Annotated in this window: 168 protein-coding genes, 2 tRNA genes and 1 pseudogene (1 of these 171 running past the window's edge); 77 read left to right on the top strand and 94 right to left on the bottom strand. The window is 70.4% G+C overall.

Annotated elements, in window-relative coordinates; all coding sequences use genetic code 11:
- Positions 1-65 precede the first annotated feature (65 nt).
- The 3 genes from LGR69_RS21590 to LGR69_RS21580 all read right to left on the bottom strand — a co-directional run bounded on the left by LGR69_RS21590 (position 66) and on the right by LGR69_RS21580 (position 6,182).
- The gene (locus LGR69_RS21590) at positions 66-2,120 is read right to left on the bottom strand and encodes an ATP-binding protein (protein WP_230367283.1); all 2,055 of its coding nucleotides are present in this window, start codon (positions 2,118-2,120) and stop codon (positions 66-68) included.
- The gene (locus tag LGR69_RS21585; RefSeq protein ID WP_230367282.1) at positions 2,117-3,622 is read right to left on the bottom strand and encodes an ATPase domain-containing protein; all 1,506 of its coding nucleotides are present in this window, start codon (positions 3,620-3,622) and stop codon (positions 2,117-2,119) included. The genes LGR69_RS21590 and LGR69_RS21585 overlap by 4 nt, the downstream gene beginning before the upstream one ends.
- Before the next feature lie 136 nt (positions 3,623-3,758).
- Positions 3,759-6,182 (bottom strand): PAS domain S-box protein, encoded by a 2,424-nt coding sequence (locus tag LGR69_RS21580; protein ID WP_230367291.1) that lies wholly within the window; start codon positions 6,180-6,182, stop codon positions 3,759-3,761.
- 353 nt (positions 6,183-6,535) lie between these two features.
- Between LGR69_RS21580 and LGR69_RS21575 the strand changes: the two genes are divergently transcribed.
- Positions 6,536-7,264 (top strand): lysophospholipid acyltransferase family protein, encoded by a 729-nt coding sequence (locus LGR69_RS21575; RefSeq protein WP_007562602.1) that lies wholly within the window; start codon positions 6,536-6,538, stop codon positions 7,262-7,264.
- On the opposite strand, the gene LGR69_RS21570 is transcribed toward LGR69_RS21575, so the two are convergent.
- The 5 genes from LGR69_RS21570 to LGR69_RS21550 form a co-directional block, all read right to left on the bottom strand.
- Positions 7,261-8,319 carry a glycosyltransferase gene (locus LGR69_RS21570; protein ID WP_230367281.1) on the bottom strand — a complete coding sequence of 353 codons (1,059 nt, stop codon included), beginning with the start codon at positions 8,317-8,319 and terminating at the stop codon, positions 7,261-7,263. The two genes, LGR69_RS21575 and LGR69_RS21570, sit on opposite strands and share 4 nt — an antisense overlap.
- Positions 8,316-9,233, bottom strand: coding sequence for a glycosyltransferase family 2 protein (locus LGR69_RS21565; RefSeq protein WP_230367280.1), 918 nt, complete (start codon positions 9,231-9,233; stop codon positions 8,316-8,318). Before LGR69_RS21565 ends, LGR69_RS21570 begins: the two co-directional genes overlap by 4 nt.
- A gap of 177 nt (positions 9,234-9,410) precedes the next feature.
- Positions 9,411-10,532 carry a glycosyltransferase gene (locus LGR69_RS21560; RefSeq protein WP_230367279.1) on the bottom strand — a complete coding sequence of 374 codons (1,122 nt, stop codon included), beginning with the start codon at positions 10,530-10,532 and terminating at the stop codon, positions 9,411-9,413.
- A gap of 8 nt (positions 10,533-10,540) precedes the next feature.
- On the bottom strand, positions 10,541-11,425 hold the full coding sequence (locus LGR69_RS21555) for a glycosyltransferase family 2 protein (RefSeq protein ID WP_230367278.1): 885 nt from the start codon (positions 11,423-11,425) through the stop codon (positions 10,541-10,543).
- Between the two features lie 31 nt (positions 11,426-11,456).
- On the bottom strand, positions 11,457-13,511 hold the full coding sequence (locus tag LGR69_RS21550) for an HAD-IIB family hydrolase (RefSeq protein WP_230367277.1): 2,055 nt from the start codon (positions 13,509-13,511) through the stop codon (positions 11,457-11,459).
- A 60-nt stretch (positions 13,512-13,571) separates the two neighbouring features.
- On the opposite strand from LGR69_RS21550, the gene LGR69_RS21545 reads away from it, so the two are divergent.
- The gene (locus tag LGR69_RS21545; RefSeq protein WP_230367276.1) at positions 13,572-14,612 is read left to right on the top strand and encodes a glycosyltransferase family 4 protein; all 1,041 of its coding nucleotides are present in this window, start codon (positions 13,572-13,574) and stop codon (positions 14,610-14,612) included.
- Entirely contained in the window at positions 14,612-15,790 is a 1,179-nt protein-coding gene (locus tag LGR69_RS21540) for a glycosyltransferase family 4 protein (RefSeq protein WP_230367275.1), read from the top strand. The genes LGR69_RS21545 and LGR69_RS21540 overlap by 1 nt, the downstream gene beginning before the upstream one ends.
- On the opposite strand, the gene LGR69_RS21535 is transcribed toward LGR69_RS21540, so the two are convergent.
- Entirely contained in the window at positions 15,778-16,731 is a 954-nt protein-coding gene (locus LGR69_RS21535; RefSeq protein ID WP_230367290.1) for a glycosyltransferase family protein, read from the bottom strand. The two genes, LGR69_RS21540 and LGR69_RS21535, sit on opposite strands and share 13 nt — an antisense overlap.
- Before the next feature lie 120 nt (positions 16,732-16,851).
- Here LGR69_RS21535 and LGR69_RS21530 point away from each other — a divergent pair, with 120 nt between their 5' ends.
- The 8 genes from LGR69_RS21530 to LGR69_RS21495 all read left to right on the top strand — a co-directional run bounded on the left by LGR69_RS21530 (position 16,852) and on the right by LGR69_RS21495 (position 27,991).
- Positions 16,852-17,493: a hypothetical protein gene (locus LGR69_RS21530; RefSeq protein ID WP_091864456.1), complete on the top strand. Its 642-nt coding sequence runs from the start codon at positions 16,852-16,854 to the stop codon at positions 17,491-17,493.
- The gene (locus LGR69_RS21525) at positions 17,490-18,134 is read left to right on the top strand and encodes a hypothetical protein (RefSeq protein ID WP_230367274.1); all 645 of its coding nucleotides are present in this window, start codon (positions 17,490-17,492) and stop codon (positions 18,132-18,134) included. The genes LGR69_RS21530 and LGR69_RS21525 overlap by 4 nt, the downstream gene beginning before the upstream one ends.
- Positions 18,135-18,299: 165 nt before the next feature.
- Positions 18,300-20,450 (top strand): hypothetical protein, encoded by a 2,151-nt coding sequence (locus tag LGR69_RS21520; RefSeq protein WP_230367273.1) that lies wholly within the window; start codon positions 18,300-18,302, stop codon positions 20,448-20,450.
- Between the two features lie 72 nt (positions 20,451-20,522).
- Positions 20,523-22,247, top strand: a complete 1,725-nt coding sequence (locus LGR69_RS21515; protein ID WP_230367272.1) for a type I secretion system permease/ATPase — start codon at positions 20,523-20,525, stop codon at positions 22,245-22,247.
- Positions 22,244-23,560, top strand: coding sequence for an HlyD family type I secretion periplasmic adaptor subunit (locus LGR69_RS21510; RefSeq protein ID WP_230367271.1), 1,317 nt, complete (start codon positions 22,244-22,246; stop codon positions 23,558-23,560). Before LGR69_RS21515 ends, LGR69_RS21510 begins: the two co-directional genes overlap by 4 nt.
- Before the next feature lie 95 nt (positions 23,561-23,655).
- The gene (locus tag LGR69_RS21505) at positions 23,656-24,948 is read left to right on the top strand and encodes a family 16 glycosylhydrolase (RefSeq protein WP_230367270.1); all 1,293 of its coding nucleotides are present in this window, start codon (positions 23,656-23,658) and stop codon (positions 24,946-24,948) included.
- 256 nt (positions 24,949-25,204) lie between these two features.
- The gene (locus LGR69_RS21500) at positions 25,205-26,560 is read left to right on the top strand and encodes a CHASE3 domain-containing protein (protein ID WP_230367269.1); all 1,356 of its coding nucleotides are present in this window, start codon (positions 25,205-25,207) and stop codon (positions 26,558-26,560) included.
- A gap of 54 nt (positions 26,561-26,614) precedes the next feature.
- Positions 26,615-27,991, top strand: a complete 1,377-nt coding sequence (locus LGR69_RS21495; protein WP_230367268.1) for a TAXI family TRAP transporter solute-binding subunit — start codon at positions 26,615-26,617, stop codon at positions 27,989-27,991.
- A gap of 7 nt (positions 27,992-27,998) precedes the next feature.
- Here LGR69_RS21495 and LGR69_RS21490 read toward each other — a convergent pair whose 3' ends face one another.
- Both LGR69_RS21490 and LGR69_RS21485 read right to left on the bottom strand, forming a co-directional pair.
- Complete coding sequence (locus tag LGR69_RS21490; protein WP_007562623.1) at positions 27,999-28,781, bottom strand: SDR family NAD(P)-dependent oxidoreductase; 783 nt, start codon at positions 28,779-28,781, stop codon at positions 27,999-28,001.
- Positions 28,782-28,938: 157 nt separating this feature from the next.
- The gene (locus LGR69_RS21485) at positions 28,939-29,517 is read right to left on the bottom strand and encodes a cupin domain-containing protein (RefSeq protein WP_370881391.1); all 579 of its coding nucleotides are present in this window, start codon (positions 29,515-29,517) and stop codon (positions 28,939-28,941) included.
- A gap of 188 nt (positions 29,518-29,705) precedes the next feature.
- Here LGR69_RS21485 and LGR69_RS21480 point away from each other — a divergent pair, with 188 nt between their 5' ends.
- The 5 genes from LGR69_RS21480 to LGR69_RS21460 all read left to right on the top strand — a co-directional run bounded on the left by LGR69_RS21480 (position 29,706) and on the right by LGR69_RS21460 (position 34,675).
- Positions 29,706-30,473 (top strand): ABC transporter substrate-binding protein, encoded by a 768-nt coding sequence (locus LGR69_RS21480; RefSeq protein ID WP_230367266.1) that lies wholly within the window; start codon positions 29,706-29,708, stop codon positions 30,471-30,473.
- 5 nt (positions 30,474-30,478) lie between these two features.
- Positions 30,479-31,132, top strand: a complete 654-nt coding sequence (locus LGR69_RS21475; RefSeq protein ID WP_230367265.1) for an amino acid ABC transporter permease — start codon at positions 30,479-30,481, stop codon at positions 31,130-31,132.
- Complete coding sequence (locus LGR69_RS21470) at positions 31,129-31,860, top strand: amino acid ABC transporter ATP-binding protein (protein WP_230367264.1); 732 nt, start codon at positions 31,129-31,131, stop codon at positions 31,858-31,860. Before LGR69_RS21475 ends, LGR69_RS21470 begins: the two co-directional genes overlap by 4 nt.
- 8 nt (positions 31,861-31,868) lie before the next feature.
- Positions 31,869-33,158, top strand: coding sequence for an NAD(P)/FAD-dependent oxidoreductase (locus LGR69_RS21465; RefSeq protein ID WP_091864450.1), 1,290 nt, complete (start codon positions 31,869-31,871; stop codon positions 33,156-33,158).
- 173 nt (positions 33,159-33,331) lie between these two features.
- Entirely contained in the window at positions 33,332-34,675 is a 1,344-nt protein-coding gene (locus tag LGR69_RS21460) for an APC family permease (RefSeq protein WP_122160005.1), read from the top strand.
- Positions 34,676-34,687: 12 nt separating this feature from the next.
- On the opposite strand, the gene LGR69_RS21455 is transcribed toward LGR69_RS21460, so the two are convergent.
- The 5 genes from LGR69_RS21455 to LGR69_RS21435 all read right to left on the bottom strand — a co-directional run bounded on the left by LGR69_RS21455 (position 34,688) and on the right by LGR69_RS21435 (position 40,198).
- Entirely contained in the window at positions 34,688-35,428 is a 741-nt protein-coding gene (locus tag LGR69_RS21455; protein ID WP_230367263.1) for an SAM-dependent methyltransferase, read from the bottom strand.
- 75 nt (positions 35,429-35,503) lie between these two features.
- Positions 35,504-36,262 carry an ABC transporter ATP-binding protein gene (locus LGR69_RS21450; protein ID WP_230367262.1) on the bottom strand — a complete coding sequence of 253 codons (759 nt, stop codon included), beginning with the start codon at positions 36,260-36,262 and terminating at the stop codon, positions 35,504-35,506.
- Positions 36,263-36,267: 5 nt separating this feature from the next.
- Positions 36,268-38,118, bottom strand: coding sequence for a branched-chain amino acid ABC transporter ATP-binding protein/permease (locus LGR69_RS21445; protein ID WP_091864447.1), 1,851 nt, complete (start codon positions 38,116-38,118; stop codon positions 36,268-36,270).
- Positions 38,115-38,990 (bottom strand): branched-chain amino acid ABC transporter permease, encoded by an 876-nt coding sequence (locus LGR69_RS21440; protein ID WP_007562633.1) that lies wholly within the window; start codon positions 38,988-38,990, stop codon positions 38,115-38,117. The genes LGR69_RS21445 and LGR69_RS21440 overlap by 4 nt, the downstream gene beginning before the upstream one ends.
- 44 nt (positions 38,991-39,034) lie before the next feature.
- The gene (locus tag LGR69_RS21435; protein ID WP_007562635.1) at positions 39,035-40,198 is read right to left on the bottom strand and encodes an ABC transporter substrate-binding protein; all 1,164 of its coding nucleotides are present in this window, start codon (positions 40,196-40,198) and stop codon (positions 39,035-39,037) included.
- Positions 40,199-40,373: 175 nt separating this feature from the next.
- On the opposite strand from LGR69_RS21435, the gene LGR69_RS21430 reads away from it, so the two are divergent.
- Entirely contained in the window at positions 40,374-41,444 is a 1,071-nt protein-coding gene (locus LGR69_RS21430; protein ID WP_007562636.1) for a malate/lactate/ureidoglycolate dehydrogenase, read from the top strand.
- Positions 41,445-41,535: 91 nt separating this feature from the next.
- On the opposite strand, the gene LGR69_RS21425 is transcribed toward LGR69_RS21430, so the two are convergent.
- Together LGR69_RS21425 and LGR69_RS21420 are read right to left on the bottom strand one after the other, a co-directional pair.
- Positions 41,536-42,456, bottom strand: a complete 921-nt coding sequence (locus LGR69_RS21425; protein ID WP_230367261.1) for a BLUF domain-containing protein — start codon at positions 42,454-42,456, stop codon at positions 41,536-41,538.
- 25 nt (positions 42,457-42,481) lie between these two features.
- On the bottom strand, positions 42,482-44,215 hold the full coding sequence (locus LGR69_RS21420; protein ID WP_007562638.1) for a putative bifunctional diguanylate cyclase/phosphodiesterase: 1,734 nt from the start codon (positions 44,213-44,215) through the stop codon (positions 42,482-42,484).
- A gap of 645 nt (positions 44,216-44,860) precedes the next feature.
- Between LGR69_RS21420 and LGR69_RS21415 the strand changes: the two genes are divergently transcribed.
- The 5 genes from LGR69_RS21415 (at position 44,861) to LGR69_RS21395 (ending at position 49,733) form a co-directional block, all read left to right on the top strand.
- Complete coding sequence (locus tag LGR69_RS21415) at positions 44,861-45,874, top strand: 2-keto-3-deoxygluconate permease (RefSeq protein WP_268868705.1); 1,014 nt, start codon at positions 44,861-44,863, stop codon at positions 45,872-45,874.
- Positions 45,834-47,120, top strand: a complete 1,287-nt coding sequence (locus LGR69_RS21410; RefSeq protein ID WP_230367260.1) for a four-carbon acid sugar kinase family protein — start codon at positions 45,834-45,836, stop codon at positions 47,118-47,120. The genes LGR69_RS21415 and LGR69_RS21410 overlap by 41 nt, the downstream gene beginning before the upstream one ends.
- Positions 47,117-48,118, top strand: a complete 1,002-nt coding sequence (pdxA, locus tag LGR69_RS21405; protein WP_230367259.1) for a 4-hydroxythreonine-4-phosphate dehydrogenase PdxA — start codon at positions 47,117-47,119, stop codon at positions 48,116-48,118. The genes LGR69_RS21410 and pdxA overlap by 4 nt, the downstream gene beginning before the upstream one ends.
- Positions 48,119-48,177: 59 nt before the next feature.
- Positions 48,178-48,936 (top strand): DeoR/GlpR family DNA-binding transcription regulator, encoded by a 759-nt coding sequence (locus LGR69_RS21400; RefSeq protein WP_230367258.1) that lies wholly within the window; start codon positions 48,178-48,180, stop codon positions 48,934-48,936.
- Between the two features lie 161 nt (positions 48,937-49,097).
- The gene (locus LGR69_RS21395) at positions 49,098-49,733 is read left to right on the top strand and encodes a class I SAM-dependent methyltransferase (protein WP_230367257.1); all 636 of its coding nucleotides are present in this window, start codon (positions 49,098-49,100) and stop codon (positions 49,731-49,733) included.
- Positions 49,734-49,817: 84 nt separating this feature from the next.
- Here the strand turns inward: LGR69_RS21395 and LGR69_RS21390 are convergent, their stop codons facing one another.
- A complete protein-coding gene (locus LGR69_RS21390; protein ID WP_007562644.1) occupies positions 49,818-50,180 on the bottom strand; it encodes a DUF4186 domain-containing protein in 363 nt (120 codons plus the stop codon).
- Positions 50,181-50,247: 67 nt separating this feature from the next.
- On the opposite strand from LGR69_RS21390, the gene LGR69_RS21385 reads away from it, so the two are divergent.
- The 7 genes from LGR69_RS21385 (at position 50,248) to LGR69_RS21355 (ending at position 57,893) form a co-directional block, all read left to right on the top strand.
- Complete coding sequence (locus tag LGR69_RS21385; RefSeq protein ID WP_230367256.1) at positions 50,248-51,006, top strand: DUF72 domain-containing protein; 759 nt, start codon at positions 50,248-50,250, stop codon at positions 51,004-51,006.
- Positions 51,007-51,460: 454 nt separating this feature from the next.
- Positions 51,461-52,615 carry a tyrosine-type recombinase/integrase gene (locus tag LGR69_RS21380; protein WP_230367255.1) on the top strand — a complete coding sequence of 385 codons (1,155 nt, stop codon included), beginning with the start codon at positions 51,461-51,463 and terminating at the stop codon, positions 52,613-52,615.
- Positions 52,612-53,049 (top strand): hypothetical protein, encoded by a 438-nt coding sequence (locus LGR69_RS21375; protein WP_128754987.1) that lies wholly within the window; start codon positions 52,612-52,614, stop codon positions 53,047-53,049. Before LGR69_RS21380 ends, LGR69_RS21375 begins: the two co-directional genes overlap by 4 nt.
- A gap of 412 nt (positions 53,050-53,461) precedes the next feature.
- Positions 53,462-53,740, top strand: a complete 279-nt coding sequence (locus LGR69_RS21370; RefSeq protein WP_007562648.1) for a hypothetical protein — start codon at positions 53,462-53,464, stop codon at positions 53,738-53,740.
- Positions 53,737-54,192, top strand: coding sequence for a hypothetical protein (locus LGR69_RS21365; RefSeq protein ID WP_007562649.1), 456 nt, complete (start codon positions 53,737-53,739; stop codon positions 54,190-54,192). The genes LGR69_RS21370 and LGR69_RS21365 overlap by 4 nt, the downstream gene beginning before the upstream one ends.
- Positions 54,193-54,221: 29 nt before the next feature.
- Positions 54,222-56,816 (top strand): bifunctional DNA primase/polymerase, encoded by a 2,595-nt coding sequence (locus LGR69_RS21360; RefSeq protein ID WP_052311416.1) that lies wholly within the window; start codon positions 54,222-54,224, stop codon positions 56,814-56,816.
- A gap of 462 nt (positions 56,817-57,278) precedes the next feature.
- The gene (locus tag LGR69_RS21355) at positions 57,279-57,893 is read left to right on the top strand and encodes an HGGxSTG domain-containing protein (protein WP_128754988.1); all 615 of its coding nucleotides are present in this window, start codon (positions 57,279-57,281) and stop codon (positions 57,891-57,893) included.
- 666 nt (positions 57,894-58,559) lie between these two features.
- Here LGR69_RS21355 and LGR69_RS21350 read toward each other — a convergent pair.
- The 6 genes from LGR69_RS21350 to LGR69_RS21325 all read right to left on the bottom strand — a co-directional run bounded on the left by LGR69_RS21350 (position 58,560) and on the right by LGR69_RS21325 (position 62,815).
- On the bottom strand, positions 58,560-59,273 hold the full coding sequence (locus LGR69_RS21350; RefSeq protein WP_081496966.1) for a recombinase family protein: 714 nt from the start codon (positions 59,271-59,273) through the stop codon (positions 58,560-58,562).
- Positions 59,274-59,801: 528 nt separating this feature from the next.
- Positions 59,802-60,188, bottom strand: coding sequence for a rhodanese-like domain-containing protein (locus tag LGR69_RS21345; RefSeq protein WP_007562652.1), 387 nt, complete (start codon positions 60,186-60,188; stop codon positions 59,802-59,804).
- Between the two features lie 11 nt (positions 60,189-60,199).
- Positions 60,200-61,111 (bottom strand): MBL fold metallo-hydrolase, encoded by a 912-nt coding sequence (locus LGR69_RS21340; protein ID WP_007562653.1) that lies wholly within the window; start codon positions 61,109-61,111, stop codon positions 60,200-60,202.
- Positions 61,112-61,130: 19 nt separating this feature from the next.
- On the bottom strand, positions 61,131-61,937 hold the full coding sequence (locus LGR69_RS21335) for a sulfite exporter TauE/SafE family protein (protein ID WP_007562654.1): 807 nt from the start codon (positions 61,935-61,937) through the stop codon (positions 61,131-61,133).
- Positions 61,937-62,386 (bottom strand): DUF6691 family protein, encoded by a 450-nt coding sequence (locus LGR69_RS21330; RefSeq protein ID WP_007562655.1) that lies wholly within the window; start codon positions 62,384-62,386, stop codon positions 61,937-61,939. Before LGR69_RS21330 ends, LGR69_RS21335 begins: the two co-directional genes overlap by 1 nt.
- 3 nt (positions 62,387-62,389) lie before the next feature.
- Positions 62,390-62,815: a YeeE/YedE family protein gene (locus LGR69_RS21325; protein WP_007562656.1), complete on the bottom strand. Its 426-nt coding sequence runs from the start codon at positions 62,813-62,815 to the stop codon at positions 62,390-62,392.
- Between the two features lie 168 nt (positions 62,816-62,983).
- On the opposite strand from LGR69_RS21325, the gene LGR69_RS21320 reads away from it, so the two are divergent.
- Positions 62,984-63,442: a DUF2892 domain-containing protein gene (locus LGR69_RS21320; RefSeq protein WP_007562657.1), complete on the top strand. Its 459-nt coding sequence runs from the start codon at positions 62,984-62,986 to the stop codon at positions 63,440-63,442.
- Between the two features lie 37 nt (positions 63,443-63,479).
- On the opposite strand, the pseudogene LGR69_RS21315 reads toward LGR69_RS21320, so the two are convergent.
- The 4 genes and pseudogenes from LGR69_RS21315 to dsbD all read right to left on the bottom strand — a co-directional run bounded on the left by LGR69_RS21315 (position 63,480) and on the right by dsbD (position 67,229).
- Positions 63,480-63,922: pseudogene (locus tag LGR69_RS21315) on the bottom strand (DsrE family protein).
- Positions 63,923-63,929: 7 nt separating this feature from the next.
- Entirely contained in the window at positions 63,930-64,778 is an 849-nt protein-coding gene (locus tag LGR69_RS21310) for a L,D-transpeptidase (protein WP_007562659.1), read from the bottom strand.
- Positions 64,778-65,410: a DsbA family protein gene (locus tag LGR69_RS21305; RefSeq protein ID WP_007562661.1), complete on the bottom strand. Its 633-nt coding sequence runs from the start codon at positions 65,408-65,410 to the stop codon at positions 64,778-64,780. Before LGR69_RS21305 ends, LGR69_RS21310 begins: the two co-directional genes overlap by 1 nt.
- A gap of 34 nt (positions 65,411-65,444) precedes the next feature.
- Positions 65,445-67,229, bottom strand: coding sequence for a protein-disulfide reductase DsbD (gene dsbD, locus LGR69_RS21300; RefSeq protein ID WP_007562663.1), 1,785 nt, complete (start codon positions 67,227-67,229; stop codon positions 65,445-65,447).
- Between the two features lie 106 nt (positions 67,230-67,335).
- Between dsbD and LGR69_RS21295 the strand changes: the two genes are divergently transcribed.
- Together LGR69_RS21295 and LGR69_RS21290 are read left to right on the top strand one after the other, a co-directional pair.
- Positions 67,336-67,998: a response regulator gene (locus tag LGR69_RS21295; protein WP_007562664.1), complete on the top strand. Its 663-nt coding sequence runs from the start codon at positions 67,336-67,338 to the stop codon at positions 67,996-67,998.
- The gene (locus tag LGR69_RS21290; protein WP_007562667.1) at positions 67,995-69,311 is read left to right on the top strand and encodes an ATP-binding protein; all 1,317 of its coding nucleotides are present in this window, start codon (positions 67,995-67,997) and stop codon (positions 69,309-69,311) included. The genes LGR69_RS21295 and LGR69_RS21290 overlap by 4 nt, the downstream gene beginning before the upstream one ends.
- Positions 69,312-69,325: 14 nt before the next feature.
- On the opposite strand, the gene LGR69_RS21285 is transcribed toward LGR69_RS21290, so the two are convergent.
- On the bottom strand, positions 69,326-69,649 hold the full coding sequence (locus LGR69_RS21285) for an ArsR/SmtB family transcription factor (protein ID WP_007562669.1): 324 nt from the start codon (positions 69,647-69,649) through the stop codon (positions 69,326-69,328).
- Positions 69,650-69,976: 327 nt separating this feature from the next.
- Here LGR69_RS21285 and LGR69_RS21280 point away from each other — a divergent pair, with 327 nt between their 5' ends.
- Both LGR69_RS21280 and LGR69_RS21275 read left to right on the top strand, forming a co-directional pair.
- A complete protein-coding gene (locus LGR69_RS21280; RefSeq protein ID WP_007562671.1) occupies positions 69,977-71,227 on the top strand; it encodes an NAD(P)/FAD-dependent oxidoreductase in 1,251 nt (416 codons plus the stop codon).
- Between the two features lie 267 nt (positions 71,228-71,494).
- A complete protein-coding gene (locus LGR69_RS21275; RefSeq protein ID WP_165486552.1) occupies positions 71,495-72,094 on the top strand; it encodes a response regulator in 600 nt (199 codons plus the stop codon).
- A gap of 14 nt (positions 72,095-72,108) precedes the next feature.
- Here the strand turns inward: LGR69_RS21275 and LGR69_RS21270 are convergent, their stop codons facing one another.
- The 4 genes from LGR69_RS21270 to LGR69_RS21255 all read right to left on the bottom strand — a co-directional run bounded on the left by LGR69_RS21270 (position 72,109) and on the right by LGR69_RS21255 (position 74,764).
- On the bottom strand, positions 72,109-72,660 hold the full coding sequence (locus LGR69_RS21270; RefSeq protein ID WP_007562675.1) for a thermonuclease family protein: 552 nt from the start codon (positions 72,658-72,660) through the stop codon (positions 72,109-72,111).
- Position 72,661: 1 nt separating this feature from the next.
- Positions 72,662-73,468, bottom strand: a complete 807-nt coding sequence (locus LGR69_RS21265; RefSeq protein ID WP_007562678.1) for a TlpA family protein disulfide reductase — start codon at positions 73,466-73,468, stop codon at positions 72,662-72,664.
- Positions 73,469-73,487: 19 nt separating this feature from the next.
- On the bottom strand, positions 73,488-74,006 hold the full coding sequence (locus tag LGR69_RS21260; RefSeq protein ID WP_007562681.1) for a DsrE family protein: 519 nt from the start codon (positions 74,004-74,006) through the stop codon (positions 73,488-73,490).
- A gap of 62 nt (positions 74,007-74,068) precedes the next feature.
- Positions 74,069-74,764 (bottom strand): DsbA family protein, encoded by a 696-nt coding sequence (locus LGR69_RS21255; RefSeq protein ID WP_007562682.1) that lies wholly within the window; start codon positions 74,762-74,764, stop codon positions 74,069-74,071.
- A 625-nt stretch (positions 74,765-75,389) separates the two neighbouring features.
- Here LGR69_RS21255 and LGR69_RS21250 point away from each other — a divergent pair.
- Genes LGR69_RS21250 through tetH form a run of 3 tightly spaced genes read left to right on the top strand, consistent with a single transcriptional unit; the run spans position 75,390 to position 77,739 of the window.
- Positions 75,390-76,013 (top strand): c-type cytochrome, encoded by a 624-nt coding sequence (locus LGR69_RS21250; protein ID WP_230367254.1) that lies wholly within the window; start codon positions 75,390-75,392, stop codon positions 76,011-76,013.
- Entirely contained in the window at positions 76,010-76,936 is a 927-nt protein-coding gene (locus LGR69_RS21245) for a c-type cytochrome (protein ID WP_007562687.1), read from the top strand. Before LGR69_RS21250 ends, LGR69_RS21245 begins: the two co-directional genes overlap by 4 nt.
- A gap of 32 nt (positions 76,937-76,968) precedes the next feature.
- Positions 76,969-77,739: a thiosulfate dehydrogenase gene (gene tetH, locus LGR69_RS21240; protein WP_007562690.1), complete on the top strand. Its 771-nt coding sequence runs from the start codon at positions 76,969-76,971 to the stop codon at positions 77,737-77,739.
- A gap of 211 nt (positions 77,740-77,950) precedes the next feature.
- Here the strand turns inward: tetH and LGR69_RS21235 are convergent, their stop codons facing one another.
- The 12 genes from LGR69_RS21235 to soxC form a co-directional block, all read right to left on the bottom strand.
- Positions 77,951-78,859 (bottom strand): molybdate ABC transporter substrate-binding protein, encoded by a 909-nt coding sequence (locus LGR69_RS21235; protein WP_230367288.1) that lies wholly within the window; start codon positions 78,857-78,859, stop codon positions 77,951-77,953.
- A gap of 274 nt (positions 78,860-79,133) precedes the next feature.
- Positions 79,134-79,649: a GlcG/HbpS family heme-binding protein gene (locus LGR69_RS21230; RefSeq protein ID WP_007562693.1), complete on the bottom strand. Its 516-nt coding sequence runs from the start codon at positions 79,647-79,649 to the stop codon at positions 79,134-79,136.
- Positions 79,636-80,091, bottom strand: a complete 456-nt coding sequence (locus LGR69_RS21225; protein ID WP_007562695.1) for a DsrE family protein — start codon at positions 80,089-80,091, stop codon at positions 79,636-79,638. Before LGR69_RS21225 ends, LGR69_RS21230 begins: the two co-directional genes overlap by 14 nt.
- A gap of 13 nt (positions 80,092-80,104) precedes the next feature.
- A complete protein-coding gene (locus LGR69_RS21220) occupies positions 80,105-80,572 on the bottom strand; it encodes a DsrE family protein (RefSeq protein WP_007562697.1) in 468 nt (155 codons plus the stop codon).
- The gene (soxB, locus tag LGR69_RS21215) at positions 80,569-82,350 is read right to left on the bottom strand and encodes a thiosulfohydrolase SoxB (RefSeq protein WP_007562699.1); all 1,782 of its coding nucleotides are present in this window, start codon (positions 82,348-82,350) and stop codon (positions 80,569-80,571) included. Before soxB ends, LGR69_RS21220 begins: the two co-directional genes overlap by 4 nt.
- Entirely contained in the window at positions 82,347-82,655 is a 309-nt protein-coding gene (locus LGR69_RS21210; protein ID WP_007562701.1) for a hypothetical protein, read from the bottom strand. Before LGR69_RS21210 ends, soxB begins: the two co-directional genes overlap by 4 nt.
- An 8-nt stretch (positions 82,656-82,663) precedes the next feature.
- Entirely contained in the window at positions 82,664-83,524 is an 861-nt protein-coding gene (gene soxA, locus LGR69_RS21205; protein ID WP_007562702.1) for a sulfur oxidation c-type cytochrome SoxA, read from the bottom strand.
- Positions 83,521-83,832: a thiosulfate oxidation carrier complex protein SoxZ gene (gene soxZ / locus LGR69_RS21200; protein ID WP_007562704.1), complete on the bottom strand. Its 312-nt coding sequence runs from the start codon at positions 83,830-83,832 to the stop codon at positions 83,521-83,523. Before soxZ ends, soxA begins: the two co-directional genes overlap by 4 nt.
- Before the next feature lie 28 nt (positions 83,833-83,860).
- Complete coding sequence (gene soxY, locus LGR69_RS21195) at positions 83,861-84,349, bottom strand: thiosulfate oxidation carrier protein SoxY (protein WP_007562706.1); 489 nt, start codon at positions 84,347-84,349, stop codon at positions 83,861-83,863.
- A gap of 13 nt (positions 84,350-84,362) precedes the next feature.
- On the bottom strand, positions 84,363-84,710 hold the full coding sequence (soxX, locus tag LGR69_RS21190) for a sulfur oxidation c-type cytochrome SoxX (protein ID WP_007562708.1): 348 nt from the start codon (positions 84,708-84,710) through the stop codon (positions 84,363-84,365).
- Between the two features lie 20 nt (positions 84,711-84,730).
- Positions 84,731-85,399 (bottom strand): c-type cytochrome, encoded by a 669-nt coding sequence (locus LGR69_RS21185; RefSeq protein WP_039902808.1) that lies wholly within the window; start codon positions 85,397-85,399, stop codon positions 84,731-84,733.
- Entirely contained in the window at positions 85,383-86,600 is a 1,218-nt protein-coding gene (gene soxC / locus LGR69_RS21180; protein ID WP_039902826.1) for a sulfite dehydrogenase, read from the bottom strand. The genes LGR69_RS21185 and soxC overlap by 17 nt, the downstream gene beginning before the upstream one ends.
- 295 nt (positions 86,601-86,895) lie before the next feature.
- On the opposite strand from soxC, the gene LGR69_RS21175 reads away from it, so the two are divergent.
- Both LGR69_RS21175 and LGR69_RS21170 read left to right on the top strand, forming a co-directional pair.
- The gene (locus LGR69_RS21175) at positions 86,896-87,222 is read left to right on the top strand and encodes an ArsR/SmtB family transcription factor (protein ID WP_007562714.1); all 327 of its coding nucleotides are present in this window, start codon (positions 86,896-86,898) and stop codon (positions 87,220-87,222) included.
- Between the two features lie 2 nt (positions 87,223-87,224).
- The gene (locus tag LGR69_RS21170; protein ID WP_007562716.1) at positions 87,225-88,223 is read left to right on the top strand and encodes an MBL fold metallo-hydrolase; all 999 of its coding nucleotides are present in this window, start codon (positions 87,225-87,227) and stop codon (positions 88,221-88,223) included.
- Positions 88,224-88,227: 4 nt separating this feature from the next.
- On the opposite strand, the gene LGR69_RS21165 is transcribed toward LGR69_RS21170, so the two are convergent.
- Complete coding sequence (locus LGR69_RS21165; RefSeq protein WP_039902827.1) at positions 88,228-89,265, bottom strand: YeeE/YedE family protein; 1,038 nt, start codon at positions 89,263-89,265, stop codon at positions 88,228-88,230.
- A 221-nt stretch (positions 89,266-89,486) separates the two neighbouring features.
- Between LGR69_RS21165 and LGR69_RS21160 the strand changes: the two genes are divergently transcribed.
- A complete protein-coding gene (locus LGR69_RS21160; protein ID WP_128754989.1) occupies positions 89,487-90,056 on the top strand; it encodes a hypothetical protein in 570 nt (189 codons plus the stop codon).
- Positions 90,057-90,621: 565 nt separating this feature from the next.
- On the opposite strand, the gene LGR69_RS21155 is transcribed toward LGR69_RS21160, so the two are convergent.
- From LGR69_RS21155 to LGR69_RS21125, 7 genes are all read right to left on the bottom strand, one after another.
- Positions 90,622-91,338: a thermonuclease family protein gene (locus tag LGR69_RS21155; protein ID WP_007562724.1), complete on the bottom strand. Its 717-nt coding sequence runs from the start codon at positions 91,336-91,338 to the stop codon at positions 90,622-90,624.
- A gap of 67 nt (positions 91,339-91,405) precedes the next feature.
- On the bottom strand, positions 91,406-92,035 hold the full coding sequence (locus LGR69_RS21150) for a hypothetical protein (protein ID WP_128754990.1): 630 nt from the start codon (positions 92,033-92,035) through the stop codon (positions 91,406-91,408).
- Between the two features lie 47 nt (positions 92,036-92,082).
- Positions 92,083-94,326 (bottom strand): KAP family P-loop NTPase fold protein, encoded by a 2,244-nt coding sequence (locus LGR69_RS21145; protein WP_007562729.1) that lies wholly within the window; start codon positions 94,324-94,326, stop codon positions 92,083-92,085.
- 69 nt (positions 94,327-94,395) lie between these two features.
- Positions 94,396-94,680, bottom strand: coding sequence for a hypothetical protein (locus LGR69_RS21140; RefSeq protein WP_007562731.1), 285 nt, complete (start codon positions 94,678-94,680; stop codon positions 94,396-94,398).
- A complete protein-coding gene (locus LGR69_RS21135; protein ID WP_007562733.1) occupies positions 94,681-94,863 on the bottom strand; it encodes a hypothetical protein in 183 nt (60 codons plus the stop codon).
- A 157-nt stretch (positions 94,864-95,020) separates the two neighbouring features.
- A tRNA-Ile gene (locus tag LGR69_RS21130) sits at positions 95,021-95,096 on the bottom strand.
- Between the two features lie 69 nt (positions 95,097-95,165).
- Positions 95,166-95,660 (bottom strand): hypothetical protein, encoded by a 495-nt coding sequence (locus LGR69_RS21125; protein WP_081496967.1) that lies wholly within the window; start codon positions 95,658-95,660, stop codon positions 95,166-95,168.
- 42 nt (positions 95,661-95,702) lie between these two features.
- On the opposite strand from LGR69_RS21125, the gene LGR69_RS21120 reads away from it, so the two are divergent.
- On the top strand, positions 95,703-96,773 hold the full coding sequence (locus LGR69_RS21120; protein WP_007562734.1) for an IS630 family transposase: 1,071 nt from the start codon (positions 95,703-95,705) through the stop codon (positions 96,771-96,773).
- A gap of 415 nt (positions 96,774-97,188) precedes the next feature.
- On the opposite strand, the gene LGR69_RS21115 is transcribed toward LGR69_RS21120, so the two are convergent.
- Positions 97,189-97,264: transfer RNA gene (locus LGR69_RS21115), tRNA-Glu, on the bottom strand.
- Positions 97,265-97,391: 127 nt separating this feature from the next.
- Between LGR69_RS21115 and cobU the strand changes: the two genes are divergently transcribed.
- The gene (cobU, locus tag LGR69_RS21110; RefSeq protein WP_230367252.1) at positions 97,392-97,937 is read left to right on the top strand and encodes a bifunctional adenosylcobinamide kinase/adenosylcobinamide-phosphate guanylyltransferase; all 546 of its coding nucleotides are present in this window, start codon (positions 97,392-97,394) and stop codon (positions 97,935-97,937) included.
- Positions 97,934-98,536 (top strand): cob(I)yrinic acid a,c-diamide adenosyltransferase, encoded by a 603-nt coding sequence (gene cobO / locus LGR69_RS21105; protein ID WP_122160017.1) that lies wholly within the window; start codon positions 97,934-97,936, stop codon positions 98,534-98,536. The genes cobU and cobO overlap by 4 nt, the downstream gene beginning before the upstream one ends.
- Positions 98,537-98,542: 6 nt before the next feature.
- Here cobO and LGR69_RS21100 read toward each other — a convergent pair whose 3' ends face one another.
- Positions 98,543-99,193, bottom strand: a complete 651-nt coding sequence (locus LGR69_RS21100; RefSeq protein ID WP_230367251.1) for a hypothetical protein — start codon at positions 99,191-99,193, stop codon at positions 98,543-98,545.
- A 35-nt stretch (positions 99,194-99,228) separates the two neighbouring features.
- A complete protein-coding gene (locus tag LGR69_RS21095; protein ID WP_230367250.1) occupies positions 99,229-99,603 on the bottom strand; it encodes a RusA family crossover junction endodeoxyribonuclease in 375 nt (124 codons plus the stop codon).
- 62 nt (positions 99,604-99,665) lie between these two features.
- On the opposite strand from LGR69_RS21095, the gene LGR69_RS21090 reads away from it, so the two are divergent.
- The 3 genes from LGR69_RS21090 to LGR69_RS21080 all read left to right on the top strand — a co-directional run bounded on the left by LGR69_RS21090 (position 99,666) and on the right by LGR69_RS21080 (position 102,830).
- Positions 99,666-101,123: a cobyric acid synthase gene (locus tag LGR69_RS21090; RefSeq protein WP_230367249.1), complete on the top strand. Its 1,458-nt coding sequence runs from the start codon at positions 99,666-99,668 to the stop codon at positions 101,121-101,123.
- Positions 101,124-101,202: 79 nt separating this feature from the next.
- Positions 101,203-102,552: an MFS transporter gene (locus LGR69_RS21085; protein WP_091864442.1), complete on the top strand. Its 1,350-nt coding sequence runs from the start codon at positions 101,203-101,205 to the stop codon at positions 102,550-102,552.
- Between the two features lie 101 nt (positions 102,553-102,653).
- Positions 102,654-102,830, top strand: a complete 177-nt coding sequence (locus LGR69_RS21080) for a hypothetical protein (protein ID WP_007562744.1) — start codon at positions 102,654-102,656, stop codon at positions 102,828-102,830.
- 5 nt (positions 102,831-102,835) lie between these two features.
- On the opposite strand, the gene LGR69_RS21075 is transcribed toward LGR69_RS21080, so the two are convergent.
- The gene (locus tag LGR69_RS21075) at positions 102,836-103,750 is read right to left on the bottom strand and encodes an NAD(P)-dependent oxidoreductase (protein ID WP_230367248.1); all 915 of its coding nucleotides are present in this window, start codon (positions 103,748-103,750) and stop codon (positions 102,836-102,838) included.
- Between the two features lie 109 nt (positions 103,751-103,859).
- Positions 103,860-104,843: an adenosylcobinamide-phosphate synthase CbiB gene (cbiB, locus tag LGR69_RS21070; RefSeq protein WP_230367247.1), complete on the bottom strand. Its 984-nt coding sequence runs from the start codon at positions 104,841-104,843 to the stop codon at positions 103,860-103,862.
- Here cbiB and cobD point away from each other — a divergent pair.
- The gene (gene cobD, locus LGR69_RS21065; protein WP_230367246.1) at positions 104,835-105,863 is read left to right on the top strand and encodes a threonine-phosphate decarboxylase CobD; all 1,029 of its coding nucleotides are present in this window, start codon (positions 104,835-104,837) and stop codon (positions 105,861-105,863) included. The genes cbiB and cobD overlap by 9 nt on opposite strands.
- Here the strand turns inward: cobD and LGR69_RS21060 are convergent.
- Positions 105,856-107,031: an MFS transporter gene (locus LGR69_RS21060; RefSeq protein WP_230367245.1), complete on the bottom strand. Its 1,176-nt coding sequence runs from the start codon at positions 107,029-107,031 to the stop codon at positions 105,856-105,858. The genes cobD and LGR69_RS21060 overlap by 8 nt on opposite strands.
- A 317-nt stretch (positions 107,032-107,348) precedes the next feature.
- Between LGR69_RS21060 and LGR69_RS21055 the strand changes: the two genes are divergently transcribed.
- Together LGR69_RS21055 and LGR69_RS21050 are read left to right on the top strand one after the other, a co-directional pair.
- Positions 107,349-107,540 carry a hypothetical protein gene (locus LGR69_RS21055; protein WP_007562754.1) on the top strand — a complete coding sequence of 64 codons (192 nt, stop codon included), beginning with the start codon at positions 107,349-107,351 and terminating at the stop codon, positions 107,538-107,540.
- A 231-nt stretch (positions 107,541-107,771) separates the two neighbouring features.
- Positions 107,772-109,181, top strand: a complete 1,410-nt coding sequence (locus tag LGR69_RS21050) for a malonyl-CoA decarboxylase (RefSeq protein WP_230367244.1) — start codon at positions 107,772-107,774, stop codon at positions 109,179-109,181.
- Between the two features lie 9 nt (positions 109,182-109,190).
- On the opposite strand, the gene LGR69_RS21045 is transcribed toward LGR69_RS21050, so the two are convergent.
- On the bottom strand, positions 109,191-109,355 hold the full coding sequence (locus LGR69_RS21045) for a hypothetical protein (RefSeq protein ID WP_230367243.1): 165 nt from the start codon (positions 109,353-109,355) through the stop codon (positions 109,191-109,193).
- 217 nt (positions 109,356-109,572) lie between these two features.
- Here LGR69_RS21045 and LGR69_RS21040 point away from each other — a divergent pair, with 217 nt between their 5' ends.
- A complete protein-coding gene (locus tag LGR69_RS21040; protein WP_230367242.1) occupies positions 109,573-111,081 on the top strand; it encodes a malonate--CoA ligase in 1,509 nt (502 codons plus the stop codon).
- Between the two features lie 47 nt (positions 111,082-111,128).
- Here the strand turns inward: LGR69_RS21040 and LGR69_RS21035 are convergent, their stop codons facing one another.
- From LGR69_RS21035 to LGR69_RS21020, 4 genes are all read right to left on the bottom strand, one after another.
- The gene (locus LGR69_RS21035; protein WP_091864434.1) at positions 111,129-111,905 is read right to left on the bottom strand and encodes a hypothetical protein; all 777 of its coding nucleotides are present in this window, start codon (positions 111,903-111,905) and stop codon (positions 111,129-111,131) included.
- Between the two features lie 85 nt (positions 111,906-111,990).
- Positions 111,991-112,362 carry a DUF3618 domain-containing protein gene (locus tag LGR69_RS21030; protein WP_208601096.1) on the bottom strand — a complete coding sequence of 124 codons (372 nt, stop codon included), beginning with the start codon at positions 112,360-112,362 and terminating at the stop codon, positions 111,991-111,993.
- Positions 112,363-112,367: 5 nt separating this feature from the next.
- Entirely contained in the window at positions 112,368-112,781 is a 414-nt protein-coding gene (locus tag LGR69_RS21025; protein ID WP_007562768.1) for a phage holin family protein, read from the bottom strand.
- Between the two features lie 3 nt (positions 112,782-112,784).
- Entirely contained in the window at positions 112,785-113,306 is a 522-nt protein-coding gene (locus LGR69_RS21020; protein ID WP_007562770.1) for a hypothetical protein, read from the bottom strand.
- A 490-nt stretch (positions 113,307-113,796) separates the two neighbouring features.
- On the opposite strand from LGR69_RS21020, the gene LGR69_RS21015 reads away from it, so the two are divergent.
- From LGR69_RS21015 to glgB, 9 genes are all read left to right on the top strand, one after another.
- Positions 113,797-115,218 carry an alpha,alpha-trehalose-phosphate synthase (UDP-forming) gene (locus LGR69_RS21015; protein WP_007562772.1) on the top strand — a complete coding sequence of 474 codons (1,422 nt, stop codon included), beginning with the start codon at positions 113,797-113,799 and terminating at the stop codon, positions 115,216-115,218.
- A 222-nt stretch (positions 115,219-115,440) separates the two neighbouring features.
- Positions 115,441-117,552 carry a glycogen debranching protein GlgX gene (glgX, locus tag LGR69_RS21010; protein WP_230367241.1) on the top strand — a complete coding sequence of 704 codons (2,112 nt, stop codon included), beginning with the start codon at positions 115,441-115,443 and terminating at the stop codon, positions 117,550-117,552.
- Positions 117,553-117,663: 111 nt separating this feature from the next.
- Positions 117,664-117,963 carry a hypothetical protein gene (locus tag LGR69_RS21005; protein WP_007558731.1) on the top strand — a complete coding sequence of 100 codons (300 nt, stop codon included), beginning with the start codon at positions 117,664-117,666 and terminating at the stop codon, positions 117,961-117,963.
- A 3-nt stretch (positions 117,964-117,966) separates the two neighbouring features.
- Positions 117,967-118,527 carry a type II toxin-antitoxin system VapC family toxin gene (locus tag LGR69_RS21000; protein WP_007558734.1) on the top strand — a complete coding sequence of 187 codons (561 nt, stop codon included), beginning with the start codon at positions 117,967-117,969 and terminating at the stop codon, positions 118,525-118,527.
- Between the two features lie 173 nt (positions 118,528-118,700).
- On the top strand, positions 118,701-120,506 hold the full coding sequence (gene treZ, locus LGR69_RS20995) for a malto-oligosyltrehalose trehalohydrolase (protein WP_091864465.1): 1,806 nt from the start codon (positions 118,701-118,703) through the stop codon (positions 120,504-120,506).
- Positions 120,503-125,422 carry a malto-oligosyltrehalose synthase gene (locus tag LGR69_RS20990; protein ID WP_230367240.1) on the top strand — a complete coding sequence of 1,640 codons (4,920 nt, stop codon included), beginning with the start codon at positions 120,503-120,505 and terminating at the stop codon, positions 125,420-125,422. The genes treZ and LGR69_RS20990 overlap by 4 nt, the downstream gene beginning before the upstream one ends.
- 192 nt (positions 125,423-125,614) lie before the next feature.
- A complete protein-coding gene (locus LGR69_RS20985) occupies positions 125,615-129,001 on the top strand; it encodes a maltotransferase domain-containing protein (RefSeq protein WP_230367239.1) in 3,387 nt (1,128 codons plus the stop codon).
- A gap of 145 nt (positions 129,002-129,146) precedes the next feature.
- Positions 129,147-132,425 (top strand): maltose alpha-D-glucosyltransferase, encoded by a 3,279-nt coding sequence (gene treS / locus LGR69_RS20980; RefSeq protein WP_007558743.1) that lies wholly within the window; start codon positions 129,147-129,149, stop codon positions 132,423-132,425.
- Complete coding sequence (glgB, locus tag LGR69_RS20975) at positions 132,422-134,707, top strand: 1,4-alpha-glucan branching protein GlgB (protein ID WP_091864427.1); 2,286 nt, start codon at positions 132,422-132,424, stop codon at positions 134,705-134,707. Before treS ends, glgB begins: the two co-directional genes overlap by 4 nt.
- A gap of 145 nt (positions 134,708-134,852) precedes the next feature.
- Here glgB and glgA read toward each other — a convergent pair whose 3' ends face one another.
- The gene (gene glgA / locus LGR69_RS20970; protein WP_230367238.1) at positions 134,853-136,394 is read right to left on the bottom strand and encodes a glycogen synthase GlgA; all 1,542 of its coding nucleotides are present in this window, start codon (positions 136,392-136,394) and stop codon (positions 134,853-134,855) included.
- A 220-nt stretch (positions 136,395-136,614) separates the two neighbouring features.
- The gene (locus LGR69_RS20965) at positions 136,615-138,198 is read right to left on the bottom strand and encodes an alpha-amylase family glycosyl hydrolase (protein WP_230367237.1); all 1,584 of its coding nucleotides are present in this window, start codon (positions 138,196-138,198) and stop codon (positions 136,615-136,617) included.
- A gap of 321 nt (positions 138,199-138,519) precedes the next feature.
- Between LGR69_RS20965 and LGR69_RS20960 the strand changes: the two genes are divergently transcribed.
- The gene (locus LGR69_RS20960) at positions 138,520-141,060 is read left to right on the top strand and encodes a glycogen/starch/alpha-glucan phosphorylase (protein WP_370881390.1); all 2,541 of its coding nucleotides are present in this window, start codon (positions 138,520-138,522) and stop codon (positions 141,058-141,060) included.
- A gap of 64 nt (positions 141,061-141,124) precedes the next feature.
- Here LGR69_RS20960 and LGR69_RS20955 read toward each other — a convergent pair whose 3' ends face one another.
- The 7 genes from LGR69_RS20955 to thrC all read right to left on the bottom strand — a co-directional run bounded on the left by LGR69_RS20955 (position 141,125) and on the right by thrC (position 150,000).
- Positions 141,125-142,168, bottom strand: a complete 1,044-nt coding sequence (locus LGR69_RS20955; protein WP_230367236.1) for an SGNH/GDSL hydrolase family protein — start codon at positions 142,166-142,168, stop codon at positions 141,125-141,127.
- A 38-nt stretch (positions 142,169-142,206) separates the two neighbouring features.
- Complete coding sequence (locus LGR69_RS20950) at positions 142,207-143,130, bottom strand: ferredoxin reductase domain-containing protein (RefSeq protein ID WP_230367285.1); 924 nt, start codon at positions 143,128-143,130, stop codon at positions 142,207-142,209.
- 29 nt (positions 143,131-143,159) lie between these two features.
- Positions 143,160-143,525, bottom strand: a complete 366-nt coding sequence (locus LGR69_RS20945) for a hypothetical protein (RefSeq protein ID WP_091864422.1) — start codon at positions 143,523-143,525, stop codon at positions 143,160-143,162.
- A gap of 102 nt (positions 143,526-143,627) precedes the next feature.
- Positions 143,628-144,041, bottom strand: a complete 414-nt coding sequence (locus tag LGR69_RS20940; RefSeq protein ID WP_007560572.1) for a globin family protein — start codon at positions 144,039-144,041, stop codon at positions 143,628-143,630.
- 69 nt (positions 144,042-144,110) lie between these two features.
- A complete protein-coding gene (locus tag LGR69_RS20935; protein WP_007560570.1) occupies positions 144,111-147,029 on the bottom strand; it encodes a sensor domain-containing phosphodiesterase in 2,919 nt (972 codons plus the stop codon).
- Positions 147,030-147,284: 255 nt separating this feature from the next.
- The gene (locus LGR69_RS20930; RefSeq protein ID WP_230367235.1) at positions 147,285-148,580 is read right to left on the bottom strand and encodes a M16 family metallopeptidase; all 1,296 of its coding nucleotides are present in this window, start codon (positions 148,578-148,580) and stop codon (positions 147,285-147,287) included.
- A 7-nt stretch (positions 148,581-148,587) separates the two neighbouring features.
- Positions 148,588-150,000 carry a threonine synthase gene (gene thrC, locus LGR69_RS20925; protein WP_007560567.1) on the bottom strand — a complete coding sequence of 471 codons (1,413 nt, stop codon included), beginning with the start codon at positions 149,998-150,000 and terminating at the stop codon, positions 148,588-148,590.
- A gap of 232 nt (positions 150,001-150,232) precedes the next feature.
- Between thrC and LGR69_RS20920 the strand changes: the two genes are divergently transcribed.
- Together LGR69_RS20920 and LGR69_RS20915 are read left to right on the top strand one after the other, a co-directional pair.
- Positions 150,233-150,628: a hypothetical protein gene (locus LGR69_RS20920; protein ID WP_007560564.1), complete on the top strand. Its 396-nt coding sequence runs from the start codon at positions 150,233-150,235 to the stop codon at positions 150,626-150,628.
- Between the two features lie 69 nt (positions 150,629-150,697).
- A complete protein-coding gene (locus tag LGR69_RS20915) occupies positions 150,698-151,141 on the top strand; it encodes a hypothetical protein (RefSeq protein WP_230367234.1) in 444 nt (147 codons plus the stop codon).
- Between the two features lie 24 nt (positions 151,142-151,165).
- Here the strand turns inward: LGR69_RS20915 and LGR69_RS20910 are convergent, their stop codons facing one another.
- A complete protein-coding gene (locus LGR69_RS20910; protein ID WP_007560560.1) occupies positions 151,166-151,579 on the bottom strand; it encodes a DUF4864 domain-containing protein in 414 nt (137 codons plus the stop codon).
- A gap of 317 nt (positions 151,580-151,896) precedes the next feature.
- Here LGR69_RS20910 and rutA point away from each other — a divergent pair, with 317 nt between their 5' ends.
- From rutA to rutC, 3 genes are read left to right on the top strand one after another with little or no spacing between them, the layout of a single operon-like run.
- Positions 151,897-152,991 (top strand): pyrimidine utilization protein A, encoded by a 1,095-nt coding sequence (gene rutA, locus LGR69_RS20905; protein ID WP_039902451.1) that lies wholly within the window; start codon positions 151,897-151,899, stop codon positions 152,989-152,991.
- A 16-nt stretch (positions 152,992-153,007) separates the two neighbouring features.
- Positions 153,008-153,745 carry a pyrimidine utilization protein B gene (gene rutB / locus LGR69_RS20900; protein WP_230367233.1) on the top strand — a complete coding sequence of 246 codons (738 nt, stop codon included), beginning with the start codon at positions 153,008-153,010 and terminating at the stop codon, positions 153,743-153,745.
- Positions 153,746-153,790: 45 nt separating this feature from the next.
- Positions 153,791-154,177: a pyrimidine utilization protein C gene (rutC, locus tag LGR69_RS20895; RefSeq protein ID WP_007560554.1), complete on the top strand. Its 387-nt coding sequence runs from the start codon at positions 153,791-153,793 to the stop codon at positions 154,175-154,177.
- On the opposite strand, the gene LGR69_RS20890 is transcribed toward rutC, so the two are convergent.
- Both LGR69_RS20890 and LGR69_RS20885 read right to left on the bottom strand, forming a co-directional pair.
- The gene (locus LGR69_RS20890; RefSeq protein ID WP_230367232.1) at positions 154,178-155,116 is read right to left on the bottom strand and encodes a glycosyltransferase family 2 protein; all 939 of its coding nucleotides are present in this window, start codon (positions 155,114-155,116) and stop codon (positions 154,178-154,180) included.
- On the bottom strand, positions 155,113-156,018 hold the full coding sequence (locus tag LGR69_RS20885; protein ID WP_230367231.1) for a glycosyltransferase family protein: 906 nt from the start codon (positions 156,016-156,018) through the stop codon (positions 155,113-155,115). The genes LGR69_RS20890 and LGR69_RS20885 overlap by 4 nt, the downstream gene beginning before the upstream one ends.
- Positions 156,019-156,563: 545 nt before the next feature.
- On the opposite strand from LGR69_RS20885, the gene LGR69_RS20880 reads away from it, so the two are divergent.
- Positions 156,564-160,496 carry a glycosyltransferase gene (locus LGR69_RS20880; protein WP_230367230.1) on the top strand — a complete coding sequence of 1,311 codons (3,933 nt, stop codon included), beginning with the start codon at positions 156,564-156,566 and terminating at the stop codon, positions 160,494-160,496.
- Positions 160,493-161,212: a CatB-related O-acetyltransferase gene (locus LGR69_RS32100; RefSeq protein ID WP_091864548.1), complete on the top strand. Its 720-nt coding sequence runs from the start codon at positions 160,493-160,495 to the stop codon at positions 161,210-161,212. The genes LGR69_RS20880 and LGR69_RS32100 overlap by 4 nt, the downstream gene beginning before the upstream one ends.
- A gap of 3 nt (positions 161,213-161,215) precedes the next feature.
- Here the strand turns inward: LGR69_RS32100 and LGR69_RS20870 are convergent, their stop codons facing one another.
- The 6 genes from LGR69_RS20870 to LGR69_RS20845 form a co-directional block, all read right to left on the bottom strand.
- Positions 161,216-161,359 carry a hypothetical protein gene (locus tag LGR69_RS20870; RefSeq protein WP_007566973.1) on the bottom strand — a complete coding sequence of 48 codons (144 nt, stop codon included), beginning with the start codon at positions 161,357-161,359 and terminating at the stop codon, positions 161,216-161,218.
- A gap of 75 nt (positions 161,360-161,434) precedes the next feature.
- Positions 161,435-162,637, bottom strand: a complete 1,203-nt coding sequence (locus LGR69_RS20865; protein WP_230367229.1) for a Zn-dependent hydrolase — start codon at positions 162,635-162,637, stop codon at positions 161,435-161,437.
- A gap of 168 nt (positions 162,638-162,805) precedes the next feature.
- Entirely contained in the window at positions 162,806-164,233 is a 1,428-nt protein-coding gene (trmFO, locus tag LGR69_RS20860) for a methylenetetrahydrofolate--tRNA-(uracil(54)-C(5))-methyltransferase (FADH(2)-oxidizing) TrmFO (RefSeq protein WP_230367228.1), read from the bottom strand.
- A 78-nt stretch (positions 164,234-164,311) separates the two neighbouring features.
- Positions 164,312-164,458, bottom strand: coding sequence for a DUF1127 domain-containing protein (locus LGR69_RS20855; protein ID WP_007566967.1), 147 nt, complete (start codon positions 164,456-164,458; stop codon positions 164,312-164,314).
- Between the two features lie 270 nt (positions 164,459-164,728).
- The gene (locus LGR69_RS20850) at positions 164,729-164,995 is read right to left on the bottom strand and encodes a GCG_CRPN prefix-to-repeats domain-containing protein (RefSeq protein ID WP_230367227.1); all 267 of its coding nucleotides are present in this window, start codon (positions 164,993-164,995) and stop codon (positions 164,729-164,731) included.
- A 173-nt stretch (positions 164,996-165,168) separates the two neighbouring features.
- A complete protein-coding gene (locus LGR69_RS20845) occupies positions 165,169-166,143 on the bottom strand; it encodes a S1C family serine protease (protein WP_230367226.1) in 975 nt (324 codons plus the stop codon).
- A 303-nt stretch (positions 166,144-166,446) separates the two neighbouring features.
- Between LGR69_RS20845 and LGR69_RS20840 the strand changes: the two genes are divergently transcribed.
- Both LGR69_RS20840 and LGR69_RS20835 read left to right on the top strand, forming a co-directional pair.
- A complete protein-coding gene (locus tag LGR69_RS20840; protein WP_007566961.1) occupies positions 166,447-167,097 on the top strand; it encodes a sigma-70 family RNA polymerase sigma factor in 651 nt (216 codons plus the stop codon).
- Positions 167,094-167,789: an anti-sigma factor gene (locus tag LGR69_RS20835; protein WP_230367225.1), complete on the top strand. Its 696-nt coding sequence runs from the start codon at positions 167,094-167,096 to the stop codon at positions 167,787-167,789. The genes LGR69_RS20840 and LGR69_RS20835 overlap by 4 nt, the downstream gene beginning before the upstream one ends.
- A gap of 62 nt (positions 167,790-167,851) precedes the next feature.
- On the opposite strand, the gene LGR69_RS20830 is transcribed toward LGR69_RS20835, so the two are convergent.
- The 3 genes from LGR69_RS20830 to uvrA form a co-directional block, all read right to left on the bottom strand.
- The gene (locus tag LGR69_RS20830) at positions 167,852-168,421 is read right to left on the bottom strand and encodes a fasciclin domain-containing protein (protein WP_007566957.1); all 570 of its coding nucleotides are present in this window, start codon (positions 168,419-168,421) and stop codon (positions 167,852-167,854) included.
- A gap of 234 nt (positions 168,422-168,655) precedes the next feature.
- Positions 168,656-169,639 (bottom strand): transporter family protein, encoded by a 984-nt coding sequence (locus LGR69_RS20825; RefSeq protein ID WP_091864530.1) that lies wholly within the window; start codon positions 169,637-169,639, stop codon positions 168,656-168,658.
- Between the two features lie 504 nt (positions 169,640-170,143).
- Entirely contained in the window at positions 170,144-173,260 is a 3,117-nt protein-coding gene (gene uvrA, locus LGR69_RS20820; protein WP_007566952.1) for an excinuclease ABC subunit UvrA, read from the bottom strand.
- A gap of 289 nt (positions 173,261-173,549) precedes the next feature.
- Between uvrA and LGR69_RS20815 the strand changes: the two genes are divergently transcribed.
- Both LGR69_RS20815 and LGR69_RS20810 read left to right on the top strand, forming a co-directional pair.
- On the top strand, positions 173,550-173,819 hold the full coding sequence (locus LGR69_RS20815; protein ID WP_007566950.1) for a type II toxin-antitoxin system ParD family antitoxin: 270 nt from the start codon (positions 173,550-173,552) through the stop codon (positions 173,817-173,819).
- Positions 173,812-174,102, top strand: a complete 291-nt coding sequence (locus tag LGR69_RS20810) for a type II toxin-antitoxin system RelE/ParE family toxin (protein ID WP_091864527.1) — start codon at positions 173,812-173,814, stop codon at positions 174,100-174,102. Before LGR69_RS20815 ends, LGR69_RS20810 begins: the two co-directional genes overlap by 8 nt.
- A 23-nt stretch (positions 174,103-174,125) precedes the next feature.
- Here the strand turns inward: LGR69_RS20810 and LGR69_RS20805 are convergent, their stop codons facing one another.
- Positions 174,126-174,548: a cupin domain-containing protein gene (locus tag LGR69_RS20805; RefSeq protein ID WP_230367224.1), complete on the bottom strand. Its 423-nt coding sequence runs from the start codon at positions 174,546-174,548 to the stop codon at positions 174,126-174,128.
- Between the two features lie 10 nt (positions 174,549-174,558).
- Positions 174,559-175,578, bottom strand: coding sequence for a zinc-binding alcohol dehydrogenase family protein (locus LGR69_RS20800; protein WP_230367223.1), 1,020 nt, complete (start codon positions 175,576-175,578; stop codon positions 174,559-174,561).
- Positions 175,579-175,701: 123 nt separating this feature from the next.
- On the opposite strand from LGR69_RS20800, the gene LGR69_RS20795 reads away from it, so the two are divergent.
- Both LGR69_RS20795 and LGR69_RS20790 read left to right on the top strand, forming a co-directional pair.
- On the top strand, positions 175,702-176,073 hold the full coding sequence (locus LGR69_RS20795; RefSeq protein ID WP_039903813.1) for a winged helix-turn-helix transcriptional regulator: 372 nt from the start codon (positions 175,702-175,704) through the stop codon (positions 176,071-176,073).
- A gap of 96 nt (positions 176,074-176,169) precedes the next feature.
- Entirely contained in the window at positions 176,170-178,221 is a 2,052-nt protein-coding gene (locus LGR69_RS20790) for a methyl-accepting chemotaxis protein (protein WP_230367222.1), read from the top strand.
- Between the two features lie 125 nt (positions 178,222-178,346).
- Here the strand turns inward: LGR69_RS20790 and LGR69_RS20785 are convergent, their stop codons facing one another.
- Entirely contained in the window at positions 178,347-179,201 is an 855-nt protein-coding gene (locus tag LGR69_RS20785; protein ID WP_230367221.1) for an amidohydrolase family protein, read from the bottom strand.
- Positions 179,202-179,375: 174 nt separating this feature from the next.
- A complete protein-coding gene (locus LGR69_RS20780; protein WP_230367220.1) occupies positions 179,376-180,797 on the bottom strand; it encodes an MFS transporter in 1,422 nt (473 codons plus the stop codon).
- 165 nt (positions 180,798-180,962) lie between these two features.
- On the opposite strand from LGR69_RS20780, the gene LGR69_RS20775 reads away from it, so the two are divergent.
- On the top strand, positions 180,963-181,853 hold the full coding sequence (locus tag LGR69_RS20775; RefSeq protein ID WP_230367219.1) for a polysaccharide deacetylase family protein: 891 nt from the start codon (positions 180,963-180,965) through the stop codon (positions 181,851-181,853).
- A 219-nt stretch (positions 181,854-182,072) separates the two neighbouring features.
- Positions 182,073-184,070, top strand: coding sequence for an HWE histidine kinase domain-containing protein (locus LGR69_RS20770; protein ID WP_230367218.1), 1,998 nt, complete (start codon positions 182,073-182,075; stop codon positions 184,068-184,070).
- A 156-nt stretch (positions 184,071-184,226) separates the two neighbouring features.
- Here the strand turns inward: LGR69_RS20770 and LGR69_RS20765 are convergent, their stop codons facing one another.
- Both LGR69_RS20765 and LGR69_RS20760 read right to left on the bottom strand, forming a co-directional pair.
- Positions 184,227-184,481: a hypothetical protein gene (locus LGR69_RS20765; RefSeq protein ID WP_091864514.1), complete on the bottom strand. Its 255-nt coding sequence runs from the start codon at positions 184,479-184,481 to the stop codon at positions 184,227-184,229.
- Between the two features lie 127 nt (positions 184,482-184,608).
- On the bottom strand, positions 184,609-185,439 hold the full coding sequence (locus tag LGR69_RS20760; protein WP_230367217.1) for a TrmH family RNA methyltransferase: 831 nt from the start codon (positions 185,437-185,439) through the stop codon (positions 184,609-184,611).
- Positions 185,440-186,182: 743 nt separating this feature from the next.
- Between LGR69_RS20760 and LGR69_RS20755 the strand changes: the two genes are divergently transcribed.
- Together LGR69_RS20755 and LGR69_RS20750 are read left to right on the top strand one after the other, a co-directional pair.
- A complete protein-coding gene (locus tag LGR69_RS20755; RefSeq protein ID WP_122160057.1) occupies positions 186,183-187,283 on the top strand; it encodes a replication protein RepA in 1,101 nt (366 codons plus the stop codon).
- Between the two features lie 137 nt (positions 187,284-187,420).
- Positions 187,421-188,065, top strand: a complete 645-nt coding sequence (locus LGR69_RS20750; RefSeq protein WP_230367216.1) for a winged helix-turn-helix domain-containing protein — start codon at positions 187,421-187,423, stop codon at positions 188,063-188,065.
- A 99-nt stretch (positions 188,066-188,164) separates the two neighbouring features.
- Here LGR69_RS20750 and LGR69_RS20745 read toward each other — a convergent pair whose 3' ends face one another.
- A complete protein-coding gene (locus LGR69_RS20745; RefSeq protein ID WP_230367215.1) occupies positions 188,165-188,476 on the bottom strand; it encodes a hypothetical protein in 312 nt (103 codons plus the stop codon).
- A 258-nt stretch (positions 188,477-188,734) separates the two neighbouring features.
- On the bottom strand, positions 188,735-189,018 hold the end of the coding sequence (locus LGR69_RS20740; RefSeq protein ID WP_050734673.1) for a carbonic anhydrase. The gene runs 394 nt beyond the window's last position; only the last 284 of its 678 coding nucleotides appear in the window; its start codon lies beyond the right edge, outside the window — the gene reads right to left on this strand; it ends in the stop codon at positions 188,735-188,737.

Below are 189,018 nucleotides of genomic sequence, written 5' to 3'. Positions count from 1 at the left end.
TCGATGACTCAACCCATCGAAAAACCAGGCTCGCTAACGCGAGCCGGGTTTTTCGTGTTCGGGGCTCAGCGGCTCTCGCCGCCGAGCACGAGGCGCAGGGAGCGGGCGAGCTCGTCCCGGCGGTAGGGCTTGTTCAGGACCGGCAACTCGCCGTGGCCGATCATTTGGCCCTCGTCGAGATTGGCGACGTAGCCCGAGGTGAGCAGCACCTTGATCCCGGGACGCACCCGCTGGGCCTCAGCGGCGAGCTGCGAGCCGTTCATGCCGCCCGGCATGACCACGTCCGAGAACAGGATGTCGATCCGCTCCACATCCCGGAGATGCGCCAGCGCCTCGGCGGCGTTGCGGGCGACGATCACCCGGTAGCGCAGCTCCTCCAGGCTCTCCACCGCCATGCCGAGAACCTGCTCGTCATCCTCGACCAGCAGCACGGTCTCGCCCTCGCCGGCGCGGCGCAGCGGGATGGTGCGCAGGGCGCCGGCCCCAGTCTCCTCGTCGGCCGGGTCGGTGGAGCGGGGGAAGTAGAGGTTCACGGTGGTGCCGGCCCCGACCTCGGAGGCGATGTCGACGAAGCCGTTGGCGCTGCGGGTGAAGCCGTAGACCTGGCTCAGCCCGAGCCCGGTCCCCTTGCCGACCTCCTTGGTGGTGAAGAACGGCTCGAACACCCGCTGGAGCTTGTCCGGGGGGATGCCGGCGCCGGTATCGGTCACCGAGACCAGCACGTAGGGGCCGGGCGCCACGCCCTTCTCGGCCACCGCGCCGGTGCCGAGATGGACGTTGCGGCTCGTCACCGCGATCCGGGTATGGCCCGGCCGGCCCTCCATGGCGTCGCGGGCATTGACGATCAGGTTCAGCACCGCGGCCTCGAACTGGGCCGGATCGATGCGGATCGGATCGAGGGCCGGGTCGAGGTCGAAGGCGAGCTCGACCGCGCCGCCGGCGGCGCGCTCCGCCAGGGGCTTGAAGTCGAGGAGCAGGCGATTGGGATTGAGGGTCTGGGGCCGCAGCATCTGGCGGCGCGAGAAGGCGAGGAGCTGCTGGGTCAGCTGCTCGCCGCGCCGGGCCGCGCCCATGGCGGCCTCCGCGAGACGCTTCACCCGGTCGACCTGCTCCGGCCGCCGCAGCACCATGTCGAGACCGCCGACGATGACGGTGAGCAGGTTGTTGAAGTCGTGGGCGACACCGCCGGTGAGCTGCCCGATCGCCTCCATCTTCTGGGCCTGGCGCAGGGCCTCCTCGGTGACGTGCTGGTCGGTGCGATCCATCAGGATGCCGGCCATCCGGGTCGGGGTGCCGGCCTCGTCGTACTTGACCTGCCCCCGCAGGGCGATCCAGCGCACCGCCCCGTCGGCCCGGCGGATGCGGCATTCGAGGTCGAGCCGGCCGGTCTGGACGACGCTCGCGAAGGCCCGGTCGACGCCCGCGCGATCCTCGTCGACGACATGGGCCAGGAAGGTCTCCCGGGTCCAGAACGTTTGCGGCGCGTCGTAGCCGAACACCGCGTCGAAGCGGGGCGAGCGCCGGGACGCGCCGGTGCCGTAATCGATGTCCCAGGATCCCATCCCAGCGGCGTCGAGGGCGAAGGCGAGGGTCTCGCGGGCGGTCTCGACCTCCTGGGTCCGCTCGGAGACGCGCCGCTCCAGCCCCTCGTTGGCGAGGCGGAGCTGCTCCCGGTCGCGCTCACGCTCCTGCAAGCGCTCGCGCGCTTGGTACTGGCGGCGGCGCGCCCGCAGGGCGGCGGCCGTGGCGCTGACCAGCGTCTCGGCGTTGATCGGGCGCTCCAGCAGGACGACGTTGCCGAGCTTGGCCAGCAGCTGCGACGCCTGCCGGGACCGGTGCCCGTGCTGACGGGTCGCCAGCACGATGAAGGGGAAGTCCGACCAGGCGGGCTGCGCCTCGAGCCAGGCGAACAGGGCCGTGGGCTCCCCGTCCCCGAGCGCCTCCTCGGTGACCAGGGCGGCGGCCGCCCCGGCCCGGAGAGCCTCCAGCCAGCCGTCCAGGTCGGGACAGATGACGGCCTGCGTTCCGGCCCGGGCCAGCACTTGCTCGGCCACCGCGGCGTCGCGCCCCCGCGGCGCCAGGATCAGGACGCGCGCCTCCTCCGGCGCTGAAACCGTCACCGCTCGCCGCCGGCGACGTCGCCGGTCAGCATCGCCACCGCGCCGCGGTAGGAGGGCAGGCCGGTCAGCACGCCCTCGAAATCGGTCAGGGCTTCGCCGACCTGGATCCCCTGGGCCGACAGCTTCATCTCGCGGATGGTGCGCTCGTGGGCGTTGACCCGGCTCTTTACCACGGACAACGCGGTGCGGACCTCGCCCTTGGCCTCGAAGAACCGGAACAGCAGGATCGCGTCGCTGAGATAGCTGAGATCGATATCGGTGCGGACCTCGCCGATCACCCCGTGCTGCCCCAGGACCAGCAGCGTCGTGACGCCCTGCTGGTTCAGGTAGCTCAGCATCTCGTGCATCTGCAGGATGAGGAACTCCTCGCCCGGCATCGCGTGCAGGTAGGCGTTCAGGCTGTCGAGCCCGACGAAGCTGCAGCCGCGCTCCTGCACGGCCTGCCGGAGCATGCTGGAGAATTCCCCGGGCGAGAGCTCGGCCGGGTCGATCTGCGTGATCGTCAGGCGCCCGCTCTCGAGATGCGGGGACAGGTCCATGCCCAGGATGGCGGCCCGGCTGAGCAGGGTCGCGAGGCCCTCGTCGAACAGGTAGTAGGTCGCCGTCTCGCCGCGCTCCAGGGCGGCCAGCATGCAGCGGATCGCCATGGTCGTCTTGCCGACGCCCGAGGGGCCCAGCAGCAGGGTGTTGGTGCCGGGCACCAATCCGCCGCCGAGCAGCAGGTCGAGCGTGTCCGTGCCGGTGGAGCGCGCCTGCGGGTCGAAGGCGGTGTGATGCTCGGCGGCGATCAGGCGCGGGAAGACCCGGATGCCCCCGGTCTCCAGCGAGAAATCGTGGTAGCCGCCCCGGTACTTGATGCCGCGCATCTTGACGATGCGCAGCCGGCGCCGCTCCGAGCCGAACTCGCGCGGCGCCTGCTCCAGCGAGATCACCCCGTGGGCGATGCTGTGGAGCTGCAGGTCGCCGGTCTCCGAGGTGCGGTCGTCGAGCATCAGCACGGTGCAGGCGCGCTTGGCGAAGAACTGCTTGAGCGCCAGGATCTGCCGGCGGTAGCGCAGCGGGTTCTGGGCGAGCAGGCGCAGCTCCGAGAGCGAATCGAACACGACCCGCTCGGGCTTCAGCGCCTCGACCCGGGCGATCACCTCGCGGACGGTCTCGCCGAGCTCGATCTCGGACGGGTGGAGGATCGATTGCTCGCTGTCGGGATCGAGCCCCATCTCGTTGACGAGCTCGTAGACCTCGATGTCGTCGAGCGACCAGCCATGGGTCGCGGCGGACGACCGGAGCTCCTGGCTCGTCTCGGACAGGGTGACGTAGAGCGTCGGCTCGCCCCTTGCCGCGCCGTCGCGCAGGAACTGGAGCGCCAGGGTGGTCTTGCCGGTGCCGGGCGTGCCCTCCAGCAGGTAGAGCCGGCTCGGCGTCAGCCCGCCGCACAGGATGTCGTCCAGGCCGGGAACACCCGTCGAGAGCCGCGGCGCCGGGGCCGTGTCGGTATCGGTCATCGGCTTGCCCTACGCTCCCCCGCGGTCCCACGCGTCCCCGGTGCGGCGCGCACGGTAGCGACCGTGCCCCGCCTTGTCAGTGCCGCCGGCGCCGCAGCCATGAGGCGCCCGTGCGCCGCAGGACGGCGCGCGGACCTCATCCCTCGATCATGTCCCGGATGCGCGCGGCCAGGGCCTCGATCACGAAGGGCTTGGTGAGCACCTGCATGCCGTCATCCAGGTAGCCGTTGCCCACCGCGGCGTTCTCGGCATAGCCGGTGATGAACAACACCTTGAGCCCCGGACGGGTTTCGCGGGCGGCATCGGCCACCTGCCGGCCGTTCATCCCGCCGGGCAGGCCGACATCGGTGATCAGCAGGTCGATCCGCACGTCCGATTGCAGGACCTTCAGCCCGGACGGGCCGTCGGCGGACTCGATCGCCGTGTAGCCGAGATCCTCCAGGATCTCGGTCACCAGCATGCGCACGGACGGTTCGTCGTCGATGACCAGCACCGTCTCGCCCTGCTCGGCCCGGGGCGCCGCCGCGGGGTCCGGCAGCGCCACCGCGGCGGAGATGTCGCCGTGGAAGCGGGGCAGGTAGAGGCACACGGTCGTCCCCCGGCCGACCTCGGAATAGATCCGCACCTGCCCGCCGGATTGGCGGGCGAAGCCGTAGATCATCGACAGGCCGAGCCCGGTGCCCTGGCCGATCGGCTTGGTGGTGAAGAACGGATCGAAGGCCTTGGCGATCACCTCCGGGGGCATGCCGGTGCCGGTATCGCTCACGCACAGCGACAGGTACTGGCCGTGCGGCAGGTCGCGCTCCCGGGCGGCGCGGTCGTCGAGCCAGCGATTGGCGGTCTCGATGGTGATGCGCCCGCCCTCCGGCATGGCGTCGCGGGCGTTGATGCACAGGTTCAGGAGCCCGTTCTCGAGCTGGCCGGGATCGACCAGCGCCGGCCAGAGGCCGACCGAGCCGACCACCTCGATATGGATCGACGGGCCGACGGTCCGGCGGACCAGCTCCTCCATGCCGTGGACCAGGGCGTTCACGTCGGTGGGCTTGGGGTCGAGGGTCTGGCGGCGCGAGAAGGCGAGCAGGCGGTGGGTCAGCGCCGCTGCCCTCTTGGCCGCGCCCTGGGCGGCGGTCATGTAGCGGTCGAGGTCGGTCATCCGGCCCTGGCTCATGCGCGTCTGCAGGAGCTCCAGGCTGCCCGAGATGCCGGTGAGCAGGTTGTTGAAGTCGTGGGCGATGCCGCCGGTCAATTGCCCGACCGCCTCCATCTTCTGCGATTGCCGCAGGGCCTCCTCGACCTTCTCGCGCCGGGCGGCCTCCTCCTCGACGCGCCGCTCCAGGGTGGCGTTGAACGCCTCCAGGGCGGCCTTGGCGCGCAGCTCCTCCTCGATGTTGCGGGCCTCGATGACGGTGCCGATCGGCTCGCCGCGCTCGTTCCGGATCGGGCTGGCGGTGAAGCCGACCGGGTAGAAGGAGCCGTCCTTGTGGACGAAGACCTCCTCGCCCTGCTCGCGCTCGTTCTCCGGGAAGGCCTGGTCGATCGGGCATTCGCAGAGCGGGTAGGGCGATCCGTCCGGCCGCGTGTGGTGGACGACGTCGTGCAGGGCGCGGCCCTCGGTCTCCTCCAGGGCGAAGCCGGTGAGGGTCTCGGCGGCGCGGTTCATGTAGCTGCAGTGCTGGCGCTCATCCATCAGGAAGATCGCCTGCGAGGTGTTGTTGAGGATCGCGTCGAGCCGGCGCGTGGTCTCGACCAGGCGCTCCTCGGCGGCCTTGCGGTCGTGGATGTCGGTGACCGAGCCGATATAGCCGCGGAAGCCGCCATCCTCGCCGCGGCGGGGCTGGGCCGCGTCGATGAACCAGCGGTAGCGGCCGTCGGCGCCGCGCAGGCGGTACTCGACCTGGAACGGCCCGTGCCGGGCATTGGCGTCCAGGAACGCCTGGGCCGACGGATCCCGGTCGTCCGGGTGGACCGCGTCGAGCCAGCCGAGGCCGAGGCTCTCCGCCTCGGTCTGGCCGGTATACGCGTACCAGCGGCGGTTGAGGTAGGTGCAGGCCCCGTCGGCGCCGGTCACCCACATCATCACCGGGGCGTGGTCGGCCATGTTGCGGAACCGCGCCTCGCTCTCCCGGAGCGCGGTCTCGGCCCGCATCCGGGCGGTCGTCTCCGTGCAGGTGCAGAACAGGCCGACGACCGCGCCGGCCTCGTCCCGGAGCGGCGCGTAGGAGAAGGTGAACCAGGCCTCCTCGGGATAGCCGTGGCGGTTCATGACCAGCGGCAGGTTCTCGACCCAGCTCGCCGCGCCGGACATCGCGGCCTCGACCAGGGGCGCGATGTCCGGCCAGATCTCCGCCCAGACCTCCGGGAAGCGCGCGCCCATCGCGGCCGGGTGCTTGCTGCCGAGCACGTCCGTGTAGGCGTCGTTGTAGAGGAACCCCAGTTCCGGCCCGGCGGCCACGAACATCGGGAAGCCGGAGCCCTGCATCAGGCTGACGGCGGCGCGCAGCCACTGGGGCCAGCCCTCGGGCGGGCCGAGGGGCGAGGACGACCAGTCGAACGCCCGCATGAGCGCGCCGGTCGCGCCGCCGCCCACGATGGAAACCGGTCCGGTCGCCCGCTGGTCCGACAGAGCGCCTCCGTCATCCGCACGCCCCGTCACCCTGTCCAACCCGGTCTCCTTCGCGCCAGCGCCCGCTCGCCGGACCTTCCGATAACGCAGCAGGGCGGCGGCCGTTCTCAAGGTCGGCGCAGGCGGTTACGGGGCCCGGCCGGTGTCACCCGCGCGCGCCGACCCGCATAAACGAAAGCCGCGGACGGCGGCTGCGGCTTTCGCGCCGTCCTGAATTGCCGTGCACCCCGATCCGCGAGGCGCTATGCCGGGGATCCGCCCCGTTCCGGGGCCCGACGTGAATCCCGATCTTGGCGCAGACCCGCTCCCTCCTGTTCGTCGCCTACTGGACCGCCTGGACGGCCCTGTTCCTGGCGCCGCTCGTCGTCCTGGCGCTCGCCGGGGCGCCGGCCCGCCCGGTCCGCACGGCGGCACGGCTCTGGGCCCGCGGGGTCCTGGCCGGCCTGCACCGCATCGTCGGGCTGCGCTACGTCGAGGAGGGGCGCGAGCACATCCCGAACGAGCCCTGCCTGCTCGTGGCCAACCACCAATCCACCTGGGAGACGCTGGCCTTCCTGGTGCTGGTCCCCGACGTGGCGATCGTGGCCAAGCGCGAATTGCTCGCGATCCCGGTGGTCGGCTGGTTCCTGCGGCGCTCGCCGATGATCGTGATCGACCGCGCCAACGGCACCCAGGCCCTGCGGGCGATCATCGAGGGCAGCCAGGCGGCGGTGGCGGCGGGGCGCTCGGTGCTGATCTTCCCGGAGGGCACACGGGGCCGGGCCGGCGATCCGCTGCAATTCAAGCGCGGCGTCGAGCTGCTCTACGGCCGGCTGCGTCTGCCGGTGGTGCCGGTGGCGGTGAATTCGGGCCTGTTCTGGCCCCGCGGCGCGGCCACCCGGGCCGGCACCATCGTGGTGAGCTACCTCGCGGCCCTCGCCCCCGGCCTGCCGGCGGCGGAGTTCCTGCGCGGCACCGAGGGCGCGATCGACCGGGAGCTCGACCGCTGGCGCCCGGCCGACGCGCAGGGTCGGCCCTAGCGCCCGGCCCGGGCCTGCCGGTACAGAGCCTCGCAGGCATCGAGCCAGCGGTCGCGGCTGAACAGGCGCCGGACCCGATCCCGCGGCACCGGGCGCGGGATCGCGAGCGCCACGCCGATCGCCCCGGCCAGGGCGGCCGCGTCCCCGGGCTCCACGAGGCATCCGGCCTCGCCGACCACCTCCCGGGCGGCACCGTTGGCGAGGCCCGCCACCGGCAGGCCGCAGGCCATCGCCTCGATCGCCACCAGCCCGAACGGCTCGTCCCAGCACGGAGTGAACAGGAACACCGAGGCGCGGCCGATCTCGGCGGCGAGCGCCCGGCCGTCGAGATGGCCGCCGTAGCGGATCGGGCCGCCGAGTTCCGGGGCGATCCGCGCCGCCCAGTAATCCGGCTCCTCGATCGGGCCGTACAGGGTCAGCGGGATGCCGGCGCGTTTCGCCGCCGCGATGGCGCAATGCGCGCCCTTGATCGCCGCCAGCCGCCCGGACCAGGCGGCGCTGCCGTCGCCGCGGTCCCGGAACGGCCAGGCGGCGGGATCGACGCCGTTGTGAAGCACCGACGCCTCCGGCGGTGCGCCCTCCGGCCACCAGGCCCGCAGCTGCGCCCGGGAGGTCACGGTGATCCGGTGACCGGGCGCGGGACTGTCGTGCACGAAGCCGCGCAGGGCGTCGTAGGGCGGCACGTGCAGGGAGGTGACGGTGGGGACCCGCGCGGTCCGCCGGCGCTCCAGGGGCAGCCGGCTCAGGCTGTTGTTGTGCAGCACGTCGAACCCGCCCGCCGCGATCCGGTCGCAGGCGGCGGCGTAGCCGTCATCGACATAGGCCCGCAGCCCCGGATCGCCGCGATGCTCCAGGCCCGGGAAGCGGCGCTCGTGATGCTCCGGCACCACGGCGTCGATCGCGAAAAGCGGGTCGCTGTCGCCGGCGGCGAACAGCACGACGTCGTGGCCGCGGGCCGCGAGCCCCGCGGCGAGGTGCCAGCTATGGGCCTCCATGCCCCCCGTGAAGGGCGGCGCGACCGGGTGGCGGATATGGGCGAGGAGCGCGATCCTCACGCGGTCGCCGCCGCGCCAACCCGGGATTCCAGATACCGGATGACAGAGGCGGAGTTGGTGTAGGGCTGGTGGCTCTGCTGCCCGGTCAGGGCGAGGTCGTCGGCATCGGGCCGGCGCAGGATCCGGATCGGCTGGTCGGGCGTGTCGTCGATCAGGCCCATGACCCGGAACGCGTAGAGCCAGTGGCCCATGGTCCGGTAGCCCCATTTGGCCTCGAACAGCTCGGCGTTGCGCACGACGCTGTCGAGGTGGTGGATCGGCGGCATGTGGTGCGGGTGGTACTGGTGATAGGCCAGCGCGCCCTTGATCCAGGCGATCGGGGTGCCGCCCTGGTCGAGGATCTTGCCGAAATCGGTGTCCTCGCCGCCGTAGCCGGTATAGCGCTCGTCGAAGCCGCCGAGCGCCCGGAAGGTGTCCCGCCGGATCGCGAAGTTGAGCGACCAGAAGCACCGGTAATCGTTGCACAACTCGATGCCGGAGGCCGGAGGCCCGCGGCGGTCGGAATGCCGCTCCGCGCTCGCCGCGAGGTCGGCGTAGCGCCAGGCGCCCGCGGTGGCGTGCTCGGGCAGGTGCAGCACCTCGCCCATCAGCAGGCCGTCGAGCTCGCCGAGCCCGCGCGCATAGTCGGCCACGAGGTCGGGGGCCGGGATGCCGTCGACATCGAGGAAGACGATGCCCTCGCCGCTGGCCGCGTCCACGCCGCGGTTGCGCGCGGCCGCCAGCGGCAGCTCGCGGCCCGGAACCCGGATCTGGCGGACCGGAAACGAGGTCTCGGGCAGGTCGTAGGGCTCGTCCTGCATCACCGCGACGATGAACTCGGCGGGGGCCTGCGTCTGGCGCTCCAGGCCGCGCAGCACGTTGCGCAGATGCGCCGCCCGGCCCTTGGCCAGGGTCACGACGGAAACGGTGGACATGCGACGGTCGGGCTCCGGCTGATGGGGACGGGGTAGGGGCGGGCATCTTCGATTGGGCTTTGTCGTCGCCTGGGAAGGGCGCGGGTCCCCTCTCCCGTGCGGGAGAGGGGGCGCATCGAGACCTGCAAAAGCGATTGCGCCCCGAACCTGTCTCGGCGGTCGAGCGCAGGTGGCCGCTCAGGGAGGCGCGACAGGCTCCTCGGCGCCCTGCCAGAGCTCGTCGGTCAGCCCTTCGAGCCAGCCGGCGGCGCGGGCGGCGGCGTCCGGGGCGTAGAGGCCGCGCAGCTCGGCGCCGTCGAGCGTCCGGGCGCGGGCCAGGAGGTCGCGCCAGCCCTGGAGGTCGCCGGGCCAGACGGGGGCCTGGACGGCGGCGCCCAGCCGGACCAGGGCCTCAGCCTTGCGGGTCTGCTCGGCGAAGTAGCGCCATTCCGGCATAACGATCAGGCGGCCGCCGACCCGGGCGACCTCGTGGACCGTGTTGTCGCCCGCCGAGGCGATCACGATGTCGGCGGCCGCGAGGTAGTCGGTCACGGAGGGCACCCAGCCCAGCTCGCGCAGGTTGGCGAAATCGGTCTCGTGGCCCTCCCGGTGGGTCGGCCCGAGGGTCAGCCACAGGGCGTCGGGCTCGGCGCGGGCCGCCACGGTGAGCGGCGCGTAGGGGGTGCCGCTGCCGCCGCCGCCGGTCACCGCGACGATGATCTCGCGCTGCGGATCGAGGCCGAGCTTGGCCCGCGCTTCCGCCCGGTCGAGGACGCGGTCGAGGCTGGTGCACAGGCCGCCGCTGTAGAAGGTCTTGGCGCGCAGGGACGCCGGATAGTCGGCCTGTTCCAGCCGGGCGTCGAAGGGCGCCAGCATCCCGACGCAGGCCTCGTAGGCGCCGACATGGCCGATATCGGAGCGGTCGCCGTGCATCCGGATCTGCACCGCCGGCACACTGGCGATCCGGGCGAGCAGCGCGATCTCGGCCGAGACGTCGACCACGAACAGGCCGACCGCGCGCGCGTCGAGATGGTCGAGGATGATCCGCATGGTCCGGCGCATCGGGGCGAGCCCCAGCGGCACGCAATGCATCACCTGCGGGGTCGGCTCGGCGTAGAGGCGCGGGGTCGGCACCGCGGCGCCGATCATGTCGGGCAGCGGCACGATCTCGATGTCGCGCGCGAAGCCGTCGAACAGGTGCGGGCCGGCGGTCAGCACCGAGACCGGGCGGTCGCGGGCGAACTCGGCGGCCACCGCCATGGTGCGGTTGGCGTGGCCCCGGCCCTGGTGGTGGACGAAGAACGCGATCGGCTTCTTCATGGTCTGATTCACGAGAACAGGGCGTCGGGCCGCCGGGACGCGGCGATCTCCGGGGCGGTCGGGGGGCGGATCAGGCGGATCGCCGGGGCGGCGTCGTCCCACTCGATCAGCCCGGCGGCGCGGAACTGGCCGAGCCAGTAGGTCATGCACCAGCGCCCGTGCCGGGCGCGGAAGCGGGCGGCGTTGGCCAGGATCGGCGTGAAATGCTGGAGCGGCGGGACGTGGACCGGGTGGTGCTGATGATAGGCCCGGGCGCCCGCGACCCAGTCGGTCGGCAGCCCGGTGGCGGCGAGGCGGGCGGCGAAGTCGGTCTCCTCGCCGCCATAGCCGGTAAAGCCCTCGTCCATGCCGCCGACCGAGCGCCAGGCCCGGGCGGGCAGGGCGAAGGACAGGCCCCAGAGCTGGCCGGGATCGGGCTCCCGGCGCAGGCCCGCCTCCGGCACCTTCGGCCGGGCCGGGTGCGGGCGGCCGAGGCGGTCGAGGGCCGCGTCGTCGAGATCGGACGCGTCCAGAGCCGGGCCGGCCTCCGGCGGCAGGTACAGGACCTCGCCGAGGAGCAGGCCCTCGGCGCCCGCGGCCGCGTAGGCGCCGACCAGGCCGGAGGCCGGGATGCAATCGACGTCGAGGAAGATCAGCAGGTCGCCGGCGGCGGCCTCGGCGGCGCGGTTGCGCGCGGCGGCGAGCGGCATCGGCTCGCCCGGGACGTGGAGATGGCGCACCGGGCAGCCGGGATCGGGCAGGTCCGGGATCGGCTCGGGCTGCATCCAGGCGATCACCAGCTCGCCGGGGGGCGTGCTCTGGCGGGCGAGGCCGTGCATCAGGTTGCGCAGGCTCGCCGCCCGGCCGCGCACCAGGGTGAGCACGCTCGTCGCGGGCGCCCCAGCGGGCCGCATGACAGGAGGCCGAACGTCAGGAGGCTGAACGTCAGGAGGCATGGGCCAGCATCCGGCGGAAATGCGCCACGCCCTCGATGATGCCGCGGGCATGCGAGGCCCGGGCGACGTAGGAGTGCTGCAGCGCCGCGTTGCTGGCCAGATCGTCGGAATAATTCGCCACGATGATCGCCTGCACCCGGGCGCGCAGCATCTCGACGTCGTTGCCGGAATCCCCGGCCACGAACACCGCCCGCTCCGGCAGGCCGTAGAGGGCACGGACATGGTCCACCGCCGTGCCCTTCGAGGCCTCGGCCGGCAGGACGTCGAGGTAGCGGTCGTGGCTGTGGATCACCCGGGCGGCGAGGCCGGCCTCGGCGAGATGCGCGCCGACCCGGCGGGCGGCGGCGGCCCCGCCGAAATAGCTCAGCTTGTACGGGCGCTGCTCGAGCGGGCCCTGGGGCAGGAGGCCGTCGATGCCGGCCAGCGCCGCGCGCACCGCCGCCCGGTCCCAGCCCGCCGCGATGGTCTCGCGCCAGGCGGCGTCGGCCGTGTAGGTCACGCCGTTGGCGTCGAGATGGTAGATCTCGGAGCCGACCGAGGTGATCATCACCTGCGGCCGCGGGCTCATCTGCTGCTCCAGCACCGCCATGGCGCTGTGGAACGAGCGGCCGGTCGCCACCCCGAAGGCCAGGCCCGTCTGCTGGCTGCGCCAGCGCCGGAAGATGCCGAGCGCCGCCTCGCAGCCGACCAGGGTGTTGTCGATATCGCAGACCAGGAGCTGCCAGGGCGTCCGCAGGGGCGGCTCGGGGGCGAGCAGGGCGCGCAGCAGGGCGTGGTAGCGCGCGGCGTGCCGGTCCCAGTCATAGGCCGCCGCGGCCCGGGCGCCGCCCGCCACGTAGCGGGCGCGCAAGGCAGGATCGGCCAGGATGCGCAGGCAGGCCTGCGCGATCGCCGCGGGGTCGCGGGGATCGACGAGCAGCCCGTTGCCGCAGGTCTCGACGATGTCGTTGGGGCCGCCGCTGTCGGTGGCGACGAGCGGCAGGCCGGCCGCCGAGGCCTCCAACAGGGTCAGGCCGAAGGGCTCGTTCAGCGCCGGATTGACGAAGAGGCCGCCGCGCTCCCGGGCATAGGCGTAGATCGCCGGCGCGTCGTCGGGCCGGTGCGTCTTCGGGTAGGCCACGGACCCGTAGAGGTCGTAGCGGTCGATCAGGACCAGGAGGTCGCGCATCGTGGCGGCCATGTCGCCGTCGAGGGCGTCGATGTCGCCGCGGGTGCCGGCCACGATCACCAGGTTGGCCCGGGCCCGCAGCTCCGGGTTCTCGCCATAGGCCCGGACCAGGGCCGCGAGGTTCTTGCGCGCCACCGGCCGGGCCATCGCCAGAAGCGGCGGCTTGGCGGGATCGTGCAGGAAGCGGTCGATCAGGGCGTCGACCCGGGGATGGGGCCGCGCGGCGGCGAAGCGCGCGAGGTCGCTGCCCGGCGGCACGACGCGGACGCGGCCGGGATTGTAGGATTCGTAGCCCGCATACTGGACCTCGGCCTCGTCCCGGGAGGAGGCGATGACCAGGGTGGCCTGGGCGAGGGCCGCCTCCTCGGTGGCGATCCGGCGGGCGAGGTCGGGCGCGCCGGCGGCGTCCCCGCCGAGCATCGCGGCCTTGACCCGGCCGAGCGAGTGCGCGGTGAACACGAACGGGATCCCGAGCCGGGCCTCGACGATCGCCGCCACCGCGGCGGCGTCGGCGTAATGGGCGTGGATCAGGTCGGGCGCGCGCGCCTGGGCGCCGATCCAGGCGACGAGATTGTCGGCGAAGCTCGCGACCTCGTCGTGCATCGCCTCCTTGGGAAGGTAGCCCGGCGCCGCGCTCGGCAGCCGCACCAGCCTGACCTTGTCGGAGATGCGCTCTTCGGGCACGGCGTAATCCGGGCCGGGCGGCCCCTGGAACAGGCGCGTGGCCACCACGATCTCGGCGACGCCGAAATCCTGCGCCGAGGCGGCGACGAGATCCAGCAGGTAGCGGATATGGCCGCCGGTATCGGCGGTGAGGCCGTAGACGACATCGCGGCCGCGCAGGCAGCCCTGCAGGGCGATGTGCAGGACGAACATCAGGCGTTTGCTGACGCGGTCGGCCGCTTCCGTGAACTTAACGTATGTGAAGAGAGCGCCGTGATCCGTGTTGCCCAGGTCGCACCGAACATTTTTCCCGTTCCCCCAAACCATCACGGCGGCACCGAGCGGGTTGTGCACGATCTCAGCACGGCGCTACGAAGCTTGGGCGTGGAAGTAACGCTATTCGCGCCCTCGGACAGTGCGACAGACTTGCCGCGCGTCGGCGATTACCCGAGTCTCGCGGCTCTCGAACAGCGTCACGGCCGGGTCGCGCCCGGGGTTCCGGCGGCGCTCGAGGCCCTGCAGCTGGAGGCTTTGCGGCGGCGGCTGCCCGATTTCGACCTCGTGCATTGCCACGGCGAGTTCGCCCATGCGGCGCTGCTCGGTGCGGCCCGAGCGCGCAGCCTGACCACGGTGCATTGGCGGGTGGACGAGCTCGACCGCGCGCTGTTCTTCGCCGGCTTCCCCGATTTGCCGGTGGCGGCGATCTCGGCGGCCCAGGCCACCGGCATCCCGGCGGCCAACCGGGCCGGGATCGTGCATCACGGCATTGCTCGGGACCGCTACGCCTTCCAGGCCGCGCCGGAGGCCCATGTCGCCTTCGTCGGGCGCCTGACCGACCAGAAGCGCCCGGACGTGGCGATCCGCGTCGCCCGGGCGGCCGGGATGCCGATCCGGCTGGGCGGCACGATCGATGTCGGCAACCCGGACTATTTCGACCGGCAGGTGCGCCCGCTGCTCGGGCCCGACGCGACCTATCTCGGGCCGGTCGACGACATTCAGAAGGGGGACCTCCTGGGCAGCGCCCGGGCGCTGCTGTTCCCGATCGACTGGCCCGAGCCGTTCGGGCTGGTGATGATCGAGGCGATGGCCTGCGGCACCCCGGTGGTGGCGTGGAACCGCGGATCGGTGCCGGAGATCGTCGAGGACGGCGTGACCGGGTTCATCGTCGAATCCGAGGCGCAGGCGACGGCGGCACTGCGCAGGATCGGCACGCTGGACCGAGCGATCGTTCGAAAGAATTTCGAAGCGCGCTTCACCGCCGAGCGCATGGCGCGCGACTACCTCGCGCTCTACCGCCGCCTGCTCGGCCGCTGATGCGCACCGCCCTCGTTGCCTGGGATTACCCGCCGGCCCCCAGCGGGTTGTCGACGGCGGCCCGCGAGATCGCTGAGAGCCTGGCCGGGGCGGGGGCGGACGTGACGGTGTTCACCCTGGACCGGACCGGCCGGGAGCGGGTCGGCGGCGTCACCGTGGTCGGCCTCGCCCTGCCGCCGGAGGGCCGGCTGGCGCAGCTGCGCCTGTGGGGGGCGATCGGCCATCTGGCGGCGCCGCTCGCCGTCCGGCGGGCGGTCCTGGCCGAGCATGCCCGGGCGCCGTTCGCCGTGGTCGAGGCGACGAACTGGTACGCCCCGGCCTTGCTGCTCGCCGGACGCCGGGACCTGCCCCTGGTGACCCGCAGCTCGACCCCCGCCGCCTTCACCCGCGACGGCACGCCCGGCCTGCGCGACCGCCTCGACGGCGCCGCCGCCGACCGCCTGGAGCGCCGGCAGGCGCGGGGCAGCGCCGGGCTGATCGCCAACACCCAGGCCCATGCGGAGGTGATCGCCCGGGCCTACGGGCTGGCGGGCCGGCGGCCGGAGGCGGTGATCGGCCTGAGCCTGCCGCCGGAGATCGCGGCCGCCGCCCGGGCGGCGCCTTACCCGGACGGGGCGGGGCCGGTGCGCCTGCTGTTCGTCGGCCGGGCCGAGGCGCGCAAGGGGTTCGACGCCCTGCTCGACGCCGTTGCGATCCTGGCCGGGGAGCAGGCGCGGGGCGCGCTGCCGCCCTTCGCGCTCGACCTCGTCGGGGTGCCCCCGGGCGACCTGCCGGCCGACCTGTCCGAGGCCGCCCGGAGCCGCATCCGGGCCCGCGGCCGGATCGACGCGCGGGGCCTGGCCGAGGCCTATGCGGGCGCGCAGGTCGTGCTGGCGCCCTCGCGCTACGAGAGCTTCGGCCTCGTCTATCAAGAGGCCCTGGCCTATGGCCGGCCGGTGGTGGCCTGCGCCGAGGATGCGAGCGCCCGGGCCTTCGTGGGCGTCCCGGGTGCGGGGCCGCTGGCGCGGGCGGCGACCGGCCCGGACCTCGCCGAGGCGCTGCGCCCGCTCCTGCGCGATCCCGCCCTGCGCTCGGCCTACCGGGCCCGGGCCCTGGAGGCCGCCGGCCGGTTCGACCGGGCGAGCCTCGGGCGCGAGACCCTCGCCCTCTACCGCCGGGCGATCGCTCAGGCGCGATAGGGCCGCAGCAGCGCGTCCCGTTCCTCGACCCGCCCGCGCCCCGGATCCAGCGCCTCGTAACGCTGCGAGCGCGCCCGGACATGGGCGCCGGTGAGCGCGTGGTCGATCGCCCCGTGGAGCGCGATAAAGCTCTGCTTCCAGCCGCCGGGCAGCACCGGCCGCTCGTGCACCCGGCCGGCATAGCGGATGGCCGTACGGTTCAGCCGGTACTGCACGTCCGGGTAGACATCCGACAGGATGCCGTCGACGCGGTTGCGCCGGGGCAACCCGACCGAGACCACGTCGCCGGCCTCGGCGAGCGCCGCCAGCGCGGGGAGACGCGCGCCGGTCACGGGATTGAGGCTCTCGTCGGCGTCGAGCTGCAGCATCCAGGGGCTGCGGGCGAGGTCCTGCAGGGCGTTGCGCTGGGCGGCGAAGTCGCCGGCCAGCGGCCGGGCCGCCACCCGCACGGCGCCGGGGGAAAAGCCCGGAACCACCACGGCCTGGGCCGGGGCAGGGGCCGCGTCGAGCAGGATCGCGACATCCGCGGCCCAGGCCGCCTGCGCCGGCAGGGCCGCCAGAACGGAATCCCGCTCGGCCGGGCGGCAGATCACACCGAGCGAGACCGGGCGCCGCTCCGCGCCGTCGAGGTCGTACAGGGCGCCTTCCGCGGCACGCGCGCTGTGGGGCTGCAGCAGGGCGGCGCGGTCCGCCGGGCCGAGGGGGCGGATGCCGCGACCGAGGCGGGTCGCGGCGCTGCGGAGGGTGTAGAGGTCGAGGCCGTAACCCGCCTCCGGGTCGGGGACGAAGACCGGCGCGGCGAGCCGCCCGGCGAGATCCCGCCAGCATCGGTCCGGGTCCGCCTCCGGCGCGATCAGGACCCCGCAGGAGCCGCAGGCGATCCGGAACAGGCGCCGGTATCCGCCTGGGAAGTCGAGGTTCCGGGTGCTCGGCGCCAGCATGTCGGCGGCGCAGACGAAGCAGCGGCGCGGGCGCGTCACCGGGCGCTCCGGTTTGTCGCGGCGCCCTGGTGGCGCGGAGCCGGCGCCATACCTCGGCTGTTCCTCACGCCCCCATCGCCCATGCCCACCGCCATCGATCCCTCAAGTGCGGCGCGCGCAGACCCGCGCGCGTCCCTCGCCATCGTCGGCAACGCGCCCGGGATCGGCCCGGCGGCGCGCGCCATCGACGCGGCCACGCAGGTCGTGCGCTTCAACAACGCTCCCGGCTTCGGCGGACGCACCGGCTCGCGGGTGACGCATCTCGCCCTGGTCAATCGCGGCGGGCAGATGCGCGAATGGCTGGCGGATCCGGGATTCCTGGACCGTCCGGTGGTGCGGCAGGCCGAGGCGTTCATCCTGCCGTTCCCGATGCTGCCCGCGGAGGCGAACGCGCCCGAGCCGATCTGCTGGACCCGCGAGGCCCTGGCGCTGCTGCGCCCCCTCGGCAAGCCGGTCCATCTCCTGCCCGAGGCCCTGCACGCGGAGGCGCGGCGCCGCCTCGCGCCCGGCACGGAGGGATGCCCCAACCCGAGCACCGGCTTCCTGGTCAGCCTCGCGCTCCTGCGCGACCGCCCCGCGGAATCCGGCCCGGTCGACATCCACGGCTTCGGCTTCGCGGGCTGGCCCGGCCATCCCTGGGCGGCCGAGCGGGCCTGGTTCGCCGAGGCCGCGGCGGCCGGGCGCCTGCGCCTGCACCCACCCGACGCGACGGACACGCCATGACCACGCTGATCACCGTCCTGAGGAGCGGCGGCCGCTACGACGCGACCTGGGTCGAGCGCCTGGCCCGGGGCGTGCGCCGCCACGCGCCGGCCTTCGACCGGATCCTGTGCCTGACCGACCTGCCGCTGGCCGTGGCCGGGGTCGAGCAGGTGCCGCTCCGGCACGGCTGGCCGGCCTGGTGGGCCAAGATGGAGGCGTTCCGCCCGGGGCTGGCGGAGGGCACGACCCTGCTGTGCGACCTCGACACCGTCTTCACCGGCCCGGCCGACGCCCTGGCCGAGCCCGGGCTCGCCGCCATGGAGGATTACTTCCACCGCGGGCGGCTCTCCAGCGCCCTGCTGCGCTGGCACGCGGACGAGCTCGCCGGCCTCTACGCGAGCTTCGCGGCCGAGCCCGAGCGCTGGATGGCGGCCGGTTCCTGCGGCCCGGTCCCGAACGCCGTGCACGGGGACCAGGTCGTGATCGATCACCTGCTCCGCCGGGACGGCCTGCGCCCGGCCTTTGTCCAGCAGCTCTACCCGGACCTGCTCGACTTCTACGACCCGCGCCGCGCCGAGCACGGCCCGGTGGTGATCTTCATCGGCGACGCCAAGCCGGACACGGCCGCCGGGCCGGTCCACGCGGCCTGGGCCGAGGCCTAGCCGACGCGGCGGGTCTTGGTCCCGTCCGGAACGGCCCCGGCCGAGACCGACCTTTGCCAACAGAGCCGCCGGCCGGACCAAGACAAACCTCCGTATTCAGTACCGACAGCCAAATTTGCAACCCAGAGTTGCAGAGATGGTTACTGGGTGAACCCGGAGGTGCTCATGTCGCTCTCGTCCACCGCAATCCTCAGCCCGGCGTCCCGTTCGCTCGCGTGGCTCGTCGGCCCCGAAGCGCTCCTGTCCACGACTGCCCTCTCCACCGGCCAGCTCGCGAGCCTCGGCCCGATCGCGTCGATCATCGAGGGCACCGTCGATGTCGGCTCCCCGGATGCGAGCAGATCGGTGCTGCCCGACACGGTCAGCGCCACGGCGAACCAGGTGGTGCTCGACACCCACGCGCAGCTGGAGGGGCTCGGCCACGCCGTCGCGCCGCTCAACGGACCGCTGCACGGGCTGACCAATCTCGGCGAGACCGTGGGCCTCGGCCATATCGGCGAGGCCGGCAACCTGATCACCGACCTGACCGGCGCCGTCGCCGACCCGGCCGGCGCCGGCGCGATCCCGTCGCTGCTGAGCGATGCCGGCGCCGTTACCGTGGCTGCCGGCACCCTGCTGGAATCGGTCACCGCCGTGCCGGCGAGCGGCAACGGTCTTGTCGGGGCCGGCGGGATCCTCAGCCCGGCGACCGGCATCCTCAACCAGGCCGTCCTCGACCTGCACACGATGCTGGAGGATGCCGGCCATCAGGTGTCGGTGCTCAACGCGCCGGTCCACGCGGTCACGGCGCTCGGCGAGACGATCGGCCTCGGCTATCTGGGCCAGAGCGGCAACCTCCTGACCGACACCCTGGCGCTGCCCGGATCGCTTTTGACCGGCGGCGGCCTCGCCTCGGCCAGCCCCGTCCTGTCCGATCTCGGCCACGTCCTCGGCTCGGCCGACACCCTGGTCGGCTCGGTCACCGGCGCCGCCAGCGCCGGGGGCCTGCTGTCCTCGGACGGGCTGCTGGCGCCGGTCACCAACCTGGCGAACACCGCCATCCTCGACCTCCACGCGACCCTCGAGAATCTCGGGCACGGGGTTCCGCTCCTGAACGACGCGCTCCACGGCCTGACCAATCTCGGCGAGACGATCGGCCTCGGCTATCTGGGGCAGGGCGGCAACCTACTGACCGACACCCTGGCGCTGCCCGGCGAGCTGCTGGGCGGCCAGGGCCTCGGGGCGCTGTCGCCGATCCTCAACGATGTCGGCGCCGTGACCCACGCCGCCGGCGGCCTGCTCGGCGGCGTCACCGGCCTCCTCGGCGGGCTCGGCGGCGATGCCGGAGCGCCGGGCGGCAGCCTGCTCGCCCCGGTCACGTCGACGGTCGACGGGCTGCTGGGCGGCCACGGTGCGACGCCCCTCGACGGATTGCTCGGGAGCCTCACCGGCGGCCAGGCGGGCGGTACCAGCGCCCTGCTCGGGGCGAACGCGCCGCTGCAGCCCGTGGCCGGCCTCGCCAACGGCGCGATCGACGGCATCCACGGGGTGCTGGAGCAGGTGGGCCACGACGTGCCGGTTCTGAACGAGCCGCTCCATGCCGTGATCAATCTCGGCACCACCGTCGGCCTGGGCGAGCTGGGCGAGTCGAGCAACCTCGTGACCGACGTGGTCAACCTGCCGGCCGCCGTGCTGAGCGGCAATGCGGCCCCCGCGATCGGGCAGGTGGTCGGCGATGTCGGGCAGGTCGCGGATGCGGCCGGCGGCGTACTGGGGTCGGTGACCGGGGCCCTCTCGGGCGCCGCCACCGGCGGCACCCCGCTCGACGGCGTGCTCGGGACCGTGACCTCGGCCCTCGGCGGGTCCGGATCCGGCGGGGGCGGCGACCCGGTCGGCGGCCTGCTGGGCGGCCTGACCGGCGGCGGCTCGGGCGATGCCGGGACCCATCCGCTGATCGACGTGGCCGCGGGCCCGACCACCGCGGCGCCCCTGGCCAACGCCGCCGTGCTCACCCCCGCGGCGGATCCGTCCCACACCGTCCAGGCGAGCGCCATCGCGGTGGGCGCCGACCAGCCGAGCCTGGCCACCGCCAGCCTGCTCACCGGCGACAGCATCCTGCTGCCGCAGGGCGGCGGCGGCGGCGCGGATTCCCTCGTCGGGCAGATCCTGAGCCCGGCCGCGGCAGCACCCGCCGGAGGCGGGGAGGCGGGCGGCTCCCACGGGGCGAGCCTCGATCTCGGGATCGTCACGATCGACCTCGGCAGCCACGCCGACATCCACCACACCGACCCGACCCCGCATACGGCCACGGGCGGCCTGCACCTGCTCGGCCTGTGACGACCGAAGCCCCCGCCGCCCACGCGGCGGGGGTTCTTCTGTGAGCGTGCCGAGCCGCCGGGGGAAAGTCCTGTGACCGACGAACGCGTGTTGCGTGCTGCCAAGCGGCGGGAATTCTGGGCCGCGATCCGGGCCGGGCGCACCGCCCTGATCACCGTGATGATCGTCAGCGGCCTGATCAACCTGCTGATGCTGACCGCCCCGATCTTCATGCTCCAGGTCTACGACCGGGTCCTGCCGAGCCGGAGCATCGCCACCCTGGTCGGGCTCGCCGGCATCGCCCTGATGCTGTTCCTGATCCAGAGCGTGTTCGAGGTGTTCCGCGCCCGGATCCTGTCGCGGTTCGGCCGCCTCGTGGACGAGCGCCTCGGCCCGCGGATCTTCCGGACCCTGCTGGCGCGCGGCTCCGAGACGCCCCGCGGCGACGACGGCCCCCAGGCGCTGCGCGACCTCGACACCGTGCGGGGCTTCGTGTCGAGCCTGGCGCTCACCGCCTTCTTCGACCTGCCCTGGGTGCCGCTCTACATCGCGGTCTGCTTCCTGTTCCATCCCTGGCTCGGGGCCGCGATCGCGGGGGGCGCCCTGTTCCTGTGCGTGCTGACGGTCCTGACCGACTGGGCCTCCGCCGAGACCACCCGGGAGAGCGTGCGGGTCGCCGGCGAGCGCCGCGCCTTCACCGACATGGCGCACCGGACGGCGCCGCTGCTCTGCGCGCTGGGCATGCGCGCGCGGGTAGCCGACCTCTGGCAGGTCCGGACCCGCAAGAACCTCGACGTCGCCACCTCCGGCAACGACCTCGCCATCGGCTTCGGCGCGGTGGCCCGCCTGCTGCGCACGGTGCTGCAATCCGGGATCCTGGGGCTCGGCGCCTACCTGGTGGTGCGCGAGGAGGCCACCGCCGGGGTGATGCTGGCCGCCACGATCCTGTCGGCCCGGGCGCTGGCCCCGGTGGATCTCGCCATCGCCAACTGGAAGTCGTTCTCGGCCGCCCGGCAGGCCTGGAGCCGGCTCGTGGCGTTCCTGCCCGGGCGGGAGCCGGAGGCGTTGACGCCCCTGCCGGCGCCCCGGGAGAGCGTGCGCGTGACCGCCCTGTCGATCGCCGCCCCCGGGACCGACAGCCTGATCCTGCACGACGTCAACGTCGCCCTCGCCCCCGGCAGCGCGCTCGGGGTGATCGGGGCCAGCGGCTCGGGCAAGTCCACCTTCGCCCGGGCGCTGGTCGGCCTGGCCCGGCCGGTCCGCGGGGTGATCCGCCTCGACGGCGCGGCGATCGACCAGTGGGACCCCGACGCCCTCGGGCGCGCCGTCGGCTACCTGCCGCAGGACATCGAGATGTTCGACGGCACCATCGCCGAGAACATCACCCGGTTCGACCCGGCCCCCGACCCGGAGGCCCTGCAATCGGCCGCCAAGGCGGCGGGCGTCCACGAGGTCGTGCTGCGCCTGCCCGGCGGCTACGACGCCCGGGTCGGCGCCGGGGGGCTCGGCCTGTCGGGCGGCCAGCGCCAGCGGATCGCGCTGGCCCGGGCGCTCTACGGCGACCCGTTCCTGGTGGTGCTCGACGAGCCCAATTCCAACCTCGACGTCGACGGCGACCGCGCCCTGTCGGCGGCCGTGCAGGGCGTGCGCGCCCGGGGCGGCATCGTGGTGGTGATCGCCCACCGGCCCAGCGCGCTGGCCGCGGTCGACCGCATCCTGGTCCTGGGCGAGGGCCGCGTGCGGCTGCACGGGCCCCGCGACGAGGTCCTGGCGCAGCTGGGCGCCCTGACCCGGCAGACACCCACGAGGGTCGCATGACGCGGGACCAAGCCACCGACGACCCGACCCGCGAGACCCGGCGCTCGCTCCGGCGGCACGTCGTCGGCGTCGCTGCGGTGATCGTGCTGGCCACCGGCACCGGCGCCTGGACCGCCGCCACCGAGCTGTCCGGGGCGATCATCGCCACAGGCTCCCTGGTGGTCGAGAGCAACATCAAGAAGGTCCAGCACCCGACCGGCGGCGTGGTCGCCGAACTGCCGATCCAGGAGGGCGCCCGCGTCCAGGCCGGCGACCTGCTGGTCCGGCTCGACGCCACCACGACCCGGGCGACCTACGACAGCGTCACCAAGAGCCTGTGGGAGATCGCCGCCCGCAACGCCCGGCTCGAGGCCGAGCGCGACGGCCGCGACGAGCCCGCCTTCCCGGCCGAGCTGGCCGGGGCCGGCCCCGACGTCGCCCGGATCGTCGACGGCGAGCACAAGCTGTTCCGCTTCCGCCGCGACGCGCTCCAGGGCCAGAAGGCGCAGCTGCGCGAGCGGATCGGCCAGCTGCGCGAGGAGATCAAGGGCCTGGTCGAGCAGGCTGCCGCCAAGGAGCAGGAGACCGCGATCATCGGCCGGGAATACGAAGGCGTCGAGGATCTCTGGCGGAAGAACCTGATCCAGCTCACCCGGCTCACCAGCCTGCAGCGCGACATGTCCCGGCTCAAGGGCGAGCGCGGCGTCCTGGTGGCCAACATCGCCCAGGCCAAGGGCAAGGTCTCGGAGACCGAGCTGCAGATCATCCAGCTCGAGCAGAACCTGCGCAGCGACGTCGCCAAGGAGCTGGCCGAGAACCGCGCCAAGGCCGCGACCCTGACTGAGCAGCGGATCGCCGCCTTCGACCAGCTGCAGCGGATCGAGATCCGCGCGCCGCAGACCGGCTACGTCCACGAGCTTGCGGTCCATACCCGCGGCGGCGTGATCGCCCCGGGCGAGCCGATCATGCTGATCGTGCCGAACGCCGATTCCCTGGTGGCCGAGGTCCGGGTCGCCCCCCAGGACATCGACCGGCTGCAGACCGGCCAGGCCGCGGGCCTGCGCTTCCCGAGCTTCGACCAGCGGACCACGCCGGAGCTCAACGGCCGCGTCACCCGGATCGCCGCCGATGTCAGCGAGGACAAGCGGACCGGCAGCTTCTACTACCTGGTGCGCCTGGGGGTGACCAAGGACGAGCTCGGCCGCCTCGACGGCGCCAAGCTGATGCCCGGCATGCCCGTGGAGGCCTTCATCCGCACCGCCGACCGGACGGTGCTGTCCTACCTCACCAAGCCCCTGGTCGATCAGGCGCGCCGGGCGTTTCGCGAGAAGTAGGGCCGTCCAGGGCCGTTCGGCAGGACTTTTGCAACTCCTGATTGTATACAGGGCTTGTTCCTGCAGAATTCGGCGGAACCGACGGGCCAGCCACGATGCCGATCGACCCCAAGAACCTCGCGCGAACCGCGACCCTGACCTACAGCGCCGAGTTCGACACGCTCCAGCTCTGGAACGGAACCTCGGGCCTCGACACGGCGGGCGGGCCGCAATGGGGCAGCTACGTCACGGCGACCGGGACGCGGCCGTTCAACCAGGAGCAGGAATGGTACCTCCGGGCCGACCATGGCGTCGGCGGGGGCGGCGCGGCGCTGCCGAACCCGTTCAGCGTCCAGAACGGCGTCCTGACCATCACGGCCGCGCCCTCGGACCCGGCGCTGCTGCCGGATCTCGGCGGCCAGCCCTACACGTCCGGGATGATCAACACGTCCCACAGCTTCAGCCAGACCTACGGCTACTTCGAGATGCGGGCCGAGCTGCCGGCCGGGCAGGGGATGTGGCCGGCCTTCTGGCTGCTCGCCAAGGACGGCTCCTGGCCGCCCGAGATCGACGTGATGGAGATGCTCGGGCACGAGCCCGGCAGGCTCTACACCAGCGTGCACAGCCTGGGACCCGGCCAGACCGCTGGCGACCACACCCTGGCCCAGGCCTCGACCCAGGTCGCCGACATGAGCGACGGCTTCCACACCTACGGGGTCGATTGGGGGCCCGACAGCCTGGCCTTCTACTTCGACAACGGGGAGGTCTTCCGCACGCCCACCCCGGCCGGCCTGGACAAGCCGATGTACATGATCGCCAACCTGGCGGTCGGCGGCACGTGGCCGGGCGATGCCGACGCGACGACGCCGTTCCCGGCCCAGATGAATATCGACTACCTGCGCGCCTACCAGGCCAACCCGAACGCGAGCGCCCCCCTGGAGCCGGTCTTCCACTTCTACGACCCGTCCACCGGCCAGCACCTCTACACCGCCAGCACGGCGGAGCGGGACGCGCTGAAGACGTCGCCATCGGCCTACGCGTATCAGGGGGTCGGCTGGGCCGCCCCCACCGGGCCGGCCGGGACCACGGACGTGTTCCACTTCACCAACGCGGCGACGGGCGACCATTTCTACACGGCCAGCGCGGCGGAACGGGACGGCCTGATCGGCTCCGGTTCGGGCTACCGCTACGAGGGCGTCGCCTTCGAGGCCTACACGGATCCGTCCGCCGCCGGATGGGCCGCGATGACCATCGAGCGGTTCGTCAACACCGAGAGCGGCCGCCACTACTATGCGTCGAGCGCCGCGGAGATCACCTATATCGAGCAGGGCCACGCCGGCACCGGCTGGATCGACGAGGGCCACGCCTTCACGCTGCACGCCCCGACCCAGAGCATGTTCGGCCTCTAACGGCGGGGAGGGCGCGGCCCGACCGGATCACGATTGCGGCAGCACGGGCCGAAAACCCCCGTCCGCCGTGATGTTGGCCCGAGGGAGCGGGAACCATCGCCGGGGCCGTCTTTTGTGCTGGCGGTTCCACCCGTCGGCCCGGCCCGGATCGTCCGCCGACCCCCTCGAGACAGGAGATTGCTGTGCCCGCGGCGCGGAGCGCGACCATGCGCGAGCCCCTACGGCCAGCGGCCCCGGCCCGCGGGATCGCCGGCGCGTGGACGGCCCCGTCCTGCGCGGTTCCGGCGTGACCGCGCGGCGCGCCCTCCAGGTGATCGCGCAGCTGCCCGGGCGCTCGAAGACCGTCGACCGGATGATCGCCGGCCTCGCCGTGATCCTGGCGATGCTGGGCATCGCGGTGGGCGCCTCGGTCTACCAGCAGCGGGGCAGCGAGGCCGTGCGCCACGCCCTGGCGGTGGAGGGCCGCCTCGGGCGCGTGCTGTCGGCGGTCCAGGACGCCGAGACCGGGCAGCGCGGCTACCTGCTGACCGGGGACGAAGACTTCCTGCAGCCGTTCCGGGCCGGCCGCTCCAAGGTCAACGGCGAGATCGCCCGGCTGCATGAGCTGCTCCGGGACGACGACAGCCAGCGCGCCGAGCTCGACGGCCTGATCCTGCTGATCCGGGAGAAGCTCGGCGAGCTCGGCACCACGATCGACCTGCACCGGGGCGGCGATCCCGAGGCGAGCCGGACCCTCGTCCGCGAGGGCAGGGGGCGCCGCCTGATGGACGAGATCCGCACGGTCGTGCGCCGGATGGAGGCCCAGGAGGCGGCCCAGATGGAGCGGCGCCAGGCGGCGGTGTCCCGGATCGCGCTGCTGATCTGGGCGGCCCTCGCCGGGCTCGTCCTGGTGCTGATCCTGTTCGCGGTCTCGGCCATGCGCGAGGCCGGGCGGCGGCGCCGGCTGTCGCGCTTCCTGCCGCGGGAGCTGGTCGCGCGCCTGGCCGACGACGACGGCAGCCTGCGGGCCGGCCGGCGGCAGCAGGCGGTCATCGCCTTCGTCGACATGCGCGGCTCCACCGCCCTGGCCGAGCGCCTCGACCCGCAGCAGCTCTCGGCCTTCCTGTCCGCGTTCCGGCGGCGGGTGATGCGCATGGCCCGGCTGCATAACGGCGTCGTCGACAAGTTCATCGGCGACGGCGCCCTGGTGGTGTTCGGCCTGCCCGAGGCGCGCGCCGACGACGCCGCCCGGGCGGTGGCCTTCGCCCGGGACCTGGTCGAGGTCATCGCCCGCTGGAACCTCAAGGGCGAGCACGCCGCCGCGGTGCGGATCGGCGTCGGCCTCCATTGCGGCGAGGTGTTCAGCGGGATCATCGGCGAGGAGGCGCGTTACGAGTTCACGGTGCTGGGCGACACGGTGAACGTCGCGGCCCGCCTGGAGCAGGCGACCAAGGCCCACGGCGTGCCGATCCTGGCCTCGGAGGCCGTCCGGCGCGCCGCCGGCTCGGCGAAAGCCCTGTGGCGGGAGGTCAGCCGCGAGCCCCTGCGCGGCCGACGGGAGCCGATGGCGTATTTTTCCGTCGAGCCCCCGGTCCAGGCCGCGCCCGAACCGGCCCCCGGGCTGGCGCTGTAGGCGCCTTTCAAGCCGCGCCGGCCGGCGGCGCGGACGCGACCAACCGAGGGGCCGATGCCGACCGACCTGTCCTGGCTGCTGCGCCGCGAGACCCTGCTGGCCGGGGCGGTCGCGATCCTCGGCACGGCGGCTCTGGCCGCCTGGTACCTGCTGCAGGCGACCGTGCTGACCGTCGCGGTCGCCCCCCGGGACGGGACCGAACCCGGCCTGATCAAAGCCTACGCGGACGCCCTGGATTCGGGCAGCACCGGCCTGCGTCTCAAGATCCTCGCCTTCGACGACGTACGCGAGAGCGCCGCCGCCCTGCAGGACGGGCGCGCCGATCTGGCTGTCGTCCGGCCGGACGTGCTGCTGCCGACCAACGGGCTGACCCTGGCGATCCTGCGCGACCAGGCGATGATCATCGCCTCCCCCGAGCAGGCCGGCATCAAGGATTTCCCGCACCTAGCCGGCAAGCGGCTCGGCATCGGCGCGCACCGGGACGCCGATATCTGGCTGCTCAAGAGCCTCCTCGGCTATTACGGGCTGAGCCTGGAGCCGGGGGCGGGGGGCGGACCCGGCGACCGGGCGGTCGTGCTGGTGCCGGTGGCCGAGGACGCGGTGGCCGGGGCGCTGCGCGAGAAGCGGATCGACGCCTTCATCAGCATCATCGCTCCTTCCGCCCCCAAGGCCCTGGACCTCGTCGCCGCGGTCCGCTCGGTGGCGCGCGGCGGCAAGGTCGAGTTCGTCGCCGTCGAGGACGACGACGCCGTGATCGAGCGCTTCCCCAAGCTTCAGGCGGTGGCAATCCCGGGCGGCCTGTTCGGCGGCCGGCCGAAGCTGCCGGCCGACGACGTGAAGACGGTGGGCGCCTCGTACCGCCTGATGGCCCGCGCCTCCCTGAGCCGCGCCGTGGCGGCCGACATGACGCAGCAGCTGTTCGAGAAGCGCACGGAAGCCGGCCACGCCACGGAAGCGGCCGACTACGTCCAGGCCCCGTCCTACGAGACCACGGTTGCGGCGACCAGCGCCCGGATCCCGATCCATCCGGGCGCGCTCGACTATTACGAGCGCGAGCAGCACGGCTTCGTCGAGCGCTACGGCGACACCCTCTACCTGCTCGGCGCGCTGGCCGGCGGCCTGGTCTCGGTCCTGGCCTGGATCCGGCAGCGCCTGGCCGGCCTGCGCCGGGAGCACGTCGACGAGATCGTGGAGCGGCTCCTGGAGATCGCCGAGCAGGCCCGGGCCGCCCGGGACCCGGCGGCGCTTGCCGGGCTGGCCCGCGAGGTAGACCGCCTGGCCGCCGACGCGGTCCGCTACGCCCGCGAGCGGGCGCCGGACGCCGCGACGATGTCGGCCGTCGCCATCGCCCTCGACACCGCCCGGGCGACGATCGCGGATCTGCGTCCGGGCGCCGCGAGGCGGGGGGCGCCGTCCGGGGCGCAGGGTTGAGCGGCGGTCAGTCCCGCCGCGCGCCGCGCAGGGTCTTCAGGCCGATGCCGGTAGCCTCGAAGCCGCCATCCACGGCGAGCTGCTGGCCGGTGACGAAGGAGGCGCGCTCGGAGCACAGGAACACGATCGCCTCCGCGAGCTCGGTCTCCAGGCCGTAGCGCCCGAGGGGCACGGCATCGTGGTAGTCGGCACGGATCTCGGGGCTGTGCACCGCCTTGGCCATCGCGGTGTCCACCGGGCCGGGGGCGACCGCGTTCACCCGGATGCCGAACTGCGCCAGCTCGACGGCCTGCTGCTTGGTGAGCTGCGCCAAAGCCGCCTTGCTGGTGCCGTAGGCCGTCCGCAGCGTCGAGGCGCGCAGGCCCGAGATCGAGGTGATGTTCACGATCGCGCCGCCGCGCGCGGCGAGCAGCGGCACGGCCGCCTGCGTGCACAGGAACGGCCCCGACAGGTTCACGGCCAGAACCCGCGACCAATCCGCGAAGGTGGTCTCCATCATCGGCTTGAAGATCGCGATCCCGGCATTGTTGACCAGCGCGTCGAGGCGGCCGAACCGGTCGGCCACCTGTCGCATCGCGCCCGCCACCGCCTCCGGGTCGGAGACATCCGCGGTGATCGCCAGCACCGCGTCGGGCCGGCCGAGCCCGGCGGCGGCGGCGTCCACGCCCGGCCCGTCGATGTCGAGCAGGGCGACCCGCCATCCCTCCGCGAGGAACCGGGTCGCGGCGGCGAGCCCGATGCCGCGGGCCGCCCCCGTCACCAGCGCGGTCCGGTCCTGGGTGTCGCTCATGGGTCGTGTCCGTCGGCGAGGGCCGCCCGAAGGCGGCGGAGGGGATCGGTTCGGGCGGGCCGTGGAGGTCCCGCACGCGGGAAACCGTTATTGCCGGTGCAACCGGGGGCGTGAAGGGGCGATGCGACCCAACGGGGCTGGCCTCAGCCGCCGGCGCTCACGAACCGGCTGGTCGCTCCCCCGCCAACGCGTTGACCCACAGGACGACGGCGCGCGTCCGGCCGTCGGGATTGGCGAACCGGTGCGGCCGATGGCTGGCGAAGCGGAAGCTGTCGCCGGCCGCGAGTTCCAGCGTGCGGGCCTCGACGACCAGGGTCAGGCGCCCCTCCAGCACCAGGCCGGCCTCCTCGCCGTCGTGGCTGAACAGCTCGTCGCCGGTGCTGGCCTTCGGCTCGAGCACCATGTGGAACAGGCTGAGGCTCTGCGTCCCCCCGGCGGGCGTCAGCAGCTGCTTGGTGATCCCGGCGCGCCAGAGCTTGAGCTCGGCCCGGTCCCGCTCGAACACCACGATCGGGTCGGGATCCTTCTCGGACGGGGCCCCCTCGAACAGGCCGCCGATCCCGGTCTGGAGCGTGTCGGCGAGCAGGGCCAGGACGCGCAGCGACGGCGAGGACAGGCCGCGCTCCACCTGGCTGATGAAGCCGATCGACAGCCCGGTGCTGGCCGCGACCTTCTCGAGCGACAGGCGCCGCTCCTGGCGCAGGGCCCGCAGCCTTTGGCCCACGGCCCGGTCCACCGGATCGGCGCCTGTCGGTTCGACTTTGGGCCTGCTCACCGCAGCGTCATCCTGGAGACTCCGGGGCATCTTCATGCACGTGAAATCACCTTGCGTCGAGCCGCGAACCGTGCGGTAATCTTCACAGATATGAAAACAGAAGAGCGATAGCGCAACGCCGCGCTATGCCAGTGTCGAGGATCCGCGCCATGAGACGCCTGCTTCCGAGCCTGTGCCTGAGCCTCGCCCTGTTGATCCCCGGCCCGGCCCGGGCCGAGCCGCCCCTGCGGGTCGGCGCGACGCCCACCGGCCTGCCCTTCACCTTCCTCGACACCAAGACCAACACGATCCAGGGGGTCATGGTCGACCTCGTGAACGCGGTTGGCAAGGAGGCCGGCTTCGCCGTCGCGGTGGAACCGCTGCAATTCTCGACGCTGATCCCGGCGCTCACCGCCTCGAAGATCGACATCATCTCGGCGGCGATGTTCATCACCCCCCAGCGCAAGGAGGTCGTGGCGTTCTCGGCGCCGGTCTACAGCTACGGCGAGGGGCTGATCGTCCCGAAGGCCGACACGAAGGACTACACCTCCTTCGCCGACCTCAAGGGCGAGACCGTGGGCGCCCAGGTCGGCACCGCCTTCGTCGAGCCGCTGAAGAAGTCCGGCCTGTTCGCCGAGGTGAAGATCTACGACGCGATCCCGGACATCATCCGCGACGTGAATTCCGGGCGGCTCAAGGCCGGCTTCGCCGACGCGCCGATCCTGGCCTACTACGTCAAGCAGGGGATGTTTCCCGGCGTCCGGCTGGTCGAGAGCCTCAAGCCGAGCGTCGTCGCCGCGGTGGGGATCAGCGTGCGCAAGGCCGACACCGCCCTGCTCGCCAGGATCGACGCGGCTCTGGCCAAGCTGAAGGCCGACGGGACGCTGGAGAAGATCCTGACGAAGTGGGGTCTGCCGCCCTCCGCCGACCGGTCCTGAGCTTCATGCGCGAGTTCCTCGTCGACGCGCAGGATTATCTGCCGATCCTGTTCCAGGGCGTGCAGCTCACGGTCCTGATCACCCTGGCCTCCCTGGTGGTCTCGACCCTGCTCGGCCTGTTCTGGGCGGTGCTGCGGGTCTCCGGGATCGCCGTGCTGGCCGGTTTCAGCGCGGTGATGATCAACATCCTGCGCGGCATCCCGATCATCGTGCAGCTGTTCTACATCTACTTCGTGCTGCCGGATTTCGGCCTGTCGCTCACCGCGGTCCAGGCGGCGATCATCGGGCTCGGGATCGCCTATTCGGCCTACCAGGCCGAGAACTTCCGGGCCGGCATCGAGGCGGTGGATCGCGGGCAGGTCGAGGCGGCGCTCTCGATCGGCATGGGCTGGTGGATGACCATGCGCCGGGTGATCCTGCCGCAAGCGGTCAAGATCGCGCTGCCGCCCTACGGCAACATCATGATCATGATGCTCAAGGATTCGTCCCAGGCCTCGACCATCACGGTCGCGGAGCTGGCACTCCAGGGCAAGCTCATCGCCTCCTCGACCTTCAAGAACACCAGCGTCTACACGATGGTGGCGCTGATGTACCTGGCGCTCAGCCTGCCGCTGATCCTCCTGGTGCGCCATCTCGAAGCGAAGGGGCGCCACCGGTGATCGTCCTTGAGGATGTGCGCAAGCATTACGGCTCGCTGGAGGTGATCAAGGGCGTCTCGGCCGAGGTCGCCAAGGGCGAGGTGGTCTGCATCATCGGGCCGTCGGGCTCCGGCAAATCGACCCTGCTCCGCTGCATCAACGGGCTCGAAGCCTATGACGGCGGCGAGATCCGGGTCGACGGCCAGCGCGTCGACCGGGACAAGCGCAGCATCCAGACGATCCGCACCCGCGTCTCGATGGTGTTCCAGCGCTTCAACCTGTTCGCCAACCGCACCGCCCTGGAGAACGTGGTCGAGGGGCCGGTCCATGTGAAGCGGGATCCCCGCGCCGAGGTCGAGGAGCGGGCGCGGGCGCTGCTCGCCCGGGTCGGCCTCGCCGGCAAGGAGCATGCGCGGCCCAACGAGCTGTCGGGCGGCCAGCAGCAGCGCGTCGCCATCGCGCGGGCCCTGGCGATGCGCCCCGAGGCGATCCTGTTCGACGAGCCGACCTCGGCGCTCGATCCCGAACTCGTCGGCGACGTCCTGCGGGTGATGCGCGGGCTGGCCGACGAGGGCATGACCATGCTGGTCGTGACCCACGAGATGGGCTTCGCCCGGGAGGTCGCCGACCGGGTGCTGTTCCTCGACGGCGGGCGCCTGGTCGAGCAGGGCCCGGCCGCCGAGATCCTCAACCGTCCGCAGCACCCGCGCACCCAGGACTTCCTGCAGCGCGTGCTGCATCCGCTCTAGGGATCCCCGTGGCCGAACCGTTTCCCCTCGCGCCGTCGCTCTGGGCCACCACCGCGCCGCCCGGACCCGAGACGCCGCCGCTGACCGAATCCGGGCAGGCGGACGTCGTCATCGTCGGCGGCGGCTTCTGCGGCCTCTCGACCGCCCTGCACCTGGCCGAGCGCGGGATCCGGCCGGTGGTGCTGGAGGCCCGCGAGGTCGGCTTCGGCGGGTCCGGGCGCAACGGCGGCCAGGTGATCCCGGGGCTGAAATACGATCCCGCCGACCTCGTCGCCAAGTTCGGGCCCGAGCGCGGCGAGCGGCTCGCGCGCTTTGCCGGCAGCACCGCCGACACGGTCTTCGACCTGATCGCCCGCCACGCGATGGACGTGCCGCACCGGCGCGCCGGCTGGATCCAGGGCGCCCATACCGAGGCCGGGCTCGCCGAGGTCGCGCGCCGGGCGGAGCAATGGGCCGGCCTCGGCGCGCCGACCCGGGTCCTCGACCGATCCGAGACCGCGCGGCTCCTCGGGACGGAGCGGTACCTGGGCGGCTGGCTCGACGGCCGCGGCGGCGCGATCCAGCCGCTGAGCTACGCCCGCGGCCTCGCCCGCGCCGCGCTGAAGGCCGGGGCCGTGATCCATGGGCAAACGCCTGTCACCGGCCTGTCCCGCAGCGGATCGACCTGGACCGTCACCACCGGGCAGGGCGCCCGGCTCTCGACCGAGCGGGTCGTCCTGTGCACCAACGGCTATACCGGCGGCCTGTGGCCGGGGCTGGCGCAGACCGTGATCGCGGCCAACTCCTTCCAGGTCGCCACGAAGCCGCTCTCGGACAACCTGCGCCGCTCGATCCTGCCGGAGGGGCAGGTCTCCTCGGACACGCGCAAGCTGCTCCTGTATTTCCGCCTGGACCATACCGGCCGCCTGCTGATGGGCGGCCGCGGCCCGTTCCGCGAGCCGCGCACGCCCCGGGACTGGGCGCATCTCGAGCGCATCGTCGGCAAGCTGTTCCCGCAGCTCGACGGCACCGCGTTCGACCACCGCTGGTGCGGCCGCGTGGCGATCACGCAGGATTACCTGCCCCATCTCCACGAGCCCGCCCCCGGGCTCCTGATCGACATCGGCTGCCAAGGCCGCGGCGTCGGCCTGCAATCCACCATGGGGCGGGCGATCGCCCAGTACATCGCCACCGGCGACGCCGACAGCCTGCCGCTGCCGCTGACGCCGATCGCGCCGCTGCCGATGCACGCGTTCCACCGCCTCTACGTCTCGGCGATCATCGCCTGGTACCGGCTCAGCGACGGCGGCATCCGCTAAGGTAGCGCGGCGGCCGCCCCGCACGCGGCAAACGGCCACCCCGGCGGGCGCCCATACCGATTACTGCGCGTCATCCGGGATCGATCGGCGCGATGACAGTCTTGCCCTGACGAGACCGTCCGGGCTCCCGTCGAGCGCCGCGTTCCGGTGTCGGACCATGGCGGACAGGAGTCATGACCGACAGATCGAGCGCCGCGCGGGCCGCCCCGGCCGTCTCCACCCTGGCGGCGACGTCGATCGTGGTGTCCGACATGATCGGCATCGGGGTCTTCACGAGCCTCGGCTTCCAGGTGACGGACATCCCGTCCGGGTTCACGGTGCTGCTGCTGTGGCTCGTGGGCGGCGTGGTCGCCCTGTGCGGGGCGCTCTGCTACGCCGAGCTCGCCACGATGTTTCCCCGCTCCAGCGGCGAGTACAATCTCCTCACGCGGATCTACGGCCCGGCCGTCGGGTTCATGGCCGGCTGGCTCTCGGCCACCGTCGGGTTCTCGGCGCCGGTGGCGCTCGCCGCCATGGCGCTCGGCCAGTACGGCAAGGCGATCCTGCCCGGCGCCCCGCCGCTGCTGCTCGGCCTGGCGGCGATCTGGATCGTCTCGCTCGTGCACCTGCGCGGGACGCGCCACAGCAGCGCCTTCCAGATCGGGTTCACGCTGCTCAAGCTCGCGCTGATCGCGGCCTTCATCGGGGTGGGTTTCGCCCGGGGCGGCGGCCAGGGGGGCGGCTTCTCCCCCGCCGCCTTCGATCCGGCGCAGGTCGTCAGCGCCGGCTTCGCGATCAGCCTGGTCTTCGTGATGTACGCCTATTCGGGCTGGAACGCCGCGACCTACATCGTCGGCGAGCTCGCCGACCCGCCGCGCAGCCTGCCGCGGGCGCTGGTCGTCGGGACCGGCCTCGTCGTCGCGCTCTCCGTCGCGCTGAACGCGGTGTTCCTCTACACGACCCCCGTGGCGGATCTCGCCGGGCAGGTCGAGGTCGCGCTGATCGCCGGCCGTCACGTCTTCGGGGAGGCGGGCGGGCGCATCGTCGGCGCGCTGATCTGCGCCGGGCTGATCCCGACGATCAGCGCGATGATGTGGATCGGCCCGCGCGTGACCGTGGCGATGGGCGAGGACGTGCCGCTGCTGCGCCTGTTCGCGGGCCGCTCGGGGCGCGGCGTGCCGAATGCCGCGCTTCTCCTCCAGGCCTGTATCGCCACGATCCTGCTGTTCACGCAGAGCTTCGAGGCGGTGCTCGACTTCATCCAGTTCAGCCTGATCCTGTGCTCGTTCCTCACCGTAATCGGGCTGATCAAGCTCCGGATCACGCGGCCCGACCTGCCCCGGCCGTTCCGGGCCTGGGGCTACCCGATCACCCCGCTGATCTTCCTGGCGGTCACGCTGTTCATGCTGGTCCACCTCGTCGCCGTCCGGCCGCTCCAGTCGCTTGCGGGCCTGGCCCTGATGCTGGCGGGGCTCGTCCTGTACGGCGTCGCGACGGCGTGGGGGCGGAGGACGGCGCGCCGCGCCCCTCCGCGCTGAGGGTCACGCCGCTTAAGGAGCAGGCTTCGGATCGGCTCGGGTCACCCGCAGCACGTCGAGCCGGTACTCGGCGGTCCGCGACTGCTTCAGGACCCGCGCGAAGTCCTGCGCATCCGCGATGAAGCCCTCCGCCGCCTCGTCGCCGGAGAGCGGGTAATGGGTGACGCCGAGCCAGTGGACCAGCACGATGTCGGCTTCGGGCAGCACCGCGCCCCTCACCCGCGCGACCAGCCGGGCGAGGTCGGCGCGGTCGAGATAATAGGCGACCTCGGAGATCACGATCAGGTCGAACCGGCCCTCCGGCCAGGCGCCTGGGACGGCGGCGAGTTCGAAGCGGGCATTCGGGCAATCGGCGCAGCGCGCCCGGGCGGCGTCCAGGACCGACGGCACCACGTCGAGGCCGACCAGCGCGTCGCAGCGGGGGCAGAGCGCGTGCGTGAAGACGCCGATCGAGCAGCCCACCTCCAGGCCCGACGCGTAGCGGGCCCGCGGCAGCGCCGCCAGCGTCGCGGCGTACTTGTCGCGCTCGTAGGGGCTGGAGGCGAAGCGCCACGGGTCCGATTCCGTGGCGTACATGCCCTTGAAGTACTCGGTATCGAGGGATCTCGAGCGGCGGCCCGTCGGCGTCTCGGCGGGCGCAGCAGGATCGGTCTCCGCGCCGGCGGCGCTTCCGATCCCGAGCACCGCGCTCGCCGCGACGGCGCCTCCGGCCTGCAGCAGGCGGCGCCGGGAATCTGGCTTGCGGTCGCGCACGATAGGCCTCACCGCACCGTCGGGGATCAGAAGGGCAACCGGGCGCGGTCGGGGCGGTTCCGGGGTGCGGCGGCGTCAGGCGGCGCTGCCCTGGGCTGTGCGGCCTCCGAGATAGGCGGCGCGGATGTCGTCGTTGGCCCAGAGCGCCTGCGGGTCGCCTTCGAGGACGAGGCGCCCGGTCTCCAGCACGTAGCCGCGGTCGGCGACCGACAGGCCCATGCGGGCGTTCTGCTCGACCAGCAGCACCGTGGTGCCGCGCCGGCGCACCTCCGCGATGATCGCGAACACCGCCTGGACGATCACCGGGGCGAGGCCCAGCGACGGCTCGTCGAGGAGCAGGAGGCGCGGCTTGGCCATCAGGCCGCGGGCGAGCGCCACCATCTGGAGCTGGCCGCCCGACAGGGTCCAGCCGAGGGCGTCGCCGAAGCGCCGGATGTCCGGGAACAGCTCGAACATCGCCTCGACCTCGTCGCGCAGGGCGCGCTTCGGGATGCCGGGACGGTTCGAGGCGCCGAGCATGATGTTCTCGCGCACGGTGAGCCCCGGGAAGACCCGGCGCCCCTCGGGCACGTGGGCGACGCCGCGGCGCACGATCGCCTCGGGCTTCAGGCCGGTGAGCGGCTGGCCGTCGAGCAGGATGCTGCCGCCCGCCGGCTTCACGAGGCCGGAGATCGCCTTGAGGGTTGTCGATTTGCCGGCGCCGTTGGAGCCCAGCAGGGTCACGACCTCGCCGGTGCCGACCACGAACGAGAGCCCGCGCACCGCCTCGATCTCGCCGTAGCGGACGGTGAGGTCGCGGATCTCCAGAACCGGGTTCGACACGGCGGTGCTCATCGGGGTCAGGCCGGGGCCAGGTCGGTCTTGAGGTCGGTCTTCAGCGCGGTCTGGAGCCCCGCGCCCGGCCCGGTCGCGGCGTCCTCGCCGAGATAGGCCTCGATCACCGCGGGCTCGCGCAGCACGGAGGCGGTGACCCCGTCGGCGATGCGCCGGCCGAAGTTCAGGACGGTGACGTGGCTCGCCACGTCGCTGACCAGGGTCATGTCGTGGTCGATGATCAGGATGGTCAGGCCCTTGGCCGCCATCCGGCGCAGCAGCACCGTCAGGGCGTTCTTCTCGCTGGAATTGAGCCCGGCGGCCGGCTCGTCGAGGAGCAGCAGCGTCGGGTTGCCGGCGAGCGCCCGGGCGATCTCGATCAGGCGCTGGTGCCCGTAGGAGAAGCCCGAGATCGGCTCCTGCGCCCGCGCCTCGAGCCCGACGAAGGCCAGGGCCGCGCGCGCGCGGGCCTCCAGCGCCGGCCGGTCGCGCGCGCCGAGGGGGTTGTTCGGGCGCTCGGCGCCGATTACCACGTTCTCCAGGGCGCTCATCGACCGGAACAGGCGGATGTTCTGGAACGTGCGCCCGATCCCGACCGCGGCGCGCCGGTGCGGGGGAAACCGGGTGATGTCCTGGTCCTGCAGGCGCATCGTGCCGCCGGTCGGCGTGTAGAGGCCGGACAGGACGTTGAGCGTCGTGGTCTTGCCCGATCCGTTCGGGCCGATCAGCGCGTGGATGCCGCCGCGGGTGACGGTGAAATCGATCGCGTCCACGGCCTTGAGGCCGCCGAAATGCTTGGACAGGCCGGACACGGTGAGCAGCGTTTCCGAGGCGTCGCGCCCCTGGGTCAGCGTCAGCTCCGGGGCGGGCGGCGGCGCGGGCTTGGACGGCCGCAGCCGGCGGACCTGATCGCCCAAAAACCCCCAAATGCCGTCGGGCATGAACACGACGATCAGGATCACCGCGAGCCCGTAGATCGCCAGGTACAGGCCCGGGATCTCCTTGAGGAAGCGCAGCCATTCGGGGATGAGGATCAGGAGGCCGGTGCCGATCACCGCGCCCACCGGCGAGCCGACCCCGCCGAGCAGCGCCATCGTCAGGAACACGATCGACTCGGCGAAGGAGAACTGGTCCGGGCTGATATAGGTGAAGCTGCCGGCGAACAGCCCGCCGCCCAGCCCCGCCAGCAGCGCCCCGATGGCGAAGGCCGCGACCTTGGTGCGGTAGACGTCGATGCCGCTGACGCCCGCGGCCAGCTCGTTGTCGCGCACCGCCCGCATGGCGCGCCCGAGCCGGGTCCGCGGCAGGTGCCAGACCAGCCAGCCGACCACCGCCAGGACCAGCACGCACAGCGCGAGGTAGCTCTGCCCGTCCGCGAACAAAGCGGGGCGGCGGATGTTGGGCACCCCGTCCGGGCCGTGGGTGACCGGGATCCAGTTGGTCAGGACCAGGGTGAGGATCTGCTGGAACGAGATCGTGACCATGGCGAGGTAGTGGCCGCCGAGCCGCAGCGTCGAGGCGCCGAGCACCGCTCCGAGGACGACCGCCAGTGCCAGCCCGATCGGCAGGCACAGCCAGAAATTCAGGCCGTGATCGACCGTGCCGAGGCCGACCGCGTAGGCGCCGATGCCGAAGAAGGCGGCCTGGGCGAGGTTGATCTGGCCGCACAGCCCCAGCACGACCGTGAGGCCGATCACCGCGATCGCGTAGGTCGCGGCCTGCATCAGGATGTTGAGGACGTAGCCGCTGAACGGCGTCGTCGCGGCGAGCGCCACCGCGGCCGCGGCGAGCGCCGCGTAGGCGAGGCTGCCGAGGGGCAGCGGCCGGGCCGGGGCGGCCGGGAGGGTCGGGTTGGCCGTCGTCGGATCGGCGCTCATGCTTTCTCCGCAACACGCTCGCCGAACAGCCCCTGCGGGCGCACGACCAGGAAGGCCACGAGGACGATGAAGGCGAAGGCGTCCTTGTACGGCACCGAGACGTAGGCCGCCCCGAAGGTCTCGATGATGCCGAGCGCCAGCCCGCCGATGATCGCGCCGGTCACGTCGCCGAACCCGCCGATGATCGTCGCGGCAAACGCCTTGAGCGCGATGGTCGCGCCCATCTGGATCGACACGAACAGGACGGGCGCCACCAGGATGCCGGCGATGCCGCCGAGCACGGCGCTGTAGACGAAAGTCAGCATGATCATGCCGGCGACCGGGATGCCGAGAAGCGCGGCCATCTCCTTGTCCTGCGAGGTCGCCTGGAGCTTCTTGCCGACCAGGGTGTGCTCGAAGAACCAGTACTGGAACGCCACGAGCGCCGCGGTCACCGCGATGATCAGCAGGTACTGGCTGTCGAGGAAGACCGGCCCGAGCAGGAAGCCCTGCGTCTCGAAGACCGGCGGCAGGACCTGCGGCTGCGGCCCGTAGAGGGCGAGCGTGGTGTTGGCCAGGAAGATCGAGGCGCCGATGGTCGAGATGATCACCGGCAGGTAGGTGCGGTGGCGCAGGGGATAGTAGACGCCGAGATTGAACAGGGCGCCGAGCAGGGCCATCCCGCCGATGGTGAGCAGCACCGAGAGCCAGTACGGCCATTCGAGGTCGACGGCGAACACCACCATCAGGAAGGCCGCGACCATCGAGAACTCGCCCTGCGCGAAGTTCACGACGTTGGTGGCGCGGAAGATCAGGACGAAGCCCAGGGCGACCAGGGCGTAGACCGACCCGATGCCGATCCCGGTGAAGAGGAGCTGGAGGATCAGGTCCATGTCAGGTCCATGTCTGCGTCCGTTCCCCGTCCGCGGCCCCGGATTCAGCCCTGATAGAAGTCGATGCGCCGGTCGAAGGTGATCGTGCCCTTGTCGTTGCGCACGACGTTGTAGCCGTGCAGGCCGTCGCCGTTCTTGTCGAAGTTGTAGGTGCCCTCGGCGCCTGCATGGCCGCGCACCGCCAGCAGCGCCTCGCGGATCGCCTGCGGGTCGGTCTTGCCGGCCTTGTTGATCGCCAGCGCCAGCACCGTCACCGCGTCGAAGGTCCAGGAGGATTGGTTGTCGGGGGCGATCTTGGTGGCGGCGCGGTAGGCCTTGCCGTAGGCCCGGGCCGCGTCGCTCGATTCCTCCGCGTAGTCGGCCACCCCGTAGGTGCCGTAGAGCGAGGGCCCGGCGAGCTTCAGCGCCGTGACGTTGGTGATCGAGGGCGAGCCGACCCAGGGGGCGGTGACGCCGAGCTGGCGGAGCTGGCGCGCGAAGATGCCGAGGTCGTTCTCGAAGGTGAAGTACGAGCCGATCACGTCGGCCCCCGCCTGCCGGATCGCCAGCACCACGGGGGTGAAGTCCTGGCCCTGGTTGGCGTAGCCCTGGTCGAGCACGACCGTGGCGCCGATCTTGCCGAGGCTCTCGGTCAGCGCCTTGGCACCGCTGGTGCCGAAGGCGTCGGTGGAGTGGATGATCGCCCATTTCTTCTTGCCGAGCCCGTTGACGCCGTGCTCGGCGATCACCCGGGCCGAGAAGCTGTCGTTGGGCCGGAAGCGGAACAGCCAGGGATTGCCGAGCTGGGTCAGGACCGGGTCGGTGCCGCCGAAGCACATCGGCTTGCCGGTCTTGAGGATATCCGGCGCCATCGCGTGGTTCTGCGTGGAGCGCACCGAGCCCAGGAAGCCGACCAGATCGGGCTGCGAGGCCAGCTTGGAGAAGGCCAGCACCGCGCCGGGATTGGTGGTCTGGTCGTCCTCGGTGACGATCTCCAGCGGCTTGCCGAGCACGCCGCCGGCCTTGTTGACCGCCTCCAGGGCGATCTTGGCGCCGTTGAGGGCGAAGCGGCCCGCATCCGCGCCCGGTCCCGTCACCGGCAGGACCATGCCGATCCGGATCGTCGCGCCGGCGCCCTGCGCGGCACTCGACCGGATCACCCCCGGGGCTAAACCGCTGGCAGCCGCGCAAGCGGCACCCGTCAAGAAAACGCGACGCGTCGTCTTCATCGGCGTATCCCGTCCCGTCGCCGGTTCTTGCGCCCGACGTTGTCAGTATTGGGCCACGCGCAGCGCTTCGATGTCCATCCCGCACCGCCGGAAGTGGTCGCCTTGCGGGTTAAGAAAGCCTAGGATCGTTACCCGAACGCGCCCGGTGAGGCGCGACGACGGGAGAAAAACCATCATGCGGATCGACGCCGCCGGACTGACCGCCTACGTGCGGGACATCTTCGTTCGGGAGGGCTGCTCGGAGGCGGAAGCGAGCCGGATCGGCCAGTTCCTGGTGGCCGCGAACCTCACCGGCCACGACAGCCACGGGGTCATCCGGGTGCCGCGCTACGTGGCGTGGCTGCGCGCGGGCGAGCTCGTGGCCGACCAGACCCCCGCGGTGCTGGTCGATGGCGGCGCCTTCGCGCTGGTGGACGCCCGGTACGGCTTCGGCCAGACCGCCGGCCCGTTCGCCACGGATCTCGGCATCGCCAAGGCCCAGGAGCACGGCGTGTCGGTCGTCGCCCTACGGCATGCCGGGCATCTCGGGCGGATCGGCGAATGGGCCGAGCGCGCGGCGGCCGCGGGCCTCGTCTCGGTGCATTTCGTCAACGTCGCCGGCAGCCTGCTGGTGGCGCCGTTCGGCTCCGTGGACCGGCGCTTCTCCACCAATCCCATCGCGGCCGCCTTCCCGGTGCCGGGGCGCGACCCGATCGTCCTCGACTTCGCCACCTCGGCGGTCGCCGAGGGCAAGGTGCTGGTGGCCTCGCAGGGCGGCAAGCCCCTGCCCGCGGACGTGCTGATCGAGCCGGACGGCCGCCTCAGCGCCGACCCGGCCACCCTGTTCGGTCCGCTGGACGGGCCGGAGCGCGACAACCAGAAGGGCGCGGGCGCGATCCGGGCCTTCGGCGAGCACAAGGGCTCGGGCCTGTCGCTGATGTGCGAGCTCCTGGCCGGGGCGCTCACCGGATCCGGCACGGCGGGACCCGGCCAGCGCCGGGTCTGCAACGGCATGCTCTCGCTCTACATGACGCCGAAGGCCTTCGGCTCGGACGACGCGATCGCCGCCGAGGCGCGCAGCTATCTCGACTTCTTCGCCTCCGCCCAGCCGGCGCCGGGCGGCGCGGTGCTGCTGCCGGGCGAGCCCGAGCGCCGCATGAAGGCGGAACGCCTCGCCGAGGGCGTACCGCTGCCCGCCCCCGTCTGGGAGACCCTCCTGGCAGCCGGCCGGCCGCACGGCCTCGACGGGCAGGCCTATTGCGCCTGACGGCGGTGGAGGTCGCCCCGTCTTCGGAGGCGATCCAGCGTGCTCGGCTCTGTGGTCCTCGTTCGGGCCCCGCCGGCCGACACCCCAGCGCCTAGGCGGCCAGGATGTCCGCGGCGTCGCCTGCGCCGATCCCCGCGTCGGGGGAACCGCCGGGGTGCGTGGCCGTCTGGGCGTCACCGGCCTCCTGGGCCATCGCCGCGGCGAGAAGGCGCGCGCGTCCGGCCCAGCGATCCCGTTCGATCCGCAGGGCGTCGCGCTGATCCCGGCTCACCGCGAGGGACACCTGCAACCCGTCGATCTCGGTCCGCAGATCGCTCGTGCGCTGCCGCTCGGCGGCGAGGGCGAGCTTGAGCACCGCGAGGGCCGCCTCGGTGGCCGCCTTGGCAGGGGCGATGTCCTCGATCGGGTGGGGGCGGGGGGCATTGCGCTCGCTGGCGGCCCTGCTCGTCCCGTCCGCGGCCGATGCGGTCTGGGGGACCGCCCCATCGAGCCGAAGCTGTGCCATCTCCGCCCGCAGCTGCGCGACATCGAGCCCCCGCGCGGCGGGCTCGGCCGGCGGGGCGGTGCGGGGCGCGCGCGGGAGGCCCTCCTCCTCCAGCACCAGCTCGTGCAGCATGGCGAAGACGGCATCGCCGTCGAGCCGGGCGAGGTCGAACCCGCTCTCGGCCGCGAGCCGGCTGAACTGCTCCTGCCCCCCGGCCGACTGGCCGACGAAGGCCATCGACCAATTGGCGAAGCTGCGGCTTTCCGTCGGGCCGCACTGGAGGACCGTGACGTCGCCGTGGCGGTCGTCACACTGGATCCGCTCGAACGTCTCCTCGACGCCCCGGCGCGGCCCTTCCAGGACCTGGGCGAAGGCGCCCGCGTTGAACATCAGCGCGCCGGTGACGTCCGATCGGGCGTTGTTCCGCTGCGACGTGGCCAGGATCTGGCCGACGATGGCCGTCAGCTCGGCCTCCGAACCGTGGAGCAGGTTCTTGCTGGCATAGACGAGGCGATAGAGCTCGCTCATGGGGCAATCCGATATGCTGGTTGCATCACGTGGGTGACCCGTAGGTCTTGAGGAAGGCCAGCACATCGTCGGCCGGGATCGGCCTGCTGATGAGGTAGCCCTGGACGTCGGTGCAGCCCTCGTCGCGGATGCGCTGCATCTGCTCGGGCGTCTCCACCCCCTCGGCGACCGTCGTCATGCCGAGGCTCTTGCCGAGGCCCGCGATCGCCCGGATGATCGCATCGCCATCCGGCTTGCCGGTCAGGTCCTTCACGAAGGATCGGTCGATCTTGATCTTGTCGAAGGGAAAGCTGCGCAGATAGCTCAAGGACGAATAGCCGGTCCCGAAATCGTCCATCGAGACCCGGACCCCGAGCTCGCGCAGGCGGTGGAGCGTCTGCAGGGTCTTCTCGCTCTCCTCGAGCAGGACGCCCTCGGTGATCTCGACCTCCAGCCGCCGGGCCGCCAGGCCCGAACTGGCCAGCGCCGAGATGATCGTCTCGACCAGGCGGTCGCTCTTGAATTGGGCCGGCGAGACGTTCACCGCGACGGACATCCCGGCCGGCCACGTCATGGCATCCCGGCAGGCCTGGCGAACGACCCATTCGCCGATCGGGACGATCAGGCCGATCTCCTCGGCGAGCGGGATGAAATCGAGCGGCGAGATCATCCCGCGCTCGGGATGCTTCCAGCGGATCAGGGCCTCGCAGCCGATCAGCCGATCCTCGTCGAGCTGCAATTGCGGCTGATAGTGCAGCTGGAACTCGCGCCGCGCGAGCGCCTGACGCATGTCGAGCTCGAGCCGGCGGCGCGCCTGCATGCGCGCATCCATCTCCGGCTCGAAGAACCGGTATGTCCCGCGGCCATCGAGCTTGGCCCGGTAGAGGGCCAGGTCGGCGTTCTTGAGGAGCTTGTCCGCGCTGGTCCCGTCCGCGGGCGCGAACGCCACGCCGACGCTGGCGCCGATCGTCAGGAGATGGCCCTCGACCATGTAGGTTCGGCCGATCAGGTCGACGAGGCGCCGGGCCAGGGCTTGCGTATGGGCGGCCTCGCGGATGCCGGTCTGCAGGATGACGAACTCGTCGCCTCCGATCCGGGCCACGGTGTCGGTGGGCCTTACGGTCGAGCGCAGGCGGTCGGCGACCTTCGCCAGAAGCGCGTCGCCGATCGGATGGCCGAGCGTGTCGTTGACCGGCTTGAACCGGTCGAGATCGATGAGGAGCAGCGCGCAGGCCTCGCCGGTGCGTTGCAGGCGCGCCAAAGCCTCGTCGAGGCGCTCCCGCAGGAGCAGGCGGTTGGGCAGGCTCGTCAGCGGGTCGAGACGCGCCATCGCGTCGGCCCGCGCTTCGCTCGCCTTGCGGGCGCTGACATCCTCCAGCGTCGCAACCCAGCCGCCCGCGTCGCTGCGGTGGAGCTCGATATGCAGGGTGCGATCCTGGCGCGTCACCTCGAAGGCGGCCGAGGCCCGACGGTCGAGCGCCTGCCGCAAGGATCGGAAGACCTCCCGGCGCGGCTGCACGGTCCTCGCGCACAGGCTGCGGACCAGCCGGATGGCCGGCAGGTCGACCGCCAGGGCGACGTCCAGGCCGGCCAGGAGGCGTTCGGCCGGGGCGTTGAAGGCGACCACGTAGCCCGAGGCGCCGATCGTCAGCAGGCCGTGCCTGATCACGTCGAGGTCGTGGCGCTGCGTCAGGAGCGAGGCCGCGCCCGGATCCGTCCGGGTCGCCGGCGGCATCTTCATAAGCCGCGCCGTGCCGAGGTGGTGCAGGTCGGCACTCATCGCGCGAAGGCCCTGTTCGAGGCTGCCGGGCGGCACGCCAAACTTAACAAAAGCCAGTTCTATAGGAGAATTCTTAATTTCTGGTGCATGCTCCACGCTATTACTTAGTGAATATGCTATTTCAGTCGAGGCATAGGGCGGATCGTACAGCGGGTGTTTCGATCAAGGCGTATTCAGGCGCGGCGACCAACCGGAATGTTTCCGCACGAGACCGCACGACCTGGGCCCGATGAAACCAATTGTCCTGCGCCCCGGAGACAGGGCAGGGCGGTTTTTATTCGGATCGAACGGACCGACAACTGGATTATCACGTGCAGTCGACCGAACGCGGCCGCTTGTGTGTCGGCCCGCATACGGATCGCGTCCCCGCACGGTCTCCGACTCCATGATCGTCCGGGTCTGAACGCGACGGCTGCCGCGCGACCGGTTCGGGACGCCGCCGGCCGGGTGGCACGCCCCGCAACGGGTCCAGCTGCCGTAGCAGCGGATCTCCGGATTTCTGCGCAGACTGCGCAATACGGTTGACGAAATGCGCATAATGCGCGCATCACCCCGAAAGGCTCACGACGAATTCCAGTCGCCGTCGATCAATCGGTCGCGAGCCTCAAGCAATATCTGCGTGAATCGCGCAGGGAGGGAACGAGTATGCAGATCCCGATCAAGCGGGCGATCGAGAGCGTTCCGGGCGGCATGATGGTCGTGCCCCTGCTCGTCGGGGCGCTCATCGCGACCTTCTTTCCCGGCACGCCCAAGTATTTCGGATCCTTCACCGGCGCCCTGTTCTCGGGCGCGCTGACGATCCTGGCGGTGTTCTATGTCTGCATGGGCGCGAGCATCGACTTTCGCGCCACCCCCTACATCGTCAAGAAGGGCGGCACCTTGCTGATCGTGAAGATCGGCATCGCCCTGATCCTGGGATTGATCTTCGGGCAGGTCCTCGGTGAGGCCCCGGTCGCGGCCGGGATGTTCGCCGGGCTGTCCACCCTGGCCGTCGTCGCCAGCATGAACGACACCAATGGCGGCCTCTACATGGCGCTGATGGGCCAGTACGGCCGCCCGCGCGATGTCGGGGCCTATACGGTGATGTCGCTGGAGAGCGGCCCGTTTCTCACCATGGTGACGTTGGGCGTCTCCGGCCTCTCGGCGTTTCCCTGGCAGACCCTGGTCGGCGCCATCCTGCCGCTCCTCGTCGGCATGATCATCGGCAATCTCGACCGCGAGATGCGCGCCTTCCTGAGCCGCGCCATCCCGGTCATGATCCCGTTCTTCGCCTTCGCGCTGGGCGCGGGGCTCGATCTGAGCAAGGTCTGGCAGGCCGGCCTGCTCGGCCTCGCCATGGGCGTGGCGGTCGTGGTCCTGACCGGCATCCCGCTGTTCCTCGCCGATCGCCTGACCGGCGGCACCGGCGTCGCGGGTGTCGCCGCCGCGTCCACCGCCGGCAACGCCGCGGCCGTGCCGGCGATCGTCGCCGCCGCGAACCCGGCCTATGCCGATGCCGCCGGCCCCGCGACGATCCTCGTCGCCGCCTGCGTGGTCGTCACGGCGATCCTGGTCCCGATCGTCACGGCCTGGACCGCGAAGGTCGTCGGCCGCGGCGCGGACGAGGCGGAGGCGCCCGATGGCGAGCCGGTCGTTGCCGCACCCGTCCGCCGCGCCTGAGATGGACGCGCGCTGGCTCATCCTCGCCGACGATCTGACGGGCGCCGCCGATTGCGCGGTGGCGTTCCGCCGACGCGGCAACGCCGCGGCCGTGATCTGGGGCGAGGCGGTGCAGGACGAACGGATCCCGATCCTGTCCTACGACGCCGATAGCCGCGGCCTCACCGCCGAGGCGGCGGCGCAGCGCCACGCGGCCCTGCTGGGGCGGCTGCACAGCGCGGACCGGCGCCTGTTCAAGAAGATCGACTCGACGATGCGCGGTCAGCCCGCCGCCGAGATCGCCGCGACGCTCGCGCAGTTGCGCGCCCGATCCGGCCAGGCCTTCGGCGTGCTGGCGCCGGCTTTCCCCGGGACCGGCCGGACCACGCTGGAGGGCCGGGTGCGGGTGGGCGGTCGCCCGCTGGAGGAGGCGGAGGTGTGGCGGCGCGACCATAGCTACGCCAGCGCCGATCTCGGCGCGATACTGGCCTCGGCCGGGATCCGGTCCACGACGCTCACCCTGCCGATCGTGCGCGGGGGGCAACTCGCCGGCGCGCTGGCCGAGGCCGCGGCCGGTCCCGCCGAGATCGCCGTCTGCGATGCCGAAACCGACGCCGATCTGGCCCGCATCGCCGAGGCCGGCCTCGCCGCGACGGCGTCGGCCGTCTTCATCGGCAGCGCCGGGCTGGCGCACGCGCTCGCGGCGGCCGGACCGGTTGCGGCCCTCGCGCCGGTCCGGATCGCGCCCGACCGGCGCGGCTCGCTCCTCGTCGTCGGCTCCCTCGCCGAGGTCTCGCGCGCGGGCGCCCGGCGCCTCCTGGCCGACGGCGCCGTGGCGCATCTGCCGGTCGCGCCCGAGACGCTGCTCGAAGCGGTGGAGGGCCGGCCGGACCTGGCGACGCCCCTCGCGCAGCGGCTGGCCGCCGGCCAGGACGTCCTGGTCGAGATCATGCTGGGGGGCGAACCCGACATGAGCCTCGGCCCCCGGCTGGCCCACGCGCTGGCCGACGCCCTCGCCCCGATCGCCGGGCAGATCGGGGCGCTCGCCGCCACGGGCGGCGAGACCGCGGCCGCGCTGCTGACGCGCTTTCATGTCCACGGCATCCAGCTGACCGACGAGATCGAGCCGGGTGTTTCGCTCGGCCTCACCTTGGGGCAACTCGCGATCCCGATCGCCACGAAGGCGGGTGCCTTCGGCGACGCCGACAGCCTCGTGCGCATCCGGGACCGCCTGCGCCACGTTCGAACCGAAGGAAGTCTCACATGACCCGTCCGACCATCGCCATCACCATGGGCGATCCCGCTGGCATCGGGCCAGAGATCATCATGAAGGCGCTGGCGCACCCGGAGGTCCACGCGATCTGCCAGCCGCTGGTGGTCGGCGATGCCGGGCGCCTGCGGCAGGCGGGCCGCATCGTCGGGGCCACGATCGGGGTCGATTCGCTCGCCGACGCGGGCGCGGCGGCCTTCGGCACGGATGCGGTCCAATGCATCGACCTGAAATGCGTCCCCGAGGACCTGCCGTTCGGGCAATTGTCCCCGGTCGCCGGCGAGACCGCCTATCGCTGCATCGCGGCGGCCGTGGAGATCGTGCAGGCGGGGCAGGCGCAGGGCATCTGCACCGCGCCCCTGTCGAAGGAGGCGCTGCACGCGGCCGGCCACAAGTTTCCCGGCCACACCGAGATGCTGGCGCACCTCACCGGGACGCCGGAAGTGTCGATGATGCTGGTCTCCCCGAAGCTCCGGGTGATCCACGTCACGACCCATATCGGCCTGATCGACGCGATCGCGCGGATCGAGCCCGGCCTCGTCGAGCGCGTCATCGCCCGCGGGCATGCGGTGCTGGTGAAGGCCGGCATCGCTGAGCCGAAGATCGGCGTCTGCGCCATCAACCCGCATGCCGGCGAGAACGGCCTGTTCGGCCATGGCGAGGAGGCCGAGAAGATCACGCCGGCGGTCGAGGCCTGCCGCGCCAAGGGCTGGGACGTGCGCGGGCCCCTGCCGGCCGACACGCTGTTCTTCCTCGCCGGCCGGGGGGATTACGACATGGTGGTGGCCATGTATCACGATCAGGGCCATGGCCCGATCAAGGTGCTGGGTCTCGAGGCCGGGGTGAACATCACGGTCGGCCTCCCGGTGATCCGCACCTCGGTCGATCACGGCACGGCCTTCGACATCGCCGGCACGGGCGTCGCGGACGAGCGCAGCCTGATCGAGGCGCTGCGGCAGGCGGTCGAGCTGGCGCCGAAATCGCAGGCGGCCTGACCGGGGCGCCGGCACGGACCGAGGCGCTCCCGCCGGGGGCAGGGTGAGAGAGCGGGTTAATGCGCGGGACGGAACGCCGGGCGCGGCTGCTGGAGGCGCTTGGGCTGGGTGAGATCGACGTCGACGATCTCGCGCACCGGTTCGGCGTCTCCGCCTCGACCGTCCGGCGCGACCTCCAGCACCTCTCCGGCACCAAGGCGGTGCGCCGGACCTATGGCGGCGCCATACTGGCCGGGGCGACGCCCGAGACGACCCTCGACCAGAGGCTCGCGATCAACGGCCCCGAGAAGCTAGCGATCGCCCGCGCGGCCCTCGCGCTCATCGCGGATGGCGAGACCCTGATCCTCGATGCCGGCTCGACGGTGACGGCCTTCGGGCGCCTCCTGCTCGACCGGCGCCTGCGCATCATCACGAACAATCTCGCGCTGCTCCCCTGTCTCGCCCAGGCGCCCGGGATCGATCTCGTCGTGCTCGGCGGCAATCTGAGGGCGACGAGCATGAGCACCGTCGGCCCGCTGGCCATCGAAGCTTTGCAGCGGATGACCGCCGATCGGGCGGTGATGAGCGCGGACGGCGTGGTCGCGGGACGCGGCCTGTGCGAGGCGAGCCTCGATCAGGTCGCCCTCAAATCCGCAATGATCGCGCAGTCGCGGGAGACGGTCGTGCTCGCCAATGCCGGCAAGCTCGGCCGGGCGGAGCAGATGGCCTGGGCGCCCCTGCCGCGGCGCTGGATTCTGGTCACCGACGCGGCCGTCCCGCAGGACCAGCGGCACGGCCTCGCGGAGGCCGGCGCCGACCTGGTGGTGGCCGGCGCCTGAGGCGCGGACCGCCCTCGATCCTTGTCCGATGCGGCATCTTGCGCCGCGGCGGGCCGCAGGGCGCACCGCGCCTATCTCAGGGTGGCATCGCGTCCGCCCGCCCCGGGGCGGGCGCCGCGGCGCAAAGCCGGCCCTTGGCGCGACACGAAGGCATACCCCGCATGGTTCAGGATCTGCCGGAGCTGCCCGCAGAGGCGTTCGCCAAGCCGGATCGCAGTCCGGACCCGCTCTTCTACGCGCAGCCGCGCCTCGTCACCCATATCGATGCCGCCGCCATCGCCGCCGTGACCGACCTCTACAGGGCGGTCGTCCCCCCGGGCGGTGTGGTCCTCGACCTGATGTCGAGCTGGATCAGCCACCTGCCGGACGAGGTCGCCTACGCGCGCGTCATCGGCCACGGCCTCAACGCGGCGGAGCTGGCCGCCAATCCGCGCCTGGCGCGGCATTTCGTGCAGGATCTCAACGCGCAGCCGCAGCTGCCGCTCGACACGGCGAGCGTGGACGCGGCCCTGATCTGCGTCTCGGTGCAGTATCTCCAGCGCCCCGTGGACGTCCTGTCCGAGGTCGCGCGGGTCCTGCGCCCCGGCGCGCCGGTGGTCATCAGCTTCTCGAACCGCTGCTTCCCGACCAAGGCGGTCGCGATCTGGAGCGCCCTCGACGGCACGGGCCACGCGCAACTGGTGCAGCTGTATCTGCAGCGCGCGGGATTCGCGCGCATCGAGGCCCGCATTCTGAAGCCCGAAGGCGGCGCCGGCGATCCGCTGACGGCGGTCCTGGGCTGGACCACCACGGCCTAGCCGACGCGCCGGCCGCTCGCGTCCGGGAGCCGATCCGCGGGGCGTCGGTCTCGACCTGGGATCGCGGGGGAGGCGCGGGCCTCGTCAGGCGCCGTCGCCGCCCTGAGCGCGCAGCCAGCGCCCGATCGCCTCGACCACATGGGCCTGCTCGGCGGCGGTCAACGCCTGCCCGGCCGGGACGGCGTACCACTTGGCCAGGCAACCGCGGCAGCAGGTGGCTGTCGCGTGCTGCGCCGTGAAGACCGGATGGCCGCGAAACGGCGTCTGCTTGCCGTCGTTCCTCGGCTCTGCGGGCGCGAGGCGGCGTTTCACGAAGTCTCGCGCGTGCTCTAGAACCGTCGGAAGCCCCTTCTCATCCAGGTAGGCCCGGTCGGCGGCCGAAAGCCGGAAGCGCTGACGGAATGCGGACCGCGAGAGACGATCGAAGACCTCTTCAACCCCGCGCATGCGCAGACCTACCCGATCGCCTGCCGCCCCTCTGGCCGGCCCGGCTTATGGCCCGTCGTCGGATCCGATGCATAGCTCACACCCCATCGCCCTTGGAACCGCCGGCTGGAGCCTGCCGAAGGCCCACGCCGCACATTTCCCCGAAGCCGGCAGCCATTTGGAGCGGTACGCGCAGCTTTTCTCCGCGGTCGAGATCAACACGTCCTTCTATCGACCCCATCGGGTGACGACCTACGCGCGGTGGGCCGCCGCGGTGCCGGACGGGTTCCGCTTCGCCGTGAAGGTGCCGCGGACGATCACGCATGAGCGGCGCCTGGTCGGCGCGGACGAAGCCCTGGATCGCTTCCTGGCCGAGGTGGCGGGCCTCGGGCCGAAGCTCGGGCCCCTGCTGCTTCAGCTTCCGCCGAGTCTGGCCTTCGATCCGGCATCCGCCGCGCCGTTTCTGGCGGGCTTCCGGCGGGCCTTCCCGGGGGACGTCGTCTGTGAGCCGCGCCACGCCACCTGGTTTGCGCAGGACGTCGATCAGCGCCTGTCCGACCTCGCGATCGCCCGCGTCGCCGCCGACCCCGCGCCGGTGCGAGGGGCCGGCATCCCGGGCGGCTGGCCGGACCTCATCTATTACCGGCTCCACGGCTCCCCACGGATGTACCATTCGGCCTACGAGCCGCCCGTCCTCACCCGGATGGCCGAGCGCCTGCACCAGCACAGGGCCCTCGGCCGCCGTGCCTGGTGCATCTTCGACAACACCGCGGAGTTTGCCGCCGTCGGGAACGCTCTGGAGATGCTCGCGCTCGCAACAGAGCGCGCCGTCATCACGGCCCGCTGATCCCGGAAGGAGGGCGATCCTCGACCGGGCTGATCCGATCCGCAACGTCGGTGCCAAGGAGAACCCGGAGCCTGCCTTAGCCGGATCGCGCGGCGCAACCGTGCCCGCCGCTCGCAGTTCCGTGCGCAAGTGGCGCGCCCTACGGGAATCGAACCCGTGTTTTCGCCGTGAAAGGGCCGCCACGAGGCAGAGAGGATAAAAGCGAACGCGGTAATCCGCTCAGCATACTGGCATTTCCCGTCTCCCGCTATCATAGTTGGTCGATCGGTCTGTGTGAGACGCTGTGTGAGACCAATCGATGGCAAAACCTAGCAGCTTCGACAGTGTCGCTAAGCGGGCCCGGCTTCCGCCGGCTAAGAACCCACGCTGGCAGGGTGTTTCAGGAGGGCGGGGCGGCGTTAGCCTGGGCTACCGCAAGCCTGCGCGAGGACCTGGCGCCTGGATCGTCAAGCTGGTGATCGATGGGAACCGCGTCGAGCAACGCCTCGCCCAGGCTGACGACCCTGGATCGGATCCAGACGCCCTCTCGTACCCAGCTGCGGTGACGGCAGCCATCGAATGGGCGCGCGCTCAGGTACGTCGTCTCGACGGCGAAGGGGAGGGGGGTGGTACCGAGGTCCTAAGCGTCCGCACCGCAGTCGAAGCTTATGTCGCCGCCCGCTCAGCGCGTGCTCCAGCGGCGGGGAGGGACGCCGAGAAGCGCCTCGGCAAGCACGTCCTCTCTGATCAGGTCTTCGCTGATACGCACCTCGCGAAGCTGAATGCTAGCACCATCCGGGCTTGGCGACAGCGCCTATCGGGCGAGTTGCAACCCACCACCGTCAACCGTCTGCTGAACGACCTGCGCGCCGCTCTCAATGCAGCCGCCGAACACCATCTTCGCGCGCTGCCGGCCACGCTCGCCGCTGAGATCCGCACCGGCACGAAGGCAATCTCAGCAGGATCAAGCGCGCGCAAGCAGATCCTGCCCGACGCCGAGATCCGGCGCCTGGTCGACGCGGCCTTCGTCGTTGACGAGACCGGCGATTTTGGGCGGCTCGTGCTGGTCATGGCCGCCACGGGAGCTCGCCATTCGCAGGTCGCCAGGATCACCGTGGGCGACGTGCAGGCCGCGCGTGGTCGGATCATGGTGCCACCCTCGAACAAGGGCCGCGCTGGTAAGCGTCCGACGCCCATCGCTGTGCCGGTCGGAGCCGACGTGATCGAGCGTTTGCAGCCCGTCCTCGCCGGCCGGCGCGGGCACGAGCCGCTCCTGATGCATTGGCGGCATCGACAAGTCGGGCCCGTCACCTGGGAGCGGGTCGATCGAGGGCCTTGGGCCACAGCCTCGGCGGCGTTGCGCCTATGGGACAGGGCTCGGACCCGGGCCGAGGCGCCCCCCGGGACGGTCATGCTGTGCCTGCGCCACAGCTCGATCGTGCGGGCGCTGAGCGCTGGCGTACCGGTAAGGCTCGTCGCGGCACTGCACGATACCAGCGTGCAGATGATTGAGGACCACTACTCCGCCTACATCGTCGAGGCGACGGAGGAGATCGCGCGCCGAGCCGTCACGCCCCTGGCACCGAGCCCAGTACCCACGCTGCAGCCTGTCGACGGAGCCGCAGCATGAAGATGGCGCGGAAGCTCGCGAAGACCAAGCGCACCGTAAATGGGAAGTATCTAGGGCGTCCGGTCAAAAAATCGAAGAACGCTGCGCCGGTGATCGAAAAATCTTCTCTCAAGGCAAAGCCAGCTCGAATGAAGCTTTACCTTAAACGTCTCAGGAATCCAGAACTCGTAACACACCCGATTACAGGTGAAACGGTAAGGCCATTTGGGCCACCGAAGCCGGTCTACGAGTGGCGCGAAGCTAAGCCTGGACGGCCGCCGGTGTCGGACTTTGTCGCTCTCTTACGCATCATAAAAGTCATTCAACACACCGGACAGCACGGGTTCTCAGCTGCTGTCGCCGAGCAAGAGCCACATCGCAAAATAGATGCCGTCAAACAGGAGTACAGGCGTGAGCGGCGAGCCATGAGGCGTCGCGCGGAAGAAAATTCATGATCGAAATTTTTCACGTACTTTCGACTATTTTTCAATGACTTAGGCCAATCGAGTTTTTGTCTGCGCCTCAGGTCTCTGTCTGCCGGCTATGGTCATGTCGTCCGACAGATCAGACGAGGCAGATCATCATGACCCGCTCACCAAGACCCGCCGAGCGACGTGATGCCATCCCGTGGCAAAAGCGGCCGCACCTCCGCATGGACGTCGCCGGCGATGTCACAGGGCTTTCCCGCACGACGATCTATCGGCTGGCATCGGAAGGTCGGCTGAAGCTCAAGCGCCTCGCCGGCCGGGTTGTCGTCGAGACTGCGGGTGTCTTGAGCCTCGTTGAGAACGCCGAGCCTTGGAGGCCGGGAAACCGCGGCGCCGCGGCACGGGCAAAGCGATCCAATGCGGCGCGCATGGCCCTCCGATGATGAAGAGTAAAACGCCTGGGCAGATGCCCACCTCTGCTCGCAGCGCGGTCGCCGACCGTATGCGCCTCCTCAAGCACATGCGCGCCGGACAAAGCGTGTCCGTTCTAGACGTTGCCAATTTCCTTCGCTGCCGCGCGAACCACGGCGAGGAGTGGATTGGCGAGGAGATCGTCGAGGTCGCTGGAGTAGCCCACAGCCTCAATGAGGAGGTCATCGTCACGGCTAGCTTCGTCACGCTGACCCTGCGACTACAGCAAGGTGGGAGCGATCGATGAGCGTCGCCTTCCACACCGGTTTGCCGCGCTCCCGGCTCGACACAGCGCTCGCGTTCGCGCCGGATCACATGCGCCCGATCCTGCTGGCCGTGCGCGACCACGGCGTCGCCTGGGCGACGATACCCCAGCACGCCGGCCGGTTTGACGTCCCCAAGACCAAGCCCTTCATCGCGATCATTGGGGACGACATGCACACAGCGATGGGGCCGGCCGGCTTCCATCCGAAATCGGTCCGCCGCCTGATCGCCCGATCTCGCGTCGTCGCCATCGTTGCCGCCGCACCCTTGAAGATTGCCTACGAGGAGGCGGTTAAGGCCCCTATCGCGTTCGGATCGAACGGCCTCGTCATCGAGACCCGCCCTGAGCGCGAACTAGAATGGGTCGGAATGGTGAGGGCTGAGAACCCGAACGCCGCGCTCATCCTCGTCAGCGTGAGGGAGACGGCGCAGTGAATGCCCGCCCCTCCGATCATAGCGTCAGCATGGTCGAGCACGCCCTCATCTATGCCCGCCACGGGATCCCAGTGCTCCCCTGCAACCCAGCGACCAAGCAGCCGCTGGTCCCGCGGGACGAGGATGCGAACGGCAACCCGATCCCCAAGACCGGCGGCCTCTACAAGGCGACTTGCGACGAGGCGCAGATCCGCGCGTGGTGGCGCGAGCACCCGCACGCCATGATCGGCCTGCGCACCGGTCCTGAGTCCGGCTTGTTCGCCATCGACCAAGACGTGCCGAAGAAGCCGGGTGACCCGGACGGGGTAGCGGCCTGGGAGTGGGTAACCGCGGCGCACGGCGATGTGCCCACGACCCATACGCACATCACCCCCAGCGGTGGCCTCCACCTGCTTTTCGCGTACCCGGAGAGCATCACCATCACCAACAGCCGCGGCGCCCTGCCACCTGGCATCGACGTGCGCGGAATTGGCGGCTACATCATCGCCGCACCGAGCCGGAGGGCGGACGGCCGGGAGTACCGCCTCGCGCAGCCCGAGCACGCATTCCAGTTCGCGCGTGTCCCGGACCGGCTGCTCGACCTGCTCAGGAAGGCGGAGCCGACACCTGCATCCAAAGTATCGCCCCGCGCCGAAGTCGCGCCTGAGCATGAGCCCGACGCGAGATCGAACGGAGGTCGCTCCCGCGCAATCAACGGCGACGTGCCCGACAGCTACATCCTTCGTGCTGTCGAGGAAGAGTGCGCCGCCGTCGCTCAGGCGCCGCGGGGCCAGCGCAATTCGGTGTTGAACGTTGCCGCGTTCAAGCTCGGCACCTTCGTCGGCGCCGGTCGCCTCGACGCCGGCACGGCCACGCATCGTCTCCTTGAGGCCGCGGTCACTAGCGGCCTCGTCCAAGACGACGGCCAGCACGCTGCCCTCGCGACAATCGAGAGCGGGCTGACCTCCGGCGCCGCCAAGCCGCGCGCGTTTCCTGAGCGCAAAGTACGCTCCGGGGCGCCCGTCCAGAACCGTGAGGAGCGCCGCAGTGGATCTTCTGCCACAGACGGAGAAGATGGGCTCGACGACCTCCCCACCATCCGTGTCGTCAACGGCGAGGTGCCGCGCGCCGTCACCGAGACAGAGCAGGCGATCCTCGCGGCGGACGTGCCGATCTTCACCCGCTCCGGCAGCCTCGTCCGGCCGGTGATCGAGGCCGTTCCGGCAGCGAAGGGGCATCAGACGACGGCGGCGCGCCTCAAGCCGATGTGCGTGCACAGCCTCGCCGACCACGTCGCGCGAACCGTCCGCTACCAGCGCTTCGACGGGCGGTCGAAGGACTGGGTGACGATCAACCCACCGGCCGAGATCATGACCGCGCTTCTCGCCCGCGACGGCGATTGGCAGCTGCACCCGATCGCGGGCATCATCACCACGCCGACCCTGCGCGCGGACGGCACGATCCTCGACCACCCCGGCTACGATCCCGAGACTCGGCTGTTCCTCTCCCTGGATCGGGACTTTCGGATGCCGGCGATCCCTGAGCATCCGAGCCGGGCGGACGCCGAGCTTGCGCTGCAACTCCTGGAAGACCTGCTGATCGGCTTCCCATTCGTCGGCCCGGTCGACCGCGCTGTGGCGCTGTCGGGCATCCTCACTGCGCTGGTACGCAGCGTGCTGACCACCGCCCCCCTCCACGCGATCCGCGCCTCCACGCCGGGCACGGGCAAGAGCTACCTCGTGGATCTCGCCAGTACTATCGCCACCGGACGGTGCTGCCCGGTGATCGCGGCCGGCAAGACCGAGGAGGAGACCGAGAAGCGGCTCGGCGCACTGCTGCGCGAGGCGGTGCCGATCGTGTCGATCGATAACGTCAACGGCGAGCTCGGCGGCGACATGTTGTGCCAGCTCACCGAACGGCCGCTCGTGCGGGTCCGGATTCTCGGCAAGAGCGAGGCGCCCGAGCTGGAGTGCCGCGCGACGGTGTTCGCCACCGGCAACGGCCTGATCCTGGTCGGCGACATGACCCGGCGCACCGTGCTCTGCACCCTGGACACCAAGGCCGAGCGCCCCGAGCTTCGCGGTTTTGACTTCGACCCGATCGACAGGGTGATGACCGATCGCGGCCGGTACGTCGCGGCCGTGCTCACGATCATCAGGGCCTACCGTGCCGCGGGCGCACCGAAGGTGTGCGGTCCGGTCGGCAGCTACGAGGACTGGACCGAGGCGGTGCGCGCGCCGCTGATCTGGCTCGGCCAGCCGGACCCGTGCGCGAGCATGGAGACTGCGCGCGAGGAGGACCCCGAACTGTCCGCCATCCGCGAGCTATTCGGTCACTGGCAGGAGCAACTGGGGCTGTCGAGCGGCTTCACCACGAACACGATTATCAAGTCCGCGTGCGAGAAGGCGCCCTCCAGCAGCCTCCATCCCAATCAGCAGGAGTTTCTGAGGCCAGAATTCCGCGACCTGCTGCTGCGACAGGCCGGCGACGGCGGCGCGGTCAGTAGCCGGCGCCTCGGCAAATGGCTGGCACGCATAAGCGGGCGCGTGGTCGACAGCTTGCGCATCGAGATGAAGGTCGACGGCAGCCACGGCAACCGCTTCTCGCTCTGCGCGATCGATCCCGCCACGAGCGGTCCACGATGACGGCTAGCATCCTGACCATGGGTGATGCTTCACGGGGGTTTTGGGGGTTTTGGGGGGTTCCTATGATCATTACGCGGGAAGAAGCAGCGACAGTTTCTTGTATAGAGGTAGAACCGACCCCCCAAACACCCCAAACCCCCGTCTGCTGAGTGTATGGTCGGTCATGATCACCACGGCCGACGCTCGGGGCCCGTTTGTCCCTGACCTCGAACACGCCGTGTGCATCGCCCGACTGCGCTGCTGGCGCACGAGCGCCCATCTATCTGTCGGTCTGTTCGACCGCACCTTCGAGACCCTGCGCCAGGTCGACGCCGTAGCGGCGGTCGCCCCGATTCCGCCGCGCGAGGCCATGCGGAAGCGGTGGGCTGCGGCGAACGACGGGGCGCTTCGGGGACCAGCCGACAAAACATCCGCTTGCCGGCGAGACGGCGGGCTGACCGCCATACCTCACGAGGTCGTACCATGAAACGACGATTGCCGGGCACGAACGACCGGCCGAGGCAGCCACACCCCTGGTCATCCTCGACCGAATTCCGCGCCATCGCCAACGCGGCGCTGCGGCGGTTCAACGCCGAACGGCACCTGCACCCGATCTGCGGTGCGATGGCCAAATCGACCGGTGAGCCCTGCCGGCAGATCCCAGCAAAAGGCCGGAAGCGGTGCAAACTTCACGGCGGTGCCACGCCGCGCGGCGACGGACCAGCTGGCTGGCATACACCAGGCTTCCCCAGTGGCCTGCCAACAGGCAAGCCGCGCAGCGACGCCTACAAGGCCTGGAAACAGCGTGAGAAGCGCGCTCGGGTTGCGGCTATGACGGCGGATGAGCGTGCACGCTACGAGGAGTGGCAACGGACGCACAAGCCCGGCAGCGCGGCGGAGCGAGCGCATGTGCGCCGCAATCGCGAGGCGCGCCGGTGGCTCGAGACGATTATGCGTGAGCCACCCTCTGCGCCGACGCCGGATCGAGCCGAACTCGAGATGCTCCGGGCGAGGCTTCAGGCTCACATCGCGCAGCTCGACGCTGAGATAACGGAGCCCACAGAGAACGAGACACCAATCAGTGGGCTGTTCGACTGAAACGCTCAATGGCCAAATGGCTTTGGGCAGACCATCGAGCATCAGACAAAATGTCCGACGCGTCACCGCTCAAAGCGCATCTGAGCTGCACAAATCCTATCATCAAGCTCGAAGCACCCCGTGCAAGTTCAGCGTCACAGCGCGATCGCCTAGCCAGCACGACGTTCGGCCTGACGCTGTGCGATCGCACGGCACTCGGCTCGGCGCTCCTCGTCATACCTCGGCTTTAGTCTCTCCCAGACAGCACTCATACGCGCGTCTCGACTTTTTGGTGGAACGAATGGCAGAGCCGCCCATTCGTCCAGCACCCAGTTAGCGAAATAGATCACCGCGCTGCGATCATCCCGCATTTTAGTTGTTTTCCTGCGGCTACGCCTGCCTTCGACCCAATGTATGTAGTATATGCCATTATCATGTTTCCTAAGAAATGGCATCATTGCTCACATCCTTCCAATCAGCAAAACGAACCGACTGCATGCCCAATAAACAACACAAATTACACCTCAAGTCAAATAAGACACTTTGTCTGATATCGATGGCTAGTCATCAGACAGATCAGACAGATGAAATACGCGGAACTTCATACAGCGTGTGCTTATGTGAAACTGGGCAGCACTCCTGCATATTCCAGAATCGGCAGGGGAGGGCACCGGTGCGATCAGCCGGCTATAAGCTTTTGCTGGCTGAGGCGCCCAATTCTCTTTCGGGCGCAAGGCGGCTGCGCAGCCTTCTTACGGCGGTTGGAGTCCATCTACCGCCTCCGCTTGGCGTAGGTATCCCTTCGCACTCTAATGCGGCCGCAACAGCGCGCAGCGACGCTACACCGGTCGGATCGAGGCGCGCCAGAATTGGCGCAAGAGCCTCGGCTTGAGCGTTGGCCTTGCGTCCGCGGGCAGCACGAGCCTTGGCTGTGTCCGCGGCCGTGCCCGCCCGGCCTCTGAAACCTCCAAGCGTTTGACCTCGCGCTCTAGCGGCCGCGAGAGCAGCTTTCGTCCGGGCAGAGATCATCCGCCGCTCCTCCTCGGCGACCACCGCCATGATGCCCACAGTCATCCTGTTCGCCGCAGGCATGTCGCACGCGACGAAGTCGACGCCGGCTTTGTGCAGGCCGAGCAAGAAATGCGCATCCCGGGCAAGCCGGTCGAGTTTGGCAACCACAAGCGTGGCGCGGTGGGCGCGACAGAGCGCAAGGGCACGGGCCAATTCCGGCCGCTCACTGTTCGCGCCGCTCTCGATCTCGACTACCTCGGCGACCAATTTCCAGGCGCCACCATTGAGGTAGTCAGCAACGTCTGCGCGTTGTGCTTCCAGTCCGAGCCCAGACCGGCCCTGTCGATCGGTGCTGACGCGTAGGTAGGAGATGAAGCGGCTATGGGCCATCAGCTACATGTATCACTCTGTGCAACGGACATTGCACAGAGTGATACAGGGAAACTGTCTGTCAATGGCGCTTAGGTGAGCGTTGCACCTTTGAGGGTGGCTCTATCCCGGGGCATGCCCCCTCCCGGTATACCCACGCAGCAGCTCTGTCAGCGCTCGCCAGACACGTCGACAAAATTGCGCTCGCGAGGGCGATCCGGACAAAATGTCCGCATCGTGATCAGCATCTCAGCGCAGCGGCAATTAGAAATGATTAGGTTTGGCCGAAAGCGGCTCGTCCGCTTCCGGCGTTCAAACGGCAGAAGCGGGCCTTCATTGCGGCTCAGTCGACCTCCATGTGACTCGAAGCGGAACATGAGCGGCGGCAATCGTGGGGCCCGCTTCCCAACTCGAAACAGACACTTGTCCAGTTTACTTCGGCCCGTGCCTGCGCCTCAGGCGGCACGCCGACACTTGTCCCCAGGTGAGGACTTAAACGCCGAGGATAACCGTTGTAGGGGCCAAGCGCCGGATACAGTTCGCCTGCGGTCACATCCGCTCTACTGGCCCGCCCGCTTTCTCTAGCGCGGAGAAGCCGCCGGCTACGTGAGCGACCGGGCCGATCCCCATGTCCATGAGCGTCTTGGCAGCCAGCGCCGAGCGATTACCCGAGCCACAGTAGAGCAGCAGCTTTTTGCCACCTCCGAGTTCGGCCCTGTGGGTCGGGCTCGACGGATCGGCCTGGAACTCCAGGAATCCGCGCGGCACGTGAACCGCTGCTGCGATCTTGCCGGTTTTGCTCAGCTCCTCGCCCTCGCGCACGTCGACGAACACCGTGTCCGGCTGCCCGAGGCGCGCCAACGCCTCCTCGGCCGACAGGGTCTCCACCGCGCGGCTCGCCTCAGCCACCAAGTCCTTCGCGCTCTTCGTCGTCATGATCGTCTCCATCACTCGCCCCAAACCGCGCCGTCGAGCGCGTTCAGCGGGATCTTCAGGTACCGCTTTCCGTTCGCCTCGGGTTCGGGCAGGCGGCCGCCCCTGATGTTGACCTGCAGCGAAGGCAGGATGAGCTTCGGCATCGGCAGCTCACGGTCGCGCGCCTCGCGCATCCGCACGAACGCCTCCTCGGTCTCGGTCTCCGTCAGGTGCTTGTTCTCGGCCCGCTGCCGCGCGACGGTGCTCTCCCACGCCGCCGCCCGCCCGCCCGGGCGATAGTCGTGTCCGGTGAACAGCCGCGTCTCGTCCGGCAGGGCCAGGATGCGCTGGATGCTACGCCAGAGCACGTGCGCGTCGCCGCCCGGGAAGTCGGCCCGCGCCGAGCCGCTGTCGGGCATGAACAAGGTGTCGTGGATGAAGGCGGCGTCCCCCACCCGGTAGGCGATGGAGGCCAGGGTGTGGCCCGGCGTGAACATCACCTCGACGTCGAGGTTGCCGATCCCGAAGCGCTCGCCGTCGGCGAAGAGGCGCGACCACTGTGAGCCGTCCGTTCGGAACGTGTCGGGCAGGTTGTAGAGCCCCTTCCAGAGCCGCTGCACCGCGACGACCTTCTCGCCGATGGCGGTCGGGACGCCGGTCCTGTCGTGCAGGTAGCCGGCCGCCGAGAAGTGGTCGGCGTGCGGGTGCGTGTCGAGGATCCACTCCAGCGCGTAGCCCTCACGTTCGATATGGGCGAGCAGGGCGTCGGCGGACCGGGTGGCGGTCGCGCCGGACTTCGGGTCGAAGTCGAGCACCGGGTCGATGATGGCGCAGCGCTTCGTGTCGGGATCCGCGACGACGTACTGGATGCTGCCGGTCGGCTCGTCGTGGAAGCCCGTCACGATGGGCCGTCCGCGCAAGGGCGCGGTGGTCTGGTCCGACATGAATCTCCTCCGTCCGGGTTCAGGTCGCCGCGCCGAGGAGCGGTAGCGCTCCGCGGGCGACGACATAGAGGCCGACCAGGATGACGAGGCCGGCGAAGGTGATGGTCAGGGCGCGCTTGTGCGCGGCGAGGCGCTTGCCGAGGCGGGCGCCCGCGACGCCGCCGAGCATGCCTCCGAGGATGAACAGGCCGGCGAGCGGCCAATCGATCAGGCCGGAGGCGGCGTAGCTCGCCGCGGTGGCGGCGCCGAAGGCGCTGACCGCAACCAGCGAGGTGCCGATGGCCATCGGCAGGGGCATGGCCGTCGCCAGCATCAGGCCCGGCACGATCAGGAACCCTCCGCCGATGCCGAAGAAGCCGGAGAACAGGCCCACGGCGAAGCCGATGCCGAGCAGCCAGGGCAGGAGCACCGGGGCGCTCTGCTTGGTCAGGCGCACGTCCGGATCGCCCGCGCCGCGCCGCTTGCGCAGCATCATACCCCCGACGACGAGCATCACGACCCCGAACAGGGCCAGCAAGCTCTGCCCAGCGACCGCCTTGGCCGCCGCCGAGCCGGCGAGCGCACCAAGGACACCGGCGAGCGAGAACACCGCCGCGCACCGCCACTTCACCATCCCGGCGCGCCAATGCGGGACGAGGTTGCCCGCCGCACTGGCCGAAACCGCCAGGGCGCTCGTGCCGATGGCCACGTGAGGCGAGCTCACCCCGACCACGTAGGTCAGGAGCGGAACTGCCAGGATCGAGCCCCCTCCGCCAACGAGGCCGAGGATCACGCCGACGACCCCGCCCGAGCCGGTCGCGAGGCCGGATGTCAGCAAGTTGGGCATCACGCGTCCACTCCCTGCACCGCCGAGGGCTTCGAGGCCGCCGAGGGCACAAGGCGGAACAGCAGCATGCCGACGACCATGGCGGCCACGAAAGTGGCGGCCTGGGCTGGAACGACCGTGAGGATGGTCAGCGCCGGCCCGGGGCAGAGGCCGGCAAGACCCCAGCCCACACCGAAGATCGCGGCACCGGTGATCAGGCGCGGATCGAGATCGCGCCGGGTCGGGATCTCCAACCGTGGCGCAAGCAGCGGCCGGCGCCTGCGCCTCGCGATCAAGTAGCCAGCGGCCGAGACCGCGACGGCGCCCGCCATGACGAGGGCGAGGCTCGGGTCCCAACGTCCGGTCACGTCGAGGAAAGCGAGGACCTTGGCCGGGTTAGCCATGCCGGAGACGAGCAGGCCGAGCCCGAATAGCAGGCCGACGGCAAAGGCGGAGGCGATCTTGGCCATGGCTCAGGCTCCGAGCAGGCGACGCGTGACGAGGACGGTCAGGATGGCGACGGCCATGAAGGTGCCCGTCGCGACGAGGGAGCGGGGTGAGCCGCGACCGATGCCGCAGACGCCATGGCCGCTGGTGCAGCCGGCCCCAAGGCGCGCGCCGAACCCGACGAGCAGGCCCGCGAACACTAGGAGCGGGAACGAAGTGGCAACCGTCACCGGCGGCAGGCTGCCTCCCAGGCCGGCATAGACCAGCGGCGCCAGGACCAAGCCGGCCAGAAAGGCGATCCGCCAGCCGGTCTCTCGTGACGGCCGGGCGAGCAGCCCACCGAGGATGCCGCTGATGCCGGCCACGCGTCCGTTGAGGAGCAGGAACACGGCTGCGGAGGCGCCGATCATGAGGCCGCCGAGGGTAGCGCTGAGTGGCGTGAAGCCGTCCATGGTGATCTCTCCCGAGCTGCGGCAGCGGCAAACCCGTGGGCGCCGCATGATCCTCAGGCCACTTCCGCGGTTGTCGTTGGACGGGTGGCCCCCCCGCACTCAACCGCAGCAGAATTAGATGATGCTTAATTAGATATTTCTAATCTAACGTCAAGAGGGAGATGGCCAATGATCCCCGGAACGGCGAAGCGGGTCCCGCTTCACACAGGCGCGCACGACAACCAGCGCATCGCCGCCGACCTCAATGCCAGTGTCCGCTGGCATGCCGAGCACCCGCAGGCCATCGGTCGCCGGATACGCGAGCTCGACGCGGAGTGGGACATCGAGCGGACACTGGAGGCCAATGCCGCGACGCTGGCGCTCACCGGAACCGTGCTGGGCATGACCGCCGACCGGCGCTGGCTCGCCCTGCCGCTGGCGGTGACAGCGTTCCTGCTCCAGCACGCCGTTCAGGGCTGGTGCCCGCCCTTGCCGGTGCTTCGGCGGCTCGGCTTCCGCACGGCCCGCGAGATTGAGGTCGAGCGCAACGCTCTGAAGGCGCTCCGGGGCGATTTCGGCCCCATCGGACCGGGCCCGGGCGACCACGACACCCGGGCGGGTCACGCGCTCATGGCGGCCAGGCTCTGATGGTAGGACGCCGGAACGGCCTCGCCTTCTCGCCGAGCTAAAGGTGGATGTAGTCGAACCCCATGCCCTGCAGGCGCGCCAACTCGGCGACGCCGCTCGGCACGATATCGTCCTCGCTCACGCCGTAGAGAGCGCCGCGGTCGATTTTCCGTTCCCTCAACGTGTTGGCGCAGACCAGGAACCTGACGCCCGCGGCCCGGAGGGCATCGATGCGTCCGGCAAGATCCTTGTTGTCCACGGCAGACTGGAGGAGCGCGACCCCGTCGCGGAGGCTCACCACGCGTATGTCGACGTGCTCCTTGCCTACGGCCTCCACATGGTTGCGCAGATTGCCGAGCAGGTGTTCGAAGTAAGCGGTACCGTCCGGACCGCCCCCACTGTTGTGATAGACCACCTTCTGGTCCGCGTAGTACCCGGCCGGCGCTGCCGAGCCGGCCGGGGCGGCGCCCGCTCCGAGGTCGCGAGCAGGACCGCGCGCATTCGGCTCCTAACGACGGTCGTCGTCGGGCTCTCCGTCGTCAGTCTGCAGCTCCGGAGCCTTCGGGTGGCCGGCGGACAGGCTGTCGAGCCGCGCGTGATCGAACCCGTCCTCAGGCTCCGGTCCGGCGGACGTGCCGCTCCCGACGCTGCCCGTCGTCTCCGGCCCGACCCGGCGCGCGGCGTCGAGGGTGCCCCGCGACCCGAGCACCACGACCTTCGTGCCGATGGGCACGCGCCGATGCAGGTCGATGACGTCCTGGTTCAGCATGCGGATGCACCCGGAGGAGACCGCCTCGCCGATGCTCCATGGCTCCGTGGTGCCGTGGATGCGGTAGAGCGTGTCCTTGCCGTCCTTGAACAGGTAGAGCGCCCGGGCTCCGAGGGGATTCCTCTCCCCGCCCGGCATGCCGCCGGCCCAGCGCCGATTCCGTTCCGGGTCCCGGCGGATCATGTCGGGCGTCGGCGTCCAGCGCGGCCAGGTGGCCTTGCGGGCGATCGTTGCCTCGCCGGTGAATTCGAAACCCGCCTTGCCGACGCCGACCCCGTAGCGCATCGCCTTGCCGCCCTCCAGGACGAGGTAGAGGAACCGCCTGTAGGGATCGACCACGAGTGTGCCGGGCGGCTCCTTCGTGGGGAAGTCGACCACCTGACGGACGTTGCGGGCCTTGAGGTCGCGCGGATCGACCGCCTCGACCGGGAACGGCTCGTCCGTGATCGTCGCGTACCGGCGCACGGCATCCGGCGCGATGTGTGGCCTGGCTCCGGCGACACGGGCTGGCGCCCCCATCGAGGCCGTGCAGGCGCCGAGTGCCGCGGCGAGCGCGATCAATGCCGGGAGACGCAAGGCCCGCCGCATCACGAGCGGCCCCTGGCGCGCGCCTGGGTCACAGCCTGCTTGAATCCGTCAAAGTCGAGGGCCGCGGCCACCTTCAGCGGGCCGATCAGGAAGACGGGCGTGCCCTGCAGGCCGAGAGCATCGGCTTGGTCTAGGTTGCGCTGGAGCAGAGCGGCGATCTCAGCCTGATGGGTTTTCCGGTCCTCTTCCAAGCGGGCCATGTCGACGCCCGCGGCGGACACGGCTTCCAGCATCCGCTCCTTCGGGATCTTATGGCCCGGAATGGCCATGAGCGCCCGATGCACCGCGTCGTAGCGGCCCTGGTACTTCGCCGCGAGGGCGAGCTGGGCACCGTAGACGGAGGCGTCGCCGAGGATCGGCCAGTCCTTGTGGACGAGGCGGATCCGTCCGTCCGCTTTCACCAGCCGGAGTAGGTCGGGCTCGGACTTCTTGCAGAAGGGGCAATTGTAATCGAGGAAGGCGACGATGGTCAGGTCGCCCTTCGCGTTGCCGGAGACAGGCGCCTCGGGGTCGTTGAGGATGGCATTCGCGTCGATGCCTTCGGCGAAGGCTTGGCTCATGCCCGGCGGTGCCAGCAGGGTCGGCGCGAGCGCGGCGGCGGGCAGAAGGGCGAGCAGGGTCCTGCGGTCCATGACGGTCTCCGTGGGGTTGTCAAAGGCGGCTGGCTCAGGCGCCGACCAGGGCGAGGCGGCGGGTCAGGGCCTCGACCGTGAGCTCGCCCTCGGTGCGACCCTCCCGCACCTCGCCCCCGTCGGGGCGCATCAGGATGAGGGTCGGCGGTCCGACGACTTCGAAGCGCCGCATCAGGGCACGCGTGTCGGCGTCGTCGCGGGTGACGTCGGCCCGGATAACCGAGACGGCCTTGAGCCTCTCGCGGACCCCGGAATCGGCCAGGACCGTCCGCTCATTCGTCCTGCAGACGGTGCACCAGTCGGCGGCAAACTCGATGAGCACCGGCTTCCCCTCGGCACGTGCGGCCTGGAGGGCGGTCTCGAATGCGGAGACGGAGGAAACCGTGCGGGCCTCGGTGGCCCGACCCACCTGCGGAAAGCCGAAGCCGGCGAGCGGTCCGAGGGGGGCGGATCCGCCCGCCGCGGCGCCAACGACGAGGGCGCAGCCGTAGGCGACGGTCACGATCCCCGCCGTCCTGCCCACGCGCGCCGGGATGCCGCTCGTGGCAACCGCCGCGACCGACAGCCCGAAGCCGATGGCGAGCGCGCCCCAGAGCAGGAGCGACAGCCCGTCCGGCAGCAGGCGGGTGATCAGCGAGACCGCGAGCGCCAGGAAGACGAAGCCGAACGCTTGCTTGGCCCGCACCAGCCATGGGCCGGACCGCGGCAGGACACCGGCGCCGAACGTGCCGACCAGCACGAGCGGTGCGCCCATCCCAAGGCCGAGCGCGAACAGGGCCAGCGCGCCGCGCAGGACGTCGCCGGTCTGGGCGACGTACAGGAGCGCGGCGGCGAGAGGCGGCGTCACGCAAGGCCCGACGATCAGGGCCGAGCTGAAGCCGAGCAGCGCGGCGCCGAGGATCGATCCCCCTTTCGCCGCGGGCGCGCCACTCCGGCGATCTCGCCACCAGCGCGGTGCCTGGAGGTCGAATAGACCGAACATCGACAGGGCGAGTGCGGCGAAAGCGGCGGCCATGAGGCCGAGGGCCGGGGGTGTCTGGAGGGCGACCTGCAGGTTGCGACCCAGCCATGCCGCCGCGACGCCGAGGCTAGCATAGGCTACCGCCATGGCGAGGACGTAGCTCCCGGACAACACGAGCCCCCGCCCTGGCGTGAGCGCTTGGCAGGAGCGGACCAGCATGCCCGACAGGATCGGCACCATCGGCAGCACGCAGGGGGTGAACGCCAGGAGGAGGCCGAGCCCGAACATCCCCATTAGGACGCCGGTCAGGTTGCCGACGAGGAAGATGGCAGGTCCGGCGGGAAAGACGCCCGGGCGCGAGGCCGTCGTGGCCGTCCCGCCGGGAGGCTCGGCGGCACGGACGGCTTCGCCGCCTGAGGGTGCATCGGCGTTTGCAAGGGCGGCGAGGTCCAGTCGCTTTGTGACCGGCGGGTAGCAGATGCCCCCCTCGGCGCAGCCCTGGAAGGTGACCCGCACCTCCCGCAGGCTGGCGAGCGCTGTGCCCGGAACGATGGCCTCGGCCGAGCCGTGGTAGACTTCCGTGGGCCCGAAATTCGGATCGTCCTTGGTCTCGCCCGGCGCGGTGCTGACGGGAAGCTCAAGGCCGGCCCTGGCTTCTGCCCCGATCTTGTCCCGGTAGAGGTAAGTGCCGGGAGGAATGGTCCAATGCAGGCGGAGCGAGAGGTCGGCTTCGCGGGTGGCGGTGAGAGTGAAAGGCGTCCGCCGGGCGGACTGTTCCTGACACTGCCCCGGCGACCAGAGGGCCGCGCCTGTCCAGACGAGGATGGCGAGACCAATGTGGGCGAAAAGGTTCGGCATGAGCGGGCGGGGTCCGGGATCGGATCGGTCCGCCGCGGGTCGGAAGCGCAGCTTAAGCCAGGCTTAAGCCAAGCTCGGAGGGTGCCGGACAGCCAGGGAGACATGCATGCGCATTCTCGTCGTCGAGGACGACCACATCATCTCGGACGGCCTCCGGGCCGGCCTCGCCATGAGCGGCGCGACGGTCGACTGCGTCGCCACGTGCGCCGACGCCGATGCCGCCCTCGCGGCGAGCCGGTTCGGTGCCGTTGTCCTGGACCTGATGCTGCCGGACGGTTCCGGCCTGGACGTGCTGCGCAGCCTGCGCGGCCGCGGTGACCGAACACCCGTCCTCCTGCTGACGGCCCGGGACGCCGTGGCGGACCGGATCGCGGGGCTCGATGGTGGAGCTGACGACTACCTCAGCAAGCCCTTCGATCTCGACGAGCTCTCCGCCCGGATCCGCGCCGTCGTGCGGCGGGCCTCGGGACGAGCGGCGGCGAGCCTGGAGCACGGCGGCATTAGGCTCGACCCCGGCACCCTGACCGTCACGGTCGACGGGGCGACGGTCACCGTCTCCCGGCGCGAGTTCATGGTGCTGGCGGCCCTCATGGAACGGCCGAGCGTGCTGCGCTCGAAGTCCGAACTGGAGGACCGGCTCTACGGCTGGCAGGAGGAGATCGAGAGCAACGCGGTCGAGGTCCACATCCACAACCTGCGCGCCAAGATCGGCAAACACGCCATCGAGACGGTTCGCGGCCTCGGCTATCGCATGAGGGCCGTCGCATGAAGTCGCTGCGCGTCAGGCTCTTCGCCATCCTCCTGCTCGCGACCGGCCTGATCTGGCTGAGCGCCATGGCGTGGATCTACCTGGGCTCCCGGCGCGAGGTGGAACGGGTCCTCGACAACCGCCTCCAGGAAGCCGCGCGCATGGTCAGCTCGCTCGTCGGTGCGGTGGGCGGCCCGGATTCGGACGGGACACCGCGCACGTTCCAGGCCCCGATGTCCTACGAACGGCAGCTCTCCTGCCAGATCTGGTCCATCGACGGTCGGATGGTGGCACGGTCTAGCGGCGCCCCCGAGCGGCGCCTGAGCGATGCGCCGGCGGGCTTCTCAGAGCGCGAGGTGGATGGCGAGACCTGGCGGGTCTTCACCGTCGAGGAGCCCGAGAAGGGGGTCCGCGTCATGGTGGGCGACCGCCTCGGCTTGCGTGAGCGCCTCGTCACGGACCTCATCATGGGCCTGCTCGCGCCGGCCCTCCTCATCGTCCCGCTGCTCGGCTTGCTGATCTGGGTGAGCCTGGGGCGTGGCCTCCGCCCCTTGCGGCTGATGGCCCGAAACCTGGCGGCACGGGACGCCGACGACATGAGCCCCATCGACGCCGCACTGGCGCCGACGGAAGTGCGTCCCCTGGCCGCCGCCCTTAACGCTTTGTTCCTTAAGGTCGAAGCGGCCCGTCGTCACGAGCGGGACGTGACAGCCTTCGCCGCGCACGAGCTGCGTACGCCGCTGACCGGCCTGAAGACCCAGGCCCAGGTGGCGCTGGCCGCCACGGACCCGGACGTCACAAGGGCCGCGCTCCGCCAGATCATGGCGGCGGTGGACCGAACCGCGCATCTCGTTCGCCAGCTCCTCGACGCCGCCCGGCTCGACGCCGCCACGGAAGCCCGGCCGTTGACGGATGTCGAGCTGGGCGCGCTGGTCACCGAGACCGTGAGGACCATGCGGACGCCGCCCGGCATCCGGACCGTCATCGATCCCGAGCTGCGGGGCTTCACGATCCGCGGGGACCCGGACAGCCTGCGCCTCGCTGTCAGGAACCTGCACGAGAATGCCGTGCAGCACATGGAGACCGGGACGATCGAGTGGGGACGGCGACCGGAGGGCGGGGGCGTCTTCGTGCGCGATGAGGGTCCAGGCATTCCAGACGAGGAATTGCCGCACGTGACGAAGCGTTTCTTCCGGGGACGCCATAAGAGTGCGACGGGGAGCGGTCTCGGGCTGGCCATCGCGGAACTGGCGTCGCGCCGGAGTGGATTGAGCCTGCAGCTCCGCAACCGGTCTGACCGGCCGGGGCTTGAAGCGGAGATCTTCCGAGGCTGATCGCGCTCGTGCGCTCAGCCGAGGTTCGGACAGAAGATATCCTTTAAGGTCGCGAGCACGCGCGCCGCCCGCGGATCCTCCAATCGGTAGTAGAGCGTCTGGCTCTCTCGCCGGAACGCCACGAGCCCGTCTTCGCGAAGCTTGGCGAGATGCTGCGACAGGGCCGACTGGCTGAGTTCAACGGCCTCGGCGAGACTGGTCACGTCCATCTCGCCGCGCGCGATCAGCAGGCAGAGGATGAGGAGGCGCTTCTCGTTGGCGAGCAGGCGCAACAGCCGCGCCGCATCGGCCGTCTTGTCTTGGAGGTGCAGCAGGTCGGAGGGCGTCACGGCATCCACGCGGGCATGTCCTATAAATTAGCATTGACTTATTTAGAATAATCTAACATATAAGGCCAGCGACGCTCTATTGCCCCTGGTAGCTCGAAAGGAGAACGAACGCCCCTCGACGAGTGCCCTTCACGGCGAGCCAACCGCCTGAACCTCGCGAAGGAAACTCTGGCCGCCCTAAGAGCCTGCTGTCCTCGAACCAGGTGACCGCTCGGGCAAGCCGGGCCGCCTCTCGCTGCGTGAAGAGGAATAGCGTCAGTCACCCGCCCATCTGCGTCGAGCCGATGCGCACCCAAGCGTGAGCGGTGCTTCGTTCATCCAAATGGATCACTTCCTATGACCCTGCCCCTCACCAATGCCACTGTCGTCATCGTTGGCGGTGGTGCTGGCGGCCTTGCGACCGCCGCGAGCCTGCTTCGGCGCCGACCCGATCTCAACGTCACCGTGATCGAGCCGCGTGACACCCACTATTATCAGCCTGGCTGGACCTTGGTCGGCGGCGGCATTTTCGACCAAGCCAAGACTGCCCGGGCGATGGCATCGACCCTTCCTACTGGCGCCAAGTGGCATCAAGCGGCGGTTGCCGGGTTTGAGCCGGCGCTGAACCGGCTCAGCCTGACGGACGGAACGCGCATTGGCTATGACGCCCTCGTGGTCGCGCCAGGCATCGAACTCAACTGGGATGGGATTGAGGGCCTGCGGGACACCTTGGGCCAGAACGGTGTCACGTCGAACTATTCGTTTGATTTGGCTCCCTATACCGACCGGCTAGTGCGAGACCTTCGTGGAGGCCGGGCCTTGTTCACGCAGCCGCCGATGCCGATCAAGTGCGCGGGCGCTCCCCAGAAGGCCATGTATCTGTCCTGCGACCGCTGGCGCCGAGCTGGCCGCCTCGAAGACATCGATGTGGAGTTCCATTCTGCCGGCGCCACCCTGTTCGGGGTCGAGCACTTCGTGCCGTCCCTCATGCGCTACATCGAGCGCTATGGGATCGATCTGAACCTGACATCGACCCTGACGGCGGTAGATGGTCAGGCCAAGCGGGCCCGATTCTCCACGAAGGATGCCGACGGCACTCTCCGTATCGTCGAGCGCGATTTCGAGATGCTGCACGTCTGTCCGCCTCAGCGGGCGCCAGGCATCATTCGAGAGAGCGAACTGGCGGATTCGGCCGGCTGGGTCGAGGTCGATCCCGGCACTCTCCGTCACCGTCGATTTGGCAATATCTTCGGCTTGGGCGACGCCTGCTCGGCTCCGAACGCGAAGACGGCGGCCGCGGTGCGCAAGCAGGGGCCGGTTGTGGCAGAGAACCTGCTCGCCACCCTCGACGGTCGCGCTCCTGCCGCCATCTATGACGGCTATGGGTCCTGTCCTCTCACCGTCGAGCGCGGGCGGGTAGTGCTCGCCGAGTTCGGCTACGGAGGCAAGCTGATGCCGAGCTTCCCCGCGTGGCTGATCGACGGGACGAAGCCGAGCCATTTGGCGTGGTTCCTGAAGGAGCGGATGCTGCCGCCGATCTACTGGAAGGCCATGTTGAAGGGCCGCGAGTGGCTGGCGAAGCCCCGCAAGGCCGAGGAAGCTGCCTGAAGCTGCTCTCCCTCGCAGGCGAGGCAATCCAGAGCGGCGCCCCGGGCTGCATGCTCCACGTCACCGGGGCGCCTCGCGTTTCCCTCGCTTGCGACGGAGAGAGCCCTGATGAAGGACATAGTGGGAATGTGTCGCCGTGCGCGGCCTGAGCGGCGACGCGAGGGACCGGCGCCCGGTGCCTCGCATACCCGTCGATGCTCCCGACCGAGGGCTGACGCGAAGGGGACGTCACGCTTCCTGGCTGAACAGAGAACGAAGAAGGCGCCGATGGATCCAGCCGAAACAACACGTGACGCGGTACTTCCCGGCGCCCTGCTTCTCGTCAATGCCGACAGACAAGGGGCGATGATGCTCGCCGAGGCTCTCCAATCGCGCGGGTATCCCGTCACGACCTATGAGAGGCTTCCCGAGACCCTCGACGACCTATCGGCCCCGGTCCCTTCGGCGGCGGTCCTGGACTACAGCAGTCTCGCGGGAGAAGCCGCCTGCGCAGTTCGCGCCCTTCGCGCACTCAGTCCGGACATTCGGATCATCCTCCTGTCGCATATCGCCTCGTTGTCAGGCGCCGTCGCCTGCATCAAGGCAGGTGCCGACGAGTTCCTGACCCAACCGGTTTCGGCCGACGAGATCGATACCCTGGTACGGACAGGGTATGGCTCGGCGCCGCTGCCTAGCGTGACGAGCCTAGCGGAAGCGGCCCGCCTGCACGCGCACGCAACCTTGCGGGGCGTCGAGAACAACCTGCCCGCGGCCGCGCGCTTGCTGAGGGTCAGGCCCCTTACCCTGCGGCGCCTTCTCGAACTGCCGGAGCCCGGCAGCGCCGATCTCGCCAGGCGCAGGCCCTGTTCGGCAGGCGATCCGCGTTGAGGCGCGCCACCACCTTATCGCTCGCCACCTTCTATCGGCTCCGCGCGACGGTGGGACCGCCGCCAGCTGGCTGGCTCGTCGAAGACGCCGGCCCACAGGCCGACCCGCAGGCCCCACGCGACGCCTTCCGTCGCCGCATAAGCCCCGGTGACGTCGCGGAGCGCGAGCGCATGCCCCTGCGCCACCATCCACGCCGAGAGGTCGGTCTCGCCAACGTGGCAGACCGCCGTCAGTCGGTCCTGCGTAGCACCGCCCTGCGGCGTGCAGGACACCGGTGTCGTTCCGATCCGCTGCCGAAGCGCGCCGGCCGCTGTCTGCCCGCACCGGTATTGGCTGCCATCGGCCCGCGCGCAGACCTGTTCGGCCTCGGGGGCGTCGATGCCATACAGATCGATGCGGCGGCCCTGCAGCTCAAGCGTGTCCCCGTCCAGAACCTTCGCGGCTCCGGTCAGGGTGTCGCCAGCACAGGCGGGGGCGGCGGTCAGGAGGATCGCGCCAACACAACGCAGCCTGGCGTCTCGTCCCCACATCCGGCTCATCGCGAGTGCGCGCTTCGGTACGGCCACGCTATCGGGGCCTTTTCAGCAGCCGCGCGATTCCCGCCGCGAGCGCGTCATCGGAGATCGCCCCCGTATGCATATCCGCGAGGGTCCCGTCGGCACGCAGGAACAGGGTCAGCGGGATGCCGCGGGTGCCGTAATGGCGAGGAACCTCCATGCCCCTGTCCAGAAGCACATGCGCGAGCGAGAGCTTGCTCGCGGCGAGGTACGCGCGAACCCGGTCGGCGCTTTCGCCCTGGTTGACGAAGACGAAGGCGACCGCCGACTCGGCGGCGGCGGCCTGAGCGAGCGACGGCATCTCGCTCCGGCACGGGGGGCACCACGTCGCCCAGATGTTGACGACCGCAGGACGGCCGCGCAGGTCGCTGATGGCGAGCGGCTCCCCTTCGAGCTGCTCGAACAGCGTGTCGGGCGCGGCTTGGCCGAGCGTCGCCGCGGTGAGAAGGCTGATCACCCGCCAGACGAGTAGTCCGCCACCGGCGGCCGCTGTGCCGGCCGCCACAGAACGCCAAGAGCGCAGGTAGATGGCGCTGACCGGCGCGAGCCCGAGAAGCCCGGCGCCGGGCTGAAAGCCGCCTTGCCACACCGCCAGCGCACGCCAGGGCGCAGGCGCGAAGGACGGCCAGTTCTCCCAAACATAGCCGAGCCGCGCGCTTGCCAGGGCCGCGACCACGGTCCACGCCGCCCAGGCATACAATCCCCGGCCGAACCGCGGAGCGAGGACCGACGCGGCCGCCAGGTACGCGCCGATGCCGGCCACGACCGCGAGACGTTCAGGGTCAAGGACCAACGGGCCGAGTGAGATCGCGTTCACGTCGCCTGGAGCTCACTGATCAAGGATGGATTTCGGCGAAGCCGTCTTGCTGCAGCTGCACCAGCCGAAGGTTGGCGCCCGAATTGACCAGCACGCCGGGAATAAGGTCGGCATTCACCCACCCGTTGTTCCGGGCCGTCTGGCCGCATTCCTCGAATCGAACACCCTGCTTCTGCAGATCCAGGATCTCGTCCTTGTACGGGTTGCCCCGGTTGGTCTTCCGAGCCCTGTTGTAGGCCGCATCATCCAGCAAGAGGTACCCGATTGCTCCGTGGAAGACGGCTATGATCTCCAGCTTCGCCCCGGACGCTCGATAGTTTTTCAGCATCAGTTGCATGTATGTTAGTCCAATCGACTGATCGCCGTTGAACGCCAGATGGTCCATGTTGAAGGCCACGCGGCTGTCCCTGACCTTCACGGGAACGTCGATATGAAGCCCGCTGGCATTGAGATCCTGTGCGAGGGCTGGGGTAGAAAGCGGGATCGTGATGGCAAGATGAATGCAGGCCATTGCGCAGGCGGCTAAGTTGCGTTTCATGATCAGGTCCTTCGGCGAATGTGCGGATGTCGCAATGTGGGGCGTTGTGGGCGGGGAATAGCTCAGCAAACCGGCTCGCCGCAGACGCGCCCCGCGGCGATGATCTTGGAAAGCGATTTCGATCCCGGATAGCCGGTGATCCCGCTGTTCCCGAGCACGAAGGCCGGGGTCGCCGACAAGCCCAGATCGGCGGCGGACTGCATCTGCCGGTTGAGCATCGTCTTGACCTCGGCGCTCTCAGCCCGCTGACGAAGCAGTTCGCGATCCACGCCGAGCTCGACGCCAATCCGCAGCGCGCGTTCGCCGTCGGCGGGTCCCGACATCGCCATCAGCCGTTGCTGGAGCGCGTATGCCAGGCTCGATCTCTTCAGGCTGAGCATCGCCAACGCGACCTTCGCCGACTCGACCGAGCGGGGCGAGAGGACAGCGTTGTTGATCAATCCCAGACGAAGATCGGGAGTCTGACGTAGAATCCGGTCGATGTCTTTGGCGGCGCCGCGGCAATAAGGACAGTTGTCGTCGTAGAATTCGTAGAGCGTCAGCGCGTCGTCGCGCGAGCCGGCCCAGATGATACTCGGAAGGCCGGCGAGCTCACCGGTCAGCTCGCCGGGCAATCTGGTGTTCCGGACCGGGCCGCCATCGTCGCCATGCAGGTCGTACCAGAAGTCGTCCGCCCAGGCAGAGGCATCGACGATGAGGGACCCCACCACGGCACCGAGGGCCAGCCGCAAAGTCTGTCGCCGGTTCGGAGGCAGCATGGAATTCACCCCTGGAACGCCTGCCGTCGGGTCGCGACAGCCACCGCTCAGCCGGGTGACCGGGAGGGCTGGTTGCCGAAGCGCCGAGACGTCGAACGGGGCTCGGCCTGCAAGCTTAAGTGACGCTTAAGTGAGGAGAGGGACGGGGATGACCCAGGTGTAGTCCCCGTGCGCCATGCGCGTCAGGATTCGACCATCGCGAGGCGAGTGCGGGCACCTGGGTCCTGGGGTGCTGCCAGCGGTATCCCGAAGGGGTCGGTCGCACAGGGTTGCAGAGATGGGCCTCTCCTTGCCAAGCGACCGGTCGGATGTCATCGGCCCGCGGCGAAGGTGGCTGGCTGCCGCAGGTCGCCAAAGCAGCGGCCGCCTCGTCGCATCTGCCCACGCAGTCGGCGGGTGTTCCGCCGAAGGTCAGCCCGTTCTCCAGGATCGGATCGTCTTCCACGACGAGGAGCGCATAGGTATTGCCTCAAGACGACGCTATCAGGCCGTCTTAAGCTTGGCTTAAGCGGAGCGGTGAGGCTGGCGAGATGTCTTCCGACCTGGCCGGAAAGTAAAACCGAAGACGCGGGAGGGGTCGATGGGACTGAAAGGCGGGAAAGCCCGCATCGCTCTCGGAGGGCTGATGGTCCTTCTCGCTGCCAGTCCAGCTTGCGCCATCGACGGCAGCGAGATCGCGCGGAACGGCACGCAGACCGGCGCACCCGCCTGTGCCGCGTGTCACGGGGATGACGGGGGCGGGAGCATCGAAGGTGGCTTTCCCCGCCTCGCCGGCCTCTCTGTCGGCTATCTCACGCACGAACTCGACAGTTTCGGCGACGGTAGCCGGGAGAACGAGACGATGGGCGCCATCGCCCAGGCCCTGACGTCGGACGAGCGACGGGCGGTCGCCGCCTACTACGCCGGACTCCCCGCACCGAAGGCGGCCGAGGCCTCTGCCCCGGACGGAGCCATATCTTCCCGCGGCCGAAATCTAGCGGAGACGGGCGATTGGTCGCGAGGAGTACCCGCCTGCGGACAATGCCATGGTCCGGCGGGACAGGGCGTCGGCGCCGCCTTCCCTGCGCTTGCCGGCCAGCCGGCCGCCTACCTCATGGCACAACTCTCCGCCTGGAAGACCGGAACACGCCACAACGATCCGCTCGGGCTGATGAAGGGGATCGCCGACAAGCTCAGCGACCAGGACGGGGCGGCCGTGTCCGCCTATTACGCCGCCCTACCGGCTTCACAGGTCGGAGACAGCCGATGAGCCTCACGAGACACGGCGCGGCGTCGCTGGCGACTGTCCTGGCCCTCGGACTTACCTTGGCCTTGCCGCAGATCGGCGCGGCAGGGGCCGATCGAGAGGGGGCTGTCCCCCCGTTCGTACCGCCGCCGGATTCGGCGATCCCCGATGACGACCTCGGCAAGGTCATCCGGCTCGGCGAGCACATTTTCCACGATACGCGCAACCAGGCTCCAGCCTTCGTGGGCAACGATTTGCGCTGCACGAACTGCCACCTTGACCGAGGCCGTCTCGGCCACTCGGCCCCTCTCTGGGCCGCCTACGTGACGTATCCGGCCTATCGCGCCAAGAACCGGCACGTGAACACCTTCGCCGAGCGGCTTCAGGGCTGCTTCCGCTACAGCATGAACGGCAAGGCGCCGCCGCTCGGCGATCCCGTTCTGGTCGCGCTGGAAAGCTACGCCGCCTTCCTCGCCCACGGCGCTCCCGTGGGGGTGAAGCTTCCGGGCCAAGGCTATCCGAAGCTGACCAAGCCGAAAGGCCTCGACATCCCCCACGGCCGGGAGGTCTACGCTGCGAAATGCGCACTGTGCCACGGGGAGAACGGCGCGGGCCAAGCGAGTTCTGACGGGACGCTCGTCTTCCCGCCACTCTGGGGCGGCAGGTCCTACAACTGGGGTGCGGGGATGAGTTCCGTCGTCAACGCGGCGGGCTTCATCAAGGCCAACATGCCCCTCGGCCAGGGCAACAGCCTGACCGATGCCGAAGCCTGGGACGTGGCGGCCTACATCGACAGCCGCGAGCGCCCGCAGGACCCACGCTTCACCGGCGACCTCGCCGCGACGCGCGCCGCCCATCACGACAGCCCTTACGACTTCTACGGGCAGACCGTGGACGGCGTGACGCTCGGCGCCCAGTCCTCGCCCGCTGGGACGGTGGCGCGCTGATCCGTCGTCGGGGTCAGACAGGAGGGACTAAGATGAATCCTGAACGCCGCACGCTTTTTGCCCTCGGTGCCGGTCTCGCGGCGGGGCTTGCCGAAGCCCGTTCCGCCACGACAGCCGGCGCCGCCGAATCGCCGGAGGGTGCGCGGACCTTGGGCGCGCTCTCGGAGTGCTTAGCGAAGGCGCCCCGGCGTCGCGAATTCAAGTCCGTTCCAATGATCCTTGACCGGCCCGACCTCTGGGATCACGAGGCCCTGTCGGCGGTGATTGCCTACCGGGGCGGCCCGCGGCAGGTCTGGGACAACACCGAGATCGGCGGGCCCTGGCTCAACCTGATGCGCAACGCCCTGAACAATCAGGTCTGGTCGTTCCGACACCCCGATTTCCTGGCGGCTTCGGCAACGCACGGCTCGGCCAACATTGCCCTCTACGACCAGGCGATGTGGGACAAGTATCAACTGACGAAGCTCGCTGGCGAGGCCTTCGCAATCAACACGCTGATCGTGGCCAAGAAGGCGGCGCAGGCAGATGCCGCCAGTTTCGAGGATCCGGCGGGCGTGTTCTCGCCGGAAAACAATTCCATCCCCGCGCTGATGGCCCGGGGCGTCGTGTTCCTTTCCTGCCACAACGCGATCTGGGAGCAGGCGGCCGCGCTCATCAAGCGCGACCTCAACCCCGACAAGCTATCGCACGACGCACTGGCGGCAGAACTCACGAACCACCTGATCCCAGGCGTGGTGCTCACCCCCGGGGCCGTCGGCACGCTGCCCGAATTGCAGCAGGCTGGCTTCCATTACGCGAAGTGAGGCGCGCGATGCCTGGGACAGCCGTGCTGGCGCTCGTCGGGCTGCTCACCCTTGCCTGGGCCACGGAGGCATCGGCGACCAGGCGGCCGATACGCTCGTCGGAGGCGGTATACTTGGAAAACGCCTTCGCCCACGAACTTTGTTCCAGGGACGACCGGAGCTTGAAAGCGCTCAACCGCGCTCTGGCGCGTAGCGCCCGACCCAGGGCAGCTCAGGGTCGATATTCGCCGAAGCCGTAGCGGGCAAAGATCGCCTTGGCCTCGTCGCTCATGAGGAAGTCGAGCCAGAGCTTCGCCTCGGCGGGATGGATGGCGTCCTTGACCACCGCGCCGGCATAGATTCCCGTGGCATTCTGGTCGGCCGGAATGTCGACGCGCCCAGTCGGCAATCCAGCCTGTTCCTGGAAGATTGTTTCGGAGCGCCACGTCATGCCAGCCTCGGCGCGCCCGTGCATCAGCCAGACGGGCGTCTGCCGGTGATGCATTCTGGTCAGCAGGGTCGTGCCGTCAGCGACCTTGGTCTCGTAGACCGCCTTTACCAGTGCGTCACCGCCCGCCTTGGCTAAAGCGGCCTTGATCTGGCGGGCCACGCCTTCGAATTCTGGGTTCGGCATGGCGAGCTTGAGGCCCGGCCGGGCGAGATCGGCCAGACCCTTCACCCCGGCCGGGTTGCCCCTGGGAACCATGATTGCGAGCTGGTTCGTGGCGTAGATCGTCGGAGGGCCGACGAGCTCGCCGGCCTCGATCAGACGCCTCACGGCCATGAGCCCCGAGAAATAGGCATCGGGCTTAGCCGTCCAGGTCATGTTGCCGACGGTAATGCGCCCGCCGGCCTTCATCTGCCGCGCGAGGAGCCCAGGCGGGATGGTCTCGTAATAGATGCGGCCCTTGAGATCGGTGTGTTTCGCCTCGAAGGCCGCCACCAGCGGTGCCATGGCAAAGAAGTAATTGCCGCCGACATAGAGCACGAGGCGAGCATTCGTAACATCGCCGTGGAAGTCGGCGAGGTTGTCAGCTTCCTTGACCGTAAATTCCAGGCCCTTGTCCTGGGCGGGGTTGTTGGCGCCATTCTGCCAGGGCGGTAACCGGTCGACAGAGAGTTCTGAAGCGTAGCCCGGCATCACTTGGACGCTCGTCGCGCACGCCATCGCAATCAGGGTGCGCCATCCTGCTGAGAGCATTGGTTCCTCCGTTGGCGGCTTCGCGCCGTCAGCGTCAAACGAACGTCGATGCCTTGCCATGCCTCAAGACGATGGGACGATAAGGATCCGAACGGAAAAGTCCTTCGGCGGGTGTAGGGTGGAGCGCTGCAAGATGCCCCGCTGCTTTGCCATTGAACTCTCTGGAGGGGATGAAGTCTTCGAAAGTCGATGACGACAACAAGGTCCGGTCGCCTCAGAAATCCAGCTTGTCCCGCACAGCTTCGATGCCGGCGGCGGCGCAGGCATCGTCCTTGTCGCCCCCCGGCGCGCCGGATACGCCCACCGCGCCGACGATGCCCCCACCCGCCTCTATGGGCAGGCCGCCGGCCATGGCGACCACGTTCGGCAACCGGCCGAGGCCGGCATCGAGGCGCTGCGTCGCGATGCCTTTGGCGAACTCCGCCGTGGTGCTGCGGAAGCTCAGTGCGGTGTAGGCCTTGGACGAGGCCGTGGTCGCCGAGGGCAGGCCGGCGAAGCGGTCGCGCAGCAGCACGAGCGGCGCACCGAACCGGTCCATGACCACGACCGCCACCTGAAGCCCGTCCTCCCGGCACCGCTTCAAGGCAGCCTGGGCGATCTCGAAGGCGATGTCGGGTGAAACCGACTTGTAGGTGACGAGCGCCTCCTCTGCCGCGGCCGGGCGGACGAGGAACAGGCTCGCGAGGGCGACGGAGACCGCGCGCCGGCTGATCACCTTACGGCCGTACATAGCTCCACCCCTGCTCCTGCCGCTCCATGACCTGCACCACACCGGATGGGACGATCGTCGCCTGCGGCAGCAGCGTGATCGGATGGCCCTCGGCCCTCTCCATGGCGGTCTTCGTGTTGTTGCAGGCCGAGAACTGGATCTTCGACGGGAAGCCGTAATCGGCGAAGTGCGCGATCCGGTCGGCCACGGTGGACTTGTCGGCCCGGTACATGGCGAGGCCCGGCCCGAAGGCGACGATGTCGATCTCCACCTCCTCGTTCTTGGCGCGGTAGTAGTCGACGACGTTGGTGGCGTTGTTGAGCGTCAGGTTCATCGTGGCCGGGTCGGCCGTGTCCACCTGGAACACCACGCGGTGCTGCTTGCCCGCTTCGGCGGCTGAGACCGGGGCGGCGGCGAGCCCGGCCAGCAGGAGCAGGATCAGGCGTCGGGCGGGCTGTCGCATGGCGGATCCCCGGTCAGGGCCGGACCAGGATGTACCCGGCCTCGGCGAGCGTCATGAGTTGCACCACCCCAGCCTCGACCGGGATGGCGTGCGGGTTGAGCGCCGGCCGTTGCCCGGTCTCGCGGGCGATGGTCTCGACGGTGTTCAGGCACAGGTCGAAGCGCACGCCCTGCGACACGAGACTGTCGACCGCGCTCCTCCGGGGACTCTCCGCCCGCAGGAGGTCGATGCCGGGGCCGAAGGCGACCACCTCGATGGCGACCTTGTCCGGTCCATAGGCCTTGAGCACGTTGTTGGCGACGCTGAGCACGAGGTCCTGCCGGTGCGGCTCGCGCTCGGAGAGCTGCAGGGCGAGGCGATGCTCGGCGAAGGCCGATACCTCCGGCGCCGGGCCGCCGCCGACGGTTCCGGCCGCTTGTGCGGCGACCGGAGCCAGAGCTGCGCCGAGCAGCAGCCTGCGCGGGAGGCCGAACCGGCTCACGCCGCTCCGCCATAGCCGGGATTGCCCGCGACGCCACCGACCTCGACCGGCTTGTCGGCAGACAGGGTGGCCCTGCCCGAGCGCCCGAGATGGGCCTCCAGAACCTCCCAGACCGGCTTGCCCTCCTGCGTGTTCACCGAGGCCCAGCCCGCCACCTTGTAGGTTCTGGCCGGATCGAGGGGGGCGCCGCCCGTGAGGGTGAGGTTCGAGAGTCGCTTGCCGCTCTCGGCCCCGGGCTCGCAGCGATAGCTCAGGCCGCCGACGCGGACCATGTCACCGCCCTGCTGATAATACGGATCCGGATTGAAGAGGTTGTCGCAGACATCCTCCAGGATCGAGCGGATCTGGGCGCCGGTCATCGGCTGGACGTAGACCTCCGAATAGGTCGTCGCGGTCTGGGCCAGCACGTCGGCAGCCGTGATCTCGCCGCCGGCGAGCGTCGTGGTGCCCCAGCGAAAGCCCGGCGACAGGGAGATCTCCGCGTCGAGCTGCCCGCGCAGGGCGTCGCAGAGCAGATGGTCCATCGTGCCGGTGAAATTGCCCCGGCGGTAGAGCAGGCCTTCCGCGGTTGCGACGCGCCGTCCGAACGCGGCCGCGTGCGGGGCTTCGAGGGAGGCGATCAACGCCTCCATCTCGGCATCGGGCTTCAGGAGGTCGGCGAAGACCGGGAGCAGGCGGTAGCGGATGCCCCGCAGAGAGCCCGGGGCGAGGTCGAGATCGACCACCGCCAGGAACTTGCCGTTCGAGCCGGCATTCGAGACCAGCGTCTTGCCGCCGGAGTTCTCCACCGCGACCGGCTCGGGCACCGCGTCGTGGGTGTGGCCCCCGAGGATGAGGTCGATACCGGAGACGCGGCTCGCGAGCTTCAGATCGACATCCATGCCGTTGTGGGAGAGCAGCACCACGGCGTCGACCTTCTCCTTCCCCCGGAGGTCGTCCACCAGGGCCTGGAGTTCGTGGTCGCGGATGCCGAAGGTCCAGTCCGGCGTGAAGCGCTTCGGGTGGGCGATCGGCACGTAGGGGAAGGCCTGACCGATGATCGCCACGCGGCGGTCGCCGAACGCCTTCACGGTCGCCGGCTTGAACACCCGGCCGGACGCGGAATCGAAGGCCGGCGCCTCGTTGAAGGCCGCCTCCTCCGTGAGGAACACATTCTGCGCCAGGAACTCGCCCTTGAACCGGTCGAGATTGGCCCGAAGCCCATCCTGCCCGTAGGTGAACTCCCAGTGGCCGGTCATGGCCTCGATGCCCAGGAGATTGGCTGCCTCGACCATGTCGGCGCCCTTGCGGGCATTCGAGAGGCCGCTGCCCTGCCAGAGGTCGCCGCCGTCCACGAGCATGGCATGGCCGCCGGGCGCCTCGGCGCGCAGCCGGCCGACGAGGCTCCGCAGATGCGCGAATCCGCCGAGCCGGCCGTAGCGCTTCGCGCCCGCCTCGAAGTCGAGATAGGTGAAGGCGTAGCCCTCGCGGCTGCCGGGGGCGATGCCGAACCGCTTCAGGAACGCCTCGCCGACAAGGTGGGGCGGGCGGCCACGCATCGCACCGATGCCGATATTGACGCTCGGCTCCCTGAACAGGACCGGCCGCAGCTGGGCATGGGTGTCGGTCATGTGCAGGAGGCGGGCATTGCCGAACGGCTGCAGCTCGTAGAGGCCGGCGCCCGTGTCCTGCGCCAGGGCGCGGCGCCACAGGAACGGCAGTGCCAGGGCGGCGCCGCCGGCCTGGAGGAGTTGCCGCCGGCGCAGGCCGGGGCTCGATGCGTCGAGGTCGCGCGTCATCGGATCACCGCATCCTTCCAGGCGGTCTTCTCCCGCTCGGTCTGGTCGATGGAGGCGCGGGCCAGCGCCTCGGCTTCCTTCGCCTTGGCGAGGGCCTCGTCGGTGCGACCCGCCTCGCTCGCGGCCTTCGCGGCGGCGAGTGCCGTCGCCGTGGCGGGCCACTGGTTCTTGTTGGCGGCGGCCTTGTCGGACAGCGCCTTGGCCGCTGCATAGGCGTCGTTCGCTTCCTGCGCGTTCGCCGCCAGGGCGGCCGAGCCCGGGAGCAGAAGGAACACGAGGACCACGCGCGCGAATGCCGAGATCATGCCGGACCTCACGGACGCGCACCGGGGCCGGAGATCGGCAGCCCGTTGCTCATGAAGGAGAGGAAATAGTCGACGTCGCGATAGAGCGGGTCGTCGGGCGCCAGCGGGGTGCCGCGGACCTGGCTGTTGCAGGACATGTAGCGGCGGGTCGCCGTGCCCATCCCGCCCCATTCGGAGCGGTAGATCGGCAGGGCCGCGGTAATGCCGAGCGCTGGCGCCAGAACCTCGGCGCGGATGCGGCGGCCGGGATTCTGGACGTGGCAGCTCGCGCAGGAGAAGTTGAGCTGCCCCCGGCGGGTGTAGAAGTACTGCTTGCCGGCCTCGTAGGCCGCGAGCGCCCGCGGATCGTCCGGCACCGTGATCGCGAAGGGTTTTCCGCGCGAGGTGAACGCCATGTAGGCGGTCACGGCGGCCATGTCGTCCTTCACGTATGAATAGGGCGTCTCACCGTTCTCGGTAAGACAGCGGTTGACCGCGTATTCGAGCGTGACGACCTCGCCGAGCTTGGCGTCGAAGCGCGGATAGGTCTGGCGCACGCCGATCCCGCCATTCTCAAAACAGTCGGCAAAGGTCTTGCCGTTCTTGAACGGCGTCTCGAACAGTTCCTTGCCCTTTTCGACGGCGAAGTCATAGGGAGGAAACTCTTCTTTCTCTTCCCATTGCTTGCGCATGCCTTCGTCCATCGAATACGGCCCGTTCACGAAGTCCTCGTGCTTCACGTTCGGGAATTTCTCGTAGAAATAGGCCTGGAACGCCTTCATATCGGCCTTCGGATCGACGGCGTCGGCGGCACGCGCCCCGGCGATGCCGCAGACGGCGAGGCCGAGGACCAGGGCGAGCCCGGCCGCCGGGGCGTGGCGGGCACTCATCCGATCTTGGCGACGGACGAATCCGTCTTGCCCAGATTATCGGTCCAAGTAACCTTGAGCTCGTCGCCCTTCTTGGCCCCGGAGAACTTGAACTTCAGGTACGGGTCCTTGGAGACTGCCGGCCCCCAGAAGGCGGTGAGCACCACCTTGCCGTCATGCTCGAAGGTGACGGTCTCGATGTAGTGCGGAGGGATCAGCTCCCCCTTGGCATCCTTCACATAGCCGGAATCCATGGGATGCTGGATGAGCGACTGGACATCGGTCTGGTCGCCGCTGGCGGTCGCGCGCACGCGGATGGTCGATGGCATCTGTGTTCCTCCCGTCGTGTGATCGTCGTCAGCCGCCGCAGCCACCGACCGTGACCTTCACTTCCCTGGTCGCGCTGTAGAGCTTGCCCCCGGCCTCCACGACGGCGATGACCGGCGTGGTCTTGGCCATCTTCAGGCGGCTCGCCACGGTGGGCGGCGTGCCGGGCGCGAACTTGTACAGGGCGGCCAGCGCGCTCGGGTTCTCGGCGACGAGGATCGCGATCGCGGTCACGTCCGGCAGGTCGGTGCTGACCGACACCGGCACGACGGCGCCGTTCTCGGCGATCTCGGGCGCGTCGAGCTTCACCTTGTCGGAGGCCGTGGCGGCCTGCCCGAACAGCGTCTTCACGGCGTCCGCCTCGCCCTTCTGCTTGAAGGCATCGGCGGGATAGGCGGCCGCGGTACTGGCCGAAGCCCGGAGCGGGAAACCGAAGCCGGTCGCCGCCAGAACGCTCCCGAGACCCGCCGCCCGGAGGACGAAGCGACGGTCGAACATCTTGCTGTCATAGGCAGCCATGACGGCCTCCCTTTCAGTACGAATAGAGGTACTCGACGACGGACCGGATCTCCCGGTCGGAGAGGAGCAGGTTCCGCCCGAACGGCGGCATCACCGTCGCCGGGTTGCGCAAGGTCTCGTCGCGGATGATCGCGACGACGTCCTCGCGGTTCGGGTAGCGCTCCTTCAGGCCCGCCAGCGATGGGCCGATATTGCCCGGCAGGTCGCCGCCGGGAATTGCGTGGCAGGACAGGCAGTTGCCCCGGCCGCGGTCGAACGCGATGGCCTTCCCCTCGGCCGCATCGCCCTGCGCCAGGGCGGCTCCCGCCGGGGCGAGGATCAGGGCGGCGGCCAGGAGTGCCGTGACGGGATGCCGGCGCATGGGGGCCTCCTTCGGGGACGTCATTTCGGCTGCATGTCGTCGAGGGGCCCCGTGGTGCGCGGGGTCAGGGTCTTGCCCTCGGCGGTCGAGGTGATGGTGACCGCCTTCGGATCGCGGCAGTTGCTCATGCACGGCTCGGCGCGGGTGTCGGGCCGCGGATCCTCCCAGGTGAAGTTGTCGTGGTTGGGCATCCCGACCTTGGGCAGACTGTCCTTGTCGGCCACGAAGTCGCCGGGAACGAGGTTGTTGAGGTTCAGGATGTAGGCGGTGAGCGCGTAGACCTCGTCCGGCGCAAGGCTGCGCGGGTTCGGGAACGGCATCGCCCGGCCGATGTAGTCGTAGAGGGTCGCCGCGAAGGGCCAGTAGCTGCCCACCGTCGGCTCCGGGCGGTCCGCCTTCAGGGTGCCTTCGCCACCCGCGAGCTTCGGCCAACGGTCGACACCCTCGCCGAAGGTGCCGTGACAGGCGGCGCATTTCTCGGCGAAGACCTCGCTGCCCTGATCGACGCTGCCCTTGCCGGCCGGAAGGCCGAGGCCGTCCTGCCCGCGCACGTCGATGTTCCAGGCGTCGATCTGCGCCTGGGTCGGGCGCGTGCCGTAGCCGTAGAGAGGCTTGTCCCCGGCCAGGGCGGGGCCTGCGAGCGCGAGGAGCGCGCCGACGGCGAGAAGGGCTTCAAGCGGTCTGGACATCGAACACGCTGCCATCCGGCTTCACCTGCCAGGTCTGGATCGAGTTGTTGTGGTAGACGGAATTGACGCCGCGGATCTTGCGCAGATCCGCGATGGTCGGCTGCACGTAGCCGGTCTCGTCGATGACCCGGGATTCCAGCAGGGCTGGCTTGCCGTCCCACTGCCAGGGCAGGGAGAACCGGGTCAGGGCCTTCGACAGGACCGGCTCATGCAGGGTGGCGGCCTGCCAGTTGACACCGCCGTCGAACGACACGTCGACCCGCTTGACCTTGCCGTTGCCGGTCCAGGCGAGGCCGCGCACCTCGTAGAGACCCGGCTTGCCGAGCGGTTTCTCGGGGCAGGGAAAAGTGATGACCGACTTGGCGTCGATGCTCCAAGTAAAGCCCCGGGATTTTCCGTCGGGCATCAGGTCGGTGTACTTGGAGGTCTCCTCGCGGGTGTACCACGGCTGGTCGCCGATCTTGATACGGCGAAGCCACTTGACGCTGACATTCCCCTCCCAGCCCGGCACCACGAGGCGCAGCGGGTAGCCTTGCTCGGGCCGCAGCGCCTCGCCGTTCTGGCCGTAGGCGATGAGGCAATCGTCCAGGCACTTGGACAGCGGGAGAGACCGGTTCATGTGGGCGCCGTCCGCGCCCTCGAACATCACCCACTTGCCCTCGGGCTTCACGCCGACCTCCGCGAGCAGCGTCGCGAGCGGCACGCCGGTCCATTCGGCGCAGGAGATCATGCCGTGGGTGAATTGGAGGGAGTTGAGCTGCGCCGCGCGCCACTCCATGCCCCCATTGGCCGGGCACTCGATGAAGTGGATGCGCGAGACGGACGGGTAGCGGACGATGTCGCTCATGGAGAGCAGCAGCGGACGCTCCACGAGGCCGTGGACCATCAGGCGGTGCTGCTCCGCGTCTACGTCGGCCCGGCCGGCATGGTAGCGCTCGAAGAACAGGCCGTTGGGCGTGAGGATGCCTTTCAGGTCCTGGATCGGCGAGAAGCTGATCGAGGATTCGGTGCCCGCCGTCAGCCAGGGCACATTGCGGCGGATCACGCCCGCTTCCTGCGCGGCGGGCTGGCCATAGGGCTTGTCCACGACGCCGGCCCCGAGGCTCTGCGACCAGGGATATTCAGCCGGCGGCCCGGCCTCCCCGGCGCCGGCCAGAGTGGGCAGCGCTGCCCCGCCGGCCCCGACCGCCGCGAGGCGCAGGAAACTCCGGCGACCAGGGGAATGGGCAAGAGATCGCGTCGACGCTCCGCCCCGCGGCGTGCGCCCGTCAGCCCGGTTCGTCACCGGCTTCCTCCCGAATTGACCGGCTTCTGCCGTTTCACTAGGGCTAGCCAGCCGTCTTCTATCAGTCAATACTAAAGTTAGAAAAACCTGATATACGGATCATCGCGGTGCTGTGGCGGTCTGCTGACTGGCCAGGGCGCCGCGTTCAGGCAACCATGGCGACACCTTCCCCCTGCCCAACGCGATTGGGCCAAGCCGGTTTTGCGAGACCATGCAGGCGACGACGATCGACGAGACGACCCTGGATGCCTTCGCGGAGCAGGCCGCTGAGGCGGTGCGCCTGTTGCGCCTGCTCGGAAACGAGCACCGGCTGATGATTGCCTGCTTGCTGATCGTGCACGGGGAACTGTCTGTCGGCCAATTGGTCGAGGAGCTTCGGCTCAGCCAGTCCGCCCTGTCGCAGCATCTTGCGCGGATGCGGGAGGATGGGGTGCTGACATTCCGGCGGGAGGCCCAGACGCTCTACTACAGTGTCAAGGACCCGAACGCCGTCGCGGTGATTGGGCTCCTGAAGCAGCTCTACTGCAAGGACCTGTAGGGATGATCCGGCGGGCCGCATTGATCCTGGCTGTCCTGCTCACAGGGTCGGTGTCCGCTTCTGATTACGCGCCGATCAGCAGGCCGCTCACCGTCGCGCAGGTGCCTGGCGAACCGGTCTATTACAGCCTCGGAAACACCGGCGTGCCGAGCCAAGCCAACGAGGGCAACACCTCGAATGGCGGCTTCGTGGTCACGGCTGACGGAGTGGTGGTGTACGACGCCCTCGGAACGCCGAGCCTCGGCTGGGCGCTCCTCGAGCAGATCCGGAAGGTCACGGACAAGCCGGTGCGCTACGTCGTGGTGAGCCACTACCACGCCGACCACATCTACGGGCTGCAGGCGTTCAAGGACCATACCGGCGCCGTCGTGATCGCTCAGGAGCGGGCCGCGGAGTACCGCGAGAACGACGAGACTGCCGACGAACGGGCCGACGCCCGCCTGCGCCAGCGGCAGGGAGCGCTTTCCCCCTGGGTCGACGAGCACACGCGGATCGTGCCGCCCGACATCACCTTCGCCGAACGGGTGACCCTCACGCTCGGCGGCAAGCGCTTCGTGCTGCTCTATGCCGGGCCCGCCCATTCGGCGAGCGACATGATGATGATGGTCGAGCCGGACGGAGTCCTGTTCGCCGGCGACATCGTCCAGAATGGCCGCATCCCGCACATGAACAGCGACGACGTCGATACCGGCCGCTGGCTGGCGGCCCTGAAGCAGGTCGAGGGATTGAAGCCGCGCTTCATCATCCCCGGTCACGGCGAGCCTTCGACCGAGGCGGCGAAGGCCATCGCCTTCACGGCGGGCTACATCGCCGATGTCCGGCGGGTCATGAAAGCGGCGGTCGACACCTGGACCGATTTCGACGTCGCATATCGGGCCGCCGACTGGTCGGCCTACGACACGCTCCCGGCCTTCACCGCCAACAACCGTGGCAACGCCTACCGGATCTTCCTGGAGCTCGAAGGCGCGAATTTCGGCGACGGCAAGAAGCCCGAACCCTAGGCGGTCATACCTGCCGCTCCACCAAGTAGTAGAGGCCGACACGGCCGCCGAGGGCGATCGACGCCAGGGCGATGGCCGACCCGATGGACAGCGTCGCGATCCCGGTGACGCCCTGGCCGATGGTGCAGCCCAGCGCCGTGATGCCGCCGGTGCCCATCAGGAACGCGCCCACGATGTGCCGCCGCAACTCGCCCACATCGTCCGGGGCCTCCCAGCGGAAGCGCTGCGCCTGCCGCGCCTCGATGAACGCCCCCATCAGCACGCCCAGGACTGAGGTGATCCCGAAATCCACCTGCATCCCGGAGGCCAGCATCGCGAAGAGCACGGTGTCGCCGACCGGCCGGGCGAAGCTCAGCGACAGCGGCCGCTCGGTCCCGAACGCATCGAACCCGGCGAAACCTGTCGCCCACCAGCCCGCGGTCACACACAAACCGATGACGACCGCCGCCGCCGCGAGCTTCCGGTCCTTCCGGAAGGCTTCATCCGCGAGGGCGTAGCCCGTGAGGAGGGCGGCGCAGGCGACTGCGAGGATCATCGATGCGGGTGGCCCGACGCCGAGCAGGTCCGGAAGGAGTTGCAAGCGCCCGCCGGGTATCGCCACGTAGAAAGGATCGATCGCTTTCACCCGCACGACGGCGGTGAGCCCGCGCATCGCCATCACCGCCGAGACGGCCGCGACGAGGAGAGCGACCAAAGCTTTCAGATCCCCGCCGCCGAGCCGCAGGAGATTCCCGAAGGCGCAATTGCCGACGAGTGCCATGCCGAACCCGAAGGTGAGGCCGCCGAAGACCAAGGGGCCGAGTTCGAGTTGGGATGAGGCGTACAGCGTTCGGTGGAGTTCGAGCCCGTTCAATTGAAGGCCATGGACCCCGACCATTGCCACGGCAATGGCCAGCGCCCAGGCGCGCAGACGCCGTGTATCCTGCCCATAGACGGCATCTTCTAGAGCACCGAGCGTGCAGAAGCGGCCGCGCCGCGCTGCAAAACCGAGCGCAAATCCGATGCCGAAACCTAGGGCCGCACGAATGAGATGCGGCTCCATCATTCCTCCCATCGCCTCGCCGAACTCGATCGGCTCGGGGCTCATTGAGCTCAAGAAGCTTCAAGGCTCGGCTTAAGGGAAGCTTATGAGGCTGCTTGGGAGGAACACTCAGCCGCGAATCCATAGGATCAGAAGGCTGTCCTCCGATGGTGCGGGCGTTCGCGAAATGCGGTCAACGCCCTCGCACATGAATACCCGGCGGTTGCTACGCCTGCTTTCAGGTGGTTGTCCTGATCAGTCAGGTGGCCGCTTCGGGCAACGCCTCTATGATTGTCGGCGGAGGCTACGTGGCATCGAGATATGCCTCATACAAGATTGCAACCGGCTTCGGTCTCGCTGCTGAGATCGGTAAGCGCCAGGGCATTGGTACGATCACACCGGTGCCGATGCCGAAGGACGGCCCAGTCGCAGCCAAGTCGCCCGACGGCGAGCCCCGCCTCATAAAGGGCCTCGACGGCAAGGAAGGCCTCGACCTCGGCAACGCCACGATGAAGATGCCGGACGGGTCGGTCCGGTCGATCACCCGCAGCGGGTTAGAGATCCCTGACCTGTCGCCGGGTGGCCTGAGCGGGGGCGGCAGCAGGGCCGACATGCAGGCCGCTGCGGACCGCATGCACGCGGCGGCGGAGCGGTTCGAGAACGCCAGCTTCCACGGCCAGATCGATATCACGGGTCTTCGCCGGAGTGGCGTTCGGGCGACGGCCGTGCGGGTGCGTAGCCGTGGCGGCCTGACGGCCGACATGGGCATCTCAGAGCCCGGTGCGAAGGAAGACCTGAGCGACCGGACCTGAGGGAGGGGTCATGACGTTGAACATTACCGCCCAGATCCCGGGCCGGCCGGCGCGGCCTGAGCTGCAGGTGATCAGGAGTGAAGGCGCTAAGCTGACTGCGTCCTACCGTCGGAACCCGCGTGGACCTGTCGCCCTTGCGGGCACTGTCGGATCAATCTCAACTTTCAGGATGTAGAAGCGGAACGGGACCGGGCCGCTCGTCCGCTGAACCTCGTGAGAGACGCTGCGCACATACCCGCGCAACCCTCGGCCTTGATCGGACACCTCGATCGCGGACCCGACTGCAGGCACGGGGATCGGCGTCGCCTGTGCGTTCAAGGTGATCTGGTCGGCCCCCTGATAGTAGATCGCGAAGTAGGCGACCTCCTCTGCCTGGGCGCAGCTAGCGAAGGCCAGGAAGGCGGCTGCGGCAACTGCGATTCGCATGACGATCTCCAAGCCACCAGAGATTGTCGCTCTCGCGCTGTGGTTGTCTAGGCTCGCGGTGATCGTAAGCAGGGGATAGGGCTCGAGGGATCGGCACAGGGCCGATCAGCGGCTCCAATTGCCCCGACAAGAGACCCGGTCAGCCGCGCGGCGCCCGCCAACCCGCCGCCTTCGCTTCGTCCTCGCTGCAGAACATTCGCTCGCCGGAGCCTGCGTCAATGACGGTCCGGTCGTAGTCTCGGGTACCGGGCAGATGGTAGATCTTGTCGCCCTTGCGCGAGATGTTGCCCTTGATCGCGCAGGCGGCCTGTATGGGCGCCGGCGTGGCTGCCGGAGGCCTCTCCATCTCCGGCCGGGTATCAACGCCGCTGGCGCGCTTGGCACGCCTCCAGTCCGAAGGCGGATCAAACGTGCCGGCCCATAGGCCGCGCTTCAGTGCCCTCGCGCTGGTCTCGACCCCGACGTAGTCGCGGGAGTAGCGCTGGTAGGCTGTGGCATAGCCCTGGCTCACCATCCAGGCGTTCAGGTCCTCCTCGCCCTTCCGGCACACGGCAACAGTGCGGCCGTACTGGTCGGTGTCGCGCGGCTCGCATGAGATGTTCGCCTCGCCTATTCGGTCCGCTAGGGCAAAGGCCGCTACCTGGCCGCAGCGGTAGGATTTGCCGGCCGCGTCCTGACAGAGCTGCGCGCTCTCCGGAGCATCGATGCCGTGCAGGCGGATGCGGGTCCCACGGATCACGACCGTGTCGCCGTCGGTGACGGATGCACGGCCCACGATCGGCTCGGCGGCCAGGGTCGGGCCGGTGAGCAGCATGAGGGCAGCAAGGGCGTGGCGCATCTGCGAGCGATAGCGCATCTTTGCCCGCGGGTAAGCCAGTCTCGTAGGTCGCGCGGCGCAGCGCCACGGAGAGTCCGCGAGCGGACTAATCTGCTGCCCAGCACGCCTCCCGCTCGCCGAGATCCCTGACCGCACCTCGTTGAAACGAACTGCCGGTCCAGACGATCTCCTCGAACTTGCAGCGCTCATCCGCGATATAGCGAGCGGCAATCAGCCGACTGTTGACCTGGTATTTCATGTCGAGCGACAGCTGATCCTCGCCCCCGAGAGGTGAGTCGAACACCCTTCCAGTCTGCACTTCGACCACGGGCACGAACACGCATCCGGCACCGCAGCCGATCGGCACAAGGGCGAGGTGGCCCGCGAAGTTCGGACCGGCCCTGGCGCCGGCCAAGATGCGGGTTCGATATGAGGCATGCCGGCGGTCACGGCCTCGGAAATCCGGGAGTCCGATGGGTCCGCGGTATGGAACGGCTGCATAGGCGGCGAAGTCCGGCGTCTTCGGCTTGGTCGCCGCGGTGGGAGCGCTGGGCGCTGCCTGAGCCGCCGGCTTCGAGACATCGTCGAAGCACCGCAGACGGAGCAGCGAGTCCTTCACGTCCCGGCAGGCGGCAATGTCCGACGCGCTCTGTGCGTGTGCCCCACCGGTAGCGACGATGAGAGCGAGGGCTGCGAGGACTGTGCGCATCGGGGCAGGATAGCTGAGCTTCGACAACCGGCAACCTATTCAACGACGTCGTGCTGGGCCGCGGTAGACGGTGGTCAGTCTTCTTCGCCATCGCCCTGCGGAGATGATGCCGAAGCTTCAGCGGCTGCTCGTGTAGCTAACAAACTCGCCAAGCCTGTGCGAAGCGTCTTGATCCTTGACCGCTCATCTTCTGTGAGATCAGGATCGTCCACATGCTTTTCTGCAGCAGTATGAAGCTGAGAAACATCATAAAATTTTTCCTTTGGCGCCTCGTGCATTGAGTACCGGCGAGGATTCGATCCTACAGTATGCCCTAGAATGCCACGGCAAATTTTCGCCAAAAAGCGACCATCGGCCAATGAAGATGCCGAAATCCATGATCTAACTTTCTTATCATTGTCGTTGAATGCCCAAACTTCGGAAATATGGAAATAGACCGGTTCGTTGTAAATTTCTCCACTCTCGATACTCTCTTCGATATGCGTTGATAATATGCCATGCAATTGTCGAACCAGATTTTCGTCGAGAGTATCTTCTCTAGTATGTCCATCAATTTTTATAAGACCTGCCTCCGCGGCACGCCAAACCCAAAATCCAGCAGCAAAACAGAGCGATGGTCGAGACTCGAATAACTTGATTAGTCGATCTTTAAATTCCTCACTCCTGTTGAGCTTGCAAATTTCTAACAACAAAAGGGATGCATTGGCCTGAGGTCCAAGCATAAGCGCGCCAACGTCTTTATCAATGCTCAGTATCACCTCCCCGAAATCAAATATTGCCTCCAACAGATTAATGGGAGCGCTGTTTTGTGAGGCTTCATGTAAACGAAAACGCAAATCCTGGAAATACTCACCAATAGGAGGTCGATTCGGACTTGCCTCACGAGAGAATATGCCCCGCATGATAGCTAGCTGTTCTGCTCGAGTAGTCTGATGAGATAGCGCGCGCTCAATTATTTTGACTGATATGCTATCATCAGGAATGTGAAGACCGAAATAGGCATCGTATCCCTGCTCAGATCCAATACCTCGCCGGTTCACAACTCGAACATGCGTCTCTGAATTGAGTGCAAAAATGTGCTTTTTCTCAAACAATTTTGTCATCGAAGGGATCAAAAGGCACAGAAGCCTCGCATTTCGTTCTTGACTGGAAATCGGAAACAAAGACATGAATGCGTCTCCAGCTTTCGCCTTTCCCGTGTCCGTTGCCATATCCCAGTTGCCAGTACCGAATATTGACTCTCGATTGCCCCTTATCCAATCGAATAGATCTGGCTCAAATAAGCGAACTCCTTCCATCGCCAGCACATCCTGCGGATCAATCTCATTTTCAATCGCCGGCCAAGTAAATTTTACAGCGTTTGAAAGTCTGGCAACATCTCGTGGATATCTTATCCAATTATGCACACCGTCCACCACTATACGATACCATCTGTCGCTCTGTGAAATATTTCCGGTTAGAAATCCTATTTCAGTGTCTAGCAAGGACAGTAAAGCATTTCGGCTAGGCTTAGGTAGCTCGATTTCCTGTTGTATGATTTTCTCGGCGAATCCGGGGCCGAATTTCTCCGATTTCCGACCATCATCAAGAGCCGGCCAAACAATGTTCCGATCATAGGCCAACAAATATACAACGTGAGGCAATCGCCCTAACGTCTTGACCATTTGCATAATGGTTCGAATTTCGTCCTTTGTGAGCCGATCAAGATCATCAATGATCACTAGGAATTTTTCGTCCTGATCGACAATGCGCTTTCGCAGCTTTTCGTAGGCAGACTGAAGGGAAGGCTCTGCTAGCCATTCATCTATTTTACTCGCACCGCCTTTCTTGGCCGCCTCACTGGCGAATTTGATCCCGATGCCGGCCAGAGTTCCGACCCCAGGAGCGAGGATGCTCCCTATGGCAGCTGCGGCATCGACAACCGGATCGACGTTCTTCCGCAGCGCACGCAACCCTGCCTTCCGTCGCTTAGCCCAAGCGTCCTTCTGATCCGCAAGTTGCTCAGTGATGATCTTGAAGAATGACTCGATGAGGTCCTGGTGACCGGAGACAATCCATGGCCGAAAATCGATCACGTGGATCGGTTTCTTGCCTTCCTCAAGTTCTTCATTGTGCTTTTCGATAAAGGCTTGAACGAAATTGAGCGCGGTCGACTTTCCGGATCCCCAAGCGCCCTGTAGGCCAATGACATAGCCGTTTGGGGCATCGACCTCTAAGATCGAGTCCGCCAGCCGTTTGGCGAAAGGCGCGAAGCCCAGCCGGTCTTCGGTCCATGGGTTCTCTTTGGGGTTGTCGTCAGAGAACTGAGGTCGGGACATGCTTCGAATGCGCTTTCCTAAGCACTGCCCTTCGGCCGCTCTCGTTGATAGAGATCGCGTCGGCGTCGGTCAGTGTGTGATGGTTTCGATGCTACGGCGGTAGCGCTCCATGCCCTTCTCGTCCGGCATCGCGCCTTCGTGCTCGCACTCTTGCTTGTGGCGCTCGAAGACGCACTTCGAAGTCGGCGGCGATCCACACACCTTGTCGAGCTGCTTGTAGCTGACGCACCGGCCGTTCGGCCCGCGGAAGCCTGGGCCGCCCTTGCAGCCGCAGCCGGTGCACTGACACGCGGCGGCCGCAGCAGTGCAGGAGATCAGCAGGAGGGCAGCGGCCAGAACGCGGCTCGTCCTCATCTACGAGGACGCTTCACTCTCGCGGGCCAGCCGCATCGCACGTAACTTTGCTGTCCGCTCGTTGACGGCTCGACGTTCCGCCTCGACCTCCGCCCAGACTTCGTTCGCTTGATCGTACCTGTCGGCAGCCTTTGCCGCCTTCGTCTCGCGGTAGCCTTGAACGTGGCTGGGGCTCTCGGACATCGGCGCTCCTCGCAACCTGTGGGCGAGTGACCTAGGGCGTATTTCCACTAAGTCAGTACGCAAGACGCTCTAGGTTGCATCGGATGCCGCTTTCCGTGGTCGCACCCGCAGCCCCTCGCCGTTCTCGTCGATGAAGATGACGCCGGCGGCTTCGATATGGTGGGCCCGGCAGGACTCGAACCTGCAACCAGACCGTTATGAGCGGTCGGCTCTAACCATTGAGCTACAGGCCCCCGAGCCCGCATAGCCTTCGCTGTCCTGCAGGCGCAACCTGTCAACAGAGCAGCGCAAGACTGGCGAGGCTACTCGGCGGCCTCAGCCTTTTCGCGGTCTTCATGATCGTCTTCAACAGCGCCTTCCTCCGCTGCGCTCGCCGCCGGAGCACCGGCCCGGTACTTATCGCCCTGCCGCTCTAATTCGCCGCTGTTAGCCATCACGCTGAGGTACGTGTTCAGGGTGGTGGCCGCCACGTCTGTCAGGCGCTCGCTGATCTCGGCGTGCGTCAGACCCTCAGAACCAGCTTCCTCAAGGAGCGCCTTTAACCGCCCCTTGGCAGAGTTGGCGCGCGGTCCCCGGGGGCCACGGCTACCACGAGGCCGGTCCACGCTCGCTGGCGCGCGACGACGAGTTGACAGATCGTCGGCAGGCTCGTCCAGCGGTGTGCCTTCCACGATAGATGCAAGTGACCGCTCAGCGAGACGGAGCTTCGTCAGCTCGCCGCTCACGCGCTCGTACTCAGCCTCAAGGCTCTCGCGCTGGTGCCTAACGTTGGCCAAGGCCCTAGTGCATTGACGCATTCAGAGGATTCACAAGGCGCGTGAGGCATGCGAGTCTGAGGCATGGCTCAGACTGTCTGCGTGATCCCCAGCGCCGCCGACCTGGCGCGCCTGTCCGCCATCGTCGTCGATCGGGCCCGGCCTCTCAAGCACATCCAGCGCGCCCGCATCGTCCTGCTCTCGGCCGAACGCCTCTCCGTCCTCGACGTCGCCCACCAGGCCGGTGTCAGCCGGCCAGCCGTCTGGCGCTGGCAACAGCGCTACGCCGAAGAAGGCGTCGAGGGCCTCTTGCGCGATAAAACCCGTCCGCCCGGCAAGCCGCCTCACTCCACCGACACCGTCGCCGAGGTGCTCGCCCTGACCTGCTCCGAGCCGCCCGGTGAGGTCACTCACTGGACCGGCCGCGCCCTGGCGCAAGCCATCGGGATCTCCTTGCGGTCGGTCCAGCGCATCTGGGATGCCCACCGCCTCCAGCCGCATCGGGTCCGCAGCTTCAAGCGCTCCAACGATCCGGCCTTCGCCGAGAAGGTCGAGGACATCGTCGGCCTCTACATGGATCCGCCGCGCCACGCCGTCGTGCTCTCGCTCGACGAGAAGAGCCAGATCCAGGCCCTGGAGCGCACCCGCCCAAGCCGACCCGTCACGCCAGGTCGTCCCGAAACCCAGACCCACGATTACGTCCGTCACGGCACCACGACGCTGTTTGCCGCGCTCGACGTGCTGGAGGGCACCGTGATCGGCCGCTGCATGCAGCGTCACCGCCACGACGAGTTCCTGCGCTTCCTCAACACCATCGAGGCGGCGGTGCCGGCCGGCAAATTGATCCACGTGATCCTGGACAACTATGCCACCCACAAGCACCCGAAGGTACGGGCCTGGCTAGCCCGGCATCCGCGCTGGATCTTCCACTTCACCCCGACCTCGGCCTCATGGATGAACGCCGTCGAGGGCTTCTTCTCGGCCCTGACCCGGCGCAGGCTGAAGCGGGGCAGCTTCAGCGGGATCGTCGACCTTCAGGCTGCGATCAACCGCTACATTGCCGAGCACAACGACAGGCCGAAGCCCTTCGTCTGGACCAAGCCGGCCGCCGCCATCCTCGATGCCGTCAATGGCAACGCTGCACCATCCGAATGAGTCAGTGCACTAGCGAGCGTGTCGTCATTTGCCATCGGTGACTCAACTTCTTCCTTCTTGGCGCTCGGGATCAGAGGCGCAGTCGCAAACCGTATCATTGCACTCCCCTGGTCCTCGCGGTGCTCAACGTGACGCCTGCCCGGAGCCTCTCAACGTCGCGCGGCATGCTGCCACACTCCGTTGATGCGATCTTTCGGTCAATTGGCTCCGCCGTGGCTCCGGGACCAACCACCAACGACAGCGGCATCGTGGTCGTGTGAAACCGCGAGGTTCCCGCCACTGCCTGGCCGGCCACGCTAGCAACGTCTCTCTCGTCGACGCGCGCTAGCTACAGCCACACCAGCCGTCGAACCCAAGCTATGTGAGACCGGAATGTGAGCCGCGCCAGCAAATTCAGCTAAGTGCTTGATTTTGTTGGCGCGCCCTACGGGAATCGAACCCGTGTTTTCGCCGTGAAAGGGCGACGTCCTGGACCGCTAGACGAAGGGCGCTTTGGCTAGGCCGGGGTTCTATAGTCGGCGGCGGCGCGTCCGGCAACCGTCGATCCGCATGGTAGCGCGCGTTTGACCGCGGGACGGGTTGGGGCGATGGAGGGGCATGGTGCAGATCCCGCCCCGCATGACCCTCGTCCTCGGCGGGGCGCGTTCCGGCAAGAGCGCCTACGCGGAGGGGCTGATCGAGGCCTGTCCCGGCCCGTGGCTCTATCTCGCCACCGCGCAGGCCTTCGACGACGAGATGGTCGCGCGCATCGCCCAGCATCGGGCCCGGCGCACCGGATCCTGGCAGACCCGCGACGTGCCGCTCGCCCTGCCGGAGGCGGTGGCGGCGGCGGAGGGGCCCGTCCTGGTCGATTGCCTCACCCTCTGGCTCACCAACCTGATCCTGGCGGAGGCCGATGTGGCGGCGGCCGTCGCGCAACTGCTTGCCGCCTGCGGGCAGGCACCGGGGCCTTTGGTGCTGGTCGGCAACGAGGTCGGGCTCGGGATCGTGCCGGACAACGCCCTCGCCCGCCGCTTCCGCGACGAGGCCGGGCGCCTGCACCAGCGGCTCGCCGCCCGGGCCGACCGGGTGGTGCTCACCGTGGCTGGCCTGCCGCTGGTCGTGAAGCCGCAAGCCCCCCTTCAAGCCCCGATTCAAGCCCCCATGCCCGGAGCCTCCGCATGAGCGACGACGCGACCCGTCATCGGGAGAAGATGGAGAAGCGCAAGGCCGTGCAGGACGCCGAGGTGGCGGCCAAGACCCTCGAGAAGGGCCTGCTGATGGTCCATACCGGACCCGGAAAGGGCAAGAGCACCGCGGCGCTCGGGCTGATGCTGCGGGCGCTCGGCCGCGGCTGGCGGGTCGGCATGGTGCAGTTCATCAAGGGCGGCTGGGATACCGGCGAGCGCCACGCGGTCGCGGTGTTCGGCGACCGGGTCGCCTGGCACACGCTGGGGGAGGGGTTCACCTGGGAGACCCAGGACAAGGCCCGGGACATCGCCGCCTGCCGCCACGCCTGGGCCGTGGCCGAGGGCCTCATGGCCGATCCCACGATCCGCCTGCTCGTCCTCGACGAGCTCAACATCGCCCTGCGCTACGATTATCTCGACCTCGACGCGGTGGTCGCCGCCCTCACGCGCCGCCGGCCGGACCTGCACGTGGTCGTCACCGGCCGCAACGCCAAGCCGGCCCTGATCGAGGCCGCCGACCTCGTCACCGAGATGGGCAGCGTGAAGCACCATTTCTCGGCCGGCGTGAAGGCCCAGGAGGGGATCGAGTTCTGAAGCCGTCTATGGCTCCGCGGCGACCTCGCTCTCCGCGAGCACCTCGCGCAAGATCGCGATCAGATCTGCGACGGCCTCACCCGGCACCGCGACCCGCAGGGCGCCATGGGCGACCTGGTTGCGCAGGGCTGCAAGCTGTCGCAGTCGGTCGGCCTCGTCCGGCGTCACGATCCCCTGCATTGCCATCCGCTCCAGAAGCTGGCCGGCCGGTTGCGGGCGCGACACGTCTCCGGGCAGGAGCAGGCGGCCGACGGCTTCGAGGACCGACCAGCCCAGCAGCAGGGCCGCTTCGGGCTGGTCCGCAGCCAGCAGGGACTCGACCCGCGCGATGGCGGTGGGAATCGCATCGCGGGACACGCCGGGCACCGGGCGGTCGTCGCTCCCCTCCGGTGCGTACACGATGCGCAATTCCCAGTCCGGACTCGCCGCGAAACGCTCGGTCAGCGCCGCAGCCTTCGGGCGTTCGGTGGCCGCGTCGCGGGCGATCTGGATGGCGATGTTCTTCGGACGGCCGAGCGCGATAGCATCCGGCTGGTAATCCTGCATGAAAGCCGGCAACAGGCCGCGCGACGGGTGCGTGAACACCTCGTAGCCTTCCGCCTTCAGGCGCGGCGTGATGAGATCGAGCACTCGCTGTTCGCGTTCCGTCGCGCTCATGTCAGGTCCTCGAAGGGATCGTCGGATAACCTGATCTAGACGACGGGCCGCACGCTCTGTAGCGCCTCGGCCAGGACGGGGCTCGGCGCGGTGAACGGGAACACGTCGTCGGGCTTGAATTTCTGGGCGACGATGCGCTCGACCTGCCCGTCATTGAGGTAGACGTGCCGGATCAGCGCATCCAGCGTCGGCTTGAGGATGTTGTCGATGTCCCCCGTGCGGGGAACGGCCGTGAAGTAGTAGAGCGTCACGGCGACCGGCCGCTCGGTCGCGAAATGACCGTCCGGAAGGACCTCGCGGCTCGCCGCCCTGACCTTCTCCTTCCAAGCCTCCTTGGATCGGGCGCGTTTGGCCTGTAGCGAGACGGGCGTGCCCGTGACATTGAACTCGATCGGAAAGGTCAGGTCCACGGCGGGCTCGATTCGTCTGGCGCCCAGGATGTGACGATGCCGATTGACCGGCAAGGCTCGCGATGAAGCGGGCCCTGATGATCCAGGGCACCGGCTCCGATGTCGGCAAGTCGCTGCTCGTGGCGGGGCTGGCGCGCGCCTTCACCGAGAGGGGTCTGCGGGTGCGGCCGTTCAAGCCGCAGAACATGTCGAACAACGCCGCCGTCACGCCGGATGGCGGCGAGATCGGCCGCGCCCAGGCGCTCCAGGCCCGGGCCGCCCGGGTGCCGCCCTCGGTGCACATGAACCCGGTCCTGCTCAAGCCCCAGAGCGAGGTCGGCTCCCAGGTGGTGGTGCAGGGGCGCATGGTCGCCACCGTGAAGGCGCGCGACTACCAGGCCTGGAAGCCGCGGCTGATGCACGCCGTCCTGGACAGCTTTTCGCGACTGACGGACGAGGCCGACCTGGTCCTGGTCGAGGGCGCGGGCTCGGCCTCGGAGGTGAACCTCCGGGCCGGCGACATCGCCAATATGGGCTTTGCCCGGGCCACCGACACGCCGGTGGTGCTGGTCGGCGACATCGACCGGGGCGGCGTGATCGCCAGCCTCGTCGGCACGAAGGCGGTGATCGACCCGGAGGACGCCGCGATGATCGCCGGCTTCATCGTCAACCGCTTCCGGGGCGACCCGAGCCTGTTCGCCGACGGGATGCGGCTGATCGCCGAGCGGACCGGCTGGGCGCCGCTCGGCCTGGTGCCGCACTTCCCCGAGGCCGCACGCCTGCCGGCCGAGGACGTGCTCGGGCTCGCGGGCTCCGGGCCGCGCCCGGCCGGGACCGTCACGGTCGCGGTGCCGGTGCTGCCGCGCATCGCCAATTTCGACGACCTCGACCCGCTCCGGGCCGAGCCCGGGGTGTCGGTGGTGCTGGTGCGCCCCGGAACGCCGATCCCCGCCGAGGCCGCCCTGGTGCTGCTGCCGGGCTCCAAGACCACGATCGACGATCTCGACGCCTTCCGGGCCGAGGGCTGGGACATCGACCTGCGCGCCCATGTCCGCCGGGGCGGGCGGGTGCTCGGCCTGTGCGGCGGCTTCCAGATGCTGGGGCGCAGCCTCGCCGATCCGCACGGGATCGAGGGGGCGCCCCGCACGGTGCCGGGGCTCGGGCTCCTCGACGTTGAGACCGTGATGACACCGGACAAGCGGCTGGCCGCGGCCACCGGCACGAGCCTGCCCGATGCGGTGCCGTTTACGGGCTACGAGATGCATATCGGCGCCACGCACGGCCCCGACGCGGCCCGGCCGCTGCTGCGCCTCGCCGACGGGCGCGTCGACGGGGCGGTCTCGGCGGACGGGCTGGTGGCCGGGACCTACGTCCACGGGCTGTTCGCACACGATGCCCAGCGCGCCGCCTGGCTCACCCGCCTCGGCACGGTCTCGGCGGGGGCGGGCTACGAGGCCGGGGTCGAGGCGGCGCTCGACGGCCTGGCGCGACACATCGCGGCCCATGTCGACTGCGACCGACTCCTGGCGCTTGCCCGGTAGGCGAGGGCCGGGCCAGGGATTACTCTGTGTAATGCCGGCCCTCGCCACGAGGGGCCGCACGGGTCCAGAGGAACGCCATATGCCCCCCACGCAGCCCCTGGTTAGCGAGGAGTTTGCCGAGAGCACCGTCCGCACGGTGACCCTGCGGCTGATGCCGTTGCTCGGCCTGCTCTACCTGATCGCCTATATCGACCGGCAGAACGTCTCCTACGCCAAGCTGGACATGGTCGGCAGCCTGGGTCTCAGCGAGACCGCCTACGGGCTCGGCGCGTCGCTGTTCTTCCTCGGCTACTTCCTGTTCGAGGTGCCCGCCAACGTGTTCCTGGAGCGGGTCGGCGCCCGGGTCTGGTTCGCCCGGATCATGTTCACCTGGGGCATCGTCACGATCCTGCTGGGCTTCACCCAGAACGCCGCGATGTTCTACGTGCTGCGCTTCCTGCTCGGCGCCGCGGAGGCCGGCTTCTTCCCGGGGGTGCTGTTCGCGCTGACGCTGTGGTTCCCGCAGGCGCACCGGGCCCGGATGATCGGCTGGTTCATGATCGCCAGCGCGGTGGCCAACGCCGTCGGCGCGGCGATCGGCGGGGCCCTGCTCGGCCTCGACGGGGTCCTGGGGCTGGCCGGCTGGCAATGGGTGTTCCTGGCCACGGGGGCGCCGGCGATCCTGATGACCGCAGTCGTTCTCCTGATCCTGCCGAACGGCCCCGAGACGGCGCCCTGGCTGTCCCAGGACCAGCGCGCCTGGCTCGCCCAGACGCTCCGGGCCGAGCGCGAGAGCGGCGGCCTCGTGGATCACGGCAATCCGTTCGCGGCGCTCCTCGACAAGCGCGTGCTGATGCTGGCCGGGGTCTACGTCTCGCTGCCGCTCGCCGCCTACGGGCTGGGCTACTGGCTGCCCACGGTGGTCAAGGGGTTCGGGGTCTCGAACCTGACCAACGGCTTCCTCAACATCATCCCGTGGGCCGCCACCGCGGTCGCCCTGTGGTGGGTCCCCCGCCACGCCGCCCGCACCGGCGCCCAGGGCAACGCCCTGACCTGGCACGTGGTCGGGCCGGCCCTGGTCGGGGCGACCGGGCTCGCGCTCAGCGTCATCCTGCCGGGCAACGCGGTGAAGTTCGCCTGCCTGTGCGTGGCGGCGGCCGGGACGTTCTCGGCCCAGCCGGTCTTCTGGTCGATGCCCGCGACCTTCCTGCGCGGGGCCACGGCGGCGGCCGGGATCGCGGCGATCAACTCGGTCGGCAATCTCGGCGGGTTCGTCGCGCAGAACATGGTCCCGTTCATCCGCGACCAGACCCAGAGCGACCTCGTGCCGATGCTGTTCCTGTCCGCCTGCCTGGCGATCGGGGCCGGCCTGATGTTCATCGTGCTCTCCGCCCTGCGGCGGGACGCGGCCAAGCGGGCGGCGGCATCCCCGGCGCCGCGCACGGCCTGAACATCGGACGGTATCGCGCGTTATACTGCCTGATGCCGGACCGTCCGGCACGATGATGCAAATCCGTGCCCCTGCGGACCATCATCCAGGAGGGCACCGCGATGAGCGAAGGTATTCCGCTTCTGATCCTCGCCCTGGGGACTCTGGGCGTCGTCTGGTTCCTAGCCGCCGCGGCCCGGAAGCAGGTCGCCGACGCCAAGGGCGCCCCGGAACGGTCCAACGTGATCCGCGACCATGGCGGGGCGCCGCGTCAGAACATGCCGGGGACGGAGCACTGACGGGATCAGCCGGCGGCGATCCGCCGGCAATGGTCGAGGGCGGCGCCGATCAGGTTGTCGCTGGCCTCGGGCGTGCGGAAGGCCGAATGCGCCGACAGGACGACATTCGGCAGTGACGCGAGCGGGTGGTCGGCGGGCAGCGGCTCGACCGTGAACACGTCGAGCCCGGCCCCGGCGATCCGCCCGGCGCGCAGGGCCTCCACCAGGGCGGCCTCATCGATCACCGCGCCCCGGGCGGTGTTGATCAGGATCGCCCCGGGCTTCAGGGCGGCGATGCGCGCGGCCGACAGGAAGCCGCGCGTCTCCTCGGTCAGGAGCAGGTGGAGCGAGACCACGTCGCTCTCGGCCAGAAGCCGCTCGAGCGGGACGAACTCGACCCCCGGATGCGTTTTCGGGGTCCGGTTCCAGGCCAGCACCCGCAGGCCGGCGCCGCGGCAGAGCCGCGCCATCTCGGCCGCGATCCCGCCGAAGCCGATCAGCCCGATGGTCTTGCCGGTGAGCTGGATCGCCTCGGTGCGCAGCCAGCGCCCCGCCCGCATCGCCCGGTCCATCTCGGGCAGGCCCCGGGCGGCGGCCCAGAGCAGCGCGAAGGCGCATTCCGCCACCGCGGTGTCGCCGTAGCCCTTGATCGTGTGGACCGTGACGCCGCACTCGGCCTGGAGCGCCTCCGGGTCCATGTAGCTGCGCGCGCCGGTGCCCAGGAACACCGCGTGCCGCAGGCTCGGGCAGGCGCGGGCCACGGCGACGGGGAGGGCGGTGTGGTCGATCACCGCGATCTCCGCCCCGGCGAGCAGGGCCGGCAGATCCTCCGGGGTGATGTCGGGCTGGAGATTGATCGCGAAGGGCGGATCGTCCGGCCGCAGCAGGCGCCGCGCCACCGCCGCCAGGGTCTCGCTGGCATCGACGAACACCGCGCGCATGGGCTTCTCCTCGGTCCCGCTCGACCGAGCTTAGAACGCGCGCCGCCGCATTGGATACCGGTCCGGCGGCGCGCACGGTGCATCGAGGACTTGGACTCGCGCCGTCCGGTCAGCCGATCCCGACGCGCCAGAGGGCCAGCAGGACCAGGACGAGGCCGCCCTGGATCAGGCAGGCCGTGCGGTACAGGCTCAGCGCCCGGGCGATGTCGTCGGCCGTGGCCTCGGCCCGGCCGTCGCCCATATGGGCGTCGGGGACGAGGGTGCCGTCATAGACCCGCGGGCCCGCGAGCCGCAGGCCGAGCGCCCCGGCCATGGCGGCCTCGGGCCAGCCGGCATTGGGCGAGCGGTGGCGGCCGGCATCGCGGGCCATCGCCCGGAGCGCGCCGCGCGCATCGGCGCCGCGCAGGGCGGCCGCCCCGACGATCAGCAGGCCGGCGAGCCGCGAGGCCGGCAGGTTCACCAGGTCGTCGAGCCGCGCCGCAGCCCATCCGAAGGCGGCGTAGCGCGGGGTGCGGTGGCCGATCATGCTGTCGGCGGTGTTGATCGCCTTGTAGAGGACGCCGCCGGGCAGGCCGAGGCAGCCGATCCAGAAGGACGGCGCCACGATCCCGTCGGAAAAGTTCTCCGCCAGGCTCTCGATCGCGGCGCGGCAGACCGCCGGGGCGTCGAGCCGGTCGGGATCGCGCCCGACGATCATCGCCACGGCGCGGCGGCCGGCCTCGAGGCCGCCCGCGCGCAGGGCAGCCTCCACGGCGGCGACGTGGTCGTTCAGGCTGCGCTGCGCCGGCAGGCTCGCGCAGAGCAGGCCGAGCAGCAGGAAGCCGGGGAGGGGGCCGGCCCAGAGGGCGAGCCCGGTGAGCGCCCAGGCGGGCAGCCCCGTGGCGGCGAGCAGGAGCACCAGGGCGAGGCAGCCGGCGACCCGGCGCCGCCCTTCGGACCCGCGGTTCAGGCCGCGCTCCAGCCCGGAGATCAGCCGGCCGATCCAGGTGACAGGGTGGCCGATGGCCTTGTAGAGCGCGTCCGGGTAGCCGGACGCCGCCTCGATCCCGAGGGCGAGGGCGAGGATGGCGAGCGTATCGGGCGGATGGACCATCGTTTCTGGAATTCCGCTCCGCGGCCGGGGCCAATCCCGGGGCCAATCCCCCATGGCGGCGATCTCGGAGGCCTCCGACACGCCTTTCCGGACGCGCCGGAGCCCTGGCTCGACCTCTCGACGGGGATCAATCCGGTCCCCTATCGCGTGCCGCCGGTGGAGGCCAGCGCCTGGACGCGGCTTCCCGCCGCCGCCGAGGTCGAGGCCCTGCGGGAGGCGGCCGCCATGGCCTACGGCGCGCCCGATACGGCGCATGTCGTCCCCGCCCCCGGCACCCAGATCCTGATCGAGACCCTGCCCCGGCTCGTGGCCCCGACCCAGGTCGCGGTGATCGGCCCGACCTATGCCGAGCACGCAGCCGCCTGGACACGGGCCGGGCACAGGGTGGCGCAGGTCGACGGGATCGCGGCGATCGGCGACGCGGCCGTGGCGGTGCTGGTCGATCCGAACAATCCGGACGGGCGGACCCATCCGTTACCTGAGCGGCTCGCCCTGGCGGACGCGCTGCGCGCCCGCGGCGGCCTGCTGGTCGCCGACGAGGCCTTCGCCGACCTGGAGCCGGTGGCGAGCCTGTGCCCGCACGCGGCCCCGGGGCTCGTGGTTTTGCGCTCCTTCGGCAAGACCTACGGGCTCGCGGGCCTGCGCCTCGGCTTCGCGGTGGCCGAGCCGGGGACGGCGGACCGGATCGCCACCGCCCTCGGCCCCTGGGCGGTGTCCGGGCCGGCTTTGGCGATTGGCCGGGCCGCCCTGTCGGACACGGCGTGGCGGGTTGAGACCGCCCGGGCCCGGGCAGCGGATGCCGAGCGCCTCGACCGGCTGATCGCCCGCGGCGGCGGGACGATCGTCGGCGGCACCAGCCTGTTCCGCACCGCCGATTTTCCCGACGGGCTGGGCCTGTACCGGCGGCTGGCGGAAGCCGGGATCGCGGTGCGGCGCTTCCCCGAACGCCCCGAACGGCTTCGGTTCGGGCTGCCGGCGGGAAAAGCGGCGTGGTGCCGCCTCTCGCGGGTGCTCAAGTAGCCGGCGTCGCCGGCCCGTGCGGATCGCGGGCCGCCACCAGAACGGCGAGCGCCGAGAAGGCCAGGCCCACCGCGCAGACGCCGGGCCAGCCGACCACCAGGAAGGCCTGCGAGCCCGCGAAGGCGCCGAGCGCCCCGAACACGAACAGCGTCGTGAACAGCACGGTGTTGATCCGGCCCCGCGCCCCCGGGACCAGGGCGTAGGCCCGGGTCTGGTTGGCGATGAGCGCGCCGTTCATGCCGATATCGATCAGCAGCACGCCGATCCCGACCGCCACCAGCGACCACGTGCCCCCGGCCCAGAGCACCAGGAACGACAGGGCGACCATCAGGCTGCCGCCGAGCACCACCGGCTTCGCGCCGCGCGTGTCGGTGAAGCGGCCCGATACCGGCGCCACGAAGGCACCGCAGACGCCGATCACCCCGAACAGGCCGGCCCCGGCCGCGGAGAGCCCGAAGGGCGGGTTCTCGACCAGCAGCGCCAGGGTCGCCCAGAAGGCGTTGAAGGCGGCAAACAGCAGCGCCTGCGACAGGCTCGCGGTGCGCAGCACCGGCTGCGACCGGGCGAGGTGCAGGATCGACAGCATCAGGGCCCGGTAGCGCAGGCGCTGGGTCTGGGGCGTGTGCGGCAGGGTCGCCCGGGCGATGCCGGCCATGGCGAGCGCGAGCAGCGACGCGGCCAGGAACACCGCCCGCCAGCCGAGATGCGCCCCCAGAAACCCGCTCGCCGTGCGGGCGAGCAGGATGCCGGTGAGCAGGCCGGTCATGACCTGCCCGACGATCCGGCCGCGGCTCGCATCCGGGGCGAGCTCGGCCGCGAACGGCACCGCCTGCTGCGCCGCGCAGGCGAGCACGCCGACCACGAGATGGGCGAGCGCCAGGCAGGCGAGGTTCGGGGCGAGACCCACGGCGAGCAGCGCCACGGCGAGGCCGAGGCATTGCCAGACGATCAGCCGGCGGCGGGGCAGGGCGTCGCCCAGCGGCACCAGCCCGATGATGCCGAGCCCGTAGCCGACGAGCGCCGTGGTCGGCACCCACAGGGCGGCGGCGTCGCCGAACTCGGACACGATCAGGCCGAGCAGCGGCTGGTTGTAATAGATGTTGGCGACCGCCCCGCCGGCGATCAGCGTCAGGCCGAGCCGGGCCTTCGCGTCGAGGAGGGTGGTCACGGCAGGGTCGGGGGCGGGCAGGCGCGCCGCCGCTTCAGGGCCGGCATGGGGGCCATCGTGGAATCCGTGTCGGGGAGGGAAGAGCCGGGACCGATACGGGCCGGGCGCGCCATGCGGCAAGCGCCCGGGCTGCAGCCCTCGGTCACGCCCCGCGCCCCTTCACGGTCCGGCGTCCTGCACCATATGCCATCGACGCGGTTCCGGTCGTCCGCGTGCCGGGCGTCGAACGCACAGCTGGGTTCGTGACCCGGATACGGTTTTCGGGCCGGATTCGTTCCGAACGACACGTCCGGAAAAACCGCAGCAGGGAGTACGGGATGCCGAACTACCGCGTCGAGTTTGCCAAGGAGATCCTCGGGGTGCCCTTCACCATCGGGGCCGTCGAGATCATGCGGGCCCGCGACCCGGACCGCGCCCTCCGGGCCGCCGAGCTCCGCTTCGCCCGCCACCACGGCATCGGCGACTGGCGGGAGCGGGCCGACCTCGCCACCCTGGCCGAGCGGCACTGAGGCCATCCGGGATCGCGCCGTCACACGACCTTCGTCTCGGGGCCGCACGGTGAGCCTTTCGCGACCGGTCAAGCTCTGGTCGCGACCGCCCCGCCACCGTAGAATGGTGGCTCAGAGCCGGGACCAGCATGCCCCGAGGGCAAAACCCTCACGGATGCGCGGGTCCATGCGCCGGCGTCATGAGACCGGAGACGCGTCAGGTCCGGTCCGACAGGGGTCAGTGCGAGGGTCATGGCGGCGATCTCCTTCTTCGGCGACCTGCTCCAGACCATCAGCGAGCGCGGCCGCGACCTGATCGGCATCGGCCGCAGCGACATCACCGGCCGGGCCAGCGCGAGCGAGCTGGTCAAGCTGTGCGAGGACCTGATCTCGCGGCGCGGCGAGGCCTCCGGGGTCGCGCTGGCCCGGTTGATCCTCGACCGCTACGCCAGCTTCGGCCAGACCGAGCGCCACGCCTTCCTGCGGGGGATCGCCCTCGACTTCGACGCGGACCATGCCGCCGTCGACGAGGCGATCGCCGCCTACCGGGCGGACCCGACCCGCGCCCGCCTCGGCACCCTGCACGAGGCCGCCGAGCCGCGCAGCCAGGAGCTGATCCGCCGCCTCAACCTGGCCCGCGGCGGAACGCTGAGCCTCGTGCGGATGCGCGAGGACCTGTTCGACCTGCGCAAGGCGCTGCGCACGGGCGCCGAGGCGGACCCCGCCGTGCTCGACGCCGTCGACAGCCTCGATTCCGATTTCGAGCACCTGTTCGCCTCCTGGTTCAACCGGGGCTTCCTGGTGCTGCGGCACATCGACTGGACCACGCCCGCCCATATCCTCGAGAAGATCATCCGGTACGAGGCGGTGCACGCGATCACCGGGTGGGACGACCTGCGCGCCCGGATCGAGCCGCCGGACCGGCGCTGCTTCGCGTTCTTCCACCCGGCGCTCGCCGACGAGCCGCTGATCTTCGTCGAGGTGGCGCTCACCGATCAGGTCGCGCCGGCGATCGCCCCGATCCTGTCGCGGGAGCGCAAGCCGCTGCAGCCGCGGGCGGCGACCACGGCGATCTTCTACTCGATCTCCAACTGCCAGAAGGGGTTGGCCGGCGTCACCTTCGGCAATTTCCTGATCAAGCAGGTGGTCGAGGACCTCACCCGCGAGGTGCCCTCGCTCAAGACCTTCGTCACGCTCTCGCCGGTGCCGGGCTTCGCCGCCTGGCTCGCCCGGGAGCGCCGGGCCGACAGCCCGCAGGGGCTGCTGCCGGAGGACGTGGAGGTGCTGCGGGCGCTGGACGATCCGGACTGGCACGCCGACAAGGCCCGGGCCGAGACGGTGCGCAAGGCGCTGATCCCGGCCGCGGCCGCCTATTTCCTGCGCGCCAAGAACGAGCGCGGGCGCCCCCTCGACCCGGTGGCCCGGTTCCATCTCGGCAACGGCGCCCGTCTGGACCGGATCAACTTCCTCGGCGACACCTCGAAGAAGGGGCTGGCCCAGTCGCACGGGCTGATGGTGAACTACCTCTACGATCTCGCGGCGATCGAGAAGAACCACGAGACCTACGCCAATCTCGGCACCGTGGCGGCCTCGCCGGCGGTGACCCGCGAGCTGCGCGCCAAGCTGCCGCCGCCGCGGGCGGTGGTGCTGGCCGAGGCCTGACCGCCCGGCTCACGCCTCGGTAAGGCCAGCGGTCAGCCGGGCGAACTGCCCGGTGATCCGGCGGGCGACCGCCTCGGTCTCGCCGGCCTCCAGGGGCACCCGGCGGTCGAGGATCAGCGCGGCGAGCCCGTGCACCAGCGCCCAGGCGGCCAGGGTCAGGTCGGCGGCGGGCATGGAGGCGATCTATGTCGGGATGCCGGCACCCGTCGGCTTCGGGCTGTTCGCCCCGGAGCGCGTCCCGGACGGCGCCTTCCTGTCCTCGCGGCAGCGGCTGGCGGCCTGACAGAGGCCCCGGAAAGCGGAGGCGAGAGGCGGACCGCGATTGCGGGGCGATCCGGAACGGTTCTATGGCTGCCTGAACCCTGCGGTCCGTGATAGCTCCAGCCTCACGATGACGAACCATCTCTTCTCCCTGGTCCGGGACGGCGTCCCGGATCCCGCCAAGACCGTGATCGAGACGCCGGAAGGGCGCCGATACAGTTACGCGGATCTCATCGCCCGCTCCGGCGCCTACGCGGCGGCCCTGCAGGCGGCCGGCGTGCGGCCCGGCGACCGGGTGGCGGTCCAGGTCGAGAAGAGCCCCGAGGTGATCTTCCTGTATCTCGGGGTGGTGCGCGCGGGCGCCGCGTTCCTGCCGCTCAACACCGCCTACACCCCGGCGGAGATCGGGTACTTCCTCGGCGACGCCGAGCCCACGATCTTCGTCTGCGACCCGGGTCGGCGCGAGGCCCTGGTGCAGGCCGCCGCGGGCATCCGCGAAGTCTGGACCCTGGATGCGGCAGGAACCGGCAGCGCCGCCGAGGCCGCGGACCGGCACGAGACGGCGTTCGCAGACGTGCCCCGGGGGCCGGACGATCTCGCCGCGATCCTCTACACCTCCGGCACGACCGGGCGCTCCAAAGGCGCCATGCTCACGCACGACAATCTGGCGTCGAACGCCCGCACGCTCGTGGATGTCTGGCGCTTCACCGAAGACGACGTGCTGATCCACGCCCTGCCGGTGTTCCACACCCACGGGCTGTTCGTGGCGACCAACACGGTGCTGGCGAGCGGCGGCACCATGCTGTTCCTGCCGCGCCTCGACCCGAAGCTGATCCTGAGCCTGATGCCCCGGGCGACCGCCCTGATGGGCGTGCCGACCTTCTACACGCGCCTCCTCAAGGAACCCGGCCTCAACCCGGGGGCGGCCAGGGGCATGCGCCTGTTCGTGTCGGGCTCGGCGCCGCTGCTCGCGGAGACCCACCGGGAATGGCAGGCCCGCACCGGCCACGCCATCCTCGAGCGCTACGGCATGACCGAGACCAACATGAGCACCTCGAACCCCTATACGGGGGACCGGGTTGCCGGCACGGTCGGCCTCCCCCTCCCGGGCGTCTCCCTGCGGGTGGTCGATCCCGAGACCGGCGCGGCCCTGGGCCCGGACGCGGTCGGGATGATCGAGGTGAAGGGCCCGAACGTGTTCAAGGGCTACTGGCGGATGCCCGAGAAGACCGAAGCCGAGTTCCGGCCGGACGGCTTCTTCATCACCGGCGACCTCGGCAAGGTCGATGCCCGCGGCTACGTCCACATCGTCGGGCGCGGCAAGGACCTGATCATCTCCGGGGGATTCAACGTCTACCCGAAGGAGGTCGAGACCGAGATCGACGCCCTGCCGGGCGTGGTCGAATCCGCGGTGATCGGCCTGGCGCACCCGGATTTCGGCGAGGCGGTCACCGCCGTGGTGGTCGGCGGGACGAACGCTCCGGACGAGGCGGGAATCGTGACGGCCCTGGAGGGCCGGCTCGCCCGGTTCAAATGCCCCAAGCGTGTCCTGTTCGTAGACGAATTGCCCCGCAACACCATGGGCAAAGTGCAGAAAAACCTGCTCCGCGAGGCGCATGCGGGGCTGTATCGAGCCTGAATGAAACCGCCCGCCAGCGTCCAGGCTGGCAGGCGGCAACTTCCTCTTTAGAGGTTGTGCGCAGCCCGCTCGTTCGCCGGCGGCGTGTGGCCATCGGAATCCGCGGCCTTGCGGACCGCCGCGTTGAGGTTGTCCGGGTCGAGGGCGGTCTGGACGAACTCGCGGCCCATATTGGTCACCTCCCGGGCGTAGCGCAGGCCCTGGTCGCGGACCTCGTCGGCCCAGGGGCCGATGTTGCGGTCCTCCTGGCGGGTGCGCGGCAGCAGCGCGCCGAGCAGCAGGCCGGCGGCCACGCCGACGACGCCCACCAGCAGCGGGTTGTCGTCCACGAAGCGCTCGACCGTGCTGCGGCCGCGCTGAAGCCCGTCGATCCCCTGGGTGGTGATGTCGTCGAGCGCCCGCAGGTTGCGCTTGTGCAGGGCGGCGGCGCGCTCCCGGGCCTCGTCATAGGCCGAGGCGGCGCGGGCGCGGGCCTGATCGGCGGCGCTGCCGAGGCGGTTGCCGATATCGTCGGCCAGGTCCGAGACGGTCTGGCGGGCCTGCCCGGCGAGGTCGGCGGCGCGATCGGCGGCCTCCTGGGCGCCCTCCTTGGCGGATGCGGCCGCATCGATCGGGCGCGTCGCGGCACCGGGCGGGAGCGGGTCGTGCAGGCCGCGCGGGTCGGGCCGGAGGGTGAAGTCGCCGGCCGCCTCGCCGGGGGCCGAACGCGGATCGCCGTGGCCGGCCGGATCCGGCCGCAGGCTGGTATCGCCGGTGCCCGTCGGCATGCCGGCCTGGGCGGCGAGCTGCTCGGGGAGGCTGGAGGGGGTCGGCTTGTCGGTCATGGCGGGGTCCTCGGATGTCCGTCTCGGCGACGCGGGGAGCGTCGCGCCTCCCGGCCGTCGGGCCGGGCTCGAATCGTCTTGAGCGTCAGATCTCGGTCTTCTCGAGGGGATCCCGGACGGGGCGCGCCGTCGGCAGGTCGGGATCGTAGCCGCGGGCCGTGCCGGTGTTCAGCGTGGCCACGCGCTCGGCCGAGACCTGGGTGCGGCGGCGCTCGGCATCCCGGGCCATCCGGTTGAACAGCAGCCCCACCCCGGCGGCGATCAGCAGGACCGGCACGGGATTGCGGCGCACCGCTTCCAGGGCGCCGTCATAGACCCCGCTCAGCGCGGGCGTGCGCCGGGCATTGCCCAGCATCTCGTCCACGATGTTCGGGACCGAGAGCTTGCCCTGGATCTGGTCGATCGTCTCGTCGAGCCGCGCCCGGCTCGCCTCGATTTCCTTCTCGAGGTCGGTCATCGAACTCATCCGGATACGCGCTCCGACAGGGCCTGGGCATCCTGGCGAACTTGGCGCGTCGTGCGCGTCGGCGCCAGGGTGGAGAGGGACAGGACGCTGCGTGCCCACAGGGCCATGCCCACGGCGATGACCAGCAGCACGCCGCCGACGATCAGGGCCGAGAGCCACTCGGAGCCCACGATGGTGGCGAGCCACTTCACGAGGGCGCCGATCAGGACGAGCAGGGCGACCACGGCGAACACGGCCGAGCCGACCATGCAGGCCAGGCCGACGATGAGCTGGCGGACATTGCCCGCCATCTCGGCGCGGAACAGCGCGATCTCCTTGCGGGCGAGCTCGTTGGTCTCGCGCAGGGCATCGCCGATCAGGCTCTGGATGCTCGAGGCGCCGGGTTGGCGCGGATCAGGACCCTGGGCCATCGGTCAGGCCCGGAAGCTGTCGCGGGCGTCGCCGTCGGGCGCTTCCGGCGGCAGGCTCGACGACTTGATGAACCGGGCAGCGATCAGGCCGGCCACGAAGGTGCCGACCGCCACCGCCACCGGCGCGCGCCGGGCGAAGGCCTCGGCCTCGCCGTAGAAGTCGCCGAGGCTGCGCCGCTCGATCGAGGAGCCGAGCTGCTCGAGCCCGTCGGCGGCGCTGTCGAAGAAGGCGCGCACGTTCGGCTTGTCGCCGAGGTCGCGGCCGGAATTGCGGATCGTCTGCGCCAGCTCGTGGACCGATTGGGCGGCGTCGCTCTTGCGCCGCTCGACGTAATCCTGGGCCTGGAGACGCGCCGCGTCGATCAGCCCGCGGCCGCGCTCGGCCGCCTCGTCGGCCAGGCCCTCGACGTCGCCCTGGAGGGCACGCCACTGGGCGCGCTCGCCGGCGGTCTCGCCGGGCCGGTCATGCGCCGGATCCTTCAGCGGGTCCTTGGGCGCATCCTGCGGGAACTCGTTGCCGGCCATCTCGAAAACACTCCTCGCGGCGCAGGGACGGCGTCGCTCGCGGCGACCGCGGCCCCCGCGATGGCTGAGTAACCGACTGGGCTGTCACCGGTTCCAGCGCGGCGTGCGGTCCGGCGGGCGGCGTCGGCGCGACGGGTCCACGCGGCGCGTCGGCCCTCGCTCAGCCGGCGTTCAGGCAGGATCCGGCAGAACCGTCACGCTTGCATGACGGCTTCCCTTCGGTGGCCCTTCGACACATCCCGGGCCTCGCCGCGAAGAGCCTTCAAGGGCTGGCCGCGCGAGGCCCGAACCGCGCCGCGAGCACCGGACAGGGCGGCGATCCTGTCCGGTGCGGCGGGGTGCTCGACTTGACCCGCGCCCGGCTTCACGCTTGGGTTGCCCTGACAAAGGATCGCGCAGGGTCTCCGCGCGTTCTGCTACTGAGAAGTCCCGATGCAGGCGCGGCGAGGTCCTCGACTCGAGCCGCGCCCCTGATCCGGAGCCGACCCGCGTGGCACGCCTTGTGATCGTATCGAACCGCGTCGCCATCCCCGAGGATGGCGGGAAGGCGGTTGCGGCGGGCGGCCTCGCCGTCGCCGTGAAGGAGGCGTTCACCGCCTATGAAGGGCTGTGGTTCGGCTGGAGCGGCAACATCACGGAGGAGCCCTCCGAGGAGCCGACCCTGATCGACCGGGGCCGGGTCCAGTACGCCGTGGTCGACCTCTCGCCGCAGGACCACCTGGAATATTACGCCGGCTTTGCGAATCGGGCCCTGTGGCCGATCATGCATTACCGGCTGGGCCTGGGCGCGTTCTCGCGCTCGGATTACGCCGGCTACAGCCGGGTCAACCGGACCTTCGCCCGGGCGCTGGCCAAGCTGGTCGAGCCCGACGACATCATCTGGGTGCACGATTACCACCTGCTGCCGCTCGCAGCCGAGTTGCGCGGCCTCGGGCTCGACAACCCGATCGGCTATTTCCACCACATCCCCTGGCCCGCCGCCGACGTGTTCAACTCGCTGCCGGCGAGCGGCGAGCTCCTGCGCGCCATCGTCGATTACGACCTGATCGGCCTGCAGACCGAGGCCGACGTCCAGAACCTCCAGCGCAACCTGGTCGACACCCAGCGGGCGATCCCGCTCGGCGGCGGCTCGCTGATGGTCGACGGGCGCCGCACCCGGATCCGCGCCTTCCCGATCGGCATCGACGTCGCCGGCTTCAAGGAGGCCGCCGAGAAGGCCAATTCCAACAAGGTGGTGCGCGAGACCATCGCGGGCCTGCGCACCCGCAAGCTGCTGATCGGCGTCGACCGGCTCGACTATTCCAAGGGCGTGTCCGAGCGGATGGAGGCGGTGGAGAGCTTCTTCGCCTCCAATCCCGACCAGCGCGGCAACGTCACCTACATCCAGATCACCCCGAAATCGCGCAGCGAGGTTCCGGAATACGAGCAGCTCGCCCGGGACGTGAACGAGAAGGTCGGCGAGATCAACGGCGCGCTGGGCGACCCGGCCTGGACGCCGATCCAGTACATCACCAAGGCCTATCCGCGCCCGGTCCTGGCCGGCCTCTACCGGGCGGCCCGGGTCGGGCTGGTGACGCCGATGCGCGACGGCATGAACCTCGTCGCCAAGGAATACGTGGTCGCGCAGAGCGAGGACGATCCCGGCGTGCTGGTCCTGTCGAAATTCGCCGGCGCGGCCCGGCAGATGCCCGAGGCGCTGCTGATCAACCCCTACGACCGGTTCGAGGTCGCCGAGGCGATCCGCTCCGCCCTGTACATGCCCAAGGCCGAGCGCGTCGCCCGCTGGCGGCCGATGGTCGAGCGCATGACCCGGGAGGACGTCGATTGGTGGGCTCGCAACTTCCTGTCGGAGCTGGAGAATTTCCGCACGATGGAGCGCGAGCCCCCGACCACCGCGGCGGCTGCCGAGTAGCCGAATCGTTCGCGCTGACGCCGACGATGGCGATACCGCTTTGAGGCGCCATCGCTCCGGCTGGCCAAGCCGCGCCCCCTCTCCCGTGCGGGAGAGGGGACCCGAGCCTCATCCCGTCGATGACGTTGTTCCAAGAGCCTTGCCGCACGCCCTGACGGCCGACCTCGCCCGCCGGCGCCGGCACGCGCCTCGGTCCATGTCCCAAAAACCCGGACTCTGCCCATGATCGCCGTCGATGACGGGGTGCCGGCGCCGCTCGGCGCGCATTTCGACGGGCGTGGGGTGAACTTCGCCCTGTTCTCCGAGCACGCCACCGCGGTGGATATCTGCCTGTTCGAGCCGGGGGAGCGGCACGAGACCCGCACGGTCCGGCTGCCCTGCCGCACCGACGACGTCTGGCACGGCTACCTGCGCGGGGTGCTGCCGGGCCAACTCTACGGCTATCGGGTGCACGGCCCCTGGGATCCGGCGAACGGCCACCGGTTCAACCCCTCGAAGCTGGTGCTCGACCCCTATGCAAGGGAGATCCGCGGCCGGATCCGCTGGCACGACGCGCTCTACGGCCACCGCCGCGGTCGGGAGGACCGCATCGACCGGCGCGACAGCGCGGTCTACATGCCCAAGGGCGTGGTCACCGCCCCCGAAGTGCCCGACCTTGCGCTGGCCCCCGTGCGGCGGCCGCTCACCGAGACGGTCATCTACGAGGCCCATGTCAAGGCGCTGACCCGCACCCATCCCGACATCCCGGAAGCGGAGCGCGGCACCTATGCGGCGCTGGCCCACCCGGCGATCATCGAGCACCTGGTCAAGCTCGGCGTCACCGCCCTGGAGCTGCTGCCGATCCAGGCCTTCGCGGATGACCGCTTCCTGGTCGAGAAGGGGCTCGTCAACTTCTGGGGCTATCAGCCCCTGAACTACTTCGCCCCGGATCCGCGCTACCGCGGGGAGGGCGCCCCGGGCGGTCTCAAGGCGGCGATCCGCGAGCTGAACGCCGCCGGGATCGAGACCTGGCTCGACGTGGTCTACAACCACACCGCCGAGGGCGACCACAGCGGCCCGACCCTGTCGTTCCGCGGCATCGACAATGCCAGCTACTACAAGCTCGACCCCGCGGACCGGCGCCGCACGATCGATTGCACCGGCTGCGGCAACACCTTCGACGTGAGCCACCCGCGGGTGATGCAGCTGGTGCTGGATTCCCTGCGCCACTGGGTCACCGCCTACGGCATCGCCGGCTTCCGGTTCGACCTCGCCTCAAGCCTCGGGCGCTCGCCCCTGGCCTTCACCCCGCAGGCGGCCTTCTTCCAGGCGGTGGCCCAGGATCCGGTGCTCGCCCGGGTCAAGATGGTGGCCGAGCCCTGGGACATCGGGGAGGGCGGCTACCAGCTCGGCGGCTATCCGCGCGGCTGGAGCGAGTGGAACGACAAGTTCCGCGACGCCGCCCGGGGTTTCTGGAAGGGCGATTCCGGTACCCTGGCGAAGCTGACCCAGGGGCTGACCGGCTCGCGCGAGGTCTTCGCCCCGTCCCGGCGCTCGCCGCTGGCCAGCGTCAACTTCATCGCCAGCCACGACGGCTACACCCTGGCCGACACGGTGGCCTACGAGCAGAAGCACAACGAGGCCAACGGCGAGGACAACCGCGACGGCCACGGCCACAATGTCAGCTGCAATTACGGCGTCGAGGGCGACACCGACGACCCGGCGATCCTCGCCCTGCGCGCCCGCCAGAAGCGCAACATGCTGGCCAGCGTGATGCTGGCCCAAGGCGTGCCGATGCTGCTGATGGGCGACGAGCGCTCGCGCAGCCAGGGCGGCAACAACAACGCCTATTGCCAGGACAATCCGACGAGCTGGATGGACTGGACCAGCGACCCGGATCCGAAGCTCACCGGATTCGTGGCGAATCTCCTGGCCCTGCGCCGGGCTCAACCAGCCCTGCGGCGGCAGACCTTCTTCACCGGCGCCCCGATCGGACCGGATTCTCCCCTGCGGGACGTGCATTGGCTCGCCCCCGAGGGCACCGAGATGGAGAATGGCCATTGGGCCGATGACGGGCTGCAGGTGTTCGGCATGCAGATCGGCAATGACGGCCGCGCCGGCGACCGCCTGCTGCTCCTGTTCAATGCCGGGCTGGAGCCTCTCGACTTCCGCCTCGCCCCCGTGATCGGCGGCCCCTGGCAACCAGTCTTCGACACCGGCGAGGCCGAAGGCACGGTCCCGCCCGGCGCCCCATCCTACGGGCCGGACGCCCCCGTGCCGCTGCCCGGCCGCACGGTCCTGGTGCTCACCGCGGCGGGGGTGGGCGCGCGGAGCGGGTGGGTGCCGGCGGGCTGAGAACAGGCTCAATGCGAGTCGGTCAAAGCCGGATGAGATGATTGCGCGTGGAGGTCCGGCCCACTACGTTGCCGGATCGTACGATTTGTTGAACATCATCGGAGCATCGCCATGGCTGGGGATCGTTCGCAGCCGAGGCAGGCCTCAGGGATTGAGACATCCCTTGCCCCTTCCGTCACCGCCGTCATGGCCCGCGCGCAGGAAAGCGGCCTGACCCGGGGCAAGGCCAGCCGGATCTCCGGACGCGTCGCGCCCGAATTGATCGAACGCGCCAAGGCCCGGACGGGGCTTCACTCTGACACCGCGCTGATCGAGTTCGCGCTCGCCAACATCGCCATCGAGGATGGCTTCGCGGACGTATTCCGCACGCTGCGGGCATCGGTTGACCCGGAACTCGACCTGAGCTTCTAGCGCGTGGTCTTCACCTTCAAGGCCGCGGAACGGCTGCGTCGGCAGGGACCAAAGACGGCATTGCAGCGCCGGGACGATGCCGCTTTGCCCTTTCTTGAGGGGCAGGCGCATGCGGGCCGTCCGCTTTTGCTCGATACGTGCGTCTACATCGACCAGATGCAGGGGAGGGCATCGCCTCTGGTCGAAGACCTCCTCGACATCCGGATCGTGAACCACAGCACCGTCGCCATCCAGGAGTTGATGCACACAGTGGGGGTCCTCGATCCCAAGGACCCTCGCAGCGCCCAGGCCGTCGCGGCGATTGGAACCGCGATCGACGCGATGCCGGCGCACCGGATCTTCACCCCTGACGCGGAGACCCTGGGAAGCGCCGCCGTCTATGCGGGCATGCTCTGCCGGATCCAGGGCTATGCAAAGGACGACCGCATGGGCGCACTTCATGATTGTGTCCTGTTCCTGCAGGCGTTCAAGCTCGGCTTCTGCGTGCTGACGCGCAATCTGCGGGACTTCGATGCTCTGCTGCAGATTCGCCCCGACGGCCAAGTCCTGTTCTATCGGACGTGATCCGGTCGGCGATCGCCCCGCCCCCGCGCCATTTTTCGCACGCTTGCCGTCTCATCACGCCGCCATAGCTGCGCTGCGGGAACCGGATCGTGCCCGGGGCCTTCTCCCACGACAATGATCCCTGCCGCGCTTGCCCTTCGGTGCGCACGGCCAACGACGAGGACCGTGGCCCGATGCGGCGCGCCCACAGCATGGATTTCGGAGCCGAGATGGTGGGGGGCGGCGTGCGCTTCGCCCTCTGGGCGCCGACCGCACAGAGCGTCGAACTCGTCGTCGACGGCATCGACCACCCGTTGCCCGAGTCGGGCGGCGGCTGGCGGCGCACCGCCCTGCCCGGGGTGAAGCCGGGGGCCCGCTACGGCTTCCGGATCGACGGCGACCTCGTCGTGCCGGACCCGGCCTCGCGCTTCCAGCCGGACGACGTCTCGGGCCTCAGCGAGGTGGTCGATCCGCGCGCCTTCGCGTGGTCGGACGAGGCCTGGACCGGGCGCCCGTTCGAGGAGGCGGTGATCTACGAGTGCCATGTCGGCACCGCGACCCCGGAGGGCACCTATGCCGGCCTGCAGGCGCGCCTGCCCGACCTCAAGGCGCTCGGCGTCACGGCGATCGAGCTGCTGCCGCTCGCCGACTTCAAGGGCTCGCGCAACTGGGGCTATGACGGGGTCCTGCCCTACGCGCCGGACGGCGCCTATGGCCGCCCGGACGACCTCAAGCGCCTGATCGACGCCGCCCACGGGCTCGGGCTGATGGTCTATCTCGACGCGGTCTACAACCATTTCGGCCCGGCCGGGAATTACCTGCACGCCTACGCCAAGACCTTCTTCACCGAGCGTCACCAGACGCCGTGGGGCGCGGGCATCAATTTCGACGGCAAGGAGAGCGGCGCCACCGTGCGGCAGTTCTTCATCCAGAACACCCTGTACTGGCTGGAGGAATACCATTTCGACGGCCTGCGCTTCGACGCCGTCCACGCGATCCTCGACGATTCGCCCCGCCACTTCCTGGCCGAGCTCGGCGAGACGGTCCGGCGGCGCTTCCCGGATCGCGAGATCCACCTCATGCTGGAGAACGAGGCCAACCAGGCTCGCTGGCTCGAGCGCGACGCCGCCGGCAAGCCGAAGATGCACGACGCGCAATGGGCCGACGACCTGCATCATTGCTGGCACGTCCTGCTCACCGGTGAGGACGCCGGCTATTATCAAAGCTTTGCCGACAAACCGGTCGAGCGCCTGGCCCGCTGCCTGGCGGAGGGTTTCGCCTATCAGGGCGAGCCGTTCTCGACGCTCGGCAACCATCCGCGCGGCGAGCCCTCGGCGCATCTGCCGCCCTCGGCCTTCGTGACCTTCCTGCAGAACCACGACCAGGTCGGCAACCGGGCGCTGGGCGAGCGCCTCAATCATCTGGCCGATCCCAGGAAACTCGATCTCGCCCGGGCCGGCTTCCTGCTGGCGCCGCAGATCCCGATGCTCTGGATGGGCGAGGAATGGTCGGCCTCGACGCCGTTCCTGTTCTTCGTCGACTTCGCCCCGGACGAGGAGCTGAACAAGGCGGTGCGTGACGGCCGGCGCCGGGAGTTCAAGAGCTTCGCGGCGTTTGCCGACGATACGTCGAAGATCCCGGATCCGACCGAGCGCGAGACCTTCGAGGCCTCGAAGCTCGACTGGTCCGAGCGGGCGCGCTCGCCGCACCGGGAGGTCCTGGCCGAGACGACGCGCCTGCTCGGGTTGCGCCGGGACGTGGTCGTGCCCCTCGCGAAATCCGGCTCCCTGGGCGCCGCCGCCACCCTGCCGCGGGCCGACGTGGTCGATTGCACCTGGCGGTTCGGCGCCGGCACCCTGCGGTTCATCGCCAATGTCGGGGACGCGCCCTTCGCGCTGGATCCGGGCGGCGCCCGGGTGGTCTGGACCAACGCCCCCGATACGACCGGACGGGACCTGCCGTCCTGGACCGGCCTGTTCCTGACGGAGCCCCGCTCGTGAGCCCCCTGGAAAAACTCGCCGACCTCGTCGGCGTCGCCGCCGGCTATACCGACGCCTTCGGCCAGCCCGTCGAGACCTCCCTGGAGGTGCGGCGCGGCCTGCTCGCGGCCCTCGGTTTCGCGGTCGAGGACGAGGCCGGCGTGGCCGAGAGCCTCGCCCAGGTCGAGGCCCTGCGCTGCGGCCTGGTCCCGCCGCTCCTGCCCGTGGAGGCGCGGCGCGGCGCCCGGGTGCCGGTCCGCGTCCAGGACGGTACCCCGCACACCCTGGTCTGGCGGCTCGTGGACGAGCGCGGCGCGGCCCGCGAGGGCCGGGCCAACCTGCAGGGGGCGGAGCCGGGCCAAGGTGCGGGTTTCGAGCTGCCGCCGCTGACCCCGGGCTACCATCGCCTCACCGTCCAGGCCGGCCGGATCCGGGCCGAATCCTGGGTGATCGCCGCGCCCCAGCGCTGCTGGCGCCCGCGGCCCTACACGGAGGAGGGCGCCTCCGACTGGGGCATGGCTGCCCAGCTCTACGGCCTGCGCTCGGCCACCAATATCGGCATCGGCACCTACGCGGATGCCGGGGAGGCCGCTCGCGAGGCGGCCCTGCGCGGGGCGGCCTTTCTGGGCTTGAGCCCGGTCCACGCCCTGTTCGGCTCGGACCGGACCAAGATCTCGCCCTACTCACCGTCCTCGCGGCTGTTCCTCGAGACCCTGTTCATCGCGCCGCGCAGCCTGCCGGGGCTCGCCGGCTCCCGGGCCGAGGCGCTGCTCGCCGAGCGCGCCGACGCGATCACGGCCCTGCGCGAGGCCGCCCTCGTCGACCACCAGGGCGTGGCCGACGTGCTCGACCCGGTGCTGCGCGCCCTCTGGCTGGAATCTCCGGCCCGGGCCGGCACCGACGCCGAGTTCGAGCGCTTCCGCCAGGAGGGCGGCCCGGATCTCGCGGCCCACGCGGTGTTCGAGGCGCTCTCCGAGCATTTCCGGCAGCAGGGCGCCCATTGGCTCGGCGACTGGCCCGAGGAATACCGCCGCGCCGGCACCGACGCGGTCGTGGCCTTCGCGGCCGAGAAGGCCGAGGCAGTGGGCTACCACGCCTGGCTGCAATACCTCGCCGACCGCCAGCTCGCCGCGGCCTCGGCGGCGGCTCTGGGCGCCGGCATGCGGGTCGGGCTCTACCGCGACCTCGCGGTGGGCGCCGACCGGGGCGGCTCCGAGATCTGGTCGCATCCCGAGCGCTTCGCCGACCGGGTCTCGATCGGCGCGCCCCCGGACCTCTTGGCCCCCAAGGGCCAGAACTGGGGCCTGCCGGCCTTCGACCCGCTGGAGATGGAGCGGGACGGCCTCGCGGCCTTCCGGGCCCTGGTCCAGGCCAACATGCGCCATGCCGGCGCGATCCGGATCGACCACGCCTTCCAGCTCGCCCGGCTGTTCCTGATCCCGCTGGGGGCGGGCGCCCATGCCGGCGCCTACGTGATGATGCCGTTCGAGCCGATGCTGGCGGTGCTGCGGCTGGAGAGCCACCGCAACAAGTGCCTGGTCATCGCCGAGGATCTCGGCACCGCGCCCGAGGGCTTCTCCGACGCCCTGATGCGGGCCGGCGTGCTGAGCTACCGGATCCTGGCCTTCGAGCGGGAAGGGGACGGACGGTTCAAGGCCCCCTCCGCCTATCCGCGCGACGCGCTCACCGCCATCACCACCCACGATTTGCCGACCTTCGTCGGCTGGTGGCGCGGGGTCGACACCGACACCCGCCAATCGCTGGGCCTTTACGATCACGAGCGCGCCGAGGCCGAGCGCAACGAGCGTGTGGTCGAGCGTCGCCGCCTCACCGAGGCGCTGGCCGCCGAGCAGCTCCTGCCCTCGGCCGAGCCGCCTGAGGCCGCGCCGTTCGAGGCGGCCGCTCGCTACCTCGCCCGCGCCCCCTCGATGCTGACCGCCGTGCAGTACGAGGACGTGGTCTCCGAGCTCGCCCAGGCCAACGTGCCGGGCTCGACCGAGGGCTACCCGAACTGGCGGCGCAAGCTCGACCGGGACCTCGTCGACATCGCCGCCCCCGGCGGACCGCTGGCCAAGCTGGCGGCCTCGCTCTCGGCCGAGTCGCGGGGGCCGCGCTCAGGCTCCGCCCGGCTGGCGGCGCCGCCGCCGCAATCGACCTACCGGCTGCAGTTCCACAAGGACTTCACCTTCGCGGACGCGGAGCGGATCGTCCCGTATCTCAAGAAGCTCGGGATCAGCCACGTCTACGCCTCGCCGCTCCAGAAGGCGCGGCCCGGCTCGACCCACGGCTACGACATCGTCGATCACGGCGCGATCAACCCGGAGCTCGGCGGCGAGGAGGGCTTCGTCCGGCTCTCCGAGACCCTGCACGGGCACGGGCTGAAGCTGCTGCTGGACATCGTGCCCAACCACATGGGCGTCGGCGGCTCCGACAACCCGTGGTGGCTCTCGGTGCTCGAATGGGGCTCGCTGTCGCCCTTCGCGGACGCCTTCGACATCGACTGGCAGCGTCTCGGCGCCGGCCGCAACCTGGTGATCCCGTTCCTGGGCGACCGCTACGGCGAGGCCCTGGAGAAGGGCACGCTCGAGCTGAAGTTCGACCCCGAGGCCGGCGCCTTCAGCGTCTGGCACTACGAGCACCAGCTGCCGATCCGGCCCCTGAGCTACCCGACCATCCTCAACCGGGTCATCGCCGCGATCGGGGCCGTGGACGACGACACCACCGCGGAGCTGCTCGCCATCTCCGAGCGGCTGCGGGCCATGTCGATCGACACCGACGAGACCCGCCGCCAGAGCTTCCCCGAGGAGGCCGAGGGGCTCAAGCGCCGGCTCGCCGAGATCTACGGCGTGTCGCCGCTGATCCAGGAGGCGACGGCCAGCACCCTGGCGCTGCTCAACGGCTTCAAGGGTCGCCCGGACAGCTTCGGGCCGCTGCACCGGCTGCTGGAGGCCCAGGCCTACCGGCTGGCCCATTGGCGGGTGGCCTCGAGCGACATCAACTACCGCCGGTTCTTCGACGTGAACTCGCTCGCGGGCCTGCGCGTGGAGCTGTCCGACATCTTCCACCGCTCGCACGAGACCGTGTTCCGGCATATCCGCGAGGGCCGGATCGACGGCTTGCGCATCGACCATATCGACGGGCTGGCCGACCCCCTGGGCTACGCGCGCGCGCTCCAGGCGGCGGTCGGGCCGGGCTTCTACGTCGTCGTCGAAAAGATCCTGGAGCCCGGCGAGCGGCTGCGGCCCTGGCCGGTGGCCGGGACCACGGGCTACGACGTGCTCAACCAGCTCGACGGCATCCTGGTGGACAAGGAGCGTCAGGGGAAGGTCCGGCGCCTCTACGAATGGGCCTCGGGCGTCGACGAGCCCTACGGGTTCCAGCTGCGCGCCGCCAAGGCCGAGATCCTGGAGATCAGCTTCGCCAGCGAGCTCGAGGTGCTGACCTCGGACCTCAAGGAGGTGGCCGATGCCGACCGGCGCACCCGCGACTTCACCGTCAACGCGCTGCGCCGGGCCCTGATCGAGATCATCGCCCGCTTCCCGACCTATCGCAGCTACCTGCCGCCGGAGCTGGAGGAGGGCGAGGTCGAGCCGGAGGACGTGCGGCTGATCGAGGGCGCGGTCGCCAAGGCCAAGCGCTGGTCGGGCCTACCCGACCGCTCGGTGCACGATTTCGCCGCCGACGTGCTGCTCGGGCGGATCGAGACCACCGGGGCGGGGCGCCCGGACCCGCGGGTGGTCCTGCGCTTCCGCCGCCGGTTCCAGCAGCTCACCGGCCCGGTCATGGCCAAGAGCCTCGAGGACACGCTGTTCTACCGGTACGCCTGCCTGCTCGGCCTCAACGAGGTCGGCGGCGATCCGGGCGAGTACGGCATCGACGCGGAGCATTTCCACGACCTGCAGATCGCCCGCGCCCGGGACTGGCCGAACGCCATGATCACCACGGCGACCCACGACACCAAGCGCGGCGAGGATGCCCGGACCCGGCTGCTCGCGCTCTCCGAGATCCCGGAGGGCTGGGCCGGCGCCTGGGACCAGTGGCAGCGGACCGCCGGGCCGCATCTCGCCCGGATCGACGGCGAGCCGGCCCCCGACGCCAACGACCAGTGGATGTTCTTCCAGGCGATCCTCGGCGCCTGGCCGCTGGAGCTCTTGGAGCAGGACGAGACGGCCGCGATCGAGGATTTCCGCGATCGGCTGACCGCCTACGGCGAGAAGGCCATGCGCGAGGGCAAGCGCCGCTCGAGCTGGGTCAATGTCGACGAGGTCTACGAGGGCGCGACGAAGAAGCTGTTCTCGGCGCTGATCGCCCCGGGCTCGGACTTCCTGCGCGAGTTGCGCCCCTTCGCCCGGCGGCTCGCCCATCTCGGCATGCTCGCGGGGCTCGGCCGGACGGTCCTGAAATGCACCCTGCCGGGCCTGCCCGACACCTACCAGGGCACGGAGATCTGGGACTTCTCGTTCGTCGATCCCGACAACCGCCGCCCGGTGGATTACCCGGCCCTCGAGCGGATGCTGGAGCAGGGCGGCGCGCCGGCCGAGCTGCTGGCGCACTGGCCGGACGGGCGGGTCAAGCAGGCGACCCTGGCGCGGCTGCTCGCCGAGCGGGCCGAGCGCCCGGGCTTCTACGCCAGCGCGGCCTACGAGCCGGTGGAGGCGAGGGGCGCGCGGGCGGCCCACGTGATCGCCTACCGGCGGACCGATCCCGGCGAGGAGGGCGGCGACCTGTTCGTGGCGGTGCCGCGGCTGTTCGCCGGCATCGTCGGCGAGGCAACCTGGTCGGGCGAGGCTTTCGCCGGCACCCGGGTCGATCTCGGGGCGGGCACAAGCTGGCGCGACATCGTCTCGGGCCGCACCGTCGAGGGCACCGGGGAGGGCGTCGATCTCGGCGACCTCCTGCGCGACCTGCCCTACGTGGTCCTGCGGCGCGCCTCCTAGGGCGCGGCCGACGCGGCGCTGTCACGCCGCGTCGGCTAGAAGACGGGCCGCCGCCGGAACGGAGGCGGGTCCGAGCGATTGTGCGGAGCGGTGCGGGCCGTTCCGCCGCCTCGACCGGTGCCGGCCTGCAGCCGCAGGCACGCGCCTGCGGTTCGGGCGTTACGAGACATGGATTGGGAGCCAGAGGCCAGCATGAACGCACCGACCACCGCCGCCGCCGCGACGACCGGAGCCGAAGCCGTCCTGTCGGCCTCCCTGGCGCCCCGCGCCGAGGGACCGCGGATCTACAACCTGTTCCCCCTCCTGGTCGGGCGCGTCTCGGACTGGACGGCCGAGCTGCCCCGGATCGCGAGCCTCGGCTTCGACTGGATCTACCTGAACCCGTTCCACCAGACCGGCGGCTCCCGCAGCCTCTACGCGGTGGCCGATCCCGAGCGGCTCGACGAGCGGTTCCGGGACCAGGACGGCACGCCGGACGACGAGCAGATCCACCGCTTCTGCGCCGCCGCCAAGGCCGCCGGCCTGTCGGTGATGACCGACCTCGTGATCAACCACACCGCCGACAACGCCCGGCTGGCCGTCGAGCGGCCCGACCTGTTCATGAAGGAGCCCGACGGCTCGATCATGCATCCGGCCGCTGTGGATCCGGACGATCCCTCGATCCGCACGGTCTGGGGCGATCTCGCCGAGCTCGACTATCACACCCCCGCCGCCCGGGACGAGCTGACCCGGATCTGGGGCGCCTACGTGGCCCGGCTCCAGGCGCTCGGCGTCGCGGGCTTCCGGTGCGACGCCGCCTACAAGGTCCCGCCGGAGACCTGGCGCGTCCTGATCGGGGAGGCCAAGGGCCGCGATCCCGCCTGCCTGTTCGCCGCCGAAACCCTGGGCTGCACCTTCGAGGAGGCGAAGGCCACCGCCGGCGCCGGCTTCGACTACCTGTTCAACTCCTTCGCCTGGTGGGACCTGAAGAAGCCCTGGGCGCTGGAGCAGTACGAGCGCCTCCGGGTGCTGGCACCCTCGATCGCCTTCCCGGAAAACCACGACATGAAGCGGCTGGCCGCCGAAATCAGCGGTGGCCCCGAGGCGGTGGCGCGGCACCTACGCAACCGCTACGCGCTGGCCGCCTTCTTCTCGGCCGGCGTGCTGATGCCGATCGGCTACGAATGGGGCTACCGGCGGGCGCTGCACGTGGTCGAGACCACCCCGCGCGACCGCGAGAACGACACCGGCATCGACATCTCCGCCTCGATCCGGGCGATCAATGCCCTGCGGGCCGAGCTGCCGGCCGCCAATGTCGAGGGTGCGCAGCTGCGCATCTCGGCCCCCGACAGCGACCTCGTGGCGCTCGCCCGCTTCGACACCGGCCATCCGGCCTCGGCGCGGCACGCGCTGATCGTGCTCTACAACCCCTCGGACAAGCCGGTGCCGGTGGATGCCGGCACGCTCATCGCCCGGACCGGCGGGATGCTCGGCGCCTTCGTCGACCGGACCCCCGAGGCCGAGCCGATCGCCTTCCATCCCGGCAGCGCCATCGACCTGCTGCCGGGCGAGCTGCGCGTCCTGAGTGCGAGCGCCGCCCAGGTCGCCCAGCTGCCCGAGCGCGGCGCGCCGGACGGCGAGGGGAGGGTGGTGATCGAGGCTGTGAGCCCGGAGATCGACGGCGGCCGCTCGGCGGTGAAGCGCATCGTCGGCGAATCCCTGCGGGTCGAGGCCGACATCTTCTCCGACGGCCACGAGGTGCTCGACGCCGCGATCCTGTCGCGGGTCGCCGGCACCGAGGCGTGGCGCGAGGACCCGATGGTCTTCGTCGACAACGACCGCTGGGCCGGGCAATTCCCCCTGGAGCGCAACGCCCGCTACGAGTTCACCCTGATCGCCTGGCGCGACCCGTTCTCCTCCTGGGTGCGCGACACCCTGAAGAAGCGCGCCGCCGGCGTCGACATCCGCCTGGAAACGATCGAGGGCGTCACCCTGGTCGAGACCGCAGCATCCCTCGCCCGCAGCCGCGCCGCCGGGCGCGACGCGGAGCGGCTGGCCGCCCTGGTCGCCGCTCTGGCCGCGGAGGAGACCGGCTCGGCCGCCCAGCTCGAGCGGATCCTCCAGCCCGAGGCCGCGAGCCTCGTGCGCCGGAACGCCGAGCGGGTGAATCTCAGCCGCTATCCGGTAATCCTGCCGGTGATCGCCGACCGCCTCGCGGCCCGGTTCTCCGCCTGGTACGAGATCTTCCCGCGCTCCCAGTCGATGGACGTGAACCGCCACGGCACCTTCGACGACGTGATCAGGCGCCTGCCGGAGATCCGCGAGCTCGGCTTCGACGTGCTCTACTTCACGCCGATCCATCCGGTGGGCCGGACCAACCGCAAGGGCAAGAACAACACCCTCAAGGCCGAGCCCGGGGATGTCGGCTCGGTCTACGCGGTCGGCGCGGAGGAGGGCGGCCACGAGGCCGTGCATCCCGAGCTCGGGACGCTGGAGGATTTCGAGCGCCTGGTGGCAGCGAGCCACGCCTACGGCATGGAGATAGCCCTCGACTTCGCGATCCAGTGCTCGCCGGACCATCCCTGGATCAAGAACCATCCGGAATGGTTCGAGTGGCGCCCCGACGGGACGCTCCGCTTCGCCGAGAACCCGCCGAAGAAGTACGAGGACATCTCGAACGTCCATTTCTACGGGGGCGCCCTGCCCTCGCTCTGGATCGAGCTGCGCGACATCCTGCTCGGCTGGTGCGCAAGGGGCGTGCGCATCTTCCGGGTCGACAACCCGCACACCAAGCCGATCCCGTTCTGGGAATGGGTGATCGCCGAGGTCAACGGCCGCTATCCCGACGCGCTGTTCCTGGCCGAGGCCTTCACTCGGCCGAAGATGATGAAGAAGCTCGCCAAGGCCGGCTACCAGCAGAGCTACACCTACTTCACCTGGCGCAACACCAAGCAGGAGCTGACCGAGTACGCCCTGGAGCTGGCCGGCGAGATGGGCGAGTACTACCGCCCGAATTTCTTCGCGAATACCCCCGACATCAACCCGTATTTCCTCCAGACCAGCGGGCGTGCGGGCTTCGTCATTCGCGGCACGCTCGCCGCCACCCTCTCGTCGGTCTACGGCATCTACAACGGCTTCGAGCTGTGCGAGGCGGCCCCCTACCCGGGCAAGGAGGAGTATCTCAACTCCGAGAAATACGAGCTGAAGGCCTGGGACTACGACCGGCCCGGCAACATCCGCGAGCATATCGTCAAGCTGAACACGATCCGCCGCGAGAACCCCGCCCTCTGGGACTTCCGCAACGTGGTCTTCACCGGCGCCTCCAACGACCAGATCATCGCCTACGCCAAGGCGACGCCGGAGCGCGACAATTGCGTGTTCACCATGGTCAACCTCGATCCCAAGAACCGCCAGGAATGCACCTACGAGGTGCCGCTCTGGCTGTTCGGCCTGCCGGATGACGGCGCCGTGGAGGTGGAGGACCTGCTCCAGGGCTACACGTTCGAGCTGCGGGGCCGGTCCCACCGCATCGCGCTCGATCCGGCCGAGCGATCCTGCATCATCTGGCGTCTTCGGGCGCCGCGGCGGGTTGCGGGCTGAGCCCACCCATGGCACCTGACCATGCGTCTGATCCCGACGACGGGCCCGCCCGTCGCCGACCATTGCGCCGCGCGGCCGACCGCCCGCGCCCCGGCCGGTCCCGACCGCCGGTCCCAGTAAATTCGACCGATGAGGCAGCGACGCGATGATCGATCGCAGCGACCCGCAATGGTACCGTGACGCCATCATCTACCAGATCCACGTCAAGTCGTTCTTCGACTCGAACGACGACGGGATCGGCGATTTCGAAGGGCTGACCCGGCGGCTCGATTACGTCCGCGACCTCGGGGTCACGGCGATCTGGCTGATGCCGTTCTATCCCTCGCCCCTGCGCGACGACGGCTACGACATCGCCGATTACGAGGGCATCAACCCCTCCTACGGGACCATGGAGGACTTCAAGGCCTTCGTGGAGGCGGCGCACGAGCGCGGCCTGCGGGTGATCACCGAGCTCGTGATCAACCACACCAGCGACCAGCATCCCTGGTTCCAGGCGGCCCGCGAGGCGCCCCCCGGCTCGCCCGAGCGCGACTTCTACGTCTGGTCGGATACCGACGAGCCGTACAAGGACACGCGGATCATCTTCCTCGACACCGAGGCCTCGAACTGGACCTGGGACCCGGTCGCCAAGCAGTATTTCTGGCACCGGTTCTACAGCCACCAGCCGGACCTGAACTTCGACAACCCGAAGGTGCTGGAAGCGGTCATTGCGACGATGCGCTACTGGCTCGACATGGGCGTCGACGGCCTGCGGCTCGACGCGATCCCCTACCTGATCGAGCGCGACGGCACGAACTGCGAGAACCTCCGGGAGACCCACGACGTCATCAAGGCGATCCGGGCCGCGCTCGATGCCAGCTATCCCGACCGGATGCTGCTGGCCGAGGCCAACCAGTGGCCGGAGGAGACCGCGCAGTATTTCGGCGACGGCGACGAATGCCACATGGCGTTCCACTTCCCGCTGATGCCGCGGATGTACATGGCGATCGCCCGGGAGGACCGGCACCCGATCACCGACATCATGCGCCAGACCCCGGAAATCCCCGAGGGCTGCCAGTGGGCGATCTTCCTGCGCAACCACGACGAGCTGACCCTCGAGATGGTGACGGCGGAAGAGCGCGACTACCTCTGGTCGTTCTACGCCGCCGAGCGGCGCGCCCGGATCAATCTCGGCATCCGCCGCCGCCTCGCGCCGCTGCTCGAGAACGACCGGCGCAAGATCGAGCTGATGAAGTCCCTCGTCCTGTCGATGCCCGGCACGCCGGTGCTGTATTACGGCGACGAGATCGGCATGGGCGACAACATCTATCTCGGCGACCGCGACGGCGTGCGCACGCCGATGCAATGGACCCCGGACCGCAACGGCGGCTTCTCCCGGGCGAACCCGCAGCGGCTGTTCCTGCCGGCGATCCAGGACCCGATCTACGGCTTCGACGCGATCAACGTCGAGGCGCAGACCCAGTCGCAGACCAGCCTGCTGAACTGGACCCGGCGGATGATCGCGATCCGCAACAACAGCGTCGCGCTCGGGCGCGGCACGATCCAGTTCCTGTATCCCTCGAACCGCAAGGTCCTGGCCTGGATCCGCGAGCACGAGGACGAGCGGATCCTGTGCGTCGCCAACCTGTCGCGGGCGCCGCAGGCGGTGCAGCTCGACCTGTCGGAGCTGCGCACCGCGGTGCCGATCGAGCTGACCGGCGGCACCGAGTTCCCGCCGATCGGCGACCTGCCCTACCTGCTGACCCTGCCGTCCTACGGCTTCTACTGGTTCTCCTTAAGCGCGGCCCGCTCGGGCGCGATCGGCCCGCAGCAGGAGCAGCCCGAGCTGTTCACCCTGGTGCTGACCGGCGGCATCGAGAGCCTGATGTCGGGTCGCGAGCGCGTCGCCTTCGAGCGCACCGTGGTGCCGCCGTTCCTATCGAGCCGGCGCTGGTTCGGCGCCAAGGGCTCGCGGATCCGGTCCGTGAAGGTGATCGACTGCGCCGCCCTCAAGGACGGGGACGGCAGCGCGCGCTTCCTGCTGCCGCGGCTGCAGGTGCAGCTCGCCAACGGCGAGAGCCACGAATACTTCATGCCCGTGGGCGTGGAGGAGGGCCGGGAGGACGAGACGCTCCTGCCCTTCGCGGTGGCGCGGGTGCGCCGCGGCCCGCGGACCGGCCTGCTCTACGGGGCGGCCGGCTCCAACGACTTCGCCGCCTGCCTGATCGAGGACATGCGCCGGGGCACCGAATTGCCCACGGAGAGCGGGCGGCTGGTCTTTTCCACCACCTCGGCCTTCGATGACGGCGTCACGGTCGACACCGCCGACATCCGCCGGCTCTCGGCCGAGCAGAGCAACACCTCGATCGCCATCGGCTCGAAGATGATGCTCAAGCTGCTGCGCCGCCTGCAGCCGGGCACGCATCCCGAGATCGAGGTCGGGCGCTTCCTCACCGAGACCGCGGGCTTCGCCAACACCCCGGCGCTGCTCGGCACCCTGGAGCACGTCGCCGAGGACGGCACCCGCACGGCCCTCGCGGTCCTGCAGAAATTCGTCCTCAACCAGGGCGACGCCTGGACCCTGATGCTCGAGGGCCTGCGCCGGGACTTCGAGACCGTGGTGCTCACCCCCGAGAGCGAGGCCGCCAGCCCCGAGGAGGCGTTCCAGGCCCATGGCCCCTGGGCGGACCTGCTCGGCCGGCGCACCGCCGAGATGCACGCCGCCTTCGCCATGGAGACGGACGACCCGGCCTTCGCGGCCGAGCCCTTCGCCGAGGACGACCTGGCGGTGCTCGCCCGGGATGCGCGCCACCAGGCCGAGCGGGCCTTCCGGGCGCTGAAGGGTCTCGCCGAGCGCGGCCTGGATGCCGGCAAGCCCGCCTGCACGGCGCTGATGCAGCGGCGCGCCGAGGTCGAGGCGCTGATCGAGCAGCTCAGCGCCGAGCCGCCGCGTGGGGCCCACAAGATCCGGATCCACGGCGATTATCACCTCGGTCAGGTGCTGGTCTCCGAGAGCGACCTGATCATCGTCGACTTCGAGGGCGAGCCCTCGCGCCCGGCCGACGAGCGGCGGGCGAAGTCGATGCCGCTGCGCGACGTCGCCGGCCTGATGCGCTCCTTCGCGTACGGGGCCGAGACGGTGGTTCGCGAGATCGCCATCCGGTTCGGTGATTCCGAGGAGCGGGCGCGGGACGCCGCCACGGCGTGGCGCGGCATGATCGAGGCGGCGTTCCTGGCCGGCTACGAGGCGGCCGTGGCGGGGACGCGGGCGGCCGTGACCGACCCGGACACGCGGGCGCGGCTGCTGCGCCTCTGCCTGCTGACCAAGGCGCTCTACGAAGTCGATTACGAGGCCAACAACCGGCCGGACTGGATCGAAATCCCCGCACGGGGGGTTCTCACCATTCTGGACACGGACGGACACGAGCCCGGGGAAACCGAATGACGGCGATCGACGAGACCTTCGCACCGCGGATCGACCCGGAAGCGGCGAGCGCGCGGAACGCGGATGTCCCGCATTCCGGAGCCACCTCGGCGCCGCCGAGCGTCCATCCGGACGCGATCGCGGCGCTGATGAGCGCCAACCACGGCGACCCGTTCTCGGTGCTCGGCCCCCACCGGGTCGGCCCGGACCTGTGGGAGGTCCGCGCCGTCCTGCCCGAGGCCCGCGCCGCCGCCCTGGTGATGAGCGACCGCACCGTGCCGTTCGAGAAGCGGCATCCGGACGGGTTCTACGTCGCCCGGGTCGAGGGCGAGGGCCGGCCGCTCTACGAGATCGAGGTCGAGTTCTGGGACGGGACCAAGACGCGGCGCTACGACCCCTACGGCTTCGGCTCCTCGATCGAGCAGTACGATGTCGCGACCCTGCGCGAGGTCGGCACCAACCTGGTCTACCGGATGCTCGGCGCCCAGTCGGGCCAGCTCGACGGCATCGACGGCTTCCGCTTCGCCGTGTGGGCGCCCAATGCCCGCAAGGTCAGCGTGGTCGGCGACTTCAACGACTGGGACGGACGGCGCCACCCGATGCGCCTGTGGCAGGATGGCGGGATCTGGGAATTGTTCGTGCCCGGCCTCAAGGCCGGCGTCTGCTACAAGTTCGAGATCCGCGGCCCCGACGGCGCCCTGATCCCGCTCAAGGCCGACCCGGTCGCCTTCGCGGCGCAGCACCCGCCGGAGACCGCCTCGATCACCCACGGCACGGGTGAGTTCGCCTGGCGCGATTCCGGCTGGATGAAGACCCGGGGCGCCAAGGACCCGCGCCACGCCGCGATCTCGATCTACGAGGTCCATCTCGGCTCCTGGGCGCGGGTGCCCGAGGAGGGCAACCGCTACCTCACCTACAAGGAGCTGGGCGAAAGGCTGATCCCCTACGTCAAGGATATGGGCTTCACCCATATCGAGATGCTGCCGATCACCGAGTTCCCGTTCGACGGGTCCTGGGGCTACCAACCGGTCTCGCTGTTCGCGCCGACCAGCCGCTTCGGCACGCCTGAGGATTTCGCCGCCTTCGTGGACGCCGCCCACGAGGCCGGCATCGGCATCCTGCTCGACTGGGTGCCCGGCCACTTCCCGCTCGACGCCCACGGGCTTGGCCTGTTCGACGGCACGCATCTCTACGAGCATGCCGACCCGCGCCAGGGCTTCCACCAGGATTGGGGCACCTACATCTACAATTTCGGCCGGACCGAGGTCGCGACCTTCCTGGCCGCCAATGCCCGGTTCTGGCTGGAGCACTACCACCTCGACGGCCTGCGGGTGGATGCCGTGGCGTCGATGCTCTACCTCGACTATTCGCGCCGGCAGGGCGAGTGGATCCCGAACCGCTACGGCGGCAACGAGAACCTCGACGCCATCGACTTCCTGCGCAAGACCAACGAGGCGACCTACAGCCACGCCCCGGGCACGATCACGGTGGCCGAGGAATCGACCTCCTGGCCGGGGGTCTCGCACCCGACCTACACGGGCGGCCTCGGCTTCGGCTTCAAGTGGAACATGGGCTGGATGCACGACACGTTGAAATACGTGTCGGAGGATCCGATCCACCGCCGCTACCACCACCACAACCTGACCTTCGGGCTGCTCTACGCCTTCTCGGAGAATTTCATCCTGCCGCTCTCCCACGACGAGGTCGTGCACGGGAAGGGCTCGCTGCTCGGCAAGATGCCGGGCGACCGCTGGCAGAAATTCGCGAACCTGCGCGCCTATTTCGGCTTCATGTGGGGCCATCCCGGCAAGAAGCTGCTGTTCATGGGCGGCGAGTTCGGCCAGGAGCGGGAGTGGAACCACGACAACAGCCTGGACTGGCACCTGCTCGACGATCCCCTGCACAAGGGCGTCAAGGACGTGGTCCGGGACCTCAACCGGCTCTACGTCTCGACCCCGGCCCTCTACGCGCGGGACGTCGAGCATACCGGGTTCCAGTGGCTGGTGGCCGACGACCAGGACAACAGCGTCATCGCCTGGGCCCGCAAGGGCGCCAATCCCGGCGAGGTCGCGATCGTGGTGTCGAACTTCACCCCGATCCCCCGGGAGGGCTACCGGGTCGGCGTGCCGGAGGCGGGCTTCTACCGCGAGGCGTTCAACTCGGACGCGGCGGTCTATGGCGGCTCGAATCTCGGCAACAACGGCGGCCGCCACACCGACGGGGAGGCGAGCCACGGCCAGGCCCAGTCCCTGTCGCTGACCCTGCCGCCGCTGGCCACGATGATCTTCGTGCTGGAGCGATAGAGACTCGTCCCCGAAGGTCACGGATTCGAAAGGTCCGTGACCTTTTGCGGGTCCAGGGCAGAGCCCTGGTGTCTCGGGGGCTTCCCAGCCCCCGACACCGACACCGACACCCCGCCAAAGGGCTAAGCCCTTCGGAAACCCGGCCTTACGCCGCGCGCCAGCGCAGCGCCGGGCTGTTGCCCATGGCGCGGGCGTAGAGGCCGGCATAGCTGTCGGCGGCCTGGTCCCAGCCGAACCGGGCGGCCATGGCGCGCCGGCGCATGGCGTTGAGGCGCTTCTTCTGGCCGAACGCCTCGAAGGCCCGGCGGACCGCCGACCCGAAGGCCGAGGCCGAGGCCTCCGCGAAGGTGAAGCCGGTCACCCCGTCCTCGACCGTGTCGGCCAGCCCCCCGGTGCGGTGCACGATCGGCAGGGAGCCGAAGCGCTGGGCGTACATCTGGGCGAGCCCGCACGGCTCGAACCGCGAGGGCATCAGCAGGAAGTCGCTGCCGGCGAACATCCGCCTGGCCTGGGCCTCCTCGAATCCGACATGGACGCCGACCGCGTCGGGGTGGCGCTTGGCCAGGCCGCGCAAAGCCTGCTCGAACCGGCCCTCGCCCTGGCCGATCACCACGAGCTGGCCGCCCTCAGCGACGATCGCCTCGGCCGCCTGCAGGCTCAGGTCGATGCCCTTCTGGTGCACCAGGCGCGAGACGATGGCGAAGAGCGGCCCGCGCGAGACCGCGAGCCCGAATTGCTGGCGCACCGCCTCGGCATTGGCGCGCTTGCCCTTCCAGTCGTCGACCTCGAACCGGGTGGCGAGGTGCTGGTCGGTGCTCGGGTCCCAGCTCTCGTCGATGCCGTTGAGGATGCCGGCGAGCCGGCCCTGGCCGGCGCGGGTGCGCAGCAGCCCGTCGAGCCCGCAGCCCATCTCGGGCGTCTGGATCTCGCGGGCATAGGTCTCGCTCACCGTGGTGACCTGCGAGGCGTAGAAGATGCCGGCCTTGAGGAAGGAGAGCTGGCCGTAGAACTCGGCGCCGTCGACCTGGAAGGCCGAATCCGGCACGCCGAGGCGGCCCAGGCTGTCGCGGGGGAAGAGGCCCTGATAGGCGAGGTTGTGGATGGTCAGCACGCTCGGGATGCGCCGGCCGCGCCAGGCCAGGTAGGCCGGGGCGAGGGCTGCCTGCCAGTCGTTGAGGTGCAGCAGGTCGGCCGCCCAGTCGGAATCGGCGCCGGCGGCGATCTCCGCGGCCGCGAGGCTCAGGCGGGCGAAGCGCAGGTCGTTGTCGCCGAAATCGCCGTGGGCGTCGCCGTAGGGCGTGCCGTCGCGCTCGTAGAGCTCGGGCGCCAGCAGGACGTAGATGCGCAATCCGTCGGCGGCCTCGACCAGGCCGAGGTCGCAGGGCGGGACGCCCGCGAAGCCCTCGAGCCGGGCGACCACCGGAATCTCCGGGAAGGCGGCCCGGACCTGGCGGTAGCCGGGGATCAGGACCCGGATGTCGTAATGCGGCACCAGGGCCCGGGGCAGGGCGGCCGAGACCTCGCCGAGGCCGCCGGTCTTCACGAAATCGGCCATCTCCGGGGTGGCGTAGAGGATGCGGCGGCGCAGCGAGGCCGGCCAGGCCGGGTTGGTGAACTGCGCTGCGGCACCGCCGCTCTCGCCGAAGGACTCGTCGGCGAGCGAACCACCGCGAAGCGCGTCGTGCATGGGCATCGATCCTGGCCGGGCGGGATGCCCCGGTCGGGCAGAGGATCGGGCAGACACGGCTGTCACGGCCTCAACCATGTCCAATGCTCCTTCGTCGCAACAGTTCCGCTGCGACGCACAAAATAGGCCAGGGACAGCCTTAAGCATCGGTTACAGATTCGGCCACAGCTTGATGACTGCGCTGCACTGCGACAAGAGATGGCAGGGGAGGGCCGGGCCCTCAGGCCCGGCGCAGGATCACCCCCTCGGCGGGTGCGAGGGCGAGGGGCGCCCGGATCCGCTCGCCCGCCCGACCGGCGAGCGTCGAGAGCAGCACGACCCAATTGCCCTCGGGCAGCGGCAGGCTCTGAGGGGCATCGCCGAAGTTCAGGATCACCCGCAGGCTCTCCCCGTCGGCGCTGCGCTCGTAGGCGAACACGTCCGCGGCTTCGACCGGCAGCCCCCGGTAGTCGCCGACCGCGAGCGCCGCCTGGTCGCGCCGCAGCGCCAGGAGCCGCCGGTGCAGGGTCAGCATCGAACCGGGATCCGAGCGCTGGCTCTCGACGTTGCGGGTCGCCCAATCCTCGGAGAGGGGCAGCCACGGCTCCGCGGTGGAGAAGCCGGCCTGCGGAGACTCGTCCCACTGCATCGGCGTGCGTTCCGGGTCGCGGCCGTGGCCGGGCTCGTTGCGCTCCCAGGGGTCCTGGGCGCGCCCCGGGGGGATCGGGACGTGGCCGAGGCCGATCTCGTCGCCGTAATAGAGGGTCGGGGTGCCGCGTAAGGTGAGCAGCAGCATCGCGGCGATGCGCGCCTGGGCCTCGCCGACCCGGGCGGCGATCCGCGGCTGGTCGTGGTTGCCCAGCACCCAGTTCGGCCAGCCGCCCTCGGGCAACGCCGCCTCGTAATTGGCCACGAGGTCGGCGACCGCGTCGGCCCGCCACGGGGTCTGGATCAGCTGGAAGTTGAAGGGCAGGTCGGCGCCGGTGAGGTCCGGGCCGTAATAGGCCACCAGCCGCTCGATCGGCAGGTAGATCTCCCCGATCAGCACCCGCTCGCCGTACTGGCGCAGCACCGCCCGCATCCCGGCGATCACGTCGAACACCTCCGGGCGGTCGGCGGAATAGACCTGGGTGAAGCGGTTGATCTCGGGCGTGCCCGGCGCGTAGTCGGGATTGGCCGGGTTGTCGCGGAATCCGGCATCCTTCATCAGGTGCCAGATCACGTCGACCCGGAACCCGTCGACGCCGCGCTCCAGCCAGAAGCGCAGGGCGTCGTGCATCGCGGCCCGCACGGCGGGGTTGCGCCAGTTCAGGTCCGGCTGCTCGGCCAGGAAGGCGTGGTAATAGTACTGGCCGGAGGCCGCATCGAGCGTCCAGGCCGGGCCGCCGAAATTCGACACCCAGTTGTTCGGCGGACCGCCCCCCGGGGCCGGGTCGCGCCAGATGTACCAGTCCCGCTTCGGGCTCGACCGCGACGACCGGCTCTCCGCGAACCACGGATGCGCGATCGAGGAATGGTTGGGCACGAAGTCGAGGATCACCTTGAGCTTGCGCCGATGGGCCTCGGCGATCAGCGCGTCGAAATCGGCGAGCGTGCCGAATAACGGGTCGATGCCGCAGTAATCGGCCACGTCGTAGCCGAAATCCGCCATGGGCGAGGGGTAGACCGGCGAGATCCACACGGCGTCGACCCCGAGCCAGGCGAGGTAGTCCAGCCGCGCCGTGATGCCCGGCAGGTCGCCGACCCCGTCGCCGTTCGTGTCCTGGAACGAGCGGGGATAGACCTGGTAGACGGTCCCACGCTTCCACCAGACGGTCTCGGTCATGCTGCCCCTCGCGAATCCCCGGGTGCAGGGTTAACCGCTGAGCCGCGCGCTGGCGACGGCTCAGATGCGCGCGATGCGGGCTGGCCGGGCCGGCCGTTGTGTCTAGAATGTCACGTAGTCGCGCCATATCTCTGGCCGCGTAGTCGCGCACCCCGGTCGGGGCGGCGCTGCCACGACTTCGCCCGGAAGCCGGCCGCACAGTCGCGGCTTCGGGGCTCGGATGTCCGCCCGTTCACGCGGTGGCAATCCATCAAAAGAGATAATCCGCCCACGATACCCCTGGCGCTAGCATCCAGGGAGCCGACTTTGGGGGACCTGCACGTGCTGAACGACGTTCTCACTCCGCCCGCCCCGCGGGACGCCTCGCGCGACGACAGCGCTTCCCAGATCCCGGCCCCCGCCGCCTGGACCGCGCCGCTCCTGTCCCAGACCGGCGATTCCGTGGTCGACCTGCGGGAATCGATCCGCGCCAAGCTCAGCTTCGCGCTGGGCCGGACGCCCGAGAACGCCCGTCCGCGCGACTGGTTCGCCGCCACCGCGCTGGCCCTGCGCGAGCGGATCGTGGCGGCCTGCATGGCCTCCGAGAAGGCCGTGCCGAACAAGCGGGTCTACTACCTCTCGCTCGAATTCCTGATCGGCCGGCTGATGTCGGACGCGATGAACAACCTCGGCCTCACCGAGACGACCCGGGCGGCGCTCCGGGAGCTCGGGGTCGATCTCGACGCCGTGCAGGATGCCGAGCCCGACGCGGCGCTCGGCAATGGCGGGCTCGGGCGGCTCGCCGCCTGCTTCATGGACAGCATGGCCAGCATCGGCATCCCGGCGATCGGCTACGGCATCCGGTACGACCACGGCCTGTTCCGCCAATCCTTCGAGGACGGCTGGCAGCGCGAGGCGCCGGAGACCTGGCTCGCGGAGGGCAACCCCTGGGAGTTCGTCCGGCCCGACGCGACCTACAGGATCGGCTTCGGCGGCACCGTCACCCTGTCCTCGCCCGGCGAGGGCGTGATCCGCCGCCACTGGCAGCCGGCCGAGACCGTCCAGGCGGTCGCCCACGACATCCCGGTGGTCGGCTGGCGCGGGCGCCACGTCAACCGGCTGCGCCTGTGGAAGGCGGAGGCCGGCGAGCCCGTCGACCTCGCCCGCTTCAACGGCGGCGACCATGTCGGCGCGGTCGCGGCGCGCATGCGCGCCGAGGCGATCTCGCGGGTGCTCTACCCGAGCGATTCCTCGGCCGACGGCCAGGAGCTGCGCCTGCGCCAGGAATACTTCTTCACCTCGGCCTCGCTTCAGGACCTCATCGCCCGCCACGTCACGGAGCGCGGCGACGTGCGGTCCCTGCCGGACCACGCGGCGATCCAGCTCAACGACACCCACCCGGCGATCGCGGTGCCGGAGCTGATGCGCATCCTGATGGAGGACCACGACCTCTCCTGGGAGGATGCGTGGCACGTCACCACCAACACGCTGAACTACACCAACCACACCCTGCTGCCCGAGGCGCTGGAGACCTGGCCGGTGGAGCTGATGGAGCGGCTGCTGCCGCGCCACATGCAGATCATCTACCTGATCAACTGGATGCATCTCGAGGAGCAGGCCAAGCACGGCCGCCAGGACGCCGCCCACCAGGACGCCGCCTACCTGGCCTCGATCTCGCTGATCGACGAGGCCCATGGCCGCCGGGTGCGGATGGGGCACCTCGCCTTCCACGGCTCCCGCCGGGTCAACGGCGTCTCGGCGCTGCACACCGACCTGATGCGGTCCACGGTGTTCGCGCCGCTGCACGCCCTGGATCCGGACAAGATCGTCAACAAGACCAACGGCATCACCTTCCGGCGCTGGCTCCACAACGCCAATCCGGGCCTCACCCGGCTCGCCGTGGAGACGGTGGGCGCGGGCGTTCTCGACGATCCCGAGCTGCTCCGGGGCCTCGAGGCCCATGCCGAGGATCCCGCCTTCGTGGCGCGCTACGCCGCCGTGCGCCGGCAGCGCAAGGAGGCGCTCGCCAAGCTCGTGGCCGAGCGCACCGGCACCGACATCGACCCGGACGCGCTGTTCGACGTCCAGGTCAAGCGCATCCACGAATACAAGCGCCAGCTGCTCAACGTCGTCGAGACGGTGGCGCTCTACCAGGCGATCAAGGCCGAGCCGCACCGGGACTGGACGCCCCGGGTGAAGATCTTCGCCGGCAAGGCGGCGCCGAGCTACGTGCGGGCCAAGCTGATCATCAAGCTCGCCTGCGACGTGGCCAAGGCGGTGAACGACGATCCGGACATCGCCGGCCGGCTGAAGGTGGTGTTCCTGCCGAACTACTCGGTGAGCCTGGCGGAGGCGATCATCCCGGCCGCCGACCTGTCGGAACAGATCTCCACCGCCGGCATGGAGGCGTCGGGCACCGGCAACATGAAGTTCGCCCTCAACGGCGCGCTCACGGTCGGCACGCTGGACGGGGCCAATATCGAGATCCGCGACCATGTCGGGGCGGACAACATCTTCATCTTCGGCCTCGACGCGGCCGGGGTGCAGGCGCGCGAGGCCGAGCCGGGCTACGCCGCGACGGCGATCCAGGCCTCGCCGCGGCTGGCGGCCGCCCTCGACATGATCGCCTCCGGGCGGTTCTCGCCGGAGGAGCCGGGCCGGTTCCGGCCGCTCACCGACGACCTGCGCCAGCGCGACCAGTACCTGCTCACCGCCGATTTCGACGATTACTGGCGGGTGCAGCGCTCCATCGACGCCGCCTGGCGCGACCCGCGCGGCTGGTGGGCCAAGGCGATCCGCAACACCGCCCGGATGGCGTGGTTCTCGTCCGACCGGTCGATGCGCGAATACGCCGAGGAGATCTGGCGCGTCCGCCTGAGCTGACGTCCCGGCCTTATCGGGCTTCGCCCGCAGTCGGGGGCCTGCCCCGACACCCCGCCGAAGGGCCTCAGGCCCTTCGGAAACCCTTCAGCCGGCGCCAGAGCCGGTGGCGGAGCAGCGCGACGCGCTCGGCGAGCCCGAGCCGGCGCCGGACGAAGATGTGCGACACCCGCCCGAGCCGCGCGCCCCGGTCCGGCTCGCCCTTGCGCAGGGCGATGTCCGGCAGCGCGGCCTCCTGCGTGATCGTCAGGGACCGCGCGGCCGGGAACACGGCGCTGCGGTAGACCGAGCGCGTGTAATACGAGACTTCGTCGTAGGCGGTGATCGCGCGGGTCCGCCCGCGCGCCGGATCCCGGATCGTCAGCGTGCCCGCCCGCGGCCCGTAGGTCACGAGCAGGCCGATCACGTGGCGCGGGCGCCCGAGCGGGATCTCGACGCTCGCGCCCTCGGGAATCTCCAGGAAGTGCAGCGGGATGCCGTTGCGGCGCAGGTCGAACCCGCATTCCAGGCCGGGGAGGGTGCGCAGGGGCAGCGAGTCGAACCGGACCGGCAAGCCCCGGAACCGGTCGAGATAGGCGCGGCCCGGGGGCGGCGCCCGCATCAGGGCGTAGACCAGCGTGCCGTAGAGCTCGGCCCCGGCCGGGGCGACATGGGTCCCGTCCTTCAGCAGGTAGGTGATGTCGCCCGCCCCCGCTTCGGACACCGGGGCGGCGATATCGAGATACGGGATGCCGTAGAGGGCGCGGTACGCGCCGAGCAGGCCGGCGACGGGCTCGGCCGCGTAATCGACCCCGCCCTGGTGGAGGTTGAGGAAGGCCACCGGCAGGTTCCGGCGCGCCGTCGCCGCCAGGATGTCGTCCAGATAGGCCCGCATCGTCGCGCCGTCGAAGTAGCGGACGTTGCCGGTGAACAGCTCCAGCAGGACGTGGTCGCAGGGGATCGCGTCGAGGATCTCGTCGATCAGGCAGGCGATCGCGGGCAGGGAATGCCCGCCCCAGCCGCTGCGCAGGAAGGTGACCGGCCGCCCCTCGGCCGCGGCGAGGGCGTTGGCCCGCTCGACATAGCCCGGCAGCTCCGTGACGCTGTAGCCGAGGCAGAGCACGCGGAGCATCGGGGAATCCGCTCGGCCGGGCGCCGGGACTGCGGGGTTCAGTCGAGCACGATCGGGTAGCAGCGCGCGCCCACGGAGGCGGCGAGCACCTGCACGGCGCCGACCGTGGCGATGTCGCCGGCCACGTGGACGACGTCGGTGGCGCGCAGGCTCGGCAGGTGGGCGGTGAGCGGCCCGGACCGCACGTCCGGCGGACGCTGGCGGCCGCGATCGGCGCAGAGCACGATCCGGCCGACGCCGGTGCAGCGCAGCCAGTCCAGGCTCTCGCGCATGTAGAGGTCGAGGGCGTCGCGGGCGCCCACCGCCAGGGCCATCTCGCGGGCGGGCTCGATATAGCGGGCCGCCCGGGCGATCGCCCAGATCGGGCCGAAGCCGGCCCCGGCCGCCACCAGCACGAGGCGCCCGCCGCCGGGCCGGTACTGGCCGCGGCCGACGGGGCCCTTCAGGCGCACCGGCTGGTCGAGGCGGATCGCGTCGACCGGGCCGCCCTCGGGATCGCGGGGGATGTGGAACACCGCCTCGTTGATCTCGGCCGAGCCGTCGATCCGCAGGGTCGGGGACAGGGTCATCGCGGGCAGGCCCGCGAAGGTGACGAGGGCCTGGTGGCCCGGTTCGAGGTTCGGGCGCCGGGTCAGGGTGGCCACCACCTCGACGATGCCGGGGCAGAGCCGGCGGATCTCCGAGACGGTGCCCTTGCGGATCGCCACCGGCGGGGGCGGGGCCTCCTCCTGGCCCTGGATCGGGGCGCCGGGCAGGCTCGGCCGCAGGGCCTCGGCCCGGGCGCGACGGGCCGGCGGGCGGCGGCTCGACGGCGCGGCGCTGCCCTGGCCGGCGAGCTGGTTGGCGAGCTGCGCCTGGACGGGCGCGATCATGCCTTCGGCGAGCGCCGCCTCGAGTGGCGTGTCGCCGGTCGAGACGCGCACCGACCGGCCGTTGACGACGAGCGAGCAGCGCGCGCCCATGGCCGTACCCCGCTTGGTCTGGAGAGGGATCACCGGGCGCGGATCAGCAGCGTGTCGACCAGGGACGCCCAGCGCTCGCGGGTCGCCCGGACGTCGTCGCTCGCCGCGGATTCGGTCAGGAGCTGGCGCTGTGCCCGCAGGGCCTCGACCTCCTGCCGCTGGGCCCGGAGCACCGCCTTCATCACCTGCAGCTCGGTCTCGAGCCGGGCGATCTCGTCGGCCTCGTCCGATTCCGCGAGCAGGTCGTCCTGGGGGACGCTGGGACCGCGGGCCTCCTGGCCGGGCAGGGGCAGCCGCGTCCGGGCCTGCTGCTCCAGCCGGACCGGCCGGGCGATCAGACGACGCACGAGATCCGAGCTGCCCGCCTGCTGGTAACGCCTCGCCGCCTCGGCCATCCGCCATCCCCTTCACGGGCGCCGGAGGGCCCGCCTGTCAACAGGAGCTTGCGCGGACATGGTTAAGGGGGGCTTAAACCGATCGGCGGCATTCGAGGGTATTCAGGCGGCCTCCGCCGCCGCGCCCTTCATCAACCCGGCCACCAGCGTGTAGGTCTCGGTCCAGGCCTCGCGGACCTCGGGGGTGAAGTCGGGGCCGAGGCCCTGTTCCAGGGTCCAGAGCAGCGCGGCGCCGACCGGGGCGTAATGGGCGGCCTGCGTGCCGTAGGCCACGTGCTTGCGCCCGAGTTCCTGGATCGCCGGGGCCACGGTCTCCGGGTGGCCGAGATTGGCCACGGCCAGGCCCAGCATGGCCATCAGTTTCTTCTTCTGCTCGGCCATGTCGTCGGGGAAGAGCGGGCGGACCTCCGGGGCGATCTCGAACAGGCGCCCGTAGAACAGGTCGGCCGCCGTCCCGGCGATCGGCCGCACCTTCGCGAAACTGTCCTGGACGAGCCGGACCTGATCGGGCGTCATCGCATCCCCTGCCGAAAGACCTGTCCCCCGGCGGGGTTATAGCCCGGCTCGGACCGGGTGAAACCTGTATCAGGCGGCTTCGGGCGCGGCGCCGACGATCTGGCGGGCCTGGAGCATGGTCATCGGCTCGCCGAAGGCGGGGCCAAGGGCGTATTCGCAGCCGAGGCCGGCCAGCGCCTGGGCGTCGCTCTCGGATTCGCAGCCCTCCGCCACGATGGCAAGGTTCAACTCGCTCGCCATCCGGACGATCGAGCGCAGGATGGCGGTCTGGCCGGTGCCGATCTGGCGCACGAAGGTGGCGTCGACCTTGATCGTGTCGAACGGGAAGCGCTGGAGGTAGGACAGGGCCGAGTAGCCGGTGCCGAAATCCGACAGGCACAGGCCGGCCCCGAGGTCGTGGATCCGGGCCAGCATCTGGGCGGCGTATTCCGGGTTCTCCATCACCAGGCTCTCGCTGAATTCCAGCTTGAGCGAGCCGGGCAGGGCCCCGGAGCGGGCCAGCACGGTCTTCACGTCGTGCAGCAGGTCGTGGCGCAGGAGCTGGCGCGAGGACAGGTTGCAGGCCGCGAAGATCGGCGGCTCGACCTCGAGGGAGCGCTGCCAGGCGGCGAGTTCCAGGGCGGTGCGCTCGAGGGCGAAGATGCCGAGATTGACCACGAAGCCGCTCTCCTCGGCGAGCGGCATGAAGGTCGAGGCCGGGATCCGACCGAGCTTCGGATGGTCCCAGCGCAAGACGGTCTCGAACCCCGCCACAGTGCGGTCCTCAAGGCGGACCACCGGCAGGAACAGCACCCGGAGTTCGTTGCGCTCGATCGCCTTGCGCAGGTCGCTCTCCAGCATCAGCCGGTCGGAGCGGTCGGTGCGCATATGGGCGCGGAACACCTCGATGCGGTCGCCGCCGTTGCGCTTGGCCTGGATCATGGCGATCTCGGCGCTCTTGAACACCTCGTCGCGCTTCAGGTTGGCGCCGGCCTCGTAGAGGGCGAGCCCGATCGAGACCGTGAGGAAGATCTCCCGGTCGGCATAGGTGATCGGCGTGGCGATGGCGCGCCGGATCATCTCGGCAAAGGCCAGGATCCGGTCGGGGTCGCGCTCGGACAGCAGGATCACGGCGAATTCGTCGCTGGAGATCCGGGCCAGGCTGTCCTGCGGCCGCAGCAGGCGGCCGAGCCGGCGGGACAGGGTCAGCAGGATCGAATCGCCCGCCGAGAGGCCGATGGCGTCGTTGATGCCTTTGAACCGGTCGACATCGAGCACGATCACGGTGGGCCGGAGGCGCTGGTCCTGGCCCGCGAAGGCCAGAGCCGCGTCGAGGCGGTCGCCGAACAGCTCGCGGTTGGGCAGGCCGGTCAGGCTGTCATGCACGGCGTCGTGGAGCAGGCGCTCCTCGGCGGTCTTGATCTCGGTGACGTCCGCGATGGTGCCGACCACGCGGATCACCTCGCCGTCGGCGCCGATGACCGGCCGCGCCTTCAGCCGGTACCAGAAATAGGTGCCGGCGGCCGAGCGCAGGCGGAAATCGTGGACGATGCGCCCGCGCCGCTCCTCGATCACCGTGTCGAGGGCCGCCGAGTAGCGCTCCACGTCGAACGGGTGGAGCGTGCCGAGCCAGTTCGTCGCCGGGCCCTCCAGGGTGCCCCGGGGCAGGCCGAGCTGGGCCTCGATCTCGGGGCCGGCGAAGACCCGGTCGGCGGGCACGTCCCAGTCGAACACCACGTCGCCCGCGCCGGTGAGCGCCAGGGCCCGCCGCTCGGTGTCCGAGACCAGGGCGTGGCTGAGACCGCCGCCCGCGAAGGCGTGCTGGAGAACCGTGAAGCCGATCAGCATCACGATCAGCACGAGGCCGCCGATCAGGGCCGGCTGCACAAGGTCGCTGCCGATCTGGCCGGTCACCGCGAAGCCGGCGGCCGTGACCCAGACCACCAGCAGCAGCCAGGTCGGCACCAGCAGGATGGCGCGGTCGTAGCCGTTATGGGCGGCGAGGTAGACGATCAGCAGAAGGCCGATCCCGGCCACGGCCGCGATGGAGATGCGCGCCACCCCGGCCGCCACGGGCGGGTCGAACACCGCCAGGCCGACGAGGCCCGCCAGGAAGGCGAGCCAGAAGAACGCCACGTGGCTGTAGCGCACGTGCCAGCGGGCGAGGTTCAGGTAGGCGAACAGGAACACCAGCAGCGTCGCCCCGAGCACCGCCTCGGCGGAGGCCCGGTAGACCCGCTCGGCGAGCTCGGTGACGGGAAAGACCCGCTGCAGGAAGCCGAAATCGATGCAGGCATAGGCCAGCACCGACCAGGCCAGAGCCGCGGCGGCCGGGAAGATGATCGCCCCCTTGACCACGAACACGATGGTCAGGAACAGGGCCAGCAGCCCGCTGATGCCGATGATGATGCCCTTGTACAGGGTCAGGCCGGCGGTCTTGCGGCGATAGGCGTCCTGATCCCACAGGTGCAGCTGCGGCACGTTGGGGCCGCGCAGCTCGGCGACGTAGGTGACGGTCGTGCCGGGATCCAGCGTGATGGTGAACTGGTCGGCTTCCGGGTTCTCGTCGCGCTCCGGGCGGATGCCCTGGCTCGCCGTGATGGCGGCGATCCGCGAGCCGCCGAGATCGGGCCAGATCACCCCGGAATCCACCAGCCGGAAATGCGGCGCCACCAGGATGCGGTCGATCTGCTCGTCGGTGTCGTTGGTGAGCGCGAACACGATCCAGTCGGGCCGGGCGCCGGCATCGCGCGCCTTCACGACGATGCGGCGGACGATGCCGTCCTTGCCCGGCGCCGTCGAGATCTGGATCAGGTCCCCGTCCGAGCGGTAGCGCTCGATCGCGGTGGTCAGGTCGATCACCGGCGCGTCGAGGGTGACGCGCACCGCCTCGACGGCCAGGGCCGGAGCGCTCGCCGAGACGGCCAGCGACAGGGCACCGACCAGGGTCAGGAGGAGGGCGAGGATGCGCAAGGGTGTCTTGAGTTCCGGCCGTGCGAGCTTCGGCATCGGCCACCCGGGCGGCCGCGATCGATAGGACGGCCCCGATCCCGGGGCAGCCGCCCCGGTCCGGATCCGGACCCCGCGGATCGCGCCCCTTTGCGGCCAAATCAAGTTGGGTGCGCGGGGGCGGCGCCCGGCCGGGGCGGGTTTGCGGTGGATTTCACAGCCTCGTCCCGGAAGGCGGCGTCCGGCTTTCGGAAAAGAGGCTGCCCCATCAAAGGCCTGGCGCGTCGCCCCGGCTTCGGCACCCGGAACGCGGCCCTAGGCTGCGCCGAGGGCGGCGGCGATCCGGTCGAGGGTGGGCAGCTTGCGGATCGGGCCGATCGCCGCCAGCGTCGGCGCGCCCTTCAGCATGTCGGCCGCGACGGCCCGCACATCCGCCACCGTGACGGCGTCGACCTTGTCGATCACCTCCCCGGCGGGAATGACCCGGCCCCAGGCCAGGATCTGGCGGGCGTTGCGCTCGATGCGCCCACCGGGCGTCTCCAGCGCCGAGAGCAGGGACACCTTCAGCTGCGCCTTGGCCCGGGCGATCTCGGGCTCGGCGAGGTCGCGGGCGGCCCGGGCCGTGGCCCCCAGCGTCACGTCGACCAGCTCGGGCAGGTCCGCCCCGGCGGTCCCGGCGCCGATGCCGAACAGGCCGCAATCGGAGAACGGCCAGTGGAAGGCCTGGATCTCGTAGGCGAGGCCGCGGGTCTCGCGCACCTCCTGCCACAGCCGCGAGGTCAGGCCGCCGCCGAGCACCTGGGCGAACATGTGCAGCGCGTAGTAGCGCTCGTCCCGGAACGACAGGCCGGGCAGGCCGATCACGACGTTGGCCTGTTCGAGCTTGCGCGGCATCCGCCGCTCGCCGCCGCCGTAGAGCCCCGCTACCGCCGCGGGCGCTACTGTCGCGGGCAGGGCGCCGAAATGGCGTTCGGCGGCCGCGACGATCGCCTCGTGGGCGACCGCGCCGGCCCCGGCGACGACGATGCGGTCCGGCGTGTATTCCCGGGCGAGATAGGCGCGGATGCCGGCCTCGTCGAAGCTCCGGATCGTCTCGGGCCGCCCGAGGATCGGCCGGCCGACCGGCTGGTCCGGGAAGGCGGCTTCCGTGAAGGCGTCGTAGACCACGTCGTCGGGGGTGTCCTCGACGGCGGCGTATTCCTGCAGGATCACGCCCTTCTCGCGGGCGAGCTCGCCGGCATCGAACACCGAATCGGTGAGGATGTCGCCGATCACGTCGAGGGCGAGGCCGGCATCCTCGCCGAGCACCCGGGCGGTGTAGCTCGTCCCCTCCGTGGAGGTGGCGGCGTTGATCTCGCCGCCAACATTCTCGATCTCCTCGGCGATCTTCTGGGCCGTGCGCGTGCGGGTGCCCTTGAACGCCATGTGCTCGATGAGGTGGGACAGGCCGGCCTCGTCCGCCCGCTCGTTGCGCGAGCCGGCGCCGACCCAGACGCCGAGGCTGGCGGTCGCCACCCCGGGCATCGGCTCGGTGACCACCGTGACACCGTTCGCGAGCCGCGTGGTGCGCAGGTCCGGGGAAGCGGCGTGCGTGGAGAAATGCTGGTTCATCGCGGGCTCAGGCACCCTTCGTGATGCGGGCGCGCTCGCGGATCAGCCGCTCCACCGCGGCTTGGTCGTTGGCCACCGGGGTCATGCGCTCGGGCCGGTCCATGAGGTCGGCAAGGTGCGGCGGCAGGGCCGGGCGCAGGCCACCCGTGGCCTTGGCGACCGCGTCCGGGAATTTCGCGGGGTGCGCGGTGGCGAGGGCGACGACAGGGGTGGCCGGATCCTTCTCCAGCAGCCGGCGGCCGGCTCGCACCCCGATGGCGCTGTGGGGATCAAGCACGATCCCGGTGGCGGCCTGGGTCAGGGCGATCTCCTCCATCACGTCGCTCTCGGGCACGGCGACGGCATCGAACTCGGAGCGGACCGTGGCCAGGACGTCCGGGCTCAGGGAGAAGCCGCCGGATTGCTTCAGCCCGGCCATCAGCCGCGACAGGGCCGAGGCGTCGCGGCCGAGCGCCTCGAACAGAAGCCGCTCAAAATTCGAAGAAATCTGGATGTCCATGGAGGGCGAGGTCGTGGGCACGACGCCGCGCAGCTCGTAGGCGCCGTGCTCCAGGGTGCGCACCAGGATGTCGTTGGCGTTGGTGCCGATCATCAGCCGCTCGATCGGCAGGCCCATCCGCTTGGCGACCCAGCCGGCGAGCACGTCGCCGAAATTGCCGGTCGGCACCGCGAAGGAGACCGGCCGGTGGGGCGCGCCGAGCGCCACCGCGCTGGTGAAATAGTAGACCGCCTGCGCCGCGACCCGGGCCCAGTTGATCGAGTTGACCCCGGACAGGCGCACCGCATCGGCGAATTCGGCGTGCTGGAACAGGGCTTTGACGAGGTTCTGGCAATCGTCGAAGGTGCCGTCCACCGCCAGCGCGTGGACGTTCTGGGCCGGCACCGAGGTCATCTGCCGCCGCTGGACCTCGGAGACCCGCCCGTGCGGGTAGAGGATGAAGATGTCGACCCGGTCGAGGCCGCCGAAGGCCTCGACGGCGGCCGAGCCGGTATCGCCCGAGGTCGCGCCCACGATGGTGGCGCGGGTGTCGCGCTTGGCGAGGACATGGTCCATCAGCCGCCCGAGCAGCTGCATCGCCACGTCCTTGAAGGCGAGCGTCGGCCCGTGGAAGAGCTCCAGCAGGAACAGGTTGTCGTCGAGCTGGGTGAGCGGGCAGACCGCCGGGTGCCGGAAGGTGGCGTAGGATTCGTCGATCATCCGGTCGAGGTCCGGACCGGCGATCTCGCCATCCATCAGCGGCCGCAGCACGCGCTTGGCGGCCTCCGCGTAGGGCTTGCCGGCCAGCGCGGCGATCTCCGCCGGGCCGATCTGCGGCCAGGTCTGCGGCACGTAGAGTCCGCCGTCGCGGGCGAGGCCTGCGAGGAGCGCATCCGAGAACGAGAGCGGCGCGGCCTCGCCGCGGGTCGAGACGTGGAGCACAGGGGCCTCCGGGAGGAAGGCGCCCCCTCTACACGATGCGGGCGGACCTGTCGAAAGCCCGGCGCGGCCGAGGGGGGTCCGCGGTTTAACCGGGCCTGAACGGGCCGGTTCAGGACCGGTTGCGCCGCCACGCCTAGAACCGGATCACCCCCGAGGAACCCCGGCCCGACCGGCCGGTGCCGCGGGGGCGGCCCGACCCCGCCTGCGGGGTGCCTTCGGAAAGAGAGCCGACATGATTCGAACCCGTGCCGTTCGACCCCTCGCCCTGGCCGGCGCCGCAGCGCTGCTGCTCGGCACCGCGGCGATCGCCCAGACCCCGCCGCCCGGCGGCCCGCGGCCGGGTCCCGAGGCCGGCGCCCCGCCGCCTCCGCCCCCGGGCGGTCCCCGGCGCGGTCCCGGTCCGGACGGGCCGCCCCCGCCGCCCCCCGGCGGTCCCCAGCGCGGCCCGGGCCCCGACGGTCCGCCGCCGCCGCCTCCGCCGCCGAAGGGCGCGCATTTCCGCCTCGAGCGGGGCGACACCCGGATCGACGTGAAATGCGCCGACGAGGACTCGATGAAGGCCTGTGCCGACATCACCCTGCAGCTCGTCGACAAGCTCGGGACGCTGCGGCCCGCCGACGCCCGATAGCGCCTCGCCACGCCGGCGGGGCTCGGAAACGACCCCGCCAATGCCGGCACCCACCACAGGATCACCACCATGACCGATACGAGAACCGATTCGCATGAAGCCGCCGGCACCGTCTGGGCCGTGTTCGGGCACCGGTTCGCCCTCGACGGGGCAGGGGGGCGGATCCTGGCGGATCTCGGCCCGAAGGGCGCCGCGGGCATAACCCTGGCGGTCGGCGACCGGGTCGCGCTGCGGGGCGCGAAAAAGCCCTGCGCAATCAAGGTCACCCGCCTCACCCTGGCGGACGGCTCGACCCGCACGATCGACTGGCCCGAGAAGGAGAAGCACGCCCATCCGCCGGCCGATCCCGCCCGGGCGATCCGGGCCGCGGAGGCGGCGGGCTACACGGTCGCCGGCGTGCCGGAGCGGAAGCCCAAGCATTTCGAGCTTCCGGCCGCGAAGGACGGCGTGCGCCACACGGTCCACGTCGCGCTCGACGGGACGATCCGGAAGGCCGTGGCCCTCGCCGCGTAAGCCGGTGGAAGCCGCGAGCGCCGGTCAGGCGCTCGTGCCCGGCGCCTTGATCAGGCGGCAGCCGGTGATGCGCCAGGCCCCGTCCGCGTCCCGGGCGAGGCTGTACTCGGCGGTCCAGTCGACGCCGTACTCGTCCTGGATCGCCACCGACTGCACCATTCCCGCCGCCCCGGTATCCCGGCCCTCGCCGAACACGAAGCTGCGGTGGCGGTAGACCGGACGGTACTGGTTGCGGACCATGCCGATGAACAAGTCGGCGTTCGGAAACAGCTCCTGGATCGCCGGGGCCGCCTGGGCATAGGCGGTCGGCGCGTCGTCGCGCCCGAGCGCCTCGACCTGCTTGGCGATCACCGCCCGGGCCGCCGCCCGGGCGCCGTCATCGGCCAGGGCCGGCCCCGCGAGGCCGAGGATCAGCAGGAGGGCGAGCCACGCGCGCATCGACGGTCACTCCGATCAAGCGCCTCCCACGAGACACCTGAGCCGACGGATCATCTAGATGGATGCGGCCGGTCGGCAAGCACTGCGCGTGCGAGATGTGCAGGCGTCGCGCTTCGGTTGTGCAAGTCGCTGGAAAGAGTGGCATTTTCCGCCCCGAACCCGCGCGCGGGTTTGATTCTCCGCCCGGGTTTTGCGAGCGTCCCGGCGACCGACTCAGTCCTGCGGGACTCGGTCGCAGGGGGCAGAGGGCGATGACGCAGAGCCAGGCAGACGCGGAGGGCCGCCCCGGGGCGGTCCCGGCCAAGGACGTTGCTCCCATGAGCGTCGGGGTGTTCATCCCGATCGGCAACAACGGCTGGCTGCTGTCGGAGAACGCCCCGCAATACCGGCCGAGCTTCGCGCTCAACAAGCAGATCACCCTGAAGGCGGAAGCGCACGGGCTCGATTTCGCCCTGTCGATGATCAAGCTGCGCGGCTTCGGCGGCAAGACCGAGTTCTGGGACCACAACCTCGAATCGTTCACCCTGATGGCGGGGCTCGCCGCGGTGACCACCCGGATCAAGCTGTTCGCCACCGCGGCGACCCTGTGCATGCCGCCCGCGATCGTCGCCCGCATGGCCGCGACCATCGATTCGATCTCGGACGGGCGCTTCGGCCTGAACCTCGTTACCGGCTGGCAGAAGCCGGAATACGACCAGATGGGCCTGTGGCCCGGCGAGGAGTATTTCTTGAAGCGGTACGACTACTTGTCGGAATATGCTCAGATTCTACGCGAGCTGTGGGAGACGGGGGCCAGCGACCTCAAGGGCACGTTCTTCCAGATGAACGATTGCCGCCTGAGCCCCCGGCCGCAGGCGCCGATGAAGATCATCTGCGCCGGCCAGAGCGGCGCCGGCATGGCCTTCACGGCGCAATATGCCGACTACAATTTCTGCCTGGGCAAGGGGGTCAACACCCCCACCGCCTTCGCGCCCGTGGTGGAGCGGCTGGCGGAGGCCAGGGCCAAGACCGGTCGGCACGTGACCGCCTTCGCGCTGTTCATGATCATCGCCGACGAGACCGACGCCGCCGCGATGGCGACCTGGGAGCATTACAAGGCGGGGGCCGATGCCGAGGCGATCGCCTGGCTCGGGATCCAGGGCGCGGCCGACACCAAGTCCGGCAGCGACACGAACGTCCGCCAGCTCGCCGACCCGACCTCGGCGGTGAACCTCAACATGGGCACCCTGGTGGGCAGCTACGCCCACGTGGCCGAGATGCTCGACGCGATCATGACGATCGACGGGGTGGAGGGCGTGCTGCTGGTGTTCGACGACTTCCTCAAAGGGCTCGACGCCTTCGGGACCCGGATCCAGCCGCTGATGCAATCCCGCCGGCACGTCGTGCCGACACCGCTCGCCGAGGTCGCGTGATGAGAGAAGTCGCCTGATGGACACGCAAGCCGGATTCCACGACGCCCATGGCCGCCACGGCGGCGTCATCCTGCCGGCCCGGCCCGAGCCGATCGCCTTCGATCCGGCCGCGACGGTGCTGATCGTCGTCGACATGCAGAACGCCTATGCCAGCCCGGGCGGCTATCTCGACCTCGCGGGCTTCGACGTGTCGGAGACCGGCCCGGTCATCGCCCAGATTATCAAGGCGGTGGCGGCGGCCCGGGCCGCGGGCATCCGGATCCTGTGGTTCCAGAACGGCTGGGATCCGGATTACGTCGAGGCTGGCGGCCCGGGCTCACCGAACTGGCACAAGTCCAACGCCCTCAAGACCATGCGGCGGCGGCCGGAGATGAACGCGCAGCTCCTCGCCAAGGGCTCCTGGGACTATGCCCTGGTGGACGCCCTGAAGCCGGAGCCCGGCGACATCGTGCTGGGCAAGCCGCGCTACAGCGGCTTCTACAACACGCCGCTCGACAGCATGCTGCGGGCCCGGGGTGTGAACACGCTGGTCTTCACCGGCATCGCCACCAATGTCTGCGTCGAGTCGACCCTGCGGGACGGCTACCACCGGGAGTATTTTGGGATCGTCCTGGCGGACGCCACCCACCAGGCCGGGCCGCGGAGCCTGCACGAGGGGGCGCTCGCCAATATTGAGACCTTCTTCGGCTGGGTCTCGGACGTGGCGTCGTTCGCGGCGGCGCTCGGCGCGCAGACCCGCGCCGCCGCCGAATAGACCGCCCGCCGTCCCCGCACCCGCAACGCCAAGTCCGGAAAAGAAATGCCGAAGCAGGTTGTCATACCGCCGGGGACCGGCAAGCCGCTCGCCCCCTACGTGCCCGGCACCCTGGCCGACGGGGTGCTGTACGTCTCGGGCACGCTGCCGCTCGATGCGGATGCCAACGTCGTCCATGTCGGCGATGCCGGTGCCCAGACCCGGCACGTGCTGGAGACGATCAAGGGCGTGGTCGAGGCCGCGGGCGGCACGATGGACGACGTGACCTTCAACCACGTCTTCCTGAAGGACTGGGCCGATTACGCGGCGATCAACGCGGTCTACGCGGACTACTTCCCCGGCGAGAAGCCGGCGCGCTACTGCATCCAGTGCGGCTTGGTGAAGCCCGACGCCCTCGTGGAGATCGCCTCCGTGGCCCATATCGGCCGCTGATCACCGGCCCCGCAGAAGTTTTGGCGCAAGGCCGGGTAGCGCTGCCGCCAGGAGCCCGGCCGCGCGCAGCACCTCGACGGCCTCCTGCGGCGAGCGGCGGGCGAGCGCCAGGGCGAGCCGCAGCGGCACCTGCGCGCAAAAACTCGCCATGGTGAGGGCGAGGGCGGCGGCCGGGCCGTGATGCTTGCCGGCATAGAGGATCTGGCTGCGTAGGAAGTAGAACAGGCGCCGCGCCCGGGCCTGCCGGGTCGTGCCCTGGCCGACATGGTGGGCGACCGCCCCGGCCACGTGCCGCACTGAGAAGCCGGCGGCGCGGGCGCGGGTGCAGAGGTCGGCATCCTCCCAATAGACGAAGAAGCGCGGGTCGAAGCCGTCGAGCGCCGCGAACAGGTCCCGGCGGATCATCAGGAACGCGCCCATCACCTGGCCGACGGCCCGGTCGTCGGCGTGATCCCATTCGCGCAGAAAATGCGGCCGGACCAGGCCGAGCCGGTCGAGGGCGAGGGCGCGGCCGAGGAGGCCGAGACCGGTGGGCGCCCGGGCACAGGAGCGCGCGGTCCGCCCGTCCGGGTCGACCAGCCGGGCGCCGACGATCCCGGTACGCGGATCGGCCATCAGGGCGTCCAGGGCCACGAGCAGGGCGTCGGGGGCGACCTGCGTGTCCGGGTTGAGGAACAGGATCGCCGGGGCGTCCCCGGCGGCGGCACCCTGGTCGCAGGCCCGGCCGAAGCCGCGATTCTCGGCGTTGCGGATCAGCCGGAGCGGGCGGGGCAGGGCGGGCAGGGCGTCCGCCGAGCCGTCCTGCGAGGCGTTGTCGACCACGATGACCTGCACGGATGCGGCCTCCCGGACGGATGCGAGGCTCGCCAGGCAGGCGCGGAGGAGGGCGCCGCCGTTCCAGTTGACGATCACCACGTCGAGGGCGGCGCGGTCGGTCATGCGCGATCCCGGGGCGGGCCGAGGCGCCCGAGGGCGCCGTCGCGGACGGCCCCGAGCAGCCGCAGCAGCACGGCCGGCCGCCAGCCCGAATCCGCCCAGTACAGGCCGGCCTGGAGCGGCAGGTAGGCGGCCTGGGCGAGCTTCCAGCGCAGGGGCACGTGCGGCAGGCGCCAGGCATAGACCGCGTTGCGCAGGTAGGTCGCCATGCGGAACAGGGGCTGGCGCGGCATCGCGATCCCGAAGCCGCGGATCACCCCGCCCCCGACCCGGTGCGGGATCGCGACATCCCGGGCCAGGTAGCAGCCGTAACCGAGGCTCCAGGCGCGAAAGCACCATTCGAGCTCGACGCCGTCGATGAAGAAATCGGCGCGGAACGGACCGATCCGGGCGAGGGCATCGAGGTCGATGAGCGAGCCCGAGGTCGCCAGGAACTGCACCGGGGCGCAGGCTGGAGGGAGGGCGCCGCAGGCCTGCGCGCCGGGGCGGGGTGGGTAGGCGGGCGCCTTGTGGCCGGGGGCGGGGGCAGGGGCCGGCCCCACGACCGCGACCGGGATCGCGGCCGCCCGAAGCCGCTCGCGGGCGGCCAGCAGCGCCGCGGCCAGCCCGGTCTCTGGCTCGGCATCCTGGTCGAGCAGCAGCAGGGTCTCGGCGCCGGCCGCCCGGGCCGCCGCGGCGATCCGGTTGAGCGCCTCGGCGATGCCGAGATTGCGCCCCGCCGACAGGACGGTCACCCCGGCCCGGGTGAGGCGCTCCGCATCCGCCTCGGTCAGGCCGCCATCGTCGAAGGCGATCACCCCGGCGCATCCGGAGGCGGCCTGCGCCAGCACCCGATCCACCTGGTCCGGGCTCGGCCGGAACAGGGTGATGCCGATCATGAGGCGGCCCGGCGTCGGTTCAGGCACGGGCCGGGCTCCGGCCGCTCTTACCCGCCCCACCGCGACGGCGTCGGCCTGTTCGACGTCGAGGGGTCCGCGGCGCGGCATCGAAGGGATCGCTCGCGAGGGAAGGCCGGACTGGAAAGCCCGCGCGGCGGGGCATGGCGTCGATTCGGTCCCGATACAGCATCGTCCCGAAAGGTGGCTGCCGGCTTTCGGAAAAAGGCGATGTGAAGCATAGACCTCGCGCCCCGTGCCGGTTGCGATACCCGGCACGGGGCGCGAGGCCGGCGTTTCGATATCGCGGGCCCCGGTCCCCGACAAGCGGCCATGCCGGGTCGCGCAGCCGCGCGGCCCGAGGACGGGCCGGCCCATGGTTTACGGACTCCGCCGGTTCCGTTAGTTCGACGGGCGAAGAATGCGAGGCCCGCACCCGCGCCTCGCACGCCCCGACGCTGCCGACCATGAGCCGATCCGAGACCCGCGCCTCGACCGCGTCGACCCCGAAGGCGGCTGCCGGATGCCGCGTCTCGTGACGGCACGCGGCGCACGTTTCCCCGCAGAGCCCTGAGATGCGCCTCGGTTTGCCCCCGACCTTCGGGCGGTTCAAGCGCCGCATCGGCCGGCCCGTCGCGCGCGGCGCCGTCGACTCCGCCCGCGCCCTGCGCCTCGGCTGGCGCCGGCTCAGCGACCCGCTGGGCAGGCCCGCCGCCCTGCACGCCCGGTGGGTCGGCAAACAGGCCGGGGACGACATCGAGACCCACATGGTCGCGGCTTTGGAGCCGTATGTCGATGCCGGCTTCTACGCGAGCTGGTACGGCATCACGGCCGATCCGGTGCGGGACTACCTCGTGGCCGGCTGGCGCGAGGGCCGGGACCCGCGACCGGACTTTTGCACCGCCGACTACCTCGCCGCACGGCCGTATCTCGCCCGGGCCGGCATCAACCCGTTCCTGCACTGGGTGACGGCGCAGCGCGCCAAGGGCGGTGCCCTGCCCCGGCCCGACACGAAACAGGCCGAGCGCCTGGCCCGCCGCCTCGTGGACGGGGCGTTCTATCTCGCCAACAACCCCGACCTGCGGGCGGCCGGTGTCGACCCCGTGGCCCATTACATGGCCTCCGGCTGGCGCGAGGGCCGCGAGCCGTCGCCGCACTTCGACACCCTGGCCTATTGCCTGACCCGGGGCATCTCCTACGCGACCCAGAACCCGCTGGTGCATTACGTCCTGCACGGCGGCCCGGCCCGGCCCGAGCCGGCGGATCTCGTCGCGCTTCAGGCCGAGACGATCGGTCCCTATTTCGACGCCGCCTATTACCGGCAAGGGTTGGACGAGGGGGAGGCCCAGGAGCTTTCCGACGCGTCCGACGCCGAGCTGCTGCGCAGCTACGTGAGCGGCGGCTGGCGGGCGATGCGCAGCCCGCGCCAGGATTTCGACCCGGCCGGCTTCGTGCAGGCGCGCGCCGACAGCCGGGCGGTGATCGGCGACCCGTTCTTCCGCACCGTCGCCGAGACGCTGCTGATGGGCAAACAGCCGTTCTCAGGGACGGACAGGCTGAACGTCCCGGCCGTGGACGAGGCCTGGTACCGGGCGACCTACCCGGACGTGCGGGAGGCCGCACCCTATCTGCACTTCGCCACAAGCGGCTGGCGGGAGCTGCGCGATCCGGGCCCGGGACGCTCGACGCTGGACGCGCTGCTGCGGGTCTGCGGCCTGCGCCCGGCGCGTCCGCCCGTGGAGGACACGCTCTGGCTCGGCGCGATCGGCCGGGAGCCCCTGGACCGGGCGGCATCCCTGGACCTGCAAGCCGGGCTGGCGGCGCTGCATTTCGACCACGCCTTCTACCGGGAACGCTACGGCCTCGCCGAGGATGTCGACGCGGTCCGCGACTATTGCGACACCGGCTGGCGACAGGGCCGCAACCCGCGCCCCGATTTCAACGGGACCGCCTATCTCGACGCCCATCCCTGGGTGCGCGAGACCGGCATCGCGCCCCTGGTCCACCATCTCGCCACCGCACTGCTGCACGGAGTCGACATCGCGGCCGGGCGGTTCGACCCGCGCTACGGGCCGCCGCCCTCCGAGGCGGACGCCCTGGCCGAGCAGGCCCGGCTGTTCGAGCCGTATTTCGATGCGGCGTTCTACGCCAAGCGCAATCCCGACGTCGCCGGCGCCGCGGGCGGCCCGCTCGCCCATTTCGTCGCCTACGGCCAGCACGAGGGCCGGGACCCGAGCAAGACCTTCTCGATCGCGTTCTACGCGGAGACCTACGGGCATCTTCTTGCGCCGGGTGAATCGCCGTTCCTGCACTACGTGCGCACCGGGCGCGCCGCCGGGCTGATGGGCTGCCCGGAGGATCTCGGAGCCTGGCCGGCCATGGAGGCCCCCGAGCCGCAGGACTGGGACGGCCTGCCCCGCGCCCTCACCCTGGCCCAGGCCCGGGTCGTCGTGATCATGCCGGTCTACAAGGGCCGCGGCGAGACCCTACGCGCCATCCACGCCTGCCTCGCCGCCCCGCAGAAGACCCCGTTCACCCTGCTCGCGGTCAACGACCGGTCCCCCGACCCGGACCTCACCGCCGACCTCAAGGACCTCGCCGGGCGCGGCCTGTTCCACCTCGTCGAGAACCGGGAAAACCTCGGCTTCGTCCGCTCGGTCAATCGCGGGCTCAGTCTGCGCCAGGGCAAGGCCGTGGTCCTGCTCAACTCCGACGCCCAGGTGTTCGGCGACTGGCTCGACCGGCTCGTCGCCCATGCAGAAACACCCCATGCCGAGGCCGCCGAGGCCGGGGGCCGCCCGCCGGTGGGCAGCGTCACGCCGCTGTCGAACAACGCCACGATCTGCAGCTACCCGCGCTTCAACGCCAACAACACCATGGCGCTGGAGATCCCCCGGCCCGAGCTCGACCAGGCCGCCCGCACGCTCAACCGCGGCCGCAGCATCGAGGTGCCCACCGGGGTCGGGTTCTGCCTCTACATGACCGCCGCCGCGCTCGACGCGGTCGGCCCCCTCGACGAGGTCGCCTTCGGCAAGGGCTACGGCGAGGAGAACGACTGGTGCATGCGCGCCCGCAAGGCCGGGTTTTCGAACCTGCTGGCCGAGGACGTGTACGTCTACCATGCCGGGCAGATCTCGTTCGGGCTGGACCCGGGCGGCGAGTACGACCAGGGCCAGGCGGCCTTGCTCGCCAAGCATCCGGATTACCCGGCGCTCGTCGGCCAGTTCGTCCAGGCCGATCCCGGCCGGCGGGGGCGGGCGCGGCTCGACCTGCACCGGCTCGCCCGGCACTTCCGCGGCCGGGCGGTGCTGTTCGTGACCCATAGCTGGGGCGGGGGCATCCAGCGGCACATCGACGACATGATCGCCCGGCTCAAACGCGAGGGCACGGCCGTGGTGCTGCTCTCGGTCGACCGGGCCCGGAACATCCAGGTCAACGTCTCGTATCGCAGCCGGGAGTTCGTGTACCTGCCGAGCCTGGACAGCCTGTACCTGCCGCGCGATGCCGAGGCGGTGGCGGCATTCGTCGAGCAGCTGGCGCCGCGCCTGATCCACGTGCACTCGCTGGCGGGCCTGCGCTGGAACGCGGCGCAGGCGCTGATGGATCTCGTGTCCGGGTCGGGGCGGCCCTATGCCTGGACGCTGCACGACTTCTCGCCGGTGTGCCACCGCAACCACCTGGTGATGCCGGACGGGCGCTATTGCGGGCTGGCGCCGGTGCCTCTGTGCCGGGACTGCCTGGCCTCGGACGCGGACGGCTACGAGGAGCCGGATCCGGCGGAGCGGCGGGCCACGTTCGGGCGGTTCCTGGCCGGCGCGGCGCGGGTGTTCGCGCCGTCCGCCGATACGGCGGGGCGGATCGGCGGCGTGTATCCGGAACTGGCGATCGCGGTGCGGCCGCATGTCGAGGCCGACCGAAGCGTGCGCTCCACCGCCCTGAGGCGCCCGGGCCGCCTGCGCCGCGTCGCGGTGCTCGGCGCGATCAGCGCGACCAAGGGCGGCCTGTTCCTGCAGGCCCTGGCCACCGACGCCCAGGACCGGAAGCTGCCGCTGCGGTTCGCGATCGTGGGCTTCTCCGATCCCGCGCTGGCGGGCGGCCTGGAGCGGGCCGGGGTGAGCCAGACCGGCCGCTACGCCGGCGACGACGAGGCCCTCGACCTGGTCTGGCGGACTTCCGCCGACCTGGTCCTGCTGCCGGCGATCTGGCCGGAGACGTATTCGTATGCCCTGACGCTCGGGCTGCGGACCGGCCTGCCGGTGGTGGCCTTCGATCTCGGCGCCCAGGGCGACCGGCTGCGGGCCTATCCGAACGGCCATGTCCTGCCCTACGCCCTGGCGCATGATCCGGCCGCCTTCAACGACCGGTTGCTGGCGCTCGACATCTCACGCGCCGGGGAGCTCTCGGTGCCGATCCAGGCGGCCGAGTACGACGACCTGATGCGCGACTACTACGTCCTGGACCTGAATCCGGCCGGGGCGAAGAACCCATTCGACGAGGACGCCGCATGATCTCCGTCAACGAGGACATGAAGCAGGAGATGCTCCGGCGCGGCATCTCGGTGCTGCACCCGGCCCCGTTCGGCCTGCCGGAGGATTGCACCTTCGAGCCGCCCTGCAGCATCAAGTGGATGGGGATCGATTACTGCCTCACCATGGGGGCGTTCTCCTACGCGGTGAGCGGCTATTATTTCGGCGCCGACATCGCCCGCTACTGCTCGATCGGCGAGAGCGTCCAGGTCGGGCGCGGCAGCCACCCGGTCCATTGCGGCTCGACCTCGCCGCTGTTCTACACGCACCATTCCGCCGTGTTCGACCGGCTGGATCCGCGCGCGGAGGATTACGAGATCTGCGGCCCCTATCTGTGGCCCAAGCGGGTGCGCATCGGCAACGACGTCTATATCGGCCACGGCGCCTTCCTGATGCCCGACATCACCATCGGCGACGGGGCGATCATCGGCGCCATGGCGGTGGTGACCAAGGACGTGCCGCCCTACGCGATCGTGGCCGGCAGCCCGGCCCGGGTCGTGAAGATGCGCTTCCCCGACGCGCTGATCGAGCGTTACCTGAAGGTGCAATGGTGGCGCTACGCCTTCTGGGACCTGCGCCAGTGCTCGATCACCGACCCCGAGAAATTCCTCGACGCGGTGGAAGAGCGGATCGCCGGCGGGATGCAGGAATACCGCCCGGACCTGATCCCGATCCAGTCGCTGATCCCGGGCGCCTGAGGCTCACTCGCCCGCCTCAGCGAACCGCCGCGCGAACGCCGCCACCAGCGCGTCGGCGGCCGGCCCGCTCAGATCGCTGAAGCAGAGGCCCTCGCCGACGAACACGGTCCACACCCCGTCATACGTCGCTTCCTTGCGGATTCGCATGGCCGCCCTCCGGCATTGATGCGGATCAACGGTTGGATGTGGGGAGTGTTGCTTCGGCGATCAGAGGCACGGCGCTCACCCCGCCAGCACCCGAGCCGCCGCCGCGCCGAGCGTGCGCACCCCGAAGGCCAGGTCCGCATCGCTGGTATCCTCCGCCCAATGGTGGCTGATGCCGCCGATCGACGGGACGAACAGCATGGCGGCCGGCAGGATCCGGGCGATGTTCTGGGCGTCGTGGCCGGCGCCCGAGGGCATCACCTGCCAGCGGCCGGGGCAGACCTGCTCGGCGGCCTCTGAGAGGGCCCGCATGAGGTCCGGGTCGCAGGGGGCGGGGATCGCTTTCGACAGGGCCGTGAGGGTGGCGGGGCAACGTTCGCGCCGGTTCGACTCGCGCACCAGAGCCTCAAGGCACGCCTCCATGCGCTCCAGCACCGGGATCGACACGTCGCGGAACTGGAAGGCCACCTCGGCGCGGCCCGGGATGATGCTGTAGCCGCCGGGATCCAGGGTGATCCGCCCGGTAGTCCAGGTGCTGCGCGGGCCGCAGAGTTTCGGGAATTCCCGGTCGATCGCCGCGAGCAGGCGTACCGCCGAGAGCCCCGCATCCCGGCGCTCGGCCATGGTGGTCCCGCCGGCATGGTCCTGGTTGCCGTCGAACACGATCTGGAATTGCCAGATCGCCACGATGCCGCTGACCACACCGAGATGCAGGCCGGCGGATTCGAGCTGCGTGCCCTGCTCGATATGCAGTTCCAGGAAGCCCCGGTAGCGGTCCGGATCAAGCCGCATCCGCGGCAATCCGGCGAGTCCGGCGGCCTCGAGGGCCGCGCGCAGCGGCGTGCCGTCGGTGCGGTTGCGGGCGGCCTCGATCTCGGCCTCGGTCAGGTCGCCGATCGCCGAGCGGCTGCCCAGGAAGCCGCCCGAGAAGTGCCCCTCCTCGTCCGCGAAGGCGACGACGTCGACCGGCAGCCCGGCCCGGGCCAGGGCCAAACCGGCCACCACCCCCAGCGCCCCGTCGAGCCAGCCGGCCTCGTTCTGGGTCTCGATGTGGCTGCCGACCAGGAGGTGGGGTCCGGGCCCGCGATGGCGCCCGAGCACATTGCCGATCCCGTCGATCGATGCCTCCAGCCCGCATTCCTCCAGCTTGGCCATCAGCCAGCGGCGGGATTCCATATCGGCGGCCGAGAAGGTCGGGCGGTGAACGCCGGTGCGGAACCGGCCGATCTCGCGCAGAGCATAGAGGTCGGCCAGGAAGGCGTCGGTATCGATCTCGGTCATGCAGCGGTCCCCGGGAGTTGAGCGCCCAGACCGTGCAAGCGCCATGCGCACATCGGGGTTTTCAAAGGGCGAGCCCTTTGGCGGGGTGTCGGGGCGGAGCCCGACAGCAGGGCTTCAGCCCTGCACCCGCGAAAGGTCCCGGCCCCTTCGAAACCGCGACTCGCCGCGCTACTCCGCCGCCGCCTGTTTCCAGTCCGCGGGTTGCGCCCCCGCCATCCAGGCACCGAGGTCAGCCCTAGCCCGGTCGGTGAGGGCCCGCTTCTTCAGCACGGCCTTCTCGGGGCCGCGCAGGCGGCGGCCGGTCTCGTTGCGGGGCGCCTGGGCCAGGGGCGGGAACAGGCCGAAATTCACGTTCATCGGCTGGAACGAGCGCGGGGCGTTGGCCTCGCCGTCGGCCGCCACGTGGCCGCCGGTGATGTGGGCGATGAGCGCGCCCAGCGCCGTGGTCTGGGGCAGGGGGCTGAGCGGCCGGCCCGCCGCCTCGGCCACCGCGAAACGGCCGGCCATCAGGCCGACCGCGGCGCTCTCGACATAGCCTTCGCAGCCGGTGATCTGGCCGGCGAAGCGCAAAGCGGGCCGGGCCTTCAGCCGGAGGGTGGCGTCCAGCAGGCGCGGGCTGTCGAGATAGGTGTTGCGGTGCAGGCCGCCGAGCCGCGCGAATTCGGCCCGCTCCAGGCCGGGGATCGTGCGGAAGATCCGGACCTGCTCGGCATAGGTGAGCTTCGTCTGGAAGCCGACCATGTTATAGAGGGTGCCCAGCGCGTTGTCCTGGCGCAGCTGCACGATCGCGCAGGACTTGACCAGGGGATCGCGCGGGTTGGTGAGCCCCACGGGCTTCATCGGGCCGTGCCGCAGGGTCTCGGGACCGCGCTCGGCCATCACCTCGATCGGCAGGCAGCCGTCGAAATACGGCGTGCCCTCCCATTCCTTGAATCCGATCTTCTCGCCGGCCACGAGGGCGGCCACGAAGGCGTCGTACTGCGCCCGGTTCATCGGGCAGTTGAGGTAGTCGGCCCCCGTGCCGCCGGGCCCGGGCTTGTCGTAGCGGGACTGGAACCACGCCACGTCCATGTCGATCGAGTCGCGATGGACGATCGGCGCGATGGCATCGAAGAAGGCGAGGGACTCGGCGCCGGTGAGCGCCCGGATGCCCTCGGCGAGCGCCGGGGCGGTCAGCGGGCCGGTGGCGACGATGCAGGGACCCCACGCCTCGGGCGGCAGGCCCTCGACCTCGCCGCGGACAACCGTGACGTTGGGGTGCTGCTCCAGGCTCCTTGTCACCGCCGCGGAAAAGCCCTCCCGGTCCACCGCGAGCGCACCGCCCGCGGGCACCTGGTTCGCGTCCGCCGCCCGCATGATCAGCGAGCTCAAGCTGCGCATCTCCTGGTGCAGCAGGCCGACGGCGTTGCTCTCGGCATCGTCCGACCGGAACGAGTTCGAGCAGACCAGCTCCGCCAGGCCGTCGGTCTGGTGGGCCTCGGTGCCGCGCACCGGCCGCATCTCGTGGATCACGGCGCGATGGCCGGCCTCGGCCACCTGCCAGGCCGCCTCGGATCCCGCCAGGCCGCCGCCGATGATGTGAATGGTCTGTGTCATATCCCAGAATAGCGAAGGACCGTCGCCCGGATCAACGGGCGGCGGTCCTTTCAGTCGAATCGCGATGGTGCCGGGAGATCAGACGCGGGCGATGCCGTGGATCTCGCTGCGGTTGATGCCGAGATCGGCAAGATCGCGATCCGAGAGGCGGGAGAGCTGGGAAACGGTGTCGCGGTACCGGAGATAGGCGCGGACGCGACTCAGGACGCTACGAGCGGCGGACATGGAGTTCTTTGACCTCTGTTCAGGCAGTGGATGGCGCGCCGTTGCGCATCGCTGCCTCTTGTTGGTGCAACGCACATATAAACCTCCCGCGGCGCAGCAGGAGTCGAAAGGCCAAGGATCTGGCCTGCGTGCGCCGCATGCCCGGATTAAGAAACCGGCAACCTTCCCGGATGGTCATTCTTTGTGCGCATGCCGGGAGCCCTCTGAACGCGCGAAGGGCGCCCCACCGGCCGGCGGGGCGCCCTTCGCGGCGCAAAACGGGTGGATCCCTCAGTAGAACGGGCGCGGGCCGTAGAAACCGTAGGGTCGGTAATAGGGCCGGTAGAAGGGCCGCGGCCGCACGTAGCCGCCGTAATAGACCGGCCGGCGCCAGTAGGGGCGGGGGCCCCAGTTCGGGCGGCAGATGCCCCAGGGGTTCGGATGGAAGCCCGGGCCGCAGCCTCCCGCCGCCTCGGCGGAGCCCACGAGCCCGAGGCCGCCGGCGATCGCGGCGGCCATAACGAGTGCCTTCGCGCGCGGTGCGCTCAGAATCGCCATGACACATCTCCTCAAAGCGTCCGGCGGATCGGTGCCGGTCGAGAGAGATTCGGCCCCGCCGCCTGAACCGAAGCTGAGCCTGTGGTTGTATCCCCTGCAGCCTCGACCTCGGCATCCGAGAAACGCAACCCCAGCCGCGACGGTTTCGCGGCTGGCCGCCGCGGAAGAGCCCGTCAGTGCAGCGAGGGCGTGCGCAGGAACCGCTCCCGGTCCGCCGAGACGAGGGCGAGCTTCACGCTGCGCCCGTCGCGGCGCACGGTGAGCGGGACGCGGACCCCGGCCTCCCCGAGCGCCCAGATACTGCGGAACAGGGCGGCGAGATCCGGGATCGGCTCGCCGGCCACCGCCTCGATCACGTCGCCGCTGCGCAGGCCGCCGGTCTCGGCCGGGCCGCCATCGGCCAGCCCCATCACGACGATGCCCTCCTCGCTCTCGGTGGCGTAGAGGCCGAGCCAGGGCCGGGGCGGCCGGTTGGCGCGCCCGCGCGTGGCCAGGTCGTCGAGGATCGGCGGCAGCAGGTCGATCGGCACCACCATGTTGATCGGGCGGCCGCCGCTGCTGCCGCCCTGCTGCAGCTGCAGGGAACCGATCCCCAGCAGCTCGCCCTGCGCGCCGATCAGCGCGGTGCCGCCCCAATGCGGGTGAGCGGGGGCGGTGAACAGCGCCTCGTCCAGGACATACTCCCAGTACCCGGCGAATTCCTGCCGGGCCACGACCTCGACGGCGACGCAGCGCTGGCGCCCGCCGGCGCCCGCCACCACGGCCCGGTCGCCCGTCTTCAGCTCGGCCGAGCGGCCGAGCGGCAGGGCCGGGACGCCGAGCTCGCCCAGGGCCTGGACCACGCCGAAGCCGGTGGCGGCATCGAAGCCGAGCACGTGGCCCTGGACCGAGCGGCCCTCTCGGGTGGTGAGCCAGACGCTCTCGGCCTCCGTGATGAGGTAGCCGACCGTGAGAACGAGCCCGTCCTCCCGGATCACCACGCCGTTGCCGGCCCGCTCGGTGCCGAGGGTCTCGGCCGTGAAGGCGCTCTCCGGCACCCGCGCCGACAGGGCGAGCACCGACGAGAGCGCCCGATCGAGATCGTAGCCGTAATCCGCAGGCCTGGGCTGGGCCTGCGCGGGGATCTTCCACTCGCCCTGGGTCGCCATGAGATTCCTTCGGCTCGTTCGCCCCTGCGCCGCCGCCGGCCGCGCCACTTCGGACTGAAGCCGCGTCCCGCATGTCGGACGCGGCTCCGGGATTGTGCTGCGCATCGTCGTGTCCCGAAAGCCGGCAACCACCGGATCGGGATGAGAGCCTAAGATAGGCGGTCCGCCCGGCCTGCGACACCCGTGGCGCGGCGCCGCGCGCGGATCGCTGAGCCGACGACCTATCGACGATCCCGCGCGGCCGGCGATGTGACAGCACGCGCGGGGACGTCTAGACCACTCTTACGGGAGCGCGACCGGCAGATGAACGGCGCGCGGGCACGGGAACGGATCTTGACCGGACCGATCTTTGCCGCGGGGGCGTCTCCAGCCCCGGCGCGACCGCCAGGCTCTTCCGGTGCCGACGAGGCGCAGCTGCGGCGCCTGCTGGCCGAGATCGGGCGCGGCGAGGCGGCCGCCCTGGCCGAACTCTACGACCTGACGAGCCCGAAACTCTTCGGCGTGATCCTGCGTATCCAGCGCGACCGGTCGCTCGCCGAGGACGTCCTTCAAGACGCGTATCTGCGGATCTGGCAGGCGGCCGGGACCTACGATCCCGAGGCCGGACGCCCGCTCGCCTGGCTGTGCACGATCGCCCGCAACCGGGCGATCGACGGCGTGCGCCGCAAGGGGGTGGCCGAGGTTCAGGGACCGGTGCGGGATGACGGTGAGGATTGGGTGGCGCGGCTGATGGATCCGCATGACGACGCCGCGGCGTTCCTGGACCGGGACGCGCTCGGGGCGTGCCTGGGCCGGCTGGAGCCCGCGCACCGGGATTGCGTGGTGCTGGCCTATTGCGAGGGCCATTCGCGGGACGAACTGGCCCAGCGCTACGACCGGCCGGTCAACACGATCAAGACCTGGCTGCACCGGGCGCTCGCGTCCTTGAAGACCTGCCTGGAGGCTGTCTCGTGAGCGGCGGCCTCGACGACCCGGCCTCGGATCCGGACCTGCGCGCGGCCGAGTACGTGCTGGGCACCCTCGATCCGGGGGAGCGGGCCGAGATGGCCCGTGCGATCACCACCGATGCCGGCGCGGCGGCCCGGGTCCGGGCCTGGGAGCGGCGGCTGTCGCCCCTGCTGTCCGCGATCCCGCCGGTGGCGCCGCCGCCGCGGGTGCGCGCGGCGCTGCTGCGGGCGCTGGGGGCCCGGTCCGCCGGCGCGCCCGACCCGCTCGCCCACCTGCGCCGCCAGGTCCGGCGCTGGCGCATCGCCACCGCGGGGACCGGCCTGCTGGCGGCCGGGCTGGCGCTGTTCGTCGCGGTCGGGTCGCGGCCGGAGCCGGAGGGCGGCCGCTACCTCGCGGTTGTCCAGGGCGGCGGCGCCCTGCCGGCCCTGATCGTGCGCGTCGACACCCGCACCGGCACCGCCCAGGTCCGGCCGGTCGGGGCCGAGGCGCCCGCGGGTCGAAGCCTGCAATTGTGGTATGTCGGCGCCGAGGGGCCGAAGCCGCTCGGCCTCGTGGGAGCCGATGCGAGCCGGGTGAGCCTGCCCCAGGGCGCCTCGCCGGACGGGGTGCTGGCGGTGTCCGTGGAGCCGCCGGGCGGCTCGCCGAGCGGCCAGCCCACGGGACCTGTGGTCTATACCGGCAAGCTGATCGCCGAGTAGGCGCCGGGCAGAACCCGCGGCGCCGGGGCGGCGCCGCGGATGGTCGGATCACACAATCCGGCTCAGGGCATCAGCACGGCGTTGATCACGTGGATCACGCCGTTCGACTGCATCACGTTCGGGATCGTCACCGTGGCGGTGTTGCCCTTCACGTCGGTGATCAGGACCTTCTTGCCCTGCACCGCCACCGCGAGCGGCTCGCCCGCGACCGTGGTGAGCTGGCCCTGGCCGCCGCCCTTCTTGACGAGCGCCACAAGGTCCTGGGCGGTGTAGACGCCCGGGACCACGTGGTAGGTCAGGATCTTGGTCAGCGTCGGCTTGTTCTGCGGCTGGACGAGGCTTTCCACGGTGCCGGGCGGCAGCTTGGCGAAGGCGGCGTTGGTCGGCGCGAACACCGTGAACGGGCCGGGCCCGCTGAGCGTGTCGACGAGGCCCGCGGCCTTCACGGCGGCGACCAGCGTGGTGTGGTCCTTGGAGTTGACCGCGTTCTCGACGATCGTCTTGCTGGCATACATCGGCGCGCCGCCGACCATCGGGTTCTTGGCCTGGGCCATACCGGTCGCGCCGAGGCCGAGGGTCAGAGCGAGGGCGAGCGCCCGGGCCGCGCGCCGGCCTCCGATAACGTTGAGCATCCTGGAGTTTCCTTCCGTCAGGCATCCCGCGATCACGTCAGGACCGGGATTGCGCCGCCGCTTACGGCGCCTCGAGCGGAAAGGTTTCGCAGGATCTGACTATCGGCCGCTCCCTGCCCCGGCCATAAAAAACCGCCCGGCGGGAGCCGGGCGGTTCGCCGTCCTGGCGGACGGTGTCGTCGAGATCCGGGATCCCCCGCCGCCTTGGTGGCGGGAGACCGGCGTGTCGTCTGATCAGTACTTGCGGACCAGGGCGGTCGGGACCGGCGACACGGGGGCCGGCGAGTACAGCGGCACGATCAGGCGCAGCCAGCCGTCCGTGGAGTAGTTGTCACGGGTGCGACCGAAGGCGGTCGTGTAGGTCGCGCTGGTGACGACGTCGCGGGCGACGTAGGCCTGCACGGTGAAGACCTTGAAGTCGTAGCCGATCAGGCCGCCGACAGCGAACCGGCCGCGGTTGCCGGCCGCCGCGCTGAACTGGCCGATGTCGAAGTTGTAGGTGCCGTAGGCGACCGGGCCGATCTCGAAGTTGCCGAACTTCTTCGTCGCGGTGATGTCGAAGTTCAGGGAGTCGGACAGGTAGAACGGACCGCGGGTGGGGCCGAAGCCGGGGAAGCGGCCGGGCGAGTCGTAGATGTTGGCGGTCAGGTTGCCGGTGATGTTCCAGCCGTCGCCGGTGTAGCTGCCGGCCACGCCGAAGCGGTAGGTGTTGGAGGAGAGCTGCGGAAGGACCGGGCTCGGACCGCCGACGCTGGCGAGCGTGCCGCGGTCGCCGTTGAGGTCGTTCAGGTAGGCACCGCCGAGCAAGCTGACGCCGAAGTTGTTGCCCAGGTCGAATGCCCAGATGCCGCCGACAAAGGTGCCGACGTTGATCGAGATGTCCTTGTTGTTCCGGCCGGCACCGTTGCGGGTGAAGGCGAACACGGTCGGGGGAGCGACGAGCAGCTCGATGCGGCCGCCGAGCGGCACCAGCGGGGTCGACCAGACCAGCACCGGGATGTTCACGGCCGTGTCGAGCGCGCCACCGACGGCGGTCGACGGCGCATCGGCGCGGCGGTACGTGAACGTGTTGATCGCGTAGATACCCTCGGGCAGCGGCGCGCCGACGGCGAGGCCGACCTGCTCGCCCGGGATGGTCGTGGTCTGCGCCTGCGCGATCGTCGACGTCATGCCGACCGTGAGCGCGACTGCGCCGGCCGCGAGCCAGTTCTTCATCATTGTTTCATTCCTTCCCAAGGTCTCAAGGCATCCGTCCCGCATTCGGCACTACCCTGCCGGTCTGCTCGCCCTTGGCGGCTGCCGACTTCCGGTGTGCCGAGCGCCCCCACGGAGCCCGCCCGTCTCAACGTTGGTGACTATTCTACAGAGACCTGCGGAAAGACAGTGGAATGCTGATCGAAGCGGCAAAACCGGCCGAACCGTTGCGCAAAAGCCGCATTTTTGCGGCGATGCAACACAGTCCCCAGGAATGAATATCGGGGTTCCGGCCGGCAAAATATCGTTGAACGGTCAAGCTGTTGCCGACGGCGCTGGCGGGAGAATCCGGCAAGCGGGAGCGGGGGAACGGGCAGGGGCCCGGCCATCACCCACGGGCCGGAATCCCCGCCCCGACCGGGCCGCCCGGGGCCGGCATCGGCGGCCGGCGGCCCGAATCAGGCGGCGTGGCGGGCCGACCGGGCCGGGATTCCCGCCCTCACCCGGCAGAATTTGCCGCCCCGGCGCCTATTCGGCGGCGCTGCGGCGGCCGGTCTGCGGGGCGGGGCGCCGGGCCAGAACCTCGCGCAGGAACCGGCCGGTATGGCTCGCCTTCGCGCGGGCGATCTCCTCCGGCGTGCCCAGGGCCACCACCCGGCCGCCGCCATCGCCGCCCTCGGGACCCATGTCGATCACCCAGTCGGCGGTCTTGATCACTTCGAGGTTGTGCTCGATCACCACCACCGTGTTGCCCTGGTCCACGAGCTCGTGGAGCACCTCCATGAGCTTGGCCACGTCGTGGAAGTGCAGGCCGGTGGTCGGCTCGTCGAGGATGTAGAGGGTGCGCCCGGTGGCGCGCTTCGACAGCTCCTTGGACAGCTTCACCCGCTGCGCCTCGCCCCCCGACAGGGTGGTCGCCTGCTGGCCGACATGAACGTAGTGCAGGCCGACCCGCTTCAGGGTCTCGAGCTTCTCGCGGATCGCCGGCACCGCCTTGAACAGCTCGGCCGCCTCCTCGACGGTGGAGTCGAGCACGTCGGCGATCGACTTGCCGCGGTACTTCACCTCCAGGGTCTCGCGGTCGTAGCGCTTGCCCTTACACACGTCGCAGGTGACGTAGACGTCCGGCAGGAAGTGCATCTCGATCTTGATGACGCCGTCGCCCGAGCAGGCCTCGCACCGCCCACCCTTCACGTTGAAGGAGAAGCGGCCCGGCTGGTAGCCGCGCGCCTTGGCCTCGGGCAGGCCGGCGAACCAGTCGCGGATCGGCGTGAAGGCGCCGATATAGGTGGCGGGGTTCGAGCGCGGCGTGCGCCCGATCGGCGACTGGTCGATGTCGATGACCTTGTCGAGATGCTCCAGCCCCTCGAGGCGGTCGTACGGGGCCGGGTGCTCCAGCGCCCCGTTCAGTTTCTTCGCGACGGCCTTGTACAGGGTGTCGATCACCAGGGTGGATTTCCCGCCGCCGGAGACGCCGGTGATGCAGGTGAAGGTCCCGAGCGGGATCTCGATGTCGACGTCCTTGAGGTTGTTGCCCCGGGCGCCGAACACGCCGAGCTTGCCCTTGCGCCCCTTCCGCCGTGCGGCCGGGGTGCGTACCGCCATCTCGCCGGTGAGGTACTTGGCGGTGAGCGAGGCGGGGTTGGCGAGCACCTCGGCCGGCGTCCCCTGGGCGATGATCTCGCCGCCATGGATGCCCGCGCCCGGGCCGACATCGACCACGTAGTCGGCCTGCAGGATCGCGTCCTCGTCGTGCTCGACCACGATCACCGAATTGCCGAGATCGCGCAGGCGCTTGAGCGTGCCGAGCAGCCGCTCGTTGTCGCGCTGGTGCAGGCCGATCGAGGGCTCGTCCAGCACGTAGAGCACGCCGGTCAGGCCGGAGCCGATCTGCGAGGCCAGCCGGATGCGCTGGCTCTCGCCCCCCGACAGGGAGCCGGAGCCGCGGGCCAGCGTCAGGTATTCCAGGCCGACATCCACCAGGAAGCTGAGCCGGTCGCGGATTTCCTTCAGGATCCGGACCGCGATCTCGTTCTGCTTGGCGGTCAGCTTCTCCGGCAATTCGGAGAACCAGCGATGGGCCTCCGAAACGGACAGCGCCGTCACGTCGCCGATATCGGCCATGGCGACCTTCACGGCCAGCGCCTCGGGCTTCAGCCGCTTGCCGCCGCAGGACGCGCAGGGCGTCTCGCTCATGAAGCGGCCGATCTCCTCGCGCACCGCGTCGGACTCGCTCTCCTTGTAGCGGCGCTCCAGGTTCGGGATCACGCCCTCGAACGGCTTGTTGACCGCATACTTGCGCAGGCCGTCATCGTAGGCGAAGCGGATCGCCTGCTTGCCGGAGCCGTAGAGCACGATGGCGCGGGCCGCCTCCGGCAGGCTCTGCCAGGGCACGCTGGTCTTGAAGCCGTAATGCTCCGCCAGCGCGTCGAGCGTCTGGCCGTAATAGGGCGAGGTCGACTTCGCCCAGGGGCCGACCGCGCCGCGCTTGAGGCTGAGGCCGGGATCCGAGATCACCAGCTCGGGGTCGATCCGCATCTCGTGGCCGATGCCGCCGCAGGTCGGGCAGGCGCCGAACGGGTTGTTGAACGAGAACAGCCGGGGCTCGATCTCCGCGATGGTGAAGCCCGAGACCGGGCAGGCGAAGCGCGAGGAGAACGTGATCGTCCGGGGCTCCTCGCCCTCGGGGGCGTCCGCGAACACGATCTCGGCGATGCCGTCGGCGAGCTCCAGGGCGGTCTCGAACGAGTCGGCCAGCCGCGCGGCGATGTCCGGCCGCACCACGATCCGGTCGACCACCACGTCGATGTCGTGCTTGAACTTCTTGTCGAGCTTGGGCGCGTCATCGATCGCGTAGTATTCGCCATCGACCCGCAGCCGCTGAAAGCCCTTCTTTTGGTACTCTGCGATCTCTTTCCGGTATTCGCCTTTTCGCCCGCGGACCACCGGGGCCAGCAGGTACAGCCGGGTCTTCTCCGGCAGCTCCAGCACCCGGTCGACCATCTGCTGGACGGTCTGGCTCTCGATCGGCAGGCCGGTGGCCGGGGAGTAGGGGATGCCGACCCGCGCCCAGAGCAGGCGCATGTAGTCGTAGATCTCGGTCACCGTCCCGACGGTGGAGCGGGGATTCTTGGAGGTGGTCTTCTGCTCGATGGAGATGGCCGGCGAGAGCCCGTCGATCTGGTCGACATCGGGCTTGGACATCATCTCCAGGAACTGGCGGGCATAGGCCGAGAGCGACTCGACGTAGCGGCGCTGCCCCTCGGCATAGATCGTGTCGAAGGCGAGCGACGACTTGCCCGAGCCCGACAGCCCGGTGAACACCACGAGCTTGTCCCGGGGGATCGTCAGGTCGACGTTCTTGAGGTTGTGCTCCCGGGCGCCTCGGACCGTGATGACCCGCCGGTCGCCGGCGGCCGGCTGCGCGGCGTCGAACAGGGCCTCCAGCTTGGCGTCAGTGGCGGCCTCCGCGGCCGCGTTCCGCCGGTCCGGCGCGGGGGCCTCGGCCTTCTTGCGCGCGGGCTTGGCCGGCACTGCGTCCGCAGGCGCCTTGGCTGCGGAAACCTTCACGGGCGAGGGTTTGGGGGCGGCTTTGCTGGCGCCGACTCGGGCTCCGACTCTGGTTCCGGCTTGGGCTTTGGCCATGAGGGCGGCGGTCTTTCGAGGCGTCGACGCGGTCGGGGCTGGCTTGCGCGCGGGTCAGCCGCCGCACCCGCTCATGTCGAGCCGGGAGCGGTCGACGGCAAGGTGGGGCCGGCGGGACGCAGGCCCGTCATGCGAAGCCCTTGCTAGAACGAAACGCGTACGCCGGCAACCACGTGGTGAAACAGTCGGATCTGGCCGGCGGCGAACCGCGGGCATAAGAAATTTTGTGAAAAACGCTTATCCTTGATATCGTGGTCTCCGATCCTCCCGGGCTTATGACGAGGCCCTCATGGCCACCATGACCATTTCCCTGCCCGATCCGATGAAAGAATGGATCGAGGCGCAGATCAAACAGGGCGATTACGCCAGCACGAGCGACTATGTCCGCGACCTCGTGCGCCGTGATCGCGAGCGGCGGGTCCAGCCCGAACTGACGATCGAGGATCTGCGCCGGATCGTCGACGAGTCCCGGGCCAGTGGAGCGAGCCATCGCAAGGTCCCCGACATCGTCGCCCGGGCCAGGACGCATGCACAGAGCGACCAGCCGCTGGATGAGTGACTACACCCTCACAAAGAGGGCAGAGGCGGACCTGTTCGACATCGCCGTCCACGGCTACCGGCAGTTCGGTGTCCGCCAAGTCGAAGCCTATGCCACCGGTCTGGAGCACGCCTTCCAGCTCCTCGCCGACAATCCCCGTATGGGCCGGAGGGCCGACGCGATCCGGCCCGGCGTGCACAGGCACGAATATGCCGCGCACGTGATCCTCTACGAGCCGGTGGATGACGGCGTCCTGATCCTGGCCATCGTCCACGGCCGCAGCGTGAGACATCTCGCGCTTTAGAGCATCATCCCGGTTGCGAATTCTTACGACCCGGCGTTGCGCGCCATGAGGGTGGCGGGGGTGCCGTCCTCGGGGTTCACGAAGATGATGTCGGTGGGCGCCCGCCGCGGGGTGTCGATCGACAGGAACGTCATCGGCTCGTCCGGGGCGATCTCCGGCATCGCGTGCACCGTGCCCTTCTCGAAGAACAGGAGCTGGCCGGGACCGAAGGTCGTCAGGTTCGCGGGGTCGCCCAGCCAGACAGTGCCGCGTCCCGAGAGGCAGTAGAGGTACTCGTCGCAGGTGGCGTGGTAGTGCGGCGGCGTCGGGCGGTAGACCCGGAACACCCGGGCGCTCGCCGCCTCCCGGTCGGTCAGGTAGGTGTCAACCAGGAGCGTCCGCGCGCTGTCGGGCAGGGCCGCCGCCAGCGCCGCCACGTCGAAGAGGCCGGTGCCGGCCTCGGTCATGGCGCCCGCCTCACGACGCGAAGCCTTCGAGCACGATCTTGCCCTTGGCGCGCCCGCTCTCGATCAGCGCGTGGGCCCGCCGCAGGTTCTGGGCGTCGATCCGCCCGTAATGCTCGCCCAGGGTCGTGCGCAGGCGCCCCGCATCCACCAGCCGGGCGACCTCGTCGAGGAGCGCGCCCTGGGCGCCGATGTCGGAGGTGCCGAACATCGAGCGGGTGAACATGAACTCCCAGTGCAGCGACAGGCTCTTGCGCTTGAGCTGGGCCACGTCGAGCTGCGCGGGGTCGTCGATCAGGGCGAACCGGCCCTGCGGAGCGATCAGCGCGGCGATCTCGGCCAGGTGCGCGTCGGTGTTGGTGGTGGAGAACACGAGGCCCGGCGCGCCGAGGCCCAGGGAAGCCACCTCGGCGGCCAGCGGCTTGGCATGGTCGACCACGTGGTGGGCGCCGAGATCCCGGCACCAGGCCGCGGTCTCGGGTCGGGACGCGGTGGCGATCACGGTCAGGTCCGTGAGGTGCCGGGCGAGCTGGATCGCCACCGAGCCGACGCCGCCCGCCCCGCCGACGATCAGGATCGCCGGGGCGGCGCCCGGCACCGGCTTGGCGGTGTCGAGCCGGTCGAACAGGGCCTCCCAGGCGGTGATGGCGGTGAGCGGCAGGGCGGCCGCCTGCGCCCAGTCGAGGCGCGCGGGCTTGTGCCCGACGATGCGCGCATCGACGCAGTGGAATTCGGCGTTGGTCCCCGGCCGGGTGAGGTCGCCCGCGTAGAACACCGCGTCCCCGACGGAAAAGCCCTCGGCCTCGGCGCCCTTGGCGACCACGGTGCCGGCGGCGTCCCAGCCCAGCACCTTGACCCCGCCCGCCTCGGGCTCGGCCCGCAGGCGGACCTTGGTGTCGACCGGGTTCACCGAGACCGCCTCGACCTTCACCAGGAGGTCGCGGGGTCCGGGCTCGGGCTGGGGCAGGTCGCAATCGACCAGGGCCTCGGCCTCGGTGATCGGCAGGGATTTTCTGTACCCGACGGCGCGCATCGCAATCTCCTCCGGCTGACCCGCCAGGAGATGCCGCCCGCCTTCACGAACCGCAAGTACGCACATAAAACGCCGCTAGTGCCGAAAATGATACCGTCCCTGGAGACGGCCGAGGATCCTGCCATGCCCCGCACCCGACATCATCGCGGCGCCTGCAGCCCCGGCTGCGCCGTCGAGGCGACCCTCCGGCTCATCGACGGCAAGTGGAAGGGCGTGATCCTCTACCACCTGATGGAAGGGACCCTGCGCTTCAACGAGATCCGCCGGCGGCTGACGAACGTCACGCAGCGCATGCTGACGAACCAGCTGCGCGAAATGGAGGCGGACGGCCTGATCGCGCGGAAAGTCTACGCCGAGGTGCCCCCGAAGGTGGAATACAGCCTGACCGCGCGCGGGCGGTCGCTGGAGCCGGTCATCCACGCGCTGAAGGTCTGGGGCGACCGGCATGTGGAACTGCATGACGACGCGGCACCGACTGTTCGGAGTGCCGCCTGATTGTGCATGGCGGTCCGCGCCAAACCCTTCCACCGTAACGGTGTTTTTATACCCGTCCCGGATGATTCGGGTTAACCGCGACCGCTCTGGATTCCGATGACCGTCCTCTCCTCGCTCCGCGCCCGCATCCTCGCGGTGGCGCTTGCGCCATGCCTCGCCTTCGCGGGCGCAGCGTGGTGGGCGGTATCCGACCAATGGGCGCGGCGCGCCGAGATGGACCGGGTCGAGAACCTCGTCGGCCTCGCCTCGCGGATCAGCGCCTTCGTCCACGAGGCGCAGCGCGAGCGCGGCGCGTCCAGCCTGTTCCTGGGCGCCAAGGGCGCGCAGTTCGGGCCGGAACTCGCGGCCCAGCGCAGCCGCACCGACGCGGCGCTCGCCGGGCTTCCCGACGCGATGGCGGCGGCGACCGGCTTCGGCCCCGCCTTCGCGGCGCGGGCGGACGGATTGTCCAAGGCGCTCGCCGGGCTCGCGGCCCAGCGCCGGGCGGTCGACGCCCTCGGCGTGAGCGCGCCGCAGGCGGTATCGTTCTATACCGGCCTGATCGGCGAGGGGCTGGGCGTGGTCCGGGCGATGGGCGGGGTGATCGGCGAGGCCGGCATCGCGGGCCGGGCGAACGCCTACGCGGCGTTCCTGGCGCTGAAGGAGGCCGCCGGCCAGGAGCGGGCCGCCGCCTCGGCAGTGTTCGCCTCCGGTACCCTGGACCTTCCCGCCACGCGCCGGCTCACCACGCTCTCGGCCGATCAGGCGACCTACGGCGCCCTGTTCCGGGCCGGGGCCTCGGACGGGCAGGCCGCGCTCTTGGACGCCGCGGAGGCGACCGAGCCGGCCCGGGAGGTGGCGCGCCTGCGCAAGGCCGTGCAGGAGACGATGCCGGGCACGACCCTCGCCTTCCGCGACGCGCCGGCCTGGTTCCGGCTCGCCACCCAGCGCATCGACGCCCTGAAGGGCGTCGAAGACCGGCTGACCGCCGACCTCGTGGCCGCCGCCGACGCGGTGCGGGCCCGGGCCGACCGGATGCTGGCGGTCTGGATCGCGGGCGGGCTCGCTTTGTTCGCGCTCTCGGTCGGCTTCGCGTTCTGGCTGGGCACGGCCATCGCCCGCCCCCTGGTCCGGATGGCCCGGGTGCTGACGGCGATCGGCCGGGACGAGCCGGGCGCCGCCGAGCTGGCGATCCCCGCGGGGGGCCCGCGCGAGGTGCGGGCGATCGCCGCCGCCGCGGTGACGTTCCGCGACAGCGTCGCCGAGCGCCGGCTCGCCCGGGCCGAGCAGCAGCGGCTCGCCGCCGAGAACGCCGCCGCCCAGCGCGCCGCCGCCCTGAGCCTGGCCGACAGCTTCGAGCGGCAGGTCGGCGGCATCGTCGAGGCGGTCTCGGCCGCCGCCGAGCAGCTGGAGGCCTCCGCCCACGGCATGGCCCGGGCCGCGCAGGACACCACCGACCTCAGCCGGGCGGTGACCGGCGCCGCGGATTCGGCCGCCCGCTCGGCCGATACGGTGGCGGCGGCCACCGAGGAGCTCACCGCCTCGGTCCGGGAGATCGGCGTGCAGGTCGGGGCCTCCGCCGACCTCGCGGCCTCCGCGACCCGGGATGCGGACGGCATGGCCGGGGAAGTCCGCCGCCTCGCCCAGGCCGCCGGCAATATCGGGGCGATCGTCGCGATGATCTCGGACATCGCCGGCCAGACCAACCTGCTGGCGCTCAACGCCACGATCGAGGCGGCCCGGGCCGGGGAGGCGGGGCGCGGCTTTGCCGTGGTGGCGTCCGAGGTGAAGGAACTGGCTGGCCAGACCGCAAAGGCCACCGAGGAGATCGCCGCCAAGGTCGCCGAGATCACCGGCTCCACCGAAGCCTCGGTCCGGTCGATCGGCGGCATCACCGAGGTGATCCGCACCCTCGCCCGGATCGGGGGCGAGATCGCCGCCATGGTCGAGCAGCAGGGCGCGGCCACCGCCGAGATCGCCCGCACCACCGGCCAGACCTCGCAGGATACCCGCGCGGTCTCGGGCCACATCGCCGGCGTGGGCGAGGCGGCGGACATGGCCAGCCATGGCTCGTCCCAGGTGCTCGACGCCGCCAGCGACCTGGCCCGGCAGGCCAGCGCCCTGCGCGGCGCCGTCGGCGACTTTTTGGCCAACGTCCGGGCGGCCTGACAGGGAGGTCCCGGATCCACAAGGTCCGGGACCTTGTGCGGGTCCAGGGCGGAGCCCTGGTTCATCGGGGCTCCGCCCCGATACCCCGCCAAAGGGCTGAGCCCTTTGGGATCTCAGGACCCGGCCTAGGCGAGGCCGAGGTTGAGCAGGCGGTCGGCGTTGCGCCAGAGGGCGGCGTCCAGGGCCTCCTCCGAGAGGCCGAGGGCGCGAAAATCCTCGACGCCCTGGCGCATCGGCCGGAACGGGAACGAGGAGCCGAACAGGAACTGGTCCTTCATGAAGCCGTTCGCCGCCTCCACGTAGAGGCCGCCGCCGGGGGCGAACGTGTACATGTCCGGGGAGACGAACACGTTCTCGTTGCGGAAGGCCACGGTCACCATCTCGGCCACGTGCGGATAGAACCCGTGGCAGCAGACGATCGGCAACTTCGGGAAGGTCCGGGCGACCCGGTCCACCGCCAGCGGGTCGTTGAGGCGCAGGTCCGGAGTGGTCGGGCCGGACATCACGAAGGCCGGGACCGCGAGTTTCTCGCACAGCTCGTAGAGCGGCATCAGCCGCTCGTCGTCGGCCCGCATGCCCTCCCGGTAGAAGCCGGCATCGAGGTTGATCCCCTTGAAGCCGAGCTCGGTCACGGCGCGCTTGGCCTCGGCGACCGCGGCCTTGCGGCCGAGCTTCACCGGATCCACCGAGGCGATGCCGATCAGCCGCTTCGGATCATGCCCGGCGGCCTGCGCGAGGGCGTCGTTCGAGACCCGCACCCCCGGCACCGAGCGGGCGACCATCACGGCGACGTCGATCCCGGCGCCGTCCATCTCGGCGCAGAACCCCTCGATCGTGGCGCCGCGGGTGAAGTGCTCGACCTCGCGGCTGCCGACCCGGGCGTTCAGCCAGCGCGCGACGCCGAATTCCGGCGTGTCGGGCTCGGCGCCGAAGAACTTGTGCAGGAAGGTCGGCCGGCTGCGCATGTCCACGACGGGCATTGTTTGGGGACTCCATGGTTGTGACTGGATCCACAAGGTCGAGACCTTGTGCGGGTGCAGGGCGGAGCCCTGCTATCGGGCCTCGGGCCGTGCGCTCAAGGGCTCCGCCCCTGAACCCCGCCAAAGGGCTGAGCCCTTTGGAAACCCGATCTCGTCCCTGGCAGGCGGGTCTCGTCAATGCGAGACCGCCTCGAGCACCTTGCCGCGGGTCTCGACCCCGAGGGTGAGGACCAGCAGGGCGGCGATCAGGAACCCGCCCGCGCCGACCTGGAAGGCGGTGGCCGGGCCGTAATCGCGGACCAGCACGGGCACGATCATCGGCCCCAGGATGGCGCCGATCCGCCCGAAGGCCGAGGCGAAGCCGGCCCCCGTGGCCCGGGCCCGGGTCGGGTACAGTTCCGGCGTGTAGGCGTAGAGGCAGCTCCACATGCCGAACATGAAGAACTGCATCACGAAGCCGGCGACGAACAGCCAGGTCACCGCGAGGCCGGCGACGGTCAGCACGGGCTCGCCGCCGGCATTGCCGTACAGCCAGGCGGCGGCCGCCGCGCAGACGAGGAACAGGGAAGTGGTCGGCTTGCGGCCGATCCGCTCGAGCAGGACGGCCGCCGCGGCAAAGCCCGGGATGCCGCCCAGCGTGATCAGGGTCACGAACCCCACCGAGCCGACGATCGAGAAGCCGCGCTCCTTGAGCAGCACCGCGATCCAGGAATTGAGCCCGAAGAACCCGATCAGCGCGAAGAACCACAGCCCGAAGGCCATCACGGTGCGCATCCGGTAGGCCGGCGCGAACAGGGTCGCGACCGCGCTCAGCCGGGGTGCGGGAACCGTCTCCGCCACCGCGGCGGCGATCTGCGGGGTGACCGGGGGCAGGGGCCGGCCGGTGGCGCGCTCGACCGCGCGCTCCATCGTGGCCATCACCGCCTCGGCCTCCGCGTGACGGCCGGATTCCGCGAGCCAGCGGGGCGATTCGGGCATGGTCCGGCGCACCGCCAGCACGACCAGCGACAGCAGGCCGACCACCACGAAGGCCCAGCGCCAGCCGAGATAGGGCAGGACGAAGAAGCTGATCGCCCCGGACAGCACGTAGCCCACCGCCCAGAACCCTTCGAGGATCGCGATGTACTTGCCGCGCACGGGGGCCGGGACGATCTCCGAGACCATCGCCTGCGCCACCGGCGCCTCGCCGCCGACGCCGACCCCGATCAGGAACCGGCAGGCCATCAGGACGGGCAGGCTCAAGGCGGTCGCCGCCGCGAGGCTCGCCAGGCCCCAGACCACCATGGTCACCTGGAACACGGCCTTGCGGCCGAACCGGTCGGAGGCGGTGCCGGCGGCGATGTTGCCGACGAGCTGGCCCGCGAAGGTCATGGCGGCGAGCTGGCCGGCCTCCGTGGGGCTCAAGCCGAAGGCCACCACGATCGAGCCGAGCAGGAAGGTCAGGAGCGCCACGTCGATCTGGTCGACCAGCCACGCCGAGGCGATGATCGCAAAAATCTTCCGCTGGTAGCGCGACATCGGCAGCCGTTCCAGGCGCGCGGCGATGTCGGAGACGACCGGACGGCCGTCCCCCTGAGATGTCGCGGCAAGCGGCACGGCGGATCCTTCCTCGGCACCCGGACCACGCCCCGCGTGGTCCCGTTTCCGACCCGGTACAGCAGGGCCGCCCGCCCGAACAGGCATGGCGGCGGATCGGCCGGCGCTGTCGGCGGCCCGGATCCGGCCTATCTGGTCGGTCGCCCCCGGACATTGAGACCCGCGATGGATGAGTCTGCCTCGGCCGCACAGCACGGCCGCTACCGCTACAGCGCCCTTCCGGACCGGCCGGTCTACGACTGGCCCGGGGGCAGGCGGCTCGCGGTCTATGTCGGGCTCAATCTCGAGACCTTCGATTTCGGCTCCGGGCTCGGGGCCGAGCTCGCCCCGGGCGGGCCACAGCCCGACGTGCTCAACTACGCCTGGCGCGACTGGGGCAACCGGGTCGGGGCCTGGCGGCTGCGCGATGCCCTCGACGGCCTCGGCCTGCCCGCGAGCGTGCTGGTCAACAGCCGGCTCTACCGGGACTGCCCGGGCCTGATCGAGGCGTTCCGGGCCCGGGGCGACGAGATCGTCGGGCACGGGCGCACCAATGCCGAGCGGCAGGGCACCCTGTCCGAGGCGGAGGAGCGGGCCCTGATCGCGGAGGCGACCGCGATCCTGACCCGACAGGAGGGCCGGGCGCCGGCCGGCTGGCTCGGGCCCTGGATCTCGCAATCGCGGGTCACGCCCGACCTGCTCGCCGAGGCCGGCTACCGCTACCTGCTCGACTGGTGCCACGACGACCAGCCGACCTGGATGGCGACCCGGGGCGGCGGCCGGATCCTGGCCGTGCCCTATCCGCAGGAGCTGAACGACATCCCGGCGATCGTCGCCCGCAAGGAGACCGGCCGGCAATTCGCCGACGCGATCGTCGACGCCTTCGACGAGATGCTGGAGCAATCCGCCACCGCGCCGCTGGTGATGGGTATCGCGCTCCATCCCTACATCGTCGGCCAGCCCCACCGGCTGCGGCCGCTGCGGGCGGCGATCGGCCATATCGCGGCCCACCGGGACCGGATCTGGCTCACTACGGCGGGCGGAATCGCCGCGCACGCCACGGCCCTGGCGGGTTGATCGGCGCCGGGCGCCCGCTTCCGGGCCGGATCCCGATTCCATCGGTCCGGATTCGCTATCCAGGCCGATCTGATCGGGTCTCGTCGAGGTCTTCCGGGCCCGAAAACGCGCCTCATCGTTCCGGATGAGACCCGGGATCGCGATTTTTGCCCGGTCAGCCTTGCTGCCGCCATCGTTGCCCCGGAGGCGGCTCTATCCGCGTCCACCGATCACGCCCCGATGCACGACGTCCGCGACCCGTGCCGCCTCGCCGCGCCGGCCAGCTTCGTTCCCGACACCCCGCCGGAGGCCGGGTTCGTGGACCTCGTCCGCATGGCCCGGCGGGCTTGCGCAACCCCGATGGCCTTGCTGGGCCTCGCGGCCGGAGACCGGGTCCGGTTCCAGGCCGGAGCCGGGTTCGAGCCCGGCCCATACGCGCCCGGCAGCAGCCTCGACGGTCTCCTCGGGCGTATCCCCGACGAGCCGGGCCTGCTGGTTATCCCCGACCTGACGACGGATCCGCGCACCTGCGCCGACCCGCTGGTCGTGGCCGGCCCGGGCCTGCGCTTCTACGCCGGGGCGGCGCTGCAGACCGAATCCGGCGAGCGCCTCGGCACCCTCTGCGTGCTCGACCACGCCCCCCGCCCCGGAGGCCTCGGAGCCGAGGAGGCCGAGGATCTGGCCGCCCTCGCCCGGCTCGCCGTCCGGCAGCTGGACTTCCAGCGGAGCCGGGCCGCGCGCGACCGCCTCCTGACCCAGCGGGCGGTGGTGGCCGGGGTGCTCGCGGCTCTGCTGGAGGCCGGCGACCGGCGGGCGATCCTCGATCTCCTGGTCGCCGCCGCCCTGGCGGCGGTGCCCGAGGCCGAGGGCGGCGGCGTCGCGATGCGCGAGGGCGTCGACCTGGTCTACCGCTCGGGGGCCGGGACCCTCGCCGGCCAGGTCGGCCAGCACCGGCCGCTCGCCGGCAGCCTGGCCGGCGCGGCGCTGACCGGGGACACGGCGCTCCTGAGCCCGGACCTGGCGGCGGATCCGCGGGTGACGCAGGACCCGCTGCCGGTGCCCGGGATGCGCGCGGCCCTCTACGCGCCCGTGCGCCTCGGCGGCGCGGTTCTGGGCATCCTCGAATTGCGCTCGGCCCGGGCCGGTGCCTTCACGCCGGACGATCTGGAGGTCGCCCGGTTGATCGCCGGCACGGTCGCGGCGGGGCTCGCCGAGACCCGCGAGGTCGGCGCGGCCGAGGCCCGGCTCGCCACCGTGATGGACACGGTCCCGGTCGGGATCCTGCTCGCCGAGGCGCCGTCGGGCCGCATCGTCATGGGCAACCGGCGCATCCGCGAGGTGCTGGGCCACGACACGCTCTACGCGCAGGCCAGCACGGAATACGGCGTCTACGTCGCCTACCACGCCGATGACAGACCGGTGGCCCCGGAGGAATTCCCCCTCGCCCGGATCTGCGCGGGCCAGGCCGCCCGGGCCGAGCTGGAGGTCCGCTACCAGCACCCGGACGGGGCGCGCCGCTGGATCGCCATCCGAGGCGAGGCGATCAAGGATGCCGCCGGCGCCACCGTCGGCGCCGTGGTTGCGGTGTCCGATATCGAGGCGCGCAAGCGCACCGAGGCGAACCAGACTCTGCTCAACGGCGAGCTGTCCCACCGGCTCAAGAACACCCTGGCGCTGGTGCAGGCGATCGCCGCCCAGACGCTGCGCAACGCCCCCGACATCGACGCGGCCCGCGAGGCCCTGGCGGCGCGGCTGGTCGCCCTGGGCCAGGCCCACGACGTCCTGCTCGCCGGGCACCTCGCGGGCCAGGCCGAGACCGCCAGCGTCGCCGCGGTGGTGACGGGCAGCCTGGCGCTGCATCAGGACGGGCGCGGCCGGTTCGAGCTGAACGGCCCGGACCTGCTGATCGGGCCGTCGGCCGCGCTGTCGCTGGCCCTGATGCTGCACGAGCTCGGCACCAACGCGGTCAAATACGGCGCGCTCTCGACGGAGACGGGCCGGGTCGCGGTGCGCTGGGAGACGGGCTGCGACGCGGCCGGGGACGATGGCTTCACGCTGGTCTGGCGGGAGAGCGGCGGCCCGCCGGTGGCCCCACCGAGGCGCAGGGGCTTCGGCTCGCGGCTGATCGAGCGCGGGCTGGCCGGGGCGGTCGGCGGCCGGGCCGAGCTCGACTTCGCCCGCGACGGGCTCGTCTGCACGCTCACCGCACCGCTCGCCGGATTCCGGGCCGAGCCGTAGAGCCGGCGCTTCCAAAGGGCTCACCCCCTCGGCGGGGTTCAGGGGCGGAGCCCTCGCGGCAGGACGTTACCCACTCAGAGCACCTCACAAAACTCCCGGTTCCCGGGAGCCCTCGCCTCGCCCGCGACTGTGCGGCGGGAGTTTCGTGAGAGGCTCTCAGTCGGGGATCGCGAGGCCGATCGACAGGCACAGGGCGCCGACCGCGGTCAGGGCCACGGCCGCCTGGCGGATCTGATGCCAGCGGGCGGTGCGGGCGCGCTCTTCCGGGCTCGCGCCCAGCCGCAGTTCGTCGTCGAACCCCTTCACGAAGGACTCGAAGCTCGGGATCGCCCGTCGGGCGAGCCACAGCCACACGCCGACCGCGATCAGGCTGAAAGCCCCACCGCCGTAAGTTAAAGCATCGTCCAGCATCCGGCGCACGCCTCGCAGCCCACGCCCCCCTCAATGCGGTCTTCTACGGCAGAGGACTGGAATTGCCTAGGTCGCGGCACGGATTCGGCGCGGGTCTTTTTGTTTCCGGGCCGTATCCAACCGCCCTTCAGGCCGGCGGTCGGCCCAGGGCGTAGAGCGTGATCGCGGCGGCGTTCGAGACGTTGAGGCTGCGGATCGCCCCCGAGAACGGGATCCGGGCCAGGATGTCGCAGCAGGTCCGGGTCCGCTCGCGCAGGCCCTTGCCCTCCGCCCCGAGGACGATCACCAGCGGCCGGGCGATGGTGAGCGTGTCGAGGCTCGCGGGGGCATCGGAATCGAGGCCGATCCGCGTGTAGCCGCGCTCGCCCAACTCGATCAGCGCCTCGGCCAGGTTGCGGACGGTGACGAAGGGCACGTGCTCCAGCCCGCCGGAGGCGGATTTCGCCAGGACCCCGGTGGCACCCGGCGCGTGCCGCACCGTGGTGACGATGCCGGCGACCCCGAAAGCCGCGGCCGTGCGGACGATCGCCCCGACATTGTGCGGGTCGGTGATCTGGTCCAGCGCCAGCAGCAGGGCGTCGGCCGGCAGGTCGTCGAGGCCCGGGGCGGGCAGGGGCTCGGCCTCGAGATACAGGCCCTGGTGGACCGCGTCCGGCCCGAGCAGGCGCCCGATCTCGCTCGGCCGCACCAGCTCGGGGGTGATGCGCAGGGCGTCGCCGAATTCCTCGGTCAGCCGGGCCGCCGCGTTCTCGGTGGCGAGCAGCCGGTGCAGGCCGCGCTCCGCATTGCCGAGCGCCTGCACCACCGGGTGCCAGCCGTAGAGCACCGCGGCGCCCTCCGGCGCGCCGGATTCGGGCCGCGGCCCGGACCCGCCGGGACGCCCCCCAGGCCGGAAGCCGGGTCGGAACCCGGACCGGGGCGGGCCGCCCGGGCGGCCGTCATTGCGGCGGCCGGTCATCGGAACGCGATCGGGGAGGGGAACATCGGCACGGCCTTTCCAGACTGGGTCGGTCCGAGAAACCGGGCGGCACAGCCCACGTCAACCCGAGGCCGTCCGAAACATCGTCGCCGGGCTGACCGGGCACCGGATTCCCTGACGGACGCCTCACCCCCGCACCCCGGTCTGTGGATGGATCAGGTATATTCCCTTCAAACCATGTGCATGTCGACGGAACCGGATGTGTTCGGCAGAACGAACGAGCGCCGCGTTAAGTAGGAAGATTATCTAGAAGGAATCTTTCAGAGAGTCAGTTCGGAAGACTATATGCAGTGGCCAATTCCTCATCTGCGCCATGGGTTTAGGCGTGGTTTTCGTATCCGACTCTGCGTGGATGCGCATGCGACTCTGCGCGCCGGCGTATCGGAGTCTGCGCGGATCCGGCCGGTCGGCGCATGGGATTCTGCGCGGTCGCGTATCCGATTCGGCGCGGATTCGGGGTCGGGGCGGTGGAATGCGGGGACAGAATGCCGGGACCCGGGCGTATCGAACTCTGCGTAGGCTCAGGGCCCGGATCCGCGCGTATGCAACTCTGCGCGGCTGCCGCCCGGGAGATCCTCGCGACAGGCCTCGGGGAAGCGTGGATTGCCGGGACAAGCCGGATCGGACCGGAGCCCCGGCGGGCGAATCGTGGCATGGCAGGATCGGGCCGCCTCTCCGCCTGTTGGAGGGGCGTGCCCGCGTGCGGCTCGGGCTGAGGGGCGATGGGCGTCGAGGAAAAGATTGCCGCGATCCACGACGCGGATCTGCGGGCCGAGATCGAGGCGGCGCGCGGTGGCTTCCTGTTCGCCCAGATCGTCGAGCACGTGCTGCACCGCCAGCGCGCGCGCGATGCCGAGGCCGCCGTTCTCGGGGAGCAGGAGCTCCGCCGCGCCCAGCTGTCGCGCGACCAGCGCCGCCGCGACGCGGTGCGCCTCGTCATCGAGAGCGAGCCGGCGCTGCCCTCGAGCCTGCAGCACATCCACTCGGTGCTGGCGCTCTGCGGCCTGCCCTATCGCGATCCCGGGCCGGTGCGGGAATTCTCCCGCACCTACGGGCGCAACTCGCTGAGCCTGATGGCCGGGCGGATCAAGGATCCGGAGACCGGCGCCTTCGAGCCCCAGGGGCTGCCCTACGGGCCGAAGGCCCGGCTGGTGCTGCTGCACCTCTGCACCGAGGCGGTGCGCCAGCGCAGCCCCACCGTGAAGGTCGCCGAGACGCTCTCGGGCTTCATGCGCGAGATGGGGTTCGCGGTGACCGGCGGCGAGCGCGGCACCATCCGGCAGTTCAAGGAACAGCTGAACCGGCTGGCCGCCTGCACCATGCAGATCGGTCTCTGGGACGGGCGCGACAGCGCCACCACCCTCAACGTCCCGCCGTTCCGCAGCCTGGAATTGTGGCGTCCGCGCGCCGGCGAGGGCGAGGAGGAGGCGGGCCGGACGGTCCGGTTCGACCCGGAATTCTACGAGACGCTGATCAAGCACGCCCTGCCGGTCGACGTGCGGGCGGCGCGGGCCTTCTCCGGCTCGGCGCGCAAGCTCGACCTGCTGTTCTGGACCGGCTACCGGCTGCGGGCCCTGCAACGGCCGCTGCGGCTGACCTGGGGCAACCTGCACGCACAGTTCGGCGCCGAGAACGCCTCGATCCGCAGCTTCCGGCAGGCGTTCAAGGCCGATCTGGCGCATCTGCGCGAGGTGTTCCCGCGCCTGCCGATCGTGCTCGACGATGGCGGCCTGACCCTGCACCCGGCCGATCCGAGCGCCCTGCTGGTGCCGCCACGCCCGGCCTCCACGAAGGGAATGAAAGCGCGCCGGCAGGGAATTTGAGGGAACGTAGCTAATTCCCTTCCGGAAGCGGTCAATCACCTTGAGCGGCTGGCTGCCGACGCAACGGAACGAAGAAAGGCTATTCCCTAGGCGTTCGGAACAGGCTACATATTCCGTCCTGCTGAAGGGAACGTGACATGGGCCTGTCGGACGAGGAGATCGAGGCGCGGCTCGCCGCGTTGCGCCGGCAGCGTGAGGCGCTCGACCGCGAGATCGCCGATCTCGTGCTCTACCGGGAGCTCGGCCGGCGGCTGAAGGGGGCGGGGAGTGGGTCGGCCGTCCTCGATCGGGACGAAGGCCGCGACGCGGGCCACGCCGCCCGTCCGGCGCCGGAACCGCGGCCTGCCGCAGCCCGGGGCATCCCCGTCGAGACCAGCCCGCCGCCCACCGCCCGGCCGAGCCCGGCCGCGCCCGAGGCCTGGGACATCCCAGACCAGGAGACCCGACCCGTTCCACCGCACGAGGAGCCGGCCGGGATCCCGCCGGCGATCGCTTTCACGGAGGATGCGGCGGCCGCGCGCCGCTACGGCCGGGCGCTGGTGGAGGCGGCCTGCGGGGCAATCCTGGAGGCCGGTCGGCCGTTGCACGCGGCCGAGATCCTGGAGATCCTCCTGGCCCGCGGCTTCAGCCTGCCGGGGCGCGATCCGGTGGCGGCGCTCAACACCCGGCTGTGGAAGCGGGCCGGATCCGGCGGGCCCCTGCGCCGCGTCGCCGAGGCCACCTACGCCCTGGCCGGAGAGGCCGATCCCCCATTCGAGCGGGACCCGGATCCGGAGGCTTGAGAACGAGGCTGGGTGCGCGGCGACGCGATCTGGCTTGCGGCGTCCCCGAGGGCACGGGCCCGCTGCCGCAAACCGCCGTCCCGGGCGTCGGCAGGCGCTTCAGTTGATCAGGCAGAAGCCCGCGCCGGTGCCGACGCGTCTCTCCTGCGCGCACCAGGGCTTGGGGACCGGCCTGAGCGCCTCTCTGGGCAGATCTGCCGGGCTCTTCAGGGACGCGGTGGTCTGGGCGGCCTCGGGCTCCGGGTGACGGAGGGCGAGGCTGTCGAGGGGGATGCGGGACGCGGGGTCCGGGCGCTGCGCCTCCGGCCCCGGGATCACCGCCACCGGTTGGACGCTCTCGGTCCGGTCCTGCGCCGCGGCGATTCCGGCCAGGGCCAGGCAGGCGACCGGGGCCGCGAGGAACCTGAACATCGACGAAGCTCCCTGCCGAAGACGCATGTCCGCCGGATCCCGGGCCGCGGGTCGAGCGGACCGGGCGAGTGTGGCGGCGGCGTCTTAAAAGGGCGCGAAGATTCAAGCTTAACCGGATGCGAAGATCTTGGGTCGAAGAGGCTATACGGGCGGACAAAGTTTTCGGCCCGGGTCGTGATCAATCGTCGGCGCTGCGACATCCGGTCCGGGCGGGCCGTGCCCGCGTCTCGCCGGGCCGGCCGCGGCGCGGGTGGGCGCTCACGCGGCGCGCATCCGGTCCCCCGGCAGGGGCGACTGGGCCACGGGCATGTCCACCTCGGCGATCGGCCGGAACCGCCCGGTCGTGCCGTCATAGGCCAGGAGCGCGCCGGACTCGATCTCGAAGAACCAGCCGTGCAGGCGCAGGACGCCCCTGGCCAGGCCGGCGGCGACGCTCGGATGGGTGCGTAGGTTGGCGAGCTGGACCACCACGTTCTCCAGGGCGAGGGCCCGGTGGCGCTCCTGCGGATCCATCCCCTCGGGATAGGCCTCGCAGACGATCC

This window comes from Methylobacterium brachiatum (assembly GCF_020523825.1).
Taxonomy (GTDB): domain Bacteria; phylum Pseudomonadota; class Alphaproteobacteria; order Rhizobiales; family Beijerinckiaceae; genus Methylobacterium; species Methylobacterium brachiatum.
The sequence above is the reverse complement of the archived record's forward strand: the minus strand, read 5'-3'. Positions and strand labels throughout refer to the sequence as shown.

Excerpts from the sequence above, each read along its gene's own strand:
- dsbD (WP_007562663.1), bottom strand. The coding sequence starts at position 67,229 with ATGCCGAACCTTTTCGCCCACATTGGTCTCGCCATCCTCGTCTGGACA.
- LGR69_RS21425 (WP_230367261.1), bottom strand. The coding sequence starts at position 42,456 with ATGAGCGAGCTCTATCGCCTCGTCTATGCCAGCAAGAACCTGCTCCAC.
- soxA (WP_007562702.1), bottom strand. The coding sequence starts at position 83,524 with ATGAGTGCCCGCCACGCCCCGGCGGCCGGGCTCGCCCTGGTCCTCGGC.
- LGR69_RS21100 (WP_230367251.1), bottom strand. The coding sequence starts at position 99,193 with ATGAGCGCGACGGAACGCGAACAGCGAGTGCTCGATCTCATCACGCCG.
- LGR69_RS21050 (WP_230367244.1), top strand. The coding sequence starts at position 107,772 with ATGGCGGCGATCTCCTTCTTCGGCGACCTGCTCCAGACCATCAGCGAG.
- LGR69_RS21495 (WP_230367268.1), top strand. The coding sequence starts at position 26,615 with ATGCCGACCGACCTGTCCTGGCTGCTGCGCCGCGAGACCCTGCTGGCC.
- LGR69_RS21520 (WP_230367273.1), top strand. The coding sequence starts at position 18,300 with ATGTCGCTCTCGTCCACCGCAATCCTCAGCCCGGCGTCCCGTTCGCTC.
- LGR69_RS21510 (WP_230367271.1), top strand. The coding sequence starts at position 22,244 with ATGACGCGGGACCAAGCCACCGACGACCCGACCCGCGAGACCCGGCGC.
- uvrA (WP_007566952.1), bottom strand. The coding sequence starts at position 173,260 with ATGGCCAAAGCCCAAGCCGGAACCAGAGTCGGAGCCCGAGTCGGCGCC.
- LGR69_RS21075 (WP_230367248.1), bottom strand. The coding sequence starts at position 103,750 with ATGCGCGCGGTGTTCGTCGATGCCAGCGAGACCCTGGCGGCGGTGGCG.
- LGR69_RS21335 (WP_007562654.1), bottom strand. The coding sequence starts at position 61,937 with ATGCCCAACTTGCTGACATCCGGCCTCGCGACCGGCTCGGGCGGGGTC.
- treS (WP_007558743.1), top strand. The coding sequence starts at position 129,147 with ATGATCGATCGCAGCGACCCGCAATGGTACCGTGACGCCATCATCTAC.
- LGR69_RS20935 (WP_007560570.1), bottom strand. The coding sequence starts at position 147,029 with ATGCCGAAGCTCGCACGGCCGGAACTCAAGACACCCTTGCGCATCCTC.
- LGR69_RS21310 (WP_007562659.1), bottom strand. The coding sequence starts at position 64,778 with ATGCGGCGGGCCTTGCGTCTCCCGGCATTGATCGCGCTCGCCGCGGCA.
- LGR69_RS20890 (WP_230367232.1), bottom strand. The coding sequence starts at position 155,116 with ATGACCGACCGCGCCGCCCTCGACGTGGTGATCGTCAACTGGAACGGC.
- LGR69_RS20850 (WP_230367227.1), bottom strand. The coding sequence starts at position 164,995 with ATGGCGATTCTGAGCGCACCGCGCGCGAAGGCACTCGTTATGGCCGCC.
- LGR69_RS21370 (WP_007562648.1), top strand. The coding sequence starts at position 53,462 with ATGATGAAGAGTAAAACGCCTGGGCAGATGCCCACCTCTGCTCGCAGC.
- LGR69_RS20770 (WP_230367218.1), top strand. The coding sequence starts at position 182,073 with ATGCACGACGTCCGCGACCCGTGCCGCCTCGCCGCGCCGGCCAGCTTC.
- LGR69_RS21395 (WP_230367257.1), top strand. The coding sequence starts at position 49,098 with ATGGTTCAGGATCTGCCGGAGCTGCCCGCAGAGGCGTTCGCCAAGCCG.
- LGR69_RS21385 (WP_230367256.1), top strand. The coding sequence starts at position 50,248 with ATGCATAGCTCACACCCCATCGCCCTTGGAACCGCCGGCTGGAGCCTG.
- LGR69_RS20830 (WP_007566957.1), bottom strand. The coding sequence starts at position 168,421 with ATGCTCAACGTTATCGGAGGCCGGCGCGCGGCCCGGGCGCTCGCCCTC.
- LGR69_RS21035 (WP_091864434.1), bottom strand. The coding sequence starts at position 111,905 with ATGACCGACAAGCCGACCCCCTCCAGCCTCCCCGAGCAGCTCGCCGCC.
- LGR69_RS20865 (WP_230367229.1), bottom strand. The coding sequence starts at position 162,637 with ATGACCGAGATCGATACCGACGCCTTCCTGGCCGACCTCTATGCTCTG.
- LGR69_RS21440 (WP_007562633.1), bottom strand. The coding sequence starts at position 38,990 with ATGGACCTGATCCTCCAGCTCCTCTTCACCGGGATCGGCATCGGGTCG.
- LGR69_RS21435 (WP_007562635.1), bottom strand. The coding sequence starts at position 40,198 with ATGAAGACGACGCGTCGCGTTTTCTTGACGGGTGCCGCTTGCGCGGCT.
- LGR69_RS21225 (WP_007562695.1), bottom strand. The coding sequence starts at position 80,091 with ATGCGACAGCCCGCCCGACGCCTGATCCTGCTCCTGCTGGCCGGGCTC.
- LGR69_RS20930 (WP_230367235.1), bottom strand. The coding sequence starts at position 148,580 with ATGAACCAGCATTTCTCCACGCACGCCGCTTCCCCGGACCTGCGCACC.
- LGR69_RS21325 (WP_007562656.1), bottom strand. The coding sequence starts at position 62,815 with ATGGACGGCTTCACGCCACTCAGCGCTACCCTCGGCGGCCTCATGATC.
- glgX (WP_230367241.1), top strand. The coding sequence starts at position 115,441 with ATGATCGCCGTCGATGACGGGGTGCCGGCGCCGCTCGGCGCGCATTTC.
- LGR69_RS21275 (WP_165486552.1), top strand. The coding sequence starts at position 71,495 with ATGGATCCAGCCGAAACAACACGTGACGCGGTACTTCCCGGCGCCCTG.
- LGR69_RS20920 (WP_007560564.1), top strand. The coding sequence starts at position 150,233 with ATGATTCGAACCCGTGCCGTTCGACCCCTCGCCCTGGCCGGCGCCGCA.
- LGR69_RS20825 (WP_091864530.1), bottom strand. The coding sequence starts at position 169,639 with ATGATGAAGAACTGGCTCGCGGCCGGCGCAGTCGCGCTCACGGTCGGC.
- LGR69_RS20765 (WP_091864514.1), bottom strand. The coding sequence starts at position 184,481 with ATGCTGGACGATGCTTTAACTTACGGCGGTGGGGCTTTCAGCCTGATC.
- soxX (WP_007562708.1), bottom strand. The coding sequence starts at position 84,710 with ATGCGCCGGCATCCCGTCACGGCACTCCTGGCCGCCGCCCTGATCCTC.
- LGR69_RS21330 (WP_007562655.1), bottom strand. The coding sequence starts at position 62,386 with ATGGCCAAGATCGCCTCCGCCTTTGCCGTCGGCCTGCTATTCGGGCTC.
- LGR69_RS21175 (WP_007562714.1), top strand. The coding sequence starts at position 86,896 with ATGCAGGCGACGACGATCGACGAGACGACCCTGGATGCCTTCGCGGAG.
- cobO (WP_122160017.1), top strand. The coding sequence starts at position 97,934 with ATGAGCGACGACGCGACCCGTCATCGGGAGAAGATGGAGAAGCGCAAG.
- LGR69_RS21355 (WP_128754988.1), top strand. The coding sequence starts at position 57,279 with ATGAAACGACGATTGCCGGGCACGAACGACCGGCCGAGGCAGCCACAC.
- LGR69_RS20910 (WP_007560560.1), bottom strand. The coding sequence starts at position 151,579 with ATGCGCGCGTGGCTCGCCCTCCTGCTGATCCTCGGCCTCGCGGGGCCG.
- LGR69_RS20810 (WP_091864527.1), top strand. The coding sequence starts at position 173,812 with ATGAGTGACTACACCCTCACAAAGAGGGCAGAGGCGGACCTGTTCGAC.
- LGR69_RS21260 (WP_007562681.1), bottom strand. The coding sequence starts at position 74,006 with ATGAAACGCAACTTAGCCGCCTGCGCAATGGCCTGCATTCATCTTGCC.
- LGR69_RS20840 (WP_007566961.1), top strand. The coding sequence starts at position 166,447 with ATGAACGGCGCGCGGGCACGGGAACGGATCTTGACCGGACCGATCTTT.
- LGR69_RS21170 (WP_007562716.1), top strand. The coding sequence starts at position 87,225 with ATGATCCGGCGGGCCGCATTGATCCTGGCTGTCCTGCTCACAGGGTCG.
- LGR69_RS20915 (WP_230367234.1), top strand. The coding sequence starts at position 150,698 with ATGACCGATACGAGAACCGATTCGCATGAAGCCGCCGGCACCGTCTGG.
- LGR69_RS21580 (WP_230367291.1), bottom strand. The coding sequence starts at position 6,182 with ATGCGGGCGTTCGACTGGTCGTCCTCGCCCCTCGGCCCGCCCGAGGGC.
- LGR69_RS21460 (WP_122160005.1), top strand. The coding sequence starts at position 33,332 with ATGACCGACAGATCGAGCGCCGCGCGGGCCGCCCCGGCCGTCTCCACC.
- LGR69_RS21585 (WP_230367282.1), bottom strand. The coding sequence starts at position 3,622 with ATGACCGATACCGACACGGCCCCGGCGCCGCGGCTCTCGACGGGTGTT.
- LGR69_RS21245 (WP_007562687.1), top strand. The coding sequence starts at position 76,010 with ATGAGCCTCACGAGACACGGCGCGGCGTCGCTGGCGACTGTCCTGGCC.
- LGR69_RS20950 (WP_230367285.1), bottom strand. The coding sequence starts at position 143,130 with ATGGGCGCGCGCTGCTCGCTCGTCGTCAACGGCCGGTCGGTGCGCGTC.
- LGR69_RS20985 (WP_230367239.1), top strand. The coding sequence starts at position 125,615 with ATGAACGCACCGACCACCGCCGCCGCCGCGACGACCGGAGCCGAAGCC.
- LGR69_RS20955 (WP_230367236.1), bottom strand. The coding sequence starts at position 142,168 with ATGCTCCGCGTGCTCTGCCTCGGCTACAGCGTCACGGAGCTGCCGGGC.
- LGR69_RS21365 (WP_007562649.1), top strand. The coding sequence starts at position 53,737 with ATGAGCGTCGCCTTCCACACCGGTTTGCCGCGCTCCCGGCTCGACACA.
- LGR69_RS20800 (WP_230367223.1), bottom strand. The coding sequence starts at position 175,578 with ATGCGCGCCGTCGGGTACAGAAAATCCCTGCCGATCACCGAGGCCGAG.
- tetH (WP_007562690.1), top strand. The coding sequence starts at position 76,969 with ATGAATCCTGAACGCCGCACGCTTTTTGCCCTCGGTGCCGGTCTCGCG.
- LGR69_RS21345 (WP_007562652.1), bottom strand. The coding sequence starts at position 60,188 with ATGACGACGAAGAGCGCGAAGGACTTGGTGGCTGAGGCGAGCCGCGCG.
- LGR69_RS21290 (WP_007562667.1), top strand. The coding sequence starts at position 67,995 with ATGAAGTCGCTGCGCGTCAGGCTCTTCGCCATCCTCCTGCTCGCGACC.
- LGR69_RS21565 (WP_230367280.1), bottom strand. The coding sequence starts at position 9,233 with ATGTCCACCGTTTCCGTCGTGACCCTGGCCAAGGGCCGGGCGGCGCAT.
- LGR69_RS21445 (WP_091864447.1), bottom strand. The coding sequence starts at position 38,118 with ATGAGCGCCGATCCGACGACGGCCAACCCGACCCTCCCGGCCGCCCCG.
- LGR69_RS21235 (WP_230367288.1), bottom strand. The coding sequence starts at position 78,859 with ATGCCGGGCTACGCTTCAGAACTCTCTGTCGACCGGTTACCGCCCTGG.
- LGR69_RS21135 (WP_007562733.1), bottom strand. The coding sequence starts at position 94,863 with ATGTCCGAGAGCCCCAGCCACGTTCAAGGCTACCGCGAGACGAAGGCG.
- LGR69_RS20745 (WP_230367215.1), bottom strand. The coding sequence starts at position 188,476 with ATGTTCAGGTTCCTCGCGGCCCCGGTCGCCTGCCTGGCCCTGGCCGGA.
- LGR69_RS21535 (WP_230367290.1), bottom strand. The coding sequence starts at position 16,731 with ATGCTGGCGCCGAGCACCCGGAACCTCGACTTCCCAGGCGGATACCGG.
- LGR69_RS21230 (WP_007562693.1), bottom strand. The coding sequence starts at position 79,649 with ATGTACGGCCGTAAGGTGATCAGCCGGCGCGCGGTCTCCGTCGCCCTC.
- cobD (WP_230367246.1), top strand. The coding sequence starts at position 104,835 with ATGGACCATCGTTTCTGGAATTCCGCTCCGCGGCCGGGGCCAATCCCG.
- LGR69_RS21450 (WP_230367262.1), bottom strand. The coding sequence starts at position 36,262 with ATGAGCACCGCCGTGTCGAACCCGGTTCTGGAGATCCGCGACCTCACC.
- LGR69_RS21340 (WP_007562653.1), bottom strand. The coding sequence starts at position 61,111 with ATGTCGGACCAGACCACCGCGCCCTTGCGCGGACGGCCCATCGTGACG.
- LGR69_RS21085 (WP_091864442.1), top strand. The coding sequence starts at position 101,203 with ATGCCCCCCACGCAGCCCCTGGTTAGCGAGGAGTTTGCCGAGAGCACC.
- LGR69_RS21020 (WP_007562770.1), bottom strand. The coding sequence starts at position 113,306 with ATGGCCGGCAACGAGTTCCCGCAGGATGCGCCCAAGGACCCGCTGAAG.
- LGR69_RS21320 (WP_007562657.1), top strand. The coding sequence starts at position 62,984 with ATGATCCCCGGAACGGCGAAGCGGGTCCCGCTTCACACAGGCGCGCAC.
- LGR69_RS20855 (WP_007566967.1), bottom strand. The coding sequence starts at position 164,458 with ATGTCCGCCGCTCGTAGCGTCCTGAGTCGCGTCCGCGCCTATCTCCGG.
- LGR69_RS20755 (WP_122160057.1), top strand. The coding sequence starts at position 186,183 with ATGGGCGTCGAGGAAAAGATTGCCGCGATCCACGACGCGGATCTGCGG.
- LGR69_RS21375 (WP_128754987.1), top strand. The coding sequence starts at position 52,612 with ATGAAGATGGCGCGGAAGCTCGCGAAGACCAAGCGCACCGTAAATGGG.
- LGR69_RS21550 (WP_230367277.1), bottom strand. The coding sequence starts at position 13,511 with ATGTTCGTCCTGCACATCGCCCTGCAGGGCTGCCTGCGCGGCCGCGAT.
- LGR69_RS20940 (WP_007560572.1), bottom strand. The coding sequence starts at position 144,041 with ATGACGCCCGATCAGGTCCGGCTCGTCCAGGACAGTTTCGCGAAGGTG.
- LGR69_RS21280 (WP_007562671.1), top strand. The coding sequence starts at position 69,977 with ATGACCCTGCCCCTCACCAATGCCACTGTCGTCATCGTTGGCGGTGGT.
- LGR69_RS21165 (WP_039902827.1), bottom strand. The coding sequence starts at position 89,265 with ATGGAGCCGCATCTCATTCGTGCGGCCCTAGGTTTCGGCATCGGATTT.
- LGR69_RS21120 (WP_007562734.1), top strand. The coding sequence starts at position 95,703 with ATGGCTCAGACTGTCTGCGTGATCCCCAGCGCCGCCGACCTGGCGCGC.
- LGR69_RS21080 (WP_007562744.1), top strand. The coding sequence starts at position 102,654 with ATGAGCGAAGGTATTCCGCTTCTGATCCTCGCCCTGGGGACTCTGGGC.
- LGR69_RS20845 (WP_230367226.1), bottom strand. The coding sequence starts at position 166,143 with ATGGCGACCCAGGGCGAGTGGAAGATCCCCGCGCAGGCCCAGCCCAGG.
- LGR69_RS21210 (WP_007562701.1), bottom strand. The coding sequence starts at position 82,655 with ATGATCTCGGCATTCGCGCGCGTGGTCCTCGTGTTCCTTCTGCTCCCG.
- LGR69_RS21530 (WP_091864456.1), top strand. The coding sequence starts at position 16,852 with ATGCCCACCGCCATCGATCCCTCAAGTGCGGCGCGCGCAGACCCGCGC.
- LGR69_RS20815 (WP_007566950.1), top strand. The coding sequence starts at position 173,550 with ATGGCCACCATGACCATTTCCCTGCCCGATCCGATGAAAGAATGGATC.
- LGR69_RS21030 (WP_208601096.1), bottom strand. The coding sequence starts at position 112,362 with ATGACCGACCTCGAGAAGGAAATCGAGGCGAGCCGGGCGCGGCTCGAC.
- LGR69_RS21410 (WP_230367260.1), top strand. The coding sequence starts at position 45,834 with ATGGCGAGCCGGTCGTTGCCGCACCCGTCCGCCGCGCCTGAGATGGAC.
- LGR69_RS21055 (WP_007562754.1), top strand. The coding sequence starts at position 107,349 with ATGCCGAACTACCGCGTCGAGTTTGCCAAGGAGATCCTCGGGGTGCCC.
- LGR69_RS20775 (WP_230367219.1), top strand. The coding sequence starts at position 180,963 with ATGGATGAGTCTGCCTCGGCCGCACAGCACGGCCGCTACCGCTACAGC.
- LGR69_RS21045 (WP_230367243.1), bottom strand. The coding sequence starts at position 109,355 with ATGCCCGCCGCCGACCTGACCCTGGCCGCCTGGGCGCTGGTGCACGGG.
- rutC (WP_007560554.1), top strand. The coding sequence starts at position 153,791 with ATGCCGAAGCAGGTTGTCATACCGCCGGGGACCGGCAAGCCGCTCGCC.
- LGR69_RS21140 (WP_007562731.1), bottom strand. The coding sequence starts at position 94,680 with ATGAGGACGAGCCGCGTTCTGGCCGCTGCCCTCCTGCTGATCTCCTGC.
- LGR69_RS21295 (WP_007562664.1), top strand. The coding sequence starts at position 67,336 with ATGCGCATTCTCGTCGTCGAGGACGACCACATCATCTCGGACGGCCTC.
- LGR69_RS21415 (WP_268868705.1), top strand. The coding sequence starts at position 44,861 with ATGCAGATCCCGATCAAGCGGGCGATCGAGAGCGTTCCGGGCGGCATG.
- cobU (WP_230367252.1), top strand. The coding sequence starts at position 97,392 with ATGACCCTCGTCCTCGGCGGGGCGCGTTCCGGCAAGAGCGCCTACGCG.
- soxY (WP_007562706.1), bottom strand. The coding sequence starts at position 84,349 with ATGGCTGCCTATGACAGCAAGATGTTCGACCGTCGCTTCGTCCTCCGG.
- LGR69_RS20870 (WP_007566973.1), bottom strand. The coding sequence starts at position 161,359 with ATGCGAATCCGCAAGGAAGCGACGTATGACGGGGTGTGGACCGTGTTC.
- LGR69_RS21025 (WP_007562768.1), bottom strand. The coding sequence starts at position 112,781 with ATGGCCCAGGGTCCTGATCCGCGCCAACCCGGCGCCTCGAGCATCCAG.
- soxB (WP_007562699.1), bottom strand. The coding sequence starts at position 82,350 with ATGACGCGCGACCTCGACGCATCGAGCCCCGGCCTGCGCCGGCGGCAA.
- LGR69_RS21420 (WP_007562638.1), bottom strand. The coding sequence starts at position 44,215 with ATGAGTGCCGACCTGCACCACCTCGGCACGGCGCGGCTTATGAAGATG.
- LGR69_RS21145 (WP_007562729.1), bottom strand. The coding sequence starts at position 94,326 with ATGTCCCGACCTCAGTTCTCTGACGACAACCCCAAAGAGAACCCATGG.
- treZ (WP_091864465.1), top strand. The coding sequence starts at position 118,701 with ATGCGGCGCGCCCACAGCATGGATTTCGGAGCCGAGATGGTGGGGGGC.
- LGR69_RS21255 (WP_007562682.1), bottom strand. The coding sequence starts at position 74,764 with ATGCTGCCTCCGAACCGGCGACAGACTTTGCGGCTGGCCCTCGGTGCC.
- LGR69_RS20805 (WP_230367224.1), bottom strand. The coding sequence starts at position 174,548 with ATGACCGAGGCCGGCACCGGCCTCTTCGACGTGGCGGCGCTGGCGGCG.
- LGR69_RS20795 (WP_039903813.1), top strand. The coding sequence starts at position 175,702 with ATGCCCCGCACCCGACATCATCGCGGCGCCTGCAGCCCCGGCTGCGCC.
- LGR69_RS32100 (WP_091864548.1), top strand. The coding sequence starts at position 160,493 with ATGATCTCCGTCAACGAGGACATGAAGCAGGAGATGCTCCGGCGCGGC.
- LGR69_RS20945 (WP_091864422.1), bottom strand. The coding sequence starts at position 143,525 with ATGGCCGAGGCGGCGAGGCGTTACCAGCAGGCGGGCAGCTCGGATCTC.
- LGR69_RS21185 (WP_039902808.1), bottom strand. The coding sequence starts at position 85,399 with ATGTCCAGACCGCTTGAAGCCCTTCTCGCCGTCGGCGCGCTCCTCGCG.
- cbiB (WP_230367247.1), bottom strand. The coding sequence starts at position 104,843 with ATGGTCCATCCGCCCGATACGCTCGCCATCCTCGCCCTCGCCCTCGGG.
- LGR69_RS21555 (WP_230367278.1), bottom strand. The coding sequence starts at position 11,425 with ATGCGGCCCGCTGGGGCGCCCGCGACGAGCGTGCTCACCCTGGTGCGC.
- LGR69_RS20790 (WP_230367222.1), top strand. The coding sequence starts at position 176,170 with ATGACCGTCCTCTCCTCGCTCCGCGCCCGCATCCTCGCGGTGGCGCTT.
- LGR69_RS21400 (WP_230367258.1), top strand. The coding sequence starts at position 48,178 with ATGCGCGGGACGGAACGCCGGGCGCGGCTGCTGGAGGCGCTTGGGCTG.
- LGR69_RS21490 (WP_007562623.1), bottom strand. The coding sequence starts at position 28,781 with ATGAGCGACACCCAGGACCGGACCGCGCTGGTGACGGGGGCGGCCCGC.
- LGR69_RS21360 (WP_052311416.1), top strand. The coding sequence starts at position 54,222 with ATGGTCGAGCACGCCCTCATCTATGCCCGCCACGGGATCCCAGTGCTC.
- LGR69_RS20880 (WP_230367230.1), top strand. The coding sequence starts at position 156,564 with ATGCGCCTCGGTTTGCCCCCGACCTTCGGGCGGTTCAAGCGCCGCATC.
- rutB (WP_230367233.1), top strand. The coding sequence starts at position 153,008 with ATGGACACGCAAGCCGGATTCCACGACGCCCATGGCCGCCACGGCGGC.
- LGR69_RS20750 (WP_230367216.1), top strand. The coding sequence starts at position 187,421 with ATGGGCCTGTCGGACGAGGAGATCGAGGCGCGGCTCGCCGCGTTGCGC.
- LGR69_RS21005 (WP_007558731.1), top strand. The coding sequence starts at position 117,664 with ATGGCTGGGGATCGTTCGCAGCCGAGGCAGGCCTCAGGGATTGAGACA.
- rutA (WP_039902451.1), top strand. The coding sequence starts at position 151,897 with ATGAGCGTCGGGGTGTTCATCCCGATCGGCAACAACGGCTGGCTGCTG.
- LGR69_RS20760 (WP_230367217.1), bottom strand. The coding sequence starts at position 185,439 with ATGACCGGCCGCCGCAATGACGGCCGCCCGGGCGGCCCGCCCCGGTCC.
- LGR69_RS21525 (WP_230367274.1), top strand. The coding sequence starts at position 17,490 with ATGACCACGCTGATCACCGTCCTGAGGAGCGGCGGCCGCTACGACGCG.
- LGR69_RS21560 (WP_230367279.1), bottom strand. The coding sequence starts at position 10,532 with ATGAAGAAGCCGATCGCGTTCTTCGTCCACCACCAGGGCCGGGGCCAC.
- LGR69_RS21480 (WP_230367266.1), top strand. The coding sequence starts at position 29,706 with ATGAGACGCCTGCTTCCGAGCCTGTGCCTGAGCCTCGCCCTGTTGATC.
- LGR69_RS21430 (WP_007562636.1), top strand. The coding sequence starts at position 40,374 with ATGCGGATCGACGCCGCCGGACTGACCGCCTACGTGCGGGACATCTTC.
- glgB (WP_091864427.1), top strand. The coding sequence starts at position 132,422 with ATGACGGCGATCGACGAGACCTTCGCACCGCGGATCGACCCGGAAGCG.
- LGR69_RS21125 (WP_081496967.1), bottom strand. The coding sequence starts at position 95,660 with ATGCGTCAATGCACTAGGGCCTTGGCCAACGTTAGGCACCAGCGCGAG.
- LGR69_RS21505 (WP_230367270.1), top strand. The coding sequence starts at position 23,656 with ATGCCGATCGACCCCAAGAACCTCGCGCGAACCGCGACCCTGACCTAC.
- LGR69_RS21040 (WP_230367242.1), top strand. The coding sequence starts at position 109,573 with ATGACGAACCATCTCTTCTCCCTGGTCCGGGACGGCGTCCCGGATCCC.
- LGR69_RS21390 (WP_007562644.1), bottom strand. The coding sequence starts at position 50,180 with ATGCGCGGGGTTGAAGAGGTCTTCGATCGTCTCTCGCGGTCCGCATTC.
- LGR69_RS21350 (WP_081496966.1), bottom strand. The coding sequence starts at position 59,273 with ATGGCCCATAGCCGCTTCATCTCCTACCTACGCGTCAGCACCGATCGA.
- LGR69_RS21540 (WP_230367275.1), top strand. The coding sequence starts at position 14,612 with ATGCGCACCGCCCTCGTTGCCTGGGATTACCCGCCGGCCCCCAGCGGG.
- LGR69_RS21475 (WP_230367265.1), top strand. The coding sequence starts at position 30,479 with ATGCGCGAGTTCCTCGTCGACGCGCAGGATTATCTGCCGATCCTGTTC.
- LGR69_RS21305 (WP_007562661.1), bottom strand. The coding sequence starts at position 65,410 with ATGGACCGCAGGACCCTGCTCGCCCTTCTGCCCGCCGCCGCGCTCGCG.
- soxZ (WP_007562704.1), bottom strand. The coding sequence starts at position 83,832 with ATGCCATCGACCATCCGCGTGCGCGCGACCGCCAGCGGCGACCAGACC.
- LGR69_RS20965 (WP_230367237.1), bottom strand. The coding sequence starts at position 138,198 with ATGACCGAGACCGTCTGGTGGAAGCGTGGGACCGTCTACCAGGTCTAT.
- LGR69_RS20785 (WP_230367221.1), bottom strand. The coding sequence starts at position 179,201 with ATGCCCGTCGTGGACATGCGCAGCCGGCCGACCTTCCTGCACAAGTTC.
- LGR69_RS21090 (WP_230367249.1), top strand. The coding sequence starts at position 99,666 with ATGAAGCGGGCCCTGATGATCCAGGGCACCGGCTCCGATGTCGGCAAG.
- pdxA (WP_230367259.1), top strand. The coding sequence starts at position 47,117 with ATGACCCGTCCGACCATCGCCATCACCATGGGCGATCCCGCTGGCATC.
- LGR69_RS21155 (WP_007562724.1), bottom strand. The coding sequence starts at position 91,338 with ATGCGCTATCGCTCGCAGATGCGCCACGCCCTTGCTGCCCTCATGCTG.
- glgA (WP_230367238.1), bottom strand. The coding sequence starts at position 136,394 with ATGCACGACGCGCTTCGCGGTGGTTCGCTCGCCGACGAGTCCTTCGGC.
- trmFO (WP_230367228.1), bottom strand. The coding sequence starts at position 164,233 with ATGACACAGACCATTCACATCATCGGCGGCGGCCTGGCGGGATCCGAG.
- LGR69_RS21250 (WP_230367254.1), top strand. The coding sequence starts at position 75,390 with ATGGTCCTTCTCGCTGCCAGTCCAGCTTGCGCCATCGACGGCAGCGAG.